At 70.7% G+C, this 225,163-nt stretch carries 212 protein-coding genes, 4 tRNA genes, 1 pseudogene and 2 riboswitches (2 of these 219 running past the window's edge); of the genes and pseudogenes, 154 read left to right on the top strand and 63 right to left on the bottom strand.

What is annotated here, in order from left to right:
- The 3 genes in view from ABZ876_RS03710 to ABZ876_RS03700 are tightly spaced (at most 37 nt apart) and all read left to right on the top strand, a layout consistent with a single transcriptional unit that may run on beyond the window.
- A protein-coding gene (locus tag ABZ876_RS03710) for a DUF2092 domain-containing protein (protein ID WP_361773645.1) crosses the window boundary here: on the top strand, positions 1-879 show its 3' portion. The gene continues 405 nt to the left of window position 1, outside the view; 879 of the gene's 1,284 nt are visible here — the last part of the coding sequence; the start codon falls outside the window, past its left edge; its stop codon occupies positions 877-879.
- A gap of 37 nt (positions 880-916) precedes the next feature.
- The gene (locus ABZ876_RS03705; RefSeq protein WP_361773642.1) at positions 917-1,912 is read left to right on the top strand and encodes an ABC transporter ATP-binding protein; all 996 of its coding nucleotides are present in this window, start codon (positions 917-919) and stop codon (positions 1,910-1,912) included.
- Positions 1,899-2,789, top strand: coding sequence for an ABC transporter permease (locus ABZ876_RS03700; protein ID WP_361773640.1), 891 nt, complete (start codon positions 1,899-1,901; stop codon positions 2,787-2,789). The genes ABZ876_RS03705 and ABZ876_RS03700 overlap by 14 nt, the downstream gene beginning before the upstream one ends.
- Before the next feature lie 54 nt (positions 2,790-2,843).
- Here ABZ876_RS03700 and ABZ876_RS03695 read toward each other — a convergent pair whose 3' ends face one another.
- Positions 2,844-3,434 carry an NAD(P)H-dependent oxidoreductase gene (locus ABZ876_RS03695; protein ID WP_361773637.1) on the bottom strand — a complete coding sequence of 197 codons (591 nt, stop codon included), beginning with the start codon at positions 3,432-3,434 and terminating at the stop codon, positions 2,844-2,846.
- Positions 3,435-3,696: 262 nt separating this feature from the next.
- Between ABZ876_RS03695 and ABZ876_RS03690 the strand changes: the two genes are divergently transcribed.
- Positions 3,697-5,043 (top strand): hypothetical protein, encoded by a 1,347-nt coding sequence (locus ABZ876_RS03690; protein WP_361773634.1) that lies wholly within the window; start codon positions 3,697-3,699, stop codon positions 5,041-5,043.
- Between the two features lie 43 nt (positions 5,044-5,086).
- Here ABZ876_RS03690 and rarD read toward each other — a convergent pair whose 3' ends face one another.
- Both rarD and ABZ876_RS03680 read right to left on the bottom strand, forming a co-directional pair.
- Positions 5,087-6,109 (bottom strand): EamA family transporter RarD, encoded by a 1,023-nt coding sequence (gene rarD / locus ABZ876_RS03685; RefSeq protein WP_361773631.1) that lies wholly within the window; start codon positions 6,107-6,109, stop codon positions 5,087-5,089.
- Between the two features lie 140 nt (positions 6,110-6,249).
- Entirely contained in the window at positions 6,250-7,104 is an 855-nt protein-coding gene (locus ABZ876_RS03680) for an SDR family oxidoreductase (RefSeq protein ID WP_361773628.1), read from the bottom strand.
- A gap of 155 nt (positions 7,105-7,259) precedes the next feature.
- On the opposite strand from ABZ876_RS03680, the gene ABZ876_RS03675 reads away from it, so the two are divergent.
- The gene (locus tag ABZ876_RS03675; protein ID WP_361773942.1) at positions 7,260-7,634 is read left to right on the top strand and encodes a helix-turn-helix domain-containing protein; all 375 of its coding nucleotides are present in this window, start codon (positions 7,260-7,262) and stop codon (positions 7,632-7,634) included.
- Between the two features lie 25 nt (positions 7,635-7,659).
- On the opposite strand, the gene ABZ876_RS03670 is transcribed toward ABZ876_RS03675, so the two are convergent.
- The 5 genes from ABZ876_RS03670 to ABZ876_RS03650 all read right to left on the bottom strand — a co-directional run bounded on the left by ABZ876_RS03670 (position 7,660) and on the right by ABZ876_RS03650 (position 14,806).
- Positions 7,660-8,739 carry a 2-oxoacid:ferredoxin oxidoreductase subunit beta gene (locus ABZ876_RS03670; protein WP_361773625.1) on the bottom strand — a complete coding sequence of 360 codons (1,080 nt, stop codon included), beginning with the start codon at positions 8,737-8,739 and terminating at the stop codon, positions 7,660-7,662.
- Positions 8,732-10,660 carry a 2-oxoacid:acceptor oxidoreductase subunit alpha gene (locus ABZ876_RS03665; protein WP_361773622.1) on the bottom strand — a complete coding sequence of 643 codons (1,929 nt, stop codon included), beginning with the start codon at positions 10,658-10,660 and terminating at the stop codon, positions 8,732-8,734. The genes ABZ876_RS03670 and ABZ876_RS03665 overlap by 8 nt, the downstream gene beginning before the upstream one ends.
- Before the next feature lie 310 nt (positions 10,661-10,970).
- On the bottom strand, positions 10,971-11,630 hold the full coding sequence (locus ABZ876_RS03660; protein WP_361773939.1) for a response regulator transcription factor: 660 nt from the start codon (positions 11,628-11,630) through the stop codon (positions 10,971-10,973).
- A gap of 341 nt (positions 11,631-11,971) precedes the next feature.
- Positions 11,972-13,324 carry a sensor domain-containing protein gene (locus ABZ876_RS03655; RefSeq protein WP_361773619.1) on the bottom strand — a complete coding sequence of 451 codons (1,353 nt, stop codon included), beginning with the start codon at positions 13,322-13,324 and terminating at the stop codon, positions 11,972-11,974.
- Between the two features lie 285 nt (positions 13,325-13,609).
- Positions 13,610-14,806, bottom strand: a complete 1,197-nt coding sequence (locus ABZ876_RS03650) for a sensor domain-containing protein (RefSeq protein ID WP_361773616.1) — start codon at positions 14,804-14,806, stop codon at positions 13,610-13,612.
- A gap of 450 nt (positions 14,807-15,256) precedes the next feature.
- On the opposite strand from ABZ876_RS03650, the gene ABZ876_RS03645 reads away from it, so the two are divergent.
- The 13 genes from ABZ876_RS03645 (at position 15,257) to ABZ876_RS03585 (ending at position 27,609) form a co-directional block, all read left to right on the top strand.
- Entirely contained in the window at positions 15,257-15,679 is a 423-nt protein-coding gene (locus ABZ876_RS03645; RefSeq protein WP_361773936.1) for an NADH-quinone oxidoreductase subunit A, read from the top strand.
- Positions 15,670-16,347, top strand: a complete 678-nt coding sequence (locus ABZ876_RS03640; protein WP_361773613.1) for an NADH-quinone oxidoreductase subunit B family protein — start codon at positions 15,670-15,672, stop codon at positions 16,345-16,347. The genes ABZ876_RS03645 and ABZ876_RS03640 overlap by 10 nt, the downstream gene beginning before the upstream one ends.
- Positions 16,344-17,750, top strand: a complete 1,407-nt coding sequence (locus ABZ876_RS03635; RefSeq protein ID WP_361773610.1) for an NADH-quinone oxidoreductase subunit C — start codon at positions 16,344-16,346, stop codon at positions 17,748-17,750. The genes ABZ876_RS03640 and ABZ876_RS03635 overlap by 4 nt, the downstream gene beginning before the upstream one ends.
- Positions 17,747-18,715: a complex I subunit 1 family protein gene (locus ABZ876_RS03630; protein ID WP_361773607.1), complete on the top strand. Its 969-nt coding sequence runs from the start codon at positions 17,747-17,749 to the stop codon at positions 18,713-18,715. Before ABZ876_RS03635 ends, ABZ876_RS03630 begins: the two co-directional genes overlap by 4 nt.
- Before the next feature lie 113 nt (positions 18,716-18,828).
- On the top strand, positions 18,829-19,359 hold the full coding sequence (locus tag ABZ876_RS03625) for a 4Fe-4S binding protein (protein WP_361773933.1): 531 nt from the start codon (positions 18,829-18,831) through the stop codon (positions 19,357-19,359).
- On the top strand, positions 19,356-19,985 hold the full coding sequence (locus ABZ876_RS03620; RefSeq protein ID WP_361773604.1) for an NADH-quinone oxidoreductase subunit J: 630 nt from the start codon (positions 19,356-19,358) through the stop codon (positions 19,983-19,985). Before ABZ876_RS03625 ends, ABZ876_RS03620 begins: the two co-directional genes overlap by 4 nt.
- Positions 19,985-20,350 (top strand): NADH-quinone oxidoreductase subunit NuoK, encoded by a 366-nt coding sequence (gene nuoK, locus ABZ876_RS03615; RefSeq protein WP_361773601.1) that lies wholly within the window; start codon positions 19,985-19,987, stop codon positions 20,348-20,350. The genes ABZ876_RS03620 and nuoK overlap by 1 nt, the downstream gene beginning before the upstream one ends.
- Complete coding sequence (locus ABZ876_RS03610) at positions 20,347-22,338, top strand: NADH-quinone oxidoreductase subunit L (RefSeq protein WP_361773598.1); 1,992 nt, start codon at positions 20,347-20,349, stop codon at positions 22,336-22,338. The genes nuoK and ABZ876_RS03610 overlap by 4 nt, the downstream gene beginning before the upstream one ends.
- Before the next feature lie 6 nt (positions 22,339-22,344).
- Positions 22,345-23,919 carry an NADH-quinone oxidoreductase subunit M gene (locus ABZ876_RS03605; protein ID WP_361773595.1) on the top strand — a complete coding sequence of 525 codons (1,575 nt, stop codon included), beginning with the start codon at positions 22,345-22,347 and terminating at the stop codon, positions 23,917-23,919.
- On the top strand, positions 23,916-25,415 hold the full coding sequence (locus tag ABZ876_RS03600; RefSeq protein WP_361773592.1) for an NADH-quinone oxidoreductase subunit N: 1,500 nt from the start codon (positions 23,916-23,918) through the stop codon (positions 25,413-25,415). The genes ABZ876_RS03605 and ABZ876_RS03600 overlap by 4 nt, the downstream gene beginning before the upstream one ends.
- Before the next feature lie 233 nt (positions 25,416-25,648).
- Positions 25,649-26,512: a zinc metalloprotease HtpX gene (gene htpX, locus ABZ876_RS03595; protein WP_361773589.1), complete on the top strand. Its 864-nt coding sequence runs from the start codon at positions 25,649-25,651 to the stop codon at positions 26,510-26,512.
- Positions 26,509-26,901 (top strand): YccF domain-containing protein, encoded by a 393-nt coding sequence (locus ABZ876_RS03590; protein WP_361773586.1) that lies wholly within the window; start codon positions 26,509-26,511, stop codon positions 26,899-26,901. Before htpX ends, ABZ876_RS03590 begins: the two co-directional genes overlap by 4 nt.
- A 144-nt stretch (positions 26,902-27,045) precedes the next feature.
- Entirely contained in the window at positions 27,046-27,609 is a 564-nt protein-coding gene (locus tag ABZ876_RS03585; protein WP_361773583.1) for an SMI1/KNR4 family protein, read from the top strand.
- A gap of 142 nt (positions 27,610-27,751) precedes the next feature.
- Here the strand turns inward: ABZ876_RS03585 and ABZ876_RS03580 are convergent, their stop codons facing one another.
- Complete coding sequence (locus ABZ876_RS03580) at positions 27,752-29,011, bottom strand: APC family permease (RefSeq protein WP_361773580.1); 1,260 nt, start codon at positions 29,009-29,011, stop codon at positions 27,752-27,754.
- Positions 29,012-29,186: 175 nt separating this feature from the next.
- Here ABZ876_RS03580 and ABZ876_RS03575 point away from each other — a divergent pair, with 175 nt between their 5' ends.
- Positions 29,187-29,453: a GlsB/YeaQ/YmgE family stress response membrane protein gene (locus ABZ876_RS03575; RefSeq protein ID WP_361773577.1), complete on the top strand. Its 267-nt coding sequence runs from the start codon at positions 29,187-29,189 to the stop codon at positions 29,451-29,453.
- A 95-nt stretch (positions 29,454-29,548) separates the two neighbouring features.
- On the opposite strand, the gene ABZ876_RS03570 is transcribed toward ABZ876_RS03575, so the two are convergent.
- Entirely contained in the window at positions 29,549-30,037 is a 489-nt protein-coding gene (locus ABZ876_RS03570; RefSeq protein ID WP_361773574.1) for a YajQ family cyclic di-GMP-binding protein, read from the bottom strand.
- A gap of 224 nt (positions 30,038-30,261) precedes the next feature.
- Here ABZ876_RS03570 and ABZ876_RS03565 point away from each other — a divergent pair.
- Both ABZ876_RS03565 and ABZ876_RS03560 read left to right on the top strand, forming a co-directional pair.
- Positions 30,262-30,343: transfer RNA gene (locus ABZ876_RS03565), tRNA-Tyr, on the top strand.
- 360 nt (positions 30,344-30,703) lie between these two features.
- Positions 30,704-31,078 carry a DUF4440 domain-containing protein gene (locus tag ABZ876_RS03560; protein WP_361773571.1) on the top strand — a complete coding sequence of 125 codons (375 nt, stop codon included), beginning with the start codon at positions 30,704-30,706 and terminating at the stop codon, positions 31,076-31,078.
- Between the two features lie 301 nt (positions 31,079-31,379).
- On the opposite strand, the gene ABZ876_RS03555 is transcribed toward ABZ876_RS03560, so the two are convergent.
- Both ABZ876_RS03555 and ABZ876_RS03550 read right to left on the bottom strand, forming a co-directional pair.
- Complete coding sequence (locus ABZ876_RS03555; protein WP_361773568.1) at positions 31,380-31,883, bottom strand: hypothetical protein; 504 nt, start codon at positions 31,881-31,883, stop codon at positions 31,380-31,382.
- Between the two features lie 88 nt (positions 31,884-31,971).
- On the bottom strand, positions 31,972-32,361 hold the full coding sequence (locus tag ABZ876_RS03550; protein ID WP_361773565.1) for a hypothetical protein: 390 nt from the start codon (positions 32,359-32,361) through the stop codon (positions 31,972-31,974).
- A 1,272-nt stretch (positions 32,362-33,633) separates the two neighbouring features.
- On the opposite strand from ABZ876_RS03550, the gene ABZ876_RS03545 reads away from it, so the two are divergent.
- The 3 genes from ABZ876_RS03545 to ABZ876_RS03535 all read left to right on the top strand — a co-directional run bounded on the left by ABZ876_RS03545 (position 33,634) and on the right by ABZ876_RS03535 (position 35,607).
- Complete coding sequence (locus tag ABZ876_RS03545; RefSeq protein ID WP_361773562.1) at positions 33,634-34,554, top strand: AEC family transporter; 921 nt, start codon at positions 33,634-33,636, stop codon at positions 34,552-34,554.
- A gap of 168 nt (positions 34,555-34,722) precedes the next feature.
- On the top strand, positions 34,723-35,196 hold the full coding sequence (locus tag ABZ876_RS03540) for an NUDIX domain-containing protein (protein WP_361773560.1): 474 nt from the start codon (positions 34,723-34,725) through the stop codon (positions 35,194-35,196).
- Between the two features lie 198 nt (positions 35,197-35,394).
- Positions 35,395-35,607: a hypothetical protein gene (locus ABZ876_RS03535; protein ID WP_361773557.1), complete on the top strand. Its 213-nt coding sequence runs from the start codon at positions 35,395-35,397 to the stop codon at positions 35,605-35,607.
- Between the two features lie 78 nt (positions 35,608-35,685).
- Here ABZ876_RS03535 and ABZ876_RS03530 read toward each other — a convergent pair whose 3' ends face one another.
- Together ABZ876_RS03530 and ABZ876_RS03525 are read right to left on the bottom strand one after the other, a co-directional pair.
- Entirely contained in the window at positions 35,686-36,348 is a 663-nt protein-coding gene (locus ABZ876_RS03530) for an SDR family oxidoreductase (protein WP_361773555.1), read from the bottom strand.
- A 108-nt stretch (positions 36,349-36,456) separates the two neighbouring features.
- Positions 36,457-37,701 (bottom strand): amidohydrolase family protein, encoded by a 1,245-nt coding sequence (locus ABZ876_RS03525; protein ID WP_361773552.1) that lies wholly within the window; start codon positions 37,699-37,701, stop codon positions 36,457-36,459.
- A gap of 224 nt (positions 37,702-37,925) precedes the next feature.
- On the opposite strand from ABZ876_RS03525, the gene ABZ876_RS03520 reads away from it, so the two are divergent.
- The 6 genes from ABZ876_RS03520 to ABZ876_RS03495 all read left to right on the top strand — a co-directional run bounded on the left by ABZ876_RS03520 (position 37,926) and on the right by ABZ876_RS03495 (position 40,642).
- Positions 37,926-37,998 (top strand) — tRNA-Thr (locus tag ABZ876_RS03520).
- 46 nt (positions 37,999-38,044) lie between these two features.
- Positions 38,045-38,117 (top strand) — tRNA-Met (locus ABZ876_RS03515).
- 89 nt (positions 38,118-38,206) lie between these two features.
- Positions 38,207-38,371: a 50S ribosomal protein L33 gene (gene rpmG / locus ABZ876_RS03510; RefSeq protein ID WP_003948671.1), complete on the top strand. Its 165-nt coding sequence runs from the start codon at positions 38,207-38,209 to the stop codon at positions 38,369-38,371.
- Between the two features lie 196 nt (positions 38,372-38,567).
- A complete protein-coding gene (locus ABZ876_RS03505; RefSeq protein WP_361773549.1) occupies positions 38,568-39,023 on the top strand; it encodes a MaoC family dehydratase N-terminal domain-containing protein in 456 nt (151 codons plus the stop codon).
- 5 nt (positions 39,024-39,028) lie between these two features.
- A complete protein-coding gene (locus tag ABZ876_RS03500; protein WP_361773546.1) occupies positions 39,029-39,457 on the top strand; it encodes a MaoC family dehydratase in 429 nt (142 codons plus the stop codon).
- 129 nt (positions 39,458-39,586) lie between these two features.
- The gene (locus ABZ876_RS03495) at positions 39,587-40,642 is read left to right on the top strand and encodes a UDP-N-acetylmuramate dehydrogenase (protein ID WP_361773543.1); all 1,056 of its coding nucleotides are present in this window, start codon (positions 39,587-39,589) and stop codon (positions 40,640-40,642) included.
- Positions 40,643-40,666: 24 nt separating this feature from the next.
- Here the strand turns inward: ABZ876_RS03495 and ABZ876_RS03490 are convergent, their stop codons facing one another.
- A complete protein-coding gene (locus ABZ876_RS03490; protein WP_361773540.1) occupies positions 40,667-41,299 on the bottom strand; it encodes an SDR family oxidoreductase in 633 nt (210 codons plus the stop codon).
- Positions 41,300-41,413: 114 nt separating this feature from the next.
- On the opposite strand from ABZ876_RS03490, the gene ABZ876_RS03485 reads away from it, so the two are divergent.
- The gene (locus ABZ876_RS03485) at positions 41,414-42,049 is read left to right on the top strand and encodes a helix-turn-helix domain-containing protein (protein ID WP_361773537.1); all 636 of its coding nucleotides are present in this window, start codon (positions 41,414-41,416) and stop codon (positions 42,047-42,049) included.
- Positions 42,050-42,119: 70 nt separating this feature from the next.
- Here ABZ876_RS03485 and ABZ876_RS03480 read toward each other — a convergent pair whose 3' ends face one another.
- Positions 42,120-43,160 (bottom strand): adenosine deaminase, encoded by a 1,041-nt coding sequence (locus ABZ876_RS03480; RefSeq protein WP_361773534.1) that lies wholly within the window; start codon positions 43,158-43,160, stop codon positions 42,120-42,122.
- A gap of 155 nt (positions 43,161-43,315) precedes the next feature.
- Positions 43,316-44,542, bottom strand: a complete 1,227-nt coding sequence (locus ABZ876_RS03475) for a pyridoxal phosphate-dependent aminotransferase (protein ID WP_361773531.1) — start codon at positions 44,540-44,542, stop codon at positions 43,316-43,318.
- A gap of 262 nt (positions 44,543-44,804) precedes the next feature.
- Between ABZ876_RS03475 and ABZ876_RS03470 the strand changes: the two genes are divergently transcribed.
- The 11 genes from ABZ876_RS03470 to ABZ876_RS03420 all read left to right on the top strand — a co-directional run bounded on the left by ABZ876_RS03470 (position 44,805) and on the right by ABZ876_RS03420 (position 59,259).
- Positions 44,805-44,877 (top strand) — tRNA-Trp (locus tag ABZ876_RS03470).
- Between the two features lie 109 nt (positions 44,878-44,986).
- Complete coding sequence (secE, locus tag ABZ876_RS03465) at positions 44,987-45,274, top strand: preprotein translocase subunit SecE (protein WP_361773528.1); 288 nt, start codon at positions 44,987-44,989, stop codon at positions 45,272-45,274.
- A gap of 80 nt (positions 45,275-45,354) precedes the next feature.
- On the top strand, positions 45,355-46,221 hold the full coding sequence (nusG, locus tag ABZ876_RS03460; RefSeq protein WP_361773525.1) for a transcription termination/antitermination protein NusG: 867 nt from the start codon (positions 45,355-45,357) through the stop codon (positions 46,219-46,221).
- A gap of 169 nt (positions 46,222-46,390) precedes the next feature.
- Complete coding sequence (gene rplK / locus ABZ876_RS03455; RefSeq protein WP_030747472.1) at positions 46,391-46,825, top strand: 50S ribosomal protein L11; 435 nt, start codon at positions 46,391-46,393, stop codon at positions 46,823-46,825.
- A 97-nt stretch (positions 46,826-46,922) separates the two neighbouring features.
- The gene (rplA, locus tag ABZ876_RS03450) at positions 46,923-47,648 is read left to right on the top strand and encodes a 50S ribosomal protein L1 (RefSeq protein ID WP_361773521.1); all 726 of its coding nucleotides are present in this window, start codon (positions 46,923-46,925) and stop codon (positions 47,646-47,648) included.
- A gap of 237 nt (positions 47,649-47,885) precedes the next feature.
- Positions 47,886-48,767 (top strand): hypothetical protein, encoded by an 882-nt coding sequence (locus ABZ876_RS03445; protein WP_361773518.1) that lies wholly within the window; start codon positions 47,886-47,888, stop codon positions 48,765-48,767.
- Between the two features lie 110 nt (positions 48,768-48,877).
- A complete protein-coding gene (locus tag ABZ876_RS03440) occupies positions 48,878-49,744 on the top strand; it encodes a DUF1396 domain-containing protein (RefSeq protein WP_361773515.1) in 867 nt (288 codons plus the stop codon).
- Positions 49,745-50,035: 291 nt separating this feature from the next.
- Positions 50,036-50,566 (top strand): 50S ribosomal protein L10, encoded by a 531-nt coding sequence (gene rplJ, locus ABZ876_RS03435; protein WP_234513459.1) that lies wholly within the window; start codon positions 50,036-50,038, stop codon positions 50,564-50,566.
- A 111-nt stretch (positions 50,567-50,677) separates the two neighbouring features.
- Complete coding sequence (gene rplL / locus ABZ876_RS03430; RefSeq protein WP_361773512.1) at positions 50,678-51,064, top strand: 50S ribosomal protein L7/L12; 387 nt, start codon at positions 50,678-50,680, stop codon at positions 51,062-51,064.
- Between the two features lie 709 nt (positions 51,065-51,773).
- Complete coding sequence (gene rpoB, locus ABZ876_RS03425; protein ID WP_361773509.1) at positions 51,774-55,262, top strand: DNA-directed RNA polymerase subunit beta; 3,489 nt, start codon at positions 51,774-51,776, stop codon at positions 55,260-55,262.
- A gap of 97 nt (positions 55,263-55,359) precedes the next feature.
- On the top strand, positions 55,360-59,259 hold the full coding sequence (locus tag ABZ876_RS03420; protein WP_361773506.1) for a DNA-directed RNA polymerase subunit beta': 3,900 nt from the start codon (positions 55,360-55,362) through the stop codon (positions 59,257-59,259).
- Between the two features lie 83 nt (positions 59,260-59,342).
- On the opposite strand, the gene ABZ876_RS03415 is transcribed toward ABZ876_RS03420, so the two are convergent.
- From ABZ876_RS03415 to ABZ876_RS03385, 7 genes are all read right to left on the bottom strand, one after another.
- Positions 59,343-60,260: a M48 family metalloprotease gene (locus ABZ876_RS03415; protein ID WP_361773503.1), complete on the bottom strand. Its 918-nt coding sequence runs from the start codon at positions 60,258-60,260 to the stop codon at positions 59,343-59,345.
- A 588-nt stretch (positions 60,261-60,848) separates the two neighbouring features.
- On the bottom strand, positions 60,849-61,403 hold the full coding sequence (locus ABZ876_RS03410) for a Pycsar system effector family protein (protein ID WP_361773500.1): 555 nt from the start codon (positions 61,401-61,403) through the stop codon (positions 60,849-60,851).
- The gene (locus ABZ876_RS03405; protein ID WP_361773497.1) at positions 61,400-61,558 is read right to left on the bottom strand and encodes a hypothetical protein; all 159 of its coding nucleotides are present in this window, start codon (positions 61,556-61,558) and stop codon (positions 61,400-61,402) included. The genes ABZ876_RS03410 and ABZ876_RS03405 overlap by 4 nt, the downstream gene beginning before the upstream one ends.
- A 157-nt stretch (positions 61,559-61,715) precedes the next feature.
- Complete coding sequence (locus ABZ876_RS03400; protein WP_361773494.1) at positions 61,716-63,095, bottom strand: hypothetical protein; 1,380 nt, start codon at positions 63,093-63,095, stop codon at positions 61,716-61,718.
- A 107-nt stretch (positions 63,096-63,202) separates the two neighbouring features.
- A complete protein-coding gene (locus tag ABZ876_RS03395) occupies positions 63,203-65,410 on the bottom strand; it encodes a hypothetical protein (protein WP_361773491.1) in 2,208 nt (735 codons plus the stop codon).
- The gene (locus ABZ876_RS03390; RefSeq protein ID WP_361773488.1) at positions 65,407-66,279 is read right to left on the bottom strand and encodes a hypothetical protein; all 873 of its coding nucleotides are present in this window, start codon (positions 66,277-66,279) and stop codon (positions 65,407-65,409) included. The genes ABZ876_RS03395 and ABZ876_RS03390 overlap by 4 nt, the downstream gene beginning before the upstream one ends.
- Before the next feature lie 223 nt (positions 66,280-66,502).
- The gene (locus ABZ876_RS03385) at positions 66,503-67,252 is read right to left on the bottom strand and encodes a Crp/Fnr family transcriptional regulator (protein ID WP_361773485.1); all 750 of its coding nucleotides are present in this window, start codon (positions 67,250-67,252) and stop codon (positions 66,503-66,505) included.
- A gap of 442 nt (positions 67,253-67,694) precedes the next feature.
- Between ABZ876_RS03385 and rpsL the strand changes: the two genes are divergently transcribed.
- The 36 genes from rpsL to truA all read left to right on the top strand — a co-directional run bounded on the left by rpsL (position 67,695) and on the right by truA (position 90,919).
- Positions 67,695-68,066, top strand: coding sequence for a 30S ribosomal protein S12 (rpsL, locus tag ABZ876_RS03380; protein WP_003948652.1), 372 nt, complete (start codon positions 67,695-67,697; stop codon positions 68,064-68,066).
- Between the two features lie 2 nt (positions 68,067-68,068).
- Positions 68,069-68,539 carry a 30S ribosomal protein S7 gene (gene rpsG, locus ABZ876_RS03375; protein ID WP_003992340.1) on the top strand — a complete coding sequence of 157 codons (471 nt, stop codon included), beginning with the start codon at positions 68,069-68,071 and terminating at the stop codon, positions 68,537-68,539.
- Between the two features lie 39 nt (positions 68,540-68,578).
- The gene (gene fusA, locus ABZ876_RS03370; RefSeq protein WP_361773482.1) at positions 68,579-70,705 is read left to right on the top strand and encodes an elongation factor G; all 2,127 of its coding nucleotides are present in this window, start codon (positions 68,579-68,581) and stop codon (positions 70,703-70,705) included.
- Between the two features lie 142 nt (positions 70,706-70,847).
- A complete protein-coding gene (tuf, locus tag ABZ876_RS03365; RefSeq protein WP_361773479.1) occupies positions 70,848-72,041 on the top strand; it encodes an elongation factor Tu in 1,194 nt (397 codons plus the stop codon).
- Positions 72,042-72,205: 164 nt separating this feature from the next.
- Positions 72,206-73,138 (top strand): hypothetical protein, encoded by a 933-nt coding sequence (locus ABZ876_RS03360; protein WP_361773476.1) that lies wholly within the window; start codon positions 72,206-72,208, stop codon positions 73,136-73,138.
- Between the two features lie 409 nt (positions 73,139-73,547).
- Positions 73,548-73,856: a 30S ribosomal protein S10 gene (gene rpsJ / locus ABZ876_RS03355; protein ID WP_003948644.1), complete on the top strand. Its 309-nt coding sequence runs from the start codon at positions 73,548-73,550 to the stop codon at positions 73,854-73,856.
- 16 nt (positions 73,857-73,872) lie between these two features.
- Positions 73,873-74,517, top strand: a complete 645-nt coding sequence (gene rplC / locus ABZ876_RS03350) for a 50S ribosomal protein L3 (RefSeq protein WP_129307396.1) — start codon at positions 73,873-73,875, stop codon at positions 74,515-74,517.
- A gap of 8 nt (positions 74,518-74,525) precedes the next feature.
- Positions 74,526-75,179 (top strand): 50S ribosomal protein L4, encoded by a 654-nt coding sequence (gene rplD, locus ABZ876_RS03345; RefSeq protein WP_361773473.1) that lies wholly within the window; start codon positions 74,526-74,528, stop codon positions 75,177-75,179.
- A complete protein-coding gene (rplW, locus tag ABZ876_RS03340) occupies positions 75,179-75,598 on the top strand; it encodes a 50S ribosomal protein L23 (RefSeq protein WP_361773470.1) in 420 nt (139 codons plus the stop codon). Before rplD ends, rplW begins: the two co-directional genes overlap by 1 nt.
- Positions 75,599-75,636: 38 nt before the next feature.
- Positions 75,637-76,473 (top strand): 50S ribosomal protein L2, encoded by an 837-nt coding sequence (gene rplB / locus ABZ876_RS03335; RefSeq protein WP_361653477.1) that lies wholly within the window; start codon positions 75,637-75,639, stop codon positions 76,471-76,473.
- A gap of 12 nt (positions 76,474-76,485) precedes the next feature.
- Positions 76,486-76,767 carry a 30S ribosomal protein S19 gene (rpsS, locus tag ABZ876_RS03330; RefSeq protein WP_053759516.1) on the top strand — a complete coding sequence of 94 codons (282 nt, stop codon included), beginning with the start codon at positions 76,486-76,488 and terminating at the stop codon, positions 76,765-76,767.
- Positions 76,768-76,812: 45 nt separating this feature from the next.
- Positions 76,813-77,160: a 50S ribosomal protein L22 gene (gene rplV, locus ABZ876_RS03325; protein WP_039656230.1), complete on the top strand. Its 348-nt coding sequence runs from the start codon at positions 76,813-76,815 to the stop codon at positions 77,158-77,160.
- On the top strand, positions 77,160-77,981 hold the full coding sequence (rpsC, locus tag ABZ876_RS03320) for a 30S ribosomal protein S3 (protein ID WP_003998826.1): 822 nt from the start codon (positions 77,160-77,162) through the stop codon (positions 77,979-77,981). The genes rplV and rpsC overlap by 1 nt, the downstream gene beginning before the upstream one ends.
- A gap of 5 nt (positions 77,982-77,986) precedes the next feature.
- The gene (gene rplP, locus ABZ876_RS03315; protein WP_103837549.1) at positions 77,987-78,406 is read left to right on the top strand and encodes a 50S ribosomal protein L16; all 420 of its coding nucleotides are present in this window, start codon (positions 77,987-77,989) and stop codon (positions 78,404-78,406) included.
- Positions 78,406-78,630 (top strand): 50S ribosomal protein L29, encoded by a 225-nt coding sequence (gene rpmC / locus ABZ876_RS03310; protein ID WP_018564811.1) that lies wholly within the window; start codon positions 78,406-78,408, stop codon positions 78,628-78,630. Before rplP ends, rpmC begins: the two co-directional genes overlap by 1 nt.
- The gene (rpsQ, locus tag ABZ876_RS03305; protein WP_004984524.1) at positions 78,630-78,914 is read left to right on the top strand and encodes a 30S ribosomal protein S17; all 285 of its coding nucleotides are present in this window, start codon (positions 78,630-78,632) and stop codon (positions 78,912-78,914) included. The genes rpmC and rpsQ overlap by 1 nt, the downstream gene beginning before the upstream one ends.
- Positions 78,915-79,010: 96 nt before the next feature.
- Complete coding sequence (gene rplN / locus ABZ876_RS03300; RefSeq protein WP_003998823.1) at positions 79,011-79,379, top strand: 50S ribosomal protein L14; 369 nt, start codon at positions 79,011-79,013, stop codon at positions 79,377-79,379.
- A gap of 2 nt (positions 79,380-79,381) precedes the next feature.
- On the top strand, positions 79,382-79,705 hold the full coding sequence (gene rplX / locus ABZ876_RS03295; RefSeq protein ID WP_361773464.1) for a 50S ribosomal protein L24: 324 nt from the start codon (positions 79,382-79,384) through the stop codon (positions 79,703-79,705).
- Positions 79,705-80,262, top strand: coding sequence for a 50S ribosomal protein L5 (gene rplE / locus ABZ876_RS03290; protein ID WP_234513434.1), 558 nt, complete (start codon positions 79,705-79,707; stop codon positions 80,260-80,262). The genes rplX and rplE overlap by 1 nt, the downstream gene beginning before the upstream one ends.
- Positions 80,263-80,267: 5 nt before the next feature.
- A complete protein-coding gene (locus tag ABZ876_RS03285; RefSeq protein WP_003948630.1) occupies positions 80,268-80,453 on the top strand; it encodes a type Z 30S ribosomal protein S14 in 186 nt (61 codons plus the stop codon).
- Between the two features lie 209 nt (positions 80,454-80,662).
- Positions 80,663-81,061 carry a 30S ribosomal protein S8 gene (gene rpsH / locus ABZ876_RS03280; RefSeq protein ID WP_007494756.1) on the top strand — a complete coding sequence of 133 codons (399 nt, stop codon included), beginning with the start codon at positions 80,663-80,665 and terminating at the stop codon, positions 81,059-81,061.
- Positions 81,062-81,085: 24 nt separating this feature from the next.
- Positions 81,086-81,625, top strand: a complete 540-nt coding sequence (gene rplF, locus ABZ876_RS03275; protein WP_132857212.1) for a 50S ribosomal protein L6 — start codon at positions 81,086-81,088, stop codon at positions 81,623-81,625.
- 3 nt (positions 81,626-81,628) lie between these two features.
- A complete protein-coding gene (rplR, locus tag ABZ876_RS03270; RefSeq protein WP_067299854.1) occupies positions 81,629-82,012 on the top strand; it encodes a 50S ribosomal protein L18 in 384 nt (127 codons plus the stop codon).
- Between the two features lie 36 nt (positions 82,013-82,048).
- Positions 82,049-82,654 carry a 30S ribosomal protein S5 gene (gene rpsE / locus ABZ876_RS03265; RefSeq protein WP_189782213.1) on the top strand — a complete coding sequence of 202 codons (606 nt, stop codon included), beginning with the start codon at positions 82,049-82,051 and terminating at the stop codon, positions 82,652-82,654.
- 2 nt (positions 82,655-82,656) lie between these two features.
- Positions 82,657-82,839, top strand: a complete 183-nt coding sequence (gene rpmD, locus ABZ876_RS03260; RefSeq protein ID WP_003998814.1) for a 50S ribosomal protein L30 — start codon at positions 82,657-82,659, stop codon at positions 82,837-82,839.
- A 2-nt stretch (positions 82,840-82,841) separates the two neighbouring features.
- A complete protein-coding gene (gene rplO, locus ABZ876_RS03255; RefSeq protein WP_030233862.1) occupies positions 82,842-83,297 on the top strand; it encodes a 50S ribosomal protein L15 in 456 nt (151 codons plus the stop codon).
- 243 nt (positions 83,298-83,540) lie between these two features.
- Positions 83,541-84,857 (top strand): preprotein translocase subunit SecY, encoded by a 1,317-nt coding sequence (gene secY, locus ABZ876_RS03250; RefSeq protein WP_361773457.1) that lies wholly within the window; start codon positions 83,541-83,543, stop codon positions 84,855-84,857.
- Entirely contained in the window at positions 84,857-85,519 is a 663-nt protein-coding gene (locus tag ABZ876_RS03245; protein ID WP_361773454.1) for an adenylate kinase, read from the top strand. The genes secY and ABZ876_RS03245 overlap by 1 nt, the downstream gene beginning before the upstream one ends.
- 148 nt (positions 85,520-85,667) lie before the next feature.
- Positions 85,668-86,504: a type I methionyl aminopeptidase gene (gene map / locus ABZ876_RS03240; RefSeq protein WP_361773451.1), complete on the top strand. Its 837-nt coding sequence runs from the start codon at positions 85,668-85,670 to the stop codon at positions 86,502-86,504.
- A gap of 141 nt (positions 86,505-86,645) precedes the next feature.
- The gene (gene infA / locus ABZ876_RS03235; protein WP_003948620.1) at positions 86,646-86,867 is read left to right on the top strand and encodes a translation initiation factor IF-1; all 222 of its coding nucleotides are present in this window, start codon (positions 86,646-86,648) and stop codon (positions 86,865-86,867) included.
- Positions 86,868-86,949: 82 nt separating this feature from the next.
- Positions 86,950-87,063, top strand: a complete 114-nt coding sequence (gene rpmJ, locus ABZ876_RS03230) for a 50S ribosomal protein L36 (protein ID WP_003998809.1) — start codon at positions 86,950-86,952, stop codon at positions 87,061-87,063.
- 189 nt (positions 87,064-87,252) lie between these two features.
- Positions 87,253-87,633, top strand: a complete 381-nt coding sequence (gene rpsM / locus ABZ876_RS03225) for a 30S ribosomal protein S13 (protein WP_217245475.1) — start codon at positions 87,253-87,255, stop codon at positions 87,631-87,633.
- A gap of 65 nt (positions 87,634-87,698) precedes the next feature.
- On the top strand, positions 87,699-88,103 hold the full coding sequence (rpsK, locus tag ABZ876_RS03220; RefSeq protein WP_003956432.1) for a 30S ribosomal protein S11: 405 nt from the start codon (positions 87,699-87,701) through the stop codon (positions 88,101-88,103).
- A gap of 142 nt (positions 88,104-88,245) precedes the next feature.
- Entirely contained in the window at positions 88,246-89,268 is a 1,023-nt protein-coding gene (locus ABZ876_RS03215; RefSeq protein WP_003966937.1) for a DNA-directed RNA polymerase subunit alpha, read from the top strand.
- A 192-nt stretch (positions 89,269-89,460) separates the two neighbouring features.
- A complete protein-coding gene (rplQ, locus tag ABZ876_RS03210; protein ID WP_361773447.1) occupies positions 89,461-89,973 on the top strand; it encodes a 50S ribosomal protein L17 in 513 nt (170 codons plus the stop codon).
- A 91-nt stretch (positions 89,974-90,064) separates the two neighbouring features.
- Positions 90,065-90,919 carry a tRNA pseudouridine(38-40) synthase TruA gene (truA, locus tag ABZ876_RS03205; RefSeq protein ID WP_361773444.1) on the top strand — a complete coding sequence of 285 codons (855 nt, stop codon included), beginning with the start codon at positions 90,065-90,067 and terminating at the stop codon, positions 90,917-90,919.
- A gap of 81 nt (positions 90,920-91,000) precedes the next feature.
- On the opposite strand, the gene ABZ876_RS03200 is transcribed toward truA, so the two are convergent.
- Positions 91,001-91,876 (bottom strand): hypothetical protein, encoded by an 876-nt coding sequence (locus tag ABZ876_RS03200; protein WP_361773441.1) that lies wholly within the window; start codon positions 91,874-91,876, stop codon positions 91,001-91,003.
- A 337-nt stretch (positions 91,877-92,213) separates the two neighbouring features.
- Between ABZ876_RS03200 and rplM the strand changes: the two genes are divergently transcribed.
- The 3 genes from rplM (at position 92,214) to glmM (ending at position 94,833) form a co-directional block, all read left to right on the top strand.
- A complete protein-coding gene (rplM, locus tag ABZ876_RS03195) occupies positions 92,214-92,657 on the top strand; it encodes a 50S ribosomal protein L13 (RefSeq protein WP_146463583.1) in 444 nt (147 codons plus the stop codon).
- Positions 92,658-92,699: 42 nt separating this feature from the next.
- Positions 92,700-93,212 (top strand): 30S ribosomal protein S9, encoded by a 513-nt coding sequence (gene rpsI, locus ABZ876_RS03190; protein WP_103837531.1) that lies wholly within the window; start codon positions 92,700-92,702, stop codon positions 93,210-93,212.
- A gap of 262 nt (positions 93,213-93,474) precedes the next feature.
- Positions 93,475-94,833 carry a phosphoglucosamine mutase gene (glmM, locus tag ABZ876_RS03185; RefSeq protein ID WP_361773437.1) on the top strand — a complete coding sequence of 453 codons (1,359 nt, stop codon included), beginning with the start codon at positions 93,475-93,477 and terminating at the stop codon, positions 94,831-94,833.
- Positions 94,834-94,932: 99 nt separating this feature from the next.
- On the opposite strand, the gene coaA is transcribed toward glmM, so the two are convergent.
- The gene (coaA, locus tag ABZ876_RS03180; protein WP_361773930.1) at positions 94,933-95,901 is read right to left on the bottom strand and encodes a type I pantothenate kinase; all 969 of its coding nucleotides are present in this window, start codon (positions 95,899-95,901) and stop codon (positions 94,933-94,935) included.
- A 237-nt stretch (positions 95,902-96,138) separates the two neighbouring features.
- On the opposite strand from coaA, the gene glmS reads away from it, so the two are divergent.
- A complete protein-coding gene (gene glmS / locus ABZ876_RS03175; RefSeq protein WP_361773434.1) occupies positions 96,139-97,986 on the top strand; it encodes a glutamine--fructose-6-phosphate transaminase (isomerizing) in 1,848 nt (615 codons plus the stop codon).
- Here glmS and ABZ876_RS03170 read toward each other — a convergent pair.
- Both ABZ876_RS03170 and ABZ876_RS03165 read right to left on the bottom strand, forming a co-directional pair.
- The gene (locus ABZ876_RS03170) at positions 97,947-98,171 is read right to left on the bottom strand and encodes a DUF397 domain-containing protein (RefSeq protein ID WP_361773431.1); all 225 of its coding nucleotides are present in this window, start codon (positions 98,169-98,171) and stop codon (positions 97,947-97,949) included. The two genes, glmS and ABZ876_RS03170, sit on opposite strands and share 40 nt — an antisense overlap.
- Before the next feature lie 8 nt (positions 98,172-98,179).
- Positions 98,180-99,031, bottom strand: a complete 852-nt coding sequence (locus ABZ876_RS03165) for a helix-turn-helix transcriptional regulator (protein ID WP_361773428.1) — start codon at positions 99,029-99,031, stop codon at positions 98,180-98,182.
- Positions 99,032-99,254: 223 nt separating this feature from the next.
- Here ABZ876_RS03165 and ABZ876_RS03160 point away from each other — a divergent pair, with 223 nt between their 5' ends.
- The 8 genes from ABZ876_RS03160 to ABZ876_RS03125 all read left to right on the top strand — a co-directional run bounded on the left by ABZ876_RS03160 (position 99,255) and on the right by ABZ876_RS03125 (position 105,739).
- Positions 99,255-99,665, top strand: coding sequence for an ATP-binding protein (locus tag ABZ876_RS03160; protein ID WP_361773425.1), 411 nt, complete (start codon positions 99,255-99,257; stop codon positions 99,663-99,665).
- Positions 99,666-99,779: 114 nt separating this feature from the next.
- Positions 99,780-100,085 carry a hypothetical protein gene (locus tag ABZ876_RS03155; RefSeq protein ID WP_361773422.1) on the top strand — a complete coding sequence of 102 codons (306 nt, stop codon included), beginning with the start codon at positions 99,780-99,782 and terminating at the stop codon, positions 100,083-100,085.
- A 93-nt stretch (positions 100,086-100,178) separates the two neighbouring features.
- Positions 100,179-100,550 (top strand): holo-ACP synthase, encoded by a 372-nt coding sequence (locus tag ABZ876_RS03150; RefSeq protein ID WP_361773419.1) that lies wholly within the window; start codon positions 100,179-100,181, stop codon positions 100,548-100,550.
- Between the two features lie 43 nt (positions 100,551-100,593).
- Positions 100,594-102,027, top strand: coding sequence for an NAD(P)H-hydrate dehydratase (locus ABZ876_RS03145; protein ID WP_361773417.1), 1,434 nt, complete (start codon positions 100,594-100,596; stop codon positions 102,025-102,027).
- A gap of 385 nt (positions 102,028-102,412) precedes the next feature.
- Positions 102,413-103,576: an alanine racemase gene (alr, locus tag ABZ876_RS03140; RefSeq protein ID WP_361773414.1), complete on the top strand. Its 1,164-nt coding sequence runs from the start codon at positions 102,413-102,415 to the stop codon at positions 103,574-103,576.
- 68 nt (positions 103,577-103,644) lie between these two features.
- Entirely contained in the window at positions 103,645-104,874 is a 1,230-nt protein-coding gene (locus tag ABZ876_RS03135) for an alpha/beta hydrolase (protein WP_361773411.1), read from the top strand.
- A complete protein-coding gene (gene tsaE, locus ABZ876_RS03130) occupies positions 104,843-105,370 on the top strand; it encodes a tRNA (adenosine(37)-N6)-threonylcarbamoyltransferase complex ATPase subunit type 1 TsaE (RefSeq protein ID WP_361773408.1) in 528 nt (175 codons plus the stop codon). Before ABZ876_RS03135 ends, tsaE begins: the two co-directional genes overlap by 32 nt.
- Before the next feature lie 195 nt (positions 105,371-105,565).
- The gene (locus tag ABZ876_RS03125) at positions 105,566-105,739 is read left to right on the top strand and encodes a hypothetical protein (protein WP_361773405.1); all 174 of its coding nucleotides are present in this window, start codon (positions 105,566-105,568) and stop codon (positions 105,737-105,739) included.
- A 36-nt stretch (positions 105,740-105,775) separates the two neighbouring features.
- Here the strand turns inward: ABZ876_RS03125 and ABZ876_RS03120 are convergent, their stop codons facing one another.
- The gene (locus ABZ876_RS03120; protein WP_361773402.1) at positions 105,776-106,327 is read right to left on the bottom strand and encodes a hypothetical protein; all 552 of its coding nucleotides are present in this window, start codon (positions 106,325-106,327) and stop codon (positions 105,776-105,778) included.
- 197 nt (positions 106,328-106,524) lie between these two features.
- Between ABZ876_RS03120 and tsaB the strand changes: the two genes are divergently transcribed.
- The 4 genes from tsaB to ABZ876_RS03100 are packed head-to-tail and all read left to right on the top strand — an operon-like array spanning position 106,525 to position 109,049.
- On the top strand, positions 106,525-107,178 hold the full coding sequence (gene tsaB / locus ABZ876_RS03115; RefSeq protein WP_361773399.1) for a tRNA (adenosine(37)-N6)-threonylcarbamoyltransferase complex dimerization subunit type 1 TsaB: 654 nt from the start codon (positions 106,525-106,527) through the stop codon (positions 107,176-107,178).
- Entirely contained in the window at positions 107,175-107,705 is a 531-nt protein-coding gene (gene rimI / locus ABZ876_RS03110) for a ribosomal protein S18-alanine N-acetyltransferase (RefSeq protein WP_361773396.1), read from the top strand. The genes tsaB and rimI overlap by 4 nt, the downstream gene beginning before the upstream one ends.
- Positions 107,698-108,795, top strand: coding sequence for a tRNA (adenosine(37)-N6)-threonylcarbamoyltransferase complex transferase subunit TsaD (tsaD, locus tag ABZ876_RS03105; RefSeq protein ID WP_361773393.1), 1,098 nt, complete (start codon positions 107,698-107,700; stop codon positions 108,793-108,795). Before rimI ends, tsaD begins: the two co-directional genes overlap by 8 nt.
- Entirely contained in the window at positions 108,792-109,049 is a 258-nt protein-coding gene (locus ABZ876_RS03100) for a hypothetical protein (protein WP_361773390.1), read from the top strand. Before tsaD ends, ABZ876_RS03100 begins: the two co-directional genes overlap by 4 nt.
- 48 nt (positions 109,050-109,097) lie before the next feature.
- Here the strand turns inward: ABZ876_RS03100 and ABZ876_RS03095 are convergent, their stop codons facing one another.
- On the bottom strand, positions 109,098-110,270 hold the full coding sequence (locus tag ABZ876_RS03095; protein WP_361773387.1) for a methyltransferase domain-containing protein: 1,173 nt from the start codon (positions 110,268-110,270) through the stop codon (positions 109,098-109,100).
- A 299-nt stretch (positions 110,271-110,569) separates the two neighbouring features.
- Between ABZ876_RS03095 and ABZ876_RS03090 the strand changes: the two genes are divergently transcribed.
- The 3 genes from ABZ876_RS03090 to groL all read left to right on the top strand — a co-directional run bounded on the left by ABZ876_RS03090 (position 110,570) and on the right by groL (position 113,651).
- On the top strand, positions 110,570-111,352 hold the full coding sequence (locus tag ABZ876_RS03090; RefSeq protein WP_361773384.1) for a polysaccharide deacetylase family protein: 783 nt from the start codon (positions 110,570-110,572) through the stop codon (positions 111,350-111,352).
- 215 nt (positions 111,353-111,567) lie between these two features.
- On the top strand, positions 111,568-111,876 hold the full coding sequence (groES, locus tag ABZ876_RS03085) for a co-chaperone GroES (protein WP_234513400.1): 309 nt from the start codon (positions 111,568-111,570) through the stop codon (positions 111,874-111,876).
- 149 nt (positions 111,877-112,025) lie between these two features.
- Positions 112,026-113,651 carry a chaperonin GroEL gene (gene groL / locus ABZ876_RS03080; protein WP_361773381.1) on the top strand — a complete coding sequence of 542 codons (1,626 nt, stop codon included), beginning with the start codon at positions 112,026-112,028 and terminating at the stop codon, positions 113,649-113,651.
- Between the two features lie 145 nt (positions 113,652-113,796).
- Here groL and ABZ876_RS03075 read toward each other — a convergent pair whose 3' ends face one another.
- The 3 genes from ABZ876_RS03075 to ABZ876_RS03065 form a co-directional block, all read right to left on the bottom strand.
- Positions 113,797-114,504, bottom strand: a complete 708-nt coding sequence (locus tag ABZ876_RS03075; RefSeq protein ID WP_361773378.1) for an ester cyclase — start codon at positions 114,502-114,504, stop codon at positions 113,797-113,799.
- Between the two features lie 75 nt (positions 114,505-114,579).
- Complete coding sequence (locus tag ABZ876_RS03070; protein ID WP_361773375.1) at positions 114,580-115,353, bottom strand: SDR family oxidoreductase; 774 nt, start codon at positions 115,351-115,353, stop codon at positions 114,580-114,582.
- An 89-nt stretch (positions 115,354-115,442) separates the two neighbouring features.
- Entirely contained in the window at positions 115,443-116,117 is a 675-nt protein-coding gene (locus ABZ876_RS03065) for an MOSC domain-containing protein (RefSeq protein ID WP_361773372.1), read from the bottom strand.
- Between the two features lie 80 nt (positions 116,118-116,197).
- Here ABZ876_RS03065 and ABZ876_RS03060 point away from each other — a divergent pair, with 80 nt between their 5' ends.
- A complete protein-coding gene (locus ABZ876_RS03060) occupies positions 116,198-117,094 on the top strand; it encodes a LysR family transcriptional regulator (RefSeq protein WP_361773369.1) in 897 nt (298 codons plus the stop codon).
- A gap of 109 nt (positions 117,095-117,203) precedes the next feature.
- Here ABZ876_RS03060 and ABZ876_RS03055 read toward each other — a convergent pair whose 3' ends face one another.
- Entirely contained in the window at positions 117,204-117,536 is a 333-nt protein-coding gene (locus ABZ876_RS03055) for a WhiB family transcriptional regulator (RefSeq protein ID WP_234513393.1), read from the bottom strand.
- A gap of 379 nt (positions 117,537-117,915) precedes the next feature.
- On the opposite strand from ABZ876_RS03055, the gene ABZ876_RS03050 reads away from it, so the two are divergent.
- From ABZ876_RS03050 to ABZ876_RS03035, 4 genes are all read left to right on the top strand, one after another.
- Complete coding sequence (locus tag ABZ876_RS03050) at positions 117,916-118,527, top strand: response regulator transcription factor (protein ID WP_003948568.1); 612 nt, start codon at positions 117,916-117,918, stop codon at positions 118,525-118,527.
- Positions 118,528-118,831: 304 nt separating this feature from the next.
- Positions 118,832-119,407 carry a sigma-70 family RNA polymerase sigma factor gene (locus ABZ876_RS03045; protein ID WP_030571403.1) on the top strand — a complete coding sequence of 192 codons (576 nt, stop codon included), beginning with the start codon at positions 118,832-118,834 and terminating at the stop codon, positions 119,405-119,407.
- 279 nt (positions 119,408-119,686) lie between these two features.
- Entirely contained in the window at positions 119,687-121,192 is a 1,506-nt protein-coding gene (guaB, locus tag ABZ876_RS03040) for an IMP dehydrogenase (RefSeq protein WP_361773364.1), read from the top strand.
- Positions 121,193-121,364: 172 nt separating this feature from the next.
- Positions 121,365-122,489, top strand: coding sequence for a GuaB3 family IMP dehydrogenase-related protein (locus tag ABZ876_RS03035; protein ID WP_361773360.1), 1,125 nt, complete (start codon positions 121,365-121,367; stop codon positions 122,487-122,489).
- 725 nt (positions 122,490-123,214) lie between these two features.
- On the opposite strand, the gene ABZ876_RS03030 is transcribed toward ABZ876_RS03035, so the two are convergent.
- Positions 123,215-124,423 carry a nucleotide sugar dehydrogenase gene (locus ABZ876_RS03030; protein WP_361773357.1) on the bottom strand — a complete coding sequence of 403 codons (1,209 nt, stop codon included), beginning with the start codon at positions 124,421-124,423 and terminating at the stop codon, positions 123,215-123,217.
- Between the two features lie 269 nt (positions 124,424-124,692).
- Here ABZ876_RS03030 and ABZ876_RS03025 point away from each other — a divergent pair, with 269 nt between their 5' ends.
- Positions 124,693-126,399 (top strand): glycerol-3-phosphate dehydrogenase/oxidase, encoded by a 1,707-nt coding sequence (locus ABZ876_RS03025; protein WP_361773354.1) that lies wholly within the window; start codon positions 124,693-124,695, stop codon positions 126,397-126,399.
- Between the two features lie 27 nt (positions 126,400-126,426).
- On the opposite strand, the gene ABZ876_RS03020 is transcribed toward ABZ876_RS03025, so the two are convergent.
- A complete protein-coding gene (locus tag ABZ876_RS03020) occupies positions 126,427-127,527 on the bottom strand; it encodes a serine hydrolase domain-containing protein (RefSeq protein ID WP_361773351.1) in 1,101 nt (366 codons plus the stop codon).
- A gap of 279 nt (positions 127,528-127,806) precedes the next feature.
- Here ABZ876_RS03020 and ABZ876_RS03015 point away from each other — a divergent pair, with 279 nt between their 5' ends.
- The 9 genes and pseudogenes from ABZ876_RS03015 (at position 127,807) to ABZ876_RS02975 (ending at position 144,399) form a co-directional block, all read left to right on the top strand.
- On the top strand, positions 127,807-129,954 hold the full coding sequence (locus ABZ876_RS03015) for a serine/threonine-protein kinase (protein ID WP_361773927.1): 2,148 nt from the start codon (positions 127,807-127,809) through the stop codon (positions 129,952-129,954).
- A 171-nt stretch (positions 129,955-130,125) separates the two neighbouring features.
- Positions 130,126-132,621: a protein kinase gene (locus ABZ876_RS03010; RefSeq protein ID WP_361773348.1), complete on the top strand. Its 2,496-nt coding sequence runs from the start codon at positions 130,126-130,128 to the stop codon at positions 132,619-132,621.
- A 210-nt stretch (positions 132,622-132,831) separates the two neighbouring features.
- Entirely contained in the window at positions 132,832-134,439 is a 1,608-nt protein-coding gene (locus tag ABZ876_RS03005; RefSeq protein ID WP_361773924.1) for a serine/threonine-protein kinase, read from the top strand.
- A 141-nt stretch (positions 134,440-134,580) separates the two neighbouring features.
- Entirely contained in the window at positions 134,581-136,251 is a 1,671-nt protein-coding gene (locus tag ABZ876_RS03000; protein ID WP_361773345.1) for a protein kinase, read from the top strand.
- A 140-nt stretch (positions 136,252-136,391) separates the two neighbouring features.
- Positions 136,392-138,029 (top strand): serine/threonine-protein kinase, encoded by a 1,638-nt coding sequence (locus ABZ876_RS02995; RefSeq protein WP_361773342.1) that lies wholly within the window; start codon positions 136,392-136,394, stop codon positions 138,027-138,029.
- 270 nt (positions 138,030-138,299) lie between these two features.
- Complete coding sequence (locus ABZ876_RS02990; protein ID WP_361773339.1) at positions 138,300-140,306, top strand: glycosyltransferase family 2 protein; 2,007 nt, start codon at positions 138,300-138,302, stop codon at positions 140,304-140,306.
- Positions 140,307-140,357: 51 nt separating this feature from the next.
- A pseudogene (locus tag ABZ876_RS02985) lies at positions 140,358-140,714 on the top strand (protein kinase); the annotation flags it as partial.
- Positions 140,715-140,839: 125 nt separating this feature from the next.
- Positions 140,840-142,480: a succinic semialdehyde dehydrogenase gene (locus tag ABZ876_RS02980; protein WP_361773336.1), complete on the top strand. Its 1,641-nt coding sequence runs from the start codon at positions 140,840-140,842 to the stop codon at positions 142,478-142,480.
- A 155-nt stretch (positions 142,481-142,635) separates the two neighbouring features.
- Positions 142,636-144,399, top strand: a complete 1,764-nt coding sequence (locus ABZ876_RS02975; protein WP_361773921.1) for a GMC family oxidoreductase — start codon at positions 142,636-142,638, stop codon at positions 144,397-144,399.
- Positions 144,400-144,610: 211 nt separating this feature from the next.
- On the opposite strand, the gene ABZ876_RS02970 is transcribed toward ABZ876_RS02975, so the two are convergent.
- Positions 144,611-145,435, bottom strand: coding sequence for an LPXTG cell wall anchor domain-containing protein (locus ABZ876_RS02970; RefSeq protein ID WP_361773333.1), 825 nt, complete (start codon positions 145,433-145,435; stop codon positions 144,611-144,613).
- On the opposite strand from ABZ876_RS02970, the gene ABZ876_RS02965 reads away from it, so the two are divergent.
- Positions 145,419-145,649, top strand: a complete 231-nt coding sequence (locus ABZ876_RS02965) for a hypothetical protein (protein ID WP_361773330.1) — start codon at positions 145,419-145,421, stop codon at positions 145,647-145,649. The genes ABZ876_RS02970 and ABZ876_RS02965 overlap by 17 nt on opposite strands.
- A gap of 657 nt (positions 145,650-146,306) precedes the next feature.
- Here the strand turns inward: ABZ876_RS02965 and ABZ876_RS02960 are convergent.
- Entirely contained in the window at positions 146,307-146,693 is a 387-nt protein-coding gene (locus ABZ876_RS02960) for a chorismate mutase (RefSeq protein WP_361773327.1), read from the bottom strand.
- 354 nt (positions 146,694-147,047) lie between these two features.
- Here ABZ876_RS02960 and guaA point away from each other — a divergent pair, with 354 nt between their 5' ends.
- Positions 147,048-148,628 (top strand): glutamine-hydrolyzing GMP synthase, encoded by a 1,581-nt coding sequence (guaA, locus tag ABZ876_RS02955; protein WP_361773324.1) that lies wholly within the window; start codon positions 147,048-147,050, stop codon positions 148,626-148,628.
- 17 nt (positions 148,629-148,645) lie between these two features.
- Here the strand turns inward: guaA and ABZ876_RS02950 are convergent, their stop codons facing one another.
- A complete protein-coding gene (locus ABZ876_RS02950) occupies positions 148,646-149,119 on the bottom strand; it encodes a pyridoxamine 5'-phosphate oxidase family protein (RefSeq protein ID WP_361773321.1) in 474 nt (157 codons plus the stop codon).
- Between the two features lie 139 nt (positions 149,120-149,258).
- Here ABZ876_RS02950 and ABZ876_RS02945 point away from each other — a divergent pair, with 139 nt between their 5' ends.
- The 3 genes from ABZ876_RS02945 to ABZ876_RS02935 all read left to right on the top strand — a co-directional run bounded on the left by ABZ876_RS02945 (position 149,259) and on the right by ABZ876_RS02935 (position 152,335).
- A complete protein-coding gene (locus tag ABZ876_RS02945; RefSeq protein ID WP_361773318.1) occupies positions 149,259-150,053 on the top strand; it encodes a class II aldolase/adducin family protein in 795 nt (264 codons plus the stop codon).
- Between the two features lie 200 nt (positions 150,054-150,253).
- A complete protein-coding gene (locus ABZ876_RS02940; RefSeq protein WP_361773315.1) occupies positions 150,254-151,543 on the top strand; it encodes a hypothetical protein in 1,290 nt (429 codons plus the stop codon).
- Between the two features lie 258 nt (positions 151,544-151,801).
- Positions 151,802-152,335 (top strand): DoxX family protein, encoded by a 534-nt coding sequence (locus tag ABZ876_RS02935; protein WP_361773312.1) that lies wholly within the window; start codon positions 151,802-151,804, stop codon positions 152,333-152,335.
- Between the two features lie 483 nt (positions 152,336-152,818).
- Here ABZ876_RS02935 and ABZ876_RS02930 read toward each other — a convergent pair whose 3' ends face one another.
- The gene (locus tag ABZ876_RS02930; protein ID WP_361773309.1) at positions 152,819-153,061 is read right to left on the bottom strand and encodes a hypothetical protein; all 243 of its coding nucleotides are present in this window, start codon (positions 153,059-153,061) and stop codon (positions 152,819-152,821) included.
- Positions 153,048-154,640, bottom strand: a complete 1,593-nt coding sequence (locus ABZ876_RS02925) for a PspC domain-containing protein (protein ID WP_361773306.1) — start codon at positions 154,638-154,640, stop codon at positions 153,048-153,050. The genes ABZ876_RS02930 and ABZ876_RS02925 overlap by 14 nt, the downstream gene beginning before the upstream one ends.
- Positions 154,641-154,817: 177 nt before the next feature.
- On the opposite strand from ABZ876_RS02925, the gene ABZ876_RS02920 reads away from it, so the two are divergent.
- On the top strand, positions 154,818-156,110 hold the full coding sequence (locus ABZ876_RS02920) for a PspC domain-containing protein (protein WP_361773303.1): 1,293 nt from the start codon (positions 154,818-154,820) through the stop codon (positions 156,108-156,110).
- Entirely contained in the window at positions 156,107-156,832 is a 726-nt protein-coding gene (locus ABZ876_RS02915; protein WP_361773300.1) for a response regulator transcription factor, read from the top strand. Before ABZ876_RS02920 ends, ABZ876_RS02915 begins: the two co-directional genes overlap by 4 nt.
- A gap of 38 nt (positions 156,833-156,870) precedes the next feature.
- On the opposite strand, the gene ABZ876_RS02910 is transcribed toward ABZ876_RS02915, so the two are convergent.
- Complete coding sequence (locus ABZ876_RS02910; protein WP_361773297.1) at positions 156,871-157,938, bottom strand: NlpC/P60 family protein; 1,068 nt, start codon at positions 157,936-157,938, stop codon at positions 156,871-156,873.
- Positions 157,939-158,382: 444 nt separating this feature from the next.
- On the opposite strand from ABZ876_RS02910, the gene ABZ876_RS02905 reads away from it, so the two are divergent.
- Positions 158,383-158,736 carry a hypothetical protein gene (locus ABZ876_RS02905; protein WP_361773294.1) on the top strand — a complete coding sequence of 118 codons (354 nt, stop codon included), beginning with the start codon at positions 158,383-158,385 and terminating at the stop codon, positions 158,734-158,736.
- On the opposite strand, the gene ABZ876_RS02900 is transcribed toward ABZ876_RS02905, so the two are convergent.
- Together ABZ876_RS02900 and ABZ876_RS02895 are read right to left on the bottom strand one after the other, a co-directional pair.
- On the bottom strand, positions 158,714-159,682 hold the full coding sequence (locus ABZ876_RS02900; RefSeq protein ID WP_361773292.1) for a tellurite resistance/C4-dicarboxylate transporter family protein: 969 nt from the start codon (positions 159,680-159,682) through the stop codon (positions 158,714-158,716). The two genes, ABZ876_RS02905 and ABZ876_RS02900, sit on opposite strands and share 23 nt — an antisense overlap.
- A gap of 111 nt (positions 159,683-159,793) precedes the next feature.
- A complete protein-coding gene (locus tag ABZ876_RS02895) occupies positions 159,794-161,017 on the bottom strand; it encodes an NlpC/P60 family protein (RefSeq protein WP_361773289.1) in 1,224 nt (407 codons plus the stop codon).
- A gap of 8 nt (positions 161,018-161,025) precedes the next feature.
- Positions 161,026-161,194, bottom strand: a riboswitch (cyclic di-AMP (ydaO/yuaA leader).
- A 252-nt stretch (positions 161,195-161,446) separates the two neighbouring features.
- Between ABZ876_RS02895 and pcrA the strand changes: the two genes are divergently transcribed.
- On the top strand, positions 161,447-164,002 hold the full coding sequence (gene pcrA / locus ABZ876_RS02890) for a DNA helicase PcrA (protein WP_361773287.1): 2,556 nt from the start codon (positions 161,447-161,449) through the stop codon (positions 164,000-164,002).
- A gap of 84 nt (positions 164,003-164,086) precedes the next feature.
- Here the strand turns inward: pcrA and ABZ876_RS02885 are convergent, their stop codons facing one another.
- Both ABZ876_RS02885 and ABZ876_RS02880 read right to left on the bottom strand, forming a co-directional pair.
- On the bottom strand, positions 164,087-165,703 hold the full coding sequence (locus ABZ876_RS02885) for a peptidoglycan DD-metalloendopeptidase family protein (protein WP_361773284.1): 1,617 nt from the start codon (positions 165,701-165,703) through the stop codon (positions 164,087-164,089).
- A 209-nt stretch (positions 165,704-165,912) separates the two neighbouring features.
- Positions 165,913-166,773: an alpha/beta fold hydrolase gene (locus tag ABZ876_RS02880; protein WP_361773281.1), complete on the bottom strand. Its 861-nt coding sequence runs from the start codon at positions 166,771-166,773 to the stop codon at positions 165,913-165,915.
- Positions 166,774-167,386: 613 nt separating this feature from the next.
- Between ABZ876_RS02880 and ABZ876_RS02875 the strand changes: the two genes are divergently transcribed.
- Positions 167,387-167,803 (top strand): cobalamin B12-binding domain-containing protein, encoded by a 417-nt coding sequence (locus ABZ876_RS02875; protein ID WP_234513354.1) that lies wholly within the window; start codon positions 167,387-167,389, stop codon positions 167,801-167,803.
- Between the two features lie 496 nt (positions 167,804-168,299).
- On the opposite strand, the gene ABZ876_RS02870 is transcribed toward ABZ876_RS02875, so the two are convergent.
- Positions 168,300-169,925 carry a DUF5691 domain-containing protein gene (locus tag ABZ876_RS02870; RefSeq protein ID WP_361773278.1) on the bottom strand — a complete coding sequence of 542 codons (1,626 nt, stop codon included), beginning with the start codon at positions 169,923-169,925 and terminating at the stop codon, positions 168,300-168,302.
- Positions 169,926-169,966: 41 nt separating this feature from the next.
- Positions 169,967-171,319 carry an SWIM zinc finger family protein gene (locus ABZ876_RS02865; RefSeq protein ID WP_361773275.1) on the bottom strand — a complete coding sequence of 451 codons (1,353 nt, stop codon included), beginning with the start codon at positions 171,317-171,319 and terminating at the stop codon, positions 169,967-169,969.
- Positions 171,320-171,451: 132 nt separating this feature from the next.
- Between ABZ876_RS02865 and ABZ876_RS02860 the strand changes: the two genes are divergently transcribed.
- The 3 genes from ABZ876_RS02860 to ABZ876_RS02850 are packed head-to-tail and all read left to right on the top strand — an operon-like array spanning position 171,452 to position 176,297.
- On the top strand, positions 171,452-172,627 hold the full coding sequence (locus ABZ876_RS02860; protein ID WP_361773272.1) for an AAA family ATPase: 1,176 nt from the start codon (positions 171,452-171,454) through the stop codon (positions 172,625-172,627).
- A complete protein-coding gene (locus ABZ876_RS02855; RefSeq protein WP_361773269.1) occupies positions 172,624-175,056 on the top strand; it encodes a DUF5682 family protein in 2,433 nt (810 codons plus the stop codon). Before ABZ876_RS02860 ends, ABZ876_RS02855 begins: the two co-directional genes overlap by 4 nt.
- Positions 175,053-176,297 (top strand): VWA domain-containing protein, encoded by a 1,245-nt coding sequence (locus tag ABZ876_RS02850; protein ID WP_361773266.1) that lies wholly within the window; start codon positions 175,053-175,055, stop codon positions 176,295-176,297. The genes ABZ876_RS02855 and ABZ876_RS02850 overlap by 4 nt, the downstream gene beginning before the upstream one ends.
- A gap of 492 nt (positions 176,298-176,789) precedes the next feature.
- On the opposite strand, the gene ABZ876_RS02845 is transcribed toward ABZ876_RS02850, so the two are convergent.
- Positions 176,790-177,104, bottom strand: a complete 315-nt coding sequence (locus ABZ876_RS02845) for a hypothetical protein (protein ID WP_361773264.1) — start codon at positions 177,102-177,104, stop codon at positions 176,790-176,792.
- Between the two features lie 112 nt (positions 177,105-177,216).
- Between ABZ876_RS02845 and ABZ876_RS02840 the strand changes: the two genes are divergently transcribed.
- From ABZ876_RS02840 to sucD, 4 genes are all read left to right on the top strand, one after another.
- Complete coding sequence (locus ABZ876_RS02840; protein WP_361773261.1) at positions 177,217-177,591, top strand: hypothetical protein; 375 nt, start codon at positions 177,217-177,219, stop codon at positions 177,589-177,591.
- A 249-nt stretch (positions 177,592-177,840) separates the two neighbouring features.
- Positions 177,841-179,598 (top strand): hypothetical protein, encoded by a 1,758-nt coding sequence (locus tag ABZ876_RS02835; protein WP_361773258.1) that lies wholly within the window; start codon positions 177,841-177,843, stop codon positions 179,596-179,598.
- A gap of 416 nt (positions 179,599-180,014) precedes the next feature.
- On the top strand, positions 180,015-181,196 hold the full coding sequence (sucC, locus tag ABZ876_RS02830; RefSeq protein ID WP_361773255.1) for an ADP-forming succinate--CoA ligase subunit beta: 1,182 nt from the start codon (positions 180,015-180,017) through the stop codon (positions 181,194-181,196).
- A 21-nt stretch (positions 181,197-181,217) separates the two neighbouring features.
- The gene (gene sucD / locus ABZ876_RS02825; RefSeq protein WP_361773252.1) at positions 181,218-182,102 is read left to right on the top strand and encodes a succinate--CoA ligase subunit alpha; all 885 of its coding nucleotides are present in this window, start codon (positions 181,218-181,220) and stop codon (positions 182,100-182,102) included.
- An 88-nt stretch (positions 182,103-182,190) separates the two neighbouring features.
- Here sucD and ABZ876_RS02820 read toward each other — a convergent pair whose 3' ends face one another.
- Positions 182,191-183,033 carry an RNA polymerase subunit sigma-70 gene (locus ABZ876_RS02820; RefSeq protein ID WP_361773249.1) on the bottom strand — a complete coding sequence of 281 codons (843 nt, stop codon included), beginning with the start codon at positions 183,031-183,033 and terminating at the stop codon, positions 182,191-182,193.
- Positions 183,034-183,129: 96 nt separating this feature from the next.
- Between ABZ876_RS02820 and ABZ876_RS02815 the strand changes: the two genes are divergently transcribed.
- Positions 183,130-184,725, top strand: coding sequence for a DUF6350 family protein (locus tag ABZ876_RS02815; RefSeq protein WP_361773246.1), 1,596 nt, complete (start codon positions 183,130-183,132; stop codon positions 184,723-184,725).
- A 31-nt stretch (positions 184,726-184,756) separates the two neighbouring features.
- Here the strand turns inward: ABZ876_RS02815 and ABZ876_RS02810 are convergent, their stop codons facing one another.
- Positions 184,757-185,539 (bottom strand): hypothetical protein, encoded by a 783-nt coding sequence (locus ABZ876_RS02810; protein ID WP_361773918.1) that lies wholly within the window; start codon positions 185,537-185,539, stop codon positions 184,757-184,759.
- Between the two features lie 352 nt (positions 185,540-185,891).
- Here ABZ876_RS02810 and purN point away from each other — a divergent pair, with 352 nt between their 5' ends.
- Both purN and purH read left to right on the top strand, forming a co-directional pair.
- Positions 185,892-186,542 carry a phosphoribosylglycinamide formyltransferase gene (gene purN, locus ABZ876_RS02805; RefSeq protein ID WP_361773243.1) on the top strand — a complete coding sequence of 217 codons (651 nt, stop codon included), beginning with the start codon at positions 185,892-185,894 and terminating at the stop codon, positions 186,540-186,542.
- 29 nt (positions 186,543-186,571) lie between these two features.
- Positions 186,572-188,107, top strand: a complete 1,536-nt coding sequence (purH, locus tag ABZ876_RS02800) for a bifunctional phosphoribosylaminoimidazolecarboxamide formyltransferase/IMP cyclohydrolase (protein WP_361773915.1) — start codon at positions 186,572-186,574, stop codon at positions 188,105-188,107.
- Positions 188,108-188,180: 73 nt separating this feature from the next.
- On the opposite strand, the gene ABZ876_RS02795 is transcribed toward purH, so the two are convergent.
- Positions 188,181-188,759 (bottom strand): hypothetical protein, encoded by a 579-nt coding sequence (locus tag ABZ876_RS02795; RefSeq protein ID WP_361773240.1) that lies wholly within the window; start codon positions 188,757-188,759, stop codon positions 188,181-188,183.
- A gap of 260 nt (positions 188,760-189,019) precedes the next feature.
- On the opposite strand from ABZ876_RS02795, the gene ABZ876_RS02790 reads away from it, so the two are divergent.
- The 5 genes from ABZ876_RS02790 (at position 189,020) to ABZ876_RS02770 (ending at position 194,193) form a co-directional block, all read left to right on the top strand.
- Complete coding sequence (locus tag ABZ876_RS02790; RefSeq protein WP_361773237.1) at positions 189,020-189,874, top strand: bifunctional methylenetetrahydrofolate dehydrogenase/methenyltetrahydrofolate cyclohydrolase; 855 nt, start codon at positions 189,020-189,022, stop codon at positions 189,872-189,874.
- A 31-nt stretch (positions 189,875-189,905) separates the two neighbouring features.
- Positions 189,906-190,376 carry a DUF3017 domain-containing protein gene (locus ABZ876_RS02785; RefSeq protein ID WP_361773912.1) on the top strand — a complete coding sequence of 157 codons (471 nt, stop codon included), beginning with the start codon at positions 189,906-189,908 and terminating at the stop codon, positions 190,374-190,376.
- Between the two features lie 518 nt (positions 190,377-190,894).
- On the top strand, positions 190,895-191,464 hold the full coding sequence (locus ABZ876_RS02780; RefSeq protein WP_361773234.1) for a helix-turn-helix domain-containing protein: 570 nt from the start codon (positions 190,895-190,897) through the stop codon (positions 191,462-191,464).
- 140 nt (positions 191,465-191,604) lie between these two features.
- Positions 191,605-192,819 carry an XRE family transcriptional regulator gene (locus ABZ876_RS02775; protein ID WP_361773231.1) on the top strand — a complete coding sequence of 405 codons (1,215 nt, stop codon included), beginning with the start codon at positions 191,605-191,607 and terminating at the stop codon, positions 192,817-192,819.
- Between the two features lie 384 nt (positions 192,820-193,203).
- Positions 193,204-194,193 carry a malate dehydrogenase gene (locus tag ABZ876_RS02770; RefSeq protein WP_361773228.1) on the top strand — a complete coding sequence of 330 codons (990 nt, stop codon included), beginning with the start codon at positions 193,204-193,206 and terminating at the stop codon, positions 194,191-194,193.
- Positions 194,194-194,611: 418 nt separating this feature from the next.
- Here the strand turns inward: ABZ876_RS02770 and ABZ876_RS02765 are convergent, their stop codons facing one another.
- Positions 194,612-195,388 (bottom strand): hypothetical protein, encoded by a 777-nt coding sequence (locus tag ABZ876_RS02765; RefSeq protein WP_361773225.1) that lies wholly within the window; start codon positions 195,386-195,388, stop codon positions 194,612-194,614.
- Between the two features lie 190 nt (positions 195,389-195,578).
- Here ABZ876_RS02765 and ABZ876_RS02760 point away from each other — a divergent pair, with 190 nt between their 5' ends.
- From ABZ876_RS02760 to ABZ876_RS02740, 5 genes are all read left to right on the top strand, one after another.
- Complete coding sequence (locus ABZ876_RS02760; protein WP_361773223.1) at positions 195,579-197,099, top strand: aldehyde dehydrogenase family protein; 1,521 nt, start codon at positions 195,579-195,581, stop codon at positions 197,097-197,099.
- A 73-nt stretch (positions 197,100-197,172) separates the two neighbouring features.
- The gene (locus ABZ876_RS02755) at positions 197,173-198,702 is read left to right on the top strand and encodes a GMC oxidoreductase (protein ID WP_361773220.1); all 1,530 of its coding nucleotides are present in this window, start codon (positions 197,173-197,175) and stop codon (positions 198,700-198,702) included.
- Complete coding sequence (locus ABZ876_RS02750; RefSeq protein WP_361773217.1) at positions 198,702-199,892, top strand: betaine/proline/choline family ABC transporter ATP-binding protein; 1,191 nt, start codon at positions 198,702-198,704, stop codon at positions 199,890-199,892. Before ABZ876_RS02755 ends, ABZ876_RS02750 begins: the two co-directional genes overlap by 1 nt.
- Positions 199,892-201,832 carry an ABC transporter permease subunit gene (locus ABZ876_RS02745; protein WP_361773214.1) on the top strand — a complete coding sequence of 647 codons (1,941 nt, stop codon included), beginning with the start codon at positions 199,892-199,894 and terminating at the stop codon, positions 201,830-201,832. Before ABZ876_RS02750 ends, ABZ876_RS02745 begins: the two co-directional genes overlap by 1 nt.
- Position 201,833: 1 nt before the next feature.
- Entirely contained in the window at positions 201,834-202,793 is a 960-nt protein-coding gene (locus ABZ876_RS02740) for an ABC transporter substrate-binding protein (RefSeq protein WP_361773211.1), read from the top strand.
- Between the two features lie 151 nt (positions 202,794-202,944).
- Here ABZ876_RS02740 and ABZ876_RS02735 read toward each other — a convergent pair whose 3' ends face one another.
- Positions 202,945-203,484 (bottom strand): carboxymuconolactone decarboxylase family protein, encoded by a 540-nt coding sequence (locus tag ABZ876_RS02735; RefSeq protein WP_361773209.1) that lies wholly within the window; start codon positions 203,482-203,484, stop codon positions 202,945-202,947.
- A gap of 47 nt (positions 203,485-203,531) precedes the next feature.
- Between ABZ876_RS02735 and ABZ876_RS02730 the strand changes: the two genes are divergently transcribed.
- Positions 203,532-204,941, top strand: a complete 1,410-nt coding sequence (locus ABZ876_RS02730) for a PLP-dependent aminotransferase family protein (protein ID WP_361773207.1) — start codon at positions 203,532-203,534, stop codon at positions 204,939-204,941.
- Positions 204,942-205,001: 60 nt separating this feature from the next.
- On the opposite strand, the gene ABZ876_RS02725 is transcribed toward ABZ876_RS02730, so the two are convergent.
- Complete coding sequence (locus ABZ876_RS02725; protein WP_361773909.1) at positions 205,002-205,853, bottom strand: hypothetical protein; 852 nt, start codon at positions 205,851-205,853, stop codon at positions 205,002-205,004.
- A 140-nt stretch (positions 205,854-205,993) separates the two neighbouring features.
- On the opposite strand from ABZ876_RS02725, the gene ABZ876_RS02720 reads away from it, so the two are divergent.
- The 5 genes from ABZ876_RS02720 to ABZ876_RS02700 all read left to right on the top strand — a co-directional run bounded on the left by ABZ876_RS02720 (position 205,994) and on the right by ABZ876_RS02700 (position 211,134).
- Positions 205,994-206,332 (top strand): hypothetical protein, encoded by a 339-nt coding sequence (locus tag ABZ876_RS02720; protein ID WP_361773204.1) that lies wholly within the window; start codon positions 205,994-205,996, stop codon positions 206,330-206,332.
- A 6-nt stretch (positions 206,333-206,338) separates the two neighbouring features.
- On the top strand, positions 206,339-207,523 hold the full coding sequence (locus ABZ876_RS02715; protein WP_361773201.1) for a glutathionylspermidine synthase family protein: 1,185 nt from the start codon (positions 206,339-206,341) through the stop codon (positions 207,521-207,523).
- A 74-nt stretch (positions 207,524-207,597) separates the two neighbouring features.
- A riboswitch (ZMP/ZTP riboswitch) is annotated at positions 207,598-207,685 on the top strand.
- Positions 207,686-207,725: 40 nt separating this feature from the next.
- A complete protein-coding gene (locus ABZ876_RS02710; protein ID WP_361773198.1) occupies positions 207,726-209,177 on the top strand; it encodes a glycine hydroxymethyltransferase in 1,452 nt (483 codons plus the stop codon).
- 137 nt (positions 209,178-209,314) lie between these two features.
- The gene (gene trpS / locus ABZ876_RS02705) at positions 209,315-210,328 is read left to right on the top strand and encodes a tryptophan--tRNA ligase (protein WP_361773195.1); all 1,014 of its coding nucleotides are present in this window, start codon (positions 209,315-209,317) and stop codon (positions 210,326-210,328) included.
- Between the two features lie 155 nt (positions 210,329-210,483).
- On the top strand, positions 210,484-211,134 hold the full coding sequence (locus ABZ876_RS02700; protein ID WP_361773193.1) for a 2'-5' RNA ligase family protein: 651 nt from the start codon (positions 210,484-210,486) through the stop codon (positions 211,132-211,134).
- Between the two features lie 108 nt (positions 211,135-211,242).
- Here the strand turns inward: ABZ876_RS02700 and ABZ876_RS02695 are convergent, their stop codons facing one another.
- Entirely contained in the window at positions 211,243-212,007 is a 765-nt protein-coding gene (locus ABZ876_RS02695) for an SDR family NAD(P)-dependent oxidoreductase (protein WP_361773190.1), read from the bottom strand.
- A 137-nt stretch (positions 212,008-212,144) separates the two neighbouring features.
- Here ABZ876_RS02695 and ABZ876_RS02690 point away from each other — a divergent pair, with 137 nt between their 5' ends.
- Positions 212,145-213,056 carry a YihY/virulence factor BrkB family protein gene (locus ABZ876_RS02690; protein ID WP_361773187.1) on the top strand — a complete coding sequence of 304 codons (912 nt, stop codon included), beginning with the start codon at positions 212,145-212,147 and terminating at the stop codon, positions 213,054-213,056.
- Here ABZ876_RS02690 and ABZ876_RS02685 read toward each other — a convergent pair.
- A complete protein-coding gene (locus ABZ876_RS02685) occupies positions 213,004-214,275 on the bottom strand; it encodes a D-alanyl-D-alanine carboxypeptidase (RefSeq protein ID WP_361773184.1) in 1,272 nt (423 codons plus the stop codon). The two genes, ABZ876_RS02690 and ABZ876_RS02685, sit on opposite strands and share 53 nt — an antisense overlap.
- Before the next feature lie 103 nt (positions 214,276-214,378).
- Here ABZ876_RS02685 and ABZ876_RS02680 point away from each other — a divergent pair, with 103 nt between their 5' ends.
- From ABZ876_RS02680 to ABZ876_RS02670, 3 genes are all read left to right on the top strand, one after another.
- Positions 214,379-214,621: a hypothetical protein gene (locus ABZ876_RS02680; protein WP_361773181.1), complete on the top strand. Its 243-nt coding sequence runs from the start codon at positions 214,379-214,381 to the stop codon at positions 214,619-214,621.
- 17 nt (positions 214,622-214,638) lie between these two features.
- The gene (locus tag ABZ876_RS02675) at positions 214,639-215,994 is read left to right on the top strand and encodes a metallophosphoesterase (protein ID WP_361773178.1); all 1,356 of its coding nucleotides are present in this window, start codon (positions 214,639-214,641) and stop codon (positions 215,992-215,994) included.
- Positions 215,995-216,155: 161 nt separating this feature from the next.
- Positions 216,156-217,712 (top strand): ABC transporter substrate-binding protein, encoded by a 1,557-nt coding sequence (locus ABZ876_RS02670; RefSeq protein WP_361773175.1) that lies wholly within the window; start codon positions 216,156-216,158, stop codon positions 217,710-217,712.
- Between the two features lie 14 nt (positions 217,713-217,726).
- Here ABZ876_RS02670 and ABZ876_RS02665 read toward each other — a convergent pair whose 3' ends face one another.
- From ABZ876_RS02665 to ABZ876_RS02640, 6 genes are all read right to left on the bottom strand, one after another.
- Complete coding sequence (locus ABZ876_RS02665) at positions 217,727-218,323, bottom strand: Uma2 family endonuclease (RefSeq protein ID WP_361773172.1); 597 nt, start codon at positions 218,321-218,323, stop codon at positions 217,727-217,729.
- A gap of 158 nt (positions 218,324-218,481) precedes the next feature.
- Positions 218,482-219,246 (bottom strand): succinate dehydrogenase iron-sulfur subunit, encoded by a 765-nt coding sequence (locus ABZ876_RS02660; RefSeq protein ID WP_361773169.1) that lies wholly within the window; start codon positions 219,244-219,246, stop codon positions 218,482-218,484.
- Entirely contained in the window at positions 219,246-221,000 is a 1,755-nt protein-coding gene (sdhA, locus tag ABZ876_RS02655; RefSeq protein WP_361773167.1) for a succinate dehydrogenase flavoprotein subunit, read from the bottom strand. Before sdhA ends, ABZ876_RS02660 begins: the two co-directional genes overlap by 1 nt.
- Positions 221,001-221,019: 19 nt before the next feature.
- Complete coding sequence (locus ABZ876_RS02650) at positions 221,020-221,502, bottom strand: succinate dehydrogenase hydrophobic membrane anchor subunit (RefSeq protein WP_361773164.1); 483 nt, start codon at positions 221,500-221,502, stop codon at positions 221,020-221,022.
- Between the two features lie 5 nt (positions 221,503-221,507).
- On the bottom strand, positions 221,508-221,888 hold the full coding sequence (gene sdhC, locus ABZ876_RS02645; RefSeq protein ID WP_361773161.1) for a succinate dehydrogenase, cytochrome b556 subunit: 381 nt from the start codon (positions 221,886-221,888) through the stop codon (positions 221,508-221,510).
- Positions 221,889-222,081: 193 nt separating this feature from the next.
- On the bottom strand, positions 222,082-222,618 hold the full coding sequence (locus ABZ876_RS02640; protein WP_361773906.1) for a 2-oxo-4-hydroxy-4-carboxy-5-ureidoimidazoline decarboxylase: 537 nt from the start codon (positions 222,616-222,618) through the stop codon (positions 222,082-222,084).
- A gap of 398 nt (positions 222,619-223,016) precedes the next feature.
- On the opposite strand from ABZ876_RS02640, the gene ABZ876_RS02635 reads away from it, so the two are divergent.
- Both ABZ876_RS02635 and ABZ876_RS02630 read left to right on the top strand, forming a co-directional pair.
- The gene (locus ABZ876_RS02635) at positions 223,017-224,576 is read left to right on the top strand and encodes a glycoside hydrolase family 20 protein (protein ID WP_361773903.1); all 1,560 of its coding nucleotides are present in this window, start codon (positions 223,017-223,019) and stop codon (positions 224,574-224,576) included.
- Between the two features lie 261 nt (positions 224,577-224,837).
- A protein-coding gene (locus ABZ876_RS02630; RefSeq protein ID WP_361773158.1) for a hypothetical protein crosses the window boundary here: on the top strand, positions 224,838-225,163 show its 5' portion. Its footprint extends 247 nt past the window's final position; the window shows 326 of its 573 coding nt (coding positions 1-326); its start codon is at positions 224,838-224,840; its stop codon lies beyond the right edge, outside the window.

Here is a 225,163-nt window from a genome sequence, read left to right as displayed (position 1 = left end):
GACGGCCAGGACAAGCAGAAGATCTCGCTCATCGAGAAGGCCGCCGAATACAGCGTCATCCGCAACGGCGACCGGGTGTGGGCGTACGACAGCGCGTCGAACGAGGCGTTCCACGCGACCGGCGCGGGTGACCACAAGGGTGCGAAGGCGGCGCCCGAGGACATGCCGGCCACGCCGAAGGACTTCGCCGAGGAGGCCCTGAAGGCCGCCGACAAGACGACGTCGGTGACGGTCGACGGCACCGCGCAGGTGGCGGGCCGCGACGCCTACAAGCTGCTCATCAAGCCCCGGCAGTCGGGCACGACGGTCGGCGCCATCAGCATCGCGGTGGACGCCAAGACCGGGATGCCGCTGAAGTTCACCCTGACCCCGGCATCCGGCGGCGCGGCAGTCGTCGACGCGGGCTTCACCCAGGTGTCGTTCAGCCGGCCGGCCGCGTCGACGTTCGACTTCACGCCGCCCAAGGGCACGAAGGTCACCCAGGGCGACGACCTGAAGGACGAGGACAAGGCGCGGACCCATGGCGCCGAGAAGCAGGCGTGGGGCGACGAGAAGCCGGCCTGGGGCGACGGGAAGGCGGCGCGCGGCACCGAGAAGACGGCACCCGGCACCGGGCCCAGGACCATCGGCGAGGGCTGGAACTCGATCGTCGTCCTCGACACCGGCAGCAAGGGGGGCGTGCCCTCGGACACCTCGTCCAAGGACGGCGCGGTCGCCGGCTTCCTGGACTCCCTCGGCGACCACGTCAACGGCAAGTTCGGCTCGGGCACGTTCTTCTCCACGCGCCTGGTCAACGCCCTGATGACGGACGACGGCAAGGTGTACGCGGGCGCGGTCACCAAGAACGCGCTGGTGAAGGCGGCCGACGCGGGCAAGTAGACCCCGCACGGCACGGACGGCTGGAGCAGGAGAGTCCATGGAGGAACTGTCCGCCGCGGAAGCGGAGTCGGGGGACTCCCGGGCGGCGGTGAGCGACCCGGAGGCCCCGGTCATCGCCACCCACGCCCTGACCAAACGCTACCGCGGTGGGCAGCTCGCCGTGGACGGACTCGACCTGACCGTCCCGGCGGGCAGCGTCTTCGGCTTCCTCGGGCCGAACGGCTCGGGCAAGACCACGACCATCCGAATGCTGATGGGCCTGATCGAGCCCACCTCGGGCACGGCGCGCGTGCTGGGGCGGACCATGCCCCGTGGCTCCCGCGCCGTGCTCCCGCAGGTCGGTGCCCTCATCGAGGGACCGGCGCTCTACGGATTCCTCTCCGGCCGCGACAACCTCCTGCGCTACGACGCCGCCGACCCCACCGCCGACCCGCGCACCCGGGGTGCGCGCGTCCAGGCCGCGCTGGACCGCGTGGGTCTGACGGCGGCGGCCGGCAAGAAGGCGAAGGCGTACTCCCTGGGGATGAAGCAGCGTCTCGGTCTCGCGGCCGCCCTGCTCCAGCCTCGTCGGCTCCTCGTCCTGGACGAGCCGACCAACGGACTCGACCCCCAGGGCATGCGCGAGATTCGCTCGCTCATCAGGGAACTGGCGTCCGACGGCACGACCGTCTTCCTCTCCTCCCACCTGCTCGACGAGATCGAACAGGTCTGCACCCACGCCGCGGTGATGGCACAGGGACGGCTGATCGCGCAGGGCGCGGTGGCGGACCTGGCGGCCGGGGCGCGCGGACGTCTCGTCGTGACCACCCCGGACGTGACGGAGGCGGCCCGCGTCCTGAAGGAACGGGGCGTCGCCGACGTGGTCATGGGGGAGGACCGGGTGACGGGCGAACCCCCGGAGGGCGAACCGGCGGACCTGAACGCCGCGCTGGTCACCGCCGGAGTCCGCGTGCGCGGTTTCGGTGTCGAACGGGCCTCCTTGGAGGACGCGTTCGTGGCGCTGACAGGGGAGGGCTTCGATGTCGCGGGCTGAGTGGGCGGGTCCTGGCCGGGCCCCGGTCGCGCGGAGCCAGAGCCCGTTGTGGGGCCTCGGGCTGCTGCGCAGTGAGCTGGTGACGACCTTGCGGCGCCGGCGTACGCTCGCGCTGCTGGCCGTGCTGGCGGCCGTGCCGATCCTGGTCGGGATCGCCGTCAAGATGGAGACGGGGGACGGCTCCGGCGGACGCGGCGGAGGCGGCGGCCCCGCGTTCATCACGCAGATCACCAACAACGGCCTGTTCCTGGTCTTCACGGCGCTCGCCGCGACGCTCCCGTTCTTCCTGCCGATGGCGGTCGGTGTCATAGCGGGCGACGCGATCGCGGGCGAGGGCAACTCCGGCACCCTGCGGTACCTCCTGGTCGCCCCCGCGGGCCGCACTCGGCTCCTGCTCGTCAAGTACGCGACCACGATGGCCTTCTGCCTCATCGCCACCCTCGTCGTCGCCGTCTCGGCGCTCGTGATGGGCGCTCTGCTCTTCCCGCTGGGCGACCTGACGACGATCTCGGGCACCCGTATCAGCCTCGCCGACGGCCTGGGCCGCGCCCTGCTCATCGCGCTGGTCGTCGCCGCCTCCCTGATCGGTCTGGCGGCCCTTGGGCTGTTCGTCTCCACCCTCACCAACAGCGGGATCGCGGCGATGGCGACCACGGTCGGCCTGGTGATCACCGTGCAGATCCTCGACCAGATCCCCCAGCTGCACGCGCTCCAGCCGTACTTCTTCCCGCACTACTGGCTGTCCTTCGCGGACCTCATGCGCGACCCGGTCTACTGGGACGACCTGGCCCGCAACCTCGGCCTCCAGGCCCTGTACGCGGCGGTCTTCGGCTCGGCGGCCTGGGCGCGCTTCACGACGAAGGACATCACCGCCTGAGGAGACGGGGACCTCACCGCCTGCCGGGCCCGGGCGGCGGGGACGCCCCCCGGATCACACCAGTGCCGTCTCGTAGGGGAATCGGGCGAGGGGCGCTTCGCGTCCGAAGAACGTCCTGGCACGGTCCAGGGCCTCCGTGTCCCGCAGTACGTCCCCGGGCTTGCTGCCGTTGCCGAGCAGCACTCCGCCGAAGCGCATGCCCATGTACGCGGCCGAGTTGTTGAGCGTACCGACGAGCGGTTCGGCGACCTCTTGCTCCTGATGGGCGAGCGCGGTGACGCCCCACAGCGTGCGGCCCGCCATCGCCTTCCTGAAGTCGAGGCCGGGAACGCGCAGCCAGCCCGACCAGTGGTCCAGGTAGCGCTTGGTGTGGGCGGACACCGAGTACCAGTACAGCGGCGACGCGATCACGATGTCCGTCGCCGCGAGCGTGGCGTCGAGCAGCAGCGCCACATCGCCCTCGGTGGGGCGCACATGATCGCTGTCGTGCCGCAGGTCCGCGAAGTCGGGCAGCGGGTGTTGGGCCAGGCTGATCCACTGTTGCTCGACATCGCCGGACAGGTGCTCGGCGGCCCGTCGGGCGAGCAGCTCGGTGTTGCCGTCGCTACGGGCGCTGCCCAGGACGAAGAGGAATCGGCGACTCATGGGGTCCCTTGAGTGGATGGCGCGGCGTGAGAACAGTATGCAGATACATTAAATGCATACGCAATGAATGGCAAGGAGCCTGGGACAGGCCTGTGACGGTGTGGTGACGCCGGAAGCGTATGGCGGCTGGAGACTTAGAGGAGGTCGATCCGGTACCGTCGCCGGGCCGACCCGAGTGAGGGGAACGATGTCTCGACTCAGCCGCGCATACAACGGGGACCGCTCCGCTGCCGGGCCCGCGTCCACGGAGGGAGCGGAACCCGTGGCGACGCCGATAGAGGTCCATGTACCGGCGTGCGCGCGGGACGGAGTCGCGGGCGCCGATGCCGGAATAGGGGCCACCGTCGGTGGAATGCCGGTGATGGCGGCACCGGGGGAGTCGGTCCAGCAGGCCGTCCTGAACCACCTGCACCGCCTCGCCCTCGCAGCGGGCCACCCTGTCCTCGCGGCCGTCCATGACGAGCGGATCGGGTATGTGATGCCGGTCAGGGTGCTGGTGGACGGGTCGAGCGAGTTCGTGGAGGAGCCCAGGCGGGCGGGCAGGCCCGAGGCGCAGGACCACATTGCCGCGGCGGTCCCTGCTCCCGCGCCGGTGCCGGCTCCCTCACCGGCCTCAGCTCCCGTGTCGGCCAAACCTCCCGCGGCGGTCGAGGGGTCCGAGCCCGTCTCCCTCTCCTCCGTGGTGGAAGCCCCCGTGTCTCTCGGAGGCGCCGTCGCGGCCTTCATGCTGCGGACGGCGCCCGAGCAGGGTCCGTTGATCAGTGCCACATCGGGACCGGCTCAGGTGTGGCCGGGGCCCGACTCCGTACCTCCGGGTACGGTCCAGGTCCCTACGGGAAGCTTCGGCCCCCCAACGGTGGCCGCCGGGACCGCTCCCGTGTGGCCGGCGCCGGCGAGCGGGCCGGACGAGCCGCAGACACCGGGACCCGACTTCGAGGCCGGCCCCGGCTTCGGCCCTCGCCCCGGCCTCGAGCCCGGCCCCAACCCGTACTCCACACCCGAGTGGAAGCCGACCCCGGCCCCGCGAACCGTTCCCGGGCAGGAGGCCACGGAGCCGCCGGTCCGCGAGTTCGCCATCGCCGAGGCCGTGCTCGCGTCGGACACGGAGCCCGTACCGCCGGTCTCCACGGGCGGCCCCCTCGCCGAACCCCTGGCCCTGATCGGCGAGGCCGTGATCCAGGGCCGGATCGCGGAGGCCGACGGTCTGGCCGAGCGGACCGCCGCCGAAGCCTCCCGGGCCCTCGGCGGCGACCACCCCGACGTACTGCGCCTGCGCGAGCTCACCGCGTACATCGCCTATCTGGCCGACGACCCGCTGCGCTCGTTCCGCCTCTCGCTCGACCTGGCCCGGCTCCGCCACCGCCTGTGCGAGCCGCGCAGCGCGTACGGCGATGTGCAGAGCGCGGCAGCCGCCTGGCGTGCCGTCCGGGATCCGCTCCAGGGCCTGCACCTCGGCCGGGACCTCATCGACGTGTGGAGCGAACTCGCCGCCGGGCCGGGCCCCGCCGCGGACGACCTCGACCGACTGGAGCGTGCCCGTACCCGTATGGGCCGCCTCGCCGAACGCGCCGGCGCGACCACCGGCGGACAGCCGTCCCGCGCCCGGTGACCCGAGGGGACGGCAGCCCGCAGGCGGCGGACCATGTCGCGGACTACGGCCTGGCGTCCACCGGATCGGGACCGGTCGCGGTCGCCATGCCGTCCGGCTTCCGAGGCGGGTTCACCGTCCCGGCGGCCGCGAGGGCGGCGCCCGCCGTGGCGGACCCGCTCCTGAGCGCGCGTGCCGCCGTGCGGGCCGTGCGCAGGGCGTCCCCGGTCAGCAGCGTCAGTGCGAGCCAGACCAGCGCGAAGCCCGCCCACCGCTCGGGCGGCATCGCCTCGTGGAAGTAGAAGATGCCCAGCAGGAACTGGAAGACCGGCGCCAGATACTGCAGCAGGCCGAGTGTGGACAGCGGCACTCGTATCGCGGCGGCGCCGAAGCAGACGAGGGGGAGTGCGGTGACCACCCCGGTGGCGGCGAGCAGCGCCGCGTGCCCGGCGCCGTGGGAGGCGAACGTCGCCCCGCCATGCGCCGACAGCCACAGCAGATACCCCAGCGCGGGCACGAACTGCACGGCGGTCTCCGCGGCCAGCGATTCCAGACCGCCCAGGCCGATCTTCTTCTTCACCAGCCCGTATGTGGCGAAGGAGAAGGCGAGGCACAGGGAGACCCACGGCGGGCGGCCGTACCCGATCGTCAGTACGAGCACGGCGGCGAAGCCGACCGCGACCGCCGCCCACTGGACGGGCCGCAGCCGCTCCTTCAGGAGCAGCACGCCCATCGCGATGGTGACAAGCGGGTTGATGAAGTAGCCGAGCGAGGCCTCGACCACATGACCGCTGTTCACGGACCAGATGTACACGCCCCAGTTGACGGTGATGACCGCCGCCGCGACCGTGATCAGCCCCACCTTGCGGGGCTGCCGCAGCAGCTCGCCCGCCCAGGCCCAGCGCCGCATCACCAGCAGCGCCAGCGCCACCAGGACCAGGGACCACACCATCCGGTGGGCGAGGATCTCCATCGCCCCGGCGGGTTTGAGCAGCGGCCAGAAAAGGGGTACGAGCCCCCACATCCCGTACGCCGCGAAGCCGTTCAGCAGACCTGTCCGCCGCTCACCCTTCGACTTCCCGGCCACAGCCCCCTCCTTTTTCGCCCGACTGCTCCCGTGCAGCATCCATGAAGGTAACCCGAGCGCCCCCGCCTGTCATAGCCGTATCGCCATACGGTCATGACAGGTGGGGGCGGGACGTGCTGATCGAGGACCCGCCGACCGGTTCAGCCCTTGAGTGCGGCCTTGATCGACTCGGCGACCGGAGTGGTCGGGCGGCCGGCCAGGCGGGAGAGGTCGCCGGTGGTGACGGCCAGCTCGCCCTTCTCGATGGAGACGTCCACACCGGCCAGGATCGCGGCGAGGGGCCCGGGCAGGCCGGCGCCGGTCAGGATGCCGGCGTAGGTGTCCACCGGGACGGTGGTGTACGCGATCTCCTTGCCGGCCTGCCCGCCCACCTCGGCGGCGTACTCGGCGAAGCTCCACGCGGTGTCGCCGCTCAGCTCGTACGTGGCGTTCTCGTGACCCTCGCCGGTCAGCACCGCGACGGCGGCGGCCGCGTAGTCGGCGCGGGAGGCGGAGGCGACCCGGCCCTCGCCGGCAGCCTGGACGACCGCGCCGTGCTCCAGGACGGGGGTGAGGTTCTCGGTGTAGTTCTCGTGGTACCAGCTGTTGCGCAGCAGTACGTACGGCAGGCCCGACTCCACGATCAGCTGCTCGGTGGCCCGGTGGTCGTCGGCCAGGGAGGCCGTCAGGCTGCCGGGGGCGCTGGTGTAGGCGAACAGTGCGACTCCGGCACCCTTGGCGGCGTCGAGGACCACCTTGTGCTGACCGACCCGGCCCTTGTCGAACTCGTTGCCGGAGATCAGGAGCACCTTGTCGCCGGCCGCGAAGAGGCCGTCGAAGGTCTCGGGAACGTTGTAGTCGGCGACCGCGATCCGCACCCCGCGGTCCGCGAGGTCGGCGGCCTTCTCGGCGTTGCGGACGACCGCGGTGATCCGCTCGGCCGGGACCTTCTCCAGCAGCTGCTCCACCACGTGGCGGCCGAGGTGTCCGGTTGCTCCGGTGACGACGATGCTCATGACGGAATCTCCTTGTGGGTGTCTTTGTCGCTTACCCTAGGAGCGGCGCTAACTGATGGAAAGTACCCACTTTGAAGTAAGGTACTGGCGTGATGGTAAGTTCCTCGAACCCCTCCACCGCCCCGACGGCCCGCGGATGGGACGCCGATGCGGCGATGTGTCCCTACCGCCTTGTCCTGGAGCACGTGACCAGCCGCTGGGGCGTCCTCGTCCTGATCGAGCTGCTGGCCGGCTCCCGCCGCTTCAGCGAGCTGCGCCGGGCGATCGGGCAGGTCGCCCGCATCAGCGAGAAGATGCTCACCCAGACCCTCCAGACCCTGGAACGGGACGGCCTTGTGCACCGTGATGCCAAGCCGGTGATCCCGCCGAGGGTCGACTACTCCCTGACCGACCTGGGTCGCGAGGCGGCCGAACAGGTGCGTGCGCTGGCGCTGTGGACGCAGGAGCGCATGCCCGACGTCGAGCGCGCCCGCCGGACATACGACGAGGCCCGGACACACAGCGCCCGGGCCTCGTCGAACCGCACCTGAGCCCGCCGGTGGGTACTCCGGCCTGCTAGCCGACCACCGTCCAGGTGTCGCCGCCGGCGAGGAGTGAGGCGAGGTCGCCCTTGCCGTTCTGTTCGATGGCGGTGTCGAGCTGGTCGGCCATCTGGGTGTCGTAGACGGGCCGGTCAACGGAGCGGAAGACGCCGATGGGGGTGTTGTGCAGGGTGTCGGGGTCGGCGAGCCGGGAGAGCGCGAAGGCGGTGGCGGGGGAGGCGGCGTGGGCGTCGTGGACCAGGACGTCGGCCTCGTTGTGCGGGGTGAGGGTGACGGCCTTCAGATCGCCGGTGTCCGGATCGCGGACCACGCCGCGGGTGCCGTCGTGTCCGAAGCGGATGGGCTGCCCGTGTTCGAGGCGGATCACCGCTTCCTCGGCGCTCTGCTTGTCCTTGAGGGCGTCGAAGGCGCCGTCGTTGAAGATGTTGCAGTTCTGGTAGATCTCCACCAGTGCGGTGCCCGGGTGGGCGGCGGCCTGGCGCAGGATGCCGGTGAGGTGGGCGCGGTCGGAGTCGATGGTGCGGGCCACGAAGGATGCTTCGGCGCCCAAGGCCAGGGAGACGGGGTTGAAGGGGGCGTCCAGGGAGCCCATGGGGGTCGACTTGGTGATCTTGCCGACTTCGGAGGTGGGTGAGTACTGGCCCTTGGTCAAGCCGTAGATGCGGTTGTTGAACAGCAGGATCTTCAGGTTGACGTTGCGGCGCAGGGCGTGGATGAGGTGGTTGCCGCCGATGGACAGTGCGTCGCCGTCGCCGGTGATCACCCATACGCTCAGGTCGCGGCGTGAGGTGGCCAGTCCGGTGGCGATGGCGGGGGCGCGGCCGTGGATGGAGTGCATCCCGTAGGTGTTCATGTAGTACGGGAAGCGGGAGGAGCAGCCGATGCCGGAGACGAAGACGATGTTCTCGCGTGCCAGGCCCAGTTCCGGCATGAATCCCTGCACGGCGGCAAGGATCGCGTAGTCGCCGCAGCCTGGGCACCAGCGTACTTCCTGGTCGGATTTGAAGTCCTTCATGGACTGTCTCGCTGCGGCTTTGGGCACCAGGGACAGTGCCTGCGGGGTGTTCGTGCCGTCGGTGGTCGTCTTAGCCATCGATGGCCTCCTTCAGAGCCGTGGCGAGCTGTTCGGCCTTGAACGGCATGCCGTTGACCTGGTTGTAGGAGCGGGCGTCCACCAGGTATTTCGCCCGGATCAAGGTGGCGAGCTGGCCGAGGTTCATCTCCGGGATCACCACCTTGTCGTAACGCTGGAGGACCTGGGCGAGGTTGGGTGGGAAGGGGTTGAGGTGGCGCAGGTGGGCCTGTGCGATCGACTCGCCGGCGCGGCGCAGCCGGCGCACCGCGGCGGTGATCGGGCCGTAGGTGGAGCCCCAGCCCAGTACCAGGGTCTTTGCGTCGTGTGGGTCGTCGACCTTCAGGTCGGGGACTGCGATGCCGTCGATCTTGGCCTGGCGGGTGCGGACCATGAAGTCGTGGTTGGCCGGGTCGTAGGAGATGTTGCCGGTGCCGTCCTGCTTCTCGATGCCGCCGATACGGTGCTCCAGGCCCGGCGTGCCCGGGATCGCCCACGGCCGGGCCAGGGTCTGCGTATCGCGCTTGTAGGGCCAGAAGACCTCGGTGCCGTCTTCGAGTGTGTGGTTGGGGCCCGAGGCGAACTGCACCCGCAGATCCGGCAGCTCCTCCAGCTCCGGGATCCGCCACGGCTCGGAGCCGTTGGCCAGATAACCGTCGGAGAGCAGTACCACCGGCGTGCGGTACGTCAGCGCGATCCGGGCCGCCTCCAGCGCCGTATCGAAACAGTCCGCCGGGGTCTGGGGGGCAACGACCGCGACCGGCGCCTCGCCGTTGCGGCCGTACATCGCCTGCAACAGATCCGCCTGCTCGGTCTTGGTCGGCAGACCGGTGGAGGGGCCACCGCGCTGGATGTCCACCACCAGCAGCGGCAGCTCCAGCGAGACCGCCAGCCCGATCGTCTCGCTCTTGAGCGCCACACCGGGACCGGAGGTCGTGGTGACCGCGAGCGAACCGCCGAACGCCGCCCCCAGCGCCGCCCCGATCCCCGCGATCTCGTCCTCCGCCTGGAAGGTCCGCACCCCGAAGTTCTTGTGCCGGCTCAGCTCGTGCAGGATGTCCGAAGCCGGAGTGATCGGATACGAACCCAAAAACAGTGGCAGATCCGCCTGCTGCGACGCCGTGATCAGACCATAGGCCAAAGCCAGATTGCCGGAGATGTTCCGATAGGTGCCCACCGGGAAGGCCTTCGCGGCCGGAGCCACCTCATAGGAGACCGCGAAATCCTCCGTCGTCTCCCCGAAGTTCCACCCAGCCCGGAACGCCGCGATATTCGCCGCCGCGATCTGCGGCTTTCGCCCGAACTTCGACCGCAGGAACCTCTCCGTCCCCTCCGTGGGCCGGTGATACATCCACGACAGCAGACCCAGCGCAAACATGTTCTTACTGCGCTCGGCCTCCTTACGGGACAGGTCGAACTCCTTCAGCGCCTCCACCGTCAGCGTCGTCAACGGCACCGGATGGACGCTGTACCCATCCAGCGAGCCATCCTCCAGCGGCGAGAGGGCATAACCCACCTTCTGCATCGCCCGCCTGGTGAACTCATCCGTATTGACGATGATCTCCGCACCCCGCGGCAGATCCCCGACATTCGCCTTCAACGCCGCCGGATTCATCGCCACCAGCACATTCGGCGCATCACCCGGAGTAAGAATGTCATGATCGGCGAAGTGCAGCTGGAAGCTGGAAACACCCGGCAACGTCCCGGCAGGAGCACGGATCTCCGCAGGAAAATTCGGCAACGTCGACAGATCGTTACCGAAGGACGCCGTCTCCGAAGTGAACCGGTCACCGGTCAGCTGCATCCCATCACCCGAGTCACCCGCGAAACGAATGATCACCCGGTCGAGCTTGCGCACATCCTTCGTGCCCGCCGGTTTGCGCTGCTCTCCTACGACGGCTCCGTCGGCCTGCTCCGCTGTCCTGCTGACCTGGCTGGTCACTGAACTGGACCTCCTTCGAGGCGGCTGTCTGGGAGCGGCCGTCCCGTCGGCCTTCCCGCTTTCAACCCTACGTCGGTAAGGGTCGCCTTCCCTGGGTAGTTCGCATGATGGACACCACCGCGAGACAGTCCGACGCCTTGTTTTGCCATGATTTATCCGCCTTCCGGCGCTGCTCTGGAAAACGCTCCCTGCTCATCCTTTGGTGCTGGTGCTTCCGGGGTGCTGCCGCAGCGCCGGGGCGCGTGGACCCCCGCCCGGGGGCCGTCGGGTCCGCACATGGCTTCCCGTCGCCTGACACAGTGTCGGTCGATCAGGAGTTGAGGTAGGTGAGCACGGCCAGAACACGCCGATGATCCGCGTCGCTCTGCGCCAGGCCGAGTTTCAGGAAGATATTGCTGACGTGCTTCTCCACGGCCCCGTCGCTCACGACCAGCTGCCGGGCGATCGCGGAATTCGTCCGCCCCTCGGCCATCAGCCCCAGGACCTCCCGCTCGCGTGGAGTGAGCGCGGCGAGCACGTCCTGCTTGCGGCTGCGCCCAAGCAGCTGTGCGACCACCTCCGGGTCCAGTGCGGTGCCGCCCTGGGCGACCCGGACCACGGCGTCCGCGAACTCGCGCACCTCGGCGACCCGGTCCTTGAGCAGATAGCCCACACCGCGACTGGAATCGGCCAGCAGCTCGGTGGCGTACCGCTCCTCGACGTACTGCGACAGCACCAGCACGCCCAGACCGGGGTGCGCCTTGCGCAGCTGGACCGCGGCTCGGACACCCTCGTCCGTATGCGTCGGCGGCATCCGGACGTCGGCCACGACCACGTCGGGCAGCTCGTCGCGGTCCGCGAGCTCGGTGATGGTCTTGATCAGCGCGCCCCCGTCCCCGACCCCGGCGACGACATCGTGTCCGCGGTCGGTCAGCAGCCGTGTCAGGCCCTCCCTGAGCAGCACTGAATCCTCGGCGATGACCACCCGCACCCTGTCCTCCACGATCCTCGGCCCCCCGTGCCCTTCGTCTTCGGCTGTGCGTCCACGCGTCCGGCGGTGTCCTGGACGTACGACGCCCCCCGCCCCTCCGGCACCTCAGTATCGCGCGGTCCACACTTCCACACCGGGCCTGTGGACAAGTCTCCCCGCGGCCGTGTTGAGGGGCGTTTCCGCGGCGTACAGCGGGTGGGGCGGTAGGGGGAGGCGCGGCTCTCGGCGGCGGCCTGGGGCGGTGGCGCCGTCAGGCGTCGTGTGCCGGGGCAGCCGGGAGGCGGCGGGTGTCCTCGGTCAGCTCTCGGGCGTTCGGGGGTCTGCGCGGGTGCTCGGTCCCGTCAGGATGATCGCCACGGCAGTTCGGCGGTGACTCGGGTCGGGCCCCCGGGCGGCGAATCCACCACCAGGATCCCGTCCACCGCATCGAGCCGCCCCGCCAGCCCGGTAAGCCCCGACCCGCCGGAGGCATCCGCGCCCCCCACCCCGTCGTCCACCACCTGCAGCAGCAACCGGTCCTCCACCCGCCACACGTCCACCGTCGCCCGCGACGCCCGTGCGTGCTTGCTGACGTTTTGCAGCAGCTCCGACACGGTGAAGTAAGCGATCCCCTCGATGGCCGGCGCCGGCCGTGACGGCAGGTCCACCTCCACCTGCACCGGCACGGTGCATCGCGAGGCCACCGCCGACAGCGCCGCGTCCAGTCCCCGGTCCGTCAGCACCGCCGGGTGGATACCGCGCGCCAGGTCCCGCAACTCCTGGAGCGCCGTCTTGACCTCGCCGTGCGCCTCCTCCACCATCTGCGCCGCCGCCCGGGGGTCCTGCGCCAGCTTCTCCTTGGCCAGCCCCAGATCCATGGCCAACGCCACCAGCCGGGCCTGCGCCCCGTCGTGCAGATCCCGCTCGATGCGCCGCAGGTCCGCCGCCGCCGTGTCGACGACCACCCCCCGGTCCGACTCCAGCTCCACCACCCGGGTGGCCAGCCGCGAAGGCCCGAGGAGCCCGTGCACCAGCAGCCGGTCCACGGTCGTCAGCCCCCGGACGATCCACGGCGTGGCCAGCGTGATCAACAGACCCACCAGCGCGGCCACCGTGATCTCGAACGGGTTGTCCAGATAGACGCTGTGCGTCTCGTCGCCGTACAGCTGAAGCCCGCCCTGACCGCCGTACATGGGGAACACCCAGAACCACAGCGGATACATGAGCAGCGCCCACCCGCACGTCCAGAAGGTGACCCCGACGGTGAACGAGAAGACCGCCCACGGGAAATGCACCACCGTGTACAGCATGTGCCGCCACGACACCCCGCTTCTGAGCATCGCCCCGACCCAGGCCATCGGCCCTCGCCGGTTCGCCGTCAGAGGCTCCGGATCGGCAATCTCCAGCCGCAGCAGCCCCCGGGCACGTGCCCGCTCCAGCGCGCCGAAGCCGCGGCAGCCCGCGAGCGCCGCCGCCAGCACCGGTATCCCCAGGAACGTCACCAGCAGACCGGCGCCGAGCGAGAACATCGTGACGCTGTAGGTGAACATCACGATCCCGATCGGCAGGCTCAGCAGCAGATAGCAGAACTCACCCCAGCTGCGCCCCTCGACCGGTGCCCGCAGCACGGCCGGAAGCCGGTGCGGCCGCCTTCCGGCGCCCTGTGCCCGCGGGCCGTCCCACTCTCCGTACTCCTGCCCGTACTGCGTGGCCATCGGTGTCGTCCGTTCTCCTCGTCGTCCACCCTGGCGGTGCCGGCCTGCTCGGCCCTCTCCGGGTTCGTACCTCCACAGTGCTGGTCCCGCGCCCCTCCGACCATGGAGTGCGTCGGCGTCTTGGAACGGGGGTTTTCCCCACCCCGCCCCGCCGGCGCACACGGCTCCCGCGTGACAGGCGGACACGGCCGCCGTGCCGAGAAGGCGAACACGGCCCCGCGAACGCGGAGGCGGCCGCACACTCCCGCGCGCGGCCGCCTCCCGCACCGCTACGCCCCCGGGTCCTTACCGCCCGGCCACCTCTTCCGCCCGGTCCCGCCACGGAAGCTCCGCCGTGACCGTCGTAGGGCCCCCCACCGGAGAGTCCACGACGAACAGGCCGTCGACCGCCCCCAGCCGCTCGGCCAGCCCCGCCATGCCGGTGCCGCCGTCGAGGCGGGCGCCACCGCGACCGTCGTCCCGCACCTGGATGAGCAGCCGCTCCTCCGCCCGCCAGATATCGACGGAAGCCGACTTGGCCCCGCTGTGCTTGCTGATGTTCTGCAGCAGCTCGGAGACCGTGAAGTAGGCGATGCCCTCGATCGCCGCGGCCGGTCTTCTCTCCAGGTCCACGGTCACCTTCACCGGCACCGTGCAGCGCGTGGCGACCGCCGACAGCGCCGCGTCCAGGCCCCGGTCGGTCAGCACCGCCGGATGAATGCCCCGCGCGAGGTCCCGCAGCTCCTGCAGCGCCAGCTTCACCTCGCCGTGTGCCTCCTCGACCATCGCCGCCGCCGTGTCCGGATCCTCCAGCAGCTTCTCCTTGGCCAGTCCGAGCCCCATCGCCAGGTTCACCAGCCGGGCCTGCGCCCCGTCGTGCAGATCACGCTCGATGCGCCGCAGGTCGGCTGCCGCCGTGTCCACGACCACCCCGCGGTCGGACTCCAGCTCGGCGATGCGTCGCTCCAGCTCGTCCGAGGGGGACAGCAGGCCCCGCACCATCGCCCGGTCCACGTTCGCCAGGCCGCGCGCCAGGAACGGCAGCACCGGCCACAGCAGGAACAGCGACACCAGCGTCACGGTGAAGGTCAGGATCCCCCAGGGCAGCCGGATGAAGTCGTACAGGATCGTCCGCCAGCCCACGGGATCCTTCAGCGCCAGCCACAGTCGCCGGGACGGCCCGCCTCTCCTGAGCAGGGGCAGCGGTGTCGGCTCTTCCACCCGCAGCCCGAGCAGCGCCCTGGCCCGCGCTCGCTCCAGCTTGCCGAGCTGCCGCGCGCCCACCAGCCCGACCGCCAGCAGCGGGAAACCGATCACGGTCACCGTCAGCCCCGCACCTGTGGCCAGCACCGTCACCACGTAGGTGAACCCGATCAGTGACATCGGCAGATTCGCGAGCAGATACGCGATTTCCCGCCAGGTGTGCCCGTCCAGGGCGAGACGCGGGGGTGGCGGACGCTCGTCGCCGTCCCGGACGCCGTGGATCGTCATGCGCTCGGTCATATCTGCCGGCCTCGTTCGGTCATGTCGCTCAGCCTGCCGCGCCGCCTGCCGCAACACCATGAGGCGGGCCGCCGCGTTCCAGTGGGGGAAACCCCACCTCCCCGGGTTCCGTAAGGAGCAGAAAGGAGCAGAGCACAGGGTCCCGCCAAAAGCAGCTCCCGAGTCCCCTCGGGGGCGGTTCCCGAGTCCCGTCAGGATGGTTTCCGAGTCCCGTCGGGGACGGTTCCGGGTTCGCGTGGGGCGTGAGTGGAGTCGCGCCAGGGGTACGTGATCGGAGCGCACGGGAAGTACCAGCGCGTCTCGAGGTGTGACGGGCTGCTTACCTTCTCTTTAGCAGGGCCTAGACTCCCGTGCGTACAGATCGTCGAACACAAGGTTCGCAGGGTTCACCAAGGTCACGAGGTCAGGGAGCGAGGGGCTGACGTGCCGGATCCGACCGCCGTCGCTGTCATGGCGGAGACCGGGAGCGCGGGGACCGCCGGAAACGCCGGGAACGTCATCGCGGCGGGCTACTTCCACTCCTACTCCGTCGTCGGGCTGCTCGCCGCCGTCGGCGTGCTCTTCGTCGCCGTCGCCTTCGGCGCGGGCCGCCTGCTGCGCCCTGTCGTGCCCACCCCGGAGAAGCTCCTGACGTACGAGTGCGGCGTCGACCCCGTGGGCGAGGGCTGGGCCCACACACAGGTCCGCTACTACGTCTACGCCTTCCTGTACGTGATCTTCGCGGTCGACTCGATCTTCCTGTTTCCCTGGGCGACGGTCTTCGCCGCCCCCGGCTACGGCGCCGCGACGCTGGTGGAGATGTTCATCTTCCTCGGCTTCCTGGCCGTGGGCCTGCTGTACGCATACAAGAAGGGCGTCCTGACATGGACGTGAACCCCTCGGCTGCCTCGGCCTCCCAGGCTCCGGAGCCCGTGCTCCTGCCCGAGCCCAAGCGGCTCGGCGCGCTCGCACGCCTCGCTCCCGAGCCGATGAAGGTGATCCTGAACTGGGGCCGCCGTTACTCGCTGTGGGTCTTCAACTTCGGACTCGCGTGCTGCGCGATCGAGTTCATCGCCGCGTCGATGGCCCGGCACGACTTCATCCGCCTAGGGGTGATCCCCTTCGCGCCCGGCCCGCGCCAGGCCGACCTGATGGTGGTGTCCGGCACGGTCACGGACAAGATGGCGCCGGCGGTCAAACGCCTGTACGAACAGATGCCCGAGCCCAAGTACGTCATCTCCTTCGGCGCGTGCTCGAACTGCGGCGGGCCCTACTGGGACTCGTACTCGGTCACGAAGGGCGTCGACCAGATCATCCCGGTGGACGTGTACGTCCCCGGCTGCCCGCCGCGCCCCGAGGCGCTGCTCCAGGGCATCCTCAAGCTCCAGGAGAAGATCGCGCGCGAGTCGCTGGGGGAGCGGTACGGCTCCCAGAGGCCGTCCACCGCCGCCCTGCAGAGCGGGCTCGTCCAGCCGCCGTCGGCCACTGCGGCCACTGCGGCCACGGGCCCGGGTTCCGGTGAGGGCCCGGAGGCGGGCCTGGATTCCGGGGTGGCGCGATGACCACGATCGGCTGGCTGCCCGTATCCGTCGAGGACCTCTTCGGCCCGGAGGCCACGGCCGAGGAGTCGTACGAGGTCCTGACGGTCGACGTGCCGCCCACGGGCTGGACCGCGGCGCTGCGGGTCGCGCGCGACGAGCTGGGCTGCACCTATTTCGACTGGCTGAGCGCGGTCGACGAACCGGGCACCGGCCTGCGTGTCTCGGCGCATGTGGTGGCCCTGTCTCCGGTTCGCCGTCTCCTTGTGCGGACCACGGTCCCGCACGAGGCCCCCACCCTGCCCTCTGCCGTGGAGATCTACGCGGGCGCCGCCTGGCACGAACGCGAGACCCACGAGATGTTCGGCATCACCTTCGAGGGCCACCCGGCGCTGGACCACCTGCTCCTGCCCGAGGGCTTCGAGGGCCACCCCCTGCGCAAGGACTTCGTGCTGGCGGCACGGGTCGCCAAGGCCTGGCCCGGCGCCAAGGAGCCGGGGGAGTCCGACCACGGCGGACCCAAGCGCCGTCAGATGCTGCCTCCGGGCGTCCCCGACCCGAACGAGTGGGGCCCTCTCAAGGGGCAGCTGCCCCCGGCTCCCGCACGCCCCGCGCGAGCCGCGGGCCGTGCGGCGGGCGACCGCCCTGTACGCCGCACCCGCACGACAGCCGAGGGCTCGGCGAGCCAGGCCCCGGCAGCAGCCGAACCCGCGGAGACCACGCCCGCACCCCGCCGCGCCCGCAGCGTCTCGGAGGGCTCGGCATCGCAGCGCCGGGCGGAGCCGGCGCAGCCTGCGACTCCGGCAGGTCCGCGCCGCGCCCGGAGCGCCTCGGAGGGCTCCGCTTCGCAGCGCGCCGAAGCTGACACCGGTGCGACGGCTGCCCCAGCCGGTCCCCGCCGTGCGCGGAGTGCTTCGGAGGGCTCGGCCTCGCAGCGCGCGGCCGAGCGCGCCGCCGCCCCGCGCAGCACGGACGCCCCGTGGCACCACGCCCGCCCGGCTTTCGACGAGTCCGAGCCGACTGCGCCCGAGCCTTCCGCGAAGCCGCAGACCGCTTCCGAGCCGTCCACGAAGCCGCAGACCCCGGCCGAGCCTTCCGCGGCCGAGACCGAGGTCGGAACCGTGGTCGAGACCGAGGCCGGAACCGTGGCCCAGACCGAGGCCGGAACCCAGGCCGGAGCCGCGGCCGAGCCTTCCGCGGAAGCCGAGTCCGCGACCGCAGAGGGGAACGTCGCGCCCGCGACGGAGCCCGACGCAACCGGCGGGAGAACCGGCTCCGGCGACACCGGCTCCGCCCAAGACCGCCCCGGCGACAGCGGACCCGGCAAGGCGCGCCCCGGCGACGCCCAGCGTCCCAAGCCGCCCAACCCGGACGAGACCACCTCGGACGAGACCACCCCCGACGACCCCTCCGGAGGCACGCAGTGAACGGCGCTCTAGACGTCGCCCTGCGACTTCTCGTCGTGTTCGTCGTCTTCCTCACCTTCCCCCTGATCGTCGGCCAGACCGAGCACAAGGTCATGGCGCATATGCAGGGCCGCCTCGGTCCGATGTACGCCGGCGGTTTCCACGGCTGGGCCCAGCTCGTCGCCGACGGCGTGAAGTTCGCCCAGAAGGAGGATGTGGTCCCGGCGGGTGCCGACCGCCGTATCTTCCAGCTCGCCCCTGCCGTCGCCCTGCTGCCCTACCTCCTCGTCCTCCTCGCCATCCCGATCGGGCCGAGCGAGGGCGCGGTCGGCCAGGTCATCGACGCGGGCATCTTCTTCGTCCTCGCCGTCATGGGCGTCGGCGTCCTCGGCTCGCTCATGGCCGGCTGGGCCTCCGCGAACAAGTTCTCCCTCCTCGGCGGCCTGCGCACCGCCGCCCAGCTCCTCGCCTACGAACTCCCCATGCTGCTCGCCGCCGCCTCCGTGGCCATGGCGGCGGGCACCGTCTCGCTCCCCGGCATCGTCGACGCCTTCCGGTGGTGGTGGCTGCCCTGGCAGATCGTCGGAGCGCTCGTCTTCTTCGTCGCGGGCCTCGCCGAGCTCCAGCGTCCGCCGTTCGACATGCCCATCGCCGACTCGGAGATCATCTTCGGCGCGTACACCGAGTACACCGGCCTCCGCTTCGCCCTGTTCCTCCTTGCCGAGTACGCCGGAATCGTCGTTCTGTGCGGTCTGACCACCGTCCTGTTCCTGGGCGGCTGGCACGGTCCGTGGGGCGCCGACGGCCTCGGCTGGCTCTGGACTCTCCTGAAGACCGCGATCCTCGCCTTCGTGGTCATCTGGCTCCGCGTCACCTATCCCCGCCTGCGCGAGGACCAGCTCCAGAAGCTTTCCTGGACCCTCCTCGTCCCCCTCTCCCTCGCCCAGATCGCCCTCACCGGCATCGTCAAGGTGGTGATCTCCTAACCATGTCCCGCCCGTCGCCCGACCACCGCTCCTCGACGACGCCCTCCGGGCGGCCCCGCCTGTCGATTCCCGGCTCCGGGCTCGCCAAGGGTCTGGCCGTCACCCTGCGCACGATGACGAGGAAGTCCGTCACCGAGCAGTACCCGGACGCCCAGCCCGCCCTCCCGCCGCGCAGCCGCGGCGTCATCGGCCTGTTCGAGGAGAACTGCACCGTCTGCATGCTGTGCGCCCGCGAGTGCCCGGACTGGTGCATCTACATCGACTCCCACAAGGAGACGGTCCCGCCCGCCGCCCCCGGCGGCCGCGAGCGCAGCCGTAACGTCCTCGACCGCTTCGCCATCGACTTCTCCCTCTGCATGTACTGCGGTATCTGCATCGAGGTCTGCCCCTTCGACGCGCTGTTCTGGTCCCCGGAGTTCGAGTACGCCGAGACCGACATCCGCGACCTCACCCACGAGCGCGACAAGCTCCGCGAGTGGATGTGGACCGTGCCGGCCCCGCCCGCCCTCGACCCCAGTGCCGAGGAGCCCAAGGAAATCGCCGCCGCCCGCAAGACCGCCGAGAAGCTGGCCGCGGCCCAGGCCGAGCCGACCGAGCCGACCGAGTCGACCGAGCCCGCCGATCCGCAGGAAGGAGCGTCGTGAGCCTCGCCTTCGCGACGGCGACCACGGCCGCCGCCTCCACGCACGGCTTCCTCTCCCCGACCGGCGTGGAAGTCGCCTTCCTCCTCGTCGGGCTGGCCACCTTCGGCGCCGCGCTCGTCACCGTCACCACCCGGCAGCTGGTCCACGCCGCCCTGTGGCTGGTGGCGACCCTCGGTGGGCTCGCCGTCGAGTACCTCCTGCTCACCGCCGAGTTCATCGCCTGGATGCAGGTCCTCATCTACGTCGGTTCCGTCGTCGTCCTCCTCCTGTTCGGTCTGATGCTCACCAAGGCACCCATCGGCCGCTCCCCGGACGCCGACTCCGGCAACCGCCTGGCCGCCCTCACCGTGGCCGTCGCCGCCGCGGCCGCGCTGGTGTGGGTGGTCGTCGACGCCTTCCGCACGACGTGGATCGACCTCGACGGCGCCGCCTCCGGCTCCACCAAGGTCACTGGCGCGAGCCTCTTCCAGAACTGGGTCCTCCCCTTCGAGGCCCTCTCCGTTCTCCTCCTCGCCGCCCTGGTCGGCGCGATCGTCCTGTCCCGCAAGGCCAAGGCGAACGCGGCGAACACCGCGACCACTCCGGCCGTCCCGGGCAGCAGGAGCGAGAAGGAAGGCGTCCGCTGATGCACCTCGCCTATCCCGCCGTACTCTCCGCCCTCCTCTTCTGCACCGGCCTGTACGGCGTTCTCGCCCGCCGCAACGCGATCCTCGTCCTGATGTCGGTCGAGCTGATGCTCAACGCCGTCAACCTCAACCTCGTCGCCTTCGACGTCTGGCTGAGCAGGACCGCCCGCGAGACGCTGCACTCCGGCCAGGCCCTGACCCTGTTCACCATCGCCATCGCCGCCGCGGAGATCGGTATCGGCCTGGCGATCGTCCTCGCCGTCTACCGCAACCGCGGCACCTCGGACATCGACCGGCTCCGCGACACCGCCGAGGGCCACGACGGCGACACCCCTGCGGCCGAGAAGGCTGAGGCCACCGCGTGACCACAACAACCCTCGCCGTTCTCGTCCCCCTTCTTCCGTTCCTCGGTGCCGCAGCCGTCCTGCTGCTCGGCCGCACAGCCCCCGGGTTCGCGCGCCCGCTCGCCGTACTGCCGACGCTCGCCTCTCTGGTACTGGCGGTGCTGGTCGCCGCACGCCAGGGCGGCGGCCGGGCCCTCGACTCCGCGACCGAGCTGACCCCCACCGGCTCCGTCCCCATCGAACTCGCCGTGCACATCGACGGCTTCGCCGCCCTCGTCGCCGTCCTGGTCGGCGTCGTCGCCACCTGTGTGCAGATCTACTCGACGGGCTATCTGCGCGAGGACCCGCGCTACCCCTCATACGCCGCTCTCGTCTCCCTGTTCACCTCCGCGATGCTTCTGGTCGTCTACTCGGGCGACCTGATCGTGCTGCTGGTCGGCTGGGAGGTCATGGGCATCTGCTCCTACTTCCTGGTCGGCCACTACTGGGAAACCCCGGAAGCCCGCGCCGCGTCCATCAAGGCCTTCCTGGTCACCAAGCTCGGCGACATCCCCTTCCTCATCGGGCTGTTCGCGCTCGGCACCGACGCCGGGTCCTTCCGCATCACCAAGGTCCTCGGCGCCGTCGCCGGCGGCGGACTGCACCACCCCACCCTGGTCGCTCTGCTGCTCCTGGCCGGCGTGGCGGGCAAGTCGGCGCAGTTCCCGCTCCACACCTGGCTCCCCGACGCGATGGCGGGCCCCACCCCCGTCTCCGCACTGATCCACGCGGCGACCATGGTCGCCGCCGGTGTCTACTTCATCGGCCGCATCCTCCCGGTCTTCGAGGCCTCCTCGGCCGCGATGGTGGTCCTCGCAGTGATGGCCGCCGTGACGATGGCCGGATCGGCGCTCGCCGCGCTCGCCCAGGACGACGTCAAACGCGTCCTCGCCTATTCGACGGTCGGCCAGCTCGGCTACATGACCGGCGCCCTCGCCGTCGGCGACCGCGGTGCCGCCGTCTTCCACCTCCTGTCGCACGGCGCCTTCAAGGCACTGCTCTTCCTCGCCGCCGGCGTGATCATCCACGCCGCCGGCACCAACTCGCTGGCCGCCATGTCTCGGATGAAGGACCTGCGGGCCCGCGTGCCCGACGCCTACTGGACGATGACCGTGGCGCTGCTGTCACTCGCCGCGATCCCGCCCTTCGCGGGCTTCTTCTCCAAGGAGTCCGTCCTCGGGGCCGCCGAGCACGTCGCAACCGGTCACACCGGGCACGCACCCGACGCCGCGGGATGGATCGTCCTCGTCACCGGTATGGTCACCGCCCTGCTCACCGCCGCCTACGCAACCCGCCTGTGGCTGCTCGCCTTCCGCGGCCACGGCACCGAGGCACCCGACCACGGCAAGCAACCCCTCGCGATGAATGCCGTGCTGTGGGTGCTCGCCGTTCCGTCGCTCGTGTTCGGCCTCGCCTACGGCGTCCTGCCCGACTGGTTCGACGGCCGCTCCCTCACTCCGGCGCTCGCCACCTCGGTCCTCGGCACAGGCCTGGCCCTGGTCGGCGGCCTCGTGACCTACGGGGCCTGGCGGCACACCACCGCCCTCGCGGCCCGTGTCCCGCTGGGTGCGGTCGCGGCCCACCCCGAGGGGGACGCCGGTCTGGTCGAGGCCGAGGCCATCGCCAGCCACGCGCCCGCGTACGGCGATGTGGCCTCCGCACCCGACCCCGCGGACCCGGGCCGTCTGCTGCTCGGCCCGCTGCACCGCCACGCGGCCGTCGGCTTCCACCTCGACGCCGTGTACGACGCGCTCTTCGTCCGGCCGGTCAGGGCCGGGGCCGGCCTCGTCAGGTTCCTGGACAGCGAGGTCGTCGAAACCTACGTCCGGGGCGCGGGAGCCCTGCCCCGCCTGCTCGGCGCCGCCGTACGGCGAGCCCAGACCGGCAATGTGCAGACCTATGTGAGCGCGCTGCTCGCCGGCACCGTCGTCCTGGCGGTGGCCGCCCTCCTCGTCGCCACGGGAGTGTGAGCAGACGTGATCGATATCAGCGAGTCCGTGATGCAGTTCCTTCTGGCATTCATCGTCGTCGTGCCGCTCATCGGCGCGCTCGCCGCTCTCCTGCCGGCCCCGCCCGGGCTGAAGGGAAAGTCGCCCGAGCAGGCCGTGCTGCGGCACGGTGTCACCGTCACCGGCGCCGTCCTCGTCGCCGCTGTCGTCCTCACGCTCGGCTTCGACCACGGCCACCCGTCGAAGATGCAGGCCACGACCGACATCAGCTGGATCCCCGCACTCGACGTACGGATCCACCTCGGCATCGACGGCATCTCCCTCCCCCTTCTGGTCCTGACCGCGCTGCTGACCTTCCTCTGCGCGCTCTACTCGTACTTCAAGCTGCCCGCGGGCCCGTCCCCGAAGGCCTTCGTCGCCCTGCTGCTCGTCCTCGAGTCCGGCACCCTCGCCGCCTTCGCCGTCCTCGATCTGCTGCTGTTCTTCCTCGCCTTCGAGATGGTCCTCATCCCGATGTACTTCCTCATCGCCCGCTGGGGCGGCGAGGGGCGGACCAGGGCCGCGTGGCGATTCATCCTCTTCACGCTGCTCGGCTCCGTCGTCATGCTGCTCGGCCTGCTCCTGATCGGACTCAAGGCGGGCACGTTCGACATGGTGGCACTCGCCACTGACAACGGCCGGTCGCTCACCACATCCGTGCAGGTCATCGCCGTTCTGGCAATCGGGATCGGGCTCGCGGTCAAGACGCCGATGTGGCCGCTGCACAGCTGGCTGCCCGATGCCCACACCGCGGCACCCACCGTCGGCTCGGTCCTGCTGGCCGGCGTTCTACTGAAGATGGGTACGTACGGATTCGTCCGTATCCTCCTGCCGGTCGCGCCGGAGGGATTCCACACCTTCGCGCCCTACCTCGCCGCCTTCGCCGTCGTCGGGATCATCTACGGATCCCTGGCCTGCCTCGCCCTCGCCAAGCGGGGCGCGAAAGGCGACCTCAAGCGGCTCATCGCCTACTCCTCCGTCGGTCACATGGGCTTCGTGCTGCTCGGCATCGCGACCACCACCCCGACCGGAGTGAACGGCGCGCTGTTCGCCAACATCGCCCACGGCCTCATCACCGGTCTGCTCTTCTTCCTGGTCGGGGCGCTGAAAGACCGCACAGGCACCACCGACCTCGACACCTTGTCCGAGGAGACCGGCGCCGCCCTCTACGGCAAGGCACCCCGCCTCGGCGGCCTGCTCGCCTTCGCCGCCGTCGCCTCGCTCGGCCTCCCGGGCCTGGCCGGATTCTGGGGGGAAATGCTCGCCATGTTCGGCGCCTTCAAACCCGCCGCCGACCTCAGCCGCCCGGCCTTCCTCACCTTCATGGCGATCGCCGCGTTCGGCACGCTCCTCACCGCCGCGTACATGCTCGTCGTGGTCCGACGGGTGTGCATGGGGGCCGTACCGCAGGAGGCGCCGAGCCTCGCCGACGTGCATGCCTACGAATTCGCGGCCTGGACGCCACTCGTCGTCCTCACCGTCGTGGCAGGCCTGTGGCCCAGGGCCCTCCTCGGCCTGACCGACCCGGCCGTGCAGCAGCTCCTCGCAGGAGGCACCCGATGAGCTCCCTCGTCCAGTCCGTCGACTGGTTGGCAATCGCGCCGCCCACCATCACGGCCGTCGTCGGACTCGTCGTCCTCGTCGCCGACCTCTTCGTCGAAGAGCGGAGAAGGCCCCTCCTCGGCTGGGTCTCCGTCGCGGGGCTCGCCGCCGCGACGCTCATGCTGCTGCCCCTCCTGGACGGCGACCGCGCCACCTTCTGCCTGACGGGCGATCCGCGTCTGTGCAGCTACACGGTGGACCGTTTCACCCTTGTCATCCAGCTCCTCGTCCTGCTCGGCGCCCTCCTCGCGGCCTTCTTGTCCGTCACCGCCCTGAAGGACGCCCGCAAGGAGGTCCCCGAAGGGGAGTTCTGGTTCCTGCTGCTCTCCTCCGCGGCCGGAGCCGCCCTGCTGCCCGCCTCCCGCGACCTGGCGACCCTCGTCGTCGCCCTGGAGGTCGCGTCCCTGCCGGCGTTCGCCCTCGTCGGCATCCGGCACGGCGACAGGAAGTCCTCCGAAGCGGCCCTGAAGTTCTTCCTGTCGTCGGTCACCGCGACCGCGGTGTCCCTCATGGGCATCAGCTTCGTGTACGCGTCCACGGGCAGTCTGTACCTCGTCCGGATCGCCGACCGGATCCAGCACGTGGACGGTCAGCTGCACACGCTCGCCCAGGCGGGTGTCGTTCTCACCCTCGTCGGCTTCGCCTTCAAGACGGCCGCCGTCCCGTTCCACTTCTGGGTGCCCGACACCTATGTGGGTGCGCCCCTGCCGGTCGCCGCCTACCTGTCCGTCGTCGGCAAGGCGGTCGGCTTCTCCGGCCTGATCCTCGTCACCGTGGTAGCCCTCCCCTCGTACTCCGACGTGTGGGGCCCGGCCCTGGCCGCGCTGGCGGCCCTCACCATGACCGTCGGCAACGTCGGCGCCCTGCGGCAGCAGGCCACGCGCGCGTACAGCGCCGTACGCCTGCTCGCCTGGTCCTCCGTCGGCCAGGCCGGATACCTCCTGGTGCCGATCGCCGCGGCCGCCTACTCCAGGGACGCCCAGAAGTCGATCGGCTCCACCGTGGCATACGCCCTCATGTACGGAGCGGTGAACATGGGCGCCTTCGCCGTGGCGGCGCTCGTGGGCCGGGTGAGGGCCCTGAACCGGATCACCGACTACCGGGGCCTGTACGCGTCCCACCCCCTCGCCGCCGTGCTGCTGGCGTTCTTCCTGCTCTGCCTGGCAGGCCTGCCGCCCGGCATCATCGGCCTCTTCGCGAAGGTCACCGTGTTCTCCGCGGCCGTCGACGCCGGACTCGGCTGGCTCGCCGTGGTCATGGCCGTCAACGTGGTGATCGCGCTCTTCTACTACCTCCAGTGGACGGCCCTGCTCTTCCGGGCCCCCGACGGAGAGCCCGAGAAACACCGCGTGCCGGCCCCGCTCACGGCCGCCATCGCCCTCACCGCCGTCCTGGGCATCGCCCTGTCCGGAGCACCGCAGCTGGTGCTCCGCTTCTCCGCCACCGGCCTGTTCTGACCGACGCCCTCACCGAGCGGGCACCCAGACTCGGCACGCGCGCGTGGGGCCTCCTCACGCGCGCGTGAGGAGGCCGTCGCCTCACCCGGACGGCCTATGCGCCCCGGTGCCCGCACCAGGGAACTCGTGCTCCCCGCCTGGCGTTGACCAGTGCGGGAGGGTCCACTGAGAAGTGGAGTCAGCAGTATCAGCAGACAAAGGGTTCCCCTGCCGCACCATTTGGAGGGCGTACCGTGCACCGCCGGCACAACGGGCTCAGGACCGCAGTACTCCTCGGGGGACTGTCCGCACTCATCATCGTCATCGGCAGCTTCTTCGGGCGCATGGGCCTGATCGTCGCCGTCGTCATCGCACTCGGCACGAACGCGTATGCGTACTGGAACAGCGACAAACTGGCTCTACGCGCGATGCGCGCGCGACCGGTGAGCGAGTTCGAGGCGCCTGCGCTGTACCGCATGGTCCGCGACCTCTCCAACCAGGCCCGCCAGCCCATGCCCCGCCTCTACATCTCGCCGACGGAGGCGCCGAACGCGTTCGCGACGGGCCGCAACCCGCGCAACGCGGCAGTGTGCTGCACCGAAGGCATCCTGCGCCTCCTGGACGAGCGCGAACTGCGCGGCGTCATCGGGCACGAGCTGAGCCACGTCTACAACCGCGACATCCTGATCTCGTCGGTCGCCGCGGCCCTCGCCTCGGTGATCATGTTCCTGGTGAACTTCGCCTGGCTGATCCCCGTGGGCCGCTCGGACGACGACGAGGGCCCCGGCATCCTCGGCATGCTGCTGATCCTGATTCTGGGCCCGCTCGCCGCGAGCGTCATCCAGCTCGCCATCAGCCGCTCCAGGGAGTACGAGGCGGACGCCTCCGGCGCCCAGCTGACCGGCGACCCCCTCGCGCTGGCGAGCGCCCTGCGCAAGCTCGAGATGGGTACCAGGCAGCTCCCGCTGCCGCCCGAGCCGCGTATCGAGACCGCGAGCCACATGATGATCGCGAACCCCTTCCGCCCGGGCCAGGGACTCGCCAAGATGTTCTCCACGCACCCGCCGATGGCGGAACGCATCGCCCGGCTCGAGCAGATGGCAGGTCGCCACCGGTGAAGACGATCCTGAACGTCATTTGGCTCGTGCTGAGCGGCTTCTGGCTGTTCCTGGGCTACCTGCTCGCGGGTGTGCTGCTGTGCGTCACGATCATCGGGATACCGTTCGGCATCGCTGCGTTTCGTATCGGTGTCTATGCGTTGTGGCCCTTCGGCTACACAACGGTCGAGCGTGGTGACGCGGGCGCTCCTTCCTGTATCGGCAACGTCCTGTGGCTGGTCCTGGCGGGCTGGTGGCTGGCCCTCGCCCACATCGTCACGGGCATCGCCCTGTGCGTCACGATCATCGGCATTCCGTTCGGCATCGCCAACTTCAAGCTCATCCCGGTCTCCCTGCTGCCTCTGGGGCGGGAGATCGTCCGCACGGACGAGCCCTTCACGGCGCGCTGAGGGTCCGGGCGGCGGATGCCGCCGGAGCCACACGCTGCCCACGTCGGACGGCCGCCGGGCCGCCGGCGGCCCGGTGCCCCACAGTGACGGGGGCGGTTGTCCACAGGCCGCCCGATTGTCGGTGGCGCCCTGCATCATGAACCCATGACCGAGATGGAGCAGTTGCTGGAGAGGGTGGCGGAGCGGGCCCGCAACACCCGCCCGTGGGGCTGGCCTTCGCTGCCCGAGCCCGTGGAGAAGGACGCCATCGCCCGCGCCGAGAAGGCCCTGGGCTTTTCCCTGCCACCGCTGCTCGCCGAGTTGTACCGGGTAGGGGATGGCGGATTCGGCCCCGGTTACGGCCTGTTGCCCCTGCTCGACAGCCCTCCGTCCGGCGAGCCGGCCGCCGTCCCGCAGTACCTCGCCAACCGCCAGAGCGGCCGCAAGGACCCTGAGTGGGCCTGGCCCGAGGGCGTACTGCCGATATCCCACTGGGGCTGCGGAATGTACGCGTGCGTGGACTGCCGCACGCCGCGGGGCATGGTTCTGCTCTACGAGCCGAACGCCGACGACGCCGACCACGCCTGGTATGTGGACACCCCCGACCTCGCGGAGTGGCTCCGGACCTGGCTCGACGGCACGGGCTGGTACGAGGAGTCCAACGACGGAGCGGACCTGGCCCCGTGGCCGGACTTCCCCATACGCACGGCCGTCGCACGGGCGGCATAGCCGGGCGCGCTCCCACCGCCACCAGTGGAGGCCCCCCACTGCCACCGCCGGAGGCTCCCACACCACCGTCGCCGGAGACTGCCGAACCACCACCCTCGGAGACTCCCGACAACCTCGGGCGTGCCCTCCGACGCGCCGATGGCTACCGTGCGGCACCCCGCCGCCGCACGCCGTACGCCGCCACGCCCAGAAGCAGCACCCCCGCGCCCACACCCACCGACACGGCGGGCAGCGCGAACGCCAGGGTGACGCAGCCGACGAGTCCGACCGCCGGTACGACACGCGAAGCCGGCGACGGACTCAGTGTCCAGGCGGATGCGTTGGCGATCGCGTAGTACGCCAGCACCCCGAAGGAGGAGAAGCCGATCGCGCCCCGGACATCCACCGTCGCGGCGAGCGCGGCCACCACCACGCCCACGGTCAGCTCGGCCCGGTGCGGCACCTGGAACCGCGGGTGCAGGGCCGCCAGGCCGCCCGGCAGATGCCGGTCCCGGGCCATGGCCAGCGTCGTCCGCGAGACACCCAGGATGAGCGCCAGCAGCGAGCCCAGCGCGGCCACTGCGGCGCCCACCCGCACCACCGGTACGAGACCGGGCACGCCTGCCACCCGCACCGCGTCCGCCAGCGGTGCCGCCGCACGCCCGAGCTCATCCGGACCCAGCACGGAAAGGACGGCGACAGCCACCGCCGTGTACACCACCAGCGCGATACCCAGTGCCAGCGGGATCGCGCGCGGGATGGTGCGCTCCGGATCCCGGACCTCCTCGCCGAGGGTCGCGATCCGCGCGTATCCCGCGAACGCGAAGAAGAGCAGCCCGGCCGCCTGCAACACCCCGGCGCCGCCCGGGCGGCCCACGTCGAGCCGCGACGCGTCGGCCGCCCCGGACCCGAGACACACGACGACCACGGAAGCGAGGACAGCCAGGACCAGCGCCACGATCAGCCGTGTCAGCAGGGCCGACTTCTGCATGCCGCCGCAGTTCACGGCGGTGAGCGCCACCACGGCCGCCACCGCCACGGCGTGCGCCTGGCCCGGCCAGACGTATGCGCCCACGGTGAGCGCCATGGCCGCACAGGAGGCGGTCTTCCCGACGACGAACGACCAGCCCGCCAGATACCCCCAGAAGGCGCCGAGCCGTTCCCGCCCGTACACATATGTGCCGCCCGAGGCGGGATACAGGGCGGCCAGCCGTGCCGAGGACGTCGCGTTGCAGTAGGCGACCACGGCCGCGACCGCCAGCCCGAGCAGCAGCCCGGACCCGGCCGCGCGCGCCGCCGGGGCGAGGGCGGCGAAGATCCCGGCCCCGACCATCGATCCGAGTCCGATGACGACGGCGTCACCAAGCCCGAGGGTCCGGCGCAACCCAACGCCTCCGGGCGATCGCGCTCCCGACTGTGTCATGGACCGCACCCTACTGACCCGCAACCGCCGACAGCCCGGGGGCGTCCTCCCCGATGACGCTCACGACCGCAGGAATCGGCGAGACCAGCAGCATCAGGCGGCGTCAACGCATGCAAACAGCCTGGCCGGAGCATGAGCGCAGCACAGGCACAGCGTGGAGAGGCAGGGTCAGGGCATGAGCATCGTCGGCTGGATCATTCTGGGGCTGTTGGCGGGCGCCATCGCGAAATTCCTGCTGCCGGGCAAGGACCCCGGAGGGTTCTTCGGTACGACCCTCATCGGTATCGCAGGCGCCTTCCTCGGGGGCTGGATCTCCGCCCGCTGGCTCCACCACCCGATCAGCAAGCACTTCTACGACGGCCCGACGTGGGCGGCCGCGATCGGCGGCTCCCTGGTGCTGCTGATCATCTACCGCGTCCTGTTCGGCGACTCACGGCGCTGACCGCATCCCTGAAGCCGCAGCCGGCAGCGGAAAAGGGTGGGCACCCCGCTCGGGGTGCCCACCCTTCCTCGTACCGGACGACGGGCCGCAGGGGCCTACCGGTAGTTCACGAACTGCAGCGCGAAGTCGAAGTCCTTGCCCTTCAGCAGGGCGATCACGGCCTGCAGGTCGTCGCGGTTCTTGGAGCTGACGCGCAGCTCGTCGCCCTGCACCTGTGCCTTGACGCCCTTCGGGCCCTCGTCGCGGATGATCTTCGCCACCTTCTTCGCGTTCTCCTGGGAGATGCCCTCCTCGATCGACGCGAAGATCTTGTACTCCTTGCCGGAGAGCTGCGGCTCACCGGCGTCCAGCGACTTCAGGGAGACCCCGCGCTTGACCAGCTTCGACTCGAAGACGTCGAGGATGGCCTTCGCACGCTCCTCGGAGTTGGCCTGCATCAGGATCTTGTCGCCGGACCAGGCGATCGAGGCACCGACGTTCTTGAAGTCGTAGCGCTGCGAGATCTCCTTGGCGGCCTGGTTGAGGGCGTTGTCGACCTCCTGCCGCTCTACCTTCGAGACGATGTCGAAACTGGAGTCGGCCATGTCCTGTGGCTCCTTGTATCGGGATGGATCGGGGTGCGTATCGGCGTGCGGGAGCGCGGCCGCCTGGCCCGGGTTCGACCCCGGGCCGCATCCGCTCAAGCCTAGTCATCCCGTCCCGCTCGAGGTGCCGACTATCGGGTGGCGAAGCACCCCCGTGCATCAGGTATCGTTTACGTCGTTGCCAGGGAGCACCGCAGAAAAGCGGCTCCACGGCAGCAACCCCCGGCGGTGTGCCCGAGCGGCCAAAGGGAGCAGACTGTAAATCTGCCGGCTTCGCCTTCCCAGGTTCGAATCCTGGCGCCGCCACGCTAGTGGGAATCGGCCCCTGACCAGCAAGTTTGGTCGGGGGCCGCTCTCGTTTCAGCCCATCCCCTCCGCCCATCGTTCCCCACGGTTCCCCCTCGATCCGGCATGCTCACAGCACGACACGGTGACCATGATCACGCGGTCGGTGGAGTCTCAGCCGGCGAGTTGTCCGCCACGGCAACTCCAGCCGCGGGCATCCGAGTGATCACCGGTCCGCAAGCTCGTCATCACTGATCACCTTTGCCATCGGGGGACCACCCTTCATGATCGGTAGGTAGCCGTCGGTTCCCAGCCTGGTCGCGAGATCATTGACGGCCACGCTCGGTCGAGTCCTGCGAGGATCTATCCGTGGACAGCCCAATGGACGATGTAAAGCAGGCGATCGCGTGCGAGTTGCAGCTCATGGATCCGCAGGTACGCGCTTCGCGGGAACGTGCCGGGCAACTCCTCGACCCGGAGTTCGTAGAGGTCGGCGGGTCGGGGCGGCGGTGGACGTACGAGTCGATGCTCGCCACACTCGCCGATCATGAAGGCAGTTCGACCGACGCTCCCCGCTACGAGCCCTCAGACATATCGGGAGTCCTCCTTGCACCGGGCCTGGTGCATCTGACGTTCGAGGCCATACTCGGCGACCGCAGGACCAGGCACAGTTCGATCTGGCGCAAGGCAGACGGAAAGGCGGGCTGGCGGATGTACTACCACCAAGCCACGCTCGTGCCGCCCGGTGTGGACTAGAGCCTCCTTTCGGCCCCTTGCCGAGGCGCAAGGTCGGCGTAGCGACGTCGGCATGGAGGTGCTTCGGCGCGAGTGATCACCTTCACCTTCACCTTCACCTTCACCTTTACCTTCACCTGTGCCTGTGTCTGTGCATATCTGGACACACAGGACTCCCGAAAGCAGGGAAGGCCCGCCCCACGGGGGTTGGGGCGGGCTGCCGGCGGGGGCACCGCCCTGCCGGAACGAAGGAGAACAGCAGGGACCTGCTCCGTTCCGCGGGTTGCCAGGACGCGGTACCGCCGGATGTCCGGGCCGGTTGTCAGCGGTCCTTGTGCACGTCGTTGCCGCGGCCGAAACCCAGCCGCTCGGCCAGCAGACCCACCACGACGCTGGCGGTGGCCACGGTCACTGCTGGGATCATCGAGTGGGCATGCACTCCTGGCGTCCACGTCAGAAGCATCAGACCAACGAGGAAGCAGGTCAGCCAACTGCAGGCAGCGTCCAGCATGTTGCCGGCGGCGGGCGAGGGACGGAGCGAGGCACGCGCGAGATGCCGCACCGGCACCGTGATGGCCATCGCCAGGCACACACACGGAGCCAGGAGCAGCAACGCCCAGAACACGGGCGCTGTCCCCTCGAATTCGATCGCCTGCGGGAAGACGGCAGCGGTGCCGAGCAGGATCAGGAGGTATACGAGGCCGACGGGGACAACCGCGAACAGCGTCAATCCGCCGACAACGGCTCCGGCCAGGAGTTTCTCACCGAAGGTCTTCGGCTCGTCGTCGCCATTGGTGTCATCCGCGGGTATGGACGGCTTCTCCATCAAGGCTCCGCTTCGGCTTTCTCCGTTGGTGGTGGGGCCTGGGACAGGCCGCGAGTGCCCGGCCATGTCCCAGAGACCCGGATCGGCGCTAGAACGCGACCAGCATGATGGCCATGGCGAGATCCTTCGCCACGTCAGTGGGGACTCCTGCCCTGACCAGGGCGATGACCAGAGCGTGCTCCCCCCAGCCCTCCACACCCTCGATGGCGTCGGCGATCTTACCGCCGTACTTGCCCGCGTACTTGGCTGCCTTCGGGTGGACGTGCTTGAGCACCTTGCCGAGCCACGTGCCGCCGTGCCGGAAAGCGGCGCAGATCAGCTTCCGCATGATCGTTCCCTGACCGAGGAACGAGCTTCCAGGCTTGCCGGTTTCCAGGGAATGCGCGTAGAGCTCGAACTGCGCGATCTCAGCGGAGTCCGCACCATCAGCCTTCATCTGCTTGATGAGGTCGCGCACTTCGGCAGCGGTGATCGCCATGTCTGACGGCGTCGCCGCAGTCCCCGCGACCAGGGTTTGTGGCACTACCGGCGTGGTGTCCTGCGCCTCGGATGCCTCCGCCAGTGGGGCCGCAGCCCCCAACGCTACGGCGACAGTGGCCGCGATGGCGGCTGCGCGCAGTATTCCCCCGCGGCTGGTCTGCGAAGCCGGACGCTGCGCAGCTGTAGACAGTCTCATGTTGCTTTTCCCTTGTTTCTTCGCCTGTCACTGGTCATGGAAACAGGCGCCATACAGCCTCGCCCATACGGAATGCTGGGCAGGAAATGCCTGAGCGAGGCCAAAGAAAGAATGTTACGAATTCCGCGTACGACGCCGATGTGGCATTACCACGCCGACAGTCGGCGGCAGCCCGGAACAAGACGACGGCACGCGCCGGTACATGTGACTTCCCCCGTGAAAATTTGAGCAACTCCTGGTCAGGGAGCGGCATCCGCACACAGGCGACTCGTGTTGTGCACTGAGCGGCGCGGCCTCACCATTAGTACCGGATATGGATCTTGTGGCGCAAGTGGAGGAGGTGTGAATGCGCGGTGGCCGCATTCTTGAGCTTCACTTGAGCATGCACGTAACAATGCTTTCCCCTGTCTTCGCGCTGAGAGGGCATCGGAGGGCACGCCAGCCCGGCGATCGCGATGAGGTCGTCGCGGTATTGCGGCACGGGTGCGGCCGGAGTTGGACGGACCAGAAGCGCGCGGCCTCCTCGGGCATGCAGGAGCCGGCCTGTTCCGCGGCTGGGAGCAACGCGGCGGTGGGGCGCCGCGCCCGCAATGGCGACGTACGAACTCCTCAAGCGGGGGGCCGATGAGACCTGGGCTGTCGCTGGTGCCGCTCTCCGGACCCGGATTTGAGCGGAATTCGGTGAAGGCGGGAACTGCCGACGAGACGCGGTTATCGCGGCAGAAGGTCATGCGGGGCACATCGCCGTTCAAGGACGTGTCCGCGGTGCGGGCGTGTGACGAACAAGTGCCGGTAGATGCCGCAGCCGTCGACTTCCAAGGCCGGCCCGGCACCCCGCCCCGGCGGGCGGGGCCGGGCAGCACGAGTACGCGCGGTGTCGCGGGGTCCATGTCCTGTGGACCGCGGGGCGGACAGGACTCGTCGGTGGGGTGAGCGGAGCCCGCCGGCGGGAGCAGCGAAGATCACATTGACCCGGTCCGGCCCTCCCCGGAGGGTTGGCTGCATGCACCATAGATCCTCGGGATCAGCACCGCCCTGGATACCCGACGGCCTCCGGTCCGCCCAGGAGGCTCCGTGCAGGGGGTGTTGAGCGGGTTCGCGGTCATCGCGGTCGTCATCGCCGTCGGTTACGTCCTCGGTCGCGGCGGCCATCTCGGCGAGCGCGGCCGGGAGGTGCTGACCAAGCTGGCCTTTCATGTGGCGTCACCCGCCCTGCTGTTCACTACGCTCGCCCACGCCGACCTGTCGGTGATCTTCTCCAGCCGGCTGCTGGTGACCGCGATGAGCACGGCCGCGGCGGCGGGCGTCTTCGTCGCGGTCGGTGTCGTACGCCACTGGGGCGTGGGCCGCACCACCATCGGCGCCCTGTGCTCCAGTTACGTCAACTCCGGCAACCTCGGTATCCCCATCGCCGTGTACGTCCTGGGCGACGCGTCCCTGGTGGCCCCGGTGCTGCTCTTCCAGGTCGTCATGGTGACCCCCATCGCCCTGACGATCCTCGACCTCTCCGGCATGGGTGAGAAGGGCCCGTGGTGGCGGCGCCTGCTGACGCCGTTGCGCAATCCGATCGCGGTGGGCTCGCTGAGCGGTGTCCTGGTCTCGGCGGCCGGCGTCCATGTCCCCGGCCCGGTCATGGACCCCATCACCCTCATCGGCAACATGTCCGTCCCGGCGGTCCTGCTCGCGTTCGGTATCTCCCTGCGCGGAGGTGCCCTGCCCGGCCGCGGCCGGGACCGCCACCCCGTGTTTCTCGCCGTGGCCCTGAAAGCGGTGGGCCAGCCGGTCGTCGCCTGGATCCTGGCGGCAAACGTCTTCGGGTTGCACGGAGCGCCACTGCTCGACGTGACGGTGACCTCGGCACTGCCGGCCGCGCAGAACCTCTACACGTACGCCGGCACATACGAGGTGGGCGAGGTGCTCGCCAGGGACGCGATTCTGCTGTCCACGGTGGTTTCGGTGCCGGTGTTGGTGGTGGTCGCCGCATTGCTGGGCTGACAGTTTCGGGGGTGTCGGCTGCGGGGTGGCGCGGGGTACCGGCCCAGGTCCGGACATCGCCGTTATCGTCGGACGTGACCTTTGGTCGTGGCGCCGCACGCGTGGGCGACGCGGCCCTGGGGCGATCCACAAGTCTGTCCGTCGCCGCTGTCCCGGGGAGCCCGAGCCATGGGTCGTATCGACTATCTGCATGATCCGGACGCTCCGCCCGCCAACTCCGTCGTTCCCTCGATCGTGGCCTTCGTGCGGGACAAGGCAGGGCGGGTGCTGCTGATTCAGCGGTCGGACAACGGCCGTTGGGCGCTGCCGGGTGGAGGGCACGACATCGGGGAGACCATCGGGGACACCGTTGTTCGTGAGGTGAGGGAGGAGACCGGGATCGAGGTGGAGGTCGTCGGCCTCAGCGGGATCTACACCGACCCCGGGCATGTCATGCGGTACGACGACGGGGAGGTCCGCCAGCAGTTCAGCCTCTGCTTCCGGGCGCGCCCGGTCGGCGGGCGGCTGCGGACCAGCTCCGAGACGACGCAGGTCCGCTGGGTGGACCCGGCGGACCTCGAGAGTCTGGATGTGCACCCCACCATGCGGCTGAGGATCGAGCACGCGATGGACGACAGCCGGCGCGCTCCCTACATCGGCTGAGCCGTCCGCCCACCCGCCCGTCCGCCCACTTCAGCGCACGGCCTGCCCGTTCGCCCTGCTCGGCGGTCGGCCCGTCCGGCCTTCCTCCGGCTCACCCGTCCACCTGTCCACCGGTTCCGTTGTCCACCCGTCCACTCGTCCACCCGTCCACTCGTCCACTCGTCTGCCTGTTCCGTCGGGTTCTCGTACGCTGACGGCATGTCGTCGCCGCGCAGGAGTTGCCCCGAGTGCCATCGGGAAATCGCCGTCGTGGCAGGGCGGTTCGCGCGGCACGATCCGCCGGGGGCGCGCGCCGACGGGGTGCTCGCATCGTGCGGGGGATCCCGCCGGCTCGCGCAGGCCGACGCCGCCCAGCCCACCCTGGACGGGTATGTCGTACCGGAGTTCCCGGATCAACTGCCGCTGTTCTGAGACGTCGATGTCGGTGTTGCGGTGTTGCGGTGTTGCGCCGTCGCGGCGTCGGTGTCGGAAGGGCGCCTCCGGCGCGGGTCAGTTCCCCGCCACGGACTTCACGGCCACCGACACGGGGGTCGAGCCGCCGATGAGTTCCAGGGTGAGACCGGCTGTCGCGGGCGTGTCGACGAGTTCCGCGAGGACCACGGCGACGTCGTCGCGAGGGATCTCACCGCGCCCGGTGTGGGCCTCCAGACGCACCAGGCCCTTGCCGGCGTCGTTCGTCAGCGCGCCGGGACGCAGGACCGTCCAGTCCAGGGACTTGTGGGCGCGTACGTAGGCGTCGGCCTCGCCCTTGGCCCGCAGATACACGTCGAAGACCTCGTCGCCCGGGTGCTCCGGGTCCGCGCCCATCGCGGAGACGACGATGAAACGGCGTACGCCGGCTCGTTCCGCCGCGTCCGCGAACTTGATCGCCGCGTCACGGTCCACGGTGTACTTGCGCTCCGCGCCACTGCCCGGGCCCGCACCCGCCGCGAAGACGGCCGCGTCGGCTCCCTCCAGGTGCGCGGCGATCTCCTCGACCGACTCGGACTCCGACTCCAGGTCGCAGACGATCGGTTCGGCGCCGCTCGCCCGCAGATCGTCGGCTTGTTCCGCGCGGCGGATGATTCCCGCGACCTCGTCACCACGCGCGGCGAGCAGCCGCTCCAGCCGCAGCGCGATCTGACCATGACCACCAGCGATGACAATGCGCATGTTTCCGACCGTACGCCCGCAGGGACGCCTTCGCCGCACGATCCCACGCGTGGCTCGATACCGACGTCCGGCCCCGGCACTGACGTCGTGTTCACTCCGGGCGGGACGTCAGGAAGGCTGGGCCCGTCCCTGGCGCGGCAGGTCCAGGGCCACCGCCGCCGAACCGCAGTACTCCCGCACCGCGCTCGTACGGGCGACCACGCGCCCTCGGTGCACCACGATCCGGCTGTACGCGAGCGAGAGCGCCCCCGCCAGCTGCTGGCCGCGCACGGCGAGCAGCTCCGCCGGAAAGCCCGCCTCGACGCGTACCTCGGGCAGCCCGAGCGCGGCCCGCGTCGAAGCGCTCACCGTGTCGTACGCGTCCTCGGGCCGGAGTCCGTACCGCGACGCGAGCAGATACGCCGCCTCCAGCGGGTCCCCGCGCCCCACCGGGTTCGCCACGTCCCTGAGCCCTCCGCTGCCCGCCGCCACCCGTACCCCGGCCGAACGAAGCAGCCGTACCGGAGCGGTGTCGCGCCGCTCGACGCCACCGCAGCCGCCCTGCGGCAGGCAGACCACCGTCACCCCGGCGGCGGCGAGCCGGTCCGCGGCGCGGGCGGCCGCCCCGGCGGGGAGCCGCGCGAGACCGCCGCACGGGCCCAGCGTCACTCCCGGGCGCAATCCGCCCGCCATCGCCGCGATCCGGGCGAGACGTGCCGGGTCGTCGGCGTCCGTGTGCAGGTCGACCGGGCAGCCGTGCTCGGACGCCAGTTCGAGGACGGTCTCCACGTATCCGGTCGGATCGGGGTCCGTGTCCGGGCAGCCGCCCACCACCGCCGCGCCCATCTTGACCGCGTCGCGCAGCATCGCGAGCCCGTCCGCCCCGGCGGCCCCGGTCAGCACCCGCGGCATCGCCACCGTCGTCAGCTCGGCGAGCCCGCTCAGCGAGCGCCGCGCCCGCAGGACCGCCGCCAGCCCCTCCAGCCCCTGGACGTCACCGATGTGGACGTGTGAGCGCAGGGCCGTGGCCCCGTGTCCGAGCTGAAGCAGCGCGGCCTCGGTGGCACGCCGCTGGACCTGTTCGGGGTGGTGCGAGACCGGCCCGTCGTCGTCCGCGGACAGGGCCGTGTCCCCGTGCGCGTGGGGCTCGGCGGGGGCCGGCAGCAGCAGATAGCCGCGCAGGTCGACGCGGGCGCCGGACGCCCCCACCGCCAGGCTGCCCGCGGTGCCGACGGCCTCGATGCGCCCGCCGCCCAGCCGTACGTCCACCGTCCGCCCGTCGGTGAGCCGCGCCCCGCAGAGCAGAAGCGCGTTCGGGTCGGCCGGTCCCGGCGTCGGGGGCGAGGAGTGGGGCGGCTGCGGTCGGTCGGGCATCGCGTTCCTGTGGCTCGGGGCGGCTGCGCACCAAGGGGCAAAGGCACGGGCAAGATCACGGAGAGTGAGTCGAGCCTAGGGTGACGACCGGGCCGGGACGGGGAGGAGCGCAATAGTCGTACCGGTGTGGTGCTTGCCTGTGCGGGGCCCCACACGGCCGCGGACGGGGGCCGTGCAATGGATTTGGGCGAACGGCGGGCAACCGTGTAATGTCTTCATCGCTCGCCCCAATAGCTCAGTCGGCAGAGCGTCTCCATGGTAAGGAGAAGGTCTACGGTTCGATTCCGTATTGGGGCTCTGGTGTGAGAGGTTCCCGCCGTCAGGCGGGGTCCGATCGCATCACAGCGGTGTAGCTCAGTCGGTAGAGCAAGCGGCTCATAATCGCTGTGTCACCGGTTCAAGTCCGGTCACCGCTACTCACAGTAGCCGATTGTGGGGTCGGTCCTTCGATCGGCTACTCTTTCTTGCGTTAAACTCGTCTACCCGTTCGTCAAGGAGCACTCACGTGGCTGCCACCGACGTCCGCCCGAAGATCACGCTGGCCTGCGTGGAGTGCAAGGAGCGGAACTACATCACCAAGAAGAACCGGCGTAACAACCCGGACCGTCTTGAGATGAAGAAGCACTGCCCGCGTTGCAACGCGCACACCGCGCACCGCGAGACGCGATAAATCAGGCTCGTACGCGAGGCCGTCCCTTCAGCCTGAAGGGGCGGCCTCGCGGCGTTACGCCCGCCGGAGCCACGCCTCACGCCGGCCGGACGGGAGAATGGTCCGCGCCGCACCGGCCGGGCGAAGCGCCCGCCGTGACGGCGTCGGCGGCCTCGGTGAGGCCGGATCCGCAGAGTAACCAGGAGGTGCCGAGCCCATGGCGCTCGACCAGTCCTTCGTGGGGCGGTCCTACCCGCCCACCGAGCCCTACGAGGTGGGCCGGGAGAAGATCCGCGAGTTCGCGGAGGCGATCGGGGACGCCAACCCGGCCTACACCGATCCGGAGGCCGCCAAGGCACTCGGCCACTGCGATGTGATCGCCCCGCCGACCTTCGTCTTCGCGATCACCTACAAGGCCGCGGGCCAGGTCGTCCAGGACCCCCGACTCGGCCTCGACTACAGCCGGGTCGTGCACGGTGACCAGAGGTTCACGTACACCCGTCCGGTCCGTGCCGGTGACCGGCTGAGCGTGACCTCGACCATCGAGTCGATCAAGTCGCTGGCCGGCAACGACGTCCTGGACATCCGCGGCGAGGTGCACGACGAGGCGGGCGAGCACGTGGTGACCGCCTGGACCAAGCTCGTGGCCCGGGCGCCGGAAGAGGAGGCGTGACGCACATGACCGCGAAGATCGCGTACGACACCGTCGAGGTCGGCACGGAGCTGCCGACGCAGACCTTCCCCGTCACCCGCGCCACGCTCGTGCGGTACGCGGGAGCCTCCGGAGACTTCAACCCGATCCACTGGAACGAGAAGTTCGCCAAGGAGGTGGGCCTGCCGGACGTCATCGCGCACGGCATGTTCACCATGGCCGAGGCGGCCCGTGTGGTGACCGACTGGGTCGGCGACCCGGGCGCGGTCGTGGAGTACGGGGTCCGCTTCACCCGGCCCGTCGTCGTCCCCAACGACGACCAGGGCGCTCTCATCGAGGTCAGCGGCAAGGTCGCGGCCAAGCTCGACGACCAGACCGTCCGCGTCGACCTCACGGCGACCAGCGCCGGCCAGAAGGTGCTGGGCATGTCCCGGGCGGTCGTACGACTGGCCTGACGGCGTGCGGCAACGGCCGACCGAACCTCACGGCCGACGGCTGAGCCGCCTCCCGACGCCTCGTCCACCCGTACGCGGACCGCGTACGGGTGTGTCGGGGCTGCCGGTGGCGTCTCGTAGTCTTGGCGCGTGCAGGAACTCCACGACGCCCCGCTCGCCCCGCTGACCTCCTTCCGGCTGGGCGGCCCCGCGACCCGCCTGATCACCGCCACCACCGATGCCGAGGTGATCGCCGCCGTCCGCGAGGCCGACGACTCCGGTACCCCGCTGCTGCTGATCGGCGGCGGATCCAACCTGGTCATCGGCGACAAGGGCTTCGACGGCACCGCCCTGCGCATCGCCACCAAGGGGTTCTCCCTGGACGGCACGGCGCTGGAGCTGGCCGCCGGCGAGGTGTGGACCGACGCCGTCGCCCGCACGGTGGAGGCGGGACTCGCCGGAGTCGAGTGCCTCTCCGGAATCCCCGGCTCCGCGGGGGCGACCCCCATTCAGAACGTGGGGGCGTACGGCCAGGAGGTCTCCTCCTCGATCACGGAGGTGGTCGCGTACGACCGCGAGGCGGGCGAGACGGTCACGCTGACGAACGCCGAGTGCGCGTTCTCGTACCGCCACAGTCGCTTCAAGGCCGACCCCGACCGCTATGTCGTCCTGCGCGTCCGCTTCGCACTGGAGGACGCGCAGGGACTGTCGGGGCCGATCAGGTACGCCGAGACGGCCCGCGCCCTCGGCGTCGAGCCGGGCGGGCGGGTGCCGCTGGCCAGGGCCCGTGAGACGGTCCTCAAGCTGCGTGCGGGAAAAGGCATGGTGCTGGATGCCGAGGACCACGACACCTGGTCGGCGGGATCCTTCTTCACCAACCCGATCCTCACGAACGAGGAGTTCGCCGCCTTCCACGCGCGCGTGAAGGAGCGGCTGGGCGAGGACGCGGAGCCGCCCGCGTACGCGGCGGGTGACGGCCACACCAAGACCTCCGCGGCCTGGCTCATCGACAAGGCGGGCTTCACCAAGGGGTACGGCACCGGGCCCGCCCGCATCTCCACCAAGCACACCCTCGCCCTGACCAACCGCGGCGGCGCGACCACCGAGGACCTGCTGGCCCTGGCCCGTGAGGTCGTGGCCGGCGTCCGGGAGGCCTTCGGGATCACGCTGGTCAACGAGCCGGTCACGGTGGGCGTCAGCCTCTGAGGCGCTCCCGTCCCGGCCGGGGTCCTAGTAGGCCAGTCCCACCCCCTGCTTCACCGTCCCCGGGTCGCCGGTCATCGCCAGCATCGCGTGGGCCACGTCGGCGCGGGCGATGAAGCGGCCCCCGCGCGGGAAGCCGCCGACGACCGTGCGGTAGGAGCCGGTGAGCGGTTTGTTCCGGAGACGCGGCGGGCGGACGACCGTCCAGTCCGTGGCACTGCGCGCCAGCTCGGCCTCCATCTCCCTCAGGTCGGCGTAGACGTCCTTGAGCAACGCCGAGACGACACCGCGCACCGTGCGGTCGAGCATCCCGCCCCCCTCGGGCTCCGGGCCGACCGGACCGGCGCTGACCACGAGCAGTCGACGCACTTCCTCGGCCTCCATGGCGCTCACCACCGTGCGGGTGAGCCGGGTGGCGACCCCGGCGTCCTTGCGGCTGCGCGCGCCGAGCCCGGACAGCACCGCGTCGCGGCCGGCGACGGCGGGACGGACCTCGTCCGTGGCGGACAGGTCGGCGCGGAACACCTTCAGGTTCGCCCCCGTCACGGTGAGCCGCGCCGGATCCCGGACCACCGCGGTGACCTCGTGTCCCGCGTCCAGCGCCTGCCGCACGATCTCCTGACCGATGCCTCCGGTGGCACCGAAAACGGTGAGCTTCATGGGTACTCCCGTACGCCGTTGTCCAGGTGAGATGGGTGGGTGAGTATTTACTCACCCACGTCGCCTTCTAGGGTGGGTAAGTACTCACCCACCCGTCAAGCCCCGGGAGCGGCCATGGAATCCTTGGTGCCCATGCAGCAGACGCAGCCCAAGCCGGCCCGGGTCCGTATCCTCGACGCCGCCCACGACCTGATGCTCACCGTCGGGCTGGCGCGGGCCACCACCAAGCAGATCGCCAAGGCGGCGGGCTGCTCCGAGGCGGCGCTGTACAAGTACTTCCCGAGCAAGGAAGAACTGTTCATCGAGGTCCTGCACGAGCGCCTGCCGCGGCTCACCCCGCTGCTGCGCAGCCTGGCCGCCGAGCCCGGGCAGCGCACCCTGGAGGAGAACCTCACCGAGATCGCCCGCCGGGCGGCCCTCTTCTACGAGCAGAGCTTTCCGATCGCGGCCTCGCTGTACGCGGAGACCCAGCTCAAGCGGCGGCACGACGAGGCGATGCGGCAGATGGGGGCGGGGCCGCACGTGCCCATCGAGGGCGTCGCCGCCTATCTGAGGGCCGAGCAGAGCGCCGGGCGGGTCCACGCCGACGCGGACACCTTCGCGGCCGCGTCCCTCCTCCTCGGCGCCTGTGCACAGCGCGCCTTCGCCTACGACGCGACGGAGACCGGTGCGCGGCCGCCCGTGGAGGACTTCGCACGCCGCCTCGCGCGGACGCTGCTGGGCGGGATCTCCGTGACCGAGAGCCCGTGACGGCCGTGCGGCTCCCCCCGGCGGCCGTGCCGGGAGCCCCTCCGTCGGCCGCGCCCAGAGCCGCGCCCCGTCACGCGGCCGGTGCGTCGAGCCAGGCGTCCACCCCCGCCAGCAGCTTCGCCTTCACCTCCGCGGGGGCCGCCGACCCGCGGAGCGACTGCCGGGCCAGTTCGGCCAGTTCCGCGTCCGTGAAGCCGTGGTCCCGGCGGGCGATCTCGTACTGCGCCGCGAGGCGCGAGCCGAACAGCAGCGGGTCGTCCGCGCCCAGCGCCATCGGGACGCCCGCCTCGAACAGCCTCCGCAGGGGGACGTCCTCGGGCTTCTCGTAGACGCCCAGCGCGACGTTCGACGCCGGGCACACCTCGCACGTCACCCCGCGGTCCGCCAGGCGCTTCAGCAGCCGCGGGTCCTCCGCCGCGCGCACCCCATGGCCCACCCGATCGGCGTGCAGGTCGTCCAGGCAGTCGCGCACCGAGTACGGCCCCGTCAGCTCGCCGCCGTGTGGGGCCGACAGCAGCCCGCCCTCCCGGGCGATGGCGAAGGCGCGGTCGAAGTCCCGGGCCATGCCCCGGCGTTCGTCGTTCGACAGACCGAAGCCCACGACGCCGCGGTCCCGGTAGCGCACCGCCAGGCGCGCCAGGGTGCGGGCGTCCAGAGGGTGCTTCATCCGGTTCGCGGCGACCAGCACGCGCATCCCGAGCCCGGTCTCCCGCATCGCCGTGTCCACCGCGTCCAGGATGATCTCCAGCGCCGGGATGAGACCGCCCAGTCGCGGCGCGTACGACGTCGGGTCGACCTGGATCTCCAGCCACACCGACCCGTCCCTGATGTCCTCCTCCGCGGCCTCCCGCACCAGCCGCTGGATGTCCTCCGGCTCTCTCAGGCATGAGCGCGCCGCGTCGTACAGCCGCTGAAAGCGGAACCAGCCCCGCTCGTCCGTCGCCCGCAGCTTGGGCGGCTCCCCGCTGACCAGCGCGTCCGTCAGGACCTCGGGCAGCCGTACGCCGTACTTGTCGGCCAGTTCCAGGAGGGTGGCGGGCCGCATCGACCCGGTGAAGTGCAGATGGAGATGGGCCTTCGGCAGCTCAGAGACATCACGTACGTGCTCCATCCCAGGATCCTGCCGCACCTCCCGGGCGTCCCGGTAGCGGTTTCCCCGTACGTGGTCTTGATCGCACAAATGAAGGGGGCGCGGCGGGTACGTCCACCCACCGCGCCCCCTCGAGGCGTGAGGCCTCGAGACGTCGGTCCCCGGCCTCGGAGACGTCAGTCCCGGGCCTCCGCCAGCAGCTTCTGGATCCGGCTCACGCCCTCGACCAGGTCCTCGTCACCGAGGGCGTAGGACAGCCGCAGATAACCGGGGGTGCCGAAGGCCTCGCCGGGAACGACCGCGACCTCGGCCTCCTCCAGGATCAGCGCGGCCAGCTCCACCGTGTTCTGCGGGCGCTTGCCGCGGATCTCCTTGCCGATCAGCGCCTTCACCGACGGGTACGCGTAGAACGCGCCCTCCGGCTCCGGGCAGAGCACGCCGTCGATCTCGTTCAGCATCCGCACGATGGTCTTGCGGCGCCGGTCGAAGGCCTCGCGCATCTTCGCGACCGCCTCGAGGCCGCCGGAAACGGCCGCCAGGGCCGCCACCTGAGCGACGTTCGACACATTGGACGTCGCGTGCGACTGAAGGTTCGTCGCCGCCTTCACCACGTCCTTGGGGCCGATGATCCAGCCCACACGCCAGCCCGTCATCGCGTACGTCTTGGCGACGCCGTTGACCACGATGCACTTGTCGCGCAGCTCGGGCAGGAGCGCCGGCAGGGACACGGAGACCGCGTCGCCGTAGACGAGGTGCTCGTAGATCTCGTCGGTCAGCACCCACAGGCCGTGCTCCACGGCCCAGCGGCCGATGGCCTCGGTCTCCGCCTCGGAGTACACCGCGCCGGTCGGGTTGGAGGGTGAGACGAAGAGCACGACCTTCGTCTTCTCCGTGCGGGCGGCCTCCAGCTGCTCGACGGAGACGCGGTAGCCGGTCGTCTCGTCCGCGACGACCTCCACCGGGACGCCGCCGGCCAGTCGGATCGACTCCGGGTAGGTCGTCCAGTACGGCGCCGGGACGATCACCTCGTCGCCCGGGTCCAGGATCGCGGCGAAGGCCTCGTAGATGGCCTGCTTGCCGCCGTTGGTGACCAGCACCTGGGAGGGGTCCACCTCGTAGCCGGAGTCGCGCAGCGTCTTGGCGGCGATCGCGGCCTTCAGCTCGGGCAGGCCGCCGGCCGGCGTGTAGCGGTGGTACTTCGGGTTCTTGCAGGCCTCGACGGCCGCTTCGACGATGTAGTCCGGCGTCGGAAAGTCGGGCTCGCCCGCGCCGAAGCCGATCACCGGGCGCCCGGCGGCCTTGAGGGCCTTGGCCTTGGCGTCCACGGCGAGGGTGGCGGACTCGGAGATCGCGCCGATCCGGGCGGAGACCCGACGCTCGGTGGGAGGGGTTGCAGCGCTCATGGACCCCATCGTTCCAGACCGGAAACGCACGCGGCACACGGGTTTCACAGACTGAACCACCCCGGGCCGACGACTGGACACCAGTCCGGATCCGCGCGGTGGCCTGGCCGATCTTCGGCGGGCAAAGTCCGTACGGGTGCTTTCTGTTCGACGACCGGCCGCGGACCACGTACACTCTCACCTCGTTGGCCTCCAGCGGCGGCGATCGTGCCGGTGCACACCGAGCACCCGGCCGGATGCGGTACGTTGGGGTACACAACAAAGGGTCGTAGCTCAATTGGTAGAGCACTGGTCTCCAAAACCAGCGGTTGGGGGTTCAAGTCCCTCCGGCCCTGCTACACACTCCCCGATCAGGAAGTGTGCGCACAGTACGTATGTATTGCACTCGCCGTGCGGCTCCACCGGGCGCGGCACGGCCACGACCCGGGAATCAGGTGAGGACGAGTGACGGACGCCGTGGGCTCCATCGACATGCCTGACGCCCAGGATGAGGTGCAGGAGTCGAAGAAGAAGTCGCGCAAGGGCGGCAAGCGAGCCAAGAAGGGCCCGCTGAAGCGCCTTGCCCTCTTCTACCGCCAGGTCGTCGCGGAGCTCCGCAAGGTCGTCTGGCCGACCAGGAACCAGCTGACGTCGTACACCACAGTGGTGATCTTCTTTGTCGCGATCATGATCGCCCTGGTGACTCTGATTGACTATGGACTCAGCCACGCCGCCAAGTACGTCTTCGGCTGAGCCGAGAGCGAAGGACGCCGAGGTGCCCGGCGTCCCTTTCGCGTGTTCCACCCCTATGTATCCAGGAAGAAGCAGCCACCGTGTCTGACCCGAACCTGAACGACGCCGTTGAGCCACGCGGCGAGTCCGCCGAGTCCGTGGATGACGAGCTCGACATCGTCGAGGGCGCGGACGAGCGGGACGAGTTCGAGGCTGCCGAAGCCGAGGCGGGCGAGCCGGCCGAGGAGGCCGCCGTGCGCGTCGTGGACGAGGACGAGGCCGTCGGCCAGGATGAGGCCGCCGACCAGGACGAGGCCGCCGAGGACGAGGCCGCCGAGGAGGCCGCGCCGGTCGACCCCGTCGAGGCCCTTCGTGAGGAGCTGCGCTCGCTGCCCGGCGAGTGGTACGTGATCCACACGTACGCCGGCTACGAGAACCGCGTGAAGACCAACCTCGAGCAGCGTGCCGTCTCGCTGAACGTCGAGGACTACATCTTCCAGGCCGAGGTGCCGCAGGAAGAGGTCGTCCAGATCAAGAACGGCGACCGCAAGACCATCCGCCAGAACAAGCTCCCGGGCTATGTCCTGGTGCGCATGGACCTGACGAACGAGTCCTGGGGCGTCGTCCGCAACACGCCCGGCGTCACCGGCTTCGTGGGCAACGCCTACGACCCGTACCCGCTGACCCTGGACGAGATCGTCAAGATGCTCGCCCCGGAGGCCGAGGAGAAGGCCGCGCGCGAGGCCGCCGAGGCCGAGGGCAAGCCGGCTCCGCAGCGCAAGGTCGAGGTCCAGGTGCTGGACTTCGAGGTCGGCGACTCGGTCACCGTCACCGACGGCCCGTTCGCCACGCTCCAGGCGACCATCAACGAGATCAACGCCGACTCCAAGAAGGTCAAGGGCCTCGTGGAGATCTTCGGCCGCGAGACGCCGGTCGAGCTGAGCTTCGACCAGATCCAGAAGAACTAACCCTTCTGGTACAACCGCTTCCGATCAGGTCAGGCAGGCTGCGAAAGCCGGTCTGACCTGCTCGGTTTTTGGCCCCGCGACGGTACCCGTTATCGTTGTGCGGTATGCCTCCATCCGGATGATCCGGATCGGATGGCGAAAAACTCTCACTAAGGACCCGGAGAGAGCAATGCCTCCCAAGAAGAAGAAGGTCACGGGGCTCATCAAGCTCCAGATCCAGGCCGGTGCCGCCAACCCGGCCCCGCCGGTCGGTCCGGCGCTGGGTCAGCACGGCGTCAACATCATGGAGTTCTGCAAGGCCTACAACGCCGCGACCGAGTCGCAGCGTGGTTGGGTCATCCCGGTGGAGATCACGGTCTACGAGGACCGTTCCTTCACCTTCGTCACCAAGACGCCGCCGGCCGCCAAGATGATCCTCAAGGCCGCGGGCGTCGAGAAGGGCTCCGGCGAGCCGCACAAGACCAAGGTCGCCAAGATCACCGAGGCGCAGGTCCGCGAGATCGCCCAGACCAAGATGCCCGACCTCAACGCCAACGACCTGGACGCCGCCGCGAAGATCATCGCCGGTACCGCGCGTTCCATGGGCGTCACGGTCGAGGGCTGACCCTCACCTTCGTAGATCATGCGGCCGTAGAAAGCCGCACGTGGCAGGGCCTGCTCGGCCCGTACCACGACTCCTTTCAGAACACACAGGAGCAGTTGTGAGCAAGCGCAGCAAGGCTCTCCGCGCTGCGGACGCCAAGGTCGACCGGGAGAAGCTCTACGCCCCGCTCGAGGCCGTCCGTCTCGCCAAGGAGACCTCCACGACCAAGTTCGACGGCACCGTCGAGGTCGCCTTCCGTCTGGGTGTCGACCCGCGCAAGGCCGACCAGATGGTCCGTGGCACCGTGAACCTCCCGCACGGCACCGGTAAGACCGCCCGGGTCCTGGTCTTCGCGACCGGTGACCGTGCCGAGGCCGCTCGTGCCGCGGGCGCCGACATCGTCGGCGCCGACGAGCTGATCGACGAGGTGTCGAAGGGCCGTCTGGACTTCGACGCCGTAGTCGCCACCCCGGACCTCATGGGCAAGGTCGGCCGCCTCGGCCGCGTGCTCGGTCCCCGTGGTCTGATGCCGAACCCCAAGACCGGCACCGTGACCCCGGACGTGACGAAGGCCGTCACCGAGATCAAGGGCGGCAAGATCGAGTTCCGCGTCGACAAGCACTCGAACCTGCACTTCATCATCGGCAAGGTGTCCTTCGACGACACGAAGCTGGTGGAGAACTACGGTGCGGCGCTGGAGGAGATCCTCCGTCTGAAGCCGTCCGCCGCCAAGGGCCGCTACATCAAGAAGGCCGCCATCACCACCACGATGGGCCCCGGCGTTCCGGTCGACCCGAACCGCACCCGCAACCTCCTCGTCGAGGAGGACCCGGCCGCCGTCTGATCCGACGAAAGCCGCGGGCACGCGCAGCCGACGCCGGGCCCCGCACCTTCGCAGGTGCGGGGCCCGGCGTTTTCGTATGTTCTCCGCCCCGGGAGCCCCGGGAGCCCCGGGAGCCCCGGAAGGCCCGGAAGCCCCGGTGAGTCCGGCAAGGGGCACATGCCGTTTCACGTCAGGTGCGCGCCGTTTCCCCCGGTCGGAGTTAGCGTGAAGATCACTGAGCGCTCGAGGGGGGAACGGATGAGGGACAGAATCGTCAGGCGCGGGATCCTCCAGGTCGCGGCGTTCGCCGCGCTGTCCGCCGTGGCGGGGTGCAGCCTCTCCGGCGACAACGGCTCCTCCAAGGGCTCCGCGGCGCCCTCCGGCGGCCGCGCCGGCCGCGTCGACCCCCGGTCGGCCGCCGCCCTGCGCGCCGTCGAGCAGGCCACCGTCAGGGCCGGGTCCGCCAGGATCGAGTCCTCCACCGCGATGGGCGCGATGCTCTCCCTGAAGACGAACGGCGCGCTCGGCTGGTCCGGCGACCCGGTCGGCACCCTGCGCATCACCTACACCGGCGGACAGCTCGCATCCACCATGCACGAGCTGAGCAGCACCTCCATGGAGGCGCGGCTGTTGCCCGACGCCTACTACGCCCGGGTCGGCGAGACGTTCGCCCGCCGCCTTCGGGGCCGGCACTGGATCCGCTACGGCTACGGCGATCTGGCGGCCCTGCCAGGCGGCTCGGGCGCCTCCCTCACGGACCAGCTGCGCAACACCGCGCCGCTCCAGCCGGTCCGGCTGCTGCGCGCCTGCGGGAACGTGCGCAGGGTGGGCGAGGAGACGGTGCGCGGACGGCACACCACGCACTACTCGGGCACGGTCGACCCGGCGGCCCTCACCGGCGAGGACGCCGCCGCTCTGAAGGAGCAGCTGGAGCAGGCCGAGGTCACCGCGGAGACCGTCGACATCTGGGTGGACGACCGCGGCCTGCTGGTCAAGAAGGTGGAGAAGGGCGAGCTGGCCGGCGGTCGGATGGCCGCCACGGCCTACTACCGCGACTACGGCGTGAAGGTCTCGGCCGGCCGGCCCGCGGCGACGGACACCGTCGACTTCAAGGAACTGATGAGCGGCCGGGGCTCATAGCACACTCCAGTTCGACGCCTGCTACCGGGAATTGACGCGCCACTGTCAGCCCTTCGGGATAAGCTCGCGGTCTTGTTATGGATCAGCCATGGGTTCTCTTGGGGGGAATCATGACCTTTGCAGTGCGGAACCGGGTGGAGCGCGGAGCGGCGGGTGCCGTGATCGCGGCCCTGGTCCTGGGTGGCGGAGCGGTCGCCTGTTCGAAGGGCACCGAGGAGAAGTCGCCGGAGATGACGCCCGCCGCGGCCGTCGCCGAGGCCGCGAAGACCGCCCAGCAGATCACGTCCCTGCACTACCGGATGACCGGTAAGGTGCCGGGCGCGGGCCAGGTGCAGGCCGAGGCCCGGATGAGCATGAAGCCGCTCGCCATGAGCATGAAGATGACGGCGTCGGAGCAGAAGACCGCGGGTCCGGTCGAGATCCGGCTCGTCGACAAGGCGATGTACATCGGCGGGGGTGCCGAGGCCGCCAAGGAGATGGGCGGCAAGCACTGGATCAAGTTCGACCTGGCCGCGCTCGGTGCGGACAAGCAGCTGAACACGCAGCAGCTCGGGGCCGGTCAGGCGGGCCAGAACCCGGCCCAGGACTCCACCTTCCTCACCAGCTCCAAGCATGTGACGAAGGTCGGCGTCGAGACCGTCGGCGGCGTGAAGACGACCCACTACAAGGGCGACCTCACCCTCGCGGACATGCGCGCCTACCTCAAGGCCCAGAAGCTGGACGAGGCCACTCTCAAGCAGCGCGAGAAGAGCCTCGACCAGTACGCCAAGATGGGCGCCGACAAGATGTCCATGGACATGTGGATCGACGGCAGCAACCACACCAAGCAGTTCCGGATGCGCGGTGACGCCGCCCAGGGCCCGCTGGACATGACCATCACCTTCCTCGACTACAACAAGCCGGTGACGGTGACGGCCCCGTCCGCCAAGGACACGGCCGACCTCGCCGAGATGATGAAGGGCGCCCAGCAGGGCTGAGCCCCGTAGCGCCCGGGAGCGGATTTGCCTGCCGGCGATCCGTTCCCGTACTCTCCTACAGAAGCCAAAGACCGCTGGTCGTTGCCGTGCGCTCGGATGAGGGTGCGGTGGCCGAAGGATCCGCTGCACTGCGGACGACCCGCGCAGGTGACTGTGGAAGAACTCCCGGAGTACGTGCGTCATCCGCGCGTGCGGCCGGTCGAGTCCGCCCCGTGCGCCTGCGCCGGGGCGTTTGTTTTTGCCCAGCCCCTTCCGAGCGGTCCTCATCACCCGGAAGGAGGCCGACGCTCTATGGCAAGGCCCGACAAGGCTGCCGCGGTAGCCGAGCTGGCGGAGCAGTTCCGCAGCTCGAACGCCGCCGTGCTGACCGAGTACCGGGGTCTCACCGTGGCGCAGCTCAAGACGCTGCGTCGTTCGCTCGGTGAGAACGCCCAGTACGCCGTGGTGAAGAACACGCTGACCAAGATTGCGGCCAACGAGGCCGGGATCACGACGCTCGACGACCTGTTCAACGGTCCGACGGCGGTTGCCTTCGTCACCGGTGACCCGGTGGAGTCGGCGAAGGGTCTTCGTGACTTCGCCAAGGACAACCCGAACCTCGTCATCAAGGGCGGTGTCCTTGAAGGCAAGGCGCTGTCCGCCGACGAGATCAAGAAGCTTGCGGACCTCGAGTCCCGCGAGGTTCTGCTCAGCAAGCTGGCCGGTGCCATGAAGGGCAAGCAGTCGCAGGCTGCCGCGCTCTTCCAGGCGCTGCCGTCGAAGCTCGTCCGCACCGTGGACGCTCTTCGCGCCAAGCAGGCCGAGCAGGGCGGTGCCGAGTAATTCGGCTCGCGCACTGACCGCCGCCCGAGGCGACGGTCGTAGCGGGCCGAACGTACGCCCGCCACACATGTACATCCGGCACCAGCCGACTTATTGGAAGGATCGCCCATCATGGCGAAGCTCAGCCAGGAAGACCTGCTCGCGCAGTTCGAGGAGATGACCCTCATCGAGCTCTCCGAGTTCGTGAAGGCGTTCGAGGAGAAGTTCGACGTCACCGCCGCCGCTCCGGTCGCCGTCGCCGCCGCCGGTGCCCCGGGTGCCCCGGCCGCCGAGGCCGAGGAGGAGAAGGACGAGTTCGACGTCATCCTCACCGGCGCCGGCGAGAAGAAGATCCAGGTCATCAAGGTCGTGCGTGAGCTGACCTCCCTCGGCCTGAAGGAGGCCAAGGACCTGGTCGACGGCACCCCGAAGCCGGTCCTGGAGAAGGTCAACAAGGAGCAGGCCGAGAAGGCCGCCGAGGCCCTCAAGGGCGCCGGCGCCTCCGTCGAGGTCAAGTAACACCTCCTAGGGTCCCCACAGGGATCCACGGGCCCGCACAGGGCTCACCGGGCCGTACGGGGCTTCGCTCCGTACGGCCCTTTCGCGTGCTCGGGCCACGGTTCACTCGAACGCCGCAGCCGGCACCACCGGGATTCCGGTCGCGGCTCACTCGTAGGGCTGTAACGCGAACACGGCGAAGGGCGATCATCCATCCGGGTGGTCGCTCTTCGCCGTTCAGGGGGGTCCGGTGGCGGCTGCCTTGCGGCTGTCGCCGCGGGGAGTATGGTGATCTTCGTCGTGCCTCCCGAGGGCCGTGGTGACCGCTGCAAGTGACGATGGCAGCATCCGGTTCGGCCATGGGGGCCTTGACGAACTGCACGCAGCGCGCAATTCTCAGGACGCGTCGTCACAACGATCCGGATCCGAGGCATGGATCGACGACGAAGAGGGCAGTATCGATGTGCATCGAGGGCGTGGCTTGCCGCAGGTGTTGAGGGAGAACGAGGGCCTCTGTCGTGAGCCTGCAAACCCGCACTGGACATCAGTGTGCCAAGTGGCTACACTGACCCTTTGCGCTGCCTGTTAGCTGCCTCCTGCCCGTCACCAGGAGCATGCCCCCCGCCTGAGCACCGACGATAAAGAGTCTCCGACCTGAGGCTTTCCATCTCTGTGCCTGGTGGGGACCGGTACGCGCGTAGTGAGTCCGAGCCCTCGGAAGGACCCCCTCTTGGCCGCCTCGCGCACTGCCTCGACCGCGAATACGAACAACGGCGCCAGCACCGCCCCGCTGCGCATCTCCTTTGCAAAGATCAAGGAGCCCCTCGAGGTTCCGAACCTTCTCGCGCTGCAAACCGAGAGCTTCGACTGGCTGCTCGGCAACGACGCGTGGAAGGCTCGCGTCGAGGAGGCTCTGGAGAACGGTCAGGACGTCCCCACCAAGTCCGGTCTGGAGGAGATCTTCGAGGAGATCTCCCCGATCGAGGACTTCTCCGGGTCGATGTCGCTGACCTTCCGGGACCACCGCTTCGAGCCGCCGAAGAACTCGATCGACGAGTGCAAGGAACGCGACTTCACCTACGCCGCGCCCCTCTTCGTCACGGCCGAGTTCACCAACAACGAGACCGGCGAGATCAAGTCCCAGACCGTCTTCATGGGCGACTTCCCGCTCATGACGAACAAGGGCACTTTCGTCATCAACGGCACCGAGCGTGTCGTGGTGTCGCAGCTGGTCCGTTCCCCCGGTGTCTACTTCGACTCCACCATCGACAAGACGTCCGACAAGGACATCTTCTCCGCCAAGATCATCCCGTCCCGGGGTGCCTGGCTGGAGATGGAGATCGACAAGCGCGACATGGTCGGTGTCCGTATCGACCGCAAGCGCAAGCAGTCCGTCACCGTCCTCCTGAAGGCGCTCGGCTGGACCACCGAGCAGATCCTCGAGGAGTTCGGCGACTACGAGTCGATGCGCGCCACCCTGGAGAAGGACCACACCCAGGGCCAGGACGACGCGCTGCTCGACATCTACCGCAAGCTGCGTCCGGGCGAGCCCCCCACGCGTGAGGCCGCGCAGACGCTGCTGGAGAACCTGTACTTCAACCCGAAGCGCTACGACCTCGCCAAGGTCGGCCGCTACAAGGTCAACAAGAAGCTGGGTGCGGACGCTCCGCTCGACGCGGGCATCCTGACCGTCGAGGACGTCATCTCGACGATCAAGTACCTGGTCAAGCTGCACGCGGGCGAGACCGAGACGGTCGGCGACTCCGGCGAGACGATCGTCGTCGAGACGGACGACATCGACCACTTCGGCAACCGCCGTCTGCGCAGCGTCGGCGAGCTCATCCAGAACCAGGTCCGCACGGGTCTGGCCCGTATGGAGCGCGTCGTGCGCGAGCGCATGACCACCCAGGACGTCGAGGCGATCACGCCGCAGACCCTGATCAACATCCGGCCGGTCGTCGCCTCCATCAAGGAGTTCTTCGGCACCAGCCAGCTGTCCCAGTTCATGGACCAGAACAACCCGCTGTCCGGGCTGACGCACAAGCGTCGTCTGTCCGCGCTCGGCCCGGGTGGTCTCTCCCGTGAGCGGGCCGGCTTCGAGGTCCGTGACGTGCACCCCTCGCACTACGGCCGCATGTGCCCGATCGAGACCCCCGAAGGCCCGAACATCGGTCTGATCGGCTCGCTCGCCACCTACGGCCGGGTCAACGCGTTCGGTTTCGTCGAGACCCCGTACCGCAAGGTCGACGAGAACGGTGTCGTCACCGAAGAGGTCCACTACCTCACGGCCGACGAAGAGGACCGCTTCGTCATCGCCCAGGCCAACGCGCCGCTGACCGAGGACCTCCGGTTCGCCGAGGCCCGCGTCCTGGTGCGCCGCCGTGGCGGCGAGGTCGACTACGTCGCTCCCGAGGACGTGGACTACATGGACGTCTCGCCGCGCCAGATGGTGTCGGTCGCGACCGCCATGATCCCGTTCCTCGAGCACGACGACGCCAACCGTGCCCTCATGGGCGCGAACATGATGCGCCAGGCCGTTCCGCTGATCCAGTCGGAGGCCCCGCTCGTCGGCACCGGCATGGAGTACCGCTCCGCCGTGGACGCCGGCGACGTCGTCAAGGCCGAGAAGGCCGGTGTGGTCCAGGAGGTCTCCGCGGACTACATCACCACCGCCAACGACGACGGCACGTACATCACGTACCGCCTGGCCAAGTTCGCCCGCTCCAACCAGGGCACCTCGGTCAACCAGAAGGTCGTCGTCAACGAGGGCGACCGCGTCATCGAGGGCCAGGTCCTCGCCGACGGTCCCGCCACCCAGAACGGCGAGATGGCGCTCGGCAAGAACCTGCTCGTGGCGTTCATGCCGTGGGAGGGTCACAACTACGAGGACGCGATCATCCTGTCGCAGCGCCTCGTGCAGGACGACGTCCTCTCCTCGATCCACATCGAGGAGCACGAGGTCGACGCCCGTGACACCAAGCTCGGCCCCGAGGAGATCACCCGGGACATCCCGAACGTCTCCGAGGAGGTCCTCGCCGACCTCGACGAGCGTGGCATCATCCGCATCGGTGCCGAGGTCATCGCCGGTGACATCCTCGTCGGCAAGGTCACCCCGAAGGGTGAGACCGAGCTGACCCCTGAGGAGCGTCTGCTGCGCGCGATCTTCGGTGAGAAGGCCCGTGAGGTCCGTGACACCTCGCTGAAGGTGCCGCACGGCGAGACCGGCAAGGTCATCGGTGTGCGCGTCTTCGACCGCGAGGAGGGCGACGAGCTGCCGCCTGGCGTGAACCAGCTGGTTCGCGTCTACGTCGCGCAGAAGCGCAAGATCACCGACGGTGACAAGCTCGCCGGCCGCCACGGCAACAAGGGTGTCATCTCCAAGATCCTGCCCATCGAGGACATGCCGTTCCTCGAGGACGGAACTCCGGTCGACATCATCCTCAACCCGCTGGGTGTGCCGTCCCGAATGAACCCGGGACAGGTCCTGGAGATCCACCTCGGCTGGCTCGCCAGCCGCGGCTGGGACGTCTCCGGCCTCGCGGACGAGTGGGCGCAGCGCCTCCAGGCGATCGGCGCCGACCAGGTCGACCCGCGGACCAACGTCGCGACCCCGGTCTTCGACGGTGCCCGCGAGGACGAGCTGGCGGGTCTGCTCCAGCACACCATCCCGAACCGCGACGGCGACCGTCTGGTCCTCCCGTCCGGCAAGGCGCGGCTGTTCGACGGCCGCTCCGGTGAGCCGTTCCCGGACCCGATCTCCGTCGGCTACATGTACATCCTGAAGCTGCACCACCTGGTCGACGACAAGCTGCACGCCCGTTCGACCGGGCCGTACTCGATGATCACCCAGCAGCCGCTGGGCGGTAAGGCTCAGTTCGGTGGCCAGCGCTTCGGCGAGATGGAGGTGTGGGCCCTCGAGGCCTACGGCGCCGCGTACGCCCTCCAGGAGCTGCTGACCATCAAGTCCGACGACGTCACCGGCCGCGTGAAGGTCTACGAGGCCATCGTCAAGGGCGAGAACATCCCCGAGCCCGGCATCCCCGAGTCCTTCAAGGTGCTCATCAAGGAGATGCAGTCCCTGTGCCTGAACGTGGAGGTGCTGTCCAGCGACGGTATGTCCATCGAGATGCGTGACACCGACGAGGACGTCTTCCGCGCTGCGGAGGAGCTCGGCATCGACCTGTCCCGGCGCGAGCCGAGCAGCGTCGAAGAGGTCTGACGGGAGTCCGGAGGGGCCCTCACCCACAGGGCCCCGCCGACCCCCAGGCCCCCGTTTCAGACCAAAGACTTACGACCCTGAGAGGGATTGACGCATAGTGCTCGACGTCAACTTCTTCGACGAGCTCCGGATCGGCCTGGCCACCGCTGACGACATCCGTCAGTGGAGCCACGGCGAGGTCAAGAAGCCCGAGACCATCAACTACCGCACCCTCAAGCCCGAGAAGGACGGCCTCTTCTGCGAGAAGATCTTCGGCCCCACCCGGGACTGGGAGTGCTACTGCGGCAAGTACAAGCGCGTCCGCTTCAAGGGCATCATCTGCGAGCGCTGTGGCGTCGAGGTCACGCGCGCCAAGGTGCGCCGTGAGCGGATGGGCCACATCGAGCTGGCCGCTCCCGTCACGCACATCTGGTACTTCAAGGGCGTTCCGTCGCGGCTGGGCTACCTGCTCGACCTCGCCCCGAAGGACCTGGAGAAGGTCATCTACTTCGCGGCGTACATGATCACGTACGTCGACGAGGAGCGCCGCACGCGTGACCTGCCCTCCCTGGAGGCGCACGTCTCCGTCGAGCGGCAGCAGATCGAGAACCGCCGGGACGCCGACCTGGAGGCCCGCGCCAAGAAGCTCGAGACCGACCTGGCCGAGCTCGAGGCCGAGGGCGCCAAGGCGGACGTGCGCCGCAAGGTGCGCGAGGGTGCCGAGCGCGAGATGAAGCAGCTGCGCGACCGTGCGCAGCGCGAGATCGACCGTCTCGACGAGGTGTGGACCCGGTTCAAGAACCTCAAGGTCCAGGACCTCGAGGGCGACGAGCTGCTCTACCGTGAGCTGCGGGACCGCTTCGGTACGTACTTCGACGGTTCGATGGGTGCCGCGGCGCTGCAGAAGCGCCTGGAGTCCTTCGACCTCGAGGAGGAGGCCGAGCGCCTCCGCGAGATCATCCGCACCGGCAAGGGCCAGAAGAAGACCCGCGCCCTCAAGCGTCTGAAGGTCGTCTCCGCGTTCCTGCAGACGTCCAACAGCCCCAAGGGCATGGTCCTGGACTGCGTGCCGGTCATCCCGCCGGACCTGCGTCCGATGGTGCAGCTGGACGGTGGCCGCTTCGCGACCTCCGACCTGAACGACCTGTACCGCCGTGTGATCAACCGCAACAACCGTCTGAAGAGGCTCCTGGACCTCGGTGCCCCGGAGATCATCGTCAACAACGAGAAGCGCATGCTTCAGGAGGCTGTTGACGCCCTCTTCGACAACGGCCGTCGCGGCCGCCCGGTGACGGGCCCCGGCAACCGTCCGCTGAAGTCCCTCAGCGACATGCTGAAGGGTAAGCAGGGCCGTTTCCGTCAGAACCTGCTCGGCAAGCGTGTCGACTACTCGGCGCGTTCCGTGATCGTCGTCGGTCCGCAGCTGAAGCTGCACCAGTGCGGTCTGCCGAAGGCGATGGCGCTGGAGCTGTTCAAGCCGTTCGTGATGAAGCGCCTGGTCGACCTGAACCACGCGCAGAACATCAAGTCGGCCAAGCGCATGGTCGAGCGCGGCCGCACGGTCGTGTACGACGTGCTGGAAGAGGTCATCGCGGAGCACCCGGTTCTGCTGAACCGTGCGCCCACGCTGCACCGCCTCGGCATCCAGGCCTTCGAGCCGCAGCTGGTCGAGGGCAAGGCCATCCAGATCCACCCGCTCGTCTGCACCGCGTTCAACGCGGACTTCGACGGTGACCAGATGGCCGTGCACCTGCCGCTGTCCGCGGAGGCGCAGGCCGAGGCCCGCATCCTCATGCTGTCCTCGAACAACATCCTCAAGCCGGCCGACGGCCGCCCGGTCACGATGCCGACCCAGGACATGGTCCTCGGTCTGTTCTTCCTGACCACGGACGGCGAGATGCGGAACGTGAAGGGCGAGGAACGCTCCTTCGCGTCCGTGGCCGAGGCGATCATGGCGTTCGACGCCGGCGAGCTCTCGCTCCAGTCGCGCGTGGACATCCGCTTCCCGGTGGGCACCATCCCGCCGCGCGGCTGGACCCCGCCGGCCCAGGAGGAGGGCGAGCCGGAGTGGCAGCAGGGTGACAGCTTCCGTCTGAGGACCACGCTGGGCCGTGCGCTCTTCAACGAGCTGCTGCCCGAGGACTACCCGTTCGTCGACTACGAGGTCGGCAAGAAGCAGCTCTCCGAGATCGTCAACGACCTCGCCGAGCGCTACCCGAAGGTCATCGTGGCGGCGACGCTCGACAACCTGAAGGCGGCCGGCTTCTACTGGGCCACCCGTTCCGGCGTCACCGTCGCCATCTCCGACGTCGTCGTTCCCGAGGCGAAGAAGGAGATCGTCAAGGGCTACGAGGCGCAGGACGAGAAGGTCCAGAAGCAGTACGAGCGCGGTCTGATCACCAAGGACGAGCGCACGCAGGAGCTCATCGCGATCTGGACCAAGGCGACCAACGAGGTCGCCGAGGCGATGAACGACAACTTCCCGAAGACCAACCCGATCTTCATGATGGTGAACTCGGGTGCCCGAGGCAACATGATGCAGATGCGTCAGATTGCCGGTATGCGTGGTCTGGTGTCGAACGCGAAGAACGAGACGATCCCGCGTCCGATCAAGGCGTCCTTCCGTGAGGGCCTGTCCGTGCTGGAGTACTTCATCTCCACGCACGGTGCCCGTAAGGGTCTGGCGGACACCGCTCTGCGTACCGCCGACTCGGGTTACCTCACCCGTCGTCTGGTCGACGTCTCCCAGGACGTCATCATCCGCGAGGAGGACTGCGGCACCGAGCGTGGCCTCAAGCTCCACATCGCGGAGCTGGGCGCGGACGGCGTGCTGCGCAAGGCGGACAACGTCGAGACGTCCGTGTACGCGCGCTGCCTCGCCGAGGACATCGTGGTCGACGGTCAGGTCCTGGCCCCGGCCGGCACCGACCTCGGTGACGTCCTCATCGAGGAACTGGTGGCCCGTGGAGTCTCGGAGGTCAAGACGCGTTCGGTCCTGACCTGCGAGTCCGCCGTCGGTACCTGCGCCATGTGCTACGGCCGCTCGCTCGCCACCGGCAAGCTGGTCGACATCGGTGAGGCGGTCGGCATCATCGCCGCCCAGTCCATCGGTGAGCCCGGTACCCAGCTCACGATGCGTACCTTCCACACCGGTGGTGTGGCCGGTGACGACATCACCCAGGGTCTGCCGCGTGTCGTCGAGCTCTTCGAGGCCCGTACCCCGAAGGGTGTCGCCCCGATCTCCGAGGCCTCCGGCCGCGTGCGGATCGAGGAGACCGAGAAGACCAAGAAGATCGTCATCACGCCGGACGACGGCAGCGACGAGACGGCCTACCCGATCTCGAAGCGCGCCCGACTCCTGGTCAGCGAGGGCGAGCACGTCGAGGTGGGCCAGAAGCTCACCGTGGGTGCCACCAACCCGCACGACGTGCTGCGCATCCTGGGCCAGCGTGCCGTCCAGGTTCACCTGGTCGGCGAGGTCCAGAAGGTGTACAACTCGCAGGGTGTGTCGATCCACGACAAGCACATCGAGATCATCATCCGGCAGATGCTCCGCCGTGTGACGATCATCGAGTCCGGCGACGCCGAGCTGCTGCCCGGCGAGCTGGTCGAGCGCTCGAAGTTCGAGCACGAGAACCGTCGTGTGGTCCAGGAGGGTGGTCACCCGGCCTCCGGTCGTCCGCAGCTCATGGGTATCACCAAGGCTTCGCTGGCGACCGAGTCCTGGCTGTCGGCGGCGTCCTTCCAGGAGACGACCAGGGTCCTCACGGACGCGGCGATCAACGCCAAGTCCGACTCCCTGATCGGCCTCAAGGAGAACGTCATCATCGGTAAGCTCATCCCGGCCGGTACGGGTCTGTCCCGCTACCGCAACATCCGGGTCGAGCCGACCGAGGAGGCCAAGGCCGCGATGTACTCGGCCGTCGGCTACGACGACATCGACTACTCGCCGTTCGGCGCGGGCTCCGGCCAGGCCGTGCCGCTGGAGGACTACGACTACGGTCCGTACAACCAGTAAGCGAGCAGCCTGAACCGAAGGGCGGTCACCTTGCGGGGTGACCGCCCTTCGGCGTGCCCGGGGGCCGGCCCGCGGGCGGGATTTCAGCGCTGCGGCTGGAGGTACGGCTGGAGGTGGTGCAGCCGGGTGTGGTGGTCCGGGTGCGAGGAGAGCAGCTTGGCGAGGGCGTCCTCCTCCACGGGGACGCCCCCGTTGCGAGCGGCCAGCTCGGCCGCCGTCCGCTGCTCCTGCTGGTGCAGCTTGTCCAGCACGGCGGCCAGCATCGGGGCGAAGCCCAGGGCGGCCGCGTGTTCGTCGGCGCGCAGCTCCGAGCGGCGGCCGACGGCGGCCAGCGCGTAGGGGACGCCCAGGAGGAGCAGCGGCAGTCCGTAGAGGGTGCTGATCGTCGCCAGGGCGATGCCGCCCATGAACAGCACCACGAAGGCGACGCCGAAGCAGCCGAACGCCCGGGACACCTTGAACACGAAGCCGGAGAACGCCTTGAGGAGTCGCCAGGCCACCCGGCCGGGCAGCGCGTACCAGTAGCCGAGCAGCGAGGACCACGCATGGCCGCCGACGTGGTGGCCCAGCTCGTGCGCCAGTACGGCGGCCAGCTCGCCGTTGGGCAGCTGGTTCATGGCGAACCGGGTGACGCCGACGATGTGGCCGGCCGCGGCGACCGCGTTCAGGCTCTCGCTGTCCTCCACCCACAGCTCGTAGGCGCGGCCCTCGATACCGGCCCGGGCCGTGACCATGCGCCACACCGGTTCGAGTTTGGCTCGTTCCTGTGGAGTGGGGTAGCGCAGGCGGAGCAGATGGCGCGCGACGGCGCTTTCGGTGGGGCGGTGGAATACGAGTGCGCCGCTGGCGAGCCAGGCGAGGATCACCAAGAACGCGAAATCGCCGAAGAAGACGGAGATCAGGGCGACCACGAAGAGGCTGCACAGGAAGTTCGGCAGGTGGAGCAGGAGGCTGCCGACGGCGGTGGCGTCGGTGCGGCGCTGGTCCTTCGACAGGTGCACCCGACCGTGATCGGTGCTGATGTGATGCGGGTGCGCCGGGTCGTCGGGGGAGGGGGGCGGGGCCGGCTGGGGATGCTGCGGAGTGGAGGCGGGCTGGGGATACGGGGGAGTGACGCCGGCCTCGGGATACGCAGGAGCGGAAGCCGCTTCCGGGTATGCGAAGGGCGGAGCCGCTTGCGGATAGGAGGGAGTCGGACCGGCGTGCGCGGAGTGCGGCGGTGGCGTTGTCTGCGGGTAGGGGGGCGGGGTCGTCTGCGGGTACGGCGGTGGGCTCGGAGCCGGGTCGGATGACGGGTACGGGGCCGCGGCTGCCGTCCGGGGGTACTGCGGGGGCTCCGGGACCTGGCCGTACTGCGGGGCGGGGCCCGAATCCGGGTACGGAGGGGCCGGGGCCGTCTGCGGGTACTGCGGGGCCGGGCCCGTCTGCGGGTAGGCGGGAGGCTGTTCGGCGTACTGCGGCTGCGCTGTCGGCTGCTGGGCGGTGGCCTGGGCCGGGGAGCCGGGATACTCCGGCGGGACCGGTGGCGGCTGGGACATGGTCGCTCTTTCCTTCACGTGCGGGTGCGGGGACGGCTGCGATGCGGCGGTTCAGCCGATCAGCAGGGAGGCGGGCAGGAGGACCGTGCCGGCGCCGAAGGTGACGAGGCCCGCCCGGATCCACTGGTGCTTGCGCGCGGCGATCCGGCTCGTCTCGGTGAGCGCCCTGGTCAGGCCGGCCGTGGGAAGGCATTCGGTGTCGGCGAGCGCGCTCTCCAAGCGGCCCTGCCGGACGGCCTGCTGGATGTCGCCGAAGTAGGACAGGGGCAGGCCGGGCGCCCAGGTCCCGGAGCGGTAGCGGGGGAGTACGGCGAGCAGCAGGGCGAACAGCGACAGGGCGAGGCAGACGGCTCCGGCCCACCACAGCACGGTGCCCGGTCCGGAGAGCGCCGTCGGGGTCCACCTCCGTCCGGCGAGCAGTCCGCTGAAGACACCGGCGGTCATACCGAGGGCGGCGACCAGGACCGACGCCTTGCTGTCGGCCCGGGCGATCTCGGCCCGCAGTTCGGTGAGGAGTCGCTCACAGAGCCGGGGCAGTGCGGCGGGGTCGGCGCCGGAGCCCCCGGCGGGCGGGGCGGGCGCGGGGCCGGGGGCGGGGGCGGTCATGTGCCGTCCTTCCCGGTTCCGTTCCCGGTTTCACCGGGCGGCCCCCACGGGTCGGCGCCTGCGGTGTCATCGGGGTCCCCGGTGTTCTCCAGACCCTCGGCACCGCCCGGCACCGTGGCGTGGGCCGGGTTCGCCGGGTCCGGTCGGCCGGGCATGGTGGGCGTGGTGCCGTAGCCGGGCGGGGGCTGCCAGGCCGGGGCCTGCGGGCCGTACGCACCCTGTGGTGCGCCCTGCGGTGCGCCACCGGCTCCGTACGGTGCGGCCGTTGGCCAGGACCCCGGCGCGCCCGGGACCGGTGGCGGGAAGGGCGGGCTACCCGGGAGCGGCGGTGTGAAGGGGGCGGCGGTCGAGGCCGACGGCGGGAAGGGTGGGACGCCCGGGACCGGCGGTGTGTACGACGGCGCGCCCGGGACCGGTGGGGAGTACGGGGCGGCAGTCGGCATCTGTGGTGCGAAGGAAGGTCCGCTCGGGGTCTCGCCCGACGGAGCTCCGCCCTGCGATGCCGTCTCCCGGCCTTGCGACGGCTCGGCCGCCCCCGGATAGGCCGGCCCTGTTCCCTCGGGCAGCGGGGGCGGGGTCTGGGGGACGCCGGGGGAGCCGTTGGGTGAGGATGTCGTTGACCGTACGGAGGGCCAGCTGCTTGGGCCCCTCCAGTTCGTAGCCTTCCGCCGCGTCCCCGTTCAGCAGCTGCCCTACCAGCTCCATCTGGGCCTGGATCATGCGGAGTTGGTCCTCGCGCATGCTGGACATGACGAGTCGCGAGTCCTCCGGGTGCTGGGCGAGGTGAAGCGCCCAGGCATGGACGCCCCCCTGCTGGAGGTGCCACTGGTAGAAGGCGATCTTCTGGGCCTCCAACTGCTGTAGCTCCAGCTGCTGCTGTCCCTGTTGCAGAGCGAGCTGGTGCTGCTGTCCGCTGTGCAGCAGGGCCTGCTCATGCTGCCAGCGCTGCTGTTGGAGCGTCAGTTCCTGCTGATGGACGCCGTATGCCGTCGCCCGCTCGATCTGGAGGGCGTCCTGCTGACGTTGGCGGCGGTCCGCCTCGGCGTCGATGTCCATGCCCCGCTGGGTCACGCGGATCTGTTCGGCGGCGGAGTGGTCGATGGACTGCAGTCGCTGCTGGTGCTCGATGTTGGCCTTGTCGCGTTTGATACGCAGGGTCCAGGTGACCTGGAGTCCTGCCGACGCCCCGAGCGGCCCCAGCACGATGACCGCCTGGAGCAGCTCTTGTTCGGCCGCCGCACTGTCGGTGATGCCGAAGCGGCGGGTCACCGGCCGGGCGGCCTGCTGGAGTTCGCCGAGGATCAGTCCCGGCACGTCCCGGTGCCCGCTCGCCACGAACCGGGCGGGGTCCAGGACCTGCCAGGAGAGGTCGACCTCGGCCGTGAACTCGAAGGCGTCGTTGTCGCTGGGCAGCGCGAGTTCGGCGGTCCACGGATGGACGCCCATGTCCACCTCGTACACGGCCGTGTACCGGTTCGCGGCGACCTCGGCGCGCGTCGGGCGCCGAGGCGGCAGGTACGCCTCGTAGGAGCCCTTCGGGGTGGAGAAGACGAGTGCGTGGTCGATGCGGACCAGCTGTCTCAGATTGAACTCGAAGCGCGACAGCTGGCGGACGGTGAGCACCGGGTCGACCAGCTGCGTGTGCCGGTCCGCCGACTGCTGCCACTCGGGCTGGCGGTGGAAAGTGGGCATGGTGCGTGTGGCTCCTCGGGACGTACCGGTGGACGTGCGAAGGGACGTGCGGACGGACGTATGGGCGCAAGTGCGGACGGGACTTGTGGGCGGATGTGCGGGTGGGCTCAGCGGGTGGGCAGCGTGGTCAGCAGACGGGCCGCGACCAGTGGCGGGGGAGCGCCGTCCTCGCCGGGCATGGTCCGCAGCAGATGGTTCAGCCGCTGGTGCTCGGCGGACGTGGTGACGAGCGTGGGCAGCAGCGCGGCCAGCGCCCACTCGACCGCCGTGGACCGATCGGCGATCAGCACCCACTCGCGCAGGGTGTGGAGTGCGTGCCGGGTGGTGCGCGGATCGGCCAGTGCGGCTCGCCACAGGTACGGGATGTCCTGCGCGGCCGGCCCGCCCCCGCCCGTCGAACGGGCGTACCAGCCGAGGATCAGCGGAGTGCCGTAGCGCTCGTCGTCGTTCTCGGTGCGCTTGCAGGCGCCGACGAAGCCGCCGAGCGTGAGGTCGTGCACCGCCCGGTCGTCGTCCAGGTGGGTGCGCAGCTCCCTGAGGACCGTCTCGCTCGCGGACGACAGCAGCAGGAGCTCCACCGCCTCCGCGAGTTCGCGCGCCAGCTCGCCGTCGATGTCGTCGGGCGCGTCCGCGTACAGCCGCCGTACGGCGCCGCGCAGTGCGGCCAGGGCCTGTTCCGGGCGCTCCGGGCCGATCAGCCCGTACGCCCGCACGGCCACCCACCGCAGCCGCGGGTCGCCGCCCTCGCACCAGGTGTCGAGGATGCGGGGGATGTTGGGCGTGTCGATGAGGTGGGCGAGCGTGAGGGCGTTGACGGCGACGAGCCGGTGCCGGAACGGCTTGGAGGTGCCCCATGGCTCGATGACCAGTGCCATCGCCGAGGGCAGGTCGGTGCGGGCGAGGACGGCGACGGTGGAGGCGGCGCGGGTACGAACCAGGGGGCGGCCGTCGTCGGCGAGCCGGCGCAGCCAGCGGATGAGGGCCGGGCGGGCGGACGGATGCCCGGTCCACACCTCCCGCAACAGCACCAGGGAGGCCCGCTCGTCGCGGAACCGGGCCTTCTGCTGGGTGACCGGGCCCCACTCGGTGTGCTCGTCGTCCAAGTACTTCTCGGCGCGCGCCCGTTGCAGTCGCTTGCCGACATGGGTGCCGAAGACGGGGACCTCCGGCACACGGGCCGGATTCTCGGTCTCCTGGAGGAAGCGGTAGAGCAGGTCGCTGAGTTCGGCGGTCAGCGCGTACGGGCTGCCGTCGAAGGCGGCCAGCGCGACGAGGAACGCCTTGTCCCGCAGATGGAGAGAGGACTCGTCCTCCTCGAACCACTCCTGGACCTGGCCCTCCAGCGAGACCAGGGAGAACTGGGCGACCGCGTCCTCGGCGACCTCCCCGGCGGCGTAGCGGCCGAGCAGCTGCGCGAAGGCGGCCGCCTCGCGCGGCTGGTGGCTGCGCTCCAGGAAGTCGGTCACCTGCGGCAGGCCCAGCAGTTTGGCGGCGGTCTCCTCGTCGGCGCGGGCCCGCAGATGGGCGGCGAGGACGTCGGCGGCGGCCGGCGGGCGCCACTCCTCGGCGGTCACGTCGTCCAGGGCCGCGCCGGGGTCGAGGGTGACGACCAGGTACGCGTCCCTTTCGGCGAGGCGGTCGCGGGCCGCGAGCAGGTGGGTCCAGCGCAGCGGCTCGTCGCGGCGCGGGGCGAGGTCGCACAGGAGGTGACCGCGGGCCTGTTCGCCGCCGACCCGGTCGGCCAGTCCGCTCGGGCTGGTGTCGCGGACCAGCGTGCGCACCGGGAGCGCGCCGAGGCGGTGCAGCAGCATCAGGGCGGCGGAGCGCCGGCCGGTGAAGCGGCCGCCGGACAGCACCAGGACGCGGTCCTCGCGCAGCCGGTCCAGCAGACGGGACATCAGCTCTTCGTCGGCGACGAACCGTCCCGCCAGCTCCTCCAGGGTGGCCCCCGGGACCTCGCCGGAGGCGGCGGCCGCGGTGGGCCCGGGGACCGCGAGCTGGTAGATCTCCGTCTTGCTGCCCAGGAAGACATCGCCGGAGAAGCGGCCGCCGCTGATGCCGCCGTGCTGGTCGCCGCCGAGCAGCCCGCCGCTGAAGCGGGCCCGGGCGCCGACGTTCATGGACCGCGGGCTGTGGTCGACCAGATCCCGCCGGGCCGACCAGGCGTTCTGCGGCTGGTCGCGCTCCTCGGACTCCCCGTCGTCGCGTGCGGTGTCGTCGGGGGCGGGGGCGGGGCCGCCCGGGGGCTGGTCCTTCGCCGGGGTCCCGGTGCCGGGTGCCGGGTGTGGGGGAGCCCCCGTCTCGGGTGTGCTCATGCGCGCTCGCCCCGCTCGCGGTCGCCGCCCTCGCCGAGGACGACGTCACCGGAGAAGTGGCCGCCGCTGATGCCGCCGTACTGGTGGCCGCCGATCAGGCCGCCGCTGAACGTGGAGCCCTGGATGTTGACGACAGGGCCCGGCGCCGGGGCTCCCCCCGATCCGGCCGGCGCCGGGCGGTCCTCGGGGGCCTCGCCCCGCGGGGGCACCCGAGGCGCCGGGCGGCCCCCCGAACCGCCCGGCGCCTCCCCCACCCCCGTGTCACCGTGGTCCTTTCGGCCCTCCGCGGCCGTGGCGCCGGGTACCGGTCCGTGCAGCCACGCCTTCAGGGGGCCGTTCTTGCTCTCCACCCTCACCGGGTGGAAGTCGGCGGCCGGGATGCCGGCGTGGTCGTGGCGCACGACCCCGGCGTACAGGGCGTCCGAGACGCACAGCGCGAAGTCGTCGGTGCGCTCGCGCAGTGCGTCACGCAGCAGCCGGGCGTCCAGCAGCCGGCAGGCGTGGTTCAGATCGGAGCCGACCCAGCCGTCGAGCTCGTCGACCGCCACGAAACCGGTGGCGACGACGCCGCGCAGCCGGATCTGCGCGGAGCGGGACGCCATGCGGTTGACCGTCCGCAGGTGCGCCGGAACGTCCGTGAGCAGGGCCCGCAGCAGGGCGGTGACCGGGGCGCCCGCGTCGATGAGTTCCATCACCGAGTCACCGCGGTCGGCCCGCAGCCGCCGGGTCTCGTCGATGCCGGCGGACTCCAGCGTGCGGTCGGTGATGTCGTAGAGCATGCGCCGCAGATACGCCTGCTCCACGTCGTCCCGGTCGCTGAACCTCTCGATGTCCAGCAACAGGATCGTGCGGCTCACGGGATCGGTCATGGTCGCCTCTCGAGGGGGAACGCGGTGCAGGGCAGAAGACTGGCCGCGCGGATTCCTCCGTGGTGAGGGCGGATGACGCACTTGGAGTGTGACCGTGTGCACAGAGCGCCGGACGGGACACCGGAGGGGGCCGGGGTGCCGGTTCCCGAGCGCGGGTGCCGGCACCCGGGCCGGTTCCGTGAGTGCCGGGCGCCAGTGCCGCCACCCTTCGGCGCCCCCGCGGTCAGGAGCCGTCCGGGGTGGGTCCCGCCGCCGCGATACGACGAAGCAGGTCGGGACGGCGAATCAGCAGCGTGCGGCGGCCCGTGGCCACCGCTTCCCGGTCGCGCAGCTCGCGCAGCAGCCGCTGCACCATCTCCCGCGAGGCACCCACCGAGCCGGCCAGCTCCTGCTTGCTCAGCGGTACGGACAGCTCGATGCCGTCGGCCGTGCGGCGGCCGTGGGTCCGGGCGAGGTCCAGCAGGAGAACCGCGAAACGCTCCCGCACGCTCATGGACGCGAACTCCAGCCGGCGCCGGTCGGCCGCGCGGGTGCGGTCCGCGGTCAGTCCCAGCAGGGCGAACGAGACGGCGGGGGAGCGGTTGAGGAAGTCCTTGAACCGCTCATGCTCCACGGCCGTCGCCCGCACCGGTTCCAGCGCGGTCACCGTCGCCGACCGCGGCCGCCCGGTCAGCGCGGCCGACTCGCCCACGATGTCGCCGGGCCCGCGCAGCGCGAGCAGCGCCTCGTAGCCGTTGGCCGCCGAGGCGGTGACCTTCGTCCAGCCGCGCACGAGAAAGAGGACGTGGGACGAGGGCTCGTGCTGGTGCACCAGCACCATGCGCGGGCCGAAGGTCAGCTCACGGCCGAGCGCCAGCAGCGCCGAGCGGTCCTCGGCCTCCAGGCGCGCCAGGAAGGGCACGCGGTCGTCCAGACCGCCGTCGTCCGGCGAGTACGCCGCCGTCGGTGCCCCCGGTGTCGTCGCCATCCCCATCCCCGATTCCTCGCCCCAGCGGACGGATCAACGTACTGAAAGCGCAAGACCGCGTGGCGGGGAAGGGCGCGATTCGGCCATGCGTGTCCGAAGGGCCCAGGGTGGCTCCCGACCTGCCGCTCCACCGGCCGCGCCGCCTTGGCCCGGAACCGGGGGCAAGGGGAGGGAACCCGGGCGACGAGGTGGAAAGTCCGGCGTGTCGCGGGGGACTCCATTTGTTTTGACCGAAGTCCGTGCGGTAGGTACGCTCAGACCTTGTGCCTGGGGTGTGCCCTGGCTTTCGTGCGTGCCTTCAAACCGCACACGGAGTCGTGACCGGCCACCGTAATCTGCGCCCTTTACGCCTTGCGGCGGGAGTCTGCCGGATTCGACACACCCGACCGCGTGGGTCGGCGAAGTTCCAGGTTAGCTTTACTATCGGCACACAGAAACCGGAGAAGTAGTGCCTACGATCCAGCAGCTGGTCCGCAAGGGCCGGCAGGACAAGGTCGAGAAGAACAAGACGCCCGCACTCGAGGGATCCCCTCAGCGTCGTGGCGTCTGCACGCGTGTGTTCACGACCACCCCGAAGAAGCCGAACTCGGCCCTGCGTAAGGTCGCGCGTGTGCGTCTGACCAGCGGGATCGAGGTCACCGCTTACATTCCGGGTGAGGGACACAACCTGCAGGAGCACTCCATCGTGCTCGTGCGCGGCGGCCGTGTGAAGGACCTGCCGGGTGTTCGCTACAAGATCATCCGCGGTTCGCTCGACACCCAGGGTGTCAAGAACCGCAAGCAGGCTCGCAGCCGTTACGGCGCCAAGAAGGAGAAGTAAGAATGCCTCGTAAGGGCCCCGCCCCGAAGCGCCCGGTCATCATCGACCCGGTCTACGGTTCTCCTCTGGTGACCTCCCTCATCAACAAGGTGCTGCTGAACGGCAAGCGCTCCACCGCCGAGCGCATCGTCTACGGCGCCATGGAGGGTCTGCGTGAGAAGACGGGCAACGACCCGATCATCACGCTGAAGCGCGCACTGGAGAACATCAAGCCGACCCTCGAGGTCAAGTCCCGCCGTGTCGGTGGTGCGACGTACCAGGTTCCGATCGAGGTCAAGCCCGGTCGTGCCAACACGCTCGCGCTGCGCTGGCTGGTCGGTTACTCCCGCGCCCGTCGCGAGAAGACCATGACCGAGCGTCTGCTCAACGAGCTTCTCGACGCCTCCAACGGCCTCGGTGCCGCTGTGAAGAAGCGCGAGGACACGCACAAGATGGCCGAGTCCAACAAGGCCTTCGCGCACTACCGCTGGTAGTCGCTACCCACATCGAGACCGAGAGAAGACTGAAGCCTTATGGCTACCACTTCACTTGACCTGGCCAAGGTCCGCAACATCGGGATCATGGCCCACATCGACGCGGGCAAGACGACCACCACCGAGCGGATCCTGTTCTACACCGGCGTTTCGTACAAGATCGGTGAGGTCCACGACGGCGCTGCCACCATGGACTGGATGGAGCAGGAGCAGGAGCGTGGCATCACGATCACCTCTGCTGCCACCACCTGTCACTGGCCGCTGGAGGACGTCGACCACACCATCAACATCATCGACACGCCGGGCCACGTCGACTTCACCGTCGAGGTGGAGCGTTCGCTGCGCGTGCTCGACGGTGCCGTGACGGTGTTCGACGGCGTCGCCGGTGTCGAGCCCCAGTCCGAGACGGTGTGGCGTCAGGCGGACCGTTACGGCGTTCCGCGTATCTGCTTCGTCAACAAGCTCGACCGCACGGGCGCCGAGTTCCACCGCTGCGTCGACATGATCTCCGACCGCCTGGGTGCGCAGCCGCTGGTCATGCAGCTGCCGATCGGTGCGGAGGCGGACTTCAAGGGCGTCATCGACCTCGTGACGATGAAGGCCCTCGTCTGGTCCGCCGAGGCGACCAAGGGCGAGATGTACGACACCGTCGACATCCCGGCCACGCACACCGAGGCAGCCGAGGAGTGGCGCGGCAAGCTGCTCGAGGCCGTCGCGGAGAACGACGAGGAGCTGATGGAGCTGTACCTGGAGGGCTCGGAGCCCTCCGTGGAGCAGCTGTACGCGGCGATCCGTCGTATCACCATCGCGTCCGGCAAGGCCAGCGGCACCACCGTCACCCCGGTGTTCTGCGGCACCGCGTTCAAGAACAAGGGCGTTCAGCCCCTGCTCGACGCGGTGGTGCGCTACCTCCCCTCCCCGCTCGACGTCGAGGCCATCGAGGGCCACGCCGTCAGCAACGCGGAGGAGGTCGTCAAGCGCAAGCCGTCCGACGAGGAGCCCCTCGCCGCGCTGGCGTTCAAGATCATGAGCGACCCGCACCTCGGCAAGCTCACCTTCGTCCGGGTGTACTCGGGCCGCCTGGAGTCCGGCTCTTCGGTGCTGAACTCCGTCAAGGGCAAGAAGGAGCGCATCGGCAAGATCTACCGCATGCACGCCAACAAGCGTGAGGAGATCGAGTCGGTGGGCGCCGGCGACATCGTCGCCGTCATGGGTCTGAAGCAGACCACGACGGGCGAGACGCTGTGCGACGACAAGTCCCCGGTGATCCTGGAGTCCATGGACTTCCCGGCGCCGGTGATCCAGGTCGCCATCGAGCCCAAGTCGAAGGGCGACCAGGAGAAGCTGGGCATCGCGATCCAGCGCCTGGCCGAGGAGGACCCGTCGTTCCAGGTCCACTCGGACCAGGAGACCGGCCAGACCATCATCGGTGGCATGGGCGAGCTGCACCTCGAGGTGCTGGTCGACCGTATGCGCCGTGAGTTCAAGGTCGAGGCCAACGTCGGCAAGCCCCAGGTCGCCTACCGCGAGACGATCCGCAAGACCGTCGAGCGCGTCGACTACACGCACAAGAAGCAGACTGGTGGTACCGGCCAGTTCGCCAAGGTGCAGATCGCGATCGAGCCGCTCGAGGCCGGCGACACCTCGTACGAGTTCGTGAACAAGGTGACCGGTGGCCGTATCCCGAAGGAGTACATCCCTTCGGTCGACGCCGGTGCCCAGGAGGCCATGCAGTTCGGCATCCTCGCCGGTTACGAGATGACCGGCGTGCGTGTCATCCTGCTCGACGGTGGCTACCACGAGGTCGACTCCTCCGAGCTGGCATTCAAGATCGCCGGTTCACAGGCCTTCAAGGAGGCCGCCCGCAAGGCCAGCCCCGTGCTGCTCGAGCCGATGATGGCCGTCGAGGTCACCACGCCCGAGGACTACATGGGTGAGGTCATCGGTGACATCAACTCCCGCCGTGGCCAGATCCAGGCCATGGAGGAGCGTGCCGGCGCCCGTGTCGTGAAGGGCCTGGTTCCGCTGTCGGAGATGTTCGGCTACGTCGGCGACCTCCGCAGCAAGACGTCGGGTCGCGCGAGCTACTCGATGCAGTTCGACTCCTACGCCGAGGTTCCGCGGAACGTCGCCGAGGAGATCATCGCGAAGGCCAAGGGCGAGTAACGCACCCCGTTTACACGCTTTAGGCTTGACACCGACCGCCGGGGGTTCTTCCTCGCGAAGGACCCCGGCGGGCGGCACCCCAGCAAAGATCACCTGGCGCCGATGAGTAAGGCGTACAGAACCACTCCACAGGAGGACCCCAGTGGCGAAGGCGAAGTTCGAGCGGACTAAGCCGCACGTCAACATCGGCACCATCGGTCACATCGACCACGGTAAGACGACCCTCACGGCCGCCATTACCAAGGTGCTGCACGACGCGTACCCGGACCTGAACGAGGCCACCCCGTTCGACAACATCGACAAGGCGCCCGAGGAGCGTCAGCGCGGTATCACCATCTCCATCGCGCACGTCGAGTACCAGACCGAGTCGCGTCACTACGCCCACGTTGACTGCCCGGGTCACGCGGACTACATCAAGAACATGATCACCGGTGCCGCGCAGATGGACGGCGCGATCCTGGTGGTCGCCGCGACCGACGGCCCGATGCCGCAGACCAAGGAGCACGTGCTCCTGGCCCGCCAGGTCGGCGTTCCGTACATCGTCGTCGCCCTGAACAAGGCCGACATGGTGGACGACGAGGAGATCCTGGAGCTCGTCGAGCTCGAGGTCCGTGAGCTCCTCACCGAGTACGAGTTCCCGGGCGACGACGTTCCGGTCGTCAAGGTGTCCGCTCTGAAGGCCCTCGAGGGCGAGAAGGAGTGGGTGGACTCCGTCCTCAACCTGATGTCCGCCGTCGACGAGTCGATCCCGCAGCCGGAGCGCGACGTCGACAAGCCGTTCCTGATGCCGATCGAGGACGTCTTCACGATCACCGGTCGTGGCACCGTCGTCACCGGTCGTATCGAGCGTGGCATCCTCAAGGTCAACGAGACCGTCGACATCATCGGCATCAAGACCGAGAAGACCACCACCACGGTCACCGGCATCGAGATGTTCCGCAAGCTGCTCGACGAGGGCCAGGCCGGTGAGAACGTCGGTCTGCTCCTCCGTGGCATCAAGCGCGAGGACGTCGAGCGCGGCCAGGTCATCATCAAGCCGGGCTCGGTCACCCCGCACACCGAGTTCGAGGCGCAGGCCTACATCCTGTCCAAGGACGAGGGTGGCCGCCACACGCCGTTCTTCAACAACTACCGTCCGCAGTTCTACTTCCGCACGACGGACGTGACCGGCGTCGTGACCCTCCCCGAGGGCACCGAGATGGTCATGCCGGGTGACAACACCGAGATGAAGGTGGAGCTCATCCAGCCCGTCGCCATGGAAGAGGGCCTGAAGTTCGCCATCCGTGAGGGTGGCCGCACGGTGGGCGCCGGCCAGGTCACCAAGATCGTCAAGTAAGTACCGCTTGCTTGAGGGTCACCCGCTGACCTGAAGAGGCCCGTACGACTCCGGTCGTACGGGCCTCTTCGCGTTCTCTGCCGCGATGGCACCGAGGGTCCTCCCCCTGCGCACTCCCGGCACCCGCGCCGCCATCTGTCCCAGGAGCCCGCCGTCCACCTACCATGCGGGAAGGCCGTGACACCGCTCGGCTGCGCGAAAGGGGAACCGTGCAGGGCGAGATCGTCGGGACTCTGATCACCACTGTGGGCGTTCTCGGGGCGGCGGCCCTCGCGCGCGAGCGCGGAAGCCGCAAGAGCCACAAGGACTACAAGGAACCCCTGATGGCCCTGAGCGCCTACTGCGGTCAGGTCAGAGCAGTGGCCCAGGCCGCGGTGACGGACTGCCAGGAGGCGCTGGAGCTCCTGCGGAGGGCGTCGGCACCGGTCGAGCGGACGGCCGGCGAGCGGGACCGGCTCTTCCGGGAGAAGGCGGAGAACGCGCGGCCTGACGAGCAGGTCGCCGAGTCCCTGCGCGCCGAGCTTCGCAGCTACGAGGAGGGCATTCACACCTTCCTGCGGGCGCTGGGAAAGCTGGGCGAGAGGATCGACGCCTTGGCCCGGACGCCGTCGCCGAGGCAGGTCGCTCAGGTCCGCCGGCGTGATCTGCCCCGCCTGGAGGCGGCCCTGGCGGCACTGGACGCGACGTTCGAGCGCTGCAGGGACAGTTATTTCCAGCGGTTCACGAGCTATCTGCGGGGGCGCGGCCAGCGCAGACTGCGAGAGCAGACGGACCGGCAGTATCGGCTCTTCGCTCAGGGCGTCGGGACCATCACGTTCGGGTACGCGCCTGCCGAGGAGCGCGACGACGACGCGGGTGCTGCGGGTATCCCCGCGTCCGGTGTGGCGGGGGCGCCCCCTTGCGGGTACTGCATCTGGCGCTGCCCCCACGCGCCGGGTCAGGGCGGCACCCCCGCTCCCGGTCAGGACGACGGGGGCCCCGGCGACCGGAACGGCACCCATTCCCCGGTCCTCACCGGCCTCGTCGGCCCCCAGGGGGAGGCGGAGCTGCCGGGCGGACGCGCGACGGCGCAGGGCCGGACGGGTGCCAGGGTTTGACCCTGGTCACTCCGGGGGTAATCTCTACGGCTCGATTGGCCAGGCCCCCGCCCCGTATGGCAGACTAGCGGGGTTGCTCGGTCGAGTGTTGATGCTGCGCGCCTCCCGCCGGGAGGACCGGAAGCGAGTCCCACAGTACTCGTCGTCCTAACTGCCTCACGGCAGCGCTGGGACGGACGTACGGGAATCTTCCGGGAAGTGTGGGCGCGGCACCGGCCAGGCACCCGGTGGGCTCTCAGCCCCCGGTCCCACGGTTCCGGCAGGGCCGTACGCAATCTCCGACAGGGATGTTCGGACAAGGGACATCCATGTCAGCGGGGGCGCGACACGCCCGACCGCGTGGGTCGGACAAGAGGGGCTGGAACGCCGGGTTCCAGAGCGTAAGAAGAGACAGGACTACGAAGTAGCCATGGCGGGACAGAAGATCCGCATCCGGCTCAAGGCCTACGACCACGAGGTCATCGACTCCTCGGCGAAGAAGATCGTCGAGACGGTGACCCGCACTGGTGCGTCGGTCGCGGGCCCGGTGCCGCTGCCCACTGAGAAGAACGTGTACTGCGTCATCAAGTCGCCGCACAAGTACAAGGACTCGCGCGAGCACTTCGAGATGCGCACGCACAAGCGCCTGATCGACATTCTCGACCCGACCCCCAAGACCGTTGACTCTCTGATGCGACTCGACCTCCCGGCCGGTGTCGACATCGAGATCAAGCTCTGAGGCCGGTGATCTGAGAATGGCTAAGCAGATCAAGGGCATCCTGGGCGAGAAGCTCGGCATGACGCAGGTCTGGGACGAGAACAACCGCGTCGTTCCCGTGACCGTCGTCAAGGCCGGGCCGAATGTCGTGACCCAGGTTCGTACGAACGACGTCGACGGCTACGAGTCCGTCCAGATCGCCTTCGGCGAGATCGACCCGCGCAAGGTGAACAAGCCCCTCAAGGGCCACTTCGCCAAGGCGGACGTCACCCCGCGTCGTCACCTCGTCGAGATCCGCACGGCGGATGCCTCCGAGTACACCCTCGGCCAGGAGATCACCGCTGAGGTGTTCGAGGCCGGTGTGAAGGTCGACGTCACCGGCAAGAGCAAGGGCAAGGGCTTCGCCGGTGTCATGAAGCGTCACAACTTCAAGGGCCTCGGCGCCGGACACGGCACCCAGCGCAAGCACCGCTCTCCCGGTTCGATCGGTGGCTGCGCCACCCCGGGCCGTGTGTTCAAGGGCCTCCGCATGGCGGGTCGCATGGGCAATGAGCGGGTCACCACCCAGAACCTGACCGTCCACGCCGTTGACGCGGAGAAGGGTCTGCTGCTCATCAAGGGCGCGGTTCCCGGTCCGAACGGCGGCCTCGTCCTGGTCCGCACCGCGGCCAAGGGGGCCTGAGGTAACCGATGAGCACTGTTGACATCCTTTCGCCGGCGGGCGAGAAGGCCGGTTCCGTCGAGCTCCCCGCGGAGATTTTCGGCGTTGACAAGGTCAGCGTCCCGCTGATCCACCAGGTCGTCGTCGCGCAGCTGGCCGCTGCCCGCCAGGGCACGCACAAGACGAAGACGCGTGGCGAGGTCCGTGGTGGCGGCAAGAAGCCGTACCGCCAGAAGGGCACCGGTCGCGCCCGCCAGGGTTCGACCCGCGCGCCGCAGTTCGCCGGTGGTGGCGTCGTGCACGGTCCCGTGCCGCGCGACTACTCGCAGCGGACCCCCAAGAAGATGAAGGCCGCGGCCCTGCGCCACGCCCTCACCGACCGGGCCCGCAACAACCGCATCCACGTCGTGACCGACGTGGTCGAGTCGGACGTCTCCACCAAGGCCGCCAAGGCTCTCCTCGGCAAGATCAGCGAGCGCAAGAACGTGCTGCTGGTCGTCGAGCGCGAGAACGAGAAGGCCCTGCTGTCCGCTCGCAACCTGCCCCAGGTCCACATCCTGGAGCCGGGCCAGCTGAACACGTACGACGTGATCGTCTCCGACGACGTGGTCTTCACCCAGGCCGCTTTCGAGTCCTTCGTGTCCGGCCCGAAGGCCAACGACACCGAAGGGAGCGAGGCCTGATGGCTATCCGTCACCCCGCCATTGCCTCGAAGGCCGCCAAGGCCGCCAAGGCCGCGCGCGTCGCCAAGGCGCGTCGCCACGCCGCCGAGGGCAAGAACACCGTCGTCACCCCCGCGAGCAAGGCGTACACGGACCCCCGTGACGTCCTACTGAAGCCGGTCGTGTCGGAGAAGAGCTACGCGCTCCTCGACGAGAACAAGTACACGTTCATCGTTGCCCCGAGCGCCAACAAGACCCAGATCAAGGAGGCCGTCCAGGCGGTCTTCTCGGTCAAGGTCACCGGGGTCAACACGATCAACCGCCAGGGCAAGCGCAAGCGCACGAAGACCGGTTTCGGTCAGCGTGCCGGCAGCAAGCGCGCGATCGTGACCCTCGCCGAGGGCGACCGTATCGACATCTTCGGCGGTCCGACCGCGTAAGCGGGTCGGATCGTCCGATATCGGACGAGGACTGAGAAATGGGAATCCGCAAGTACAAGCCGACTACGCCGGGCCGTCGTGGCGCCAGCGTCGCCGACTTCGTCGAGGTCACGCGGTCCACGCCGGAGAAGTCGCTGGTCCGTCCCCTGCACAGCAAGGGCGGCCGTAACAACGCCGGTCGTGTGACCGTTCGCCACCAGGGTGGCGGACACAAGCGCGCCTACCGCGTGATCGACTTCCGTCGTCACGACAAGGACGGCGTGCCGGCGAAGGTCGCGCACATCGAGTACGACCCCAACCGCACCGCGCGCATCGCGCTCCTGCACTACGCGGACGGCGAGAAGCGCTACATCCTCGCGCCGCGTGGCCTGAACCAGGGCGACCGCGTCGAGAACGGTCCCGGGGCCGACATCAAGCCGGGCAACAACCTTGCCCTGCGCAACATCCCGGTCGGTACGACCCTGCACGCCATCGAGCTGCGTCCGGGCGGCGGCGCCAAGTTCGCCCGCTCGGCCGGTGCCTCCGTGCAGCTGCTCGCGAAGGAGGGCGCCTACGCCCACCTGCGCATGCCGTCCGGCGAGATCCGCCTGGTCGACGTCCGCTGCCGCGCCACCGTCGGCGAGGTCGGCAACGCCGAGCAGAGCAACATCAACTGGGGCAAGGCCGGCCGCAAGCGCTGGCTGGGCGTCCGCCCGACCGTGCGTGGTGTGGTCATGAACCCTGTCGACCACCCGCACGGTGGTGGTGAGGGTCGTACCTCCGGTGGCCGCCACCCGGTGTCCCCGTGGGGTCAGAAGGAAGGCCGTACTCGTTCCGCCAAGAAGGCGAGCAACAAGTACATCGTCCGCCGCCGCAAGACGAACAAGAAGCGCTAAGGACGGGTTGAGATGCCTCGTAGCCTGAAGAAGGGGCCCTTCGTCGACGACCACCTCATGAAGAAGGTGGACGCCCAGAACGAAGCCGGCACCAAGAACGTCATCAAGACCTGGTCCCGCCGCTCGATGATCGTCCCGGCCATGCTGGGTCACACGCTGGCGGTGCACAACGGCAAGACCCACATCCCGGTGTTCGTCACCGAGTCGATGGTCGGCCACAAGCTCGGCGAGTTCTCGCCGACGCGCACCTTCCGGGGTCACGTCAAGGACGACAGGAAGTCGAAGCGCCGCTAACCGCGGATCGCATTCAGACACGTAAGTAACTCTGAAGGGACAACCATGGAAGCCAGGGCCCAGGCGCGGTACATCCGCGTCACGCCCATGAAGGCCCGCCGTGTGGTGGACCTCATCCGTGGCATGGACGCCACGGAGGCCCAGGCTGTTCTGCGATTCGCTCCGCAGGCAGCCTCGGTACCGGTCGGCAAGGTGCTCGACAGCGCCATTGCCAACGCCGCGCACAACTACGACCACACCGATGTCGACAGCCTCGTCGTTTCCGAGGCCTACGTCGACGAGGGCCCGACCCTGAAGCGGTTCCGTCCGCGTGCCCAGGGCCGTGCCTACCGGATCCGCAAGCGGACCAGCCACATCACCGTGGTCGTCAGCAGCAAGGAAGGAACCCGGTAATGGGCCAGAAGGTAAACCCGCATGGGTTCCGGCTCGGTGTCACGACCGACTTCAAGTCGCGTTGGTACGCCGACAAGCTGTACAAGGACTACGTCAAGGAAGACGTCGCCATCCGTCGGATGATGACGTCCGGCATGGAGCGCGCCGGCATCTCCAAGGTGGAGATCGAGCGCACCCGTGACCGCGTTCGCGTGGACATCCACACCGCGCGTCCGGGCATCGTCATCGGCCGCCGTGGCGCCGAGGCCGACCGCATCCGCGGCGACCTCGAGAAGCTCACGGGCAAGCAGGTCCAGCTGAACATCCTCGAGGTCAAGAACCCCGAGACCGACGCTCAGCTCGTGGCCCAGGCCGTTGCCGAGCAGCTCTCCTCCCGCGTCTCCTTCCGCCGCGCCATGCGTAAGAGCATGCAGTCGGCGATGAAGGCGGGCGCCAAGGGCATCAAGATCCAGTGCGGTGGCCGCCTCGGCGGCGCCGAGATGTCCCGCTCGGAGTTCTACCGCGAGGGCCGTGTGCCCCTGCACACGCTCCGCGCGAACGTGGACTACGGCTTCTTCGAGGCCAAGACGACCTTCGGCCGCATCGGTGTGAAGGTCTGGATCTACAAGGGCGACGTCAAGAACATCGCCGAGGTCCGCGCCGAGAACGCTGCCGCCCGTGCGGGTAACCGCCCGGCCCGCGGTGGCGCCGACCGCCCGGCCCGTGGTGGCCGCGGTGGCGAGCGGCGCGGTCGCAAGCCGCAGCAGGCTGCCGGCGCCGAGGCCCCCAAGGCCGAGGCTCCCGCGTCCGCTCCGGCTGAGAGCACCGGAACGGAGGCCTGACCGACATGCTGATCCCCCGTAGGGTCAAGCACCGCAAGCAGCACCACCCGAAGCGCGATGGCGCTGCCAAGGGTGGCACGACGGTTGCGTTCGGCGAGTACGGCATCCAGGCGCTGACCCCGGCGTACGTGACGAACCGCCAGATCGAGGCGGCTCGTATCGCCATGACCCGTCACATCAAGCGTGGCGGCAAGGTCTGGATCAACATCTACCCGGACCGCCCGCTGACCAAGAAGCCCGCCGAGACCCGCATGGGTTCCGGTAAGGGTTCGCCGGAGTGGTGGATCGCGAACGTCAAGCCCGGTCGGGTGATGTTCGAGCTGTCCTACCCGAACGAGAAGATCGCCCGTGAGGCGCTGACCCGTGCGGCCCACAAGCTGCCGATGAAGTGCCGGATCGTCAAGCGCGAGGCAGGTGAAGCGTGATGTCGGCCGGTACCAAGGCGTCCGAGCTGCGCGAACTGGGCAACGAGGAGCTTCTGGGCAAGCTCCGCGAGGCCAAGGAAGAGCTGTTCAACCTCCGCTTCCAGGCGGCGACGGGCCAGCTCGAGAACCACGGCCGTCTGAAGGCGGTCCGCAAGGACATCGCGCGGATCTACACCCTGATGCGCGAGCGTGAGCTGGGCATCGAAACGGTGGAGAACGCCTGATGAGCGAGAACAACGTGACTGAGAACACTGAGGCGCGCGGCTTCCGCAAGACCCGCGAGGGTCTCGTCGTCAGCGACAAGATGGACAAGACCGTCGTCGTCGCCGTCGAGGACCGCGTCAAGCACGCGCTGTACGGCAAGGTCATCCGCCGTACGAACAAGCTCAAGGCGCACGACGAGCAGAACGCCGCGGGTGTCGGCGACCGTGTCCTCCTGATGGAGACCCGGCCGCTGTCCGCGACCAAGCGCTGGCGCGTCGTCGAGATCCTCGAGAAGGCCAAGTAATTCTCCTGCGGGCAAACCCGCAGGACAGTTCCGCCAGGCTCCGGGGGCCGCTGAGAGGCGGCCCCCGGGGAACCGGCAGACAAACAGGAGATAGACGTGATCCAGCAGGAGTCGCGACTGCGTGTCGCCGACAACACTGGTGCCAAGGAGATCCTTTGCATCCGTGTGCTCGGTGGCTCCGGTCGCCGCTACGCGGGCATCGGTGACGTCATCGTCGCCACCGTCAAGGACGCGATCCCCGGTGGCAACGTGAAGAAGGGTGACGTCGTCAAGGCGGTCATCGTTCGCACCGTCAAGGAGCGCCGCCGTCCGGACGGCTCGTACATCCGCTTCGACGAGAACGCCGCCGTCATTCTGAAGAACGACGGCGACCCTCGCGGCACCCGCATCTTCGGCCCGGTCGGGCGTGAGCTGCGCGAGAAGAAGTTCATGAAGATCATCTCGCTGGCTCCGGAGGTGCTGTAAGCATGAAGATCAAGAAGGGCGACCTGGTCCAGGTCATCACCGGCAAGGACAAGGGCAAGCAGGGCAAGGTCATTGCCGCTTACCCGCGCGATGAGCGTGTCCTGGTCGAGGGTGTCAACCGGGTCAAGAAGCACACCAAGGCCGGCCCGACCGCCGGCGGCTCCCAGGCCGGCGGCATCGTGACCACCGAGGCCCCGATCCACGTGTCCAACGTTCAGCTGGTCGTGGAGAAGGACGGTCAGAAGGTCGTCACGCGTGTCGGCTACCGCTTCGACGAGAACGGCAACAAGATCCGCGTTGCCAAGCGGACGGGTGAGGACATCTGATGACTACCACCACCAATCCGCGTCTGAAGCAGAAGTACCGCGACGAGATCGCCCCCAAGCTGCGTGACGAGTTCAAGTACGAGAACGTCATGCAGATTCCGGGCCTCGTCAAGATCGTGGTCAACATGGGTGTGGGCGACGCCGCCCGCGACTCCAAGCTGATCGAGGGCGCCATCCGCGACCTCACCACGATCACCGGTCAGAAGCCGGCCGTCACCAAGGCCCGCAAGTCCATCGCGCAGTTCAAGCTGCGTGAGGGTCAGCCGATCGGTGCCCACGTCACGCTCCGTGGCGACCGCATGTGGGAGTTCCTGGACCGCACCCTGTCGCTCGCGCTGCCGCGCATCCGCGACTTCCGCGGCCTGTCCCCCAAGCAGTTCGACGGCCGTGGCAACTACACCTTCGGTCTCACCGAGCAGGTCATGTTCCACGAGATCGACCAGGACAAGATCGACCGCGTCCGGGGTATGGACATCACCGTGGTCACCACGGCGACCAACGACGCTGAGGGCCGTGCGCTCCTTCGTCACCTCGGCTTCCCGTTCAAGGAGGCGTGAGCGAGATGGCGAAGAAGGCTCTGATCGCTAAGGCTGCTCGCAAGCCCAAGTTCGGTGTGCGTGGCTACACGCGCTGCCAGCGCTGCGGCCGTCCGCATTCCGTGTACCGCAAGTTCGGCCTGTGCCGCGTGTGCCTTCGTGAGATGGCTCACCGTGGCGAGCTGCCGGGCGTGACCAAGAGCTCCTGGTAACAGCCCAGTTGGGTTGATACCGGGCTCTCGGTAAGCATCTGGGTCGGCAGGCGGCCCACCTCACATGCCTTAGGCTTGTGGGGTTGGGCGTCTGCCGCCCGTACGACTTACTACGCCGTAGGTCCACCGCGCCGCACCCGTCCCGTCTCGGATCGGGGAGAGGGATGGCGCACCAGGAAACCCCGGCGAGAGAGGCCGAAGGCCAATTCATGACCATGACTGATCCGATCGCAGACATGCTTACGCGTCTGCGTAACGCGAACTCGGCATACCACGACTCCGTGACGATGCCGGCATCGAAGATCAAGTCGCACATCGCGGAGATCCTCCAGCAGGAGGGCTTCATCACGGGCTGGAAGATCGAGGACGCCGAGGTCGGCAAGAACCTCGTCCTCGAGCTGAAGTTCGGCCCGAACCGTGAGCGCTCCATCGCGGGCATCAAGCGGATCTCCAAGCCCGGTCTCCGGGTGTACGCGAAGTCCACCAACCTGCCGAAGGTGCTCGGCGGCCTCGGCGTGGCGATCATCTCCACGTCGCACGGGCTCCTCACCGACAAGCAGGCCGGCAAGAAGGGCGTGGGTGGGGAAGTCCTCGCCTACGTCTGGTAGCGGAAGGGAACGGAGGAAACAGCTATGTCGCGTATTGGCAAGCTCCCCATCACGGTTCCCGCCGGCGTGGACGTCACCATCGACGGCCGTACGGTCTCGGTCAAGGGCCCCAAGGGCACGCTGACCCACACCATCGTCGCGCCGATCGACATCGCCAAGGGTGAGGACGGCGTTCTCAACGTCACCCGCCCCAACGACGAGCGTCAGAACAAGGCCCTCCACGGCCTGTCCCGCACGCTGGTGGCGAACATGATCACCGGCGTGACCCAGGGTTACGTGAAGAAGCTCGAGATCAGCGGTGTCGGTTACCGCGTGCAGGCCAAGGGTTCGAACCTCGAGTTCGCTCTCGGCTACAGCCACCCGATCACCGTCGAGGCGCCCGAGGGCATCACCTTCAAGGTGGAGACCCCGACCCGCTTCCAGGTCGAGGGCATCGACAAGCAGAAGGTCGGCGAGGTTGCGGCCAACATCCGCAAGCTGCGCAAGCCTGACCCGTACAAGGCCAAGGGCGTCAAGTACGAGGGCGAAGTCATCCGCCGCAAGGTCGGAAAGGCGGGTAAGTAAGCCATGGCATACGGGCAGAAGATCCTCAAGGGCGACGCCTACAAGCGCGCCGCGATCAAGCGCCGTCACATCCGGATCCGCAAGCGGATCGCCGGTACGGCGGAGCGTCCCCGTCTGGTCGTGACCCGCTCCAACCGCCACATCGTGGCGCAGGTGATCGACGACCTCAAGGGCCACACCCTGGCTTCCGCGTCCACTCTGGACGCGTCGGTCCGCGGTGGCGAGGGCGACAAGTCCTCGCAGGCCAAGCAGGTCGGCGCCCTGGTCGCCGAGCGTGCCAAGGCCGCCGGTGTCGAGGCTGTCGTGTTCGACCGTGGTGGCAACCAGTACGCCGGGCGCATCGCCGCCCTGGCGGACGCCGCCCGCGAAGCCGGGCTCAAGTTCTGAGCCGCTTGTAGCTAGCGGAAAGAGAGAGGTAATCCAATGGCTGGACCCCAGCGCCGCGGTGGCGGTGCCGGTGGCGGCGAGCGGCGGGACCGGAAGGGCCGTGACGGCGGCGCAGCTGCCGCCGAGAAGACCGCGTACGTTGAGCGCGTCGTCGCGATCAACCGCGTCGCCAAGGTTGTGAAGGGTGGTCGTCGCTTCAGCTTCACCGCGCTGGTCGTGGTGGGCGACGGTGACGGCACCGTGGGTGTCGGATACGGCAAGGCCAAGGAGGTGCCGGCCGCCATCGCCAAGGGCGTTGAGGAGGCCAAGAAGCACTTCTTCAAGGTCCCCCGGATCCAGGGCACCATCCCGCACCCGATCCAGGGTGAGAAGGCTGCCGGCGTTGTGCTGCTCAAGCCCGCGTCGCCCGGTACCGGTGTCATCGCCGGTGGTCCGGTGCGCGCCGTGCTCGAGTGCGCCGGTATCCACGACGTGCTGTCGAAGTCGCTCGGCTCCGACAACGCCATCAACATCGTGCACGCGACCGTGGAGGCCCTGAAGGGCCTGCAGCGTCCCGAGGAGATCGCGGCCCGCCGCGGTCTGCCGCTCGAGGACATCGCGCCCGCGGCTCTTCTGCGTGCGCGTGCCGGGGCGGGTGCGTAATCATGGCGCAGCTCAAGATCACGCAGGTCAAGTCCTACATCGGCAGCAAGCAGAACCACCGTGACACCCTGCGGTCGCTTGGTCTCAAGGGGATCAACACCGTGGTCGTCAAGGAGGACCGCCCCGAGTTCCGCGGCATGGTGCACACCGTCCGCCACCTCGTGACGGTCGAGGAGGTCGACTGATCATGGCGGAGCAGAACCCGCTCAAGATCCACAACCTTCGTCCCGCCCCCGGCGCCAAGACCGCCAAGACCCGTGTGGGTCGTGGTGAGGCGTCGAAGGGTAAGACGGCCGGTCGTGGTACCAAGGGCACCAAGGCCCGCTACCAGGTTCCGGAGCGCTTCGAGGGCGGCCAGATGCCGCTGCACATGCGCCTCCCGAAGCTGAAGGGCTTCAAGAACCCCTTCAAGACCGAGTACCAGGTCGTGAACCTCGACAAGCTGGCCGCGCTCTACCCCGAGGGTGGCGAGGTCACCGTCGAGGGTCTGGTGGCCAAGGGTGCCGTTCGCAAGAACGCGCTCGTCAAGGTCCTCGGCCAGGGCGAGGTCTCCGTGGCGCTGCAGGTGACGGTCGACGCCGTCTCCGGCTCCGCCAAGGAGAAGATCACCGCCGCCGGCGGTACCGTCACCGAACTCGTCTGAATTTTTCGGGCGTCTCGATGACCTGAACGATCCCGACCGGGGATATCCCACATAAGGGGTATCCCCGGTTGGTCGTTCCAAGGGGGGCAGTCTCGCCGGTAAGGTGGCCTGCACTGCCAACTTTCACAGGGTGCCGCAGTACGGGCACTCTGGGCGGCAGTCGATCGTTCTCATGTCGTTGTCCAGTCGGAATCTCAAGACCGTCACCCTTGACGCAGTTGCGCGGGGGTCGCAGGAGGCACCGTGCTCACCGCGTTCGCCCGGGCGTTCAGGACGCCCGACCTGCGCAAGAAGCTGCTCTTCACGCTCGCGATCATCGTGGTGTACCGGGTCGGTACGCACATCCCGATCCCCGGCGTCGACTACAAGAGCGTCCAGACCTGTATCGACGTGGCCAACAAGGGCAACCAGAGCCTGTTCGGCCTGGTCAACATGTTCAGCGGCGGAGCGCTGCTGCAGATCACGGTCTTCGCGCTGGGCATCATGCCGTACATCACGGCGAGCATCATTCTCCAGCTGCTGACCGTGGTCATCCCCCGCCTGGAGGCCCTGAAGAAGGAGGGCCAGGCGGGTACGGCGAAGATCACGCAGTACACGCGTTACCTGACGGTGGCGCTGGCGATCCTCCAGGGCACCGGTCTGGTGGCCACCGCCCGCAGCGGTGCGCTGTTCAACGGCTGCCCGGTGGCGACCCAGATCGTCCCGGACCAGTCGATCTTCACCACCATCACGATGGTCATCTGCATGACCGCCGGTACGGCCGTCGTCATGTGGCTCGGTGAGCTGATCACCGACCGCGGCATCGGCAACGGCATGTCGATCCTGATGTTCATCTCGATCGCCGCGACCTTCCCGTCCGCGCTGTGGGCCATCAAGAAGCAGGGCACCCTGGCCGGCGGCTGGATCGAGTTCGGCACGGTCATCCTCGTCGGCCTGGTCATGGTCGGCCTGGTGGTCTTCGTCGAGCAGGCGCAGCGGCGCATCCCCGTCCAGTACGCGAAGCGCATGATCGGCCGCCGCTCCTACGGCGGTACGTCCACATACATCCCGCTGAAGGTGAACCAGGCGGGTGTGATTCCTGTCATCTTCGCGTCGTCGTTGCTCTACATCCCGGCGCTGGTGGCCCAGTTCGCGGGGGGCAATTCCGACTGGAAGCGCTGGATCAACGACAACCTGACGAAGGGCGACCACCCGCTTTACATCACTTTGTACTTCTTGCTCATCGTGTTCTTCGCGTTCTTCTACGTGGCGATCTCCTTCAACCCCGAGGAAGTCGCGGACAACATGAAGAAGTATGGTGGCTTCATCCCGGGCATCCGGGCCGGTCGGCCCACCGCTGAGTACCTGTCGTACGTGCTCAACCGGATCACCTGGCCGGGTTCGCTGTACCTGGGTCTGATTGCTCTCGTACCGACAATGGCGTTGGTTGGCTTCGGGGCTAGCCAGAACTTCCCGTTCGGTGGGACCAGCATCCTGATCATCGTGGGTGTCGGTCTCGAGACGGTGAAGCAGATCGAGAGCCAGCTTCAGCAGCGCAATTACGAAGGGTTCCTCCGCTGATGCGAATCGTCCTCGTCGGGCCGCCCGGTGCCGGTAAGGGAACGCAGGCCGCGTTCCTCGCCAAGAACCTGTCGATCCCGCACATCTCCACGGGCGACCTGTTCCGCGCCAACATCAGCCAGCAGACGGAACTCGGCAAGCTGGCGAAGTCCTACATGGACAAGGGCGAACTGGTCCCGGACGAGGTCACCATCGCGATGGCCAAGGACCGTATGGAGCAGCCCGACGCGGGGAACGGCTTCCTGCTGGACGGCTTCCCTCGCAACGTGCAGCAGGCCGAGGCGCTGGACGACATGCTCAAGACCGAGGGCATGAAGCTCGACTCGGTCCTCGACCTCGAGGTTCCCGAGGAGGAGGTCGTCAAGCGCATCGCGGGCCGCCGCGTCTGCCGCAATGAGTCGGCGCACGTCTTCCACGAGACGTACAAGGCGCCGAAGCAGGAGGGCGTCTGCGACATCTGCGGCGGCGAGCTGTACCAGCGCGACGACGACTCCGAGGAGACCGTCCGCAAGCGGCTGGAGGTCTACCACACGCAGACCGAGCCGATCATCGACTACTACAAGGCCCAGGACCTGGTGGTCACCATCCCGGCCCTCGGCAAGGTGGAAGAGGTCACCCGGCGCGCCATGGAGGCGCTCAAGCAGAAGGCCGGCGACAAGTAGCCTTCGTCGCCGCCACGGCCGCGGTTCCCCTGCCGGGGGACCGCGGCCGATCTGTGGGCGGTGCTCCTCAGGGGCCGCAGGGGCTGGATGACCCAGCCCCGTATGGTTGAAGGTATCCGTTCTCCCGGTCAGAAAGGCCGCAGCCCTCATGGTGCAGATCAAGACCCCCGAGCAGATCGCCAAGATGCGTGAGGCGGGGCTGGTCGTAGCCGCCGTGCATGCGGCCACCCGTGAGGCGGCGGTGCCGGGCGCCACGACGAAGGACCTGGACGAGGTGGCTCGCAAGGTCCTCGCCGAGCACGGGGCGAAGTCGAACTTCCTGGGCTACGGAGGGTTTCCCGCGACCATCTGCACCTCGGTGAACGAGGTGGTCGTCCACGGCATCCCCTCCGACGAGGTGGTCCTCAAGGACGGCGACATCATCTCCATCGACGCGGGCGCGATCGTGGACGGCTGGCACGGGGATGCGGCCTTCACCGCGTTCGTGGGTTCCGGTCACGCCCCTGAGCTGGTCGAGCTGTCCCGGGTGACCGAGGAGTCCATGTGGGCCGGGATCGCGGCCGTGAAGCAGGGGCACCGGCTCGTGGACGTCTCCCGGGCGATCGAGACGTACATCCGCCGGCAGCCCAAGCCGGGTGGCGGGCGATACGGGATCATCGAGGACTACGGCGGGCACGGCATCGGCACCGAGATGCACATGGACCCGCACCTGCTGAACTACGTCGACCGGCGGCGCGGCAAGGGCCCGAAGCTGGTGCCCGGCTTCTGCCTGGCCATCGAGCCGATGGTGTCGCTCGGAACCCCGAGGACAAAGGTCCTCGAGGACGACTGGACCGTCATCACCACGGACGGTACGTGGTCGTCCCACTGGGAGCACTCCGTCGCCCTGACGGAGCAGGGCCCCCTGGTGCTCACGGCCCCCGACGGCGGCAAGGCCAAGCTGGCGGAGTACGGCGTCACCGTCGCCCCCGACCCTGTCGCATAATGATCTTCACTGTGGGGCAGACTTTCTCGATTCGTGTTTCCGGGTGCGCTGACGTAGACTGACTCGTCGGCTCTCGTGCACTCGCATGCCCGCATGCGCTCGTACGGAGTCGATCAAGGTAGTCGATTCGAAGGGCGAAGCGTGGCCAAGAAGCAAGGTGCCATTGAGATCGAGGGCACTGTCGTCGAGTCTCTGCCGAACGCCATGTTCAAGGTCGAGCTCCAGAACGGCCACCAGGTCCTGGCACACATCAGCGGCAAGATGCGTATGCACTACATCCGCATCCTCCCTGACGACCGGGTCGTGGTGGAGCTGTCTCCGTACGACCTGACGCGTGGCCGGATCGTCTACCGCTACAAGTAGATCTTGCCCGTATCCCGCGTTCGCGGGGTTCGCATCCCGCTCACGCGGGGTGGTGGCACTGACCCGGAGAACCTCACATCCCATGAAGGTCAAGCCGAGCGTCAAGAAGATCTGCGACAAGTGCAGGGTGATCCGCCGTCACGGCCGGGTCATGGTCATCTGCGAGAACCCGCGCCACAAGCAGCGCCAGGGCTGACGCACGACCGCACCCTCTGCATTCGGTTCGCAGAGATTCACGCGACGCAAGCTGAATAGTTCATACGCAGGGCCCGAGCCATATGGCTCGACACCCCCGGTTCGGAGGCCGGGGACCCAGTTCGTACCTAGTACGGCGGCTGGGAGCCGGTCCTGCGGAAGACCTCCGAAGATCAACTGGAGCCATTGAATGGCACGCGTTTCCGGTGTTGACATCCCGCGCGAAAAGCGTGTGGAGATCGCCCTCACCTATGTGTTCGGCATCGGCCGGACCCTTTCGCAGCAGACGCTGGCAGCCACTGGCGTCGACCCGAACACCCGCGTTCGCGACCTCTCCGAGGAGCAGCTCGTCGCGATCCGCGAGTACGTCGACAACAACATCAGGACCGAGGGTGACCTCCGTCGTGAGATCCAGGCCGACATCCGCCGCAAGGTCGAGATCGGCACGTACCAGGGTCTGCGGCACCGCCGCGGTCTGCCCGTCCGCGGTCAGCGCACCAGCACCAACGCTCGCACCCGCAAGGGCCCGCGTCGCGCCATCGCCGGCAAGAAGAAGCCGGGCAAGAAGTAGTCCGCAGCGGACACCTGTCCACGGTCTTCGCTGTAGGACCGACCACCTCCCGTAGGAGTTAGTAGATGCCCCCCAAGGGACGTCAGGGCGCTGCCAAGAAGGTGCGCCGCAAGGAAAAGAAGAACGTCGCTCACGGCCACGCGCACATCAAGAGCACGTTCAACAACACGATCGTCTCGATCACGGACCCGTCCGGCAACGTGATCTCCTGGGCCTCGGCCGGCCACGTCGGCTTCAAGGGCTCCCGGAAGTCCACGCCGTTCGCCGCGCAGATGGCCGCCGAGTCGGCTGCCCGCCGCGCCCAGGAGCACGGCATGCGCAAGGTCGACGTGTTCGTGAAGGGCCCGGGTTCCGGTCGTGAGACCGCGATCCGCTCCCTGCAGGCCACGGGCCTCGAGGTCGGCTCCATCCAGGACGTCACCCCGACCCCGCACAACGGCTGCCGTCCCCCGAAGCGTCGCCGCGTCTGACGCTTCGAGGCTGCGGTTTCCGGGCGGCACGGCCCCTTTCGGCCGTGCCGCCCGTACCCTTGCAGTACCCCGCGCCTTTCGGGCGTGGACTCCGTCGGGTGTCATATAGCGGGCGCCCACGACTGAAGGATCTGATCCACACATGCTGATCGCTCAGCGTCCCTCGTTGACCGAAGAGGTCGTCGACGAGTTCCGCTCCCGGTTCGTGATCGAGCCGCTGGAGCCGGGCTTCGGCTACACCCTCGGCAACTCCCTGCGTCGTACGCTCCTCTCCTCGATCCCGGGTGCGGCGGTCACGTCCATCCGCATCGACGGCGTTCTGCACGAGTTCACCACCGTGCCGGGCGTCAAGGAGGACGTCACCGACCTGATCCTCAACATCAAGCAGCTGGTCGTCTCCTCGGAGCACGACGAGCCGGTCGTGATGTACCTGCGCAAGCAGGGCCCGGGTCTCGTCACCGCCGCCGACATCGCGCCCCCGGCCGGTGTCGAGGTGCACAACCCCGACCTCGTCCTCGCCACGCTCAACGGCAAGGGCAAGCTGGAGATGGAGCTGACCGTCGAGCGCGGTCGCGGTTACGTCTCCGCCGTGCAGAACAAGCAGGTGGGCCAGGAGATCGGCCGTATCCCGGTCGACTCGATCTACTCGCCGGTTCTCAAGGTCACCTACAAGGTCGAGGCGACCCGTGTCGAGCAGCGCACCGACTTCGACAAGCTGATCGTCGACGTCGAGACCAAGCAGGCCATGCGTCCGCGTGACGCCATGGCGTCGGCCGGCAAGACCCTGGTCGAGCTGTTCGGCCTCGCCCGCGAGCTGAACATCGACGCCGAGGGCATCGACATGGGCCCGTCCCCGACGGACGCCGCCCTGGCGGCCGACCTGGCGCTGCCGATCGAGGAGCTGGAGCTCACGGTCCGCTCCTACAACTGCCTCAAGCGTGAGGGCATCCACTCCGTGGGTGAGCTCGTCGCCCGCTCGGAGGCCGACCTGCTGGACATCCGCAACTTCGGTGCGAAGTCCATCGACGAGGTCAAGGCGAAGCTGGCCGGCATGGGCCTGGCCCTGAAGGACAGCCCGCCCGGATTCGACCCGACCGCCGCCGCCGACGCCTTCGGCGCGGACGACGACGCGGACGCCGGGTTCGTCGAGACCGAGCAGTACTGAGCGCTCCGCAGGGAGCCGTACTGCGTCCACGGGCCGACCGCGACTGGTCGGCCCGTGACCGCGGAGCCGCATATGCGGCTCCGCAGCCCTTCCAGGTCCCTTCGGGGGCCTGGATCTCCGACGGGCGACCGCCCGCTCGGATACTGACTCCGGTACCTGACACGGCCGGGGCAGACACCTAGGAGAAACACGATGCCGAGGCCCACCAAGGGCGCCCGTATGGGCGGCAGCGCCGCGCACGAGAAGATCATCCTCGCGAACCTCGCGAAGGCGCTCTTCGAGCACGGCCGTATCACCACCACCGAGGCGAAGGCGCGCAAGCTGCGTCCGTATGCCGAGCGTCTGGTCACCAAGGCGAAGAAGGGCGACCTTCACAACCGCCGTCAGGTGCTCCAGGTCATCACGGACAAGAGCGTCGTCCACACGCTCTTCACCGAGATCGGCCCGCGCTACGAGAACCGTCCGGGTGGCTACACCCGCATCACCAAGATCGGTAACCGCCGTGGCGACAACGCGCCCATGGCCGTGATCGAGCTGGTCGAGGCGCTGACGGTGCAGCAGAAGGCGGTCGGCGAGGCCGAGGCGGCGACCAAGCGCGCCGTCAAGGAGGCCGAGACCAAGGCCGAGGAGACCAAGGTCGAGGACGCGGCTCCGGCCGCGGACGAGGCCGCCGAGTCTCCGGCCGAGGAGTCGAAGGACGCCTGAGGTCCACCCTCGCCTGAGCGGGTCCGCCCTTCGCCGGGCGGGCCCGCTTTCGCGTACCTGAGAGGATCCGGGAGTGAGCGAGGATCCAGGAGTGAGTGACGAAGTACAGACCGGGCATGCCCGCGTGCGTCTCGACCTGTCCTACGACGGCACCGGCTTCCACGGCTGGGCCAAGCAGGCCGGCGGCAGGCGGACCGTGCAGGGGGAGATCGAGGACGCGCTGCGGACGGTCACACGGTCCCGGGAGACATACGAGCTGACCGTCGCCGGGCGGACCGACGCCGGGGTGCACGCCCGTGGTCAGGTGGCCCATGTCGATCTGCCCTTGGAGGTCTGGGGCGAGCACCGCGGGAAGCTCTTGAAGCGGCTCGCGGGGCGCCTGCCCAAGGACGTGCGGGTCTGGGCCCTACGGGAGGCGCCCAGCGGCTTCAACGCCCGTTTCTCCGCCGTCTGGCGGCGCTACGCCTACCGGGTCACCGACAACCCCGGCGGTGTGGATCCGCTCCTGCGGGGCCATGTCCTCTGGCACGACTGGCCGCTCGACGTGGACGCCATGAACGAGGCGGCCCGGGGGCTCCTCGGGGAGCACGACTTCGCCGCCTACTGCAAGAAGCGCGAGGGTGCGACCACCATCCGCACCCTCCAGGAGCTGAGCCTGGTGCGGGGCGAGGACGGGATCGTCACCGCCACGGTGCGCGCGGACGCGTTCTGTCACAACATGGTGCGCTCGCTGATCGGGGCGCTGCTGTTCGTGGGGGACGGGCACCGCCCGGCCGACTGGCCCGCGAAGGTGCTGGCCGCCCGGGTAAGGGACTCGGCGGTGCATGTCGTACGGCCGCACGGGCTCACGCTGGAGGAGGTCGGCTACCCGGCCGACGAGCTGCTCGCCGCGCGGAACAAGGAGGCGCGGAACAGGCGGACGCTGCCGGGGGCGGGCTGCTGCTGAGCCCCGGCAGCGTCCGTGGCGCCACCGGCCGGAGCCGTGTCGCTACTGGCGGGTGGCGCCACTGGTCGCAGACCGGTGTCGCTACTGGTTGGAGGCCGCGGCCGCCTGTGCCTCGCCGCGGCGCCGTATCTGGCGGAAGGCGAACTCGGCCAGGTCGTCTCCGGCCGCGAAGACCTTGGCGTCCTTGGCCGTCACGTCCTTGCCGTTGGTGAAGCCGGCGAGCGTGAAGTAGGCGTAGCGGCCGTAGGAATTGGTGGTGGAGCGGCAGACCGTCGTCCGGCAGAAGGCGGGCACGCCCTTGCCGAACAGCGATCTGAGGATGCTCTTGCCGTCCGCTCCCTGCTTCGCCTTGGTCGCCTGGGACGCGGTGTCGAACAGGGCCACACCGACCGTCACCGCGACGCCGTCCTTGGTATAGGTGGCGCGGAAGATCTTCGTGCAGTGGTTCTTGGCGAGCACCGCGGGCAGCGTGCCCTGGACGGCGGACGCGCAGTTGGTGTTCTCGTCCGAGGGGCCTCGTTTGTAGACGTTCGCGCCCACGGTCAGCTGGGTGCCGGGGAGCAGCGTGTTCGCGCTGATCGGGGCCGTGTCCTTCTTGGCGCTGGAGATGAAGTCCATCGGATTCAGCGGGGGAGGGGCCGAGGTCGGCGCGAAGGACGGTGCCGGGTCGGCGCTCTCACTGGGGATGTCCGCCGTGCTGGGCAGGGCGCCCGCCGGCTTGTTCGGGGCATTGGCGTTGCCGTTCGCGGACACGACCGCCACCGTGACGGCGGCGCCGATGCCGATCGTGGCCAGGGCCCCGCCGAGGATCAGCAGCAGCCGACGGCGCCTGTTGCGCGCCTCGGAGGCCTCGGCGAGTGCGGCCCAGTCGGGGGTGCCGCCCCGGCTGCCCCACTGCGACTGCTCGGAACTCGGTTTCCAGGGATCCCACTGGGGCTCCCCCTGCCCATAACTCATGCGGCGCATCTTAGACGCGCCGCGGACCGCCTTGTTCCCCTTCGGTGGGCACAACGGCAACAACCCAGCTCGGGCGAGACCGGGCTGCGGGCCCCCGCCCGACGCGGCCGAGTCGCGGCGGCCCCGTTTTGACCCGTGTGGGTGCCCCCGTTATCCTGGCTGTTCGTTATGTGTATTGGCTTGCTCATTCTCACGTGAGGGGCCCTTACACCGGTCCACCGGGCCGATGACCAGCGACCAGCACGCGGTTTGCGTCACCGCTGTGCGGTCAGGGCTGTCGTGATCGTCTTCGGTGACCTTGTCAGGAACCTCACTGAAGAAGCGAAGGCTACGAACCGTGCGTACGTACAGCCCCAAGCCCGGCGATGTGACGCGTCAGTGGCACGTCATCGACGCTCAGGACGTCGTCCTGGGCCGTCTGGCCACCACTGCCGCCACCCTTCTGCGCGGCAAGCACAAGCCGATCTACGCGCCCCACGTGGACGCCGGCGACTTCGTCATCATCATCAACGCGGACAAGGTCCACCTGTCCGGCAACAAGCGGACCCAGAAGATGGCGTACCGCCACTCCGGCTACCCGGGTGGTCTGCGTTCCGTCCGCTACGACGACCTGCTGGCGAACAACCCCGAGAAGGCCGTCGAGAAGGCCGTCAAGGGCATGCTCCCCAAGAACTCCCTGGGCCGTCAGATGCTCTCGAAGCTGAAGGTCTACAAGGGTGACCAGCACCCGCACGCTGCCCAGCAGCCGGTGCCGTTCGAGATCACCCAGGTCGCGCAGTAAGTCCGGCCACCCCCTAAGACTGAAGAGAATCTGAGGAGAATCGTGGCCGAGACCACTGCCGAGCAGCCGCTCGAAGAGCTTGACATCGACAGCTACACCACGGAGACCGAGGTCCCGCTGGAGGGTGAGTACACCTCCGAGTCCCTCGCCTCCCGTTTCGGTGAGCCCCAGCCGGCCGCCGGCCTGGGCCGCCGCAAGAACGCCATCGCCCGTGTCCGGATCGTTCCGGGCACCGGCAAGTGGAAGATCAACGGTCGCACCCTCGAGGACTACTTCCCGAACAAGGTGCACCAGCAGGAAGTGAACGAGCCCTTCAAGGTGCTCGAGCTCGAGGGCCGCTACGACGTCATCGCCCGCATCGCGGGTGGCGGCGTGTCGGGTCAGGCCGGTGCGCTCCGTCTGGGTGTCGCCCGCGCCCTGAACGAGGCGGACGTCGACAACAACCGCGGCCCGCTGAAGAAGGCCGGCTTCCTGCGCCGTGACGACCGTGCGGTCGAGCGCAAGAAGGCCGGTCTGAAGAAGGCCCGCAAGGCGCCGCAGTACAGCAAGCGCTAATCGCGCCCGCTGGTCGCGCAGGCTCGTACCGCCTGCTGCGCGCACGTATCGCCCCGGCAGCACGCTCTGTGCCGCCGGGGCGGTTCGTTTACGCGGAAAGGTGCTTATCACCGGCATATGGAGCTTATGGAGCAATCCCGACAGGCGCGGGACGGTTGCGTGGGATAAGCCTCAAGACGGGTCCGGGGGATGTACGTATTCCGCGCCGGTCTGGACACTCGGCATGAGCCGCATATTTGCAGCAAGTTCGGAGGACACCACAGTGGGACGACTCTTCGGCACCGACGGCGTGCGCGGTGTCGCCAACGCGGATCTCACGGCCGAGATGGCACTCGGCCTGTCCGTGGCGGCGGCGCACGTACTGGCCGAGGCGGGCACGTTCGAGGGCCACCGGCCGACGGCGGTCGTCGGACGCGATCCGCGGGCGTCCGGGGAGTTCCTGGAGGCCGCCGTGGTCGCCGGTCTCGCCAGCGCGGGCGTGGACGTGCTGCGCGTCGGAGTGCTGCCCACCCCGGCCGTCGCGTATCTGACCGGGGCGCTCGGAGCCGACCTCGGGGTGATGCTCTCCGCCAGCCACAACGCCATGCCCGACAACGGCATCAAGTTCTTCGCCCGTGGCGGCCACAAGCTCGCCGACGAGCTGGAGGACAAGATCGAGGCCGTCTACGAGGAGCACCGCACCGGCGCTCCCTGGGGCCGTCCCACCGGTGCCGGAGTCGGCCGGGTGAGGACGTACGACGAGGGCTTCGACCAGTACGTCGCCCACCTCATCGGGGTCCTCCCGAACCGGCTCGACGGGCTCAAGATCGTCCTGGACGAGGCGCACGGCGCCGCCGCCCGGGTCTCGCCCGAGGCGTTCAGCCGGGCGGGCGCCGAGATCGTCACGATCGGCGCGGAGCCCGACGGGCTCAACATCAACGACGGCTGCGGCTCCACCCACCTGGCGAAGCTGAAGGCCGCCGTCGTCGAGCACGGCGCCGACCTCGGCATCGCGCACGACGGGGACGCCGACCGCTGCCTCGCCGTGGACCACACCGGTGAGGAGGTGGACGGCGACCAGATCCTGGCCGTGCTCGCGCTGGCGATGCGGGAGCGTTCCGCACTGCGCTCCGACACCGTTGTCGCGACGGTCATGTCGAATCTGGGCTTCAAGCTGGCCATGGAGCGCGAGGGCATCCAGCTCGTGCAGACCGCGGTCGGCGACCGGTATGTGCTGGAGGAGATGAAGGACAAGGGCTACGCCCTGGGCGGCGAGCAGTCCGGCCACGTCATCATCCTCGACCACGCCACCACCGGCGACGGCACGCTGACCGGCCTGATGCTGGCCGCCCAGGTCGCGCAGACCGGCCGTACGCTCAAGGACCTCGCATCCGTGATGGAGCGCCTGCCGCAGGTCCTCGTGAACGTCCCGGACGTCGACAGGTCCCGCGTCGCCACCTCCGCCGAGCTGGCCGCCGCCGTGACCGAGGCCGAGCGGGAACTGGGGTCCACCGGACGGGTGCTGCTGCGTCCGTCGGGCACGGAGCCGCTCGTGCGGGTCATGGTCGAGGCCGCCGACATCGACCAGGCCCGGTCGGTCGCCGGCCGTCTGGCGGACGCGGTGAAGTCGGCGCTCGGCTAGTACCGCCCCGCCCGGAAGGTATGGCCGCCCTGCCGGCCCGGAGCCGTCTTCGGCCCGGCAGGGTGAGCGCGCCGGCGAGGCACCGGCGCGCACCCCGGCTCACAGCTTGCGCAGGCTCAGCCGCTGCACCTTGTGGTCCGGGCCCTTGCGCAGCACCAGGGTGGCGCGGCCGCGGGTGGGGGCGATGTTCTCCACCAGATTGGGCTTGTTGATGGTGCGCCACATGGTGCCGGCGTAGTCGAGGGCCTCGTCCTCGGCGACCTGGGTGTACTTGCGGAAGTACGAGGACGGGTTCTGGAACGCCGTCTGACGGAGCTTCTTGAACCGGTTGAGGTACCACCGTTCGATGTCCTCGGGGCGGGCGTCGACGTACACGCTGAAGTCGAAGTAGTCCGCGAGGCCGACCCGGGTGCGGCCGTCCTTGCCGGGAAGGGCGGGCTGAAGCACGTTGAGGCCCTCGACGATCAGGATGTCCGGGCGACGCACGGTGAGCTTGCGGCCGGGGACGATGTCGTAGATCAGGTGCGAGTAGACCGGGGCCGTCACCTCGTCCTTGCCGGCCTTGATGTCGGCGACGAACCGGGTGAGCGCGCGGCGGTCGTACGACTCGGGGAAGCCCTTCCGGGACATCAGCCCGCGGGCCTGGAGCTCCTTGGTCGGCAGCAGGAAGCCGTCGGTGGTGACCAGCTCCACACGCGGATGCTCGGGCCAGCGGGACAGCAGGGCCTGGAGCAGGCGGGCCACGGTCGACTTGCCGACCGCAACGGAGCCCGCCACGCCTATCACGAAGGGCGTCCCGGACTGGGAGCCCTGTTCACCGAGGAAGGTGTTCAGCGCGCCGCGCAGGCCGTCCGTGGCGCCGACGTAGAGATTGAGAAGCCGGGACAGCGGCAGGTAGATGTCCCGCACCTCGTCGAGGTCGATGACGTCACCCAGACCGCGCAGCTTCTCGACCTCCTCGGCGGTCAGCGGCAGCGGCGTCTTGTCGCGCAGCGCGCTCCACTCGGCACGGGTGAGGTCCACGTAGGGAGTCGCCTCCGGCCTGGGCCGGTGGGCGCTCCGGGGCATCGAGGAGACCGGAGAGATCACAGTCCATTGTTAACGGAGTTTGAACGAGTGGCGGGGTGGGGTGCGTCACGCCGGGGCCCTGCACGGGTAGTGGTACCCGGCAGCGGCTCGCAGTCCGTGCCCGGGCTTCGGTCGGCGCCGTCACGGGCTGACTGGTGTTCGTACGCCAGTGGGAAATTCCGATTTCGGGCAGGATTCGGGAGGTCGAGGCGCCGTCAGGACCGTAGGCTGCGGCACATGTGTGGAATCGTGGGATATGTGGGGCCGCAGTCGGCGCTCGATGTCGTCGTGGCGGGGCTGAAGCGGCTGGAGTACCGAGGCTACGACTCGGCGGGCGTCGCCGTACTCGCGGATGGCAGCCTGGCGGCCGCCAAGAGGGCCGGGAAGCTGGTGAATCTGGAGAAGGCGCTGGTAGAACGGCCGTTGCCGAGCGGCACCACGGGCATCGGGCACACCCGCTGGGCCACCCACGGCGGGCCCACCGACGCCAACGCGCACCCGCACCTCGACAACGCCGGACGCGTCGCCGTCGTCCACAACGGCATCATCGAGAACTTCGCGGTGCTGCGGGCCGAGCTTGAGGAACGGGGCCACGACCTCTCCTCCGAGACGGACACCGAGGTCGTCGCGCATCTGCTCGCCGAGGAGTTCTCCGCCACCGCGGACCTCGCGGAAGCCATGCGGCTGGTGTGCCGGCGGCTGGAGGGCGCGTTCACGCTGGTCGCCGTGCACGCCGACGACCCTGACGTGGTCGTGGGAGCGCGGCGCAACTCCCCGCTCGTGGTGGGCGTCGGCGAGGGCGAGGCCTTCCTCGCCTCGGATGTGGCCGCCTTCATCGCCCACACCCGCTCCGCGATCGAGCTGGGCCAGGACCAGGTGGTGGAACTGCGACGGGACGGAGTGACGGTCACCGGCTTCGACGGCCGGCCCGCCGGCGTCCGCTCGTACCACGTCGACTGGGACGCCTCCGCCGCCGAGAAGGGCGGCTACGACTACTTCATGCTCAAGGAGATCGCCGAACAGCCCAAGGCGGTCGCCGACACCCTGCTCGGCCGGATCGACGCGGCCGGCTCGCTGACGCTTGACGAGGTGCGGATCTCCACCGCCGAGCTGCGCGAGGTCGACAAGGTCGTGATCGTGGCCTGCGGAACCGCGTTCCACGCCGGGCTGATCGCCAAGTACGCCATCGAACACTGGACGAGGATCCCATGCGAGGTGGAGCTGGCCAGCGAGTTCCGCTACCGGGACCCGATCCTCGACCCACGCACCCTGGTCATCGCCATCTCCCAGTCCGGCGAGACCATGGACACGCTGATGGCGCTCCGGCACGCCCGAGAGCAGGGCTCCAAGGTGCTCGCGATCTGCAACACCAACGGCTCGACGATTCCGCGCGAGTCGGACGCGGTGCTGTACACGCACGCGGGCCCGGAAGTCGCGGTGGCGTCCACCAAGGCGTTCCTGACCCAGCTCGTCGCCTGCTACCTGGTGGCCCTCTACCTGGGCCAGGTGCGCGGCACCAAGTGGGGCGACGAGATCCGGGCCGTGATCCGCGACCTGTCGAAGATCTCCCAGGAGGTCGAACGGGTCCTGGAGACGATGGAGCCGGTACGGGAGCTTGCGCGCTCGCTCGCCGCGAAGAACACCGTGCTGTTCCTGGGACGGCATGTGGGCTATCCGGTGGCCCTCGAAGGCGCCCTCAAGCTCAAGGAACTGGCGTACATGCACGCCGAGGGCTTCGCGGCGGGAGAACTGAAGCACGGACCGATCGCGCTGATCGAAAAGGACCTGCCGGTCGTGGTCGTGGTGCCGTCACCACGTGGCCGCTCGGTCCTGCACGACAAGATCGTGTCGAACATCCAGGAGATCCGGGCGCGGGGCGCGCGCACGATCGTGATCGCGGAGGAGGGCGACGAGGCGGTGGCCCCGTACGCCGACCATCTGATCCGCATCCCGGTGACCCCGACGCTGCTTCAGCCGCTGGTCGCGACGGTGCCGTTGCAGGTGTTCGCCTGCGAGCTGGCGACGGCGCGGGGGAACGAGGTGGATCAGCCGCGAAACCTGGCGAAGTCGGTGACGGTGGAGTAGGTCTCGCTCTTCAGTCCTTCGATGAAGGTGGTGAAGGCTCCGGCCGGGAAGGAGAGGGTGCCCTCGGCCGGGGTCTTTGAGTCGCGGATGGATATGTGGGTGGGGGCGGTGGCGATTTCCACGCACGCGTTGCCTTCGCCACCGCCGGAGTAGGACGATTTCCGCCAGTTCTCGGGAGTGGTCACGGTGTGCCTCACAGTTCCTTCGCGAGCCTGTGGATGAAGTCACGCGACTGTTGGGGTTCGATCGACGCCGCTTTCACCTTACGAAAGAGCGTTCGGAAACGGGTAAGTTGGGCTTCGGCGTCGATGAACACCGTGCCGTGAGGGCCGTCGCGTACGACGGTGTCCAGACGGGGGACCGGACCGCCCGCGTACACCATGGCGCTTCCGGCGCCCGCGAAGCTGTCCAGATCGAACGGGACGACGCGCACGGCCACGTGGTCGGCGTCGGAGAGTTCCAGGATGCGCGTGAGCTGGGTCCGTGCCGTGGCGCGGTCGCCGACCCTGATGCGCAGCGCCGCTTCGTGGATCACGGCTTCGTACGGGATCGGCTGGGGCCGCTCGATGATGACCCGTCGCTTCATGCGGTGCTCCACCCAGCGCTCGAGCTCCCCGTGCGGGAAGTCCGGGTTCACGTAGGAGAACAGGGCGCGTGCGTAGTCCGCGGTCTGCAGAAGGCCCGGAACGTGCAGGAAGTCCACGTCCCAGCGGTAGGCGGCGTGGTGCTCCAACTCCGCGAGGTCGAGGAACGGTGTGGGCAGTGTGCCCCGGTCCTCCTCCCACCAGCCGCGTGTCCGTTCGGTGGCCATCGCCACCAACGCCGCCACCAGCCCGTCGTCAGCGCAGGCGTAGTGAGCGGCGAAGCGCCGTACCCGCTCCTCGCTGACGCCCGCGATCCCTGATTCGATCTGACTCATCTGGACGGAATTGCTGCCGAGCAGTGCTGCGGCTTCACGTGCCGTGAGCCCTGCGGCCTCGCGCAGCCGACGCAGTTCGGCGCCCAGGCGCGCCTGACGTGCCGTGGGTTGCCGTCTGGGCGGCATGGCTTCCTCCTCGACTCCAACGGCCTTGGCGGAGCGACTCGTTCGAGGGTCAGGGTACGCGACCGGCTTGCAGAGGAAGAAATTTATGCCTTACCGTCGGTGACGCAACGAACACGCTTCGATGCGCCGGGGTGCCGGAAGCGCACCGCCCCGTCCTGCCATGACGGCTGCGGCAATGCCACCGTCTGCCCTCGAATCCCGCCGCAAACAACCGGAGTCGCTCATGCCCGGAATCGAACCCTGGGAGTACTGCCTGTACATCCCGAACGACCCGCGCGCCGTCACCATCAGTCGCCGTACCCTCCGCCTCATCCTCACCATGCACGGCTTGATCCGTCTGGTCGACACCGCCGAACTCCTCGCGACGGAGCTGGTCTCCAACGCCGTACGGCACACCAAGGGTCCGGCGGCACTGCGCGTGCGCTGGTCCGCGGGGGTGTTATGGATCGGGGCGTGGGACGCCGACCCCGGGCCTCCGGAGCCACCCCTGCCGCCGGAGCAGGTGGCCCAGCTGGAGGAGGGGCGGGGGCTGGCGCTGGTCCGGGCCTGCGCCGATCTGTGGGGCTGGCAGCCGCTGACGAGGGGCGGCAACCGGGGCAAGGTCGTCTGGTGCGAACTGGCCGCGGCGGCCTGATCGTCTGCGCCGCTCGGATTTTCCAGGAGCGGCCCGAGACCGCCGACTACCTTCTTCGACTTCCTGGAAATCAGCCCGGGTAACACCCTGGCCGGACAGAAATTGAAGGAAATCATGTCGTTCGTCAGCTACTTCCCCGGCCGGGGAACGGTCCGCGAAACCGCCTACCTCGAAGGCAAGGCAGATGGCAAGGCAGAAGGTAAAGCCGAAGGCAAGGCAGAAGACCGCGCATCGCTGATCCTGCGCGTCCTGGAGAAGCACGGGATCCCCGTCCCCGAGGAGACACGGGAGCGCATCACCTCCTGCACCGACCTCGACACTCTCGCCCTCTGGTTCGACCGGTCCCTGACAGCCACGGCGGCCGAGGATCTGTTCGCCGCGGACCCCGGGGTTCCGGGGACCAGTCCCGAGCAGGGCTGAGCATTGGCCGACCGGCAAGAAGCCACGCACCAGGCCGATCTGGTCACCGGGGAGCCGGGCGTACGGTCGCCGGACGGATCGTAGAGTGCCCGGATGAGCATCATCGGAGTCGGGATCGACGTGGCCGAGATCGACCGTTTCCGGGCGTCGCTGGAGCGTACGCCCGGGCTGGCCCAACGTGTTTTCCTGCCGCAGGAGCTGCTGCTGCCCAGCGGCGAGCGGCGCGGTATCGCCTCCTTGGCCGCGCGGTTCGCCGCCAAGGAGGCGGTGGCCAAGGCCCTCGGCGCGCCGGGCGGCCTGCACTGGACCGACGCCGAGGTCTACGTCGAGGACAGCGGGCAGCCCCGGCTGCGGGTGACGGGTACGGTCGCAGCCCGCGCAGCCGAACTCGGCGTGCAGACCTGGCACGTGTCGCTCAGCCATGACGCGGGCATCGCCTCGGCCGTGGTCGTCGCCGAGGGGTAGCGCCTCCGTCATGGTCCGCGAGCGGTGGGGGAGACTCCACCGTATGCGTACTGCGTACAGCGTGGAGACGGTGAGGACGGCCGAGCGTGCGCTCATGGCACGGCTTCCGGAGGGGGCGCTGATGCAGCGCGCCGCCGCCGGACTGGCGGCAGCCTGCGCGGACTTGCTCGGGCGGGTGTACGGCAGCCGGGTGGTGCTGCTGGTCGGCAGCGGGGACAACGGCGGTGACGCCCTGTACGCAGGGGCGCGGCTAGCCCGGCGCGGGGCGGGGGTGACAGGGGTGCTGCTCAAGCCCGAACGCACCCATGAGGGCGGGCTCAGCGCCCTGCGGAGGGCCGGTGGCTCGGTCATGGAGCCTTCGAAGGCCGCCGAGGAGCTGATCCGGCGGGCCGATCTCGTCGTCGACGGCATCGTCGGCATTGGAGGCAAGGGCGGACTGCGGCCGGACGCCGCCTCGCTCGCCGCGGTCGCCGCACAGTCGCGCGCGGCCGTCGTGGCCGTCGATCTGCCGAGCGGGGTCGAAGCGGACAGTGGGGAGGTGCGGGGTGCGGCCGTACGCGCCGACCTCACCGTGACCTTCGGCACCCACAAGCCGGCCCTGCTGATCGATCCGGCGCGGGAGTACGCCGGTTCCGTACGTCTCGTCGAGATCGGTCTCGATCTGCCGGAGGGGGCGGAACTCGAGGCGTTGCAGCACGCGGATGTGGCGGCGCGGCTGCCGCTGCCGCGGTCGGAGAGCGACAAGTACCGGCGTGGAGTGGTCGGCATCGCCGCCGGATCCGCGCGCTACCCCGGGGCGGCGGTGCTCGCGGTGGCGGGGGCGTTGCGGGGAGGCGCGGGGGCTGTGCGGTATGTGGGGCCCGCCGGGAACGCGGTGATCGCCCGCTTCCCGGAGACCCTGGTGTCCGACCGGGGGCCGGCGAAGGCGGGACGGGTGCAGGCGTGGGTGGTCGGCCCCGGTGCCGGGGACGACGCCGCGACGGTCGCGGAGGTCCTGGCGGCGGACGTGCCGGTGCTCGTCGACGCGGACGGGCTGCGGCTGGCCGACCGGGACGCCGTACGCGGCCGCGGGGCGCCGACGCTGATGACCCCGCACGCCGGTGAGGCGGCCGCGCTGCTCGGCGTGTCACGCGAGGAGGTGGAGGGCGCCCGGCTCACGGCGGTGCGGGAACTGGCGGCGCTGTACCGGTCGACCGTCCTGCTCAAAGGCTCCACCACGCTGGTGGCGGACCCCGGTGGCGGGCCGGTGCGCGTGAACTCCACGGGTACGCCGTGGCTCGCGACCGCCGGCAGCGGGGATGTGCTGTCCGGATTGTCCGGATCGCTGCTCGCGGCCGGTCTCTCCGCACGGGACGCCGGCAGCGTGGGGGCCTATCTGCACGGCCTCGCGGGCCGCTACGCGGCGGACGGCGCCCCCGCCGGCGCCCACGACGTGGCGAACACGATCCCGGAGGCCTGGCGGGACGTACGGGGCTGAACGCGCGGGCGGTGCGCGGCCGGTGGCCCGGACGGGCACGGCGGCGCCGTACCGCGAGCTGCCCCGGTGCGGGGCGACCGGACGTGCAGGGGCGCGCCCTGCGCGGGGCGACCGCAGACCACGACCCGCGCCCTGCCGAGGTTGGCGCGGAGTCGTACGTCCCCGCCCCGTACGGGCGTGACCGCAAGCTCGCCGGGCCGCAGGGCTGACGCGTCACACCCCGGAACGCGGGCCGCAGGGCCGATCCGCCACCCCCAGAGCGCGCGCCGCAGGCCCAAGTACCCGCCCCTCGGATGCCCGGCCGAAGCCCGTACGTCCGCGTCGTCGCCCACGAGCGGACCGGTGCCGGAACGTCGTCGGAGGCCTCTGAGACACTGGGGGCGCGATGACGAGTTCTGAGACAGCACCCTTGCGCGCCCGCGCCGAGATCGATCTGGCTGCGCTGCGGGCGAACGTACGTGCCCTGCGTGCCCTCGCGCCCGGCGCGGCCCTGATGGCCGTCGTGAAGGCGGACGCATACGGCCACGGGGCGGTGCCGTGCGCCCGCGCGGCCCTGGCAGCCGGTGCCGAGTGGCTCGGTACGGCCACCCCCGAAGAGGCCCTCGCCCTGCGCGCGGCCGGCCTGTCCGGGCGCGTCCTGTGCTGGCTCTGGACCCCCGGCGGCCCCTGGCGTGCGGCGATCGAGGCCGATGTCGACGTCTCCGTGAGCGGCCTGTGGGCGCTGGAGGAGGTGCGCGAGGCGGCCGCCGCCGCGGGCGCGCCCGCCCGTGTCCATCTCAAGGCCGACACGGGCCTCGGGCGCAACGGCTGCCAGCCCTCGGACTGGCCGGAACTCGTCGCCGAGGCCCTGCGCGCCGAGGCGGAGGGCCTGGTCACCGTCGTGGGCCTGTGGTCGCACTTCGCCTGTGCCGACGAGCCCGGACACCCCTCCATCCAGGCCCAACTCGGACGTTTCCGCGAGATGGTGGCGTACGCCGAGGAGCAGGGCGTACAGCCGGAGGTGCGGCACATCGCCAACTCACCCGCCACGCTGAACCTGCCCGAGGCCCACTTCGACCTCGTCCGGGCGGGGATCGCGATGTACGGCCTCTCGCCCAGCCCCGAGCTGGGCACCCCCGCCGACCTCGGACTGCGCCCGGTGATGAGCCTGAAGGCCGCGCTGGCCCTGGTGAAGCAGGTCCCCGCCGGTCACGGCGTCAGTTACGGCCATCTGTACACCACCCCCGGCAGCACCACCCTCGGCCTGATCCCCGTCGGCTACGCGGACGGGATCCCGCGCCACGCCTCCGGCACCGGACCGGTCCTGGTCGACGGCAAGCTGCGTACGGTCGCGGGCCGGATCGCCATGGACCAGTTCGTGGTGGACCTGGGCGGCGACGAGCCGCCGCCCGGCACGGAGGCCGTCCTCTTCGGCCCCGGTGACCTCGGCGAGCCCACCGCCGAGGACTGGGCGCAGGCGGCCGGAACCATCGCTTACGAAATCGTGACCCGGATCGGAACCCGCGTGCCCCGCGTCTACGTAAATGTGAAGGCGGAACAAGATGGGTAACCCACACGGGTGAACCCGGGCGGGCGTAGGGCGGGACGAGCGGAGCATCCGGCGATGAGGAGGGGGACGTGAGCGAGACGAGCGCGGAGGCCTTGGAGGTCGTCGCGGGCGCCACCTCCACCACCACCGGGAGCTGGCGCATCGCCGGCCTCGCCGGCGCCGCGATAGGCGTCGTCGCGGCGGGCGCCGCGGCCGGTGTCGCACTGGAGCGGATGACGGTCGGCCGGGGCATGCGCCGCAAGGCCCGGCTCGCCCTCGACTCGGCCGGCCCCTACGGCTCGCTCCGCGGCACCCCCGGCAAGGCGTACGCGGACGACGGCACCGAGCTGCACTACGAGGTCGACGACGTGGAGCCGGAGGGCGGCCCCGCACCGCGCCGCCGCCGGCTCTTCGGACGCAAGGCCCCGGCCCCGGTCACCGTCGTCTTCAGCCACGGTTACTGCCTGAGCCAGGACTCCTGGCACTTCCAGCGGGCCGCGCTGCGCGGCGTGGTGCGGACCGTGCACTGGGACCAGCGCAGCCACGGCCGCTCCAGGCGCGGAGTGGCCCAGGCCCAGGGCACGCCCGTCTCCATCGACCAGCTCGGGCGGGATCTGAAGGCCGTGCTGGACGCGGCCGCGCCCGAGGGTCCGATCGTCCTCGTCGGGCATTCCATGGGCGGTATGACGGTGATGGCCCTCGCCGACCAGTACCCCGAGCTGATCCGCGACCGGGTCGTCGGCGTGGCCCTGGTCGGCACCTCGTCCGGACGGCTCGGCGAGGTCAACTTCGGACTGCCCGTCGCGGGCGTCAACGCGATACGGCGCGTGCTGCCCGGCGTGCTGAAGGCGCTGGGGCAGCAGGCCGAGCTGGTGGAGAAGGGGCGCAGGGCCACCGCCGACCTGTTCGCGGGGATCATCAAGCGGTACTCGTTCGCCTCCCGGGACATCGACCCGGCCGTCGCCCGGTTCGCCGAGCGGATGATCGAGGCAACGCCCATCGATGTGGTCGCCGAGTTCTATCCGGCGTTCACCGACCACGACAAGACCGAGGCGCTGGCCCGTTTCGCCGGCCTTCCCGTGCTGGTGCTGGCCGGTGTCCGGGACCTGGTGACGCCGAGCGAGCACAGTGAGGCGATCGCCGGTCTGCTGCCCGACGCCGAACTGGTGCTGGTGCCGGACGCCGGGCACCTGGTGATGCTGGAGCACCCCGAGGTCGTCACCGATCGCCTCGCCGACCTCCTGATGCGCTCGGGAGCGGTTCCGGCAGGGGCTACCGTGGGGGGCTATGGAAGCACCAGCACCGCACAGCCCGGCTGAGACGCTGCCGGGCGTCACCGCCGAGTTCACCGTCACCTCCCCCGAACAGATGCAGGAGCTGGGGCGCCGTCTGGCCAAGCTGCTGCGCGCCGGCGACCTCGTGATGCTGAACGGCGAGCTGGGGGCGGGCAAGACCACGCTGACCCGCGGCCTCGGCGAGGGGCTGGGGGTGCGCGGCGCGGTCACCTCGCCGACCTTCGTGATCGCCCGGGTGCACCCGTCCCTCGGGGACGGCCCGCCGCTGGTCCATGCGGACGCGTACCGCCTGAGCGGCGGGCTCGACGAGATGGAGGACCTCGACCTCGACGTCTCGCTGCCGGACTCCGTGGTCGTCGTGGAGTGGGGCGAGGGCAAGGTCGAGGAGCTGGCGGACGACCGGCTGCACGTGGTCATCCACCGTGCGGTCGGGGACACGACGGACGAGGTGCGCCACGTGACCCTGAGGGGCCTGGGACGCCGCTGGTCGGCGGTGGACCTGGCCGTGCTGTCGGCCTGAGGGCGCCGTCACCGGGCTTCCGCCCCGCACCCCGAGCCAAGACTCCGGGTGCGGGGCGTTTCGTATCTTCGGTCGGACATGCCGACAAGGCGTCGGCAAAGTGTTGCGCCGCAGGTGCCGGGCGTGGTCACATGGATACCAGTCCGTGGTTAGGTCTGCCTAACCATGCCGCCCCCGCGAGTCCAGGAGGCGTCCATGCCGGCTTCGGAACGCAAAGAGGCGCTGCCGCGCGCGGCGGCAGGGGTGTCGATGCGGGACCTGCTGGCGTCGTGCGCCGCGGCGAAGGCCGTCTCGACACCGCCGCGCGACCCCGCACCGCAGGCGCCCCCCGCGACACCGGCGGCCGAGGAGCGCCGCAGGGCCGCGTAGGGCGGGTTCTTCCCCAGGGGGAGGGCCGGCCGGTCCTTACTGGATGACGACGACCTTCTGGCCGGTCGTCGCGAACTCCCACATCGCCGTGCCGTCCGCACGGGACTCACGGATCCCGCCCAGCTTCTTCGAGGCGCGGGGCTTGGCCGTCGAACCGTCCATCGCCGCGCTGAAGCCGATCACCACGCCGTGGTTCGCCGCGAACCGCACGATGTGCTCGACCGGCGTACCGTCCGAACCGGTCCCGGTGGCGGTCCGGGAGGTCACCTCGTAGGTGCCCGGCCGCGGGTCCACCGTCCCCGGTGTGACCGTGAACGTGCGCTGCGCCTTGTTGTCCGGGCCGACCAGCCACACCCGGTCGTCGGCGAGTGCGTACACGACCCGCTCGCCGGTGCCGGAGCCCCCGGGCAGGGCCGCCGGGTTCTTCTTGGTCCGGGGCGTCTGCGACGGAGCCCCCGGGGAGTTCTTCACCTGCGGCTTGCCCAGGGTGTCGGGTACGTGCGCCGACGCCTGGTAGGCGAGGAAACCGACCGTGGCGACGGCCGCCACGGTGAGCCCGGCCACGAATCCCGAGCTGCTCCTAGCCACCTGTGCCCACCTCTCGACCCCCGCACGCGGAAGCAGTGCGTCGCCCGGATACATCTCGTACACGCCTCGTATACGTGTCGTACGACTTACCGATTCGATCACCGATTCCGTCGTACGCCTTCGCTGTGACGGTAGCAGCAGGCGCGCGCCGGACCGGCCCGGCCGTGCGCCGGGCGTGGGCGCCGTACGCTGTTTGCGTGCTCTTGCTCGCTCTGGATACCGCCACTCCCGCCGTCACCGTCGCCCTGCACGACGGCACGTCCGTCATCGCCTCGTCGAGCCAGGTCGACGCACGCCGGCACGGGGAACTGCTGCTGCCCGCCGTCGACCGGGTCCTCGCCGAGGCGGACACCCGGCTCGACGCCGTCACCGGCATCGTCGTGGGCGTGGGCCCCGGCCCGTACACGGGGCTGCGGGTCGGGCTCATGACCGCCGACACCTTCGGTCTCGCGCTCGGCGTGCCCGTGCACGGCGTGTGCAGCCTCGACGGCCTCGCCTACGCCTCCGACCTCGAGGTGCCCTTCGTCGTGGCCACGGACGCACGCCGCAAGGAGGTCTACTGGGCGCGGTACGACAACGCCCGCACCCGGGCGACCGAGCCCGCCGTGGACCGGCCCGCGGAGATCGCGGAGCAGGTCGCGGGCCTGCCCGCCGTCGGCGCCGGCGCGCTGCTCTACCCCGACACGTTCCCGCAGGCCCACGAGCCCGAGCACGTCTCGGCGGCCGCGCTCGCGTCCCTGGCCGCCGAGAAACTGGCGGCGGGCGAGGAACTGGCTCCACCCCGCCCGCTGTACCTGCGCCGCCCCGACGCGCAGGTGCCCAGGAACTACAAGGTGGTCACCCCCAAGTGACCGCGCCCCTGACACCCGTGCTGCGCGAGATGCGCTGGTGGGACATCGACCCCGTCCTCGAGCTGGAGAAGGAGCTCTTCCCCGAGGACGCCTGGTCGCGGGGCATGTTCTGGTCCGAGCTGGCGCACTCCCGGGGGCCCGGGGCGACCCGGCGGTACATCGTGGCCGTCGACGGCGAGCGGGTGGTCGGCTACGCGGGGCTGGCCGCCCAGGGCGACCTGGCGGACATCCAGACCATCGCCGTGGCCCGCGGCCGGTGGAGCACGGGACTCGGCGGACGGCTGCTCACCGAACTGCTGCGGGCCGCCACGGCGTTCGAGTGCGCCCAGGTGATGCTCGAGTGCCGGGTCGACAACGTGCGCGCGCAGAAGCTCTACGAGCGCTACGGCTTCGAGCCCATCGGGTTCCGACGCGGCTACTACCAGCCGGGAAACGTGGACGCCCTGGTGATGCGCCTGACCACAGCGCCCGACGGCGACTTCGCCGCGGGCTCCCCATCAGTACGAGGAACCGAGAACAATGGCTGACGAACCCCTGGTCCTGGGGATCGAGACCTCCTGCGACGAGACCGGCGTCGGCATCGTCCGCGGTACCACCCTGCTCGCCGACGCCGTCGCCTCCAGCGTCGACGAGCACGCGCGCTTCGGCGGCGTGGTCCCGGAGGTCGCCTCCCGCGCACACCTGGAGGCGATGGTGCCCACCATCGACCGGGCGCTGAAGGAAGCGGGGGTGAGCGCGAAGGACCTGGACGGCATCGCAGTCACCGCCGGCCCCGGCCTCGCCGGCGCGCTGCTGGTCGGCGTCTCGGCGGCCAAGGCGTACGCGTACGCCCTGGGCAAGCCGCTGTACGGGGTGAACCACCTCGCCTCCCATATCTGCGTGGACCAGCTCGAACACGGCGCGCTTCCGGAGCCGACGATGGCGCTGCTGGTCAGCGGCGGGCACTCCTCGCTGCTGCTCTCCACCGACATCACCTCCGACGTACGGCCCATGGGCGCGACCATCGACGACGCGGCGGGCGAGGCCTTCGACAAGATCGCCCGTGTGCTGGACCTCGGCTTCCCCGGCGGCCCGGTCATCGACCGGTACGCCAGGGAAGGCGACCCGGAGGCGATCGCGTTCCCGCGCGGACTCACCGGCCCGCGCGATCCCGCGTACGACTTCTCCTTCTCCGGTCTGAAGACGGCCGTGGCCCGCTGGATCGAGGCCAGGCGGGCGGCGGGCGAGGAGGTGCCGGTGCGCGATGTGGCGGCCTCCTTCCAGGAGGCGGTGGTGGATGTGCTGACCCGCAAGGCGGTGCGGGCCTGCAAGGACGAGGGCGTCGACCATCTGATGATCGGCGGCGGTGTGGCGGCCAACTCCCGTCTGCGCGCCCTGGCCCTGGAGCGCTGCGAGGCGGCCGGGATCCGGCTCCGGGTGCCCCGTCCCAAGCTGTGCACCGACAACGGCGCGATGGTCGCGGCGCTGGGCGCGGAGATGGTCGCCCGCGGGCGGGCCGCCTCGGACTGGGACCTGTCGGCGGACTCGTCGCTGCCGGTGACGGATCCGCATGTGCCCGGCCAGGGGCACGGCCACGACCATGTCCACGAGGTCGGCAAGGAGAACCTGTACTCGTGACGGTCGCGCTGATGTGGGAGGCCCGGGCGGTCGCCGGGCGGGGCGAGGACCTGCTGGCCTGGGCGCGGGCCCAGGAGCTGACGCCTCCTCCGCCGCGGCGCGAGACCTTCCGGGCGCCCGAGGACCGTGTCCTCGTCATCACCTGGTGGGACGCGGACCTCGCCGCGGAGCTTCCCGAACTCCCCGAGCCCGGCAGGGAGTTGGTGACCAGGGCGGTGCACCGCTGGCGTTTCGAGTCGGTGGACGGCGGCTGAACCGTACGGCCTTGTCCCGGGGGCCGGCGGTGCCGGCGCCGACGCCGCTCAGGCCGGGTGGCCCAGCAGCATCGTCGGTGCTCCCGCGACCCGGGTCAGGAACACGGTCACCGCGCGGGGGCCGTGCGGCTTGGGCATGACCTTGCGGCGCAGTTCCTCCGGCTCGACCGCCGAGCCGCGCTTCTTCACCGTCAGGATCCCGACCTGCCGCTCCCGCAGCAGGGCCTTCAACTTCTTCACATTGAAGGGGAGTCGGTCGGTGATCTCGTAGGCGGTGGCGTAGGAGGAGTCGTGGTGCGCGTCCGAGGTCACGTAGGCGATCGTTTCGTCGATCAGCCCGCCGTCCACCTCCGCGGCCACCTCCGCCACCAGATGCGCGCGGATCGCGGCGCCGTCGGGTTCGTACAGATAGCGGCCGAGCGGACGTACCGGAGGGTCGGGCAGGCCACGGCCGCGCAGCGCGCGGGGTCCGGGCAGCAGCGTGGCCCGGACGAGTCCGGGCTCGGTGCCGAACCACAGCACCGCCTCCTTCACGTCCCCGCCGTCCGAGATCCACTCGGCCTCCGCCTCGGCCGGCACCGCCTCGTGCGGGATGCCGGGCGCGACCTTGAGCGCGGCGCGCGGCGCCTTGAGGGCCGTGGCCACGGCCCAGGACAGCGGGGGTGAGTACGCCTCCGGGTCGAAGATGCGTCCGCGCCCGCCGCGTCGTGCCGGATCCACGAAGACGGCGTCGTACGACGAGACGTCCACCCGCGTGACATCGTCCTCGCGCACCTCGATCAGCGCGGACAGGCCGAGCGCTTCGGCGTTCGCCCGTGCCACCGCCGCGGTCAGCGGGTCGCGGTCCACGGCCAGCACCCGGATGCCGGCCCGGGCGAACGCGATCGCGTCGCCGCCGATGCCGCAGCACAGATCGGCGACGGAGGTGACGCCGAGCGCCCGCAGCCGGGCCGCCCGGTGGGCGGCGACCGCCGTCCTCGTCGACTGCTCGACGCCGTTCGGAGTGAAGAACATCCGCCCCGCGTCCTCGGCCCCGAACTTCGCCGCCGCCCGCTCGCGCAGCCGCGCCTGGGTCAGGGCCGCCGAGACCAGTTCGGCGGGGTGCTCGCGGCGCAGCCGGGTGGCGACGGCCAGTTCCTCGGCCGGTGCGGTGCCGCGCACCTGGTCGAGGAGGGCGCGGCCCTCGGGGCTGAGCAGGGAGTCGAGGCAGAGGTCGTTCACGGGGCCATTGTCGGCCAGTCGGTGGATGGCGTGCGCCCGGCCGCGGTGTCGGCCCGCCGGGACTCTCGGCGGCTGCAAGGATCCGACAGCATGCGGATCGTACGACAAAATGACCAAAAGAGTGCGAACGGTCTCCCGGCGCTCGCGTCCGGCTGCATCGACACCGCCAGGCGCTGGGCGGCGCGCCCGGGGGACCACCTGTGAGGGGGCGGCCGAGGGGGCTGCCGAGGCGACGGCCGAGCGGAGGGCTGCGGGCGCGGCTGAGGGCGCGGCTGAGGGGACGGCGGCTCCTGCGGGTGATGGCCGCCGGAGCGGGCGCCGTCGTGTTGCTGTCCGGCTGCGCCCCGTCCGTCGACCCCATCGAACGGCTGGGCAGGAAGGCGGCGCAGAGGGTGCACCGCACGCACGCATCCCACGAGCGGGCCTACCGGCGCTGGGGCCTCGCCGCCCCGCTCGCGCCCGCACCCCGGCCGCCTCGCCCTCTCGGCGGGGCACAGGAGCGCCTGCCGGTGGCGCTCGACCGTGTCCCCACCCGCGACAAGGTCGTCTTCCTCACCTACGACGAGGGGGCCGAGGACGACTCCCGTTTCGTCGACATGGTCCGTGAACTGCGGCTGCCGGTGAGCGTGTTCCTCACCGACCGTGCCGTGGGACCGGGCTATGCGCGCGCCGCACGGCTGCGCGCGGCCGGTGCCGTCATCCAGAACCACACCCTGGACCGCACCGCGCTGCGCGGCCGCCCGTACGACGAGCAGCGCGCCGAGATCTGCGGCCAGCGCGACCGGTTGAAGGCCAGGCTGGGAGTGCTGCCCCGGCTGCTGCGGCCGCCGTACGGCAGGTACGACCGTACGACGCTGCGGGCCGCTGCGGACTGCGGCATCACGGCGCTCATCCTGTGGCGTCCCGCCCCGAGCCCGGGAACGGGCCGTCACGGCGGGGACGCGGCACCCCGTTCGGGGGACATCGTCCTGCCCCACGAAGCGGGCCGCCCCCTTGCTTCCCTGACCGCGGAGACAACCCGGCTTCTGCGCCGTATCCAGTCACGGGGTTTCACGGTGGGACGTCTGGAGGACTACCTGTAGACCGGTGCGGGGTGCCCCGCTCGCGCGGCGCGCCGCCGCGCATTGGCACTCCGCTTGACCGAGTGCTAATCGCGGTCATAGTCTCGGCTCTGGCACTCACCACTGGAGAGTGCCAACGAAGCGACGGGCAGGTCCGGCACCCGCGACGACGGATCCACCTGGTCGCCACCTCAGACAGTTAACCCCGTGAGATCTCCGAAGGGGGAGGTCGGATCGTGACGACCACCAGCTCCAAGGTTGCCATCAAGCCGCTCGAGGACCGCATCGTGGTCCAGCCGCTGGACGCCGAGCAGACCACGGCCTCTGGCCTGGTCATCCCGGACACCGCGAAGGAGAAGCCCCAGGAGGGCGTCGTCCTCGCCGTGGGCCCGGGCCGCATCGAGGACGGCAAGCGCGTCGAGCTCGACGTCAAGGTCGGCGACGTGGTGCTTTACAGCAAGTACGGCGGCACCGAGGTGAAGTACAACAACGAGGAGTACCTCGTTCTCTCGGCTCGCGACGTGCTCGCGATCATCGAGAAGTAATTCACCGAAGCAGACTGCTTTGAGCTGCGCCCCTGGCCCCCGCGACCGTTGATCAGCCGGGCGTCGGGGGCGCCGTTCGTCTTTCACCGCGATGACGGCTGCTCCCCGGGAGCGGCCGGGGATCGCATTCGAGAGGACTGAAACGCTCCATGGCGAAGATCCTGAAGTTCGACGAGGACGCCCGTCGCGCTCTCGAGCGCGGCGTCAACAAGCTTGCCGACACGGTCAAGGTGACGATCGGCCCCAAGGGTCGCAACGTCGTCATCGACAAGAAGTTCGGTGCCCCCACCATCACCAACGACGGTGTCACCATCGCCCGTGAGGTGGAAGTAGAGGACCCGTACGAGAACCTCGGCGCCCAGCTGGTGAAGGAGGTGGCGACCAAGACCAACGACATCGCTGGTGACGGCACCACCACCGCCACCGTGCTCGCCCAGGCGCTGGTGCGCGAGGGCCTGAAGAACGTCGCCGCGGGTGCCTCCCCGGCCGCCCTGAAGAAGGGCATCGACGCGGCCGTCGCCGCGGTCGCCGAGGACCTGCTGGCCACCGCCCGCCCGATCGACGAGAAGTCCGACATCGCCGCCGTCGCCGCGCTGTCCGCCCAGGACCAGCAGGTCGGCGAGCTCATCGCCGAGGCGATGGACAAGGTGGGCAAGGACGGTGTCATCACCGTCGAGGAGTCCAACACCTTCGGTCTGGAACTGGACTTCACCGAGGGCATGGCCTTCGACAAGGGCTACCTGTCGCCGTACTTCGTGACGGACCAGGAACGCATGGAGGCCGTCCTCGACGACCCCTACATCCTCATCACCCAGGGCAAGATCTCCGCCATCGCGGACCTGCTGCCGCTGCTGGAGAAGGTCATCCAGGCCGGGTCCTCCAAGCCGCTGCTGATCATCGCCGAGGACGTCGAGGGCGAGGCCCTGTCCACCCTCGTCGTGAACAAGATCCGCGGCACCTTCAACGCCGTCGCCGTCAAGGCCCCCGGCTTCGGTGACCGCCGCAAGGCGATGCTCCAGGACATTGCGGTCCTCACCGGCGCCACGGTCGTCTCCGAGGAGGTCGGCCTCAAGCTCGACCAGGTCGGCCTGGACGTGCTGGGCTCCGCCCGCCGTGTCACGGTCACCAAGGACGACACGACCATCGTCGACGGCGGTGGCAAGTCCGAGGACGTCGCGGCCCGCGTCGCCCAGATCAAGGCCGAGATCGAGACCACGGACTCCGACTGGGACCGCGAGAAGCTCCAGGAGCGCCTCGCCAAGCTGGCCGGCGGCGTGTGCGTGATCAAGGTCGGCGCCGCCACCGAGGTGGAGCTTAAGGAGAAGAAGCACCGCCTGGAGGACGCCATCTCCGCGACCCGCGCCGCGGTCGAGGAGGGCATCGTCTCCGGTGGTGGCTCCGCGCTGGTCCACGCCGCCAAGGTGCTCGAGGGCGGCCTCGGCAAGCAGGGCGACGAGGCCACCGGTGTGACCATCGTGCGCCGCGCGGTCGTCGAGCCGCTGCGCTGGATCGCCGAGAACGCGGGCCTGGAGGGCTACGTCATCGCCTCCAAGGTCGCCGAGCTGGAGAAGGGCCAGGGCTACAACGCCGCCACCGGCGAGTACGGCGACCTGGTCAAGGCCGGCGTCATCGACCCGGTCAAGGTCACCCGCTCCGCCCTGGAGAACGCCGCCTCCATCGCCTCCCTGCTGCTGACGACCGAGACCCTGGTCGTCGAGAAGAAGGAAGAGGAGGAGCCGGCCGCCGCGGGTCACGGCCACGGCCACGCCCACTGACGGCCGATCCTTCCGAGCCGACCGAGGCCCGGCTCCCCTCAGAAGGGAAGCCGGGCCTCGGGGTGTTCTGTCGGGGAGAGCGCCGGGCCTCGGGGTGTTCCGTCGGCTTCGGGGCGCCGGCGGCCGGGGTTTCGGCGCTCGGAGCTCAGCGCTCCAGCGCGTCGAGCGCGCCGAGCTGGTCCATCAGTCCCAGCTGGTCGTGCTGCCACCAGGTCTCGGCGATCTTCGCGTCCGGCCCGAACCGGAACAGGGTCATCCCGGTCATGGCGACCTGCCGCCCGGTGGGGGCGATCCCGAGGAATTCGCCCTTGTGGGTGGCGTTCCAGGTCCACCGCGCGCAGGCACGCTCGCCCCGCGCGATCAGGTCCTCGACGGTGAAGGTGGAGTCGAAGGCGTCCCGCCACATCCGGTACTCGCGACGGATCGCGTCCAGGCCGATGGTGTCCTGCGGATTGACGGGATCGTGGCTGTGGCAGCCTTCCGTGATCAGGTCGTTGAGCGGCGGCAGTTCACCCGGCTCCGAGAGCGTGTCGAAGAAGCGCCGTACGACATCCTCGTACAATTGTTCGTCTCGTACCACGTCGAGATCCATGAAGACGGGCATCTCGTCACAGAGGGCGACCATCTCCCGGAAGATCCTGCCGGTCTCGGGCAGGTTCGAGTTCCGCATCGCGTCCTCGTACGACGGGAACTCCACGAGCTCGACGAGGTGCGACTCGTCGGACCGGTCCCTGCCGACCAGGTCGTGCGTGGCCCTCCGCTTCCCTTTGGTCTGCTCCACCCACGCGTCGATCAGCCGGTTCATCTCCTCGAACCGGTCGGTTCTGCACTCGATGAGCTGTACGAAGGTCATGACGTCGCCTCCGGCCCTGCGTCCGGTTCGGTCCAGGCCATTTTCCCACCGGAGCGGCGACGTCACCTCCGCCCGTCACTGCGGGCCGTACTTGCGTCCCGTCCGGGAGCTGATTCCGCCCAGCAGCGCGCGCGGTGTCACCTTCACCAGGCCCATCAGCGTCTTGTACCGCGGGTCCGGAATGGACAGCGTCTTGCCCCGCGCCAGGTCCGCGAGCGCCGAGGCGACCAGCTTGTCGGCGTCCAGCCACATCCAGCCCGGGATGTTGTCCGTGCCCATCCCGGCACGCTCGTGGAACTCCGTGCGCACGAAGCCCGGGGCCAGCGCCATCAGCCGGACGCCCGACCCGGCGAGGTCCCGCGCCGCGCCCTGAGTGAACTGCACGACCCACGCCTTGGACGCTCCGTAGGTGCCGCGCGGCACGAACGCCGCGACCGAGGCCACGTTCACGACCCCGCCGCGGCCGCGGGTGCGCATCGCCTCCGCCGCGGCGCCGGTCAGCCGCAGCACTGCCTCGCAGTGCACCTTCAGCATCCGCAGCTCGTCGGCCATCGGCACATCGAGATAACGGCCTTTGTTGCCGAAGCCCGCGTTGTTGACGAGCAGGTCGACCGGGTTCCTGAGGTCGGACAGACGTGCGGCCACCGCCTCGATGCCCTCGTCGGTGGCCAGGTCCGCGGTCAGCACCTTCACCTCGATGCCGTGCCGGTCGTGCAACTCCGTCGCCTGCTCGCGCAGCCGCTTGGTGTCGCGTGCCACCAGGACGAGGTCATGGCCGTCTGCGGCGAGCCGTCGTGCGAACGCGGCGCCGATGCCCGCGGTCGATCCCGTAATCAGAGCCGTTGTCATGGGCCAACGATAGTGACCCGGACTGACCGAGTCCGCCCGCCGGACCGGGGATTTCACCGGCTCGGACGCCAACGTCCGCAGCCGAGGCGTCAGTTCGCCGCCGCATGCTTGCGGGCGTATTCCCGTGCCGCCCGTGCGATGCCCGAGTGCAGGGCGCCGCCCGCCGCCAACAGACCGGGCAGCAGATGCCTTTCCGTCGTCGACGCCCGGAACTGGAGGGCGACCGTGATGTCGTGCCCGGGCCGGTGCACGATCTCCACGGAGTCGCCGACCCGTATCTCACCCGGTGTGATCACCCGCAGATATGCGCCGGGGGCGCCCTGACGGGTGAACCGCCTGACCCAGCCGCGCTCGCCCAGGTGCTCCTGGAAGGTGCGGCACGGAATCCGCCCCGAGGTGACCTCCAGCACCACCTCGGGCCCGATGCGCCAGCGCTCGCCGATCCGTGCGCCGGACACGTCGACCCCCTCCGTGGTGAGGTTCTCGCCGAAGGAGCCGTTCGGCAGCTCACGGCCCAGCTCCCGCTCCCAGGCATCCAGGTCCTCCCGGGCGAACGCGTACACCGCCTGGTCGTCACCCCCGTGGTGCCGCAGGTCGCACACCGAGTCCCCGGCCACCCCGCTGGCGCCGACCCCCTTGGGCCCCGGCGCCGCCACCCGGACCGGCCCGTCCACGGGCTGCTTGTCGATGCCGGTCAGACCCTCCGGCTGGTCGGTGTAGTCGACGGACTTGGGCCGGCCCAGGTTTACAGAAAGAAGCTTCATGCCCGCACCGTAGGGGACGGGTGGTCAAAGCGTCGATGCGATATGTGCCGCACCACCCAAGATGCACTTATGCTCAAAGGGTGATCGAGGCCCGTCATCTCCGTGTGCTGCGCGCCGTGGCCGCCACCGGCTCCTTCTCGGCGGCCGGGCGCGAGCTGGGCTGCACCCAGCCGGCCGTCAGCCAGCAGATGAAGGCGCTGGAGACGTCCGTCGGCACGCCTCTGCTCGTCCGGACCGGCCGCGAGATGCGCCTGACGCAGGCCGGCGAGGCCCTGGTGCGGCACGCGTCGGGCATCCTCGCCGGGCTGACCGCCGCGGAGGAGGAGGTCGCCGCCATCGCGGGACTGAGGGCCGGCCGGGTCCGTCTGGTCTCCTTCCCGAGCGGCAGCTCCACGCTGGTGCCCACCGCGCTGGCCGCCCTGCGCGCCGCGCACCCCGGCACCCGGGTCTCCCTGGTGGAGGCCGAACCACCCGAGTCCGTCGAGAAGCTGCGCGCGGGCGACTGCGATGTCGCCCTCGCCTTCCGATACGGGGGCGCGGCGGGTGCAAAGGAGTGGGACGACCTGTTCGCACGTCCCCTGCTCGGCGACCGGCTGGTCGCCCTCGTGCCCGAGGGGCACCGGCTGGCGCGCGCGGAGTCCGTCGCCATCGGCGAACTGGCCGGGGAACCGTGGATCGCGGGCTGTCCGCGCTGCCGGGGGCAACTCGTGGAGGTGTGCGAGAGCGCCGGTTTCACGCCCCGTATCGACTTCGCCACCGACGACTATCCGGCGGTGGTCGGCCTGGTGGGCGCCGGGCTCGGCGTAGCCGTACTGCCGCAGCTCGCGATCGAGTCCGTACGTCCTAGGGGCGCGCGTCCGGTGGCGCTGGAACCCGTGGTGCGGCGGGAGATCGTCGCCCTGACTCTGCCGGATCTGGCGCAGGTGCCGGCGGTGGCGGCGACGCTGGACGAACTGGCGCGGGCCGCGGTGCGCTAGCCCGCTGTGCGACGGGGGCCGTCTGTCGTGCGGCCGGTGGTACCCCGGAACCCGGCGGTACCCCAAAAATGGGCACGCTCATGCGTGCCCGTCGTGCAAAAACGTTCCTTCAGTTGTTGGAGGCGGAGGAGCCCCCGCTGGAGGTCGATGCCGGCACCAGCCGGTTGCGTGCTCGCCCCATGAGCTCTTCGCGCTCGTCCTCGGTCAGTCCGCCCCATACGCCGTACGGCTCGCGCACCGCCAGTGCGTGGGCTGCGCACTCGGCGCGTACGGGGCACCTCATGCAGACCTCTTTGGCCGAGTTCTCACGAGCGCTCCGGGCTGCCCCGCGTTCTCCCTCCGGATGGAAGAAGAGCGAGCTGTCGACCCCACGGCAGGCCGCATGGAGCTGCCAGTCCCACAGATCCGCGTTCGGACCGGGAAGGCGGGAGAAATCTGCCATTGCGTGTCCCCTTGTTGCCGTTTTGGGCGGATACCTGCCCCTGACCGTACATCGACGATCTAAGGATATGAAAATATGACTCATTGCGAATCTAGCCCTAGACACCAGCAAACGGGAAGAAAAGCGGCTAAATGGGGCATAGGTTGTGATGAAAGTTCGAGGGCCCGCCGCGCATGTATGCACCGTGTCCGCGCCCTCACGTACAGTGCCGAAGACGGCTTGCTGCACCGTAACTCTTTCGAGTGACCATCGTTGAGAGTGCGGAGGCGGTTGAAACAACAAGCGCTCGGGCAGGCGTCCGAGGGCGTCGACCGCTCAGGTGACGATTCGTACCAGCCTGGAGGCTCAAGGTGACGCGCATCAGCTGCGGAGGGCGGTCATGACATCCGTCCTCGTCTGCGACGACTCCCCGCTTGCCCGAGAGGCGCTCCGCCGCGCGGTGGCGACCGTGCCCGGTGTCGAGCGCGTGACGACGGCGGCCAACGGCGAGGAAGTCCTCCGCCGCTGGGGGGCCGACCGTTCGGACCTGATTCTGATGGACGTACGCATGCCCGGCCTGGGCGGCGTCGAGACCGTGCGGCGGCTGCTGTCCGCCGACCCCGGTGCGCGCATCATCATGCTCACCGTCGCGGAGGACCTCGACGGGGTGGCGCTCGCGGTCGCCGCCGGCGCGCGCGGCTATCTGCACAAGGACGCCTCGCGCGCGGAACTGCGGGCGACCGTCACGCAGGCCCTCGCCGACCCGACTTGGAGGCTCGCCCCGCGGCGGCTGCGCTCGGCCGAGATGGGCGCCGCGCCCACGCTCACCGCGCGCGAGATCCAGGTCCTGGAGGGCATGAGCCACGGCCGCTCGAACGCGGAGATCGGCCGTGAGCTGTTCCTCTCCGAGGACACGGTGAAGACGCACGCCCGCCGGCTGTTCAAGAAACTCGGCGCCTCCGACCGTGCGCACGCCGTGGCGCTCGGCTTCCGATGGGGCCTGGTCCGCTAAGTGGACCACCGCGGGGGTGCGCAGATCCCCGCCTGCCGCACGGCGGGCGGGGCGCGGCGACCCCAGGGAAGTCAAGGCACCCGCACTTCCCTGGAGCCGCTCGGCTACAGGGTCCGCCGGATGCCCGCTGCTCGTTTCGCCGCGGATGCCGCATCCTTGAGGTGTGGAGTTCCTCGGGGACGAGTCGGTCGAGCGGGAGGGGAGGGCGCAGGCGATGGGTTCCGGCGCACCTGCTCATAACGCTTCGGTGCACAACTACGGACGCGGTGCCACGGATCGGACGACGCCAAGGCACCATGGACCGATGCGCGACGACGAGACAACGGTTATCGGTGCGCTCGTGCATCGCGCCGTCGACGGCGACGAGCAGGCGACCCATGACCTGCTCGCCCGCGTTCACCCGCTGGCCCTGCGCTACTGCCGTACGCGGCTGTCCCGGCTGCCGGGCGACGCGCGGCACTTCGTCGAGGACCTGGCGCAGGAGGTCTGCGTGGCCGTGCTGCTCGCGCTGCCGCGTTACAAGGACACCGGGCGCCCGTTCGAGGCGTTCGTCTTCGCGATCGCCGCGCACAAGGTCGCGGACCTTCAGCGCGCGGCGATGCGGCACCCCGGCTCGACGGCGGTCCCGTCGGACGAGATGCCCGAACGCCCGGACGACTCCCTGGGCCCCGAGGAGCGGGCGCTGCTGAGCAGCGACGCCGAGTGGGCCAAGAAACTCCTGGCCAACCTCCCCGAGAACCAGCGCGAGCTGCTGCTGCTGCGGATCGCCGTCGGCTTGACCGCGGAGGAAACAGGTCAGATGTTGGGAATGTCACCGGGAGCGGTGAGGGTGGCGCAGCACAGGGCGCTGAGCAGGCTGCGCGCGCTCGCCGAGCAGTAGCGGCCCTGCCGCCGCGTCCCCGCGCGCCGCGTCCTCACGTCCCGGTCGCGTTTTCTTCGCCGGCGCAACGGCGACCAGCGAAGACGGCGGAGTTCCGCGCTGCCGGGGCCCGCTCGGCCCGGTGCTCCGCAGGGCCCCCGCCCCGCGCCTGAACCGAGGGGCCGCCGACTCCGTACGAACATACGAAGTCGAGGGTCGCTCCCCATCGTGGAATGAGCTACCCGCGCTTCCCGTTAGCATGGACATCCGCACCGATCAAGGCCATTTGGGGAAGGTGTCATGACTGCCAACGTCGACGGAGTGCCCGAGAAATTCGCGACACTCGGGCTGACCTACGACGACGTGCTGCTGCTGCCGGGCGCGTCGGACATGGCGCCCGACGAGATCGACACCACCTCGTACGTCTCCAAGAACGTCCGGGTCAGCATCCCGCTCCTGTCCGCCGCCATGGACAAGGTCACCGAGTCGCGCATGGCGATCGCGATGGCCCGCCAGGGCGGTGTCGGTGTACTGCACCGCAACCTGTCCATCGAGGACCAGGCCAACCAGGTCGACCTGGTCAAGCGCTCCGAGTCCGGCATGGTGGCCAACCCCATCACCATCCACCCGGACGCCACCCTCGGCGAGGCCGACGCCCTGTGCGGCAAGTTCCGCATCAGCGGCGTTCCCGTCACCGACCCCGCCGGCAAGCTGCTCGGCATCGTCACCAACCGTGACATGGCCTTCGAGAGCGACCGCTCCCGCCGGGTACGCGAGGTCATGACCCCGATGCCCCTGGTCACCGGCAAGGTCGGCATCACCGGCGACGAGGCCATGGAGCTGCTGCGCCGCCACAAGATCGAGAAGCTTCCGCTGGTCGACGACGCGGGCGTCCTCAAGGGCCTGATCACGGTCAAGGACTTCGTCAAGGCGGAGAAGTACCCGAACGCCGCGAAGGACGCCGAGGGCCGTCTCATCGTCGGTGCCGCGGTCGGCGTGGCGGGCGACGCCTTCGAGCGCGCCCAGGCTCTGATCGAGGCCGGTGTCGACTTCATCGTCGTCGACACCGCGCACGGCCACTCCCGGCTGGTCGGTGACATGGTCGCCAAGATCAAGTCGAACTCGTCCGGCGTCGACGTCATCGGCGGCAACATCGCCACCCGCGAGGGCGCTCAGGCGCTCATCGACTCCGGCGTGGACGGCATCAAGGTCGGCGTCGGCCCGGGTTCCATCTGCACCACCCGCGTGGTCGCCGGCATCGGTGTGCCCCAGGTGACCGCCATCTACGAGGCGTCGCTCGCCGCCAGGGAGGCCGGTGTCCCGGTCATCGGCGACGGCGGCCTGCAGTACTCCGGCGACATCGCGAAGGCCCTGGTCGCGGGCGCCGACACGGTGATGCTGGGCTCGCTGCTGGCCGGCTGCGAGGAGTCGCCGGGCGAACTGCTGTTCATCAACGGCAAGCAGTTCAAGTCGTACCGCGGCATGGGCTCCCTGGGCGCGATGCAGTCCCGCGGCGACCGTAAGTCCTTCTCCAAGGACCGCTACTTCCAGGAGCGCATCGCCTCCGACGACGAGCTGATCCCGGAGGGCATCGAGGGCCAGGTGCCCTACCGCGGCCCGCTCTCCTCGGTCGTCCGCCAGCTGGTCGGCGGTCTGCGCCAGTCGATGTTCTACGTCGGCGGCAGGACGGTCCCCGAGCTTCAGGCGAAGGGCCAGTTCGTCCGGATCACCTCCGCGGGTCTGAAGGAGAGCCACCCGCACGACATCCAGATGACGGTCGAGGCGCCGAACTACAGCAGGAAGTGATCCACGCGCTCCACGCGCGCGTGGAGCGCGTCCGGCGATCCTGACGATGACGACCTCCGAGGGGCGGTCCGGAAGCTTCCGGACCGCCCTCGTCGTCCGTCCGGGGCGGCCCCCGTCGCAGCCGTCGGCGATACTGGAAGACGCTGAAACGCATCAGGGAAAGGCCACAGACGTGACTGAGATCGAGATCGGGCGCGGCAAGCGCGGCCGCCGGGCGTACGCCTTCGACGACATCGCCGTCGTCCCCAGCCGCCGTACGCGGGACCCGAAGGAGGTCTCGATCGCCTGGCAGATCGACGCCTACCGCTTCGAGCTGCCCTTCCTGGCCGCCCCCATGGACTCGGTCGTCTCCCCGGCCACCGCGATCCGCATCGGCGAGCTGGGCGGCCTGGGTGTACTGAACCTCGAGGGCCTGTGGACGCGGTACGAGGACCCCCAGCCGCTCCTCGACGAGATCGTCGAGCTGCCGGTCGAGGCCGCCACCCGGCGCCTCCAGGAGGTCTACGCGGCTCCCATCAAGGAGGAGCTGATCGGGCAGCGCATCAAGGAGGTGCGCGACTCGGGCGTGGTCACCGCGGCCGCGCTCTCCCCGCAGCGCACGGCCCAGTTCTCCAAGGCCGTCGTGGACGCGGGCGTGGACATCTTCGTCATCCGCGGGACGACGGTCTCGGCGGAGCACGTCTCCCACTCGCACGAGCCGCTGAACCTGAAGCAGTTCATCTACGAGCTCGACGTCCCGGTGATCGTCGGCGGCTGCGCCACCTACACCGCCGCCCTGCACCTGATGCGTAGCGGCGCGGCCGGCGTGCTGGTCGGCTTCGGCGGCGGCGCCGCGCACACCACGCGCAATGTGCTCGGCATCCAGGTCCCGATGGCCACGGCGGTCGCGGACGTGGCGGCGGCCCGCCGCGACTACATGGACGAGTCCGGCGGCCGGTATGTGCACGTGATCGCGGACGGCGGCGTCGGCTGGTCCGGTGACCTCCCGAAGGCGATCGCCTGCGGTGCCGACGCCGTGATGATGGGCTCCCCGCTGGCCCGCGCCACGGACGCGCCCGGCAGGGGCCATCACTGGGGCATGGAGGCCGTCAACGAGGAGCTGCCGCGCGGCAAGAAGGTCGACCTCGGCACGGTCGGCACGATCGAGGAGGTCCTCACCGGTCCCTCGCACACCCCGGACGGCTCGATGAACCTCTTCGGTGCCCTGCGCCGGGCGATGGCCACCACCGGCTACAGCGAGCTGAAGGAGTTCCAGCGGGTCGAGGTGACGGTGGCGGACTCACAGCACCGGCGGTGATGTGACGCGGCGCTCGGCTTGAGCGGACGAAGGGGCCTGGTTCACCCGGACGGGTGTACCGGGCCCCTTCGTGTTTCCAAGTGCCCAGGTGGGGGCGCATTTTCCTGCGAAGGGCGCACGGTTGCGTTCGGGGCGAAAGCGGATTGGAGGACGGTGCCGGGGCGGTAACGTCCGTGTCCGGCGACCCGGTTCTCGGGGGCGCCCCCTTCCAGGGACATGGTTCCGGACCCCGGCCGGTCGGGGCCCGGCCCGAGTTCCGACGGACCGCCTACCGGGCCAATGGGCGGCATCGCGGAAGGGGGCGCGCCCATGGGCCGTCACCGCAGGCCCACCCGCTGGGACCGGATCCGTCTGTGGACGGTGAAGTGCCGGAGGAGGTGGATCTTGCGGATCTTCGGATGGTGAGCGGCCACCCCCACGAGGACTAGGGGTGGACACTCTGTTCACCATTCGGGAGCCTGCCGCAGTGGCCGCTGCGGTGGGCTCCGCCTTTTGTACGGTACCGGATCCGCCGTCGGGCGGTCCGGCATCGGTGTAGGTGGATCTTGCGGATCTTCGGATGGTGAGCGGCCACCCCCACGAGGACTAGGGGTGGACACTCTGTTCACCATTCGGGAGCCTGCCGCAGTGCCCTCTGCGGTGGGCTCCGTCTGCCCGTACCGTAGCGGCGCAGCCGTCCCCACTGCCACCGTCCCCGGAGGCCCGGGCGCCGCACGCGCCCCCCTTCACAACCGATGCGCCGCCCCCGTAGGCGCGGCCCCCCGTGTGTCCAGCAGCAGCTGGGCCTTCACCGACAGGCCCTGGAGGTCGTAGGTGCGGTGCTGCTGGAGCAGGATCGTCAGATCCGCGCCCGCCACCGCCTCGTACAGCGAGTCCGCGCGCGGGATCGGGCGGTCGAGGACGCTCCAGGACGGGACGAGCGGGTCGTGGTAGCTGACGGAGGCACCCAGCTCCATCAGGCGCAGCGCGATCTCCTGCGCGGGGGAGCCCTGGAGGTCGGCGAGGTCCGGCTTGTAGGTGATGCCGAGCAGCAGGACCCGGGCGCCGCGGGCCGACTTGCCGTGCTCGTTCAGAAGGGCCGCGGCGCGCTGCACGACGTACTGCGGCATGCGGCTGTTGACCTGCTGCGCCAGCTCCACCATGCGCAGGCTGCGCCCGGTCGGGCTCGTCAGGTCCTGGGGGACGGCGTGGCCGCCGACGCCGGGGCCGGGGCGGAAGGCCTGGAAGCCGAACGGCTTGGTCTCCGCGCAGCGGATGACGTCCCACAGGTCGACGCCCAAGTCGTGGCACAGCACCGCCATTTCGTTGACCAGTGCGATATTGACCTGCCGGTAGTTGGTCTCCAGCACCTGCACGGTCTCCGCCTCGCGCGGTCCACGCGCGCGTACCACCTTGTCCGTCAGGCGCCCGTAGAACGCGGCGGCGGACTCCGTGCAGGCGGGGGTGAGGCCGCCGATGACCTTGGGCGTGTTGGCGGCCCCGAAGTCGCGGTTGCCGGGGTCGACGCGGCTGGGGGAGCAGGCGAGGTGGAAGTCGCGGCCCGCGCGCAGCCCGGAGCCCGCCTCCAGGAGCGGACGCAGGAACTCCTCGGTGGTGCCGGGCGGAACCGGTGACTCCAGGATGACGGTGGTGTGCGGGCGCAGCCGCCCGGCGAGGGTGCGGGCGGCGGCCTTCACCTGGTCGAGGTCGGGTGCGCCGTCGGCGCCGCGCGGGGTGGGGGCGCAGATGACGGCGGTGCGGACGCGGCCGAGTTCGGCGGGGTTGGTGGTGGGCCGGAAGCCTCGTGCGAGCATCCGGCGCAGTTCGGCGGCGGTGAGGGAGCCGGCCTCGGGCCCTGTGCGGTACCCGAGCGTCGGGATGCCGGCCGCGACGGCGGCCTGAGCCAGGGGCAGGCCGAGATGACCGAGTCCGATGACGGCGAGATCTGCGGGCATGGCGTGGGCCGTCCTTCCCAGTAGCCGAAGCGGGAGAGGTGCGCAACCGCTGTGGACAGAATGAGCGAGCGAAGAGCGCAATGTCAGACTAGGAGTAAATATGACCGATTTGCGTGATTGACTGCGCGCGTTTCCTCAGGTGTTTGTCCACAGGCCGCCGGTGCGTGGTGGCCGAAGTCGGGCATCACGGTCAGACTTTGGGCATGAGGAGAGGTGAGCCGGTAGTCGCTTGACGGGTGTGGGCCGGCGCGACATGGCGGGAGGCAGCGGTGAGGACAGCGACACTGGGGCCGGCGCAGCGTGCCGAGTCACTGGCGGGCATGGCCGAGCGCGAGCTGGACGTGCTGGTCGTGGGCGGAGGTGTGGTCGGCGCGGGCACGGCGCTGGACGCCGCCACCCGCGGACTGTCCACGGGCCTGGTCGAGGCCCGGGACTGGGCGTCGGGCACCTCCAGCAGGTCCAGCAAACTGATACACGGCGGCCTGCGCTATCTGGAGATGCTGGACTTCGCCCTTGTGCGCGAGGCGCTGAAGGAGCGCGGTCTGCTGCTGGAGCGCCTGGCGCCCCATCTGGTGAAGCCGGTCCCCTTCCTGTACCCCCTGAAGCACAAGGGCTGGGAGCGGCTGTACGCGGGCACGGGCGTCGCGCTCTACGACGCGATGTCGATGGCGCGCGGCCACGGCCGGGGTCTGCCGCTGCACCGCCACCTGACCCGCCGTCACGCCCTTCGCGTCGCCCCCTGCTTGAAGAGGGACGCACTGGTCGGCGCATTGCAGTACTACGACGCACAGGTGGACGACGCCCGCTTCGTGACGAACCTGGTGCGCACCTCCGCGTGGTACGGCGCGAAGGTCGCCAACCGCGCCCGTGTGACAGGCTTCCTGCGCGAGGGCGCGCGGGTCGTGGGCGCCAGGGTGCTGGATGTGGAGGGCGGCGGGGAGTACGAGGTCCGCGCCCAGCAGATCGTCAACGCGACGGGGGTGTGGACCGACGACACCCAGGCGATGGTGGGCGAGCGGGGCCAGTTCCACGTCCGGGCGTCCAAGGGCATCCACCTGGTCGTCCCGAAGGACCGGGTGCACTCGACGACGGGTCTGATCCTGCGTACCGAGAAGTCCGTCCTCTTCGTCATCCCCTGGGGCCGGCACTGGATCATCGGCACCACCGACACCGAATGGAATCTGGACAAGGCCCACCCCGCCGCCTCCAGCGCCGACATCGACTATCTGCTGGAGCATGTGAACTCGGTGCTCGCGGTGCCGCTCACCCGTGACGACGTCGAGGGCGTGTACGCGGGCCTCAGGCCCCTCCTCGCCGGCGAGTCGGACGCCACCAGCAAGCTGTCCCGCGAGCACACCGTGGCGCACCCGGCACCCGGCCTGGTGGTCGTCGCGGGCGGCAAGTACACGACATACCGGGTGATGGCCAAGGACGCCGTCGACGAGGCGGTGCACGGCCTCGACCGGCGGGTGGCCGAGTGCGTCACCGAGGACGTCCCCCTGCTGGGCGCGGAGGGCTACCGGGCGATGTGGAACGCACGGGCGTACACCGCCGCGCGCACCGGACTGCACGTGGCCCGGGTCGAACACCTGCTCAACCGCTATGGCTCGATGACGGAGGAGGTGCTCGATCTGATCGTGGCCGACCCCTCCCTCGCCGAACCGCTCCATGCGGCCGACGACTATCTGCGCGCCGAGGTCGTCTACGCCGCCTCGCACGAGGGCGCCCGGCACCTGGACGACGTGCTGACCCGGCGGACCCGAATCTCGATCGAGACCTTCGACCGCGGGACGCGCAGCGCCCGGGAGGCGGCCGAACTGATGGCGCCGGTGCTCGGCTGGGACGCGGACCACATCGAGCGCGAGGTCGAGCACTACCAGAAGCGGGTGGAGGCGGAGCGGGAGTCGCAGCGTCAGCCCGACGACCTGACGGCGGACGCGGCGAGGCTGGGAGCGCCGGACATAGTGCCGCTGTAGTCGCCGGGGCGTCCCGGGGGCAGGGAATCACTCGAACGGGTGGCGCGATCCGGGACCTTTGTTCGGCACCGGTTCGTTCCAAGAGGTGCGGGGACAGAATTCGGCGGTGAGCAGGTCCCGTTCCAGGCCGGAGTCCTCGAAGACGTCCGTGTCCACCCGGAAGGTGAGGACGCGACGGCCGTCGACGGTGGCCGCGGTGCGCACGTAGCTTCCGGAGATCCGGCCGTCGTGCCCCCACACCGTGGTGCCGCACGGAAGCCTCACCGGAAGCAGCCCCATGCCGTACACGCCATGTGCGGTCCGGGTGTCGAGCATCTCGCGCAGCCCGCGCGGCGACAGCAGTTCACCGCCGAGCAGCGCCGAGTAGAAGCGGTCCAGATCGGCGAGCGTCGTCACCAGCTCACCCGCCGCGCCGGCCACGCGCGGGTCCAGCTCCGTGACCTCGGAGCCGTCGGCGGCCCAGGCGCGGCCGTGCGGTGAGGGAAGGGTGGTGCGGGTGCCCGGGAAGGAGGTGCCCGTCAGACGGAGGGGAGTGATGATGCGGCGCCCGGCCTCGGCGGCGTACGAGTGCCCGGTGACCTGCTGGATCACCATGCCGAGCAGTACATAGTTGGTGTTGGAGTACGAGAATCGGCCCCGGGCGGCCGGAGGGTGGGTGAGCGCGATGCGTACGGCCTGAAGAGGGCTCAGGGGGAAGACACCCCTGGTGTCCTCGGTGAAGTCGGCCAGTCCACTGGTGTGAGTGAGCAGAGCACGCAGGGTCAGCGCGCGGCCGTCGTTGCCCGAGCCGCGCACCAGGCCGGGCAGATGGTCCTCCACCGTGTCCGACAGGGACAGCCGGTCCTCGTCCGCCAGTTGGAGGACGACCGTTGCGATGAAACTCTTGGTGATGCTGCCGGCGCGGAAGTGGTCGGACCGAGCGATGCCGTGACCGGCACGGGCGAAGCGCGCACCCGTTTCCTCCCGGGCCAGCAGCGCCGCGCCCGGCACCCGGTCCCGTCCGACCAGCTGGGAGAGCACCTCGTCCGTCGGAGCCGCGTGGCCCCCGGAGCCGCCGGGGGCGATCCCGAGCAGCGCCAGGCACACGGGCACGGCCGGCAGACTCCAGGATGTCCGGCGCGGCGCCATCGCGATCCCTCCTTGTCGCGGCCCATCATGGGGGACCTGCCTGTGAACGGGAACGGGTGGGTGCGTGCGCGACCGCTCCGGTGACGGGACAGGAGCGCGCAAGGGGTGCACACCGGGCGCCCGGGGCGCTCGCCCCGGCATCGGTCGCACTCCTGCGGCCCTCTCGAGGCGCCCCCCGGCGTGGAGTGACCCGCCGGTCCCGGGGCACCCTGGGCGTTGGGCGGTCCGCGCGTGAGGGACAATGGAGGCTCTGTCAGGGCGGGTTGCATGAGGGGACGCATGTCGGAGGCGGAGCGGGCGGGGACATCCCGTCAGGACAAGAGCGAACGTCTCCTCGCCGGGCGGTACCGGCTGGGAGACGTACTCGGCCGCGGCGGCATGGGCACGGTGTGGCGGGCCGAGGACGAGACCCTCGGCCGTACGGTCGCCGTCAAGGAGCTGCGGTTCCCGTCGAGCATCGACGAGGACGAGAAGCGCCGGCTGATCACGCGCACGTTGCGGGAGGCCAAGGCGATCGCCCGGATCCGCAACAACGGCGCCGTGACGGTCTTCGACGTGGTCCACGAGGACGACCGGCCCTGGATCGTGATGGAGCTGATCGAGGGCAAGTCGCTCGCCGAGGTCATCCGCGAGGACGGTCTGCTGGAGCCGAGGCGTGCCGCCGAGGTCGGACTCGTGGTCCTCGACGTGCTGCGCGCCGCGCACCGCGAGGGGATCCTGCACCGCGATGTGAAGCCGTCGAACGTGCTGATCGCCGAGGACGGGCGGGTCGTGCTCACGGACTTCGGCATCGCGCAGGTCGAGGGCGACCCCTCCATCACCTCCACCGGCATGCTGGTCGGCGCCCCCTCGTACATCTCGCCGGAGCGGGCGCGCGGGCACAAGCCGGGCCCGGCGGCGGACCTGTGGTCGCTCGGCGGACTGCTGTACGCGGCGGTCGAAGGCGTTCCGCCGTACGACAAGGGGTCGGCGATCGCCACGCTGACCGCCGTGATGACCGAGCCGCTGGAGGAGCCGAAGAACGCGGGCCCGCTGAGGAGCGTCATCTACGGCCTGCTCGCCAAGGATCCCCAGCAGCGGCTGGACGACGCGGGTGCCCGGGCCATGCTCAACGAGGTCATCCACGCCTCCGAGAAGAAGCAGGAGGTGCCGGCTGACGCGACGCGGGTCGTGGCGCTGCCGCCGGCGCCCCGGGACGGCAAGGACGAAGGGGCCTCGGCCTCCGGGGGCAAGCGGGGCGAGGAGGCCGCCGAGCGGTTGCGCGGGGCGCTGAGGTCCGTGCGCAAGTCCGCGGCCTCGCTGGGCGCGGCGACGGCCGCCGCCACGGTCGCACGGACCAAGTCCGCGGGGACCGCGACGGAGGAGGCCGCTTCCGGGGACGCGGGCGCCGCCCGTGGGACCACGCCCGCCGCCGGGACGCCGGGTCCGGGCGGGTCGACCGGTTCCGCCCCCTCCGCCGGAACGGCCGGCTCGGCCGGTTCATCGGCTCCATCCGCTTCCTCCGGTTCGCGCGGTTCGGGGACGGGGTCCGCGGACCTGCGGGAAGACCAAGCCCCCGGCGGATCGAACTCCGGTTCTGCGAAGCCGAGTTCGGGATGGCCCATACTGCCGGACCCGGACCGGCCCGCGCGGCCGGTGCCTCCGCCGCGGGCGCCGCTCACCGACGTGGTGTCGAAGCGGACACTGGTGATCGTGGCGATCGTCGTGGCGCTGGCCTTGCTGGGGACGGTGCTCGCGCTCACCCTCGGCGGCGGCGACAGCGGCGCGCAGAACGACGGGAAGGGCGGCACCAAGGCGGCCGCCTCCGACGACCCGACGGCCCGGAACGGCGGCGGTGGCGGCAGGAGCGGCGGCAGCACGCACACGGACAGCGGGAACGGTGCCGCGACGGGCGGTTCCGCGGCGAGCGGGTCGGAGACGCGGAACACCGTGGACGGATCTCCGGCCGCGGGCGGGAGCGATGGCTCCTCCTCCGGCTCCGCGGGTGGTGACGACGGCTCGGCGAAGACCTACAAGGGCGGCCAGGGTTACTCCATCGGGCTGCCGAAGGGCTGGAAGTACACGTCGTCGGACTCGGCGGGAGACCGTTTCGCCGGGCCCGAGGGGCAGCGGCTGCTCGTCGCCTGGACGTCCACGCCCAAGGGCGACCCGGTCGCGGACTGGGAGGACCAGGAGCACTACATGACGCGCTCCCAGTACAAGCGCGTCCGCATCGAGAAGGTGCACTACAACAGATGGAACACGGCCGACTGGGAGTTCACCTACTCCGACGACGGTACCGCATACCGGGTGATCGACCGCGGATTCGTCGTCAACTCGCATCTGGGGTACGGGCTGATGTACACGGCGAAGTCCGACGACTGGGACGGCGATCTGCGCACGGGTACCTGGAAGACGCTGACCCAGACCTTCCGGCCGAAGTCATGACGTACCCCGCACCGGAACTGACGTTCCGTACGGTCGTGAAGCGGGGAGATATGGCATCCCCGGGTTGCGGGTTGCCTCCGGCACGTATCGTGAGGAATCGCGGACCGTACGCATCCAGAACGGGGCGCAAAGCGAACGGAGTTGACCGACCGGGTGGCCGGGGGAGGCATCGTGGACGACTATGCGGGACGGGTGCTCGCCGACCGCTACCGCCTGCCGCTGGCACCCCCCGACGAGTACGAACTCGCCGAGGCCCGGGCCTTCGACACCTACAGCGGGCAGGAAGTCCTCGTACGGCAGGTGCCGTTGCCCGAGGTCGTCGAGGCGGAGGTGCTCGACGCGAACGGACTGCCCGAGGGATTCGTGGCCCGGGACGGCCGGGTGCGGGGCGCCGCCGACCGCACGAGGGCCACGCGGCGACCCGCCGAGCCGGCCGTACGGCGCGCGATCGAGGCCGCGCAGGCCGTCGCCCGGATACCCGACCACCCCCGGCTCGACCAGGTCTTCGACGTGTTCGCCGAGGGCGGTTCGCTGTGGATCGTCAGCGAGCTGGTGGCCGCGCGGACGCTGGCGGAGCTGCTCGAGGAGAAGCCGCTGACGCCGTACCGCGCGGCGGAGGTCGCCTCCGACGTCCTCACGGCACTGCGCGTGCTGCACGGCCACGGCTGGGTGCACCGGAACATCACGGCACGCACGGTGCTCGTCTGCGACGACGGCCGTGTGATGCTGACCGGGCTGGCGGCCGGGGCGGCGGAGGAGGCGCTGTGCGGGTACGACCCGGTACCGGCCCCGGAAGCAGAGGCGCAGGCCCACAAGGGTGCCGTGCCGCCCGTCGGCGGCGAGGCCGGGCCGGGGATTCCGGCCGGGGGTTCCGGGGGCCTCGCGGGGAGCGGCGTCCCCGCGGCCGGGGGCGCGCCGGGCAGGGATCCCGAGGCAGCGCGACGGGCCGCGATCGAGGCGCGGGCGAACGGGGCGGCTCCCGGCGGGGGCACGCCCCGCGGCGTACCCGCCGTGCCCCGGGCGCTCGAGTCGGCAGAGGACGTGCGGGCGGCGCGGGCCGGGGCCATCGCGGCCTACCGCGCCGGAGCGCGGGCCGCGGCACGTGTGCAGGAGGAGCATCAGGGCGGACGGGCCGCGTTGCCCGCGCCCCGTCCGGCCGTCGCGGGCGGCGGGACCGTGCCCCCGCCGCAGCGCCCCGGGCCGGATGCCGACCACCGTCCCGGCATCGCCCCGGGGCATATCGCCGACCCGTACGGAGTGGGTCGTACGACGTCCTGGCACGGCGCGGTGCCCCGCCCCGCGGCACCGGCCGCGGACGACCGGTCCCGCACCGTACCGCCCGGCAACACACCCGGAACCCAGGCCGCCGGAGACGGTGCCGCCGGCACCCCCTGGAACCACCGCGGCCCCACCACCGCCCTCGCCGCCGAGCGGGCGCGGCAGGCGCGGATGGCCGTCGTCGGCCCCGTCACCGAGCGGTGGGCGCCCGAACAGGCCGGTCCCGTGCACGAGAACTGGCAGCTGGCCCCGCCGATCGGTCCCGCCACCGACCTCTGGGCGCTGGGTGCGCTGCTGTTCCGGGCCGTCCAGGGGCATGCGCCGTATCCCGAGGAGAGCACGGCCGAACTGGTCCAGCTCGTCTGCTCCGAACCGCCCGCCTTCGCGGAGGAGTGCGGTCCGCTGCGCCCGGTCGTGGAATCGCTGCTCCGTCAGGATCCGACCGACCGCCTGGACTTCGAGGAACTGCGCGGCTGGTTGCGGTCCCTCGTCCGGTCCGCCCCCGAACCCGAGGCTGGAGCACATGTCGTCGCGGCACCGCCCGCCGACCCCAGCCGGCTGCCGATCGTACGGCGCCGCGGCGAACTCGTCCGCAGGCGCCGCGCCGGGCTGCCCGCGACCACGCGTGCCCGCCACAAGCGCGCCAGGGACGAGCGTCGGCACAAGCCCCGCCGGCTCGGCCGCACCCTGCTTCTGCTGATCCTGCTCGCGCTTGCGGCGGCGATCGCGTACGCCATGGCCTTCATGCCGAAGGCCGGGAACGGCAGCGGCACCGGTACCGCGAGCGAGCGCACCGGCACCGCCGGGGACGCCGGGCCGGCGCCGCGGCAGTCCGCGACGAGCGGCGCGCAGCAGCCGGGCCGCGGGGGCACCAAGAGCGCCTCCCCGTCGGCCGATTCCTCGCAGACGCAGCCTCAGACCGGCGATGCCCAGGTCGCCCAGGGCTTCACTCTGCGCACGGACCCCGAGGGCTTCCGTGTCGCTGTGGCGAACGGCTGGAACCGTACGCCGAAGAACAACAGGGGTCAGATCGTCTACAACCAGGGGGATTTCGAGTTGATTGTCGTCCCCGGACGCGACAGCACGAGCAGCTACGGCGGCGATCCGCTGACGTACCAGCGGGAGTCGGAGCCCGAACTCCAGCCGTTCCGCGACTCGACCTGGGCCACCTCCAGCGGAATGCGGCGCATCGACGTCGGCGGCCGGACCATGGCCGAAGGCCAGTTCACCTGGACGGACGGCAACGGGCGCGAGCTGTTCGTCCGCAATCTCGCGCTGGTCGCGGGCGGCCGCTACCACGTGGTGCAGGTCCGCGGACCGAAGGCCGAAGTGGACGAGGTGACCCGGCTGTTCGAGCAGGCGGAGCAGACGTACCGGACGACCCGCTGAGCGCACCGCCGGAGCGGACGGTCGGAGGCGGCCCCGATGGAATCCGGCGAGGAGGAGGTCCGATTGCGCTGAGTGTGCGGTGGTTCCGTCCCGTACTGGGAAGGGAGAACCGTCACAGTGCGGTCTCCGTTACCACCCCGCCGGTTCCCTGGGCGAGGGGTGCTCTTTAGTCTGACCTCGTCAAAACCATTGCGGGGAAACGTGAATCACATGCAGGGCCTGCTCCTCGCGGGCCGCTACCGGCTCGTCGACTCCATCGGCAGCGGCGGCATGGGCCGGGTATGGCGGGCTCACGACGAGGTGCTGCACCGGGCAGTCGCCATCAAGGAACTGACGGCCGCACTGTACGTCACGGAGAGTGATCGTCCGGTCCTTCTCGCCCGTACTCACGCCGAGGCACGGGCCGCCGCGCGCATCAACCACTCCGCCGTCGTCACCGTCCACGACGTCCTGGAGCACGACAACCGTCCCTGGATCGTCATGGAGTTGGTCGAGGGCGGCTCGCTCGCGGACGCGGTCAAGGAGCGCGGGCGCCTGGAGGCCGCCGAGGCGGCGCGCATAGGACTGTGGGTGCTGCGGGCACTGCGCGCCGCGCACTCCGCGGGCGTCCTGCACCGCGACGTGAAACCCGGCAACGTCCTGCTCGCCGCCGACGGACGCGTGCTGCTCACCGACTTCGGGATCGCCCAGGTCGAGGGCGACACCACCATCACGCGCACGGGAGAGATCGTCGGGTCCGTGGACTACCTGGCGCCCGAGCGCGTCCGCGGCCACGATCCGGGACCCTCCTCCGACCTGTGGGCGCTCGGCGCCACCCTGTACACGGCGGTGGAGGGCAGGTCGCCGTTCCGGCGGACCTCGCCGCTGACCACCATGCAGGCCGTCGTCGACGAAGCGCCCGCACCACCGCAGTTCGCGGGCGCCCTGGAGCCGGTGATCGCGGCGCTGCTGCGCAAGGACCCGGCCGAGCGGCCCAGCGCGGTCGAACTCGAACTGATGCTCGCCGAGGCCGCGGAGGGACGGCGGCCGAAGGCGGCGCAGGAGTATGTGGCCACGCAGCACGTGGACCTGAGCGGAGTCGGGGACCAGACCGCGGCCGTGGGCCGCCGCCGCGAGGCCCGCGCCTCGGGGACCGGCAGCACACTGCACCAGCCCGCACCCGTGCCCGTTCCGCGCAGACGCCGCCGCGGCCGCACGGTCGCGCTCGTCCTCGCGGTGGCCGCGATCGTCGGCGCGGCGGGCGCGGTGGCGGTGGACTCCCTCGGCGGACGCCGCAGCGGCGCCACCGTGAACGCCGCCGCCTCCGCCCCCACCCCGACACCCGCCGCGAGCACACGGCGGCCGGAGGGCACCGTCCCGGACGGCTGGGTGCGCAAGAAGGACCCCGCGGGGTTCAGCCTCGCCCTGCCCGGCAAACGGTGGAAGCGGCAGCCGTACGACGCCTTGCAGACCGACTACACGCCCGACGGCGGCAGGCACTTCATCCGCATCGCCGTGGACAGCTCGCCGGACTTCGACGACGCGAACCAGCACCAGCTCGACCTGGAGCAGCAGCTCCGGCGCCTCGTCGACTACAAGCAGGTGACCCTGCGCAAGAACATCTACCGTGACCGCCCCGGTTCCGTCTGGGAGTACACGTGGACCGCGCTGGCCAAGGACACCGAGTTCCCCGGACCGCGGCACGCCGTCGAGGAGACGTACTTCTCCCGTAACGGGGTGGAGTACGCCATCTACATGTCCGGTCCGGCCGCGGACTGGGACACGACGCGCCGGCAGTTCGACGTGGTGCTGCGGGGGTGGCGTCCGCCGGAGGAGTGACGGGTGCGGGGAGCGGGGGTGTGCGCCCATGCCCTTCGTACGCCCTGCCCGCCCCGTCCGCACGCCCTTGTACATCGCTTGTCGGCCACCGTGACGAGGGCCTCCGGGAGGGTCACCGTCGCGTGCGGCATGATGGGGCGCATGGGGACCGAGGGGGAGAACGTCCGTGTCATAGCGGGGCGCTACCGGCTTCAGGAGCGGATCGGCCGCGGTGGCATGGGCGTCGTCTGGCGGGCGTCGGACGAACTGCTCGGCCGTCAGGTGGCGGTCAAGGAGGTCACCCTCGATCCCTCGCTCTCCGCCGACGAGGCCCGGCTCCAGCGTGAGCGCACCCTGCGCGAGGCGCGCGCGGTGGCTCAGCTGCGGCACCCGCACATCGTCGTCGTCCACGACGTCGTCGAGCACGACGAACGCCCGTACATCGTGATGGAGCTGATCGACGGCGGTTCGCTCGCCGAACGCGTCGCCCGGCAGGGCCCCGTCGACGCCCGCGAGGCCGCCCGCATCGGCATCGCACTGCTGGGCGCGCTGCGGCGCGCGCACGACGCCGGTGTCCTCCACCGCGATCTGAAACCGGCGAACGTCCTCATCGAGACGGGCACCGACCGCGTCGTCCTCACCGACTTCGGCATCGCGCAGGTCTCGGGCGCCACGACGCTCACCGAGACCGGCTCCTTCGTCGGCTCCCCCGAGTACACCGCACCCGAGCGGATGTCCGGCGAGCGGACCGGACCCGAGTCCGACCTGTGGTCCCTGGGCGCGCTGCTGTGCGCGGTACTGAGCGGCGAGTCGCCCTTCCGCCGCGACTCGCTGGGCGGGATCCTGCACGCGGTGGTCGTCGACGAGATCCGTCCGCCCGCGCAGGCCGAGCCGATCCTGCCCGTCGTACGGGGGTTGCTGGAGCGCGACCCCGGGCGGCGCCTGGACGCGGCCGAGGCGGAGCGGCTGCTGCGGGAGTTCCTGGAGACGGGGCGGACACCACGGGTGCCGGTGCCCTACACGCCGACGCAGCGGGACGTGCCCCGGCGCGCCCTGACCGTCTCCCCGCGGCAGGGGCCCGACACGGCGGTGGCCCGGGAGCCGGCCGAGTCGAGGCCCGCCCGGCCGTCGGCGCGGGGCACGCTCGTCGCGGCCGCTCTGGTCGCGGCGATGGCCGGCGCGGGCGTCTCGGCGGCCGCGCTGCTGATGGGCCACGGCGACGGCGGCGTCGCGCCCGCGACCACGGGGCCGCCGCACTCGTCTGCGGCCAGCGGAGCGCCGCATCCCTCGGCCGGCACCGGAGGGCCGGGCCTGTCGTCCCCCGGCTCCTCGCCCGCCCCCACGGTGACGGTGACCCGTTCGCCGACCCGGACCACGACCGCCGGCCGCACGGCGCCCTCGGGCTACCGGCTGGTGCGGGACCCCAACGGTTTTTCGCTGGCCGTGCCGGAGGGGTTCACCCGCAGCCCGCAGGGGGAGCGGATCTTCTACCAGTCACCGGGGCAGACGTTCCGCCTCGGCATCAAGACGGTCGACCCGGACCCGGGCGGGCCGCTCGCGGTGATGCGGCGCTCGGACGCCGACGGGCCCTCCACGAACCCGGGCTACCACGACGGCAGCGTCACCGAGACCTCGCACCACGGGCACTCCGCGGCCCTCTGGGAGTTCAGCTGGAACGGCTTCACGGCCGCCGAGGGCCCCCGGCACACCTACGACCTGTGCTGGGAGGAGGACGGCCGGATGTACGACGTATGGGTGTCGGCGCCCGTCGGGAAGGTGAAGGAGGCGAAGGAGTACTTCGACGTCGCGGTCGACACGTTCGCACCTCAGTGACCGGGGTCACTGAGGTGAGGGGGCCGGTCGGGCCGGTCGGGGTGGCCACGTGACCCCGGAATCGCGTGTGCGTCACGGGTCTGTGACCGGTGGGGTGCGGGGGTGGCTGAGGGGACGCCCGGCGCGATAGGCATGGACGCATGAGCGACAACGGGGGAGTTTCCTACGGGCCCGACGAGCCCACGAGTTTCGCACTGCAACCGCCGCAGCCCCGGGCGCCGCATCCGGGAAACCCGTACGCCCGTCCGCAGTCGGTCCCCCAGCCCCACGCGGCCCGCACCCAGGCCGTGGCCGAGGCTCCGGGGGAGCCGGGGGCCGGGCGGCTCGTCGCCGGGCGCTACCGGCTGCTGGCCCGGCTCGGTCACGGCGGTATGGGCACGGTGTGGCGGGCCAAGGACGAGACGGTGGACCGGGAGGTCGCCGTCAAGGAACCCCGCGTCCCCGACCACCTTCCCGAGCGCGAACAGGCCAACGCCTTTGAGCGGATGCGCCGTGAGGCCAGGGCCGCCGCGCGCCTCGACCACCCCGCGGTCGTCAACGTCCACGACGTGGCGGTGGTGGACGGCAGGCCGTGGATCGTGATGGAGCTGGTGCAGGGCCGCTCCCTGGGCGAGGTGCTCCAGGAGGGCACGCTCGGGGTGCGCGAGGCGGCGAGGATCGGCCTGGAGGTGCTCGGCGCGCTGGAGGCCGCGCACGCGGCGGGCGTACTGCACCGCGATGTGAAGCCCGACAACGTCCTGCTCGGCCGCCATGACCGGGTCGTCCTCACCGACTTCGGCATCGCACAGATCGAGGGCGAGACGAAGCTGACGGACACCGGTGGTTTCGTCGGCTCGCCCGAGTACATCGCGCCCGAACGGGTGCTGGGCCGGCGCCCGGGCCCGGCGGCGGACCTGTGGTCGCTGGGGGTGCTGCTGTACGCGGCGACGGAGGGTGTGTCGCCGTTCCGCCGCACCAACACGCCCGCCACCCTCCAGTCGGTCCTGCACTCCACCCCGGCGCCGCCCGCCGCGGCCCGCGGCCCGCTCGCCGACGCCATCGGCGGTCTGCTGGACAAGGACCCGGCGCGCCGCCCCGATGCGGCCGAGGTCCGCAGGCTGCTCCAGGAGGCGGCACGGCCACCGCAGCCCGCACAGATCACGGTGCCCGGCGGCGGGGGCCTGCGGCTCGGCCGCAAACTGCTCCTCGGCATCGGTGCCGGGGTCCTCGCGACGGTGGTGGGGGCCTACCTGGCCGTCGCCGACCCGTTCGCGGGCCCGCTCCCGGACGGCTGGAAGCAGCGACCGGAGAAGACGCTGGGCGTGACGCTCGCGGTGCCCGCGGACTACCAGGTGAGCCGGCCCCGCAAGGAGGACACCGACCAGAACCGGGTGACCTACACCGACTGGAGCGGCGGTATCCGGGTCGACCTGCACCTGGCGAAGAAGTCCGAGGACTCCGCCCACGGCATCAAGGACTCCTCGGCGGCCGAGATGTACGCCGACAACGACGCGTTCAAGGACGGCGGCGCCTACCAGCTCGACATGCCCAAGGGCCCGCGGACCGACCCGGAGCAGACCACGTACCGTGGCAGGCAGGCCGCCGAGAACACGGTCGTCTACACGACCGACGACAGCCAGGACCCCCGCCCGCGCGAGCTGAAGATCTTCTACTACAAGGACTCGGCGGGGAACATGTACAAGCTCACGATCGGTTACCCCGGCAAGGGTGACTTCACGGAACGCGGCCGTGAGGTGGCCCGCACCGCGATCGCGAACCTGGACGTCCACACGCTCTGAGCCGCGCTCGGTGGGTGTCCCTGAACGCGACGGGCGCCCGATATGGCGGGTGATCCACGTCAGGGGGTGAGGGCGGAGTGAGCCCGGAGTGAGGGAATTCGCTGGATCTTCACGATGGGGTCATTGACAGGTCATGGTATCTTCATGATTCTTACCGGCATAATGCCTGCCCCTTAAGCGTGTGCAAACGACGACGGTCGTAGAGCCGGCGACGTCGCGCCCGGGTCAATCGAAAAGTGGGGCGTGCCCTAGTTTCTGGAGAGCGTGAGCATGGCCAGCCCCACCGTCTCGGTGATCGTCGCCGCATACAACGCGATGCCGTATGTGACGCGTTCCATCACATCCGTTGCCGAGCAGACCATCGGCCGGGAGGCCCTCGAGGTCATCGCGGTCAACGACGGCTCGACCGACGGAACGGGCAAGGAGCTCGAGCGTCTCGCGGAGCTGTTTCCGGGCCTTCTGCGCGTCATCCACCAGGAGAACTCCGGCGGCCCGTCGGCACCCCGCAACGTCGGCCTCGGCCACGCCCGCGGACAGTACGTGTTCTTCCTGGACGCCGACGACTACCTGGGGCCGGAGGCCCTGGAGCGCATGGTGGCGATGGCCGAGAAGAACGGCACCGACATCGTGCTCGGCAAGATGGTCGGCGTGAACGGACGCGGCCTTCCCGCGTCGATGTTCAAGCGCAACCAGCCCAAGACCGACGTCTTCAACTCCCGGGTCTACTGGGCCCTGAACCCGCTGAAGCTGTTCCGACGCGAACTGCTGGAGCGGGAGGGGCTGCGCTTCCCGACCGGCCTGCCCATCGGCGAGGACCAGCCGTTCACGGCGCTGGCGTATCTGGCCGCCAAGGGCGGCATCTCCGTGGTCGCCGACTACGACTGCCTGTTCTGCACCCTGCGGGAGGACGGCGGCAACACCACCTCTCGCACCAAGGGCTCGGAGCCGCGACTGCGGTTCCTCCCGCACATGATCAACCTGCTCCTCGAGAACGTGCCGCCGGGCCGGAACCGCGACCACCTCGCGCACCGCCATCTGACCATCGAGGTGCAGAACCTCATCGCCCACATCTCGCGCGAGCCGAGCGAGGAGGCGGAGGAGACCCTCGCCCGGCTCGCCGAGACCATCGCCCCGCTGTGGCACGAGGGCATGAACGACCACCTCTCCGCCATGGCCCGGCTGCGCCTGTACCTGGTGCGGCACCGGATGCTCGACGAGACGATCGAACTGCTCCGGTTCGAGCGGGGGCTGGCCAAGACCAAGGTGTCCACCCCGGTGCACGTCGAGGACGGCCGCGTCTACGCCCGCTACCCCTTCTTCCGCGACCCCGCCCGCGGCATCCCGGACTCCGTCTACGACATCACCCCCCAGCTCGGGGTGCGGCACCTCGTCAGCCGGGCCGAGCTGAGCGGCACCACCCTGAACCTGGCGGGACACGGCTATCTGCACCGCGTGGAGACCAAGGATGTGTCCACGGATCTCCTGCTGCGCGAGCGGGACAGCGGGACGGAGTACCGGGTGCCCGTCACGCATGTCGCGACGCCGGGGCTGGGAGCGGACGAGGACGAGGGCCAGTACGTCTACGAGAAGGCCGGTTTCGAGGCGGTGGTCGACATCGCCACCGCCGCCGACGGCAAGCCGCTGCCCGACGGACTGTGGGACATCTCCCTCGTGATCGGTGCGCAGGGCGTCACGCGCCAGGTGCGGATCGGCAGCAAGCGTGCCGACGACGTCTCCGGCGAGCCCACCACGCGTCTTGTCCACGGCGCAGGGGACGGCCCGCGAGCCGTCACGCTCTACACCACCAAGCCGTACGGCAACTTCACCCTCGACCTCGGGCAGAAGAAGCACCACGTCGCGTCGCGGCTCAGCATCGGTACGGTGCGCTGGTCGGCCAGCGACCCGACCGAACTGGTGATCAACGGGACCAGCAAGCTCGCGGAGTTCCCGGGCGGGCTGACCGTCACCCTCACCGGCGACGACGGCGCGACGGCGGCCTTCCCCGTCCAGCGCACCCCCCACACCGACAGCTTCACCGCGCGTGTGGACGTACGGGAGCTCGCGGCCGGCGTGTGGCGCGGTGAACTCCGCCTCGGCGACCGAGCAGGACTGTCGGTGCCGCTGCCCGCGCTGCCCAAGGACCTCGGTCCTGCCAAGTGGCGCCGACGGGGCCTGCCCTGGTACGCGAAGCCGGTTCCGGGGAAGGGCCACCCGTTCGTGCTGCGCGTCGCCAGGACCGAGCTGGTCAGGGCGGTCGTCGGCCGCGTCAAGCCCTGAGCGGGCGGACCCGCGTCGACAACCCGTGATTCCACACCGTACTGATGGAACATGGGTACTGACGCGGGACGCCTGATCGACGGTCGCTACCGGTGACCGAACGGATCGGCTCCGGCGGCATGGGAACCGTATGGCGTGCCGTGGACGAGCTCATGGAGCGGGACGTCGCCGTCAAGCAGCCCCGCCTGCCGGGCGATCCGGACGAGGAGGCGCACCGACGGGCCGCCCGTCGGCTCTACCGGGAGGCGCGTGCCGCCGCCCGCGTCGACCATCCCGCGGCCGTGTCCATCCACGACGTGGTCGTGGAGGACGGATTCCCCTGGATCGTCATGGAGTTGGTGCGCGGGGAGTCCCTGGACGAGGCGCCGCGGTCCGCCGGCCCCGGTCGAGGTCGCCCGCATCGGGCTCGGGCGGCTGACAACGCCCTGATCAGTGCATTTGCTGCCAGCGGTCACTGGCGCAGTGTGGACACCCCGTGAAGGCGGATTACCGACGGGTACCCAAACGCCTCACCCCGGCATACGCTGCGCCTCATGACGGACTCGCAGGCCCCGGAGAAGGCCACCGACAAGACCCGTACGGGTACGGCCGGCACCAACCCGCTCGCGCCCGCCCCCGCGGGCACCCGCACCGCCGTCGACGTGGTCACCCCGGAGCTGGTCGCCCAGCTCACCAAGGGTGTCGTCGGCTCCGGCCGCACCGCCAACCACACGCCGTTCACCGGTGAGAAGCTGGCCGACCTGCCCGAGTCCACCCCCGAGGATGTGACGCTCGCATTCGAGCGCGCCCGCGCCGCACAGGCCGCCTGGGGCGCGACCCCCGTGCGCCAACGCGCCGCCGTCCTGCTCCGCTTCCACGACCTGGTGCTCGCCCGCCAGGCCGAGGTCCTCGACCTGATCCAGCTGGAGACCGGCAAAGCCCGCCTCCACGCCCACGAGGAGGTGCAGGCCGTCGCCATCGCGGCCCGGCACTACGGCCGTACGGCCCCCTCGTATCTGAAGCCGAAGCGGCACACCGGTGCCATGCCGACGCTGACGAAGGTCACCGAACTGCGCCACCCGCGCGGTGTCGTCGGCCAGATCGCGCCCTGGAACTACCCCCTCGAGCTGTCGGTCGGCGACGCGCTCCCCGCATTCGCCGCGGGCAACGCGGTCGTGATGAAGCCCGACACCGAGACGTGTCTGACCGCGCTGTGGGCGCGCGACCTGCTGATCGAGGCCGGACTGCCCGCCGAGGTCTTCCAGGTCGTCATCGGTGAAGGTCCGGTCGTCGGCCCGGAGGTCGTCCGGCACGCCGACTACGTCTCCTTCACCGGCTCCACCCGTACCGGCCGTGAGGTCGCCCAGAGCGCCGCCGCCCGTCTCGTCGGCGTCTCGCTGGAACTCGGCGGCAAGAACGCCATGCTGGTCCTTCAGGACGCCGACGTCGACAAGGCCGCCGCGGGTGCGGTGCGCGCCTGTTTCTCGTCCGCGGGCCAGCTCTGCATCTCCATCGAGCGGCTGTACGTCCACGAGTCGGTCGCGGACGCCTTCCTGGAGCGTTTCGTCGCCCGCACCAAGGCGATGCGGCTCGGCACGTCCCTCGCGTACGGGGCCGACATGGGTTCGCTGGTCGGCGAGCGGCAACTGGAGACGGTGACCCGGCATGTCGAGGAGGCCGTGGCCAAGGGCGCGAAGGTCCTGGCCGGCGGGGTCGCCCGCCCGGACGTGGGCGCGTACTTCTACGAGCCCACCATTCTCGACGGCGTCGAGGCGCCGATGGCGGTGTGCGCGGAGGAGACCTTCGGGCCGGTCGTGTCGATCTACCGCTTCACCTCGGAGGACGAGGCGGTCGAACGCGCCAACGCCACCCCCTACGGCCTCAATGCCTCCGTCTGGACGAAGGACGGCCGGCGCGGCCGCGAGGTCGCCGCCCGGCTGCGCACGGGCACGGTCAACGTCAACGAGGGCTATGCGCCGGCGTACGGCAGCGCCCAGTCGCCGATGGGCGGCATGAAGGACTCCGGCCTCGGCCGCCGCCACGGCTCGGAGGGCATCCTCAAGTACACCGAGGCCCAGACCGTCGCCCATCAGCGGCTGCTGCCGATGGCACCGTCGCTCGGCATGGACGACGAGAGGTACGCGGCGTTCATGAACCGCAGCCTGCGTCTGATGAAGGCGTTCCGCTTCCGCTAGCCACCCCCGATCTCGGTCGGCCACCCACCCGTACCCAACGAGGAGAGCACGTGTCGCAGGAGAAGTCTGTCCACGCCCGGGACGAGGAAGGGCACGCCGAGGCAGGGCACGCCGAGGGACACGCCGAGGAGGGGTACGACTACGACGTCATCGTCGTGGGATCGGGATTCGGTGGATCCGTCACCGCCCTGCGCCTGACCGAGAAGGGCTACCGCGTGGGTGTCCTGGAGGCGGGCCGACGCTTCACGCGGGCCTCGCTGCCGAAGAACTCCTGGGACCTGAAGAACTACCTGTGGGCGCCCACCCTCGGCCTGTACGGCATCCAGCGCATCCATCTCCTCGGCAACGTGATGGTGCTCGCGGGCGCCGGTGTCGGCGGCGGCTCCCTCAACTACGCCAACACCCTGTACGTACCGCCGAAGGCGTTCTTCGACGACCCGCAGTGGAAGGACATCACCGACTGGCAGGAGGAGCTGACGCCGTACTACGACCAGGCACGGCGCATGCTCGGCGCCCGGCTCAACCGCACGGTGACCGCGGCGGACGTCCATCTGAAGGCGGCCGCCCAGCGGATGGGCGTGAAAGACTCCTTCCACATGGCGCCGGTCGCGGTCTTCTTCGGCGACGGCGACGACGCCGACGGAACGGCCACGGCCAGGCCGGGCGAGGAGGTCGCGGATCCGTACTTCGGGGGCGCCGGGCCGGCCCGCCGGGCGTGCACCGAGTGCGGCGAGTGCATGACGGGCTGCCGCCACGGCGCGAAGAACACCCTCAACGAGAACTACCTCTACCTCGCGGAGAAAGCGGGCGCGGTCGTCCACCCGATGACGACCGTAGTGTCGGTCACGGACGACTCCCGGGGCGGCTACGCCGTCGCGACCCTACCGACGGACGACAGGCGCAAGGGCAAGGGCCGGATCCTCACGGCACGGCAGATCGTCCTCGCGGCGGGCACGTACGGGACGCAGACGCTGCTGCACCGCATGAAGGCGAACGGCCAACTGCCCCACATCTCCGGCCGGCTGGGCGAACTGACCCGCTCCAACTCGGAGGCGCTGGTTGGCGCGCGGACGGACGACCGCCGCTACCGCAAGGCGCACGGCGAGAAGCTCGACTTCACCCGTGGCGTGGCCATCACGTCCTCGATACACCCGGACGAGAACACGCACATCGAGCCGGTCCGCTACGGCAAGGGCTCGAACGCGATGGGTTATCTGTCGACCCTTCAGGTCCCCTATGCGGAGGGCTCCTCCCGCGCTGTTGCCTGGCTCGCGAACGTGGCGCGGCACCCGTGGCTGCTGGTCCGCTCCCTCTCGTACCGCCGCTGGTCGGAACGGACCATCATCGCCCTGGTGATGCAGTCGCTGGACAACTCCCTGACGACGTATCTGAAGCCGAGGGGCCTGGGCAAGGGCCTGCTGACGGCCCGGCAGGGCCACGGCGCGCCCAACCCCAAGCAGATCAGATCGGCGTCGGAGGCGGCGTCCGCGCTCGCCGTCGAGATCAACGGATTCGCGGGCAGCAACGTCGGCGAACTGATGGGCACCCCGCTGACCGCGCACTTCCTGGGCGGCTGCCCCATCGGCGCCTCGCGCGAGACCGGAGTGATCGACCCGTACCACCGGCTCTACGGCCACCCCGGGATCTCGGTGGTCGACGGCGCGGCGGTGTCGGCGAACCTGGGTGTCAACCCGTCTCTGACGATCACCGCTCAGGCCGAGCGGGCGATGTCGTTCTGGCCGAACAAGGGGGAGGCGGACCCTCGCCCGGCGCAGGGTGCGGCCTACGAGCGTCTGAAGCCGGTGGAACCCCGGCGCCCTGCGGTGCCCGAGAAGGCCTTCGGGGCCCTGCGACTGCCGTTCCTGGGAATGCCGGCGGTGCCCCCGAAGAGCCCGAGCGCCGCGCACACGGACGAGTAGAAACAGGCGTACGTACGGGTACGGGCGATACAGACAATACGGACGACCAGAACCGGCGTACAGGCAAGCAAGAGCAGCGCACGACGGCGCGCTACGGCGGTGTACGACGGCGACGGAACAAGGGAAAAGGACCTGGACCCCCCTCCGAGTCCAAGTCCTCCTCTCTGTGGTGCCACGGCGCGCGGCGCGAGCGCCGCGCGTCCTGCGGCCGTTATACGGAGGCCTGAGCACCCGTCTTCCGGCGCCGCACGGCGAACACCGCACCCGCACCGGCGACGACGGCGACACCGCCGACGAGGCCGATGACCGGCAGCATGGACGACGACCCGGTCGAGGCGAGCTTGCCGGTGACCGGGAGCTGCTCGGAGCCGCCCTGCGGCTTCATGTCCGTCTTGGGCTTGCCGGTCGGCTTGTCGCCGGTGGGCTTGGCGTCGCCGCTGTCGGTCGGCTTGGTGCCGGCCGCGAGCACGGTGAACTCGTAGGAGTCCCCGTTGCCGTTGCACGCCGTGCCCTTGCCGGCGTAGATGGCGCTGCTCATGGCGAACGAGGATCCTGCCGGGGCCTTGGCGCTGACCCGCACCCGCAGGTCCATGCCGACCGTGGCGCCCTTGTCGATGGCGTCGATGACGCCGACGAAGGTGCCGGAGAAGACGGTGTCACCGTCCCCGTCCTGGTAGGAGTCGGTCCACTTGCCGGTCTCGGGGTCCTTGTACTGGAGCTGGGCGAGGTCGAACGCCAGGGAGTCGTCCGACTTGCCGTCGGCGTACTCGGTGAACGTGTCGACCCACACGTTCTTCAGGTCGGTGTGGGAGTCGTTCCGCACCGAGAAGGTGAAGTTGTGCCAGCCGGAACCCGCGACGATCTTGTTCGGCAGGCCCTTCACCGTGATCTTGAGGTTCTCGTCCAGGTTGAACTCGTCGCACTGGTCCGGCGACCAGCCTCCGGACGGGTCGGTCGGCCCGCTCTTCGGCGTCTGGCTCCCGCTCGGCGTGACCGACGCGGTGGCCGAGGAGGTGGGCTTGCCCGCGGGGGCCATGGTCGTGGGCGCCGACGACGTCGACGCCGAGGACTCGCCGCCCGCCGGGGTGGTCGTGCTGTCGGTCGCCGTCGCCGGGCTGGTCGGCGACTGGGTGGCTGCGGTTTCGGTCGCGGAGGCGGAGGCCGGCGCGTCGTCCGCGAACGCGGTCGGCGCCGAGAGCAGTGCGAGCGGAGTCATGGCCGCCGAGGCAACCGCGGTGGCGATGGCATGACGAAGCTTCATAAGACCTCGAGAAGTCCGTTGTGCCGCGATGGTGCGGCACAGCTATGGGGGGACCTCCGCGTGTGGGGCGCGGCAGTGGCCCATGGTTCGCGAGGTGTGACCTGTGAACCCTGTGAATGGTTGCCTCAGGTTGACAAAATTCTTACGCGGCCTGCCTTGAGCGGTGAGGGCCCCGCGGCGGGGGGATCCCCCGCCGCGAGGTGAGCCGAGAAGGCGGGGGTCCGCGGGGCCCTCTTCCGCCGGCACCGACGTCAGGGCAGTGCCGGTGCCCGGGCAGCGGCGCCGGGGGGTCGCGCCGCCTGTCTGTGAGCGGGCAGGTGATCTCGCCCGGCTGTCCGGCCGCCGAGGGTGCCGGCCGGCTCCGGGCGTCCCCGGAACCGGCCGCTTACTGGTGACCGGGCTGCTGTCCCCTGCCGTCCGGTCGTGTCCCGGAGCGAGGTCCCACGACGCACGGCACCGGCCGTACGCCTCATCGCTCCAGCGAAGCCACGCGTGGTTCTTTCGGGCCCGCCCCTGGCTGGCACGGACACCGGGACCAACGATGTCTTCGAGGCCCCGGTCACGCGCCGTACGGGTGAGGCGGCAGGTGCACATGTATCCGGTCGAACGCCCGTGCGGGGAGTCGCGGGAGGCTGCGCGGCCGCCGTCAGACCCGGCCCCGGCACAGCTCCAGCAGGGTCATCGCGAGGGCGGTGCCGGGCTTGCCCAGCGCCTCCCGGTAGTGGCCGAGGATCTCCATCTCGCGGGAGAGGTTCACCCGGCGGCCGCCGGAGGTGATGCGGGCCTCCTGGATGACGGCGGAGACCGCCATGCGCTCCTGGATGAGGCCGATGATGCGGTCGTCGAGCGCGTCGATACGTGCCCGCGCGCCGGTGATCACACCGGCGGCCTCGGGCGTACGGGCGCCGGTCTTCTCGGCGGTGGTCTTCTCGGCGGTGGTCTTCTCGGCGGTGGCCCGCTCGGCGGCGCTGCTCTTCGCGGCGGTGCCGGCCTGCCGGGTGGTGTTGGTCTGTTCGGGGGTGACGGAGGTCATGGCCGGGCTCCTCATGGTCGGTGGCGGATGGAGGGGCCCCGGATCGGCACGGTCCGTACAACGCCAGGCGCCCCGGACCGTATCGGCCCGGGGCGCCTGGTAAGTCGCTTGTCAGTGGCTCAAGCAGCACGACCATGGCATCCGGCGGGCCCGGTGCCATAGGTAAAGACGAAGGTCGTGTGCGTCAGCATGGCCCCCAGTATGCCGTGGTGACGGACGGCGTCCAACCGGGCTCGGATGGTGAGACACGCCTGCCGGGGGCCCGGCCGCCCCCCGGCAGGCGGAAGGCGTCACACGGCCACCCCGTTAGAATCGGTAGCACAGACTCCCCGCCCGACCGCCGGAAGGCACCCCGTGTCATCAGCGACCCACGCTGCCGCCGCCCCCGACACCGTTCTGGTCGTCGACTTCGGCGCGCAGTATGCCCAGCTCATCGCCCGTCGCGTCCGCGAGGCCCGGGTCTACAGCGAGATCGTGCCGAGCACCATGCCGGTCGAGGAGATACTCGCCAAGAACCCGGCGGCGATCATCCTCTCCGGCGGCCCCTCGTCCGTGTACGAGGAGGGCGCCCCCCGCCTCGGCCGCGAGATCTTCGAGGCCGGCGTCCCCGTCTTCGGCATGTGCTACGGCTTCCAGCTGATGGCGCAGGTGCTGGGCGGCACCGTCGACAACTCCGGCGCCCGCGAGTACGGCCGTACCGACCTGTACGTCTCCAAGACGTCCTCCACCCTCTTCGAGGGCACCCCGGCCGAGCAGCACGTGTGGATGTCGCACGGCGACGCCTGCTCCGCCGCCCCGGAGGGCTTCACGGTCACGGCGTCCACGGACGTCGTCCCGGTCGCCGCGTTCGAGAACGACGAGAAGAAGCTCTACGGCGTCCAGTACCACCCCGAGGTCATGCACTCCACGCACGGCCAGCAGGTGCTGGAGCACTTCCTGTACCGCGGTGCGGGCCTGGAACCGAACTGGACCACGGGCAATGTGATCGAGGAGCAGGTCGCCGCGATCCGCGAGCTGGTCGGAGACAAGCGCGCGATCTGCGGTCTGTCCGGCGGTGTGGACTCCGCCGTCGCCGCCGCCCTCGTCCAGAAGGCCATCGGCTCCCAGCTGACCTGCGTGTACGTCGACCACGGACTGATGCGCAAGGGCGAGACCGAGCAGGTCGAGAAGGACTTCGTCGCGGCCACCGGCGTTCAGCTGAAGGTCGTCGATGCCGAGGAGCGCTTCCTGGGCGCCCTCAAGGACGTCTCGGACCCCGAGGAGAAGCGCAAGATCATCGGCCGTGAGTTCATCCGCGTCTTCGAGCAGGCGCAGGCCGAGATCATCGCCGACGAGGGCCCGGCCGTGGAGTTCCTGGTCCAGGGCACGCTGTACCCGGATGTGGTGGAGTCCGGCGGCGGCACCGGCACCGCCAACATCAAGTCGCACCACAACGTGGGCGGTCTGCCCGAGGACCTCGAGTTCAAGCTGATCGAACCGCTGCGCAAGCTGTTCAAGGACGAGGTCCGCATGGTCGGCCAGGAGCTGGGCCTGCCGGAGGAGATCGTCCAGCGCCAGCCCTTCCCGGGCCCGGGGCTCGGCATCCGTATCGTCGGCGAGGTCACCAAGGAGCGGCTCGACCTGCTCCGCGAGGCCGACGCCATCGCCCGCGAGGAGCTGACGGCGGCGGGCCTCGACCGCGACATCTGGCAGTGCCCCGTGGTCCTGCTCGCCGATGTCCGCAGCGTCGGTGTCCAGGGCGACGGCCGGACGTACGGCCACCCGATCGTGCTGCGCCCGGTCTCCTCCGAGGACGCCATGACCGCCGACTGGTCCCGGCTTCCGTACGACGTCCTCGCCCGTATCTCGACCCGGATCACCAACGAGGTCCGTGACGTCAACCGGGTCGTTCTCGACGTGACGTCGAAGCCGCCGGGCACCATCGAATGGGAGTGAGCCTGCTCCGGTGAGGCTCAGGTCCGGCGGAGCGTGCGCACCGGCTCCCCGGGCTTCCAGACCCGGACGACCAGATACTTCTCGTCCTCGACGGAGGTCCGCACGACCTCCGTCAACTCGGTGCGGAAGAGGTGGAACGGCTGCGGCGGTTCCACCTCTTTCACATACGCGCCCTTCGTGGCGGGATCGTCGACCTCGACCGCCCGCCCGCCGATCCGCACGTCCCCGCCGCCCATGCCGGTTCCCGGCCCCGGGTTCGCCTGCAACGCGAAACGCGGGTCGCGGCGCAGGTCGAGCGCCTTCAGCGAGCCGGGCATCATGCCGAACCACATCTCACCGTCCGTGAAACGCACCTCGATGCCGGTGCTGCGCGGCGAGCCGTCCTTGCGGAGCGTCGCGAGGACATGGTGGGTGAACGCCTCGAAGCGCGCCTCGACGATGGTGGCGAGATCGGGTTCCGCCGCGGCGAAAGCCGCCCAGTTCGTGGTCATGGGACCGAGTCTGGCGCCGAAACACGACATCTTCTGTCCGGTATCGGACGTGAGCGTCATCTTTACAAACCTGCGCTGTCATCCGGACCTGACCGACGGTAACTTGCCGCACGTCAAGCAACCCATTGCCGGAGGACCCATGCACGGCCCCACTCCGCCCCCGCCCCTGCCCACCGACCGGCTCACGTTCGCGATGCCGCCGATGCACGAGTCGGTCGAGGACGAACGGGCGCACCGCAGGGAGCGGCTCGCGGGGGCGCTGCGGATCTTCGGACGGCTCGGCCTCGAGGACGGCGTCTCCGGGCACATCACCGCCCGCGACCCCGAGTACACCGACTGCTTCTGGGTCAATCCGTTCGGGATGCCCTTCCGGCACGTCACCGTGAGCGACCTGGTGCTCGCCAACCAGGACGGGCAGGTGATCGAGGGCCGCTACCACGTGAACCAGGCGGCGTTCACCGTGCACGCCCAGGTGCACGCCGCCCGCCCGGACGTCGTGGCTGTCGCCCACTGCCACTCGGTGCACGGACGGGCCCTTGCGGCGCTCGGTGATCTGCTCGACCCCATCACCCAGGAGTCCTGCGCCTTCTACGAGGACCACGCCGTCTACGACTCCTACACCGGGGTCGCCGTGGACGTCGAGGAGGGCCGCCGGATCGCCTCCGCGCTCGGCAGCCGCAAGGCGCTCGTGCTGCGCAACCACGGGCTGCTGACCGTCGGCGACTCGGTGGACGCTGCGGCGTGGTGGTTCCTGTCGATGGAGCGCTCCTGCCAGGTGCAGCTGACCGCGAAGGCCGCGGGACGCCCCGTCCTGATAGACCACCGACAGGCGGTGGAGACTCGAGAGCAGCTCGGCGGGGACCTGGTGGCCTGGATCAACTACCAGCCGCTGTGGCAGGACATCAGCCGCAGCGAGCCTGACCTGCTGAGCTGACCGTCCGCGGCGACGGTCCGAGGAGGCGCAGCACGGCCGCCTTCACGGTGAGTGTCAATCGACAGTCCGTTCTTTCACCCGCCGTGACCGGACCTGACGGACGAGAGGCGTGTCCGGTACGGCACAATTCGCTGTCGTCGCATGCCAGTTGCGGTGGCGGGTGCGGCTTGGAATCTGGCGCGGGGAAGGCGGCAGCGGTCGTGGCGGTGCAGGAGGCGAGGCAGGGCGCGGGGCGCGGAAGCGGTCCGGGTGCGCACGAGGGTGGCTGCACCTGCGGGGACTGCCCGCACGGCGCGCGTGAGGGACACCGGCGCGCGGTCGCGGAATTCCTTGCGAAACGGGACGAGTTCGCCTCCGGACGGGGGCTGCCCCCGGCGGTCGCGTACTCCGCGTCCGCGTCCCGGCAGTGGGTGTCCGACGAGCTGACCCAGTCCGCGGACCTGGTCGCCGAGCGGAGCCGGGCCGACGGCGAGGCCTGGCTGGGCCGGCTGTGGCGACTCACGGCGATCGTGGTGTGGAGCGCGGTGTGCGTTCTGCTGCTGACGCAGGCGTTGACGGCGATCGGGGCGGGATGGACCGCGGCGCGGACGGCCGGACTGGCCGCGGCCGTGCTGGCGGGTGGCGCGCTGACCGCCGCCGGATATCTGCACCGAGCGCGCGGCGGGGCGCTCGCGCCCGTCATCGGCGAGGACAACCGGCTGTCCACCTCGCGTGCGGTGGCGGCCGGCTGGGTGCTGTTCGTGGTGTACGCGCTGCTGGTGCTGATCGGGGAGCTGACGGTGGCCTCGGCGCACGGCAGGCGCGACGCGCTGATCGCGGGGCTCGATCTCGCCCGCGGGGCGGGCGTGGTGACCGTGGTCGCCGCGGTGTGCGGGATCGCCGTCCTGGTACGCAGGGTGGTGAGCCTGCGGATCCTCGGCCAGCGCCTTCAGAAGGTACGGGCCGACCGGCCGCGGGCGGCGGATCTGCTGACGGACGACTCCGGACGCGGCAGCTTCGCGGACATCCAGTATGTGGTGATCAGCGGGGTCGCGCTGGTCTTCGCGGTGGTACGGCTGGCCCGCCGCCCCGACCGGCTTCCCGATCTGCCGTGGAGTCTCGCCCTGCTGGTGCTGGTCTCCGCGGCCACCTACCTCGCCGGGAAGTACGCCGAAGGCGGCCGCCCGGTGGTCCTCTCGGTGGTCCGGGCCCGGGAGGCGGGCGATCTGGATGCCCCGATCCGCACGGGCGACGACATCGAGATCCGCGGCGCGGGCTTCGTACCGCCCGGCGCCGAGACGGCGGACCGTCTGTCCCGGATGGCGGTCCGCATCGGCCCGGTCCATGTCCATGTGCCCCTCGTCCCGGTCCCCGGCGGCTTCAGCAACCCCACGGACACGCTGCTGACGGTCCCGGTGCCGGCCGACGTGGAACCAGGGAGGGTGGACGTCCAGGTGGTGACGGCGGCCGGAGTCGAAACCAACCGGGTCACCATCGACGTGACGGAATGACACGGACCGGTTTCCGCTCGTTCGGCTCAGCCAGGTACGACGACCTGCTTGTTCCGTCGGACGGCGGAGCGAAGTACGGGAAGTACGGAGGGAGGGGCGGCCGGGACCGGGCTGTTCGTAACGACATGGGTCCACGGGCGGTGGTCTTCGGGGACGGGAGGGCGGAAAGTCGGTGCACACCGGTTGAGCGGTCCAGCCCCTTCGCACGTATGGTCTGTTGAGGGGTCAACAGCTGGCGGGTGAGAGGCGGCGGACACGATGACTCAGAGCATGCGCACGGACTCCCACACTTCGTACATCGAGGAGAACAGCTCGTGGCGGGACACCGCCACTCGGTACGCTCTGATTCCCCTGCGGATCTTCCTGGGCGTCACCTTCATCTACGCGGGCCTGGACAAACTCACCAGCAGCACCTTCCTGCACGATTCCGGCTCCGGTTCGATCGGCGACCTGATGCGCACCGTGCGCGGCTCCTCCGCGATCCCGGCCATGGTCGACGTCGCGCTGAAGAATCCCTCCGGCTTCGGATACGCCATGGCCCTCGGTGAGCTGGCCGTCGGCATCGGCACGCTCGTCGGCCTGCTGTCCCGCCTCGCCGCGTTCGGCGGCGCGCTGATCTCCCTGAGCCTGTGGCTGACCGTGAGCTGGGCCTCCTCTCCCTACTACTACGGCAACGACCTCGCCTACCTGATGGCCTGGCTGCCCCTGGTACTCGCCGGCGCCCCGGTCCTCTCCCTGGACGCCGCCCTCCGCTCCCGCCGCCAACGCCGCCGCACCGACGCTCTTTGGTAAACCCACCCCCACCCGAACCCCCGCGAACCGGGCCTCCACATCGAGGCCGCGCGGGGCGGTCGCCTGGAGGCCGTTCGGGCGCGTGCCGCTGCTAAGACGAGACACGGGCCACCACCGGCGCGGTAGCGCGCCGATGCGCGCCCGCGCCGGGGCGCCCGCGCGGCTGGTGCGCGGCGTCCGCCGGTGCACCGGCGGTGCTCGGTTCTGGCAGTGCGGGTCGCACCGCGGGCCTTGGCCGCCTGCCGGTCGCGCGCCGAGGCGCAGCCGCGCCGGGGCGCTCGCGCGCGTGACGCTCAGGCGTGCGGCGGTGCGCGGCGTGTGCCGGTGGACCGGCGGTGTTCGGACTCGGTGGTGCGGTCGTGTGCCGGTGCGCGGCGTGTGCCGGTGGACCGGAGCTGCTCGGGCTCGGCCTTGGGGTCGTGTGGCGGTGTTCGCGCGGCTGTCGGTTTGCGCGGGCGGGTCGGGGGGCCGTTGCTGTTCGCACTACGGGGCCGTCGCCCCGTCCCGTTCGGTGGGGGGTTCCTCGGGGGACTTGCGGCCCCTGCGTATCGCGCGGGTCATCAGACCCGCCACGGCCGCCAGGCAGAGCCCGCCGCCGACGAGCGGGACGATCGCGAACCACGGCGTCTCCCAGACGCCACGCGCGTCGCCGATGAAGACGACCCCCCCGGCGGCCACGAAAGCGCCGGCGATCAGCCGGCCGGGCTGGAACTCATGACGCAGCACGGGTCACCTCCACCTGGCCCACACCGACCTCGAGGCTGACGTCGAGCCTGGCCAGGCTCTTCGTCCCCGGCGCGGGAGAGAGCGCCAGCTCCTTGTGCCTGCCGGCCTCGACGTCCACGTCCTTCCTGGAATCGCCCGGCAACCGGATGTCGGCGACACCCGTGTCGATCTTCAGCTTCACCGTCGCGTCCGCCGGAACCACCACCTTCAGCCGGCCCACACCCACCTCCGCCCGGGTCGTCACCGTCCGGTCCCCGGTGTGCTTCAGATGACTGAGATCCAGGGTGCCCACGCCGGTGCCCAGTTCGTACCTCCCCTGCACGGCGGCCGCCGAGGCCGGCGCCCATGTCGTATGGGTCCAGTGAGTGCCGATGTCCTTCGGCAACGCCGCCGACGCGGCGAGCAGACCCGCCGTGAGCAGGGCCAGGAAGACCGAGCCCGCTCCCGTACGCCCCAGGAAGGAGCTGACCGCGATGCCCGTGCCGAACACGACGAGCGCGCACGCGAGGCCCGTCTGAAGGCTGGTGCCGAGAGCATGGCCGTTCCAGGTCAGACCGGTGCCAAGGCCGCCCGCCAGCAGCGCGAACAGGAACACCCAGCCGCCGATCCAGCGCGGCCCCCGCGGTCTGGGGCGGGGCGCGGTGCCCATCCGCTGTCCGTAGGAGGTGCCGCGGGCGATGTTGACCGCCGCCGCGACATCACGGCTCGGGGTGTCGCTCGGGCCCCACAGATAGCCCGTACCGCCCACATGCGTGCCGTCCTTGACGATGGGTTCGCGCCACCAGGAGGCATGTGCGGCGGGCACGGGGGGTGCCGTCGCCTCCGGGGGCGCGTCGGCCACCGCCTGGGCGGCCAGCGGGTCCGGGTCGGGGGCGCCGCGGTGCCGCGACCAGTACCCCGCGCCGGCGAGCAGCAGGGACAGGACGACGGCGAAGGTCAGCACCCCGCCGTTTCTGAGCATCGACAGGAAGACTCCGCAGCCCACCAGGGCGAAGAGGACAGCGGCCAGGCCCTGTCCGTCGACGCGGCCGGTCAGCAGCTTGCGGATCTCGTTCTCCTCCTCGTCCTCGTAGGGGACGAAGAGCCAGCAGAAGCCGTAGAAGACGAGGCCGAGGCCGCCCGCCGCGGAGAGTACCGCGAGACCGATCCTGAAGATCACAGGGTCCATGTCGCACTGCCGCCCGAGCCCTGCGCAGACGCCGGCCAGCATCTTGTACCGCCGGTCACGCCGGAAGTGGCCGGCGCCCTCGCCCGCCTCACCCTCGGAGGGCGTGTCGTCGCGCCCGGGTGGCTCCCCCCGCGCACCGCCCCCTTCGCGCGCGGCCGAGTGGTCGGCGCCCGTGGTCTTCCACGCGGTCCCGCCGGGGTCTCGGCCCGCGTCCTCGTGCCCGCCCTCGCTCACGCTGTCGCCCGCGTTTCCGTCCTCGGCCCCGTTCTCCCGCACGGCCGCATCCTGCCGTACGGTCGTGTCCTCGTGCGCGCGCGGCTCCTCTCCCGGGGCACCCGAGGCGTGCCGGGCCTCGGGGCCGTGCCCCGAGCCGGGGTCCCGCCCCGCTGCCGTGTGCCGCTGATCCGTCATGTGTCCATGGTCGCCGCCGCGGCCGCCCGGCGGCAGTCGGGACGACCCTGGCCGAACCCTGAAATCCGCCCTGACGCCCGTCAAGGGAAGCGTTCGATCACACGGATTCGGAGATCAGGGGAGTCTCGGGGGTCCACCCTGATGTCCGGGCAGGCCACTCGTGTGACCATCGATGGCATGCCGGACGCCGCAGGAGTGCCTCTCGCCGACCCACGGCCCCCGCGCAAGCTTTACCGCAGCAGCGACGGACGCTGGCTCGGGGGAGTGGCGCGGGGGCTCGCCGGGCATCTCGGGCTCCCCGTGATCTGGGTGCGCCTCGTGTTCGTGGGCCTGATGACGGCGGACGGCCTGGGCGCGCTGCTGTACGCCTCGTTCTGGTTCTTCGTCCCGCTCGGTGTCGGCGGCGTCGACGACCGCCGCTCCCCCTCCCTGGTCGGCACCGAAACCTCGCCCGACGGACGTCGCAGACTGGTTGCCCGCAGACCCGACCGGGGTCAGATCGTCGCCCTGCTCCTCATGGTCGTCGTGGCGCTGACCTTCGTCGGCAGTGTGAACCTCGGCGGCGCCGCAAAGGCGTATCTCATACCGGCCGTCCTCGTCGCGGCGGGCGTCGCCCTGGTCTGGCGCCAGGCGGACAACGCACGGCGGGCCCGCTGGATGGAGGTCGGCGGCCGCCGCCGCACCCTCACCCTGCTGCGAGCCGCGGCCGGTGTCCTGCTCGTCACGGCGGGCGTCTCCGGCATCTTCGTACTGCAAGGCTCCGCGGCCCACCTCGGGTCCGTCCTCCAGGCGGCGCTCGCGGTCCTCGTCGGTATAGCGCTGCTCGCCGGGCCGTATCTCGTGCGCATGTCCCAGGACCTGTCCGAGGAGCGCCTGATGCGCATCCGCGCCCAGGAGCGCGCGGAGGTCGCCGCCCATGTCCACGACTCGGTGCTGCACACCCTGACCCTGATCCAGCGCAATGCGGAGAACTCGGGCGAGGTGCGCCGTCTCGCCCGTGCCCAGGAGCGCGACCTGCGCGCCTGGCTCTACAAACCGGAAGGCACCGGCAAGGACGAGGACGAGGAGCCCAGCACCCTGGCGGAGGCGGTCCGGCGCAACGCGGCGGAGGTGGAGGACAAGCACGGCGTTCCCATCGAGGTCGTCGTCGTCGGCGACTGCCCCCTCGACGACCGGACGAGCGCACAGATGCAGGCCGCGCGCGAAGCGATGGTGAACGCCGCCAAGTACGGTGGCGAGGGCGGCGCCGTCCAGGTCTACGCCGAGGTCGAGGGAAAGACCGTGTTCGTGTCCATCCGCGACCGCGGCCCCGGCTTCGACCTCGACGCGATACCCGCGGACCGCATGGGTGTCAGAGAATCGATCATCGGCCGTATGGAGCGCAACGGTGGCACGGCACGGCTGCGCGCGGTGCCGGGCGGCGGCACGGAGGTCGAACTGGAGATGGAGAGGGCGGAGAGTACGACATGAGCGACGCGAACGAGCCGGCCGGCCCGGTGGAGCCGGAGCGCGCGGGCGGGGGCACGGCGGAGCGGCGCGTGCGGGTCGTGCTCGTCGACGACCACCGCATGTTCCGTACGGGCGTCCGGGCGGAGATCGGACAGACCGAGCGGACCGGCGTCGAGGTCGTCGGGGAGGCCGCGGACGTCGACCAGGCGGTTTCGGTGATCACCGAGACGCGCCCCGAGGTGGTGCTCCTCGACGTCCATCTGCCGGGCGGCGGGGGAGTCGAAGTGCTGCGGCGCTGTGCCGCGTTGACGGCGGACGCCGAGCGGCCGGTGCGGTTCCTCGCGCTGTCCGTGTCGGACGCGGCGGAGGACGTGATCGGGGTGATCCGCGGCGGCGCCCGGGGCTATGTGACGAAGACGATCACCGGCTCGGACCTCATCGGCTCGATCTTCCGCGTCCAGGAGGGCGACGCCGTCTTCTCCCCGCGTCTGGCGGGTTTCGTCCTCGACGCCTTCGCCTCGACCGACGCCCCGCCCGTCGACGAGGACCTGGACCGCCTCACCCAGCGTGAGCGCGAGGTCCTGCGCCTCATCGCCCGTGGCTACGCGTACAAGGAGATCGCCAAGCAGCTGTTCATCTCGGTGAAGACGGTCGAGTCCCATGTCTCTGCGGTCCTGCGCAAACTCCAGCTGTCCAACCGCCATGAACTGACCCGCTGGGCGACGGCACGCCGACTGGTCTGACGGCGGGCAGCCCGGATTCCGGTCCGGGCGTGGTGGGCTCACACCACCCGCGTGGCCCCCGCGAACGGCATCTCGTCGATCGGTGCCAGCCGTACCGGCGCCGACGGGTTCGGCGCGTGGATCATCTGGCCGTGTCCCACGTAGATCCCCACATGGCTGACCCCGGAGTAGAAGAACACGAGGTCGCCCGGGAGGAGTGCGGAGCGCGGGATGCGGCGGCCCGCGCCGATCTGGGCGTATGTGGTCCGGGGCAGCGAGACGCCCGCCGAGTGGTACGCGGCCTGCACCAGCCCCGAGCAGTCGAAGGCGTCGGGCCCGGTGGCTCCCCAGACATAGGGGCTGCCGAGCTTGCCGTACGCGTACGCCACCGCTGCCGCGGCCCGGCCGTCGGGTGCCTCCGCGGTCGCTTCCGACGCCGGGACCGTCCCCAGCAGGCCCCGCCCCGCCGACCGTGACGCCTGCCCCGCGCCGCCGGCCCCGGTGAGCTCGGCGAGCTGACTTCCCGTCAGCCGGGACAGCAGACGCCGTGCCTCGCTCAGCTTCTCGGTGACCGTCCGCTTCTGCCGCCGAAGCTCCGCCTGCCGCGAGGTCAAAGAGGCCAGTTCCACGCGTGCGGCTCCGCGTAGCCGCTCGATCTCGCGCAACTGCGCGCGTACGCTCGCCACGGCCGCCGCCTGCCGGCCGTCGACCCGTTCGGCGAACGCGGCGTCGTCCAGGTACCGTCCCGGATCCGAGGAGAGCAGGAGCTGCACCGACGGGTCGATGCCGCCCCCGCGGTACTGCGCCGCCGCGGCCGAGCCCAACGCCTCGCGCGCGGAGTCGAGCCGGTCCGTGCGGCGAGCGGCCTCGTCCCGCAGCGCATTGAGCCGTCGCGCGGCCCGGTCCGCCTGCTCCTTCATCCCGTTGTACTTCTCGGTCGCGACCTCCGCCTCCCGGTACAGCCGGTCCACCTCGGCTTTGGCCTGGGCCGGGGAAAGCGGCGGCTCGGCGTGTCCGGTCCCGTCGAAGCCGGCAGCGGACGCCGCTCCCGCGAGGGCGATCGTGGCGGCGGTCCGGGCCGTGGCCCCGCCGAGCGAACGCTGTCTGGGCTTGCGGTGCGCTGCCACCTGACCGTCACGTCCTTTCCTCCGGCCGCCGGGGCGACGGGCGGTGTCACGCGTCCGGCGGCGGCCCGCACAGGGGGAACAGGCCGCCGCCGGACCTTCTCGGCGGGGGTGTCCGGCGGCCGCCCCTGGCCCGGGCGGCGGTGGGGAGCCGGTCACCTGGTGGAGGACGTTAAGCCCGACCGTGACCGTCCCGTGACGCAATGTACGGAAGTGGCTCGACCAGACTGACGGTGACCGTATGTGACCGTGATCCCGCTGCTAGGCCGCCGACTTCACGCTGTGTGGTGACCGTTGCGGCCATTTCCGGGGCACGGCGACACGACGTAGTGCTATAGGGCGCATATATGCGCCGCCCGGTCGCCCCTGAGGCCGGCCGTGCGAGCGCCGTCACACCGCGTGGGCCGGTGTCCGAGCCCTCCGCGCCCCTCACTAGGCTCCGACTCCATGGACGTACTCATCCATCTCCTCGTCGGCCTGCACATCGTCGGGATAGCCGCGCTCCTCGGCGGCTTCCTCACCCAGATGAAGGCGATGGGCCGGGGCACGGCCCGTTTCGTGCCCGGAATGCTGCACGGCGCACTGACCATGCTGGTCACGGGCATGGCCCTGGTCGGCCTCAACCAGGCGGACCACCACCACGTCAACACCATCAAGATCGGGGTCAAGCTGGCCCTGCTGATCGTGATCCTCGGCCTGGTCTACGTGAAGCGCGACGAGGAGCAGGTCGAGAAGCCCCTGTTCGCCCTGGTCGGTGCGCTGACCACGGCGAACGTCTTCATCGCCGTGCTGTGGACCTGACGCCGTCCGCGAGGGACTTGACCGCTCCCACGAGTACCGCACACCAGGCGGCCACCGCGATCCACAGCAGCACCTCGCCGGGACCGCGCAGCCACGCCGCCCGGAGGGGGCCGGCGACGGACAGCGCCGCCACCGCCATCGTTCCCATCGAGAAGACGGTCGGCCAGCGCCGTACGTCGTAGCCGGTGCGCGGCCGGAGCAGTTCGGCCACCGCCAGCACGCAGTACCAGACGAAGGCGAGGGCGAGCAGGGCGATGGTGACGCTCCGCAGGACCGTGTTGTCGTCCTTGTTCCACAGGTACAGGCCGGTGCCGGCGGCGGCGATCAGCCGCGCCCCGGCCACCGCGGAGAGGGCGAGCGCACCGCTCGCCATCCAGTGGTCGCCCGTGCCGGCGGCCACCTGCCGCCGGTCGAAGCACCACAGCCCGGCCACGTAGAAGGCGAGGCCGAGCCAGAAGAGCACCAGCGCGGTGTGGGCGAGCCAGGCCACCCGCAGGCTCGCGGCCAGCACCGCCCCGAGCACCGCGATCCCCTCCAACGCCACGCATCCGAGGAACACCGCCCCGGGCATACCGCGCTCCCAGTTCCGTACGACCAGGAGGACCAGGACAACCCACAGCCCGAAGCCCAGCACGAGGACGGCCTCGGCGAGCTGGGGCCGGTCCAGGGCGGCGAACCGGGTGCCCAGCATGGTGGTGGCCGGGACCACGGTGAGCGCGGCCGGGGAGCCGACGGGCCATTCCGGGCGGCCCCGCAGCAGCCGTACGGCGATGTCGGCTGCCATTCCGAGCCAGGCGGCGGCCGCCAGTGCCAAAAGGACACGCGAGAGGACCTCGTACCCGGTCTGGTGCAGCCCGACCGACAGAACGCCGGTCGCCAACGCGGCGGCCCCGGTGGCGGGCGGACGCTGCGCCCACCAGGTGCGGAGCGCAAAGGAGCCAGACATGCGCCCGATGCTAGGGACGCGCACACGGCTTGCGTACGGGGCACGCGCGCGTGAACCCCGAAAACAACCCCACGCGCGCGTCCTGCCCGACCGGCACCCGCGCCGCCGGTCTCAGGCGGGTCGCACCACGCTGTGGATGATCGACGCGCCGCCGTAGTAGACCGACTCCTCGCGCACGTAGGCACCCGGCTTCGGGGCGTGGATCATCATGCCGTTGCCGATATAGACGCCGACGTGGCTGATGTCGTCGTAGAAGAAGACCAGGTCACCCGGCTGGGCCTCGGAGAGCGGCACCGTCGTGCCGGCGTTCACCTGGTCGTACGTGGTGCGTGGAAGCGTCACCCCGGCGGCCTTCCACGCGGCCTGGGTCAGGCCCGAGCAGTCGTATGACCCGGGGCCCGTCGCTCCCCACACATAAGGCTTGCCGATCTGCGCGCGGGCGAAGGCGAGGGCCTTCGCGGCCTTCGTCGCGTACGAGGAGTCCGCGGCGGAGGATCCCTGCGAGCCGGTCGTCGGGCTCGACGTGCCGGTCGTCGGGCTCGACGTGCCGGTCGTCGGGCTCGAGGCGCCGGTCGTGGGGCTCGAGGCGCCGGTCGTCGGGCTCGGTGACGGCTGCTCCGGCTGCGCGGCCGCCTGCCGCCGGGCCAGCGCCTCCGCCTGGCGCCGGGCCTCCTCCTGCTTCCGCTTCTCGAGCGCGGCGAGCCGCGCCTTCTCCTGCGCGGTCAGCTCGGACAGCAGTTGCCGCGCGTCGGCCAGCTTCTTCTGGACGTCCGTCTTGGCGGACCGCAGCGCCGCCTGCGACTCGGTGAGCGACCGGAGGCTGTCGGTGGCCTCCTGCCGCTTCCTCATCGTCGCGGCCTGGTCGGTGACGTACTGGTCGACCGCCTCCTTCTGACGGCTGGTGAGCCGGCTCATCAGCTGGGTTCGGTCGAAGTAGTCCTGGGGGCTGTCGGCCAGCAGGAAAGTGGCCGTGTCGGGGGCCGCGGCCCCGGTCCGGTACTGCGCGGCGGCGAACGAACCCAGCTCTTCCCGCGCGTCGTTGAGCTTCTGCGTGCGCCGGGCGACGTCGTCGAGGAGCGTGTCGACACTTTGGCGCTGCCTGGTGGTCCTTTCCTTGGCCGCGTTGTATCTGTCGGTGGCCGACTCCGCCTGGCGGTAGAGGTCGTCGACCTTCTTCTCGACTTCCTCGACGCTGGGTCGGCCGTCGGCGGAGGGCGCGGCCTGCGCCGTCTGGGAGAGCAGCGCCATGGAGGTGAGGGCCGCCGTCGCGAGGGCGGGGGTCCGTATGCCCGCGATGCGGGGGCCCGAGGGGCGGGACTTGCGGTGCGGCGCCATGAGAGGCGTCTCCTTCCGTACTCCGCCTACCGGGTTAGCTGTCGGGTTCGGGCGGGTGGTTCCGGAAGGTGTGCCCTACGGCCGTGCCCCACGGGGCGGTCGACCGATTCACCCCAGGTCGGGTGGGTCCCCGGCTCCGGCTGCCATGGGGCGCACCGGATTCGGCAGAGGCCGCGCGGCCCGGCGACCTTCGCCGGTGGGGGTCGTACGGCCTGCCCGGCACGGTAGCCAACTCCTGTGGCCCCTGTGAAGGTTGAGGTGCGATATGCCCGATACGTTTTCGTGGTCTCGACTCCCGGAAACCCTCGTCGAGCGCGGACCGTGAACGGGCGCGTCCGGACGGTGACGCCGGGCCGCGCCCGGGTCGGGGGCGCCGAGTTTTCGGGACGGCGGCCGGTTGTCGGCGGGGCGCCCTAGACTCGGAGAGCGATGAGCAGCCTCTTTGACGACAGCTTCCTGGCGGACCTCCAGGCCACCCCGGCCCATGAGGAGGAGCCCCCGCCGCCCGACGACGATCACGCTCCGGAGCGGGTTCCGGACGATCTGTTCGGCGGTCGGTTCGACCTGCCGCCGGTCCGGGACTCCTACTACCGCGACGGTGCTCCCCGCCCGGCGCTCGACCCGGGGGCGCTGCTCGAGGGGCTGAACGAGAACCAGCGCGCGGCGGTCGTGCACGCCGGCTCCCCGCTGCTCATCGTCGCCGGCGCCGGCTCCGGCAAGACCCGTGTGCTCACACACCGCATCGCCTATCTGCTGGGCGAACGCGGCGTCCATCCCGGGCAGATCCTCGCGATCACCTTCACCAACAAGGCCGCGGGCGAGATGAAGGAGCGCGTCGAGCAGCTCGTCGGCCCGCGCGCGAACGCGATGTGGGTGATGACCTTCCACAGTGCGTGCGTCCGCATCCTGCGCCGCGAGAGCAAGAAGCTCGGCTTCACGTCCTCCTTCTCGATCTACGACGCCGCCGACAGCAAGCGTCTGATGGCGCTCGTCTGCCGCGACCTGGACCTCGACCCCAAGCGGTACCCGCCCAAGTCGTTCAGCGCCAAGATCTCCAACCTCAAGAACGAGCTGATCGACGAGGAGGACTTCGCCGCCCAGGTCGCCGGGGGCACCTCCCAGACGGAGTCCGGGGGAGGGTTCGAGAAGACCCTCGCCCAGGCGTACGCGCTCTACCAGTCGAGGCTCCGCGAGGCGAACGCACTCGACTTCGACGACCTGATCATGACGACGGTCAACCTGCTGCGCGCCTTCCCGGACGTCGCCGAGCACTACCGCCGCCGCTTCCGCCACGTCCTCGTCGACGAGTACCAGGACACCAACCACGCCCAGTACGCCCTGGTCCGCGAGCTGGTCGGCCCGGCGGCCGGCGACCGCCCCGGGGGCGTACCGCCCGGCGAGGACGACCTGCGGCCCGCCGAACTGTGCGTCGTCGGTGACGCCGACCAGTCGATCTACGCCTTCCGCGGCGCCACCATCCGCAACATCCTCCAGTTCGAGGAGGACTACCCGGACGCCACCACGATCCTCCTGGAGCAGAACTACCGCTCCACGCAGACGATCCTGAGCGCCGCCAACGCGGTCATCGAACGCAATGAGTCGCGCCGCCCCAAGAACCTGTGGACCCATGCGGGCGCGGGCGCGCGGATCACCGGCTATGTCGCCGACACGGAGCACGACGAGGCGCAGTTCGTCGCCGACGAGATAGACCGTCTCACCGACCAGGGCGAGGCCAAGGCGGGCGACGTCGCCGTCTTCTACCGCACCAACGCCCAGTCCCGTGTCTTCGAAGAGGTCTTCATCCGCGTCGGCCTGCCCTACAAGGTCGTCGGCGGCGTCCGCTTCTACGAGCGCAAGGAGGTCCGGGACGTCCTGGCCTACCTGCGGGTGCTGGCGAACCCGGAGGACTCCGTTCCGCTGCGGCGCATCCTGAATGTGCCGAAACGGGGCATCGGTGAGCGCGCCGAGGCGATGATCGACGCCCTGGCCCAGCGGGAGAAGATCAGCTTCTCGCAGGCCCTGCGCCGCGTGGACGAGGCGTACGGCATGGCGGCCCGCTCGACGAACGCCGTCAAGCGGTTCAACGCGCTGATGGAGGAGCTGCGGACCATCGTGGAGTCGGGCGTGGGCCCGGCCACGGTCCTGGAAGCCGTCCTGGAACGCACCGGCTATCTGGCCGAACTCCAGGCCTCGACCGACCCCCAGGACGAGACCCGTATCGAGAACCTCCAGGAACTCGCCGCCGTGGCCCTGGAGTTCGAGCAGGAGCGCGGCGAAGGCGCGGCGACCGCGGAGGCACCGGCCCCGGCGGGCACGCTGGCCGACTTCCTGGAGCAGGTCGCCTTGGTCGCCGACTCCGACCAGATCCCCGACGAGGAGGAGGGCAACGGCGTCATCACGCTGATGACCCTGCACACCGCGAAGGGCCTGGAGTTCCCGGTGGTCTTCCTTACCGGCATGGAGGACGGCGTCTTTCCGCACATGCGTGCGCTCGGCCAGACCAAGGAGCTCGAGGAGGAGCGGCGCCTGGCGTACGTCGGCATCACCCGCGCGCGGGAGCGGCTCTACCTCACCCGGTCCGCCATGCGCAGCGCCTGGGGCCAGCCCTCGTACAACCCGCCCTCACGTTTCCTGGAGGAGATCCCGGACCAGCACGTGGAGTGGAAGCGGACGGGCGCATCCTCCGGTACCCCCTCCTCGGGTCCGGTCTCGGGTGTGGCGGCCTCCCTGTCGTCGTCGCTGTCGTCGTCCCGGTCGCGGTCCTCGGCCGCGGGCGCCTCCGGTTTCGCCACCCGCCGGGGCGGTGCGACGGAGAGGCCGGTGGTCTCCCTGGCGGTCGGCGACCGCGTCACCCACGACCAGTTCGGTCTGGGCACGGTGGTCGGCGTGAAGGGCACGGGCGGGAACGCGGAGGCGACTATCGACTTCGGCGACACGAAGCCGAAGCGGCTCCTGCTGCGGTACGCGCCGGTGGAGAAGCTGTAGAGCCGGTAGGCAACCGGTAGACCGCGACGGCCGGGCCCCCGCCGAAGGGCGGGGGCCCGGCCGCGCGTCGATCTGGCGGGTCGGTCAGGTGGGGTTCAGCCCATGGCTGCGCAGCCAGGGCAGCGGGTCTATCGCGGCGCCCCCGCTCGGCCGTACCTCGAAGTGCAGGTGGGGACCGGTGGAGTTGCCGGAGTTGCCGGAGTACGCGATCGGCTGGCCGGCCCTCACGGTCGTCCCGGACGGGACTCGGTAGCTGGAGAGGTGGCAGTACCACGTCTCCGTGCCGTCCATCGCGGTCACGATCATCATGTTGCCGTAGGCGCTGTTCCACTGGGTGCGGACCGTGCCGTCGGTCGCGGCCATGACCGTCGTGCCGTACGACACGGGGAAGTCGATACCGGTGTGCACCGACATCCAGTTGACCCCGGCCTGGCCGAAGTAGGCGCTGAGCCCCCGCTGCATGACCGGCAGTACGAACTTCGGGCGCAGCCGCTCCTTGAGGGCCGCCTCCGCCGCCGCCTTCTTCTTCTCGGCCACCTGCTGGGCCTTGAGGTCGATACGTTCCTGCGTACGGCTCGCCCGGTCCGCGAAGTCGTTCGCGCCCGCGGAGAGGTTCTCGAGCTGCGAGTCCAGCTTGGTGTTCGCGGCGGACGGCACCACCGGCACCGCATCCGACGCGCTCGCCGTGGTCTCCTTGCCGCCGCTGCCGCCCACGCCGACCGTGGCGGCGGCGATCCCGGCCACCCCCATCACACACGCCGACGGCACGGCGACCGTCAGCAGCGCGGAGCGCTTCGCCGGGCTACGGCGCCGGGACCGGCCGGCCGTGCGGGACGCGGCACGCGAGGCCGGCACGGGAGTGATCTCTTCCTGGTCGTCGAGCAGGGGCGCGTCGTCGGACTGCTCACGCAGGGACGCCAAGTCGGTGTCGTCCAGGGCGTGCTGCTCGTACGGAAGCTGTTCGAAGGCGGCGGTGCCCGACTGGTCGAAGGCCTCCGCGGTGTCGAAGACCTGTGTCGCCGGCTGCTCGAAGGACTCGGTCCCGTCGAAGGACTCGCCCCCGTGCAGGTGCGTCGCCGCCGTGGTCGGTGTCTGCTGGTCGTGCGCCGCGTGCTCGGCGATGCCGCCCGAGTTCCACTGGGTGGCGTCGTACGCCCCCGTGTCGAACGTCTGTGTGCCCCAGTCCCACTGCTGGGTCCCGTCGGCGGACTGGCCGGCCTCGAGCCAGGCGTGTGCGTCCCACTGGCCCGTGGCATCGGGGGGTCCGGCCTGCGTGGGGATGCCGACGACCTGCTGGTACCCCATGCCCCAGCCGGCCGTGTCATGGCTGCCGGTGTCGAACGAGGCGTGGTGCTGGGCGGCGTACGGGTCGTAGTGGAGTGTCTCGTGCGTGCCGGTGCCGTACATCTGGTGGCCGTCCGCGCCGAGCGAGGCGTGGCTGCCGGTCCCCCAGTGGGAGGTGTCGTACGAGCCGGTCGCACCGCCCCCCGGGAGGTCACCGAAGAGGGGATCGGCCGAGAAGGCCGTGGCCGTGTGGCCCCCGACGCCGTACGCCGTCGCGGCGGGGTCGGCATGCGACGTGTATTCGGTGAACTCACCGTACTGGCCGCCCTGCCCGCCGTACGACGCGTAGTGCGCCGAGGCCGCATCGGGGGCCGGAGCCGGGGGAGTTGCGGTCCCCGACGGGTGACGGTCGTTCACCAACTTCTCTTTCGCCTCGGCAGCAGGGGCTGGCAGAGCAGTGCGGCGACTGTACCCGGCGGTACGCGGGCGCGACAATCTTCCGCAGGTTTCCCTCGGGCAGGAAACGGGCAATCGACCGTGTTTCGGCGGTCCCCGGGCAAGGCTTTGGCTTTGCGTTCGATGAACGTTCGACAGTAAGGGGGTGACCGGAAGTGTCGGAGTGGCCGTCACGCCACCGTCAGGCCACCCGTGGGAGCGTCCGCCGGTGCGGCCGGCTGCGCGAGGTCCAGTGCCTGCCGGATCCCCGTCGCGACCGCGGGGTGGACCGGCAGGGCCAGATGGCCGATGCCGCTCACCCGGATGTTGTGCGCCAGCAGGTCCGGGTGGTCGACGCAGGCCGTCTCCAGCGGATCCATCAGCGGGTCCAGATCGCTCCAGAAGCTCACGAAGTGCGTGCGGCAGCCGGGGGCCGGCTCGCGCAGCTCCTGGATCAGCTCGGAGGCGGGGCGCATCTGGCGGACGATGGGGTGTGCGTTCGCGAGCGGCGCGACCCGGGTGCCGGAGTGGGGCGTGCCCAGCGTGACGAGCGTACGGACGTGAAGGTCGCCGCCGAGGCGCTGTACGTAGTACCGCGCGATCAGTCCGCCCAGGCTGTGGCCCACGACGTCCACGTGCGGCTGTCCGGTGCGCTCGCACAGCTCTTCTATGTGCCGGCCGAGCAGTTTCGCCGCGGTGCGGATGTCACAGGTCAGCGGAGAGTAGTTCAGTGACTCGATGTGCTGCCGGCCGTGCTGGGCGAGATTGCGGCGTAGCAGTACGAAGACCGAGCGGTTGTCGATGAACCCGTGGACCAGGATGACCGGGGGCTTGGCCTCGGTCGGCAGCGTCGCGGCGTCCGGCGGGGGAGAGAGCGCGCTGGAGTGGCGCTCCTGGATGATCCCGGAGGGGTAGAGCAGCAGATGTCCCGCGAGGATCGCGAGCTCCAGAGCGGTCGCCTTCAGCAGGGCCATGGAGAGACCGGCGAGCCTGCCGGGAAACATGCGCTGGCACAGCGGCAGGAAGGGCTGCACTGCCCGCGAGACCATCATGGCCGACCTCCCGTCGGCGCACGTGAGGACGCCTCTGTCCCCCGTGTGCCCTAGTGGAAAGCCGTGGGGCGGGGGTCTGCGGGGCAGATGCCGTGTGAACGGCCGTACCGCGGATGCGGCGCATGAGCCGATGGCGCGGCGGACGGCTTCTCGTCGGAGTGACGAGTGACGCTTTCCGCCGTCCGCGTGATGCGGTTCCCGTCCTCCTCGTACGGGTGCGGCTCCCGCTGTCGTGCCCTTGCAATCCTTTCGCCGGCGAGCCCGCCACCCGGCGCCCGGCCGGCGGTGGCGAGGCCGCCTTGCAGCGGCTCTCCGTGCGCATGATCCCCTCGGACCACGGCGCGCGAGCCGCTGATCCGCGGCGCGTGTGCCGCGGGGAGGGGGGACCCTGCGCGGCGAACGTGTCCCATTGTGTGATTTCCCCCTCGGTCACCACCGCGAAACTGCCGGTTGCGGGATGCTGGCGATAACGTTCGTTCACTTCCCGGGCCGGTACGGCGCGGGACGCCTGCACCGTGGGGGCCCGCGGCCCCTGCGTTCGCGCCGGTGCGGTGATGTGGCGGCAGGGCGCAACATCGGTACAGGGTGGAGTAGTCGCTTCATGGAGGCAGTGATGGGTGTGGCAGCCGGTCCGATCCGCGTGGTGGTGGCCAAGCCGGGGCTCGACGGCCACGATCGCGGGGCCAAGGTGATCGCGCGGGCGCTGCGTGACGCGGGCATGGAGGTCATCTACACCGGGCTCCACCAGACGCCTGAGCAGATCGTCGACACGGCGATCCAGGAGGACGCCGACGCCATCGGGCTGTCGATCCTGTCCGGCGCGCACAACACGCTGTTCGCGGCGGTGATCGAACTGCTGAAGCAGCGCGACGCGGAGGACATCCTGGTCTTCGGCGGCGGGATCATCCCGGAGGCGGACATTCCCCTGCTCAAGGAGAAGGGCGTCGCGGAGATCTTCACGCCGGGGGCGACGACCGCGTCGATCGTGGACTGGGTACGGGCGAACGTACGCCAGCCGGCCGGGGCGTGACCCTTCCGTAGGTAGAGCGTCGCCGGTCCACCGTCTGAGCGTCGGCCGGTCGGCCGTCGGGGCGTCGGCCGTCGGGTGGCGTCGGTCCACCGTCGGGGCGTCGGCCGGTCGGCCGTCGGGGCGGCGTCGGCCGATGCGCCGGCTTGCATTCGGACCAGCGTTGTGCCGGCCGGCTTGCGGCCTCGCGGCGAGGCCGGTCCGTCCATGGCCTCCCGGTGGTGTGCGGCGGCTCGCAGTCCGAGGCGCGGGCGAGTGCGGGCGCGCGGCCGGTTACGGGGGCCCGGCTCGGGCGTGACCATGAGCATAGGGGGCGCACGGGCGTGACCATGAGCCTAGTGGGCGCCTTGCGGCCCGACCTTCCGGTCGCCGCGTGGCCGGCTCACGCTTGTGCCCCGGCGGCCGGCTCCAACGCCCCGGCCCACGGGCCGTCTACCGCTCGAAGCGGCGGGGGCGCGCGGGTGGCTCCCGCTCGGGGCGCCGGGGGTCGCGGACGGGTTCACGGCTCTCCCAGTTCCTCCCGCATCGCCGCGCGCAGACGCAGTGTCGTCGTCAGGCGCTGGAAGGCCTCGGCCCAGTAGCCGCCCGCCCCCGGTGAGGCGTCCTCCGGCTCGTCGGGTATCGCCGTCAGCGCGGCGAGGCGGCCTGCCTCCGCCGGGTCCAGACAGCGTTCCGCCAGCCCCATCACCCCGCTGAAGCTCCACGGGTAACTTCCTGCGTCCCGGGCGATGTTGAGCGCGTCCACCACCGCCCGGCCCAACGGGGTGGCCCACGGAACCGCGCACACTCCGAGCAACTGGAACGCCTCCGACAGTCCGTGCGTGGCGATGAACACTGCCACCCATTCGGCCCGTTCGGCGGGGCCCAGCGTCGACAGCAGCTTCGCCCGCTCGGCAAGGGGCACCGCTCCCGGGCCTCCGGCCTCCGGTGCCGAGGGCGGCCCGAGCAGCGCCCGGGACCAGCCCGGGTCCCGCTGCCGGACCGCCGCACGGCACCAGGCCGCGTGCAGTTCGTCCCGCCAGTCGTCCGCCACCGGCAGCGCGACGATCTCCGTCGGCGTACGTCCCCCGAGACGTCGCGTCCATATGGCGAGCGGTGCCGCCTCCACCAGCTGGCCCAGCCACCACGACCGTTCACCCCGGCCGGTCGGCGCGGTCGCCGCCACCCCGTCGCGCTCCATTCCCGGATCGCACTCGTGCGGCGGCTCGACCACGAGCGCCGGCTCCCCGGACGTCCGGTCGACCGCCACACAGGCCGCCGCCCGCGCCGCCATCCGCGCGGCCAGGGCGGAACCAGGCAGCGCCGGCAGCAACTCCGCCGCAGTCGCCCGCACATTGCGGCTCCGGTCGGACAACGCCTGCTCCAGGAACGGCTCGTCCGCGGGCTCCAGTCCCGTGCGGAGCAAGTCGAGGAACATCAGGCGGTCCTCGGCCCGCTCGGTCGCCCAGGTGCCGGCCAGCAGTTCACGCGCGGCGGCCGGCTGCCGGGCCCGAAGGGCGCCGAGCAGGGCCACCCGCTCGGCGAACAGCCCCTGCTCCCAGAGGTCTCGCACACGCCCAGGGTCTTCCGGCGGCAGTTCGGCCCCGCCGGGTGCGGAGCGCAGCGCGAACCGCCAGTCCGGGTTCAGCCGGGCCAGCCACAGGGCGCGCGGGCCGGCGAAGGCCAGCACCGCCGGGCGCAGGTCCGTACGCCCGCGGGCCGCGTCCAGGAGCGCCGGCAGCACCTCCGGAGGTGGCGCGAAACCACGTGCGTTGGCCAGCGCCAGCCACTGGGGCAGCAGCTCCATCAGGTCGGGCGCCGTCCCCCGGCGGCCGCCGCCGCCCGTGCCGGGGCGGTCGGACAGCAGCAGGGCCAGCCGGCGGGCCGCCGCGGGCGGCAGCGGCGGGCGGGGATCCGGCGCTGCCGGCTCCGGCCTGGGCCCCGCGGGTGCGGGGCGCAGCCCCGCCCTGCGGCGCACGGTCTCCACGGCGGCCAGGTCCAGCAGCGCCGCCGGCGCCTCCCGGCCCGACGCCCAGGGCGGCGTACGCCGGTCGGTGCCCAGCAGGGCCAAGGTCACCAGCTCCTCCCAGGGCACCGCGGAGGGCGAGCCCGGCGCGGCCGGGGTCGCATGCTCGGTCGCTCGCATATCGGTCCCTTCCCGGTCGGTCGTGCGTCGTTTCGGTGTCGTCAGCACAGCGGGACCGCCTCCCCGGCGCCCTCCGGCCAGGCGGTGAGAGGGGTGAAACCGCGGTGGCCGCACTCGCCGAACACCGTGACGGGGGCCCCGCCCGACAGGGCGACCAGACGCCACAGGCCCGGGCGGGCGCACGCCGACGGTGTGAGGGGCACGGCCGTGTCGCCGTCCGCGTCCGCCAACTGCCAGGAGTCCTCGGCCGGTGTCGGTACGACCCGGCCCAGGGTCACCGGGAACGAGTCCAGCCACGGGTCGTCCCGCAGCGCTCGCCCATAGCGCGCCAAGGCCTGGGACGCGCTCGATCCCGGAGGCCGTGTACCCGCCGGTGCCGCAGGCGCGAACTGCTCGCCCAGCGCGGCCCGCAGCTGCCCCGCCCCCGGATACACGGACACCTCCGCCTCCAGCGCCAGGCCCACCGGCAGCGCCTGCTCAGGTGCGCGTCCGGCCGCCCCGTAGGAGAGGAGCAGCACAGTGCGGCCGGAGCCCGCGCCGTGCAGCCAGATGCGGCGCGTGGTGAGACGGCTGTCCGAGGTGTCGTACTGGGCCAGGACCAGCCAGCGGTCCCGGACGGGCGGACCGCCGGGCGAGCCAGGCAGGCCCACGCGGGAACGGACCGTCGCCGCCAGACCGTCCGGCAGCCGCTCGCGACGCAGCCAGCTCTGGTCCAGTAGGTGCAGCAGCGCACACTCCTCCACGAGACGCATCGGCCAGCCCGGCCCCGACGACGGGATGGCCCCCAACTCCCGTACTCGAGCGGCCAGTCCCGGAGCCTGCGCGTCGACCATGCGGGCCGCCGTCTCCTCCCACATTCCGTACCCGTCCCGGTCGGCTGTGGCTAGGCCGCCGCGCAGCAGGTCCGTCAGCCGCTGCTCCAGCTCCGCCGCTCCCGCCGTGATCCGCTCGGCCCGCCGCTCCGCCCTGCGCCGGGCCGCCTCCGGATCAGCGGTCCTGGTGGGATCCGGGCCGGCGGCCGGCCGCCGCTCCCGCATACGCTGTCTGCCCCTCTCGATCCACTGCTCGGCCCAGTCCGGTGCCGGCCCCCGCGGCACCGTCCCGTCCCCGCCCGCCCAGAGCAGCAGCAGTCCCAACGCGTGCTTGCACGGGAACTTGCGGCTCGGGCAACTGCACTGGTACGCCGGGCCGGCCGTGTCCGCGAGGTCGACGACCGTCTGGTACGGCCTGCTGCCGCTGCCCTTGCACAACCCCCACACCGTCCCGTCGTCGGAGCTGCCCGCCTCCGACCACGGCCCGGTCGCGCCGAGTTCGCCAACCGCATGGCGTGACGCGGCGTCAGGCGCCAGTGCCAGCACCTTTTCCGCAGTCCAGCGCACCCCCTGCTCAGTCATGTCTCGAAGGTAGGTCCCGGCACTGACAATCGACGGCCGTGACGGTGTTTGTGCAGGTCACCGCGCATTGTCAGTGGTGTGGTGCACGGTTGGTGGCAGATCCGAAACGGCCGAGCCGAGGGGGATGTGGCCATGCGTGTGACCGTTGATCCGATGTCCGTCGAACCGAACACGAGCGAGTCCGCGCCCGCGAACGGGGACACGGGTGCGGGCCCGGGCGAGGGGTTGTCCGCGCCCCTGCGGCCGCACGCCGAGGACGCCTTCGCGGCCGAGCTCGCCGCGCTGGACGCGCAGGACGACCGGCCCCGACCGGCCCGCTGGAGGCTGTCACCCTGGGCCGTGGCCACCTATCTGCTGGGCGGCACGCTGCCGGACGGCACGGTGATCACCCCGAAGTACATCGGTCCGCGCCGCATCGTCGAGGTCGCCGTCACCACGCTCGCCACCGACCGCGCGCTGCTCCTGCTCGGCGTGCCCGGCACGGCCAAGACCTGGGTGTCCGAGCACCTGGCGGCGGCCGTCAGCGGCGACTCGACCCTTCTCGTCCAGGGCACGGCAGGGACGCCGGAGGAGGCGATCCGCTACGGCTGGAACTACGCGCGACTGCTCGCGCACGGCCCCAGCCGCGACGCGCTCGTACCGAGCCCCGTCATGCGGGCCATGGCCGAAGGGAGGGTCGCGCGCGTCGAGGAACTGACGCGCATCCCGGCCGATGTGCAGGACACGCTGATCACGATCCTGTCGGAGAAGACCCTGCCGATACCGGAGCTGGGGCAGGAGGTGCAGGCCGTCCGCGGCTTCAACCTGATCGCGACGGCCAACGACCGCGACCGCGGGGTCAACGACCTGTCGAGCGCCCTGCGCCGCCGTTTCAACACGGTGGTGCTGCCGCTCCCGCAGAGCGCGGACGCCGAGGTGGACATCGTCTCCCGCCGGGTCGACCAGATCGGCCGCTCGCTCGACCTGCCGGCGCTGCCCGACGGCATCGACGAGATCCGCCGCGTCGTCACGGTCTTCCGTGAGCTGCGCGACGGGGTGACCACGGACGGACGGACCAAGCTGAAGTCGCCCAGCGGGACGCTGTCCACCGCCGAGGCCATCTCCGTCGTCACCGGCGGCCTCGCGCTGGCCGCCCACTTCGGGGACGGCGTGCTGCGCGCGAGCGACGTCGCCGCGGGCATCCTCGGCGCCGTGGTCCGCGATCCGGCGGCCGACCGTGTCGTCTGGCAGGAGTACCTGGAGGCGGTGGTCCGGGAACGCGAGGGCTGGACGGACTTCTACCGGGCGTGCCGGGAGGTGACCGTATGAACGGCGGCTCCCCGTCCGCGCAGGGGCCGCTGCTGCTCGGGGTGCGGCACCACGGGCCGGGCTCCGCCCGCGCTGTACGGGCCGCACTGGAGGCGGTGCGGCCCCGGGCCGTGCTGATCGAGGGACCACCGGAGGCGGATGCCCTCATCCCGCTCGCGGCGGAGGAGGAGATGCGGCCGCCGGTGGCGCTGCTCGCCCACGCCGTGGACGAACCCGGACGGTCGGCATTCTGGCCGCTGGCCGAGTTCTCCCCGGAGTGGGTGGCGCTCCGCTGGGCCCTGGAGCACCGGGCCCCGGCCCGATTCGTCGACCTGCCGGCGACACACACGCTGGCCTGGGACAAGGAGGAACCGGCAGCCGCGCCCGGAGAGGAACCGGCTCCGGAGTCCGGATCGGAGCACCGCTCCGACGACGCCGTGCGCGTCGACCCTCTGGCCGTGCTCGCCGAGACGGCCGGGTACGACGACCCCGAGCGGTGGTGGGAGGACGTCGTCGAACACCGGGGCGCGGGCAGCGAGAACCCGCTCGCGCCGTTCACGGTCCTCGAGGAGGCCATGACGGCGCTGCGGGAGGAGTACGGCACCGGGGGACACCGTCGCGACCTCGTGCGGGAGGCGTATATGCGGCTCCAAATGCGCTCCTGCATCCGGGAGTTCGGCCCTCGGGTGGCCGTGGTGTGCGGAGCCTGGCATGTGCCCGCGCTGCGTCGCGGCACCGCCGTCGCCGCCGACCGCGCCCTGCTGAAGGGGCTGCCCAAGGTGAAGACGGACATGACCTGGGTGCCCTGGACCCACCGGCGGCTGTCCCGGGCCGGTGGTTACGGGGCGGGGATCGACTCGCCCGGCTGGTACGCGCATCTGTTCGCCGCGCCCGACCGTCCCGTCGAGCGATGGCTGACCAAGGTCGCCGGGCTGCTCCGTGAGGAGGACCGGATCGTGTCGTCCGCACACGTCATCGAGGCGGTGCGGCTCGCCGACACGCTCGCGGCGCTGCGCGGGCGCCCGCTGCCGGGGCTGTCCGAGACGACCGACGCGGTCCGGGCGGTGATGTGCGAGGGCTCGGACGTGCCGCTGGCGCTGGTGCGCGACCGTCTCGTGGTCGGTGACGTCCTGGGGGAGGTACCGGCGTCGGCTCCCGCCGTGCCGTTGCAGCGCGACCTCGCGCGGCTCCAGAAGCGGCTGCGGCTCAAACCGGAGCCGGGGGAGCGCGAGGTGGAGCTGGACCTGCGCAAGGACACCGACGCCGGGCGCAGCCGGCTGCTGCACCGGCTGCGTCACCTCGGCGTCGACTGGGGCGAGCCCACGGCCTCGCGCGGCAGCACGGGCACGTTCCGGGAGACCTGGCGGCTGCACTGGGAGCCGGAGCTGACGGTGCGGGTCGCCGAGGCGGGGGTGTGGGGGACGACCGTGATCGGGGCCGCGACCGCCAAGGCCGAGGCGGACGCGGTCGCGGCGCGGACGCTCGCCGAGGTCACGGGGCTCGCCGAGCGGTGCCTGCTCGCGGAACTCCCGGACGCGCTGCCCGTGGTGATGCGGGTGCTCGCCGACCGGGCGGCCCTGGACACCGACGTCGGTCGTCTAGCCCAGGCGCTGCCCGCCCTGGTCCGCTCCCTGCGCTACGGAGACGTGCGCGGCACGGACACCCGGACGCTGGCAGAGGTCGCGGCAGGCCTCGCGGAGCGGGTGTTCGTCGGGCTGCCACCGGCGTGCGCCGCGCTCGACGCGGAAGCGGCCGAGGAGATGCGCCGTCATGTGGACGCCGTGCACGGGTCGGTGGGGCTGCTGGCGGAGGGGGCCGTGGCGGCCGCCGGGGAGATACGGGGGCGGTGGCGTGGCGTGCTGCGGGTGCTGTCCGGCCGGGACACCGTCGCGGGCGTCGTCCGGGGACGTGCCGTGCGACTTCTCCTGGACGACGGGGAGCTGGCGCCGGTCGAGGCCGCACGGTTCATGGGACTCGCGCTGTCGCCGGGTACGGCGCCCGCGGACGCGGCCGCGTGGATCGAGGGATTCGTCGGAGGCGGCGCCGGCGGCGGGATGCTGCTGGTGCACGACGAGCGGCTGCTCGGGCTCGTGGACACATGGCTGACGGGTGTGCCGGCGGAGGCGTTCACCGGCGTACTGCCCCTGCTGCGGCGTACGTTCTCGGCGTACGAACCGGGAGTCAGACGCGCCCTCGGCGACTTGGTGCGACGTGGGCCGGACGCGCCGGGGAGCACGGCGGCCGTCGGCGCGGGCTACGCCGGGTTCGCGCCCGACCTGGACGCCGGGCGGGCGGACGCGGTGGTCCCGGTGGTGCGGCTGCTGCTCGGCCTGGACCACCCCGGCCGCGGTGATACGGACGAGTCGGACGGCAGAGGTCTGGACGAGTCCGACGGTCTCGGCGAGTCCGACGGCAGGGATGTCGACAACCTGGTGGGGGTGGCCCGATGAGCACGGACACGGCCGGCCGTGAAGCGGCCACGCCATCCGCGGACGAGGACGGCAGCACGGCCGCTGCCGCCGGTGCCACCGGTACTGCCGGTGCCGCAGGGCTCGACGAGCGGCTGAGGCGCTGGCGGCTCGTGCTCGGCGGAGACACCGCGGACGGTACCGGGCACGAGCTGACCGGGCGGGACGCGGCGATGGACGGGGCGCTGACCGCGCTGTACGAAAAGGGGGACTCATCGCGCCGGGGGCGGGACCGTTCGGCGGGGCTCGGGGCGTCGGCGCCGTCCGTCGCGCGCTGGCTCGGGGACGTCCGGACGTACTTCCCGGCGTCCGTCGTCCAGGTCATGCAGCGCGACGCCATCGACCGTCTCGGTCTGTCCACGCTGCTGCTCGAACCGGAGATGCTCGAGGCCGTCGAGGCGGACGTGCACCTGGTCGGCACACTCCTCTCGCTGAACAAGGCGATGCCGCAGACCACTCGGGAGACGGCGCGAGCGGTGGTGCGCAAGGTCGTCGAGGACCTCGAGCAACGGCTCGCCACCCGCACCCGGGCCACGCTCAACGGCGCCCTGGACCGCAGCGCCCGTATCCACCGGCCCCGCCACCGCGACATCGACTGGAACCGCACCATCGCCGCCAACCTCAAGCACTACCTGCCGGAGTACCGCACGGTCGTGCCGGAGCGACTGATCGGGTACGGGCGGGCGTCCCGGTCCGTGAGGAAGGAGGTCGTCCTCTGCATCGACCAGTCGGGGTCGATGGCGGCGTCGTTGGTCTACGCCTCGGTGTTCGGAGCGGTCCTCGCGTCCATGCGATCCCTCGCCACCCGGCTCGTCGTGTTCGACACGGCGGTGGTGGACCTCACCGACCAGCTGGACGACCCGGTCGACGTCCTCTTCGGCACCCGGCTCGGCGGCGGCACGGACATCAACAGGGCGCTGGCGTACTGCCAGTCGAGGATCACCCGGCCGACGGAGACGGTCGTGGTCCTCATCAGCGACCTCTACGAAGGCGGGATCCGGGAGGAGATGCTCAAACGGGTGGCGGCGATGAAGGCGTCGGGGGTGGAGTTCGTGGCGCTGCTCGCGCTCTCCGACGAGGGGGCGCCCGCGTACGACCGTGACCATGCGGCGGCGCTCGCGGCCCTGGGGGCACCGGCGTTCGCGTGCACACCCGACCTGTTCCCGGAGGTGATGGCGGCGGCGATCGAGAAGCGGGCCCTGCCGATACCGGAAACCGCATGACCAGGGTGGGGACCGCCACTCAAAGCCGGACACCGGCTGACGTACGGAGGGAAACGGATATGACTACCCATCGGTAACGTGGGGCTTGCGCGGCGACGGTAGGGCCGTGCGAGGATCGGCGGCGCTTCAATCCTCGGCGGTGCGCCGTGTCGCCCGTACCGCCTCGTTCCGCCGCACGGAGGCTCTCCCCGTTGTGACCCCGCCAGCCGCACTGCCCTTCGCCGGTGCCGCACTGCGCGTGATGCGTACGGCGGCAGGGCGGCGTGCGTTGCATCTGGCACTGCTGGTGGGCGGGTTGTTCGCACTGGGGTTCCTCTGCGAGGGACAGGCTCATGCGGCGGAGGGAACACCCGTGGCCTCCACGGCTCCGACCGCTCCCGTCGCGGCCGGCACCCCGGCCGACGTCGTGGTGCGACCGGTCGAGAAGGCGGCCCGGCACGCCGAAGGCACCGTCGGCAGCGCGGTCGGGCAGGCGGTTCAGGGTTCTCCCCGTCAGGCAGCCCACCCCTCCGCGTCCGCCACCGGCCCTGCCTCCGCCATCCGTCCGGCCTCCAACAGGCGCTCCCTGTCCGACACCCGCTCTCTGTCCGACACCCGCTCTCTGTCCACCGTCCGCCAGGTGGTGCGGCCCCTTACCAAGGGCCTCGCACAGCCCATCGCGGGTTTCCTGCGGACGGTGTCCGAGGAGCCGGTGGACGCGCTGTCACGTCGGCCGTCGATCCCTTCGATCCCGCCGATCCCTTCGATCCCCTCCGTCCCCTCAATCCCTTCGCCACCCTCAGCCCCCTCGATCCCTTCGTCACCCATCGCCCCCTCATTCCCCCCAGCCCCGTCGGTCTCCCCCACGCCGGGGCTTCCCGGTGTGCCGGGAGTGCCGGGCCCGCCGGGTGTGCAGGCGCCGTCCGGGCGCATCCTGCTCATGCCGTCGGTGCCGGAACGGCCGGTCGGCGGGGCGGAGCGCCACCGGCCGGGGGAGCGGCGGCGGGACTGGGCCCAGGGGCCGCGGGTCACCGTGGCCGACGGGGCGTCGGGGCAGTACGCGCACCGTGCCCTCCGCCTCCCGAGGCCTGTGCACACGCCCCCGCAGCAGTCGCCCGACGGTGCGCCGAACGGAGTGTTCGGCGTGTTCAACGCGCAGTCGGCGGGGGACGACGGTGCGCCGCGGCACGGTGACGGGCACGCCGTCGCGTCGAACCACCGGGCGCCGCTGCGGCTTCTGCCCGGTGCCACCGCGGTTGTCACCGCGGACGGGACCCGGGACCGCCACCGGGACATCCCCGAGTTCCCCGGCTAGGGCAGTTCCTCCTCCCCGCGAGACCTTCCGCGCGGGGGCGGAACAGGTCTGCCCGCCGTCCGGACGCTCTCCGATCCCCGGACCGAAGCCATCCGACCCGAGCCGTCACAGCCGGATCGCATCCATGGCCGCCGGTCCCCCGACCGCCCATGGAGCCGTCGTCGACCCCCATCGACACCGGCGACAGAACTCGGCAGCGGTCGTCCCGAAACTCCCGGAACCCGAAATCCCGAAGGATCTGACGCTTACATGAACAAGAACATCCGCCGCTCGATCGTCATAGCCGCCGGTGTCACCGGCGCCTGGGCGCTCGGCTCAGCCGCCGCCAGCGCGGACGAGCTGCCGGCGTCCTCCGTCTCCACGCCCGATGTGGGCATCGACACCGCCGACACGGTCGGCGCGGTCACCGGCACCGTGGGCGGGGTGGTCGCCGACGTGCAGCACACCGTCTCCGAGGGCGCGCACGGTACAGCGGCAGACGGCACCGTCCCGTCCATGACGAACACCGCGACCCGGACAGCGGCCCAGGCCCCGACCCCGACCGCGTCCACCGCCGTGGACGGCACGCACCCTGTGGCCCCGGCCGCCATGCAGACCAAGAACCACGCCAGGGCGCACGTCGGGTACGCCGCGCCCACCGCGGACCGGATGCGCCCGTATGTCGACGCGGAAGTGCCCGCCGCGCACCCGTCGCACCTGGAGGGCGTCGCACGCGCGACCGCGGCCGAGGCCGCCGCGGTCGCGGACCAGGCCCGGAGCACGGCCACCGCCACCGGCGCGACCGCGCCGCGGGACGGGATCGACTACCTCTTCGGCCCGCTGTCGGCCTTCGCCCCCGAGCTGGAGGAGGCGCTCGCCGCCGCGCAGACCAGGCTCCAGGGCGTGCGGAACGAGGCGCGCGCCCAGGCGGGGGGCGTCGACGGGGTGGTCCGCACGAAGGCTCAGCGCACGGTCGCGGGCGCGGGCCGCACCGCGACGGCCTCGACCGGCGCCGCACACCGGACGGCCGCCGGGGCCGAGAGCCGCACGGCGGGCACGGCCGCCGCCGCGCAGGGCCGCGCCGACGAGGCGAGGGCCGCCGTCCAGGCCGGTGCCGGGGCGGTACCCGGCCACCTCACGGACGCCGTCACGGGCGTGCGGCAGCAGGTCGTCGGCACCGTCGCGGGCGCGCCCGGCACGGTCGCCCCGGTGGCCGGCAAGACGGCCGCCGCCGTGCTTCCGCCGGTCGCCGGCACGGTCGTGGACGGCGTGGGCCCTCTCGCCGCTCATGTCGCAGGCGGCGCGGCGGGCCTGGCGTCCGGGGCCGTAGCGGACGCCCAGCCGCTCGCGCGGCACGTGGGGGGCAACGCGTCGACGCTCGCGCACGGGGCGGTGGCCGACGCGCGGCCGACGGCATACGCCGTGGTGGACGAGGCGACCGGCGACGTGGCCGCCTTCGTGCTGCCGCCGGTCGCCCACACCGCCGTCCAGGGAGTCGTGCCCGTGGCCGGGCAGGCCGTCGTGGACGCGACCGGGCTGGCGTACGGCGTGACGGGTGAGGTGCGGCCGTTCGCGGGCGGGGTCGCCGGACGGGTTCCGCCGTTCGCCGAGGGCGTGGCCGCGGACACGACGGGGACCGCGTACGGCGTCGCTGCCGAGGTGCAGCCGTTCGCGCAGGGCGTTGCCGACTCGGTGCGGCCGGCCGCGCGGACGGCGAACGAGGTCGTGCGGACGGCGGACGGCCTGGTGCAGCCCGTCGTGCACGGCGTGGCGGACGGCACCACCCACCTGGCCTACGGCGTGACGGGCGAAGTACGGCCGTTCGCGGGCGGGGTCGTGGGCGAGGCCGGCTCGTTCGCCCAGGGGGTCACCGGTCCGGTGGCGCCGTTCGCCGGTGACCTGACCGGGACGGCGGGGTCGGCCGGCGGCTCGCTGACCGGCCACGCGGTGACCGGCGCCCGGGGCGTCGCCGCGTCCGTCACCCCGGATCACCTGCACTCGGGCCCTGACGGCGTGTATTCCCTCTGAACAGCGACGCCGTAAGGCGTCCGATCGACTCCGCGGGGAATGAGGCACCGGGGTGGCCGAAAGCCGTCGGCCGGCCCCACCGAAACCCCGCGGAACCGGGCGAGTGGCCCCATTGGGGTGGGGACCACTCGCCTCGCGCCCCTCCCGGGGCGGCACAGGGGTCCCACCGGGCCAACCCCAACCCGGTGGGACCCTTCCCGTCGCGCCGCGTCGTGCTCGTGTGACAGGTATCACCGCTCAGGTGTGATCTGCGATTTAGAGCCCCACCTCAAGCGGCGATAACCTGCGAGACGGACATGCCGCGCGCTCGGACACCGTGTGCGCCTCCCTTGTGACACATGCGGACGTCACGTTGCCCTTCGCGGCACGCCCACGCATCCAACGAACCGCGAGATCACTGATAGGGACGGAAGCGCGTGGACCTGTTCGAGTACCAGGCGAGGGACCTCTTCGCCAAGCACGGTGTACCGGTGCTGGCCGGTGAAGTCATCGACACGCCTGAGGCGGCGCGCGAGATCACCGAGCGGCTGGGCGGCAAGTCGGTCGTCAAGGCGCAGGTGAAGGTCGGTGGCCGCGGCAAGGCCGGCGGTGTGAAGCTCGCCGCCACCCCGGACGAGGCGGTCGCCCGCGCGACGGACATCCTCGGCATGGACATCAAGGGCCACACGGTCCACAAGGTCATGATCGCCGAGACCGCCCCGGAGATCGTCGAGGAGTACTACGTCTCCTTCCTCCTCGACCGCGCCAACCGCACCTTCCTCTCCATCGCCTCCGTCGAGGGCGGCATGGAGATCGAGGAGGTCGCGGCCACCCGCCCCGAGGCCGTCGCCAAGATCGCGATCGACGCCATCGACGGTGTGGACCGGGCGAAGGCCGAGGAGATCGTCGCCGCGGCCAAGTTTCCGGCCGAGGTCGCCGACCAGATCGCCGGCGTCCTCGTCAGCCTGTGGGAGGTCTTCGTCAAGGAGGACGCCCTCCTGGTCGAGGTCAACCCGCTCGCCAAGGTCGCCTCCGGTGACGTCATCGCCCTCGACGGCAAGGTGTCGCTCGACGACAACGCCGAGTTCCGTCACCCCGAGTTCGCGGAGCTCCACGACAAGGCCGCCGCCAACCCGCTCGAGGCGGCCGCCAAGGAGAAGAACCTCAACTACGTCAAGCTCGACGGCGAGGTCGGCATCATCGGCAACGGCGCGGGTCTGGTCATGTCGACCCTGGACGTCGTCGCCTACGCCGGCGAGGCCCACAAGGGTGTCAAGCCCGCCAACTTCCTCGACATCGGCGGTGGCGCCTCCGCCGAGGTCATGGCCAACGGCCTCGAGATCATCCTCGGCGACCCGGACGTCAAGTCCGTGTTCGTCAACGTCTTCGGCGGCATCACCGCCTGTGACGCGGTGGCCAACGGCATCGTGCAGGCCCTGGAGCTCCTCGAGTCCAAGGGCGAAGAGGTCAACAAGCCGCTGGTCGTACGTCTCGACGGCAACAACGCCGAGCTGGGTCGCCAGATCCTGGACGACCGCAACCACCCGCTCGTCCAGCGGGTGGACACCATGGACGGCGCGGCCGACAAGGCCGCCGAGCTGGCTGCTGCCGCGAAGTAAGGGACGAGGTCACACACAACCATGGCTATCTTCCTCACCAAGGAATCCAAGGTCATCGTCCAGGGCATGACCGGCTCCGAGGGCCAGAAGCACACCAAGCGCATGCTGGCCTCCGGCACGAACATCGTCGGTGGCGTGAACCCCCGCAAGGCCGGCCAGGTCGTCGACTTCGACGGCACCGAGGTACCGGTCTTCGGCTCCGTCAAGGAGGCCATCGAGAAGACGGGCGCCGACGTCACGGTCATCTTCGTCCCGGAGAAGTTCACCAAGGACGCGGTCGTCGAGGCCATCGACGCCGAGATCCCGCTCGCGGTCGTCATCACCGAGGGCATCGCGGTCCACGACACGGCTTCCTTCTGGGCGTACGCCGGCAAGAAGGGCAACAAGACCCGCATCATCGGCCCGAACTGCCCCGGTCTGATCACCCCGGGCCAGTCGAACGCCGGCATCATCCCGGCCGACATCACCAAGCCGGGCCGCATCGGCCTGGTCTCGAAGTCGGGCACGCTGACGTACCAGATGATGTACGAGCTGCGTGACATCGGCTTCTCGACCTGCGTCGGCATCGGCGGTGACCCGATCATCGGCACCACCCACATCGACGCTCTCAAGGCCTTCCAGGACGACCCCGACACCGACCTGATCGTCATGATCGGTGAGATCGGCGGCGACGCCGAGGAGCGGGCCGCGGCCTTCATCAAGGAGAACGTGACCAAGCCGGTCGTCGGCTACGTCGCGGGCTTCACCGCCCCCGAGGGCAAGACCATGGGTCACGCGGGCGCCATCGTCTCCGGTTCGTCGGGCACCGCCCAGGCGAAGAAGGAGGCGCTGGAGGCCGCCGGCGTCAAGGTCGGCAAGACGCCGACGGAGACCGCGAAGCTGGCGCGCGAGATCCTGGCCGGCTGACTTCGCCTCTCCGGCTGAACGCCGGTGGGCCCGTGCTCCCCGCAGGGAGTGCGGGCCCACCGGCGTTTCCGGGTGTTGCGGACAAGCGTCAGCGGGCCTCCGGAACCAGTCGCTCCGGGCCGCGAAGGGACTGCGCCTCCAAGAGCGCACGCACTTCCAGCAGCTCCTCCGAGAGCGGGCCCTGCGCCGCCCGCGGCGGCAGGTCCCGGATCTCCGTCCCCCGGGGCACGGGCCGTTCGTAATGGTCCTGGGCCATGCGCAGGGTCAGCGCGGTCGTGCCGACGATCGCGGCCGTGAAGGCGAGGGCGCCGACGGTCCCCCACCGGGTGCGCCGCTCGCCCCGGGACCGGACCGAGGGCGGCCGGGCCGGGCAAAGGTGGTGAGCGGTGGCCGGCTCGGCCAGCCTGCGCCGCAGTACGTCCGGCGCCGCCTGGTCCGGTACCAGCGCGGCGAGCGTCTCCCGGGCGTACAGCAGCCGGCCCGCCGCGGCCGGAGTGCTCGCCTGTGTCTCGGCCGCGACCTCCGGCAGACCGAGGCCGGCGCCGTCGTGGAGCAGCAGTGTGCGCCGCTGCGTGGGAGACAGCGTCAGCAGCGCGTGCAGCAGCGCGCGGTCGGACGGGTCGGCGGGAGGCGGCTCGGCCCGCCGGTGGCGAAGGCGGAAGCGGTGCCGGGGCGAGAGCGCCCAGTCGTGGGCCGCCGCCCGCACCCATCCCTCCGGATCGGGGTCCACGGCCACCTCGGGCCAGCGCTGCCACGCCTGCTGAAAAGCCCGCTCGACCGACTCGCGGGCCAGTTCACGGCGGCCGGTGAGCAGATACGTCTGCCGTACGAGGGTGGGGGCGCAGGCCCCGTACAACGCGTCGAAGGCCTGAGCGGGCGTCACGGGGGGCCGCGCGCTGCGCGGTTGCGGGGAGACAGGGCTCTGTGTCACAGGACGACCCTCCGTGCATAAAAGTACATAAACATATATTGAGCGACACATCGGGGCCTGCCGTGTTACGACGGGAAAGCGCGTGTCGTTGGGAGCATGGCGGGCGTGACCCGATGGACCGACCGCCGAACCCCGCCGCCTCCGCCCGCCCGGCCGCACGATCGATGGGCCGGGCTGGGCGGCAGCCTCCTGGGCGGCGCCGTCGCCGCGGTGCTGGGGCTCGGCTCGCTCGCCCTGCTTGTGATCGTGCTGTGGATCAGTTCGCCGTTTCCCGACAACGGCCCCGGGGCCGCGCTGCACCTCGCGGCCTCGGTGTGGCTGCTGGCCCACGGTGTCGAACTCCTGCGCACCGAGACACTCTCCGGGCTGCCCGCACCCGTCGGGGTGACGCCGTTGCTGCTGGCCGTGGTACCGGTATGGCTGCTGCACCGGGCGGGGCGCGACGCGGTGGACGGGGAGAGCGGCGAAGGCGGCGAGGACGGGGAGAGCGACGCGCCGCCCGTCGCCGCGGGCACGGCATGGTCCGGCGTGGCGGCGGGCTATCTCGGGGTCGGCGCGGTGGCGGCGCTGTACGCCTCGGGCGGGAGCCTGCGGCCGGCGTGGACCTGGACCGTGGTGAGTCTGCCCCTGGTCGCCGTGGTGGCGTCGGGGGTGGGCGTATGGACGGCGCACGGGCGAGCGGGTGGTCCGTGGCCCACGCGCCGGGTGCTCGAGCGGCTGCCCTCGGCCGGGCGACGCCTGATGAGTGCCGGGACGGTGAACCCCGGCGGGCGGGCCGGGCCGTCGGTCCTGCGGGCCGCCCTGGCCGGGACGCTCACGCTCGTGGGCGCGGGCGCGGTGCTCGTGGGCGCCTCGCTGGTGTGGCACGGGGGGGCCGCGCGGGCGTCGTTCCCCGAACTCACGGGAGGGTGGTCGGGGCGGTGCGCGGTGCTGCTGCTGGCGGCGGCGCTGCTGCCGAACGCGGCCGTGTGGGGCGCGGCCTACGGGCTCGGGCCGGGGTTCGTGCTGGGTGCCGGGCATGCGATCGGACCGCTGTCGACGGCGCGGCCCCCGGCCCTCCTGCCGCCGTTTCCACTGCTGGCGGCGGTGCCCACCACGGGGGCCGGACCGCTGTGGTGGGCGATGGGGGCGGTGCCGGCCGCGGCGGGGGTGACGGTCGGGTGGTTCGTCGCGGGATCGGCGTGCGGGGGCCGGGGACGGCGACGGAGCCGGGACGGAGCGTGGTCGGCCGGACGGACGGCGGCGGCGATGGCGATGGCGGGACTGCTGTGCGGGGCGCTGCTCGGAGGGCTCGCGGAGGCGGCGGGAGGGCCGCTCGGCGTGGCCGTGCTGGCGCACCTCGGACCGGTGGGGTGGCAGGTGGGCGGTGCGGCGGCCGGCTGGACGGCGGGGGTGGGCATGCCGGTGGCGCTGGGCGTAAGGGCCTGGCGGCTGCGCGGGACCGGGAAGGCGGAACGGGGCGGACGGCGGACGCGGCGGCCCCGGCCGGTACCGGAATCCCCCGTGGTGCCCGCGCCTTCGGCTCCGCCGCCGCTGGTCCCGGAACCGGCGGGGGTCCGCAGGCCGGGCGACATCACCCTGTGGGAGGACCCCGATCTCAAGCCGTACGAGGTGCTGTCGGGGGAGGTGGACCCGTTCCTGCCGGACTTCGGCAGGGGCGAGCCCCCGCCGGGCCCCGGGCCGGCTTCCTGACGAGCTCCGGCAGAGACCAGGACCGCGCGGCTCAGTCCTGTGTGCCCAGGACACCCCGCAGATTCTTCGGCAGCAGGTCGTTGCACGAGTGCTTCGCCGCCGCCGTCAGGGAGTCGTTCAGACACGTGTAGTAGTCGCGGTAGACCAGCTGGGCCGTGAAGGTGGCCGCCACCATCGTGAGCGCCAGGGACGCCGTGACCAGACCGCTGACCGCCGCCGTCATCTGCGGACGCGCCGGGGACGCCGGGCTGCTCGGGCGGGGGCCGCGGGGCTTGGCGCGCAGCGCGCTCACGCCCCAGTACAACGACAGCGCGCCCAGCAGCAGGGCCACGTACGGCCAGCTGAAGAGGGCGAAGAAGAAGGCCCACATACCGCCCAGCAGCGCATAGCGCGCGCGGCGTTGCGCGGGGTCGGCGGGGTCCCAGCGCAGGCCCGTGCCCGGGCCGCCGGGCCCCTCGGGGCCGCCCTGTCCGCCGGAGCCGCCGGGACGCTCGCCGAAGCGGCCGCCCGACGTGGGGCCGGGCTGCCGGTCGCTCCACTGGCTGCCCCACGGAGAACGTCCGTCCTCGTCGTCGGAGCCGTCCTGCCCCTGCCCCCGGCCGGACTCCGGATGGCGTGGCCGCCAGGGCCGGTCCGGCGTCCCCTGCGGCGGCGGCGCGAACGGGTTGTCGTCCGCGGGCGCCCCCTGGCCCCGCCCACCGCTCGCGGAGTCACCCCCGTCGCCGGGGGTCTCGCCGTTCTCCCGCGGCGGCACGGGCGAAGGGTGCCGCTCGCGCAGCAGCAGCGGAGGGAGTCGGAGACTGCGGTCCGGCATCAGGTGTGCGTCTTCCACTTGGTGGTTCTGGCGGGCGGCTGGTCGGCGGAGCGGGCCGCGCGGCGGGCGCGCCCGGGCGGGCGTACTCATACGGATCAACGTCCCGCGCAGTCGCGGCGTTCCCCCGCGTCGATCCGCTTCCCCGGGTGGTTCTCCGCAGACGCTACCTCCCGGACGCGCCCCCGTCCCATGGGGGTCGTCCGGTGTGCCGGTATCGTTGCTGGCGGTCGACCGCTTCGTAGACTTCCCCGTATCCGGGCGTGCGAAGCATTCGTACGACCATACAAAAGCTCTCCCGAGTGCATGCTCTCCGAGCGACCGCACGAACGCTCTCCCGAGAAAGGGCCCCGTCGTGGCCGAGTCCGTGGCCGAGACCGCCTCCGAGTCCGCGGCCAAGCGCCTGGTCGTCCTGGTCTCCGGGTCCGGCACCAACCTCCAGGCGCTCCTCGACGCCATCGCCGAGACCGGCCCCGCCGCCTACGGGGCGGAGGTCGTCGCCGTCGGTGCCGACCGCGACGGCATCGAGGGCCTCGCCCGCGCCGAGCGTGCCGGGCTGCCGACCTTTGTGTGCCGGGTCAAGGACCACGACAGCCGGGAGTCCTGGGACGCGGCCCTCACCGAGGCCGTCGCGGCGTACGAGCCCGATCTCGTCGTCTCCGCGGGCTTCATGAAGATCGTGGGCAAGGAGTTCCTCGCACGGTTCGGCGGGCGGTTCGTCAACACCCATCCCGCGCTCCTGCCCAGCTTTCCGGGAGCTCACGGCGTGCGTGACGCGCTCGCGTACGGCGCCAAGGTCACCGGTTGCACCGTCCACTTCGTCGACGACGGCGTCGACACCGGGCCGATCATCGCTCAGGGCGTGGTGGAGGTCCGGGACGAGGACGACGAGAGCGCTCTGCACGAGCGCATCAAGGAAGTCGAGCGAAGGCTGCTCGTCGAGGTCGTGGGGCGGCTCGCCCGCAACGGCTATCGCATTGAGGGACGAAAGGTAGTTATCCAGTGACCGCCACCGCCGAGAGCACCAAGCGGCCGATGCGCCGCGCGCTCGTCAGCGTCTACGACAAGACCGGGCTGGAAGAGCTGGCCCGCGGGCTGCACGAGGCCGGTGTCCAGCTGGTGTCCACCGGCTCCACGGCCTCCCGTATCGCCGCCGCCGGTGTCCCCGTCACCAAGGTCGAGGAGCTGACCGGCTTCCCCGAGTGCCTGGACGGCCGGGTCAAGACCCTGCACCCCAGGGTCCACGCGGGCATCCTCGCCGACCTGCGCCTGGACAGCCACCGCGAGCAGCTCGCCGAGCTGGGCGTGGAGCCGTTCGACCTGGTCGTCGTCAACCTCTACCCGTTCCGCGAGACCGTCGCCTCCGGTGCCTCGGAGGACGAGTGCGTGGAGCAGATCGACATCGGCGGCCCGTCGATGGTCCGCGCCGCCGCCAAGAACCACCCGTCGGTCGCCGTGGTCACCAGCCCGGAGCGGTACGCGGACGTCCTGGCCGCGGCCAAGGACGGCGGCTTCGACCTCGCCGCCCGCAAGCGGCTCGCCGCCGAGGCCTTCCAGCACACGGCGGCCTACGACGTGGCGGTGGCCTCCTGGTTCGCGTCGTCGTACGCGCCCGTCGACGAGTCCCGCTTCCCGGACTTCCTCGGCGCCACCTACGAGCGCGAGAACACCCTCCGCTACGGCGAGAACCCGCACCAGGACGCCGCCCTCTACACCGACGGCACGGGCGGCCTCGCCGAGGCCGAGCAGCTGCACGGCAAGGAGATGTCGTACAACAACTACACGGACACGGACGCCGCCCGCCGTGCCGCGTACGACCACGACGAGCCCTGCGTCGCCATCATCAAGCACGCCAACCCCTGCGGCATCGCGGTCGGCGCGGACGTCGCCGAGGCACACCGCAAGGCGCACGCCTGCGACCCGCTGTCCGCGTTCGGCGGTGTCATCGCCGTGAACCGGCCGGTGAGCCGGGAGATGGCCGAGCAGGTCGCCGAGATCTTCACTGAGGTCATCGTGGCGCCCGACTACGAGGAGGGCGCACTGGAGGCCCTCACCAAGAAGAAGAACATCCGGGTGCTCAAGGCCCCGAACGGCCCCTGCAACCGCGTGGAGGCCAAGCAGATCGACGGCGGTGTCCTCCTCCAGGTCACCGACCGCCTCCAGGCCGACGGCGACGACCCGGCCAACTGGACGCTGGCGTCCGGCGAGGCGCTCTCCGCCGACGAGCTGAAGGAACTGGCCTTCGCCTGGCGGGCCTGCCGTGCCGTCAAGTCCAACGCCATCCTGCTCGCCAAGGACGGCGCCTCGGTCGGCGTCGGCATGGGCCAGGTCAACCGGGTGGACTCCTGCAAGCTGGCCGTCGAGCGGGCGGGCGAGGAGCGGGCGCGCGGTTCCTACGCCGCCTCGGACGCCTTCTTCCCGTTCCCCGACGGGCCGGAGATCCTGATCGCCGCGGGCGTCAAGGCGATTGTCCAGCCGGGCGGTTCGATCCGTGACGAGCAGGTCGTGGAGGCCGCGAAGAAGGCGGGCGTGACCATGTACTTCACCGGCACGCGCCACTTCTTCCACTGAGCCGCGCCGGACATGCGAGCGGCCTCCGGCCTCCCCGACGGGGGAGCCGGAGGCCGCGGCGCGACCGCTGTGGTCAGTACGCGGTCTGCTGCCTGGGCCGGTTGAACCAGGCGGAGCCGTTGGAGTTGCCGACGAAGACGGCGATGAGGATGGCGAGCACCGTGTGGAGCAGGCCCACGACGATGAACGGGTAGATGCCCAGGATCGCGGTGATGATCGCGAAGACCAGGATCGTGATCCGGGCGCCGTTGCCACCGGTGTTGAACTTCAGGGCGAGCACGATCGAGAGCACCGCCCAGGCCAGGGCGAACACCGTGATGGCCCACAGCCAGCCGCTCGAGTAGTCCGCGAGCTGCTGGAACTGCGAGTTGTCCTTCAGCTCCGCGTCGTTCTTGGCGGCGTGGACACTGGCCGCGCCGACGGCGAAGATGCCCGCACCGATCAGCTGGAGGCCGACGATGACCCACAACAACACCCGGGCTGCACCGACCGTGCCGGGCATGGTGGTCAGAACGGGCTGCTGGCCGTAGCCCCCCGGCGCCGGCGGGGCCTGCGGGTAGCCGTAACCGGGCTGCTGGCCCTGCGGGTGGCCGTAGCCCGGCTGCTGGCCCTGGGGCGCGCCGTAGGGGTTGTTCGGTTCACCGAAACTCATGAGCGGTTTTTCCTCCGTCTGCTCAAGTGCGGGGACGAGCGCGGCATGGATCGGAGGAAAGTTCTAAAGTTGCGGTCCGTCCCCCCGGATACTGCCCGCGGCACCGCCGTTCATGGTTCTAAAGCGTTCGCACCTTTGTCCAGCGACATTCCGTATGTGTTGTGTAAGCGCAACCTCTCCGGTCAAGGCGGAAACCGGCCGTGCCGCCGACGGGTGCCCGGATTGGAACCAGGGGCGGGTCATCCGGGAGGATGGGAGCCATGACCGCCCAGATTCTCGATGGCAAGGCCACCGCAGCCGCGATCAAGTCCGATCTGACCGCCCGCGTGGCGGCGCTGAGTGAGAAGGGCATCACGCCCGGCCTCGGAACGATCCTGGTCGGGGACGACCCCGGCAGCCGGAAGTACGTCGCGGGCAAGCACCGCGACTGCGCGGAGGTCGGCATCGCGTCGATCCAGCGTGAACTGCCCGCGACGGCCACTCAGGAGGAGATCGAGGCGGTCGTCCGCGAACTGAACGAGGACCCGGCCTGCACCGGTTACATCGTGCAGCTGCCGCTGCCCAAGGGCATCGACGAGAACCGGATCCTGGAGCTGATGGACCCGGAGAAGGACGCCGACGGCCTGCACCCGATGAACCTCGGCCGCCTCGTGCTGAACGAGCCGGCGCCGCTGCCCTGCACCCCCAACGGCGTGCTCACCCTGCTGCGCCGCTACGGCGTGGAGATCAAGGGCGCCGAGGTTGTGGTCGTCGGACGGGGGGTGACCATCGGGCGCCCGATGCCGCTGCTGCTGACCCGGCGCAGCGAGAACGCCACGGTCACCCAGTGCCACACCGGCACCCGCGACCTCTCGGCGCATCTGCGGCGGGCCGACATCATCGTCGCCGCGGCGGGCTCCGCGCACCTCATCCGGCCCGAGGACGTCAAGCCGGGCGCCGCCGTTCTCGACGTCGGCGTCTCCCGCAGTGCCGAGGGCAAGATCGTGGGCGACGTCCACCCGGACGTCGCCGAGGTGGCCGGCTGGATTTCCCCGAATCCCGGCGGCGTGGGGCCGATGACCCGTGCCCAGCTGCTTGTCAACGTGGTCGAGGCGGCGGAGCGCAGTGTCGGCTGACGGCGGGCCGGAGAGCACCCGGGAGAAGGCCATCGCACAGCGGCGGGAGGCGGACACCGAGCCCGTCGTGCGGGACGCGGTCAGTGCTCCGGACGCCGCCGGGCGGCCGCGGCGGACGACCCGGCGGTTCCCGAGGGTCACTCGTGACACCGCGCGACCGGAGGGCGGCGGCCGCGCCGCGCCCGGTGACGCGCCCGCGCCCGCCCGGCAGTGGCCGATCCTGGCTGTGCTGGCCGTCGTCGGGCTCGGGCTGCTGCTGACCGCGCTGGACGTGTTCCGCCTGGGCACGATCCTGATGGGCGTCGCCCTGCTCGGCGGCGCCGTGATGCGCTGGATGCTGCCCGACGTGGGCATGCTCGCGGTGCGGTCCCGCTTCACCGACATGGTGACCTACGGAGTCCTGGGCCTCGTCATCGTGCTGCTCGCGATGATGGCCCAGCCCCACCCGTGGCTGGAGATACCGTTCCTGGACGACACGCTGCACTTCACGGTCCGCACCTGAGGCCGCGGCATTCCGGCGGACACCACGGCGGGTCGCCCCTTCTCCAGGGGCGGCCCGCCGTCGTTGTGGGCGCCGCTTCCGGAGGACCCGGGGCGAGAGGCCCGTGCCGGCCGAGCAGCGCTGTCCGAGCGGCCGCCGGACACAGCCGCGCGCTGCGGTCGCCGGACACCGTCGCGCGCGGCGCTGCGGTCGCCGGCGGCGGCGGCCGGAGCGGCGGCGGTGTGGCTCCTACGGCCGGCCGCCGTCCTCCGACCGGATAAGGACCCAGAACACGGACCGAAAGACAAGGGGCGCTCGGCCTCTCCCCCGTGGGAGGCCGGGCGCCCGAGGCGGTCGAGCCGCCCGGGAAACACCCTTGTGTACGCGGGTGAGCTGTTCAACACCTGTCAGGCGGCTGTGGCACGGAAGTGACCATTCCGCTACCGTCTCCGCGCCCCGCGCCGGAACCGGCCCGGCTCCTGATGCCGTCAATCGAACGGACGGACGCCTTCGGGCCGGGTAACGCGGAGGGGTGAGCGATGGGCGCCTGGCAGCCGCTGCCGGACGATCTGCCGCCGGAGGTACGGCACTTCGTGGAGCAGTTACGGCTCCTGAAGGACCGCACCGGACTCAGCCTCGTCGCCCTCGGCGCACGCACCGCGTACAGCAAGTCGTCCTGGCAGCGCTACCTCAACGCCACCCAGCCGCCGCCGCGTCAGGCGGTCGCCGCGCTGTGCCGGGTCGCGGGGCTCCCGGCCGAAGAGGCCGAACGCTTCGGTGTGCGCTGGGAACTGGCGGTGCACGCCTGGCCGCGCCAGCCGGCCCCGTCGCCCGCACCGGCGGGCGACGCCCCCCTGTCCGTACCGGCGGACGGTCCCGTGCCGCCACCGAACGGTTCCGCGTCCGTAGCGGCGGACGGTCCGTCTCTCCTACCGGCGGACGCTCCCGTGCCCGGGGAGTACGAGGACGATCCGACGGTCCCGTGGTGGGACCGGCCCAAGGAGGTGCCCCCGCATCGGCCCGCCGGGCGCCGCCTCCTGATCGCCGCGCTCCTCGCCCTTCTGACGCTGCTCGTCGTCGCCCTCGTCGGTGCCGTCACGCTCGGGTGACCTGAGTCCGGTGTGCCTGCTGAGGTCGCCGTCGTGTCCCTGTTGTGCCGGTGCGTCGACAAGTTCGCGGATGTGCCCCGAATGCTCACCGGGCCCGGGCTACCGTGTCCCCTCGGGACCGGGGGAATGAGGGGGAAGCGATGCCTCGTTGGAAGTCCTTGCCCGACGAACTCGATCCGCAGCTGCGGGAGTTCACGCAGCAGCTGCGGCGGCTCGTGGACCACAGTGGTCTGAGCGTCTCCGCCGTGGCGGATCGCACGGGCTACAGCAAGACGTCCTGGGAGCGCTATCTGGGTGGTCGGTTGCTCGCGCCGAAGGGGGCCGTCGTCGCCCTGGCCGAGGTGACCGGCACCCATCCCGTCCATCTGACCACCCTGTGGGAGCTGGCCGAACGTGCCTGGAGCCGCTCGGAGACGCGCCATGACGCGACCATGGACGCCCTGCGGATCTCCCAGGCCCGCGCCGCGCCGACGGAGCCGGAGACAGCTGCTGGGGAGCCGGGGTCCGGCACCGGGAAGGCGGCCCGCAGCGCCGCGGCGGCGCTCGGGATCGCGGGCCCGGCCGGGGTGGTCCCCAGCGTGCCGCCGCGGCCGGCGGCCGCGCGGACCCCGAACGCCACGGGCGACGTACAGGCATCACGGGGCGGGGCCGAGGAGCGGGGCGTGTCCTCGGGCACCGGCTCCCGGGCCTCGGGGGCCGACTCCTGGGGCGTCGCCGGGCACCGGGCGTCCCCGGAAACCGGTGGGCGCCAGGCTGCGGCGCCGGGAGCCTTCGGACCGGCGCCGGATATGCCGGGAACGCTCGGACCGGGGACGCCGGGCGGGCCGCCCGGCGGGAACCGGCCGGACACCGGGGGCCGGCCCTACAGGCGGCGGCTGGTGATGTTCCTCGCGGGCGTGGCCGGGGCGCTCGCGGTGATCGCGCCGGTCTTCTTCCTCACCGGCGGCAACGGAAACGGGTCCACGCCGTCGCCCGAACCGGCCGCGACCTCGGCGAGCGCGCTCCCCGAACTGCCCTCGGGCGTCAAGTGCGGCGGGGCGAGCTGCACCGGCAAGGACCCGGAGAAGATGGGCTGCGGCGGCACGCTGGCCAGGAGCACCAGCAGCGTCACCGTCGGCACGACCCTCGTCGAGGTCCGGTACAGCAGGACGTGCGGGACCGCATGGGCCCGTATCACCCGGGCGGCACGCGGCGACACGGTCGAGGTGTCCGCGGGCGGGCCGGCCGGACAGACCGGGTCGGTCACCGGGGCGGCGGACACGGACGCCTACACCCCGATGCTGGCCGTCAAGGACCCCGCTGCCGCGAAGGCGTGCGTGACGACGGTGTCGGGGCGCAAGGGGTGCACGAAGTAGCGCGTGAAAACGAATCGCCCCGACCACGCATGAGCCCGCCGTCACGGGGCAGGCGCACGGTTACCCCCACGGGAGTCCGGCCGTGCCGGGAGGCCGACAGCCCTCCCGGCCCGGACGCCCCCCAGGCGGCGGCCGCCGCTCAGACCCCCTCTTCGGAGCGGACGGCCGCCGCCTCAGCCGGTTGTGGGACGGGCCACACGGGCCCGGCAGACCGGGATCACGGATGCGCGATAGCCTGACGACTGGATCTCTCTTGACGCCAAGAGATCGATCATTCGTACCCTTGATCGATCATCGCGGCGGGCGTCGGCCACGAGCCGGCGGCGGGGATCCTGCACCCCGGGGCGACGACGCCCCACCGCCAGCTGTCATACGGAGAACGCCATGACCCGCACTCCCGTGAACGTCACCGTCACCGGCGCGGCCGGCCAGATCGGCTACGCACTGCTCTTCCGCATCGCCTCCGGCCAGCTGCTCGGCGCGGACGTGCCGGTCAAGCTGCGCCTCCTGGAGATCACCCCGGCGCTCAAGGCCGCCGAGGGCACGGCCATGGAGCTCGACGACTGCGCGTTCCCGCTCCTTCAGGGCATCGAGATCAGCGACGACCCGAACGTCGCCTTCGACGGCGCCAACGTCGCCCTCCTCGTGGGCGCCCGCCCGCGCACGAAGGGCATGGAGCGCGGCGATCTCCTCGAGGCCAACGGCGGCATCTTCAAGCCCCAGGGCAAGGCCATCAACGACCACGCCGCGGACGACATCAAGGTCCTCGTCGTCGGCAACCCGGCCAACACCAACGCCCTGATCGCCCAGGCCGCCGCTCCGGACGTGCCGGCCGAGCGCTTCACCGCGATGACCCGCCTCGACCACAACCGGGCGCTGACCCAGCTCGCGAAGAAGACCGGCACCTCGGTCGCCGACATCAAGCGCCTGACGATCTGGGGTAACCACTCCGCCACCCAGTACCCGGACATCTTCCACGCCACGGTCGCCGGCAAGAACGCCGCCGAGGTCGTGAACGACGAGAAGTGGCTGGCCGACGACTTCATCCCGACCGTCGCCAAGCGCGGCGCCGCGATCATCGAGGCCCGCGGGGCGTCGTCGGCCGCCTCCGCCGCCAACGCCGCCATCGACCACGTGTACACCTGGGTCAACGGCACGGCCGAGGGCGACTGGACCTCCATGGCCATCCCGTCGGACGGCTCCTACGGCGTCCCCGAGGGCCTGATCTCCTCCTTCCCGGTCACCACCAAGGACGGCAAGTACGAGATCGTCCAGGGCCTGGACATCAACGAGTTCTCCCGCACCCGCATCGACGCGTCGGTGAACGAGCTGGAGGAGGAGCGCGAGGCGGTCCGCTCCCTCGGCCTCATCTGAGAGCGCCTTCGGCACTAGCGCCGTAAAGCCCAGGCGGGTCCCGCTCCGGTTTCCTCCGGATCGGGACCCGCGGGTGTTTCGCGGCCCGGCCGCGAGAGTGCGGCCGTGCATGCGGTGCTGCTCATGGGCGGCCCGAGGGAGTCGGGGTGCGTGGGCGGCCGGCCGTGACCGTCCGGGTCTCCGAGCCTGCCCCGTACCCCGCCACCACCGGCGCCGTCGCCGCCGGCACCACCAGGGCGACCGTGGCCACGCCGGGCCCGTGCCGTGCGGGAGGCCGGAGTGGGCGGCCAGGACGGTGCCGGTGGCCCCGCGGGGGCGGCTCGCCCAGCGGCCCGTCAGGCGCTGCGCGACAGTCACCTCGCGCGGGACCGGCCGATGGGCGCCGGACCCGGCCCGGCGCCCACCGAAAGGCCCTGACTCAGGCCGGCCGCAGCAGGTCCTGGAGCTTCGAGACGTCCAGTGACGCGCTCGCGGGCGGGATCCTGGGCGAGACCGCCACGTTGTAGTCCGTGAAGGTGAGGGTCAGGTTCGTGCCCGGGCCCTTCTGGGCCGCGCGGAACAGGCGGTGCGGTGTGCCCGTCGTGACGTACAGCGTCGAGGTCAGGCCGTTCATCTCGAAGGACAGCGGGACCACCCGCATGCCGCCCACGGTCGTCGCGAGGCCCTCCTTCAGGGACGCGGGCAAAGTCGCCGTCGCGGCCGACTGGAAGTCCTTGAGGTCGCAGACGTTCACGATGCCGCTGAAGAGCGCATCGGACGTGGAGCCGTGGATGTAGTGGTTCCTGAACGTCTCGGCCGCCGCGGCGCCCCGGTCGCCCGGGAGCTCCGCCGCCCAGAACCTCGTGTCCGGCTTCAGCCACACATCGGTGCCGCGCTTGATGATCTGGACCGTGCCGCCGCGGGTGCCGAGGGTCAGGTCGCCCATGCAGTCGCCCCGCCTGTCGAGCGCGAGGTTCATCGCCGTGGGCAGGGTGAGGCTGTTCATCGCGGTCGCGCTGCGGTCCTCGTAGCGGACCCGCACGGATGTCGCCTTCCGAAGGGCACCCTGCGCCTGTGCCGCCAGCTGCTGTGGGCTCTGGTCGCCGGTGGTGTCGGCCGACGACACGCCGCCCAGTACGGGGGAGACCAGCAGACCCGTCGTCGCGGCCGTCACCGTCGCGCACGTCGCGATCGAGAAGCCATGCGTCCGGAACATCGCGTCACCTCCCAGTAGCTCAGGCTCAGCGTACTTTTCACCCTTTTCGACCGCATTTTCAGTGACGCGGAGCACTTTCGGTCACACGGATGCATGCATGCCAGGCGAAGGGGCAGGCGCTCGCAGCCCAAGGGGGGTGACACGCGTGTAACTCAGGGCGACCGAAGAGGAACGGAAGGCAATACCGATCATGGCGGGACAACAGATACGGCAGGCAGTGCAGACCATTCATGTGGCAGGGGAGTGGCGCGCGGCGCTTTCCGGTGCCACGCGCGAGATCCTGGATCCCGCGGATGCCGAGCCGCTCGCCCTGGTCGCGGAGGGTGACGAACAGGACACCGACGCGGCCGTCGCGGCCGCCCGCCGCGCCTTCGACGAGGGGCCCTGGCCGCGTACGTCCGCGGCCGAACGGGCCGCGCTGCTGCACCGTGTCGCCGATCTCCTGGTGCGCGACCGCGAAGAGCTGGGCCTCCTGGAGAGCCGCGACGCGGGCAAGACGCTGGAGGAGGGCCGCGTCGACATCGACTGTGTCGCCGACGCCTTCCGCTACTTCGCGGACCTCGTCGCCGCCGAGAGCGCCGGCCGGGTCGTCGACGCCGGATCGCCCGACATCCACAGCGTCGTGGTGTACGAGCCCGTCGGAGTGTGCGCCCTGATCACGCCCTGGAACTACCCGCTGCTCCAGGCCAGCTGGAAGATCGCCCCCGCGCTCGCGGCCGGCAACACCTTCGTGATCAAGCCGAGCGAGATCACCCCGATGACCACCGTCGCACTGATCGAGCTGCTCGCCGAGGCCGGACTGCCCACGGGGGTGGCCAACATCGTCACCGGCCCCGGCCACTCGGTCGGCGCCCGGCTCGCCGAGCATCCCGGCGTCGACCTGGTCTCCTTCACCGGCGGACTCGTCAGCGGCACGAAGGTCGCGCAGGCCGCGGCCGTCGGCGTGAAGAAGGTCGCCCTCGAACTCGGCGGCAAGAACCCCAATGTCGTCTTCGCCGACGCCTGCGCCACCGACGACGGCTTCGACACCGCCGTCGACCAGGCCCTCAACGCGGCCTTCATCCACAGCGGCCAGGTGTGCTCGGCCGGCTCCCGCCTCATCGTCGAGGAGTCCGTCCGCGAACGCTTCGTCGCCGAACTCGCCCGCCGCGCCGCCCGGATACGCCTCGGCCGCGGCACCGAGAAGGGGGTCGAGTGCGGACCGCTGGTCTCCGCCCAGCAGCGCGCCAAGACCGAGGCGTACGTCGCCTCCGCGCTCGCCGAGGGCGCCGTGCTGCGCTGCGGCGGCAAGCGCCCCGAGCCCGACGAGACCCGGCCGGCCACCGGCTACTTCTACGAGCCGACCGTGCTCGACCACTGCCACCGGGAGATGAAGGTCGTACGGGAGGAGGTCTTCGGGCCCGTCCTGACCGTGGAGACCTTCCGCACCGAGGACGAGGCGGTCGTGCTCGCCAACGACACCGAGTACGGACTCGCCGGCGCCGTGTGGACCAACGACGCGGGCCGCGCCCGCCGCGTCGCCGGCCGGCTGCGCCACGGCACCGTCTGGATCAACGACTTCCACCCCTACCTCCCGCAGGCGGAGTGGGGCGGCTTCGGCAAGAGCGGCGTCGGCCGCGAGCTCGGCCCGGCGGGCCTCGCCGAGTACCGCGAGGCCAAGCACGTCTACCAGAACCTCGCCCCGAAGCCGGTCCGCTGGTTCGCGGGCTGACACCCACCCGCCCACCGCTCCCCCGACCTCAACCCCCCTGCTTTCCGCTCACCCCACCTTGGAGCAACTCCCCATGCACCACAACCCGCACGAGTACGACTACGTCGTCATCGGCGGCGGCACTGCGGGATCCGTCATCGCCTCCCGCCTCACCGAGAACCCGGACGTCACCGTCGCCGTGATCGAGGGCGGCCCGAGCGACGTCGGCCGCGACGACGTCCTCACCCTGCGCCGCTGGATGGGCCTGCTCGGCGGTGAGCTGGACTACGACTACCCGACCACCGAGCAGCCGCGCGGCAACTCCCACATCCGGCACAGCCGCGCCCGTGTGCTCGGCGGCTGCTCCTCCCACAACACTCTGATCGCGTTCAAGCCGCTGCCGTCCGACTGGGACGAGTGGGAGGCGGCCGGCGCCGAGGGCTGGGGCGCCGTCCCGATGGAGGCGTACTACGCCCGGCTCCTCAACAACATCGTCCCGGTCGACGAGAAGGACCGGAACGCCATCGCCCGCGACTTCGTGGACGCGGCCCAGGAGGCGCTCGGTGTGCCGCGCGTGGAGGGCTTCAACAGGAAGCCGTTCACCGAGGGTGTCGGCTTCTTCGACCTCGCCTACCACCCCGAGAACAACAAGCGTTCCAGCGCGTCGGTGGCGTACCTGCACCCGGTGATGGACGAGCGCCCCAATCTGACGATCCTCCTGGAGTCCTGGGCGTACCGGCTCGAGCTGGACGGCACCCGCGCCGAGGGCGTGCACGTGCGCACCAAGGACGGCGAGGAGCTCCTTCTGCGGGCCCGGCGGGAGGTCGTGCTGTGCGCCGGCGCCGTCGACTCCCCGCGGCTGCTGCTGCACTCGGGCATCGGCCCCAAGGCGGACCTGGAGAAGCTCGGCATACCGGTCGCGCACGACCTGCCGGGCGTCGGCGAGAACCTGCTCGACCACCCCGAGTCGGTGATCGTGTGGGAGACGCACGGACCGATCCCGGAGAACTCCGCGATGGACAGCGACGCCGGTCTGTTCGTGCGCCGCGACCCCGAACAGCCGGGCCCGGACCTGATGTTCCACTTCTACCAGATCCCGTTCACGGACAATCCGGAGCGACTGGGCTACGAGCGGCCGGAGTTCGGCGTCTCGATGACCCCGAACATCCCCAAGCCGAAGAGCCGCGGCCGCCTCTACCTCACGAGCGCCGACCCGAACGACAAGCCGGCGCTGGACTTCCGCTACTTCACCGACGAGGACGACTACGACGGCCGCACCCTCGTCGACGGCATCCGTACAGCCCGCGAGATCGCGAAGACCGAGCCGCTGGCCGGCTGGTTGAAGCGGGAGGTGTGCCCCGGCCCGGACCTCACCGGCGACGAGGAACTGAGCGCGTACGCGCGCAAGGTCGCCCACACCGTGTACCACCCGGCCGGCACCTGCCGTATGGGTGCCCAGACAGATGAACTCGCCGTGGTCGATCCTCAGTTGAAGATCCGCGGCCTCGACGGTATCCGCATCGCCGACGCGTCCGTCTTCCCCACCATGCCCGCCGTGAACCCGATGATCGGGGTGCTCATGGTCGGGGAGAAGGCCGCCGACCTGCTCGGAGGTGAGGCCTGATGGCTCTCGCAGTTCCCACCCGTAAACCGCCCACCGGCAAGTCCGACGACACTCCCGTCTTCTCGGTCGACGGCTTGTGGAAGGTCTTCGGCCCGAAGGCCGCCCGTATCCCTGAGGATCCCGAACTCGCCGCGCTGCCGGCCGCCGAGCTGCGCGAACGCACCGGCTGCACGGCCGCCGTCCATGATGTCGGCTTCGACGTCCGCAAGGGCGAGGTCTTCGTCGTCATGGGCCTGTCCGGCTCCGGCAAGTCCACTCTCGTGCGCTGTCTGACCCGGCTGATCGAGCCGACCGCGGGCACCATCGCCATCGACGGCGAGGACGTCCGTGCCATGGACAGGACGCGGCTGCGCGAACTGCGGCGCCACCGCGCCGCGATGGTCTTCCAGCACTTCGGCCTGCTGCCGCACCGCACGGTCCTCGACAACATCGCGTACGGCCTGGAGATCCAGGGCGTCGGCCGGGCCGAACGCCGCGAGCGCGCCGCCGACTTCGCGGCAAAGGTCGGTCTGGAGGGCATGGAGCAGCGGCGCCCGAGCCAGCTGTCCGGCGGCCAGCGGCAGCGGGTCGGGCTCGCCCGCGCGCTCGCCGTCGACCCCGAGGTGCTCCTGTTCGACGAGCCGTTCAGCGCACTCGACCCGCTGATCCGGCGTGATATGCAGGAGGAGGTCGTCCGGCTGCACCGCGAGGAGGGCCGCACGATGGTCTTCATCACGCACGACCTGAGCGAGGCTCTCAAGCTGGGCGACCGCATCGCCCTGATGCGCGACGGCCGCATCGTGCAGCTGGGCACCCCCGAGGAGATCGTGGGCTCCCCGGCCGACGACTACGTCCGCGCGTTCGTCCGGGACGTGCCGCGGGAGCAGGTCATGACCGTCCGCTCGGCCATGCGCGCCGCGTCCGCGGAGGAGGCGGGGGACGGCCCGGCGGTGTCGCCGGACGCGACGGTCTCCGAGGCGATCGAGGCGGTCGCCCGCACCGGTTCCCCGGCCCGCGTCATGGACGCGGGCCGCTGCCTCGGCGTCGTCGACCACGAACGCCTGCTCGGCGTGGTGGCCGGGACCGAGCAGGGTGCCGTGGCGGGAACGGAGCAGGATGCCGGGGCCGGGGCCGGGACCGGGCACAAGGCCGTGGACGGCGCGGGGCGGGACACCGTGACCGGAACGGAGCAGGCCGAGGGGGTGGCGTGATGGCCGCGCTCACCGCCACCGCACCCAAGGCCACGCTCCCCGCCCTCCTCAGACACCGTGCCGTGGGCAAGCTGCTGCTGCTCGCGGCCGTCGCGGCGGTGCTCGTGCCGCTGGCCCACGCCCGCTGGGCGAGCGGCGCCTGGCCGCACGCGCTCACCGTCGACTTCTCCAAGCCTCTGGCCTCGGCCAGCAACTGGGTCATCGACAACCGCGACAGCCATCCCCTCTTCCTGTACTTCTTCGGCTACGTCAGCAACGCCGTCGTGCTGTCGGTACGCGCCGTCTACCTCGTGCTGCTCGCCGCGGGCTGGGCGGGCGTCACGGCCGCGGCCGCGCTGCTGGCCTGGCGCGCCGCGGGCGCCCGCCTGGCCCTCGGCACGGCGGCCGCGTTCCTCGCCTGCGGTCTGCTCGGCATGTGGGTCCCCACCATGCAGACTCTGGCGCTCATGGTGGTCGCGGTGCTCGTCTCGGTGCTGCTCGGCGCGCTGCTGGGCCTCGCCGCGGGCCTGTCCGACCGTACGTTCCGCGGCCTGCGCCCCGTTCTCGACACCATGCAGGTGCTGCCGGCGTTCGCGTACCTCCTGCCCGTCGTCCTGGTCTTCGGCATCGGCGTCCCCGCGGCCGTCCTCGCGACCGTCGTGTACGCGGCCCCGCCGATGGCCCGGCTCACCGCGCTGGGCCTGCGCGGCGCCGACAAGGAGGTCCTCGAAGCGGTCGAGTCGCTCGGCACCACCGCCCGGCAGCGTCTGTTCACCGCCCGGCTGCCGCTGGCCCGCAGGGAAATGCTGCTCGGCCTCAACCAGACGATCATGATGGCGCTGTCCATGGCGGTCATCGCCTCGGTGATCGGTGCCGGCGGTCTCGGTGATCGCGTCTACCAGGCCCTCGCCTCCGTCGACGTGGGCGCCGCGCTCGCCGCCGGCATCCCGATCGTGCTGCTCGCGGTCGTCCTGGACCGGATCACCGGCGCTGCGGGAGCCGAGGGCGAGCGGCCCGGCGGCCGCGCCGGATGGGCGTACGCCGCCGTCGCGACCGTCGCCGTGGCGCTGGCCGCGCGGCTCGCCGGCCGCCTGGAGTGGCCCGGCACGTGGACCGTGCCGATCGCCGAGCCGGTGAACCGTGCCGTCGAATGGATGACCGCCCATCTGTACTCGGGCGTCCCCTACGTGGGGGGCACCGCCGACTGGGCGGCCCACTTCACCACCTGGGTCCTGGACCCGGTGCGCGCCGGTCTCCAGTGGCTGCCCTGGTGGTCGGTCCTGCTCATCGTCGCCGCGCTGGCCTGGCTGATCGGGACCTGGCGCACCGCGCTGACCGCAGTCCTCGCGATGGCCGCGACCGGGGTGCTCGGGGTGTGGAAGCCGTCCCTGGACACGCTGTCCCAGGTGCTGGCGGCCGTCGCCGTCACCCTCGTCCTCGGTGTCGCGACCGGGATCGCGGCCGCCCGCAGCGACCGTTTCGAACGGCTGCTGCGCCCGGTCCTGGACGTCTTCCAGACGATGCCGCAGTTCGTGTACCTGATCCCGGTCGTCGCGCTGTTCGGCGTCGGCCGCGCGCCCGCCGTCGCGGCGGCGATCGTCTACGCGCTCCCGGCCGTCGTCCGGATCACCGCCCAGGGTCTGCGCCAGGTCGACCCGGCCGCCCTTGAGTCGGCGCGCTCGCTCGGCGCGACGAGCGCCCAGCAGCTGCGCCAGGTGCAGCTCCCGCTGGCCCGCCCCGCGCTGCTGCTCGCGGTCAACCAGGGCGTGGTCCTGGTCCTCGCCGTCGTCATCATCGGCGGCCTGGTCGGCGGCGGCGCGCTCGGCTACGACGTCGTCCTCGGCCTTGCGCAGGGCGACCTGGCGACCGGTCTGGTGGCCGGCGCGGCGATCGTCTGCCTCGGTCTGACGCTCGACCGGGTGACCCAGCCGACCGAGCGGCGCGCGAAGAAGGGAGCGTGACATGGCTCGTACGCGCACGAAGATGATGACCGCGGCGCTCGCCGTGCTGGCGCTGACGACCGGCTGCGGTGCCGCCGACATGACCAAGCAGGCCTCGCCGTTCGCTGGTGCCCAGGGCGCGAGGACGGTGACCCTGTCGGTGCAGTCCTGGGTGGGCGCGCAGGCCAATGTGGCCGTGGCCCAGTACCTCCTGGAGCACAAGCTCGGCTACCGGGTCGACACCGTCCAGGTGGACGAGGTCCCCGCCTGGGACGCGCTCAGCCAGGGCCGGGTCGACGCGATCCTGGAGGACTGGGGCCACCCCGACCAGGAGAAGCGGTACGTCGACGACAAGAAGACCATCGCCCGGGGCGGCGGCCTCGGGGTGACCGGCCACATCGGCTGGTTCGTCCCGACGTACCTCGTCAAGCAGCACCCGGACATCACGGACTGGAGGAACCTCAACAAGTACGCGCATCTGTTCCGCACCGCGGAGAGCGGCGGCAAGGGGCAGCTGATGGACGGCTCGCCGTCCTACGTCACCAACGACAAGGCGCTGGTGGACAACCTGAAGCTGGACTACCAGGTGGTGTTCGCCGGTTCGGAGGCCGCGCAGATCACGCAGATCAGGCAGTTCGCCAAGGAGCACAAGCCCTATCTGACGTACTGGTACGCGCCGCAGTGGCTGTTCAAGAAGGTCCCGATGACCGAGGTGAAGCTGCCGCCGTACAAGGAGGGCTGTGACGCGGACGCGGCGAAGGTCACCTGTGCGTACCCGCACACGCCGTTGCAGAAGTACCTGAACGCCGGCTTCGCGAAGAGCGGCGGCAAGGCGGCGGCCTTCCTGAAGAAGTTCCGCTGGACCACCGAGGACCAGAACGAGGTCGCGTTGATGATCGCCGACCAGAAGCTGACCCCGGACCAGGCCGCCAAGAAGTGGGTGGACAGCCACCCCTCGACGTGGCAGGCGTGGCTGTCCTGAGCGGCCTTGCCGCAGCCGGGTGGCCGGTACGTCGCCGCGGGCGCCGACCGAACAGATACGGTCGGCGCCCGCGGCGACGTGCGGCGGGGCCCGTTCGATGGCCCCTCCGGGTTCCTGTCCCCCCACCGGCTCCCGTCCGCCCGGCGGGCCCTTACGAGTACTGCCCCGGCTGGTAGTGGCCCGGCACGGCCCGGGTCGTCACGCCGAACCGGTTCCAGGCGTTGATGACCGCGATCGCGGCGATCAGCTGGGACAGCTCCGCCTCGTCGAAGTGCTTGGCGGCCCGCTCGTACACCTCGTCCGGCACGAATCCCTCCGTGAGGACCGTGACCGCCTCCGTCAGTTCCAGCGCCGCGGCCTCCTTCTCCGTGTAGAAGTGCCGCGACTCCTCCCAGGCGCTGAGCTGGACGATCCGCTCGACGCTCTCGCCCGCGGCGAGCGCGTCCTTGGTGTGCATGTCGAGGCAGAAGGCGCAGTGGTTGAGCTGCGAGGCACGGATCTTCACCAGCTCGCGCAGCTTCGAGTCGAGACCCCGCCCGGCGGCCGCGTCGAGCCGGACCATCGCCCGGTAGACATCCGGGGCGTGCTGGGCCCAGTTCAGGCGGGGTGTGTGCTCGGGCGCGTACTCCGCGGTCGTGGCGGTGTCGCCGGTGGTGCCGCTGTTCGCCAGGGTGTGGTCGTTGGTCGTCATATTCTCGACCCTAGGAGTGAGGCAGCCCAGGAGTATGGTCCATTTCCGTGGAGAAACCATGGGCCACTCTGGGCGCCGACCTCTATCTGAAGCCGACCGGTCCGGGCCTGCGCCGGGGCCTGACCGACGCCCTGCGCGAGGCGGCGCGTACCGGGCGGCTGGCCCCCGGCACCCGGTTGCCCTCCTCCCGTTCGCTCGCGGCCGACCTGGGCGTCGCGCGCAACACGGTCGCCGACGCCTACGCCGACCTTGTCGCCGAGGGCTGGCTCACCGCACGCCAGGGCTCGGGCACCCGGGTCACCGACCGCGCGACGCCGCGGCCGCCCGGCCGGCCTGCCCCCCGGCCGCGGGAGCCTGGCCGCCTCCCGTACGACCTGGTCCCGGGGAGACCGGACCTCTCCTTCTTCCCGCGCACGGAATGGCTCAGGGCCGCCCGCCGCGCCCTGGCCTCCGCGCCTCACGAGGCCCTCGGCTACGACGATCCGCGCGGCCGGGCGGAGCTGCGCACCGCGCTCGCCGGCTATCTCTCCCGGGCCCGGGGCGTCCGCGCCGAACCCGACCGGATCGTCGTCGGCTCAGGGTTCGCACAGGGGTTGAAGCTGCTCGGCGAGGTGCTGCGCGGCCGTGCGGAGGGTTCGCCCGCCGCACCGGATGCGCTGGCCGTGGAGTCGTACGGCCTGGACGTGCACTGGGACATCGTGCAGCGGGCGGGTCTGCGCACGGTTCCGCTCCCGTTCGACGACCTCGGGACCCGGACGGACGCGCTGACCGGTGAGGCGGCGGTGCTGCTGAGCCCGGCGCACCAGTTCCCGATGGGCGGGGCGCTGCCGCCCGAACGGCGGGCCGCCGTGGTGGACTGGGCCCGCCGCACGGGGGGCCTGGTGCTGGAGGACGACTACGACGGCGAGTTCCGCTACGACCGCCAGCCGGTGGGCGCGCTCCAGGACCTCGACCCGGACCACGTGGTGTACCTGGGTACCGCCAGCAAGTCGCTGGCCCCCGGGCTGCGCCTGGGGTGGATGGTGCTGCCCCCGTCACTGGTACCGGAGGTGGTGGCCGTCCGGGAGGTCGGCGGCTGGTCCGGGGGTGTCCTCGACCAGCTGACGCTGGCGGAGTTCATCGTCTCGGGCGCCTACGATCGCCATGTCCGCGCCGCACGGCTGCGCTACCGGCGCCGCCGCGACGCCCTGGTCGAGGCGGTCGCCTCCCGCGCACCCCGGGTACGGATCAGGGGCATCGCGGCCGGCCTGCACGCCGTACTGGAGCTGCCGCCGGGCACCGAGGCGTCGGTGGTACGGGCGGCCGCCTGGCAGGGGCTGGCCGTCCACGGCCTGTCCCGCCACCGCCACCCGCACGCCGTCACCGAGCCCCTGGACGCCCTGGTCGTGGGCTACGGCACCCCACCGGACCACGCTTGGACGGGTGCCCTGGAGGCTCTGTGCCGCGCACTGCCGTGACGGTTCGCCGCCATGCGGAGAAGCGCGAGGTGAGGGGCGGCAGGAGGGGATCGATCGTGATCAGCTCCGGCCGAGCGGGGCTTTCGCCGCCTGTGCCGCCGGGGCCGGAGCCTCGCCGAAGCGGGCCAGCAGCAGCGCGCCCGCCACGGCGACGCAGAAGCCCGCTACCGCCAGCCAGGTCAGGCCCTCGCGGGTCCGGTCGCCCAGCCACACCACTCCGACCGCGGCCGGCCCCACCGTCTCGCCCACGACCAGACCCGCCGTCGCCACCGTCACCGACCCCCGCTCCAGGGCCGTGGTCAGCAGCAGGAAGGCGGCGCCGCCGCCCAGCAGCAGCGCGTACGTCGCCGGATTGGTGAGCAGGGTGGACGGCGCGAGTCCGTCGATCAGCCGTACCGCCACCTCGACGACGCCGAACCCGAACCCGGCGCCCAGCCCCAGCACCAGCGACCGCCCCCGCCCCGGCAGCCGCCCCCCGGCCGCCCCCAGGGCCGGCACGGCCACCGCGATCGCGAGCACCGCGTACTTCAGCGCGGTGGAGCCGGCCCGGCCGCCCTCGGCCCCGGAAGCAAGCCCCAGCAGGGCGAGCCCCCCGCACACCACCCCGACCGCGGCGCCCTCGCTCCCGGTCAGCCGCACCCCGAGCAGCCGTGTGCCGACCACCGCCGTCACGGCCAGACTCGAGGCGAGCGCCGCGCCCACCGCGTAGATCGGAAGCGACCGCAGCGCCGCGATCTGCAGGAGGAACCCGAGCCCGTCCAGCGCGAGCCCCGCCAGATACCGCCACTGCCGCAGGGCCCGCAGCAGCAGCGCCGCCTCCCCGCCCCCGCCGGTGCCGGCCGCGCGTGCCGCGACCGCCTGCAACACCGTCGCCGTACCGAAGCAGACCGCCGCACCGAGCGCGCACACCATTCCAAAGAACACAAAGCGACTGTAGGGGAGTGCACGAAGGCAGGGGGCCGATCGAACACCAGAGTGACCATCTCTAGTCTGGTGGCCGGAAACTTCTCACCGACGTCTCAACGACGTCTCACTCGGCGGGGGACACGAACATGGCGGACACACGCCGGCAGCTGCGCTCGGGCACGGTCGTCCTCGGCGGCATGGGACTCCTCGCCGCCGCCCTCACCGCCTGCTCCTCGGACCCGGACAAGCGCTGCGTCGACCGCGACAGCTACACCCTCGGCAAGGGCTACAAGGTCGTCGCCGACAAGTACTGCACCTCCTCCGGGCCGTCCACGCACGGCGGCTGGTACTACGGCGGCAACAAGAAGGGCGGCTTCGTGAACGGCGGTTCCTTCACCAGGCCGAAGAGCTCGGGCGGATCGGGCGGCGGCCACGGCGGCGTCGACCGCGGCGGCTTCGGCGGCCACGGCAAGTCCGGCGGCTGAGCGGCCGTGGAACGCCGCAGGGCCGAGCCTCGCCCCGACTGGCAACGCACCGTCGAGGCGCAGGGCCTCGTCTACCCGCTCACCCGCTACCCGGACGACTCCCTGCGCCCCTACTGGGACGAGAGCGCGTACTACGTCTTCTCGCTGGACGAGGTGGAGGCGCTGGAGGAGGTCGTCGAGGAACTGCACGGCATGTGCCTGGCCGCGGCCGCGCACATCGTCGAGGAGAACCGTTTCACCGACCTGGGCATCACCGACCCGCGCGTGGCCCGCGCGGTCGCCGACGCCTGGCGCCGCCGCGCCGAACTCCCCTCCCTCTACGGCCGGTTCGACCTGCGGTACGACGGGACGGGCCCGGCGAAGCTCCTGGAGTACAACGCCGACACACCCACGTCCCTGGTCGAGGCCGCCTCACCCCAGTGGTTCTGGATGCAGGAGCGCTTCCCGGGCGCGGACCAGTGGAACTCCCTCCACGAACGCCTGGTCGCCGCCTGGGAGAAGCAGTCCGCGCTTCTCCCGCCCGGCAGTCCGCTGTACTTCGCGCACTCCTCCGTCGACGAACTCGGCGAGGACCTCATGACGGTCGCGTACCTGAAGGAGACCGCCGAGCAGGCCGGGCTCGACACCGACTGGATCTCCATGGAGGAGATCGGCTGGGACCCGCTCTCACGGCGCTTCGTCGACAACCGGCTCCGCTTCATCCGCAGCTGCTTCAAGCTCTACCCCTGGGAGTGGCTCGTCGCCGACCGCTTCGGCGGCCATGTCCTCGACACCCTCGACAACGGCGGCGGCACGGGCAGCACGCTGTGGATCGAGCCCGCCTGGAAGATGCTGCTCAGCAACAAGGCGCTCCTCGCGATCCTCTGGGAGCTGTACCCGGGCCATCCCAATCTCCTCCCGGCCCACCTCGACGGCCCCCGCGACCTGGCGCACACCACGGGCTATGTCGCCAAGCCGCTCCTCGGCCGCGAGGGCGAGGGCGTGACCGTCCATCAGCCGGGCACCGAGCCCGTCGTCCGGGAAGAGCCGTGCTGCTACCAGGAACTGGCACCCCTTCCGTCCTTCGACGGCAACCGCGTCGTCCTCGGCGCCTGGGTCGTCGCGGACGAGTCCGCCGGGCTCGGCATCCGCGAGTCCTCCGGCCTGGTCACGGACGAGTACGCGCGGTTCCTGCCGCACGTGATCCTGTGAGACGCGCGCCGCACGCACCGTCGCTCGCATGGTGGACGCGGCGACCTGGCCGCCCGTAGCGCCGGGTAGGCTGATCGGCGGGCCGTGACTGGCGCGCTGGGATGGGACCGACCATCGGGGAGCGGCCCTGATGTGCGAGAGCCGTGCGCCTGGGCCGACCGTGAACCGTGACCGCTTCAAGCCACGCCACCCGGAGGCCGACATGCCGGAGCAGCAGCCCCTCTCCACCGAGTCCACCGCCTTCCGCGCCGCCCTCGACGTGATCCGCGCCGTCGAGCCGCGCGTCGCCGACGCCATCGGGCAGGAGGTCGCCGACCAGCGCGAGATGCTCAAGCTGATCGCCTCCGAGAACTACGCGTCCCCGGCCACCCTGCTGGCCATGGGCAACTGGTTCAGCGACAAGTACGCCGAGGGCACCGTCGGCCGCCGCTTCTACGCCGGCTGCCGCAATGTCGACACCGTCGAGTCGCTTGCCGCCGAGCACGCCAAGGAGCTGTTCGGCGCCCGCCACGCCTACGTCCAGCCGCACTCCGGCATCGACGCCAACCTCGTCGCCTTCTGGGCAGTCCTCGCCCAGCGCGTCGAGGCCCCCGCTCTGGAGAAGGCGGGCGTCCGCCAGGTCAACGAGCTCTCGGAGGAGGACTGGGCCGAGCTGCGCCGGGCCTTCGGCAACCAGCGCATGCTCGGCATGTCCCTGGACGCGGGCGGCCACCTCACCCACGGCTTCCGCCCGAACATCTCCGGCAAGATGTTCGACCAGCGTTCCTACGGCACCGACCCGGCCACCGGTCTGATCGACTACGAGGCGCTGCGCACGTCGGCCCGCGAGTTCAAGCCGCTGATCATCGTCGCGGGCTACTCGGCCTACCCCCGCCTGGTGAACTTCCGGATCATGCGCGAGATCGCCGACGAGGTCGGCGCCACGCTCATGGTCGACATGGCCCACTTCGCCGGCCTGGTCGGGGGCAAGGTCCTGACCGGCGACTTCGACCCGGTCCCGCACGCGCAGATCGTCACGACCACCACCCACAAGTCGCTGCGCGGCCCGCGCGGCGGCATGGTCCTGTGCGACGACTCCCTGAGGGACCAGGTCGACCGCGGCTGCCCGATGGTGCTCGGCGGACCGCTTCCGCATGTGATGGCCGCGAAGGCGGTGGCCCTCGCGGAGGCCCGGCAGGACTCCTTCCGCGGCTACGCCCAGCGGATCGTGGACAACTCCCGCGCCCTGGCCGAGGGTCTGATGCGCCGCGGCGCCACGCTGGTCACGGGCGGCACGGACAACCACCTGAACCTGATCGACGTGGCCTCCTCCTACGGTCTCACCGGCCGCCAGGCGGAGGCGGCCCTGCTGGAGTCGGGCATCGTCACCAACCGCAACGCCATCCCGGCCGACCCGAACGGCGCCTGGTACACCTCCGGCATCCGCATCGGCACGCCCGCGCTCACCACCCGGGGCCTCGGCACGGCGGAGATGGACGAGATCGCGGCGCTGATCGACCGCGTCCTGACGACGGCCGTCCCCGGCACCACCGGCAAGGGCACCCCGTCCAAGGCGCAGCACGTCCTGGACCCGAAGATCGCCGACGAGATCGCCCACCGGGCGAGCGACCTGCTCCAGGGCTTCCCGCTCTACCCCGAGATCGACCTGGGCTGACCCGGTCGCCGGCGGCCCCCCGGCCGTCCATGGACCGATCAGCTCCTGCCGCGGCCCGGAGGCACCCCTGCCTCCGGGCCGCGGCCCGTCTCCCTCCGCTGCCCGAGCGGTCCGCCGGACCTGAGAGAATGGTGAACATGGCTTCCGACAGTCCTCGCGTGCTCTCCGGCATCCAGCCCACCGCCGGCTCGTTCCACCTCGGCAACTACCTCGGTGCCGTCCGCCAGTGGGTGGCCCTTCAGGAGACCCACGACGCGTTCTACATGGTCGTCGACCTGCACGCGCTCACGGTCCTGCAGGACCCGAAGGAGCTGCGTGCCAACACCCGCCTGGCGGCCGCCCAGCTGCTCGCGGCCGGGCTGGACCCGGAGCGGTGCACGCTCTTCATCCAGAGCCACGTCCCCGAGCACGCCGAGCTCGCCTGGGTCATGAACTGTCTCACCGGCTTCGGCGAGGCCAGCCGGATGACCCAGTTCAAGGACAAGTCCGCCAAGCAGGGCGCCGACCGCGCGAGCGTCGGCCTGTTCACGTACCCGATCCTCCAGGTCGCCGACATCCTGCTGTACCAGGCGAACGAGGTCCCGGTCGGTGAGGACCAGCGCCAGCACATCGAGCTGACCCGCGACCTCGCCGAGCGCTTCAACGGCCGCTTCGGCGAGACCTTCACGCTCCCGCGGCCGTACATCCTCAAGGAGACGGCGAAGATCTACGACCTTCAGGACCCGTCGACCAAGATGAGCAAGTCGGCGTCCACACCGAAGGGCCTGATCAACCTGCTCGACGACCCGAAGGCCACCGCCAAGAAGGTCAAGAGCGCCATCACGGACGCGGACACCGTGATCAGGTTCGACGTGGAGGAGAAGCCGGGGATCAGCAACCTGCTGACCATCTACTCGACCCTCACCGGCACCGGTATCGCCGAATTGGAGCAGCGGTACGACGGCAAGGGCTACGGCGCCCTCAAGTCGGACCTCGCCGAGATCATGGTCGACTTCGTGGCACCGTTCCGGGAGCGCACCCAGCAGTACCTGGACGACCCCGAAACCCTGGACGGCGTACTGGCGAAGGGCGCGGAGAAGGCGCGTGCGGTGGCGTCCGAGACGCTCTCCCAGGCATACGACAGGGTGGGCTTCCTGCCCGCCAAGCACTGACCCGCGCCGTGCCCCGACGCGCCCTGGAGTGCTGCACTCCACTCTGACTGTGCCTGCCCGATGGCAGGGCGTGGTCGTACAGTCGGAATGCGAACACCACAGCGGCAGCCCGCCCTGCCCCGGCCACGCACACCAACACGACGACAGGAGACGACGTGGGGACCGTAACGATCGGTGTGTCGATCGCGGTCCCGGAGCCTCACGGCAGCCTGCTCCAGGAGCTGCGCGCGGGCTTCGGCGACGCCGCGGCTCACGGTATTCCCACGCATGTCACCCTGCTGCCGCCGACGGAGGTCGACGGCTCCGAGCTGCCCGCGATCGAGGCGCACCTCTTCGAGGTCGCGGCGGCCGCGCGTCCCTTCCCGATGCGGCTGTCCGGGACGGGCACGTTCCGTCCCCTGTCACCCGTGGTGTACATCCGGGTCGTCGAGGGCGCGCAGGGGTGCGCCTGGCTTCAGAAGCAGGTCCGGGACGCGTCCGGGCCGGTGGCGCGGGACCTGCTGTTTCCGTACCACCCGCATGTCACGGTGGCGCACGGGATCGACGAGGCGTCCATGGACCGGGCGTACGAGGAACTGGCCGACTACGAGGCCGAGTGGCCGTGCACCGGCTTCGCGCTGTACGAGCAGGGCCCGGACGCCGTCTGGCGCAAACTGCGGGAGTTCCCGTTCGGCGGCGCGGTGGTGCCGCCCCAGGCCACGGCCCCGACCGAGGGCGCCTCCCTTCCCGCCCACCAGGGCCAGGGCCTCTCGTTTGGATCACGCCGGGCTCGCGGGGTCTGGCCTGATCCGAACGAAAGACCCTAGGCCCGAACCCGGCCTTTCACGTTCAGCAGGGTCGGGGCGAAGCGGCCGCCCGTCAGCCCGTCAGCCCGTCAGCCCGTCAGCCCGTCGGGCCGGCAGGCCCGTCCTGCCCTAGAGGGGAAGGCGCCGGAACAGGACCCTCGGCAGATGCCGCAGGGCCGACATCACCAGACGCAGGGCCCCCGGCACCCACACCACCTCCGACCGCCTCCGCAGCCCCAGTTCGATCGCCGTGGCGACCTCCTCCGGGGTCGTGGTCAGCGGTCCCTGGTCCCGTGCGGCCGTGCCGGGCCCGCCCAGGGGCGCGGGACGTACGACCATGACATGCACACCGGTGCCGTACAGCGCGTCACCGAGGCCCTGCGCGAACGTGTCGAGCCCCGCCTTGCTGGAGCCGTAGATGAAGTCCTTTCGGCGGGCGCGCTCACCGGCGACCGACGACAGGACGACCAGCGAACCGTGGCCCTGCTCCTGGAGCGCCCGGGCGCACACCAGTCCCGCCGAGACGGCACCCGTGTAGTTGGTCTGCGCGACGCGCGCCGCGGCCACCGGGTCGCGCTCGTCGGTCGCCTGGTCGCCGAGCACACCGAACGCGAGCAGCACCAGATCGATGTCCCCCTCCACGAACACCTTGCCGAGCGCGCTGTCATGGGACTCGGGGTCGAGCGCGTCGAAGGCGACGGTGAACGTGTCGGCGCCGAGCCCGCGCAGGTGTCCGGCGGCCCTCTCCAGCTCGGGGGAGGGACGGCCGGCCAGCCAAACGGTCCGGGCGCCCCGGGCGATCAGGCGGCGGGCGGTGGCCAGCGCGATCCCGGAGGTGCCGCCGAGGATCAGCAGGGAGCGGGGAGCGCCGAAAGCATCCTTGTGGGCAGGCATGACCGTGACCGTAGCGTTGCAAAAGAGGCATAACCTCTCAATATCCCCACTCGACGTCGCTCCTCACTGAAATGGGTGATGCGGGGAAGCCGGAGTAGGCCGGGAGACGGCAAGGGTCACGAGGGGAGCGTCGGAACATGGACTGGCTGAAGAGACTCCCCGGCATCGGGCCGCTGGCCGTCCGGCTGACGGCCACGCACGCCTGGCGCTCGTACGAACGCCTCGACCGGGTGAAATGGGCCCGGCTCGCGGCCGCCATGACGTTCGTCAGCTTCGTGGCGCTCTTCCCGCTGCTCACCGTCGCCGCCGCGATCGGTGCCGCGACCCTCAGCGTGGAACAGCAGAACAAGCTCCAGGGCAAGGTCGCCGAACAGTTCCCCGGCATCTCCGACCAGCTCGACGTCCACGGCCTGGTGCAGAACGCCGGCACCGTCGGCGTCATCGCCGGTGCCACCCTGTTCCTCGTCGGCATCGGCTGGGTCGGCCAGATACGGGACTGCCTGCGCGCGGTGTGGGAACTGCCCGACCGCGGCGAGAACCCGGTGCTGGCCAAGGTCAAGGACGGTGTGGTGCTCGTCGGCCTCGGCGGCGCGGTCCTGGTGACCATCGCCATCTCCACCGTCGCCAACGCCCTGGTCGACTGGATGGCCGGGGAACTCGGCCTCGACCACGGCGGCTGGGGCAGCGTGCTGCTGCGCATCGCCGCCTTCGCCGTCGCCGTCCTCGCCGACTTCCTGGTCCTGCTGTACGTCCTCACCCTGCTGCCCGGCGTGGAACCCCCGCGACGCCGGCTGCTGACATCCGCCCTGATCGGCGCGGTCGGCTTCGAACTGCTCAAGCTGCTGCTCAGCGGCTACATCCAGGGTGTCGCCTCGAAGAGCATGTACGGCGCCTTCGGGGTGCCGGTCGCGCTGCTGCTGTGGATCAACTTCACCGCCAAACTGGTGCTGTTCTGCGCCGCCTGGACGGCGACGGGGAGCAGCGCGACCGACGAGGTCACGGACGCGTCCGGCGGCGTACCAGATCGGGCAGCGGCCAACGGCGGTTGACCAGGAAGACGCCCACGGCGAGCAGGAGGAGCACTCCGGCCGAGACGGCGAGTGCCACTCCGACCCCGCTGGAGCCGCCCTTGAGCGGGGCTGCCACCGGCTTGCCGGTCCCCCCGCCCGTTCCCTTGCCGTCGGATGCCCCGGTGCCGCCGCCCTGGCCGCCCGTACCGGCGCCCCTGGGCGCGACCAGCTCGCCCACCGGCCGGACCTTCCCGGCCGCGCTGAAGCCCCAGTCGAACAACCGGGCGGTCTCCCGGTAGACCTCGTTGTGGTCCTTCTTCTCCGGGTTCATCACCGTGACGAGCAGCACCCTGCCGTTGCGTTCGGCGACTCCGGTGAAGGTGGCGCCGGCGTTGGTGGTGTTGCCGTTCTTCACTCCCGCGATGCCCCGGTAGGGGGTGATGTCGGTGTCCCCGGCCAGCAGCCGGTTGGTGTTCTGTATCTCGAAGGACCCGCGGGTCGTCTTGCCCTTCTTCTTCGTGGTCTCGCCCGGGAACGAGGCCCGCACCGTGGAGCAGTACTCCCGGAAGTCCTTCTTCTGGAGCCCGGACCGGGCGAACAGCGTCAGGTCGTACGCCGACGAGACCTGCCCGGGCGCGTCATAGCCGTCCGGGCTGACCACGTGCGTGTCGAGGGCCTGCAACTCCTCGGCGTGGGCCTGCATGTCCTTGACGGTCCGTCCGACCCCGTGGTTCATCGCGGACAGCACATGCACGGCGTCGTTCCCGGAGCGCAGGAAGACACCGAGCCACAGGTCGTGGACCGTGTAGCTCTCGCCCTCCTTGATCCCGACCATGCTGGACCCGGCGCCGATGCCGGCCAGGTCCGAGGGGAGCACCTTGTGTGACTCGCCCCGGGGGAACTTGGGCAGCACGGTGTCCGCGAACAGCATCTTCATGGTGCTCGCCGGGGGCAGCCGCCAGTGCGCGTTGTGGGCGGCCAGAACGTCACCCGACTCGGCGTCGGCGACGATCCAGGAGCGCGCGGTCAGGTCCTTCGGGAGCACCGGGGCGCCGCCGGCGAGGTTCACCTGGGTGCCCGGCTTGCCGAGCAGTTCGCCGCCGACCGTGGACATCACCGCCGGAGGCTTGGCCGAAGCGGCCACGGTCGGGCTGTGCGGGGCCGCGAACGCGGTCGCGGGTGCGGCGAGCGAGAGGGACAACACGGCGGCGGAGGCGATCGGCAGGCGACGCCCGGCGATCTTCTTCAAGGCGGACACGGTCGCGAACGTACCGGGTGCGCGACGGTAAGTCCCGGCCGGTCCCAGCCTATGCCGGACACCCCTGGGTGAACGGCCACCCCGGAGCGGCGATACTGAGGGTATGAAGCTCAGCCGCCCCATCTCCTGGTTCCTGCTCGCCTTCGGGGTGTGGAGCTGGGTCATCTGGATCACTTTCGTCAAGAACCTGTGGAAGGACGGCAGCGGACTCGCGTTCGACGACGCGGGGAATCCGACGGCGTACTTCTGGGTCCACCTGACGCTCGCCGTCGTCTCCTTTGTCTTGGGGACAGTCATCGGCGTCATCGGGTTGCGCGGACTGCGCGCGCTGCGACGAACGCCATAACGGGGAGCGGACACGCGGTGGTTGTCGTCTTCGTCCTCATCGCCGTGACCGTCCTGGCGGCGTTCGCGGCGCTGCACCGGTACGCATGGCGCCGGCTGGTCCACGACACGACCCGCGGCCCTGGCCTCGCCCGGCGCACCGGCACGGCCGTGTTCGTCGCCGGGCCGGTGCTGACGGTCGCGGCCCTGGTCACCGAGCGCGCCGGAGCCCCCTTCTGGCTCCAGCGCGTCCTGGGCTGGCCGGGCTTCCTGTGGATGGCGCTGTCGCTGTACATGCTGCTGGCGCTGGTCGCGGGCGAAGCCGTACGGCCACTGGTCCGTCGTCTGGCGGCCCACGGCACGCGGGCGCGGCGGACGGCATCGAGCCTCCCGCCGGTACCGCCGGGAACGACACACCCGGCTCCCCGGACGGGGCCGGGGCCGGGCGCGCGGCCGGGGCCGGCCGCCGGGCGGCTGTCGGAGACCGCGCTGGACACGGAGCTCGTGTCCGAGCCCGCCGCGGGTTCCGCGAGGGAGCCGGACCCGGGTCCCGCCACCGCGCTCGCCCTCCCCTCCCGCCGTCTCCTCGTCTCTCGTGTCGTGGGCGGGGCCGTGGCCGCTGCCGCGGTCGGCACCGTCGGCTACGGCACGTACGGCGTGCTGCGCGGCCCGGCGGTGAAGCGCGTCACGGTCCCGCTGGCCAGACTCCCGCGCTCCGCGCACGGTTTCCGTATCGCCGTCGTGAGCGACATCCACCTCGGCCCCGTGCTCGGCCGGGGCTTCGCACAGCGCGTGGTCGACACGATCAACTCGACCCAGCCGGACCTGATCGCGGTCGTCGGCGACCTGGTCGACGGCAGCGTGAAGGACCTGGGCCCCGCGGCGGCACCGCTGTCGCGGCTCAGGGCCCGCCACGGCAGCTACTTCGTCACCGGCAACCACGAGTACTACTCCGGCGCGGACCAGTGGATCGAGGAGGTGCGCAGGCTCGGCCTGCACCCGCTGGAGAACGCGCGTACGGAACTGCCCGCCTTCGACCTGGCCGGCGTCAACGACCTGGCGGGCGAGAGCGAGGGCGAGGGCCCCGACTTCAGCAAGGCGCTCGGCGACCGGGACACCGCACGCGCCGTCGTCCTCCTGGCCCACCAGCCCGTCCAGATCCACGAGGCCGTGCGGCATCACGTGGACCTCCAGCTCTCCGGTCACACCCACGGCGGCCAGCTCTGGCCCGGCGACCTCGTCGCGGCCGCCGCCAATCCGACCGTCGCGGGCCTGGACCGCTACGGCGACACCCAGCTGTACGTCTCCCGGGGAGCGGGCGCCTGGGGGCCGCCGACGCGGGTGGGGGCTCCGTCGGACATCACGATTGTGGAACTGGCGTCGCGCCAGGCCTGAACCGCAAGCGCTTCACCTGTGGTGAAACCGGCCTGAAACAACCCGCTCGGTAAGTTCATCCTCACCTCACCAAATGCCCCTTCCCCAAGGTGAACCGCTGTGATTGGGTGATCCGCGCCACAGGGGAGTGGCATGCGCTGAGGGCCTGGGGAGGGGCGCCGATGCGATCGGCTCGTACGCGGATTCTCGCGACCGTGCTGGTACTGGCGGGCGTGGGAGTAGGCGGGTGGCAGCTGCTGCCCGCCAAGGAGAACTCCGGCAAGCCCATCACGGTCGGCACATCGGACGCCGTCACCTCGCTCGATCCGGCGGGAGCCTACGACGCCGGTTCCTGGGCGCTGTTCAGCAACGTCTTCCAGTCGCTGCTGACCTTCGAACCCGACGGCGCCGCGCCCGTGCCGGACGCCGCCCAAAGCTGTGACTTCGTGGGGACGGACCTGACGGTGTACCACTGCACCCTCCGCAAGGGACTGCTGTTCCCCAGCGGGCGCGCGATGACCGCCGAGGACGTCAAGTACTCCTTCGACCGGGTCAAGGGCATCAACTCCGACGTCGGCCCCGCGAGCCTGCTCGAGACGCTGCACTCGGTCGAAGCCGACGGACTCACCGTCACCTTCCATCTGTCGTCGCCCGACGCGACGTTCCCGTTCAAGGTGGCCACCGGCGCCGGCTCGATCGTCGACCGCACCACATACCCGAGCGACGCGCTGCGCAGGGACGACGGCGTCGACGGGACCGGCCCGTACACCCTGACGTCGTACACCAAGGACAAGAAGGCCGTCCTCGCCCACAACAAGCACTACCAGGGGGATGTGAAGGACAGCGGCCATCCGGTCGTGCTGCGCTACTACGCCGACCCGGCCGCCCTGGAGAGGGCGTGGAAGGCCAAGGACGTCGACGTCGCCACGCGTCAGCTGCCGCCCTCCGCGCTCGCCGGTCTCTCGCCCGGCGACCCCCGCCGGCGCGTCAGCGAGGCCGACAGCGCCGAGACCCGCAACCTGGTGCTCGACACCGCCGCCGGATCACCGCTGCACGACCGCCGCGTCCGCCAGGCCGTCGCCCTGCTGATCAACCGCGAGGAACTGGTCGGCAAGGTGTACGAGGGCACCACCGACCCGCTGTACTCGCTGATCCCGGCGGGCATCACGGGGCACACCACCTCCTTCTTCGACGCCTACCCCAGGCCCGACCCGCAGAGGGCCCGCGCCCTGCTCACCGCGGCGGGCGCGAAGGAGCCGGTCAGCTTGACCTACGGCTACGCGCAGGGCCGGGGCGCCGCCGCCGACGAGGCCGCCGAGCTGAAGCGGCAGCTGGAGTCGAGCGGGCTGTTCAAGGTGGACACCAAGGGATACGAGTGGACCGACTTCCAGAAGCGGTACGCGAGCGGCGGTTTCGACGCGTACGCCGTCGGCTGGGTCGCCGACTTCCCCGACCCGGACACCTTCGGCGCCGCGCTGGTCGGCACCGGCAGCAGCATGAAGAACGGCTACAGCAGCCAGGACGTCGACCGTCTGATACTGGACAGCCAGCGCTTCCCGGACCGCAGCCGTACCGCCGAGGACTTCCAGCGGATGCAGGGGATCGTGGCCCGGGACGTACCGCTGATCCCCCTGTGGCAGCGCAAGGAGTACGTGGTCAGCAGCGAGGACGTCGGCGGCGGACAGTACCTGTCGGACGGCACCGGTGTCTTCCGGCTGTGGCGGCTGGGCCGGATCTGACGAGCCCGGACCGCTCAGCCGCCCTGCTTCTGCCGTCCCACATCGAGGATCTCCCCCACGTCCAGGGTGACTTCGGCGCCGAGGGAGTCGGGGAGGGTGACGAGTTCGCCGGCGGCGTGGACGCGGTGGGTGGCGTAGCCGCCCTCTTCCGGGTCGGTGAGCACGTGGAGGCGCCGGTGCCGGCGGTCGACGATCAGGAACACGGGGACATGGGCGTCGGCGTATGCGGTCACCTTGGTGCGCAGGTCCGTCTCCCAGTTGTCGGAGGTGACCTCCAGGACGAGCCGGAAGGCCACCGGGTCGTAGCAGTTGTCCTCGACAAGGTGTTCCTCGATGTCGGTGTCGGCGATCGCCAGGTCGGGGACGGCGTAGTCCTCGCCCGTGCGAAGCCACAGGCCGATGCCCTGGAGCACCTCGTCGAGGCCGGCCCCGATGAACGGGCGCATCAGCTCCGTCAGGGCGCGCGTGTGGGGGGCGTCCGGGGGCGGGGACACGAGGATCTGGCCTCCGATGATCTCGACTCGGTAGCCCGGAAGGCGGTCCATGATCCGATTCGCCTCAGCGATCAGCGGACGCTCGCCATGGGGCCACTCGGCAGCTGCTGCTGACATCAGACGCCTCCTGGGAGCTGGTGCCGAGAACATCATCGTAGGCGGGGGAGCCCGGGGGTGTCCCGGTCACGGCGCCTCCCCCGATCGTGGCCGCACACAGCACGAGGGCCCCGTTCCCAGGGGAAACGGGGCCCTCGGAGGCTTGCCGGAGGAAAGACTCAGAAGCGGCGCGTGATGAGCGCTCGCTTCACCTCCTGGATCGCCTTGGTCACCTCGATGCCACGCGGGCAGGCGTCCGTGCAGTTGAACGTCGTGCGGCAGCGCCACACGCCGTCCTTGTCGTTGAGGATCTCCAGCCGCTGCTCGCCGGCGTCGTCACGCGAGTCGAAGATGAAGCGGTGCGCGTTGACGATCGCCGCCGGGCCGAAGTACTGCCCGTCGTTCCAGAACACCGGGCACGAGGACGTGCAGGCGGCGCACAGGATGCACTTCGTGGTGTCGTCGAAGCGCTCGCGTTCCTCGGGCGACTGCAGGCGCTCGCGCGTCGGCTCGTTGGTGTCCTTCGCGATCAGGAAGGGCATCACGTCCCGGTACGCCTGGAAGAACGGCTCCATGTCCACGACCAGGTCCTTGAGGACCGCAAGGCCCTTGATGGGCTCGATCGTGATCGGCTTCTCGGGGTTGATGTCCTTGATCAGGGTCTTGCAGGCCAGACGGTTCTTGCCGTTGATCCGCATGGCGTCCGAGCCGCAGATGCCGTGGGCGCAGGAGCGGCGGAACGTAAGGGTGCCGTCGATGTCCCACTTGATCTTGTGCAGACCGTCGAGGACGCGCTCCTTGGGGTCGATCTCCAGCTGGAAGTCTTCCCAGGTGGCCTCCGCCGAGACCTCCGGGTTGAAGCGGCGGACCCGGAAGGTGACCGTGATGTAGGGGGACGCCGCCTGGGCCTCCGCCTCGGCCTTGTCCAGAACAGGGGTTGCCATCAGTACTTACGCTCCATCGGCTGGTAGCGGGTCTGGACGACCGGCTTGTAGTCGAGACGGATGGACTCGGTGCCGTCGTCGCCCACCTCGCGGTACGCCATGGTGTGGCGCATGAAGTTGACGTCGTCGCGGTTCGGGTAGTCCTCGCGGTAGTGGCCGCCGCGGGACTCCTTGCGGGCCAGGGCCGACACCGCCATGACCTCGGCCAGGTCGAGCAGGTTGCCCAGCTCGATGGCCTCCAGCAGGTCCGTGTTGAACCGCTTGCCCTTGTCCTGGATCGCCACGTTCTTGTAGCGCTCCCTGAGCTCGGCGATCTTCTCGACCGCCGTCTTGATCGTCTGCTCGGTGCGGAACACCATGACGTTCGCGTCCATGGTCTCCTGGAGCTCGCGCCGCAGCTCCGCCACCCGCTCGTTGCCCGTCGACGACCGCAGCTGCTCGATCTGCGAGACGACCAGCTCCGCCGGGTTCTCCGGCAGCTCGACGAACTGTGCCTTCTGCGAGTACTCCGCCGCCGCGATGCCCGCGCGCCGTCCGAAGACGTTGATGTCCAGCAGCGAGTTGGTGCCGAGGCGGTTGGCGCCGTGGACGGACACACAGGCGACCTCGCCGGCCGCGTACAGGCCCGGGACCACCGTGGTGTTGTCCGAGAGGACCTCACCCTGGACGTTCGTCGGGATGCCGCCCATCGCGTAGTGCGCGGTCGGCTGGATCGGGATCGGGTCCGTGTAGGGCTCGATGCCGAGGTACGTCCGGGCGAACTCCGTGATGTCGGGCAGCTTGGCGTCCAGCTGCTCCGGCGGGAGGTGGGTGAGGTCCAGGTAGACGTGGTCGCCCTCGGGGCCGCAGCCCCGGCCCTCGCGGATCTCCGTGTAGATGGAGCGGGACACGACGTCACGCGACGCGAGGTCCTTCATGACGGGCGCGTACTTCTCCATGAAGCGCTCGCCGTCCTTGTTGCGGAGGATGCCGCCCTCACCGCGCGCACCCTCGGTGAGGAGGATGCCCATGCGCCAGATGCCGGTCGGGTGGAACTGGAAGAACTCCATGTCCTCCAGCGGCAGACCCCGGCGCCAGACGGCGGCCTGGCCGTCACCGGTCAGCGTGTGCGCGTTCGACGTCACCTTGAAGAACTTGCCGCAGCCGCCGGAGGCGTAGATCACGGCCTTCGCCTGGAAGACGTGGATCTCGCCGGTCGCCAGCTCGTAGGCCACCACACCGGCCGACTTCTTGATGCCGTCGACCTCGGTGATCAGCTGGTCCAGGACGTAGAACTCGTTGAAGAACTCCACGCCCTCCTTGACGCAGTTCTGGTACAGCGTCTGGAGGATCATGTGGCCGGTGCGGTCGGCCGCGTAGCAGGAGCGGCGGACCGGGGCCTCGCCGTGGTTGCGGCTGTGACCGCCGAAGCGGCGCTGGTCGATGGTGCCGTTCGGGGTCCGGTTGAACGGCAGGCCCATCTTCTCCAGGTCGAGGACCGCGTCGATGGCCTCCTTCGCCAGGATCTCGGCGGCGTCCTGGTCGACCAGGTAGTCACCGCCCTTGACCGTGTCGAAGGTGTGCCACTCCCAGTTGTCCTCCTCCACGTTGGCCAGCGCGGCGGCCATGCCGCCCTGCGCGGCGCCCGTGTGGGAGCGGGTCGGGTAGAGCTTCGTGAGCACGGCGGTGCGGCTGCGCTTCGTCGACTCGATGGCGGCGCGCATGCCGGCGCCGCCGGCGCCGACGATGACGGTGTCGTACTTGTGGATCTTCATGATTCTCGCAGCCCCGTGCCTAGCGGATGTTCGGGTCGAAGGTGAAGATCACCAGCGTGCCCAGCAGGATGGTGAACACCGTGGCGGTGTACAGCAGGCTCTTCAGCCACAGACGCGTGCTCGCCTGCTCGGCGTAGTCGTTGACGACGGTACGCAGGCCGTTGGCGCCGTGCAGCATGGCGAGCCACAGCATGGCGAGGTCCCAGACCTGCCACCACGGGGAGGCCCAGCGGCCGGCCACGAAGGCGAAGCCGATCTTGGACACGCCGCCGTCGAGGACCAGCTGGATCAGCAGGTGGCCGAGGACCAGGACGACCAGGACGATGCCGGACAGGCGCATGAACAGCCAGCCGTACATCTCGAAGTTGCCGCGGGTCGACTTGGGGGTCTTCTTCGTCCGCTTGCGCGGCGGCTCGATGACCGGCGCCGGGTTGTCGACGTCGTACAGCGAGGCACCCTCGACGGGGCCGATGCCGGAGGCGGTGGTTTCAGTCGTGGACATGCGCGTCAGCTCCCGAACACTTCACGAGCGGCGTGGCCGAGGACGGGGTAGACGGCCCCGAGCATCAGCACGATCCAGAGGCCGACGACCGTCCAGAGCATCTGCTTCTGGTAGCGCGGGCCCTGCGACCAGAAGTCGACGGCGATGACGCGCAGGCCGTTCAGCGCGTGGAAGAGGATGGCGGCGACCAGGCCGTACTCCAGCACGGCGACGATCGGCGACTTGTACGTGGCCACGACCTTGTCGTAGGCCTCGGGGGAGACACGGACGAGAGCGGTGTCCAGCACGTGTACGAACAGGAAGAAGAAGATGAGGACGCCGGTGACTCGGTGAGCCACCCAGGACCACATTCCTTCCCGGCCGCGGTACAGCGTTCCAGCCGGCACGGAAGAACCCTCCGGGAGCGGGGACTAGGGCCGCGCCGGCTTCTGTGTCGGTCGGGCCCGGCCGGGTACGGTCCACCGGCCCCCAGCATCGTAGCGACGTGTTCTCGGAACGCTTACGGCGGCCCTGCCGATGTGATCAAACCGGCAATCAAACGAGCACGGACGGGCTACTGGGAGGGGTTACGGGGGCGGGTCATGGGACGCCATGACCTAGGGGGGCGTGCCCCGCCATCGGCAGACCGGACGGGTTCCGGACGACGCGCGCCAGTCTGCCCTTCGCCAGGCGGCGCAGTTCCTCGGCCGCCAGCAGGCGTTCTTCCTCGGGATCGTTCGCCAATCGTGACCGGATGGCGGCCAGCATCAGGTCGGCGGACTCGTCCGGGGTCACCTCGTCCAGACAGATGACGAACACGTGTCCGAAGCGGCTCTCGTATGCCGCGTGCGCGGCGCTCAGGGCGGTGTGGGCCGCGGAGTAGGCGCCGTCGGGCAGCAGGGTGAGTGTCTCGCCCGCCAGCGCTTCGGCGAGGTCCGCGGGTGACAGGTCGTACGCCGCCTCGTCGGCCGCGGCGAGCAGGGAGTCCATATCGGGGTAGGGGCGGTGTTCGGCGACGCGGTGGACCCAGCGCAGGCTGCGGCAGCAGGCCGAAAGGGCGCGCCGGGCCTGGTCGGCGGGCGCGGAGTTGAACCGCTCCAGGCCGACGGAGGCGGCGGTGCGCTGTTGTGCCGGCAGGGCGGTGGCGCGGGGGAGACGGTGCGCGGGCAGCGTGGGTCCTCGGCGGGTGGCGGGTGGGAGGAAGCGGAAAATGCGCCGTCACGTTATCCACGGCGGTCGGTTGGGCGTCCAGCGGCCGCCTGAATTTCACCCGAACAGGAGAGTTTCAAGGCTGCTTGTGGACGATCAGGGCGGGCTGTGGCCGTAAGTTCGGAAGGGACAAATGGGGGCAGATGTGCGGAGGTGGGTAGCGTGTGGTCCATAGTCGGGCGAATACCTACGGATGTGGTGTGTGACGTGGGGCAGAGGCTGATGCACACGGTGAGGCCGTACGCGGCTGCGGTGCGGGGTGCGGAGCGGTGACCGGCCGGAGGCGGCGGACTTCCGAGGAGAAGACGCGCGCAAAGCGCAACGGGTTGCTGCTGGGTGCCGCGGTCGTCACCGCCGGCGCGATCGCGGCGGCGGTGACGCTGTGGCCGTCGGGTGGCGGCGCGCCCAAGGTGGGCAGCTCCGCCACGTCCCCGACCGGCTCCCCGGTTCCGTCCCCGACGCGGTCCTACCCCCTTTCGCAGGCGCCCCGCACCATTCCGGCCGTCCGTGGGTTCACCGCCGCCCGCGGTCCGGGCTGGCGGCCCGCCTCCGGGGGCCGGGTGGTCGTGGCCGACGCCGCTCTCGCCGACGAGGGGCGGCTGCTGGCGGGGGAGCTGGGTTTGGCGTACGCGGGGCAGACCGGTGCGCGCGCCGGCGACGTGGAACTCGACGTGACCGGGAGCGGCGACCAGGAGTCGTATGTCCTGACCGTCCAGAACGGGCGGGTCCGGATCACCGGCCCGGGCGAGGCCGGGGTCTTCTACGGGACCCGCACCCTCAAGCAGGTGGTGCACGGCGGCGGCACCGCGCCCGAGGGCGTCGTCCGTGACACGCCGGCGAAGTCCCGGCGCGGCCTCATGCTCGACATCGCCCGTAAGTACTACACGGCCGGGTGGATCGAGGACCGCATCCGGGAGCTGGGCGATCTGAAGTACAACGAGATCGGGCTGCACTTCTCCGACGACCAGGGCTTGCGTATCGAGTCGTCCTCGCATCCGGAGATCGTGGCCGCCCAGCACCTGAGCAAGGCGGAGGTCAAGGCGATCGTCGACCTGGCCGCGAGCCGGCACATCGCCGTCGTCCCCGAGATCGACTCGCCAGGCCATTTGGGCGCCGTGATCGCCGCGCACCCCGACCTCCAGCTGCGCAACGCCAACGGCGCGGCCTTCCAGGGATCGGTCGACATCTCCAAGCCGGCCGCCGCGAAGATCGTGGACGACCTTCTGAACGAGTACGCGGGCGTGTTCCCGGCTCCCTTCTGGCACCTCGGCGGCGACGAGTACCTGGCGCTCACGGTGGCGAACCCGTCCGCCTCCTTCCCGCAGCTCGTCGCCGCCGCGCGGGCCAAGTACGGCCCGAGGGCGGGAGTTGCGGACCTCACCACCGGCTGGCTCAACGACCGGGCGAACGTGATGCGCGGCCACGGCCGCACCATGCGCGCCTGGAACGACGGCTTCTACCGCTCGAGCGCGGTGTCACCGGCCAAGGACCTCCAGGTCGCGTACTGGACCGGCAAGGAGACCGGAGCCCGGCAGCCGGCGGAGTACCTCGGGGCGGGCCGGCAGCTGATCAACTACAACGACGAGTACCTCTACTACGTGCTCGGCCAGCCGCAGACCTTCGTCTACCCCACCGGCCAGCGCATCTACGAGCAGTGGACACCGCGTGTGGTCCGGGGCACGGCGGCGGTGCCCGCCCAGTACGACGGGCAGATCCTCGGCGGAGTGTTCGCGGTGTGGGGGGACCGTCCGAACGCGCAGACCCAGGACCAGGTGGCGGCCGGGATCCGTATGCCGCTGCGGGCGTTGGTCCAGAAGCTGTGGGATTCGCGCCCACCGGCGCTGTCCTGGGCGCAGTTCCGGCAGTTGGCGGACCGTCTGGGATGACGGCGGGCCGTGGTCCGTCCGGCCGGAACGGGTCCCCGGTTGGCGGAATGCTGTATTCCGGGCACACATCCGGTGCCGGTGTGTTCTATTCGGTACCTCTGCGGCGGAACCGAGGACGCAATGGCCGAAAATACCTCTTCGGGGTGCCCGACCGGGGCGACGGGGCGTCTCTGTGACACTCCGGGTCCGTTGCACGCAGTAAGGGGAAGTGCGGGCTCCGTAGACGTGAGGCGCCCCGTCGAGGCGTTTCGAGGAGGCGTGATGAGCCTGGTGGACCTGATCGCACAGGCCGACGAGCGTGCACTCGCGGCAAGCGGACTGGCTTGTTTGGATCGGTGTGTTCCCCTCCTCGGAGGCGACGACGACATCCTGCGCCCGCTGTGGGCGAGCCTCGTCGAGGGCCATGAGTGGGAGGAGCGGCTCGCGAAGGCGCGGACCGGACTGGACAGCGGGGAGGAGGACGCCTCCGCGGAGTGCGCCTCCGAGGCCGAGGCCGCCCGGCTCGCCCGCCGGATGCTGGAGGACGTCCCCGCCGAGCCGTCCGCCGACGCTCTGCGCCGGTGGGCCGATGCCTGCTCGGTCGCCGC

Source organism: Streptomyces sp. NPDC046931, from assembly GCF_040644655.1.
Classification (GTDB): Bacteria; Actinomycetota; Actinomycetes; order Streptomycetales; family Streptomycetaceae; genus Streptomyces.
Note: the sequence above shows the minus strand (reverse complement) of the source record. Positions and strands in the feature narration are given on the sequence as shown.

Excerpts from the sequence above, each read along its gene's own strand:
- ABZ876_RS03480 (WP_361773534.1), bottom strand. The coding sequence starts at position 43,160 with ATGGAGCACGTACGTGATGTCTCTGAGCTGCCGAAGGCCCATCTCCAT.
- ABZ876_RS02845 (WP_361773264.1), bottom strand. The coding sequence starts at position 177,104 with ATGGGTGACGAAGGGATCGAGGGGGCTGAGGGTGGCGAAGGGATTGAG.
- ABZ876_RS03440 (WP_361773515.1), top strand. The coding sequence starts at position 48,878 with ATGACCTTTGCAGTGCGGAACCGGGTGGAGCGCGGAGCGGCGGGTGCC.
- rplP (WP_103837549.1), top strand. The coding sequence starts at position 77,987 with ATGCTGATCCCCCGTAGGGTCAAGCACCGCAAGCAGCACCACCCGAAG.
- rplR (WP_067299854.1), top strand. The coding sequence starts at position 81,629 with ATGGCATACGGGCAGAAGATCCTCAAGGGCGACGCCTACAAGCGCGCC.
- ABZ876_RS02860 (WP_361773272.1), top strand. The coding sequence starts at position 171,452 with ATGCGTGTGACCGTTGATCCGATGTCCGTCGAACCGAACACGAGCGAG.
- ABZ876_RS03030 (WP_361773357.1), bottom strand. The coding sequence starts at position 124,423 with ATGCCCGCAGATCTCGCCGTCATCGGACTCGGTCATCTCGGCCTGCCC.
- glmS (WP_361773434.1), top strand. The coding sequence starts at position 96,139 with ATGTGTGGAATCGTGGGATATGTGGGGCCGCAGTCGGCGCTCGATGTC.
- ABZ876_RS02840 (WP_361773261.1), top strand. The coding sequence starts at position 177,217 with ATGCCGTCGGTGCCGGAACGGCCGGTCGGCGGGGCGGAGCGCCACCGG.
- ABZ876_RS02755 (WP_361773220.1), top strand. The coding sequence starts at position 197,173 with ATGCACCACAACCCGCACGAGTACGACTACGTCGTCATCGGCGGCGGC.
- rpsS (WP_053759516.1), top strand. The coding sequence starts at position 76,486 with ATGCCTCGTAGCCTGAAGAAGGGGCCCTTCGTCGACGACCACCTCATG.
- alr (WP_361773414.1), top strand. The coding sequence starts at position 102,413 with ATGACGAGTTCTGAGACAGCACCCTTGCGCGCCCGCGCCGAGATCGAT.
- ABZ876_RS03695 (WP_361773637.1), bottom strand. The coding sequence starts at position 3,434 with ATGAGTCGCCGATTCCTCTTCGTCCTGGGCAGCGCCCGTAGCGACGGC.
- ABZ876_RS03640 (WP_361773613.1), top strand. The coding sequence starts at position 15,670 with ATGGACGTGAACCCCTCGGCTGCCTCGGCCTCCCAGGCTCCGGAGCCC.
- ABZ876_RS03555 (WP_361773568.1), bottom strand. The coding sequence starts at position 31,883 with ATGGAGAAGCCGTCCATACCCGCGGATGACACCAATGGCGACGACGAG.
- coaA (WP_361773930.1), bottom strand. The coding sequence starts at position 95,901 with ATGCCCCGGAGCGCCCACCGGCCCAGGCCGGAGGCGACTCCCTACGTG.
- ABZ876_RS03075 (WP_361773378.1), bottom strand. The coding sequence starts at position 114,504 with ATGACCTTCGTACAGCTCATCGAGTGCAGAACCGACCGGTTCGAGGAG.
- ABZ876_RS03550 (WP_361773565.1), bottom strand. The coding sequence starts at position 32,361 with ATGGCGATCACCGCTGCCGAAGTGCGCGACCTCATCAAGCAGATGAAG.
- ABZ876_RS03580 (WP_361773580.1), bottom strand. The coding sequence starts at position 29,011 with ATGACACAGTCGGGAGCGCGATCGCCCGGAGGCGTTGGGTTGCGCCGG.
- ABZ876_RS03390 (WP_361773488.1), bottom strand. The coding sequence starts at position 66,279 with ATGACCGATCCCGTGAGCCGCACGATCCTGTTGCTGGACATCGAGAGG.
- ABZ876_RS03405 (WP_361773497.1), bottom strand. The coding sequence starts at position 61,558 with ATGCCCGGCCGACCGGACCCGGCGAACCCGGCCCACGCCACGGTGCCG.
- rplC (WP_129307396.1), top strand. The coding sequence starts at position 73,873 with ATGGCTAAGCAGATCAAGGGCATCCTGGGCGAGAAGCTCGGCATGACG.
- rpsH (WP_007494756.1), top strand. The coding sequence starts at position 80,663 with ATGACCATGACTGATCCGATCGCAGACATGCTTACGCGTCTGCGTAAC.
- ABZ876_RS02990 (WP_361773339.1), top strand. The coding sequence starts at position 138,300 with ATGGCCAGCCCCACCGTCTCGGTGATCGTCGCCGCATACAACGCGATG.
- ABZ876_RS02950 (WP_361773321.1), bottom strand. The coding sequence starts at position 149,119 with ATGACCACGAACTGGGCGGCTTTCGCCGCGGCGGAACCCGATCTCGCC.
- rplW (WP_361773470.1), top strand. The coding sequence starts at position 75,179 with ATGGCTATCCGTCACCCCGCCATTGCCTCGAAGGCCGCCAAGGCCGCC.
- ABZ876_RS02710 (WP_361773198.1), top strand. The coding sequence starts at position 207,726 with ATGCCGGAGCAGCAGCCCCTCTCCACCGAGTCCACCGCCTTCCGCGCC.
- rplD (WP_361773473.1), top strand. The coding sequence starts at position 74,526 with ATGAGCACTGTTGACATCCTTTCGCCGGCGGGCGAGAAGGCCGGTTCC.
- ABZ876_RS02970 (WP_361773333.1), bottom strand. The coding sequence starts at position 145,435 with ATGGCCCCCGCGGGCAAGCCCACCTCCTCGGCCACCGCGTCGGTCACG.
- ABZ876_RS03070 (WP_361773375.1), bottom strand. The coding sequence starts at position 115,353 with ATGACAACGGCTCTGATTACGGGATCGACCGCGGGCATCGGCGCCGCG.
- ABZ876_RS02980 (WP_361773336.1), top strand. The coding sequence starts at position 140,840 with ATGACGGACTCGCAGGCCCCGGAGAAGGCCACCGACAAGACCCGTACG.
- ABZ876_RS02850 (WP_361773266.1), top strand. The coding sequence starts at position 175,053 with ATGAGCACGGACACGGCCGGCCGTGAAGCGGCCACGCCATCCGCGGAC.
- ABZ876_RS02880 (WP_361773281.1), bottom strand. The coding sequence starts at position 166,773 with ATGATGGTCTCGCGGGCAGTGCAGCCCTTCCTGCCGCTGTGCCAGCGC.
- ABZ876_RS03500 (WP_361773546.1), top strand. The coding sequence starts at position 39,029 with ATGACCGCGAAGATCGCGTACGACACCGTCGAGGTCGGCACGGAGCTG.
- ABZ876_RS03485 (WP_361773537.1), top strand. The coding sequence starts at position 41,414 with ATGGAATCCTTGGTGCCCATGCAGCAGACGCAGCCCAAGCCGGCCCGG.
- rplQ (WP_361773447.1), top strand. The coding sequence starts at position 89,461 with ATGCCGAGGCCCACCAAGGGCGCCCGTATGGGCGGCAGCGCCGCGCAC.
- ABZ876_RS03155 (WP_361773422.1), top strand. The coding sequence starts at position 99,780 with ATGTCGTTCGTCAGCTACTTCCCCGGCCGGGGAACGGTCCGCGAAACC.
- ABZ876_RS02690 (WP_361773187.1), top strand. The coding sequence starts at position 212,145 with ATGGACTGGCTGAAGAGACTCCCCGGCATCGGGCCGCTGGCCGTCCGG.
- rpmD (WP_003998814.1), top strand. The coding sequence starts at position 82,657 with ATGGCGCAGCTCAAGATCACGCAGGTCAAGTCCTACATCGGCAGCAAG.
- ABZ876_RS03160 (WP_361773425.1), top strand. The coding sequence starts at position 99,255 with ATGCCCGGAATCGAACCCTGGGAGTACTGCCTGTACATCCCGAACGAC.
- ABZ876_RS03475 (WP_361773531.1), bottom strand. The coding sequence starts at position 44,542 with ATGAGCGCTGCAACCCCTCCCACCGAGCGTCGGGTCTCCGCCCGGATC.
- ABZ876_RS02665 (WP_361773172.1), bottom strand. The coding sequence starts at position 218,323 with ATGTCAGCAGCAGCTGCCGAGTGGCCCCATGGCGAGCGTCCGCTGATC.
- ABZ876_RS02810 (WP_361773918.1), bottom strand. The coding sequence starts at position 185,539 with ATGCCGGACCGCAGTCTCCGACTCCCTCCGCTGCTGCTGCGCGAGCGG.
- ABZ876_RS02780 (WP_361773234.1), top strand. The coding sequence starts at position 190,895 with ATGGGCGCCTGGCAGCCGCTGCCGGACGATCTGCCGCCGGAGGTACGG.
- ABZ876_RS03245 (WP_361773454.1), top strand. The coding sequence starts at position 84,857 with ATGCGAATCGTCCTCGTCGGGCCGCCCGGTGCCGGTAAGGGAACGCAG.
- tsaD (WP_361773393.1), top strand. The coding sequence starts at position 107,698 with ATGGCTGACGAACCCCTGGTCCTGGGGATCGAGACCTCCTGCGACGAG.
- ABZ876_RS02650 (WP_361773164.1), bottom strand. The coding sequence starts at position 221,502 with ATGTCCACGACTGAAACCACCGCCTCCGGCATCGGCCCCGTCGAGGGT.
- rplO (WP_030233862.1), top strand. The coding sequence starts at position 82,842 with ATGGCGGAGCAGAACCCGCTCAAGATCCACAACCTTCGTCCCGCCCCC.
- ABZ876_RS02720 (WP_361773204.1), top strand. The coding sequence starts at position 205,994 with ATGGCGGACACACGCCGGCAGCTGCGCTCGGGCACGGTCGTCCTCGGC.
- ABZ876_RS02905 (WP_361773294.1), top strand. The coding sequence starts at position 158,383 with ATGGACGTACTCATCCATCTCCTCGTCGGCCTGCACATCGTCGGGATA.
- rpsJ (WP_003948644.1), top strand. The coding sequence starts at position 73,548 with ATGGCGGGACAGAAGATCCGCATCCGGCTCAAGGCCTACGACCACGAG.
- ABZ876_RS03165 (WP_361773428.1), bottom strand. The coding sequence starts at position 99,031 with ATGCCGCCCAGACGGCAACCCACGGCACGTCAGGCGCGCCTGGGCGCC.
- ABZ876_RS03200 (WP_361773441.1), bottom strand. The coding sequence starts at position 91,876 with ATGAGTTATGGGCAGGGGGAGCCCCAGTGGGATCCCTGGAAACCGAGT.
- ABZ876_RS03410 (WP_361773500.1), bottom strand. The coding sequence starts at position 61,403 with ATGACCGCCCCCGCCCCCGGCCCCGCGCCCGCCCCGCCCGCCGGGGGC.
- ABZ876_RS03125 (WP_361773405.1), top strand. The coding sequence starts at position 105,566 with ATGCCGGCTTCGGAACGCAAAGAGGCGCTGCCGCGCGCGGCGGCAGGG.
- ABZ876_RS03395 (WP_361773491.1), bottom strand. The coding sequence starts at position 65,410 with ATGAGCACACCCGAGACGGGGGCTCCCCCACACCCGGCACCCGGCACC.
- ABZ876_RS03645 (WP_361773936.1), top strand. The coding sequence starts at position 15,257 with ATGGCGGAGACCGGGAGCGCGGGGACCGCCGGAAACGCCGGGAACGTC.
- ABZ876_RS03670 (WP_361773625.1), bottom strand. The coding sequence starts at position 8,739 with ATGGCTAAGACGACCACCGACGGCACGAACACCCCGCAGGCACTGTCC.
- ABZ876_RS03015 (WP_361773927.1), top strand. The coding sequence starts at position 127,807 with ATGTCGGAGGCGGAGCGGGCGGGGACATCCCGTCAGGACAAGAGCGAA.
- groL (WP_361773381.1), top strand. The coding sequence starts at position 112,026 with ATGGCGAAGATCCTGAAGTTCGACGAGGACGCCCGTCGCGCTCTCGAG.
- nuoK (WP_361773601.1), top strand. The coding sequence starts at position 19,985 with ATGCACCTCGCCTATCCCGCCGTACTCTCCGCCCTCCTCTTCTGCACC.
- ABZ876_RS03285 (WP_003948630.1), top strand. The coding sequence starts at position 80,268 with ATGGCGAAGAAGGCTCTGATCGCTAAGGCTGCTCGCAAGCCCAAGTTC.
- ABZ876_RS03680 (WP_361773628.1), bottom strand. The coding sequence starts at position 7,104 with ATGAGCATCGTCGTCACCGGAGCAACCGGACACCTCGGCCGCCACGTG.
- ABZ876_RS03045 (WP_030571403.1), top strand. The coding sequence starts at position 118,832 with ATGCGCGACGACGAGACAACGGTTATCGGTGCGCTCGTGCATCGCGCC.
- ABZ876_RS02770 (WP_361773228.1), top strand. The coding sequence starts at position 193,204 with ATGACCCGCACTCCCGTGAACGTCACCGTCACCGGCGCGGCCGGCCAG.
- ABZ876_RS03650 (WP_361773616.1), bottom strand. The coding sequence starts at position 14,806 with ATGACCGAGCGCATGACGATCCACGGCGTCCGGGACGGCGACGAGCGT.
- ABZ876_RS03530 (WP_361773555.1), bottom strand. The coding sequence starts at position 36,348 with ATGCGCATTGTCATCGCTGGTGGTCATGGTCAGATCGCGCTGCGGCTG.
- ABZ876_RS02745 (WP_361773214.1), top strand. The coding sequence starts at position 199,892 with ATGGCCGCGCTCACCGCCACCGCACCCAAGGCCACGCTCCCCGCCCTC.
- ABZ876_RS02740 (WP_361773211.1), top strand. The coding sequence starts at position 201,834 with ATGGCTCGTACGCGCACGAAGATGATGACCGCGGCGCTCGCCGTGCTG.
- sdhA (WP_361773167.1), bottom strand. The coding sequence starts at position 221,000 with ATGAAGATCCACAAGTACGACACCGTCATCGTCGGCGCCGGCGGCGCC.
- rplE (WP_234513434.1), top strand. The coding sequence starts at position 79,705 with ATGACTACCACCACCAATCCGCGTCTGAAGCAGAAGTACCGCGACGAG.
- ABZ876_RS03065 (WP_361773372.1), bottom strand. The coding sequence starts at position 116,117 with ATGAAGCTTCTTTCTGTAAACCTGGGCCGGCCCAAGTCCGTCGACTAC.
- trpS (WP_361773195.1), top strand. The coding sequence starts at position 209,315 with ATGGCTTCCGACAGTCCTCGCGTGCTCTCCGGCATCCAGCCCACCGCC.
- ABZ876_RS02815 (WP_361773246.1), top strand. The coding sequence starts at position 183,130 with ATGGCGGGCGTGACCCGATGGACCGACCGCCGAACCCCGCCGCCTCCG.
- ABZ876_RS03055 (WP_234513393.1), bottom strand. The coding sequence starts at position 117,536 with ATGGCAGATTTCTCCCGCCTTCCCGGTCCGAACGCGGATCTGTGGGAC.
- ABZ876_RS03020 (WP_361773351.1), bottom strand. The coding sequence starts at position 127,527 with ATGGCGCCGCGCCGGACATCCTGGAGTCTGCCGGCCGTGCCCGTGTGC.
- ABZ876_RS03540 (WP_361773560.1), top strand. The coding sequence starts at position 34,723 with ATGGGTCGTATCGACTATCTGCATGATCCGGACGCTCCGCCCGCCAAC.
- ABZ876_RS03700 (WP_361773640.1), top strand. The coding sequence starts at position 1,899 with ATGTCGCGGGCTGAGTGGGCGGGTCCTGGCCGGGCCCCGGTCGCGCGG.
- ABZ876_RS02935 (WP_361773312.1), top strand. The coding sequence starts at position 151,802 with ATGACTCAGAGCATGCGCACGGACTCCCACACTTCGTACATCGAGGAG.
- rplL (WP_361773512.1), top strand. The coding sequence starts at position 50,678 with ATGGCGAAGCTCAGCCAGGAAGACCTGCTCGCGCAGTTCGAGGAGATG.
- ABZ876_RS03535 (WP_361773557.1), top strand. The coding sequence starts at position 35,395 with ATGTCGTCGCCGCGCAGGAGTTGCCCCGAGTGCCATCGGGAAATCGCC.
- ABZ876_RS02900 (WP_361773292.1), bottom strand. The coding sequence starts at position 159,682 with ATGTCTGGCTCCTTTGCGCTCCGCACCTGGTGGGCGCAGCGTCCGCCC.
- ABZ876_RS02870 (WP_361773278.1), bottom strand. The coding sequence starts at position 169,925 with ATGCGAGCGACCGAGCATGCGACCCCGGCCGCGCCGGGCTCGCCCTCC.
- ABZ876_RS02920 (WP_361773303.1), top strand. The coding sequence starts at position 154,818 with ATGCCGGACGCCGCAGGAGTGCCTCTCGCCGACCCACGGCCCCCGCGC.
- ABZ876_RS02680 (WP_361773181.1), top strand. The coding sequence starts at position 214,379 with ATGAAGCTCAGCCGCCCCATCTCCTGGTTCCTGCTCGCCTTCGGGGTG.
- ABZ876_RS03490 (WP_361773540.1), bottom strand. The coding sequence starts at position 41,299 with ATGAAGCTCACCGTTTTCGGTGCCACCGGAGGCATCGGTCAGGAGATC.
- ABZ876_RS02765 (WP_361773225.1), bottom strand. The coding sequence starts at position 195,388 with ATGTTCCGGACGCATGGCTTCTCGATCGCGACGTGCGCGACGGTGACG.
- ABZ876_RS02945 (WP_361773318.1), top strand. The coding sequence starts at position 149,259 with ATGCACGGCCCCACTCCGCCCCCGCCCCTGCCCACCGACCGGCTCACG.
- ABZ876_RS02660 (WP_361773169.1), bottom strand. The coding sequence starts at position 219,246 with ATGGCAACCCCTGTTCTGGACAAGGCCGAGGCGGAGGCCCAGGCGGCG.
- ABZ876_RS03090 (WP_361773384.1), top strand. The coding sequence starts at position 110,570 with ATGGCCGCCGGAGCGGGCGCCGTCGTGTTGCTGTCCGGCTGCGCCCCG.
- ABZ876_RS02835 (WP_361773258.1), top strand. The coding sequence starts at position 177,841 with ATGAACAAGAACATCCGCCGCTCGATCGTCATAGCCGCCGGTGTCACC.
- ABZ876_RS02725 (WP_361773909.1), bottom strand. The coding sequence starts at position 205,853 with ATGGTGTGCGCGCTCGGTGCGGCGGTCTGCTTCGGTACGGCGACGGTG.
- rpsE (WP_189782213.1), top strand. The coding sequence starts at position 82,049 with ATGGCTGGACCCCAGCGCCGCGGTGGCGGTGCCGGTGGCGGCGAGCGG.
- rpsG (WP_003992340.1), top strand. The coding sequence starts at position 68,069 with ATGCCTCGTAAGGGCCCCGCCCCGAAGCGCCCGGTCATCATCGACCCG.
- rpsM (WP_217245475.1), top strand. The coding sequence starts at position 87,253 with ATGGCACGCGTTTCCGGTGTTGACATCCCGCGCGAAAAGCGTGTGGAG.
- pcrA (WP_361773287.1), top strand. The coding sequence starts at position 161,447 with ATGAGCAGCCTCTTTGACGACAGCTTCCTGGCGGACCTCCAGGCCACC.
- ABZ876_RS03575 (WP_361773577.1), top strand. The coding sequence starts at position 29,187 with ATGAGCATCGTCGGCTGGATCATTCTGGGGCTGTTGGCGGGCGCCATC.
- ABZ876_RS02795 (WP_361773240.1), bottom strand. The coding sequence starts at position 188,759 with ATGAGTTTCGGTGAACCGAACAACCCCTACGGCGCGCCCCAGGGCCAG.
- rpmC (WP_018564811.1), top strand. The coding sequence starts at position 78,406 with ATGTCGGCCGGTACCAAGGCGTCCGAGCTGCGCGAACTGGGCAACGAG.
- ABZ876_RS03600 (WP_361773592.1), top strand. The coding sequence starts at position 23,916 with ATGAGCTCCCTCGTCCAGTCCGTCGACTGGTTGGCAATCGCGCCGCCC.
- ABZ876_RS02895 (WP_361773289.1), bottom strand. The coding sequence starts at position 161,017 with ATGGCGCCGCACCGCAAGTCCCGCCCCTCGGGCCCCCGCATCGCGGGC.
- ABZ876_RS03050 (WP_003948568.1), top strand. The coding sequence starts at position 117,916 with ATGACATCCGTCCTCGTCTGCGACGACTCCCCGCTTGCCCGAGAGGCG.
- ABZ876_RS03215 (WP_003966937.1), top strand. The coding sequence starts at position 88,246 with ATGCTGATCGCTCAGCGTCCCTCGTTGACCGAAGAGGTCGTCGACGAG.
- rpsK (WP_003956432.1), top strand. The coding sequence starts at position 87,699 with ATGCCCCCCAAGGGACGTCAGGGCGCTGCCAAGAAGGTGCGCCGCAAG.
- ABZ876_RS02670 (WP_361773175.1), top strand. The coding sequence starts at position 216,156 with ATGCGATCGGCTCGTACGCGGATTCTCGCGACCGTGCTGGTACTGGCG.
- ABZ876_RS02855 (WP_361773269.1), top strand. The coding sequence starts at position 172,624 with ATGAACGGCGGCTCCCCGTCCGCGCAGGGGCCGCTGCTGCTCGGGGTG.
- sucD (WP_361773252.1), top strand. The coding sequence starts at position 181,218 with ATGGCTATCTTCCTCACCAAGGAATCCAAGGTCATCGTCCAGGGCATG.
- ABZ876_RS02925 (WP_361773306.1), bottom strand. The coding sequence starts at position 154,640 with ATGACGGATCAGCGGCACACGGCAGCGGGGCGGGACCCCGGCTCGGGG.
- ABZ876_RS03360 (WP_361773476.1), top strand. The coding sequence starts at position 72,206 with ATGCGGGAAGGCCGTGACACCGCTCGGCTGCGCGAAAGGGGAACCGTG.
- ABZ876_RS03385 (WP_361773485.1), bottom strand. The coding sequence starts at position 67,252 with ATGGGGATGGCGACGACACCGGGGGCACCGACGGCGGCGTACTCGCCG.
- ABZ876_RS03585 (WP_361773583.1), top strand. The coding sequence starts at position 27,046 with ATGACCGAGATGGAGCAGTTGCTGGAGAGGGTGGCGGAGCGGGCCCGC.
- ABZ876_RS03675 (WP_361773942.1), top strand. The coding sequence starts at position 7,260 with ATGTGTCCCTACCGCCTTGTCCTGGAGCACGTGACCAGCCGCTGGGGC.
- ABZ876_RS03525 (WP_361773552.1), bottom strand. The coding sequence starts at position 37,701 with ATGCCCGACCGACCGCAGCCGCCCCACTCCTCGCCCCCGACGCCGGGA.
- purH (WP_361773915.1), top strand. The coding sequence starts at position 186,572 with ATGCGCCGCGCGCTCGTCAGCGTCTACGACAAGACCGGGCTGGAAGAG.
- ABZ876_RS03705 (WP_361773642.1), top strand. The coding sequence starts at position 917 with ATGGAGGAACTGTCCGCCGCGGAAGCGGAGTCGGGGGACTCCCGGGCG.
- ABZ876_RS02735 (WP_361773209.1), bottom strand. The coding sequence starts at position 203,484 with ATGACGACCAACGACCACACCCTGGCGAACAGCGGCACCACCGGCGAC.
- ABZ876_RS03150 (WP_361773419.1), top strand. The coding sequence starts at position 100,179 with ATGAGCATCATCGGAGTCGGGATCGACGTGGCCGAGATCGACCGTTTC.
- ABZ876_RS02695 (WP_361773190.1), bottom strand. The coding sequence starts at position 212,007 with ATGCCTGCCCACAAGGATGCTTTCGGCGCTCCCCGCTCCCTGCTGATC.
- rplB (WP_361653477.1), top strand. The coding sequence starts at position 75,637 with ATGGGAATCCGCAAGTACAAGCCGACTACGCCGGGCCGTCGTGGCGCC.
- ABZ876_RS02760 (WP_361773223.1), top strand. The coding sequence starts at position 195,579 with ATGGCGGGACAACAGATACGGCAGGCAGTGCAGACCATTCATGTGGCA.
- ABZ876_RS03625 (WP_361773933.1), top strand. The coding sequence starts at position 18,829 with ATGACGAGGAAGTCCGTCACCGAGCAGTACCCGGACGCCCAGCCCGCC.
- rpsC (WP_003998826.1), top strand. The coding sequence starts at position 77,160 with ATGGGCCAGAAGGTAAACCCGCATGGGTTCCGGCTCGGTGTCACGACC.
- rpmJ (WP_003998809.1), top strand. The coding sequence starts at position 86,950 with ATGAAGGTCAAGCCGAGCGTCAAGAAGATCTGCGACAAGTGCAGGGTG.
- ABZ876_RS03635 (WP_361773610.1), top strand. The coding sequence starts at position 16,344 with ATGACCACGATCGGCTGGCTGCCCGTATCCGTCGAGGACCTCTTCGGC.
- ABZ876_RS03000 (WP_361773345.1), top strand. The coding sequence starts at position 134,581 with ATGGGGACCGAGGGGGAGAACGTCCGTGTCATAGCGGGGCGCTACCGG.
- ABZ876_RS02960 (WP_361773327.1), bottom strand. The coding sequence starts at position 146,693 with ATGACCTCCGTCACCCCCGAACAGACCAACACCACCCGGCAGGCCGGC.
- ABZ876_RS02775 (WP_361773231.1), top strand. The coding sequence starts at position 191,605 with ATGCCTCGTTGGAAGTCCTTGCCCGACGAACTCGATCCGCAGCTGCGG.
- ABZ876_RS03445 (WP_361773518.1), top strand. The coding sequence starts at position 47,886 with ATGAGGGACAGAATCGTCAGGCGCGGGATCCTCCAGGTCGCGGCGTTC.
- guaB (WP_361773364.1), top strand. The coding sequence starts at position 119,687 with ATGACTGCCAACGTCGACGGAGTGCCCGAGAAATTCGCGACACTCGGG.
- ABZ876_RS03505 (WP_361773549.1), top strand. The coding sequence starts at position 38,568 with ATGGCGCTCGACCAGTCCTTCGTGGGGCGGTCCTACCCGCCCACCGAG.
- ABZ876_RS03005 (WP_361773924.1), top strand. The coding sequence starts at position 132,832 with ATGCAGGGCCTGCTCCTCGCGGGCCGCTACCGGCTCGTCGACTCCATC.
- ABZ876_RS02865 (WP_361773275.1), bottom strand. The coding sequence starts at position 171,319 with ATGACTGAGCAGGGGGTGCGCTGGACTGCGGAAAAGGTGCTGGCACTG.
- ABZ876_RS03570 (WP_361773574.1), bottom strand. The coding sequence starts at position 30,037 with ATGGCCGACTCCAGTTTCGACATCGTCTCGAAGGTAGAGCGGCAGGAG.
- rpsQ (WP_004984524.1), top strand. The coding sequence starts at position 78,630 with ATGAGCGAGAACAACGTGACTGAGAACACTGAGGCGCGCGGCTTCCGC.
- fusA (WP_361773482.1), top strand. The coding sequence starts at position 68,579 with ATGGCTACCACTTCACTTGACCTGGCCAAGGTCCGCAACATCGGGATC.
- rplX (WP_361773464.1), top strand. The coding sequence starts at position 79,382 with ATGAAGATCAAGAAGGGCGACCTGGTCCAGGTCATCACCGGCAAGGAC.
- ABZ876_RS02915 (WP_361773300.1), top strand. The coding sequence starts at position 156,107 with ATGAGCGACGCGAACGAGCCGGCCGGCCCGGTGGAGCCGGAGCGCGCG.
- ABZ876_RS02875 (WP_234513354.1), top strand. The coding sequence starts at position 167,387 with ATGGGTGTGGCAGCCGGTCCGATCCGCGTGGTGGTGGCCAAGCCGGGG.
- ABZ876_RS02995 (WP_361773342.1), top strand. The coding sequence starts at position 136,392 with ATGAGCGACAACGGGGGAGTTTCCTACGGGCCCGACGAGCCCACGAGT.
- ABZ876_RS02750 (WP_361773217.1), top strand. The coding sequence starts at position 198,702 with ATGGCTCTCGCAGTTCCCACCCGTAAACCGCCCACCGGCAAGTCCGAC.
- ABZ876_RS03400 (WP_361773494.1), bottom strand. The coding sequence starts at position 63,095 with ATGCCCACTTTCCACCGCCAGCCCGAGTGGCAGCAGTCGGCGGACCGG.
- rplF (WP_132857212.1), top strand. The coding sequence starts at position 81,086 with ATGTCGCGTATTGGCAAGCTCCCCATCACGGTTCCCGCCGGCGTGGAC.
- rplJ (WP_234513459.1), top strand. The coding sequence starts at position 50,036 with ATGGCAAGGCCCGACAAGGCTGCCGCGGTAGCCGAGCTGGCGGAGCAG.
- ABZ876_RS03145 (WP_361773417.1), top strand. The coding sequence starts at position 100,594 with ATGCGTACTGCGTACAGCGTGGAGACGGTGAGGACGGCCGAGCGTGCG.
- ABZ876_RS03560 (WP_361773571.1), top strand. The coding sequence starts at position 30,704 with ATGGACGATGTAAAGCAGGCGATCGCGTGCGAGTTGCAGCTCATGGAT.
- ABZ876_RS02790 (WP_361773237.1), top strand. The coding sequence starts at position 189,020 with ATGACCGCCCAGATTCTCGATGGCAAGGCCACCGCAGCCGCGATCAAG.
- rplV (WP_039656230.1), top strand. The coding sequence starts at position 76,813 with ATGGAAGCCAGGGCCCAGGCGCGGTACATCCGCGTCACGCCCATGAAG.
- rplK (WP_030747472.1), top strand. The coding sequence starts at position 46,391 with ATGCCTCCCAAGAAGAAGAAGGTCACGGGGCTCATCAAGCTCCAGATC.
- ABZ876_RS03655 (WP_361773619.1), bottom strand. The coding sequence starts at position 13,324 with ATGGCCACGCAGTACGGGCAGGAGTACGGAGAGTGGGACGGCCCGCGG.
- map (WP_361773451.1), top strand. The coding sequence starts at position 85,668 with ATGGTGCAGATCAAGACCCCCGAGCAGATCGCCAAGATGCGTGAGGCG.
- tsaE (WP_361773408.1), top strand. The coding sequence starts at position 104,843 with ATGGAAGCACCAGCACCGCACAGCCCGGCTGAGACGCTGCCGGGCGTC.